General features: G+C 48.2%; 177 protein-coding genes, 5 pseudogenes and 1 CRISPR repeat array (1 of these 183 cut by a window edge). Of the genes and pseudogenes, 79 read left to right on the top strand and 103 right to left on the bottom strand.

Translation table 11 applies throughout. The features are described from left to right. From U2F10_RS18555 to U2F10_RS18540, 4 genes are all read left to right on the top strand, one after another. Positions 1-410, top strand: a 410-nt coding sequence (locus tag U2F10_RS18555; protein WP_499872990.1) for a PEP-CTERM sorting domain-containing protein, incomplete at its 5' end; no start/stop codon positions are given. A gap of 141 nt (positions 411-551) precedes the next feature. Beyond that, positions 552-3176 (top strand): two-partner secretion domain-containing protein, encoded by a 2625-nt coding sequence (locus U2F10_RS18550; RefSeq protein WP_499872989.1) that lies wholly within the window; start codon positions 552-554, stop codon positions 3174-3176. Positions 3177-3275: 99 nt separating this feature from the next. Next, positions 3276-6572: a two-partner secretion domain-containing protein gene (locus U2F10_RS18545; protein ID WP_499872988.1), complete on the top strand. Its 3297-nt coding sequence runs from the start codon at positions 3276-3278 to the stop codon at positions 6570-6572. A 120-nt stretch (positions 6573-6692) separates the two neighbouring features. After that, entirely contained in the window at positions 6693-9329 is a 2637-nt protein-coding gene (locus U2F10_RS18540) for a CHAT domain-containing protein (RefSeq protein ID WP_499872987.1), read from the top strand. 64 nt (positions 9330-9393) lie between these two features. Here the strand turns inward: U2F10_RS18540 and U2F10_RS18535 are convergent, their stop codons facing one another. The 7 genes from U2F10_RS18535 to U2F10_RS18505 form a co-directional block, all read right to left on the bottom strand. Then, positions 9394-10242, bottom strand: a complete 849-nt coding sequence (locus tag U2F10_RS18535) for an XDD3 family exosortase-dependent surface protein (RefSeq protein WP_499872986.1) — start codon at positions 10240-10242, stop codon at positions 9394-9396. Positions 10243-10744: 502 nt separating this feature from the next. Next, positions 10745-12553, bottom strand: coding sequence for a calcium-binding protein (locus tag U2F10_RS18530; protein WP_499872985.1), 1809 nt, complete (start codon positions 12551-12553; stop codon positions 10745-10747). A 792-nt stretch (positions 12554-13345) separates the two neighbouring features. Next, positions 13346-15064, bottom strand: coding sequence for a mechanosensitive ion channel family protein (locus tag U2F10_RS18525; RefSeq protein WP_348917919.1), 1719 nt, complete (start codon positions 15062-15064; stop codon positions 13346-13348). A 77-nt stretch (positions 15065-15141) separates the two neighbouring features. Then, positions 15142-15810: a TVP38/TMEM64 family protein gene (locus tag U2F10_RS18520; RefSeq protein WP_006514881.1), complete on the bottom strand. Its 669-nt coding sequence runs from the start codon at positions 15808-15810 to the stop codon at positions 15142-15144. Between the two features lie 163 nt (positions 15811-15973). Then, the gene (locus tag U2F10_RS18515; RefSeq protein ID WP_163663093.1) at positions 15974-16747 is read right to left on the bottom strand and encodes a TVP38/TMEM64 family protein; all 774 of its coding nucleotides are present in this window, start codon (positions 16745-16747) and stop codon (positions 15974-15976) included. 93 nt (positions 16748-16840) lie between these two features. Further along, entirely contained in the window at positions 16841-17842 is a 1002-nt protein-coding gene (gene arsS / locus U2F10_RS18510; RefSeq protein WP_163663090.1) for an arsenosugar biosynthesis radical SAM (seleno)protein ArsS, read from the bottom strand. Between the two features lie 323 nt (positions 17843-18165). Further along, entirely contained in the window at positions 18166-18684 is a 519-nt protein-coding gene (locus tag U2F10_RS18505) for a hypothetical protein (protein ID WP_163663087.1), read from the bottom strand. 873 nt (positions 18685-19557) lie between these two features. Between U2F10_RS18505 and U2F10_RS18500 the strand changes: the two genes are divergently transcribed. Next, the gene (locus U2F10_RS18500; RefSeq protein ID WP_499872984.1) at positions 19558-21150 is read left to right on the top strand and encodes a helix-turn-helix domain-containing protein; all 1593 of its coding nucleotides are present in this window, start codon (positions 19558-19560) and stop codon (positions 21148-21150) included. Positions 21151-21830: 680 nt separating this feature from the next. Here the strand turns inward: U2F10_RS18500 and U2F10_RS18495 are convergent. Continuing rightward, positions 21831-23702: a calcium-binding protein gene (locus U2F10_RS18495; protein ID WP_499872983.1), complete on the bottom strand. Its 1872-nt coding sequence runs from the start codon at positions 23700-23702 to the stop codon at positions 21831-21833. Positions 23703-24051: 349 nt separating this feature from the next. On the opposite strand from U2F10_RS18495, the gene U2F10_RS18490 reads away from it, so the two are divergent. The 8 genes from U2F10_RS18490 (at position 24052) to U2F10_RS18455 (ending at position 38320) form a co-directional block, all read left to right on the top strand. Further along, a complete protein-coding gene (locus U2F10_RS18490; protein WP_499872982.1) occupies positions 24052-24945 on the top strand; it encodes a hypothetical protein in 894 nt (297 codons plus the stop codon). A 65-nt stretch (positions 24946-25010) separates the two neighbouring features. Continuing rightward, complete coding sequence (locus U2F10_RS18485) at positions 25011-25949, top strand: DUF1822 family protein (RefSeq protein WP_499872981.1); 939 nt, start codon at positions 25011-25013, stop codon at positions 25947-25949. Between the two features lie 298 nt (positions 25950-26247). Then, a complete protein-coding gene (locus U2F10_RS18480; protein WP_499872980.1) occupies positions 26248-28626 on the top strand; it encodes a CHASE2 domain-containing protein in 2379 nt (792 codons plus the stop codon). A 30-nt stretch (positions 28627-28656) separates the two neighbouring features. Further along, positions 28657-29454, top strand: a complete 798-nt coding sequence (locus tag U2F10_RS18475; RefSeq protein ID WP_499872979.1) for a DUF928 domain-containing protein — start codon at positions 28657-28659, stop codon at positions 29452-29454. Between the two features lie 217 nt (positions 29455-29671). Further along, positions 29672-35221, top strand: a complete 5550-nt coding sequence (locus U2F10_RS18470) for a CHAT domain-containing protein (RefSeq protein ID WP_499872978.1) — start codon at positions 29672-29674, stop codon at positions 35219-35221. Between the two features lie 192 nt (positions 35222-35413). Further along, positions 35414-36811 carry a HAMP domain-containing sensor histidine kinase gene (locus U2F10_RS18465; RefSeq protein ID WP_499866851.1) on the top strand — a complete coding sequence of 466 codons (1398 nt, stop codon included), beginning with the start codon at positions 35414-35416 and terminating at the stop codon, positions 36809-36811. Positions 36812-36837: 26 nt separating this feature from the next. Beyond that, positions 36838-37521, top strand: a complete 684-nt coding sequence (locus U2F10_RS18460) for a response regulator transcription factor (protein WP_006514894.1) — start codon at positions 36838-36840, stop codon at positions 37519-37521. A 4-nt stretch (positions 37522-37525) separates the two neighbouring features. Further along, on the top strand, positions 37526-38320 hold the full coding sequence (locus U2F10_RS18455; RefSeq protein ID WP_499062306.1) for an ABC transporter permease: 795 nt from the start codon (positions 37526-37528) through the stop codon (positions 38318-38320). Between the two features lie 150 nt (positions 38321-38470). On the opposite strand, the gene U2F10_RS18450 is transcribed toward U2F10_RS18455, so the two are convergent. Continuing rightward, positions 38471-39985, bottom strand: a complete 1515-nt coding sequence (locus U2F10_RS18450) for a CAP domain-containing protein (protein WP_499872977.1) — start codon at positions 39983-39985, stop codon at positions 38471-38473. A 344-nt stretch (positions 39986-40329) separates the two neighbouring features. Between U2F10_RS18450 and U2F10_RS18445 the strand changes: the two genes are divergently transcribed. The 3 genes from U2F10_RS18445 to U2F10_RS18435 all read left to right on the top strand — a co-directional run bounded on the left by U2F10_RS18445 (position 40330) and on the right by U2F10_RS18435 (position 43033). Beyond that, positions 40330-40479: a hypothetical protein gene (locus tag U2F10_RS18445; protein ID WP_163663051.1), complete on the top strand. Its 150-nt coding sequence runs from the start codon at positions 40330-40332 to the stop codon at positions 40477-40479. Between the two features lie 25 nt (positions 40480-40504). After that, positions 40505-41848, top strand: a complete 1344-nt coding sequence (locus U2F10_RS18440) for a hypothetical protein (protein WP_163663048.1) — start codon at positions 40505-40507, stop codon at positions 41846-41848. A 75-nt stretch (positions 41849-41923) separates the two neighbouring features. Beyond that, positions 41924-43033, top strand: a complete 1110-nt coding sequence (locus U2F10_RS18435) for a DUF1822 family protein (protein WP_499872976.1) — start codon at positions 41924-41926, stop codon at positions 43031-43033. A gap of 133 nt (positions 43034-43166) precedes the next feature. Here U2F10_RS18435 and glmU read toward each other — a convergent pair whose 3' ends face one another. Together glmU and U2F10_RS18425 are read right to left on the bottom strand one after the other, a co-directional pair. Beyond that, positions 43167-44549, bottom strand: a complete 1383-nt coding sequence (glmU, locus tag U2F10_RS18430) for a bifunctional UDP-N-acetylglucosamine diphosphorylase/glucosamine-1-phosphate N-acetyltransferase GlmU (RefSeq protein WP_499872975.1) — start codon at positions 44547-44549, stop codon at positions 43167-43169. Between the two features lie 287 nt (positions 44550-44836). Next, a complete protein-coding gene (locus U2F10_RS18425) occupies positions 44837-45733 on the bottom strand; it encodes a tRNA (5-methylaminomethyl-2-thiouridine)(34)-methyltransferase MnmD (RefSeq protein WP_499872974.1) in 897 nt (298 codons plus the stop codon). A 52-nt stretch (positions 45734-45785) separates the two neighbouring features. Between U2F10_RS18425 and U2F10_RS18420 the strand changes: the two genes are divergently transcribed. From U2F10_RS18420 to U2F10_RS18400, 5 genes and pseudogenes are all read left to right on the top strand, one after another. After that, a complete protein-coding gene (locus U2F10_RS18420) occupies positions 45786-46643 on the top strand; it encodes a sulfurtransferase (protein WP_499873002.1) in 858 nt (285 codons plus the stop codon). 85 nt (positions 46644-46728) lie between these two features. After that, positions 46729-47271, top strand: coding sequence for a 16S rRNA (guanine(966)-N(2))-methyltransferase RsmD (gene rsmD / locus U2F10_RS18415; protein ID WP_499062300.1), 543 nt, complete (start codon positions 46729-46731; stop codon positions 47269-47271). A gap of 238 nt (positions 47272-47509) precedes the next feature. Next, a pseudogene (locus tag U2F10_RS18410) lies at positions 47510-49248 on the top strand (diflavin flavoprotein). 189 nt (positions 49249-49437) lie between these two features. Continuing rightward, positions 49438-49569 (top strand): hypothetical protein, encoded by a 132-nt coding sequence (locus U2F10_RS18405; RefSeq protein ID WP_499872973.1) that lies wholly within the window; start codon positions 49438-49440, stop codon positions 49567-49569. A gap of 704 nt (positions 49570-50273) precedes the next feature. After that, positions 50274-52346: a calcium-binding protein gene (locus U2F10_RS18400; protein ID WP_499872972.1), complete on the top strand. Its 2073-nt coding sequence runs from the start codon at positions 50274-50276 to the stop codon at positions 52344-52346. Positions 52347-52540: 194 nt separating this feature from the next. Here the strand turns inward: U2F10_RS18400 and U2F10_RS18395 are convergent, their stop codons facing one another. The 5 genes from U2F10_RS18395 to U2F10_RS18375 form a co-directional block, all read right to left on the bottom strand. Continuing rightward, entirely contained in the window at positions 52541-53362 is an 822-nt protein-coding gene (locus U2F10_RS18395; protein WP_499872971.1) for an N-acetylmuramoyl-L-alanine amidase, read from the bottom strand. Positions 53363-53388: 26 nt separating this feature from the next. Beyond that, the gene (locus U2F10_RS18390; RefSeq protein WP_499866871.1) at positions 53389-53895 is read right to left on the bottom strand and encodes a hypothetical protein; all 507 of its coding nucleotides are present in this window, start codon (positions 53893-53895) and stop codon (positions 53389-53391) included. A 141-nt stretch (positions 53896-54036) separates the two neighbouring features. Continuing rightward, positions 54037-56373: a DUF7452 domain-containing protein gene (locus U2F10_RS18385; RefSeq protein ID WP_499872970.1), complete on the bottom strand. Its 2337-nt coding sequence runs from the start codon at positions 56371-56373 to the stop codon at positions 54037-54039. Between the two features lie 174 nt (positions 56374-56547). Further along, positions 56548-58089: a hypothetical protein gene (locus U2F10_RS18380; RefSeq protein WP_499866875.1), complete on the bottom strand. Its 1542-nt coding sequence runs from the start codon at positions 58087-58089 to the stop codon at positions 56548-56550. Positions 58090-58640: 551 nt separating this feature from the next. Beyond that, a complete protein-coding gene (locus U2F10_RS18375) occupies positions 58641-59327 on the bottom strand; it encodes a hypothetical protein (protein WP_499872969.1) in 687 nt (228 codons plus the stop codon). A gap of 233 nt (positions 59328-59560) precedes the next feature. Here U2F10_RS18375 and U2F10_RS18370 point away from each other — a divergent pair, with 233 nt between their 5' ends. Next, the gene (locus U2F10_RS18370) at positions 59561-61177 is read left to right on the top strand and encodes an ArnT family glycosyltransferase (protein WP_499872968.1); all 1617 of its coding nucleotides are present in this window, start codon (positions 59561-59563) and stop codon (positions 61175-61177) included. A 552-nt stretch (positions 61178-61729) separates the two neighbouring features. Further along, positions 61730-62461: a CRISPR direct-repeat array (repeat unit 36 nt; unit sequence GTTGCCAATTCCATTACCCCGCAAGGGGACGGAAAC). Between the two features lie 162 nt (positions 62462-62623). Next, positions 62624-62992, top strand: coding sequence for a four helix bundle protein (locus tag U2F10_RS18365; protein ID WP_163670219.1), 369 nt, complete (start codon positions 62624-62626; stop codon positions 62990-62992). 107 nt (positions 62993-63099) lie between these two features. Here U2F10_RS18365 and ppk2 read toward each other — a convergent pair whose 3' ends face one another. Further along, positions 63100-63972, bottom strand: coding sequence for a polyphosphate kinase 2 (gene ppk2 / locus U2F10_RS18360; RefSeq protein WP_499872967.1), 873 nt, complete (start codon positions 63970-63972; stop codon positions 63100-63102). A gap of 789 nt (positions 63973-64761) precedes the next feature. On the opposite strand from ppk2, the gene U2F10_RS18355 reads away from it, so the two are divergent. Then, positions 64762-66276: a glycosyltransferase family 2 protein gene (locus tag U2F10_RS18355; RefSeq protein WP_163670218.1), complete on the top strand. Its 1515-nt coding sequence runs from the start codon at positions 64762-64764 to the stop codon at positions 66274-66276. 62 nt (positions 66277-66338) lie between these two features. After that, a complete protein-coding gene (locus U2F10_RS18350) occupies positions 66339-67742 on the top strand; it encodes an acyltransferase family protein (protein WP_499872966.1) in 1404 nt (467 codons plus the stop codon). A 24-nt stretch (positions 67743-67766) separates the two neighbouring features. Here U2F10_RS18350 and U2F10_RS18345 read toward each other — a convergent pair whose 3' ends face one another. The 4 genes from U2F10_RS18345 to U2F10_RS18330 all read right to left on the bottom strand — a co-directional run bounded on the left by U2F10_RS18345 (position 67767) and on the right by U2F10_RS18330 (position 71084). Next, on the bottom strand, positions 67767-68261 hold the full coding sequence (locus tag U2F10_RS18345; RefSeq protein ID WP_499872965.1) for a DUF302 domain-containing protein: 495 nt from the start codon (positions 68259-68261) through the stop codon (positions 67767-67769). A 69-nt stretch (positions 68262-68330) separates the two neighbouring features. Beyond that, positions 68331-69434, bottom strand: coding sequence for an agmatine deiminase family protein (locus U2F10_RS18340; protein WP_499873001.1), 1104 nt, complete (start codon positions 69432-69434; stop codon positions 68331-68333). 49 nt (positions 69435-69483) lie between these two features. After that, the gene (locus U2F10_RS18335; protein WP_499062289.1) at positions 69484-70164 is read right to left on the bottom strand and encodes a LysR family protein; all 681 of its coding nucleotides are present in this window, start codon (positions 70162-70164) and stop codon (positions 69484-69486) included. A gap of 35 nt (positions 70165-70199) precedes the next feature. Then, the gene (locus U2F10_RS18330) at positions 70200-71084 is read right to left on the bottom strand and encodes an oxygenase MpaB family protein (RefSeq protein ID WP_499872964.1); all 885 of its coding nucleotides are present in this window, start codon (positions 71082-71084) and stop codon (positions 70200-70202) included. Between the two features lie 54 nt (positions 71085-71138). On the opposite strand from U2F10_RS18330, the gene U2F10_RS18325 reads away from it, so the two are divergent. Further along, positions 71139-72692 (top strand): AAA-like domain-containing protein, encoded by a 1554-nt coding sequence (locus U2F10_RS18325; protein ID WP_163670206.1) that lies wholly within the window; start codon positions 71139-71141, stop codon positions 72690-72692. Here U2F10_RS18325 and U2F10_RS18320 read toward each other — a convergent pair. The 5 genes from U2F10_RS18320 to U2F10_RS18300 form a co-directional block, all read right to left on the bottom strand. Continuing rightward, positions 72689-73831, bottom strand: a complete 1143-nt coding sequence (locus U2F10_RS18320; protein ID WP_499872963.1) for an NAD(P)/FAD-dependent oxidoreductase — start codon at positions 73829-73831, stop codon at positions 72689-72691. The two genes, U2F10_RS18325 and U2F10_RS18320, sit on opposite strands and share 4 nt — an antisense overlap. Positions 73832-73844: 13 nt before the next feature. Next, on the bottom strand, positions 73845-74312 hold the full coding sequence (psbQ, locus tag U2F10_RS18315) for a photosystem II protein PsbQ (RefSeq protein ID WP_163670202.1): 468 nt from the start codon (positions 74310-74312) through the stop codon (positions 73845-73847). A 99-nt stretch (positions 74313-74411) separates the two neighbouring features. After that, on the bottom strand, positions 74412-76748 hold the full coding sequence (locus U2F10_RS18310; protein ID WP_163700542.1) for a PAS domain S-box protein: 2337 nt from the start codon (positions 76746-76748) through the stop codon (positions 74412-74414). Positions 76749-76762: 14 nt separating this feature from the next. Continuing rightward, the gene (locus tag U2F10_RS18305) at positions 76763-77212 is read right to left on the bottom strand and encodes a response regulator (protein WP_163670198.1); all 450 of its coding nucleotides are present in this window, start codon (positions 77210-77212) and stop codon (positions 76763-76765) included. 9 nt (positions 77213-77221) lie between these two features. Then, positions 77222-78634: a GAF domain-containing protein gene (locus U2F10_RS18300; protein WP_163670196.1), complete on the bottom strand. Its 1413-nt coding sequence runs from the start codon at positions 78632-78634 to the stop codon at positions 77222-77224. A 377-nt stretch (positions 78635-79011) separates the two neighbouring features. Here U2F10_RS18300 and U2F10_RS18295 point away from each other — a divergent pair, with 377 nt between their 5' ends. Beyond that, entirely contained in the window at positions 79012-79527 is a 516-nt protein-coding gene (locus U2F10_RS18295) for a fasciclin domain-containing protein (RefSeq protein WP_163670188.1), read from the top strand. A 379-nt stretch (positions 79528-79906) separates the two neighbouring features. Here U2F10_RS18295 and U2F10_RS18290 read toward each other — a convergent pair whose 3' ends face one another. Then, the gene (locus U2F10_RS18290; protein WP_163670186.1) at positions 79907-80206 is read right to left on the bottom strand and encodes a hypothetical protein; all 300 of its coding nucleotides are present in this window, start codon (positions 80204-80206) and stop codon (positions 79907-79909) included. A 194-nt stretch (positions 80207-80400) separates the two neighbouring features. On the opposite strand from U2F10_RS18290, the gene U2F10_RS18285 reads away from it, so the two are divergent. Then, positions 80401-81069: a hypothetical protein gene (locus U2F10_RS18285; RefSeq protein ID WP_163670184.1), complete on the top strand. Its 669-nt coding sequence runs from the start codon at positions 80401-80403 to the stop codon at positions 81067-81069. Positions 81070-81485: 416 nt separating this feature from the next. Next, positions 81486-82241: a PEP-CTERM sorting domain-containing protein gene (locus U2F10_RS18280; protein WP_163670182.1), complete on the top strand. Its 756-nt coding sequence runs from the start codon at positions 81486-81488 to the stop codon at positions 82239-82241. Between the two features lie 296 nt (positions 82242-82537). Here the strand turns inward: U2F10_RS18280 and U2F10_RS18275 are convergent, their stop codons facing one another. From U2F10_RS18275 to U2F10_RS18265, 3 genes are all read right to left on the bottom strand, one after another. After that, positions 82538-86374: a CHAT domain-containing protein gene (locus U2F10_RS18275; protein WP_499872962.1), complete on the bottom strand. Its 3837-nt coding sequence runs from the start codon at positions 86372-86374 to the stop codon at positions 82538-82540. A 135-nt stretch (positions 86375-86509) separates the two neighbouring features. Beyond that, positions 86510-87523 (bottom strand): SDR family NAD(P)-dependent oxidoreductase, encoded by a 1014-nt coding sequence (locus tag U2F10_RS18270; RefSeq protein WP_006514935.1) that lies wholly within the window; start codon positions 87521-87523, stop codon positions 86510-86512. 367 nt (positions 87524-87890) lie between these two features. Continuing rightward, entirely contained in the window at positions 87891-89504 is a 1614-nt protein-coding gene (locus U2F10_RS18265; protein ID WP_499872961.1) for a cation:proton antiporter, read from the bottom strand. Positions 89505-89839: 335 nt separating this feature from the next. Between U2F10_RS18265 and U2F10_RS18260 the strand changes: the two genes are divergently transcribed. The 4 genes from U2F10_RS18260 to U2F10_RS18245 all read left to right on the top strand — a co-directional run bounded on the left by U2F10_RS18260 (position 89840) and on the right by U2F10_RS18245 (position 96301). Beyond that, positions 89840-92710, top strand: coding sequence for a DUF4347 domain-containing protein (locus tag U2F10_RS18260; protein WP_499872960.1), 2871 nt, complete (start codon positions 89840-89842; stop codon positions 92708-92710). A 104-nt stretch (positions 92711-92814) separates the two neighbouring features. Further along, complete coding sequence (locus tag U2F10_RS18255; RefSeq protein WP_499872959.1) at positions 92815-94236, top strand: HlyD family secretion protein; 1422 nt, start codon at positions 92815-92817, stop codon at positions 94234-94236. Positions 94237-94273: 37 nt separating this feature from the next. Beyond that, positions 94274-95503 (top strand): ABC transporter permease, encoded by a 1230-nt coding sequence (locus tag U2F10_RS18250; protein ID WP_499873000.1) that lies wholly within the window; start codon positions 94274-94276, stop codon positions 95501-95503. 114 nt (positions 95504-95617) lie between these two features. Next, positions 95618-96301: an ABC transporter ATP-binding protein gene (locus tag U2F10_RS18245; RefSeq protein WP_499872958.1), complete on the top strand. Its 684-nt coding sequence runs from the start codon at positions 95618-95620 to the stop codon at positions 96299-96301. A 341-nt stretch (positions 96302-96642) separates the two neighbouring features. Here U2F10_RS18245 and U2F10_RS18240 read toward each other — a convergent pair whose 3' ends face one another. Further along, on the bottom strand, positions 96643-97545 hold the full coding sequence (locus tag U2F10_RS18240; protein WP_163670173.1) for an ROK family protein: 903 nt from the start codon (positions 97543-97545) through the stop codon (positions 96643-96645). Positions 97546-97880: 335 nt separating this feature from the next. On the opposite strand from U2F10_RS18240, the gene U2F10_RS18235 reads away from it, so the two are divergent. Continuing rightward, positions 97881-98846, top strand: a complete 966-nt coding sequence (locus U2F10_RS18235) for a pentapeptide repeat-containing protein (protein WP_499872957.1) — start codon at positions 97881-97883, stop codon at positions 98844-98846. 297 nt (positions 98847-99143) lie between these two features. Here U2F10_RS18235 and crtC read toward each other — a convergent pair whose 3' ends face one another. From crtC to U2F10_RS18210, 5 genes are all read right to left on the bottom strand, one after another. Further along, complete coding sequence (crtC, locus tag U2F10_RS18230) at positions 99144-100046, bottom strand: cyanoexosortase C (protein WP_163670169.1); 903 nt, start codon at positions 100044-100046, stop codon at positions 99144-99146. Between the two features lie 212 nt (positions 100047-100258). Next, the gene (locus U2F10_RS18225; protein ID WP_163670167.1) at positions 100259-101833 is read right to left on the bottom strand and encodes an FAD-dependent oxidoreductase; all 1575 of its coding nucleotides are present in this window, start codon (positions 101831-101833) and stop codon (positions 100259-100261) included. 765 nt (positions 101834-102598) lie between these two features. Continuing rightward, positions 102599-103597 carry an ABC transporter substrate-binding protein gene (locus U2F10_RS18220; protein WP_163670165.1) on the bottom strand — a complete coding sequence of 333 codons (999 nt, stop codon included), beginning with the start codon at positions 103595-103597 and terminating at the stop codon, positions 102599-102601. Next, the gene (locus U2F10_RS18215) at positions 103594-104355 is read right to left on the bottom strand and encodes an ATP-binding cassette domain-containing protein (RefSeq protein WP_163670164.1); all 762 of its coding nucleotides are present in this window, start codon (positions 104353-104355) and stop codon (positions 103594-103596) included. Before U2F10_RS18215 ends, U2F10_RS18220 begins: the two co-directional genes overlap by 4 nt. Positions 104356-104357: 2 nt before the next feature. After that, on the bottom strand, positions 104358-105155 hold the full coding sequence (locus tag U2F10_RS18210; protein WP_490796254.1) for an ABC transporter permease: 798 nt from the start codon (positions 105153-105155) through the stop codon (positions 104358-104360). Positions 105156-105758: 603 nt separating this feature from the next. Here U2F10_RS18210 and U2F10_RS18205 point away from each other — a divergent pair. Together U2F10_RS18205 and tehB are read left to right on the top strand one after the other, a co-directional pair. Then, positions 105759-105929, top strand: coding sequence for a hypothetical protein (locus tag U2F10_RS18205; RefSeq protein WP_163670154.1), 171 nt, complete (start codon positions 105759-105761; stop codon positions 105927-105929). Between the two features lie 170 nt (positions 105930-106099). Further along, positions 106100-106990 (top strand): SAM-dependent methyltransferase TehB, encoded by an 891-nt coding sequence (tehB, locus tag U2F10_RS18200; protein ID WP_499872956.1) that lies wholly within the window; start codon positions 106100-106102, stop codon positions 106988-106990. A gap of 153 nt (positions 106991-107143) precedes the next feature. Here tehB and U2F10_RS18195 read toward each other — a convergent pair whose 3' ends face one another. The 23 genes and pseudogenes from U2F10_RS18195 to U2F10_RS18085 all read right to left on the bottom strand — a co-directional run bounded on the left by U2F10_RS18195 (position 107144) and on the right by U2F10_RS18085 (position 132059). Then, positions 107144-108976 carry a V-type ATP synthase subunit A gene (locus U2F10_RS18195; protein ID WP_163670150.1) on the bottom strand — a complete coding sequence of 611 codons (1833 nt, stop codon included), beginning with the start codon at positions 108974-108976 and terminating at the stop codon, positions 107144-107146. Positions 108977-108986: 10 nt separating this feature from the next. Further along, positions 108987-109670: a DUF2764 family protein gene (locus U2F10_RS18190; RefSeq protein ID WP_163670148.1), complete on the bottom strand. Its 684-nt coding sequence runs from the start codon at positions 109668-109670 to the stop codon at positions 108987-108989. Positions 109671-109678: 8 nt separating this feature from the next. Then, complete coding sequence (locus U2F10_RS18185) at positions 109679-110374, bottom strand: hypothetical protein (protein WP_163670146.1); 696 nt, start codon at positions 110372-110374, stop codon at positions 109679-109681. A 96-nt stretch (positions 110375-110470) separates the two neighbouring features. Then, positions 110471-110914 carry an ATP synthase subunit C gene (locus U2F10_RS18180; RefSeq protein ID WP_163670144.1) on the bottom strand — a complete coding sequence of 148 codons (444 nt, stop codon included), beginning with the start codon at positions 110912-110914 and terminating at the stop codon, positions 110471-110473. Then, positions 110911-112713, bottom strand: coding sequence for a V-type ATP synthase subunit I (locus tag U2F10_RS18175; protein ID WP_163670142.1), 1803 nt, complete (start codon positions 112711-112713; stop codon positions 110911-110913). The genes U2F10_RS18180 and U2F10_RS18175 overlap by 4 nt, the downstream gene beginning before the upstream one ends. After that, positions 112710-113309, bottom strand: a complete 600-nt coding sequence (locus U2F10_RS18170; RefSeq protein ID WP_163670140.1) for a V-type ATP synthase subunit D — start codon at positions 113307-113309, stop codon at positions 112710-112712. The genes U2F10_RS18175 and U2F10_RS18170 overlap by 4 nt, the downstream gene beginning before the upstream one ends. A gap of 12 nt (positions 113310-113321) precedes the next feature. Continuing rightward, positions 113322-114671, bottom strand: coding sequence for a V-type ATP synthase subunit B (locus U2F10_RS18165; RefSeq protein ID WP_163670138.1), 1350 nt, complete (start codon positions 114669-114671; stop codon positions 113322-113324). 812 nt (positions 114672-115483) lie between these two features. Beyond that, on the bottom strand, positions 115484-115909 hold the full coding sequence (locus tag U2F10_RS18160) for a hypothetical protein (RefSeq protein WP_499872955.1): 426 nt from the start codon (positions 115907-115909) through the stop codon (positions 115484-115486). Positions 115910-116028: 119 nt separating this feature from the next. Further along, positions 116029-116682, bottom strand: a complete 654-nt coding sequence (locus tag U2F10_RS18155; protein ID WP_163670134.1) for a GNAT family N-acetyltransferase — start codon at positions 116680-116682, stop codon at positions 116029-116031. A 140-nt stretch (positions 116683-116822) separates the two neighbouring features. Next, complete coding sequence (locus U2F10_RS18150; RefSeq protein WP_499872954.1) at positions 116823-118553, bottom strand: alpha/beta hydrolase; 1731 nt, start codon at positions 118551-118553, stop codon at positions 116823-116825. 80 nt (positions 118554-118633) lie between these two features. Beyond that, a complete protein-coding gene (locus U2F10_RS18145; RefSeq protein WP_499872953.1) occupies positions 118634-120028 on the bottom strand; it encodes a cation:proton antiporter in 1395 nt (464 codons plus the stop codon). A 139-nt stretch (positions 120029-120167) separates the two neighbouring features. Further along, positions 120168-123362, bottom strand: coding sequence for an efflux RND transporter permease subunit (locus U2F10_RS18140; RefSeq protein ID WP_499872999.1), 3195 nt, complete (start codon positions 123360-123362; stop codon positions 120168-120170). 89 nt (positions 123363-123451) lie between these two features. After that, entirely contained in the window at positions 123452-124942 is a 1491-nt protein-coding gene (locus U2F10_RS18135; protein WP_163670126.1) for an efflux RND transporter periplasmic adaptor subunit, read from the bottom strand. 266 nt (positions 124943-125208) lie between these two features. Then, on the bottom strand, positions 125209-126291 hold the full coding sequence (psbA, locus tag U2F10_RS18130) for a photosystem II q(b) protein (RefSeq protein WP_163703258.1): 1083 nt from the start codon (positions 126289-126291) through the stop codon (positions 125209-125211). 416 nt (positions 126292-126707) lie between these two features. Next, positions 126708-126884, bottom strand: a complete 177-nt coding sequence (locus tag U2F10_RS18125) for a hypothetical protein (RefSeq protein ID WP_163659813.1) — start codon at positions 126882-126884, stop codon at positions 126708-126710. Between the two features lie 166 nt (positions 126885-127050). Beyond that, positions 127051-127779, bottom strand: a complete 729-nt coding sequence (locus tag U2F10_RS18120) for a TerC family protein (RefSeq protein WP_163659811.1) — start codon at positions 127777-127779, stop codon at positions 127051-127053. Between the two features lie 49 nt (positions 127780-127828). Continuing rightward, the gene (locus U2F10_RS18115) at positions 127829-128173 is read right to left on the bottom strand and encodes a rhodanese-like domain-containing protein (protein WP_163659809.1); all 345 of its coding nucleotides are present in this window, start codon (positions 128171-128173) and stop codon (positions 127829-127831) included. A 278-nt stretch (positions 128174-128451) separates the two neighbouring features. Beyond that, positions 128452-128670 (bottom strand): hypothetical protein, encoded by a 219-nt coding sequence (locus U2F10_RS18110; RefSeq protein WP_163703259.1) that lies wholly within the window; start codon positions 128668-128670, stop codon positions 128452-128454. A 742-nt stretch (positions 128671-129412) separates the two neighbouring features. Then, a pseudogene (locus U2F10_RS18105) lies at positions 129413-129541 on the bottom strand (FAD-binding protein); the annotation flags it as partial. Continuing rightward, positions 129541-130167 (bottom strand): TMEM175 family protein, encoded by a 627-nt coding sequence (locus U2F10_RS18100; protein WP_163659803.1) that lies wholly within the window; start codon positions 130165-130167, stop codon positions 129541-129543. The pseudogene U2F10_RS18105 and the gene U2F10_RS18100, both read right to left, overlap by 1 nt. 165 nt (positions 130168-130332) lie before the next feature. Beyond that, entirely contained in the window at positions 130333-131304 is a 972-nt protein-coding gene (locus U2F10_RS18095) for a zinc-dependent alcohol dehydrogenase family protein (RefSeq protein WP_499872952.1), read from the bottom strand. A 50-nt stretch (positions 131305-131354) separates the two neighbouring features. Beyond that, positions 131355-131753: a nuclear transport factor 2 family protein gene (locus tag U2F10_RS18090; protein WP_499872951.1), complete on the bottom strand. Its 399-nt coding sequence runs from the start codon at positions 131751-131753 to the stop codon at positions 131355-131357. A 114-nt stretch (positions 131754-131867) separates the two neighbouring features. Next, positions 131868-132059, bottom strand: a complete 192-nt coding sequence (locus U2F10_RS18085) for a hypothetical protein (RefSeq protein WP_163659047.1) — start codon at positions 132057-132059, stop codon at positions 131868-131870. Between the two features lie 240 nt (positions 132060-132299). Between U2F10_RS18085 and U2F10_RS18080 the strand changes: the two genes are divergently transcribed. Then, on the top strand, positions 132300-133598 hold the full coding sequence (locus U2F10_RS18080; protein ID WP_499872950.1) for a glycosyltransferase: 1299 nt from the start codon (positions 132300-132302) through the stop codon (positions 133596-133598). Between the two features lie 270 nt (positions 133599-133868). Here U2F10_RS18080 and U2F10_RS18075 read toward each other — a convergent pair whose 3' ends face one another. From U2F10_RS18075 to U2F10_RS18065, 3 genes are all read right to left on the bottom strand, one after another. After that, positions 133869-137936, bottom strand: coding sequence for a WD40 domain-containing protein (locus U2F10_RS18075; protein ID WP_499872949.1), 4068 nt, complete (start codon positions 137934-137936; stop codon positions 133869-133871). Positions 137937-138026: 90 nt separating this feature from the next. Continuing rightward, complete coding sequence (locus U2F10_RS18070) at positions 138027-138614, bottom strand: GNAT family N-acetyltransferase (protein WP_499866884.1); 588 nt, start codon at positions 138612-138614, stop codon at positions 138027-138029. Between the two features lie 108 nt (positions 138615-138722). Beyond that, positions 138723-139262 (bottom strand): GAF domain-containing protein, encoded by a 540-nt coding sequence (locus U2F10_RS18065; protein WP_250564673.1) that lies wholly within the window; start codon positions 139260-139262, stop codon positions 138723-138725. Between the two features lie 187 nt (positions 139263-139449). Between U2F10_RS18065 and U2F10_RS18060 the strand changes: the two genes are divergently transcribed. Further along, a complete protein-coding gene (locus tag U2F10_RS18060) occupies positions 139450-140967 on the top strand; it encodes an amidohydrolase family protein (RefSeq protein WP_499872948.1) in 1518 nt (505 codons plus the stop codon). 131 nt (positions 140968-141098) lie between these two features. On the opposite strand, the gene U2F10_RS18055 is transcribed toward U2F10_RS18060, so the two are convergent. Then, positions 141099-142244: an alpha/beta hydrolase gene (locus tag U2F10_RS18055; RefSeq protein ID WP_499872947.1), complete on the bottom strand. Its 1146-nt coding sequence runs from the start codon at positions 142242-142244 to the stop codon at positions 141099-141101. A gap of 343 nt (positions 142245-142587) precedes the next feature. Here U2F10_RS18055 and U2F10_RS18050 point away from each other — a divergent pair, with 343 nt between their 5' ends. Then, on the top strand, positions 142588-144564 hold the full coding sequence (locus U2F10_RS18050; RefSeq protein ID WP_499872946.1) for an ArnT family glycosyltransferase: 1977 nt from the start codon (positions 142588-142590) through the stop codon (positions 144562-144564). Positions 144565-144567: 3 nt separating this feature from the next. Here the strand turns inward: U2F10_RS18050 and U2F10_RS18045 are convergent, their stop codons facing one another. Next, the gene (locus tag U2F10_RS18045) at positions 144568-145416 is read right to left on the bottom strand and encodes a sulfotransferase family protein (protein ID WP_499062257.1); all 849 of its coding nucleotides are present in this window, start codon (positions 145414-145416) and stop codon (positions 144568-144570) included. 59 nt (positions 145417-145475) lie between these two features. After that, complete coding sequence (locus U2F10_RS18040; RefSeq protein ID WP_499872945.1) at positions 145476-147362, bottom strand: GTPase family protein; 1887 nt, start codon at positions 147360-147362, stop codon at positions 145476-145478. A 225-nt stretch (positions 147363-147587) separates the two neighbouring features. Here U2F10_RS18040 and U2F10_RS18035 point away from each other — a divergent pair, with 225 nt between their 5' ends. Next, the gene (locus tag U2F10_RS18035; protein ID WP_499872944.1) at positions 147588-147836 is read left to right on the top strand and encodes a hypothetical protein; all 249 of its coding nucleotides are present in this window, start codon (positions 147588-147590) and stop codon (positions 147834-147836) included. A gap of 175 nt (positions 147837-148011) precedes the next feature. Here the strand turns inward: U2F10_RS18035 and U2F10_RS18030 are convergent, their stop codons facing one another. Both U2F10_RS18030 and U2F10_RS18025 read right to left on the bottom strand, forming a co-directional pair. Then, positions 148012-148713: a hypothetical protein gene (locus U2F10_RS18030; protein ID WP_499872943.1), complete on the bottom strand. Its 702-nt coding sequence runs from the start codon at positions 148711-148713 to the stop codon at positions 148012-148014. Between the two features lie 320 nt (positions 148714-149033). After that, on the bottom strand, positions 149034-149684 hold the full coding sequence (locus tag U2F10_RS18025) for an SH3 domain-containing protein (RefSeq protein WP_499872942.1): 651 nt from the start codon (positions 149682-149684) through the stop codon (positions 149034-149036). Positions 149685-150434: 750 nt separating this feature from the next. Here U2F10_RS18025 and U2F10_RS18020 point away from each other — a divergent pair. The 4 genes from U2F10_RS18020 to U2F10_RS18005 all read left to right on the top strand — a co-directional run bounded on the left by U2F10_RS18020 (position 150435) and on the right by U2F10_RS18005 (position 155750). Further along, positions 150435-151568 carry a M12 family metallopeptidase gene (locus U2F10_RS18020; protein WP_499872941.1) on the top strand — a complete coding sequence of 378 codons (1134 nt, stop codon included), beginning with the start codon at positions 150435-150437 and terminating at the stop codon, positions 151566-151568. A gap of 1437 nt (positions 151569-153005) precedes the next feature. Continuing rightward, entirely contained in the window at positions 153006-153566 is a 561-nt protein-coding gene (locus U2F10_RS18015; protein ID WP_499872940.1) for a hypothetical protein, read from the top strand. A gap of 320 nt (positions 153567-153886) precedes the next feature. Then, positions 153887-154783, top strand: a complete 897-nt coding sequence (locus U2F10_RS18010; protein WP_499872939.1) for a helix-turn-helix transcriptional regulator — start codon at positions 153887-153889, stop codon at positions 154781-154783. 37 nt (positions 154784-154820) lie between these two features. After that, the gene (locus U2F10_RS18005) at positions 154821-155750 is read left to right on the top strand and encodes a helix-turn-helix domain-containing protein (RefSeq protein ID WP_499872938.1); all 930 of its coding nucleotides are present in this window, start codon (positions 154821-154823) and stop codon (positions 155748-155750) included. Positions 155751-156067: 317 nt separating this feature from the next. Here the strand turns inward: U2F10_RS18005 and U2F10_RS18000 are convergent, their stop codons facing one another. Then, positions 156068-157003: an IS5 family transposase gene (locus tag U2F10_RS18000; protein WP_499870216.1), complete on the bottom strand. Its 936-nt coding sequence runs from the start codon at positions 157001-157003 to the stop codon at positions 156068-156070. A gap of 470 nt (positions 157004-157473) precedes the next feature. On the opposite strand from U2F10_RS18000, the gene U2F10_RS17995 reads away from it, so the two are divergent. After that, complete coding sequence (locus U2F10_RS17995) at positions 157474-157776, top strand: hypothetical protein (RefSeq protein WP_499872937.1); 303 nt, start codon at positions 157474-157476, stop codon at positions 157774-157776. Between the two features lie 14 nt (positions 157777-157790). On the opposite strand, the pseudogene U2F10_RS17990 reads toward U2F10_RS17995, so the two are convergent. Together U2F10_RS17990 and U2F10_RS17985 are read right to left on the bottom strand one after the other, a co-directional pair. Further along, a pseudogene (locus U2F10_RS17990) lies at positions 157791-158376 on the bottom strand (IS1 family transposase); the annotation flags it as partial. 328 nt (positions 158377-158704) lie between these two features. Beyond that, positions 158705-159607 (bottom strand): FG-GAP repeat domain-containing protein, encoded by a 903-nt coding sequence (locus tag U2F10_RS17985; protein WP_499872936.1) that lies wholly within the window; start codon positions 159605-159607, stop codon positions 158705-158707. A gap of 186 nt (positions 159608-159793) precedes the next feature. Here U2F10_RS17985 and U2F10_RS17980 point away from each other — a divergent pair, with 186 nt between their 5' ends. Further along, the gene (locus U2F10_RS17980) at positions 159794-160714 is read left to right on the top strand and encodes an isopenicillin N synthase family dioxygenase (protein WP_499872935.1); all 921 of its coding nucleotides are present in this window, start codon (positions 159794-159796) and stop codon (positions 160712-160714) included. 85 nt (positions 160715-160799) lie between these two features. After that, complete coding sequence (locus U2F10_RS17975) at positions 160800-161735, top strand: FTR1 family iron permease (RefSeq protein ID WP_499872934.1); 936 nt, start codon at positions 160800-160802, stop codon at positions 161733-161735. A gap of 215 nt (positions 161736-161950) precedes the next feature. Here the strand turns inward: U2F10_RS17975 and U2F10_RS17970 are convergent, their stop codons facing one another. From U2F10_RS17970 to efp, 3 genes are all read right to left on the bottom strand, one after another. After that, positions 161951-162313: a hypothetical protein gene (locus U2F10_RS17970; protein ID WP_163665415.1), complete on the bottom strand. Its 363-nt coding sequence runs from the start codon at positions 162311-162313 to the stop codon at positions 161951-161953. A 477-nt stretch (positions 162314-162790) separates the two neighbouring features. Then, a complete protein-coding gene (accB, locus tag U2F10_RS17965) occupies positions 162791-163291 on the bottom strand; it encodes an acetyl-CoA carboxylase biotin carboxyl carrier protein (RefSeq protein WP_163696838.1) in 501 nt (166 codons plus the stop codon). A gap of 124 nt (positions 163292-163415) precedes the next feature. After that, entirely contained in the window at positions 163416-163973 is a 558-nt protein-coding gene (efp, locus tag U2F10_RS17960) for an elongation factor P (protein ID WP_163665419.1), read from the bottom strand. Positions 163974-164186: 213 nt separating this feature from the next. Between efp and U2F10_RS17955 the strand changes: the two genes are divergently transcribed. Together U2F10_RS17955 and thiL are read left to right on the top strand one after the other, a co-directional pair. After that, positions 164187-165326 (top strand): peptidylprolyl isomerase, encoded by a 1140-nt coding sequence (locus U2F10_RS17955; RefSeq protein WP_163696840.1) that lies wholly within the window; start codon positions 164187-164189, stop codon positions 165324-165326. Then, positions 165323-166327: a thiamine-phosphate kinase gene (gene thiL, locus U2F10_RS17950; RefSeq protein WP_499872933.1), complete on the top strand. Its 1005-nt coding sequence runs from the start codon at positions 165323-165325 to the stop codon at positions 166325-166327. Before U2F10_RS17955 ends, thiL begins: the two co-directional genes overlap by 4 nt. A 103-nt stretch (positions 166328-166430) precedes the next feature. Here the strand turns inward: thiL and U2F10_RS17945 are convergent, their stop codons facing one another. After that, positions 166431-167360, bottom strand: coding sequence for a cobalamin-binding protein (locus U2F10_RS17945; RefSeq protein ID WP_163665423.1), 930 nt, complete (start codon positions 167358-167360; stop codon positions 166431-166433). A 187-nt stretch (positions 167361-167547) separates the two neighbouring features. Then, positions 167548-168465 (bottom strand): retropepsin-like aspartic protease family protein, encoded by a 918-nt coding sequence (locus U2F10_RS17940; RefSeq protein ID WP_499872932.1) that lies wholly within the window; start codon positions 168463-168465, stop codon positions 167548-167550. 102 nt (positions 168466-168567) lie between these two features. Between U2F10_RS17940 and carA the strand changes: the two genes are divergently transcribed. The 5 genes from carA (at position 168568) to U2F10_RS17915 (ending at position 172303) form a co-directional block, all read left to right on the top strand. Further along, a complete protein-coding gene (gene carA / locus U2F10_RS17935; RefSeq protein WP_499872931.1) occupies positions 168568-169740 on the top strand; it encodes a glutamine-hydrolyzing carbamoyl-phosphate synthase small subunit in 1173 nt (390 codons plus the stop codon). A 201-nt stretch (positions 169741-169941) separates the two neighbouring features. Then, positions 169942-170280, top strand: coding sequence for an STAS domain-containing protein (locus U2F10_RS17930; protein ID WP_006515003.1), 339 nt, complete (start codon positions 169942-169944; stop codon positions 170278-170280). A gap of 81 nt (positions 170281-170361) precedes the next feature. Beyond that, positions 170362-170826: a Mini-ribonuclease 3 gene (locus U2F10_RS17925; RefSeq protein WP_499872930.1), complete on the top strand. Its 465-nt coding sequence runs from the start codon at positions 170362-170364 to the stop codon at positions 170824-170826. Between the two features lie 164 nt (positions 170827-170990). Continuing rightward, positions 170991-171971 carry a 23S rRNA (guanosine(2251)-2'-O)-methyltransferase RlmB gene (gene rlmB / locus U2F10_RS17920; protein WP_163665437.1) on the top strand — a complete coding sequence of 327 codons (981 nt, stop codon included), beginning with the start codon at positions 170991-170993 and terminating at the stop codon, positions 171969-171971. A gap of 65 nt (positions 171972-172036) precedes the next feature. After that, complete coding sequence (locus U2F10_RS17915) at positions 172037-172303, top strand: DUF1816 domain-containing protein (RefSeq protein ID WP_163665439.1); 267 nt, start codon at positions 172037-172039, stop codon at positions 172301-172303. A gap of 170 nt (positions 172304-172473) precedes the next feature. On the opposite strand, the gene U2F10_RS17910 is transcribed toward U2F10_RS17915, so the two are convergent. The 4 genes from U2F10_RS17910 to U2F10_RS17895 form a co-directional block, all read right to left on the bottom strand. Further along, complete coding sequence (locus U2F10_RS17910; protein ID WP_163698679.1) at positions 172474-173286, bottom strand: alpha/beta fold hydrolase; 813 nt, start codon at positions 173284-173286, stop codon at positions 172474-172476. Positions 173287-173299: 13 nt separating this feature from the next. Continuing rightward, entirely contained in the window at positions 173300-173704 is a 405-nt protein-coding gene (gene msrB, locus U2F10_RS17905) for a peptide-methionine (R)-S-oxide reductase MsrB (RefSeq protein ID WP_163665443.1), read from the bottom strand. A gap of 56 nt (positions 173705-173760) precedes the next feature. Beyond that, entirely contained in the window at positions 173761-175947 is a 2187-nt protein-coding gene (locus tag U2F10_RS17900) for a CHASE2 domain-containing protein (protein ID WP_163665445.1), read from the bottom strand. Between the two features lie 142 nt (positions 175948-176089). Then, a complete protein-coding gene (locus tag U2F10_RS17895) occupies positions 176090-178336 on the bottom strand; it encodes a hybrid sensor histidine kinase/response regulator (RefSeq protein ID WP_499872929.1) in 2247 nt (748 codons plus the stop codon). Between the two features lie 960 nt (positions 178337-179296). On the opposite strand from U2F10_RS17895, the gene U2F10_RS17890 reads away from it, so the two are divergent. Further along, positions 179297-179686, top strand: coding sequence for an ArsR/SmtB family transcription factor (locus U2F10_RS17890; protein ID WP_006515011.1), 390 nt, complete (start codon positions 179297-179299; stop codon positions 179684-179686). Between the two features lie 110 nt (positions 179687-179796). On the opposite strand, the gene U2F10_RS17885 is transcribed toward U2F10_RS17890, so the two are convergent. The 4 genes and pseudogenes from U2F10_RS17885 to mnmA all read right to left on the bottom strand — a co-directional run bounded on the left by U2F10_RS17885 (position 179797) and on the right by mnmA (position 184219). Beyond that, positions 179797-180102, bottom strand: a complete 306-nt coding sequence (locus U2F10_RS17885; RefSeq protein WP_499872928.1) for a hypothetical protein — start codon at positions 180100-180102, stop codon at positions 179797-179799. 17 nt (positions 180103-180119) lie between these two features. Continuing rightward, the gene (locus tag U2F10_RS17880) at positions 180120-181922 is read right to left on the bottom strand and encodes a caspase family protein (RefSeq protein ID WP_499872927.1); all 1803 of its coding nucleotides are present in this window, start codon (positions 181920-181922) and stop codon (positions 180120-180122) included. A gap of 27 nt (positions 181923-181949) precedes the next feature. Next, a pseudogene (sat, locus tag U2F10_RS17875) lies at positions 181950-183115 on the bottom strand (sulfate adenylyltransferase). 30 nt (positions 183116-183145) lie between these two features. Then, positions 183146-184219 carry a tRNA 2-thiouridine(34) synthase MnmA gene (mnmA, locus tag U2F10_RS17870; protein ID WP_163665454.1) on the bottom strand — a complete coding sequence of 358 codons (1074 nt, stop codon included), beginning with the start codon at positions 184217-184219 and terminating at the stop codon, positions 183146-183148. A gap of 162 nt (positions 184220-184381) precedes the next feature. Between mnmA and U2F10_RS17865 the strand changes: the two genes are divergently transcribed. Both U2F10_RS17865 and U2F10_RS17860 read left to right on the top strand, forming a co-directional pair. Continuing rightward, positions 184382-185515: an NAD(P)H-hydrate epimerase gene (locus tag U2F10_RS17865; RefSeq protein WP_499872926.1), complete on the top strand. Its 1134-nt coding sequence runs from the start codon at positions 184382-184384 to the stop codon at positions 185513-185515. Beyond that, positions 185473-185979, top strand: a complete 507-nt coding sequence (locus tag U2F10_RS17860; RefSeq protein ID WP_499872925.1) for an ADP-dependent NAD(P)H-hydrate dehydratase — start codon at positions 185473-185475, stop codon at positions 185977-185979. The genes U2F10_RS17865 and U2F10_RS17860 overlap by 43 nt, the downstream gene beginning before the upstream one ends. Before the next feature lie 26 nt (positions 185980-186005). Here U2F10_RS17860 and U2F10_RS17855 read toward each other — a convergent pair whose 3' ends face one another. Further along, the gene (locus tag U2F10_RS17855) at positions 186006-187097 is read right to left on the bottom strand and encodes a calcium/sodium antiporter (protein ID WP_163665458.1); all 1092 of its coding nucleotides are present in this window, start codon (positions 187095-187097) and stop codon (positions 186006-186008) included. Between the two features lie 236 nt (positions 187098-187333). Between U2F10_RS17855 and U2F10_RS17850 the strand changes: the two genes are divergently transcribed. Continuing rightward, on the top strand, positions 187334-187897 hold the full coding sequence (locus tag U2F10_RS17850) for an Npun_F5749 family FMN-dependent PPOX-type flavoprotein (RefSeq protein WP_163665460.1): 564 nt from the start codon (positions 187334-187336) through the stop codon (positions 187895-187897). 42 nt (positions 187898-187939) lie between these two features. Here U2F10_RS17850 and cysE read toward each other — a convergent pair whose 3' ends face one another. Continuing rightward, the gene (gene cysE / locus U2F10_RS17845; protein ID WP_163702399.1) at positions 187940-188704 is read right to left on the bottom strand and encodes a serine O-acetyltransferase; all 765 of its coding nucleotides are present in this window, start codon (positions 188702-188704) and stop codon (positions 187940-187942) included. Positions 188705-189117: 413 nt separating this feature from the next. Between cysE and U2F10_RS17840 the strand changes: the two genes are divergently transcribed. From U2F10_RS17840 to U2F10_RS17825, 4 genes are all read left to right on the top strand, one after another. After that, on the top strand, positions 189118-190026 hold the full coding sequence (locus tag U2F10_RS17840) for an alpha/beta fold hydrolase (protein WP_499872924.1): 909 nt from the start codon (positions 189118-189120) through the stop codon (positions 190024-190026). Between the two features lie 86 nt (positions 190027-190112). Continuing rightward, on the top strand, positions 190113-191150 hold the full coding sequence (locus U2F10_RS17835) for a glycosyltransferase family 2 protein (protein WP_499872923.1): 1038 nt from the start codon (positions 190113-190115) through the stop codon (positions 191148-191150). Between the two features lie 93 nt (positions 191151-191243). After that, positions 191244-191948: a TVP38/TMEM64 family protein gene (locus tag U2F10_RS17830; protein WP_499866974.1), complete on the top strand. Its 705-nt coding sequence runs from the start codon at positions 191244-191246 to the stop codon at positions 191946-191948. A gap of 12 nt (positions 191949-191960) precedes the next feature. Beyond that, positions 191961-193658, top strand: coding sequence for a glycosyltransferase family 39 protein (locus U2F10_RS17825; RefSeq protein WP_499872922.1), 1698 nt, complete (start codon positions 191961-191963; stop codon positions 193656-193658). Between the two features lie 8 nt (positions 193659-193666). Here U2F10_RS17825 and U2F10_RS17820 read toward each other — a convergent pair whose 3' ends face one another. Next, the gene (locus tag U2F10_RS17820; RefSeq protein WP_163665470.1) at positions 193667-194500 is read right to left on the bottom strand and encodes a 3'-5' exonuclease; all 834 of its coding nucleotides are present in this window, start codon (positions 194498-194500) and stop codon (positions 193667-193669) included. 107 nt (positions 194501-194607) lie between these two features. Here U2F10_RS17820 and U2F10_RS17815 point away from each other — a divergent pair, with 107 nt between their 5' ends. The 6 genes from U2F10_RS17815 to U2F10_RS17790 all read left to right on the top strand — a co-directional run bounded on the left by U2F10_RS17815 (position 194608) and on the right by U2F10_RS17790 (position 198133). After that, positions 194608-194859, top strand: coding sequence for an AbrB/MazE/SpoVT family DNA-binding domain-containing protein (locus tag U2F10_RS17815; RefSeq protein WP_163665472.1), 252 nt, complete (start codon positions 194608-194610; stop codon positions 194857-194859). A 99-nt stretch (positions 194860-194958) separates the two neighbouring features. Continuing rightward, on the top strand, positions 194959-195303 hold the full coding sequence (locus U2F10_RS17810; RefSeq protein ID WP_163702392.1) for a type II toxin-antitoxin system PemK/MazF family toxin: 345 nt from the start codon (positions 194959-194961) through the stop codon (positions 195301-195303). 223 nt (positions 195304-195526) lie between these two features. Beyond that, positions 195527-195760, top strand: coding sequence for a DUF433 domain-containing protein (locus U2F10_RS17805; protein ID WP_163703637.1), 234 nt, complete (start codon positions 195527-195529; stop codon positions 195758-195760). A 212-nt stretch (positions 195761-195972) separates the two neighbouring features. Further along, positions 195973-196248 (top strand): hypothetical protein, encoded by a 276-nt coding sequence (locus U2F10_RS17800; RefSeq protein WP_499872921.1) that lies wholly within the window; start codon positions 195973-195975, stop codon positions 196246-196248. A 65-nt stretch (positions 196249-196313) separates the two neighbouring features. Then, complete coding sequence (locus U2F10_RS17795; RefSeq protein WP_499872920.1) at positions 196314-197507, top strand: caspase family protein; 1194 nt, start codon at positions 196314-196316, stop codon at positions 197505-197507. Between the two features lie 416 nt (positions 197508-197923). Further along, positions 197924-198133 carry a hypothetical protein gene (locus tag U2F10_RS17790; protein WP_163665480.1) on the top strand — a complete coding sequence of 70 codons (210 nt, stop codon included), beginning with the start codon at positions 197924-197926 and terminating at the stop codon, positions 198131-198133. A 215-nt stretch (positions 198134-198348) separates the two neighbouring features. On the opposite strand, the gene U2F10_RS17785 is transcribed toward U2F10_RS17790, so the two are convergent. After that, positions 198349-199065, bottom strand: coding sequence for a hypothetical protein (locus tag U2F10_RS17785; RefSeq protein ID WP_163665482.1), 717 nt, complete (start codon positions 199063-199065; stop codon positions 198349-198351). 324 nt (positions 199066-199389) lie between these two features. Between U2F10_RS17785 and U2F10_RS17780 the strand changes: the two genes are divergently transcribed. After that, the gene (locus tag U2F10_RS17780) at positions 199390-199824 is read left to right on the top strand and encodes a hypothetical protein (RefSeq protein ID WP_499866981.1); all 435 of its coding nucleotides are present in this window, start codon (positions 199390-199392) and stop codon (positions 199822-199824) included. Between the two features lie 449 nt (positions 199825-200273). Here the strand turns inward: U2F10_RS17780 and U2F10_RS17775 are convergent, their stop codons facing one another. From U2F10_RS17775 to U2F10_RS17755, 5 genes and pseudogenes are all read right to left on the bottom strand, one after another. Next, positions 200274-201932 (bottom strand): calcium-binding protein, encoded by a 1659-nt coding sequence (locus tag U2F10_RS17775; protein WP_163660909.1) that lies wholly within the window; start codon positions 201930-201932, stop codon positions 200274-200276. Between the two features lie 289 nt (positions 201933-202221). Then, complete coding sequence (locus U2F10_RS17770) at positions 202222-202764, bottom strand: hypothetical protein (RefSeq protein ID WP_499872919.1); 543 nt, start codon at positions 202762-202764, stop codon at positions 202222-202224. Between the two features lie 116 nt (positions 202765-202880). Further along, a complete protein-coding gene (locus U2F10_RS17765) occupies positions 202881-203132 on the bottom strand; it encodes a hypothetical protein (protein WP_163660905.1) in 252 nt (83 codons plus the stop codon). A 42-nt stretch (positions 203133-203174) separates the two neighbouring features. Continuing rightward, positions 203175-203390, bottom strand: a pseudogene (locus U2F10_RS17760) (transposase); the annotation flags it as partial. Positions 203391-203433: 43 nt separating this feature from the next. Then, positions 203434-203853, bottom strand: coding sequence for an aspartyl protease family protein (locus U2F10_RS17755; protein WP_499872998.1), 420 nt, complete (start codon positions 203851-203853; stop codon positions 203434-203436). Positions 203854-204196: 343 nt separating this feature from the next. Between U2F10_RS17755 and U2F10_RS17750 the strand changes: the two genes are divergently transcribed. Further along, complete coding sequence (locus U2F10_RS17750) at positions 204197-205108, top strand: Tll0287-like domain-containing protein (protein WP_499872917.1); 912 nt, start codon at positions 204197-204199, stop codon at positions 205106-205108. Between the two features lie 87 nt (positions 205109-205195). Here U2F10_RS17750 and U2F10_RS17745 read toward each other — a convergent pair whose 3' ends face one another. Beyond that, on the bottom strand, positions 205196-207241 hold the full coding sequence (locus U2F10_RS17745) for a DUF8082 domain-containing protein (protein WP_499872915.1): 2046 nt from the start codon (positions 207239-207241) through the stop codon (positions 205196-205198). Positions 207242-207765: 524 nt separating this feature from the next. On the opposite strand from U2F10_RS17745, the gene dapD reads away from it, so the two are divergent. The 4 genes from dapD to U2F10_RS17725 all read left to right on the top strand — a co-directional run bounded on the left by dapD (position 207766) and on the right by U2F10_RS17725 (position 211839). Then, on the top strand, positions 207766-208623 hold the full coding sequence (gene dapD, locus U2F10_RS17740; RefSeq protein WP_006515040.1) for a 2,3,4,5-tetrahydropyridine-2,6-dicarboxylate N-succinyltransferase: 858 nt from the start codon (positions 207766-207768) through the stop codon (positions 208621-208623). 281 nt (positions 208624-208904) lie between these two features. After that, on the top strand, positions 208905-209801 hold the full coding sequence (gene ilvE, locus U2F10_RS17735) for a branched-chain-amino-acid transaminase (protein WP_499872913.1): 897 nt from the start codon (positions 208905-208907) through the stop codon (positions 209799-209801). A 124-nt stretch (positions 209802-209925) separates the two neighbouring features. Next, a complete protein-coding gene (gene dapE / locus U2F10_RS17730) occupies positions 209926-211122 on the top strand; it encodes a succinyl-diaminopimelate desuccinylase (RefSeq protein ID WP_499872911.1) in 1197 nt (398 codons plus the stop codon). A 120-nt stretch (positions 211123-211242) separates the two neighbouring features. Beyond that, entirely contained in the window at positions 211243-211839 is a 597-nt protein-coding gene (locus U2F10_RS17725; protein ID WP_499872909.1) for a Uma2 family endonuclease, read from the top strand. A gap of 170 nt (positions 211840-212009) precedes the next feature. Here U2F10_RS17725 and U2F10_RS17720 read toward each other — a convergent pair whose 3' ends face one another. After that, entirely contained in the window at positions 212010-213191 is a 1182-nt protein-coding gene (locus U2F10_RS17720; RefSeq protein ID WP_499872907.1) for an aldo/keto reductase, read from the bottom strand. A 248-nt stretch (positions 213192-213439) separates the two neighbouring features. Further along, a complete protein-coding gene (rpiA, locus tag U2F10_RS17715; RefSeq protein ID WP_006515046.1) occupies positions 213440-214147 on the bottom strand; it encodes a ribose-5-phosphate isomerase RpiA in 708 nt (235 codons plus the stop codon). A gap of 418 nt (positions 214148-214565) precedes the next feature. Between rpiA and U2F10_RS17710 the strand changes: the two genes are divergently transcribed. Then, positions 214566-215903, top strand: coding sequence for a CHAT domain-containing protein (locus U2F10_RS17710; RefSeq protein WP_499062230.1), 1338 nt, complete (start codon positions 214566-214568; stop codon positions 215901-215903). Between the two features lie 18 nt (positions 215904-215921). Here U2F10_RS17710 and U2F10_RS17705 read toward each other — a convergent pair whose 3' ends face one another. Then, on the bottom strand, positions 215922-216575 hold the full coding sequence (locus tag U2F10_RS17705) for a DUF4033 domain-containing protein (RefSeq protein WP_499062229.1): 654 nt from the start codon (positions 216573-216575) through the stop codon (positions 215922-215924). Between the two features lie 153 nt (positions 216576-216728). Continuing rightward, the gene (locus U2F10_RS17700; RefSeq protein WP_499062228.1) at positions 216729-216911 is read right to left on the bottom strand and encodes a hypothetical protein; all 183 of its coding nucleotides are present in this window, start codon (positions 216909-216911) and stop codon (positions 216729-216731) included. A gap of 209 nt (positions 216912-217120) precedes the next feature. Between U2F10_RS17700 and U2F10_RS17695 the strand changes: the two genes are divergently transcribed. Further along, positions 217121-217306 (top strand): hypothetical protein, encoded by a 186-nt coding sequence (locus tag U2F10_RS17695; protein ID WP_499872905.1) that lies wholly within the window; start codon positions 217121-217123, stop codon positions 217304-217306. Here U2F10_RS17695 and U2F10_RS17690 read toward each other — a convergent pair. The 3 genes from U2F10_RS17690 to U2F10_RS17680 all read right to left on the bottom strand — a co-directional run bounded on the left by U2F10_RS17690 (position 217263) and on the right by U2F10_RS17680 (position 219915). Then, the gene (locus U2F10_RS17690) at positions 217263-217853 is read right to left on the bottom strand and encodes a hypothetical protein (RefSeq protein WP_499872903.1); all 591 of its coding nucleotides are present in this window, start codon (positions 217851-217853) and stop codon (positions 217263-217265) included. The genes U2F10_RS17695 and U2F10_RS17690 overlap by 44 nt on opposite strands. After that, complete coding sequence (gene aroC / locus U2F10_RS17685; RefSeq protein WP_163660878.1) at positions 217838-218926, bottom strand: chorismate synthase; 1089 nt, start codon at positions 218924-218926, stop codon at positions 217838-217840. The genes U2F10_RS17690 and aroC overlap by 16 nt, the downstream gene beginning before the upstream one ends. A 77-nt stretch (positions 218927-219003) precedes the next feature. Beyond that, positions 219004-219915, bottom strand: a complete 912-nt coding sequence (locus U2F10_RS17680; RefSeq protein ID WP_499872901.1) for a peptidoglycan DD-metalloendopeptidase family protein — start codon at positions 219913-219915, stop codon at positions 219004-219006. A gap of 329 nt (positions 219916-220244) precedes the next feature. On the opposite strand from U2F10_RS17680, the gene U2F10_RS17675 reads away from it, so the two are divergent. After that, positions 220245-221054 carry an MBL fold metallo-hydrolase gene (locus tag U2F10_RS17675; RefSeq protein ID WP_499872899.1) on the top strand — a complete coding sequence of 270 codons (810 nt, stop codon included), beginning with the start codon at positions 220245-220247 and terminating at the stop codon, positions 221052-221054. A 50-nt stretch (positions 221055-221104) separates the two neighbouring features. Further along, a complete protein-coding gene (dut, locus tag U2F10_RS17670; protein WP_499872997.1) occupies positions 221105-221542 on the top strand; it encodes a dUTP diphosphatase in 438 nt (145 codons plus the stop codon). A gap of 30 nt (positions 221543-221572) precedes the next feature. Here dut and U2F10_RS17665 read toward each other — a convergent pair whose 3' ends face one another. The 3 genes from U2F10_RS17665 to U2F10_RS17655 all read right to left on the bottom strand — a co-directional run bounded on the left by U2F10_RS17665 (position 221573) and on the right by U2F10_RS17655 (position 223974). Further along, positions 221573-222082, bottom strand: coding sequence for a hypothetical protein (locus U2F10_RS17665; RefSeq protein ID WP_499062222.1), 510 nt, complete (start codon positions 222080-222082; stop codon positions 221573-221575). Continuing rightward, positions 222075-223190, bottom strand: coding sequence for a ParM/StbA family protein (locus tag U2F10_RS17660; RefSeq protein WP_163660870.1), 1116 nt, complete (start codon positions 223188-223190; stop codon positions 222075-222077). Before U2F10_RS17660 ends, U2F10_RS17665 begins: the two co-directional genes overlap by 8 nt. A 292-nt stretch (positions 223191-223482) precedes the next feature. After that, the gene (locus U2F10_RS17655) at positions 223483-223974 is read right to left on the bottom strand and encodes a hypothetical protein (RefSeq protein ID WP_163660868.1); all 492 of its coding nucleotides are present in this window, start codon (positions 223972-223974) and stop codon (positions 223483-223485) included. Positions 223975-224075: 101 nt separating this feature from the next. Here U2F10_RS17655 and U2F10_RS17650 point away from each other — a divergent pair, with 101 nt between their 5' ends. Next, positions 224076-225218: the 5' portion of a potassium channel family protein gene (locus tag U2F10_RS17650; protein WP_490793545.1), read on the top strand. It continues 978 nt past the right edge of the window; 1143 of the gene's 2121 nt are visible here — the first part of the coding sequence; the start codon lies at positions 224076-224078; its stop codon lies beyond the right edge, outside the window.

Genomic DNA, 225218 nt, shown 5'->3' with positions numbered 1-225218 from the left:
CTTCCAACATTAATGAATTTTTTACTGATATCAGTGTGGAGTTTGAGTTTGAAAATGTTTCTGAGATTTTCTCAGGCTTGTCAAGTGATCCATCTGCTCAGGACCTTCTAGATTTTCTGGTTGCGGGTGATTCTACATTTACTGATAGTGGAAGTACCTTTTTGAATGATAATCTTGACGATGACAATAGCAATGTTGTTTTCCCAGTTGAAGATCTGATTTCTTTGGAAGCCTTAGGGTTTGATTTACCTAATGATGGTAAAGATCCAGTGAATGCTGGAAGTATTGAAATTATTGTGCTTGAAGAAGAAAATGCTCAGGTTCCTGAGCCTGGTGTAACTTTAGGGTTATTCACTCTTGGATCAATTGGAGTTTTCTCATTACGAAAAAAGAAGCAATCACTAGCCTAGATATGCTGACTCGCTCTGTAGCGAGAGCATTTCAGTACATTTAGATTAGATTTTTTATAAAACTAGCTATGGCAAGTAATATGCTTGCTGTAGCTAGTTATTTTTGGTAACGTTTAGGGCAAATTCGCATATGCCTATAGAATGAAATTTCTAACTCTGCCAGTATGGCTTCTGAGTGGCACTGTCTCAGGTCTTCTTATCACAGTCCCATCAAAGGCTCAAATTCTCCCGGATGGTACTTTAGGATCAGCAGTTAACGTCCCCAATTGCAACGTTTGTACTATCACTGGTGGTACAGCTCAAGGGGAAAATTTATTTCATAGTTTTACAGAGTTTTCTGTACCTGTGAATGGGGAGGCAAATTTTCAAGAATCTGCAAGTGCACCGGGCATTGAAAACATTTTTAGTCGGATCACAGGCAGTAGTATCTCCAATATTGATGGGCTTATCAGTACAGAAAATTCAAATCTATTTTTAATTAATCCCAACGGAATAGTTTTTGGTGAGACGTCTGCTTTAAACGTCAACGGTTCTTTTTTGGCAACGACTGCCAATAGCGTTGACTTCGGAAATGATGGAAAATTTAGCGTTAACCCACTTGAAGTTCCCTCCTTATTGACTATCACCGCTCCTTTAGGTCTAGGATTTGGTCTAGAACCAGGAGAAATTATTAATCGTTCTTTAGAAACACCTCCTGGTTTCACATTTCCGGTAGGTCTTGAGGTGCCCATAGGTGAGACTTTGGCTCTCGTAGGGGGGGCTATCAATATGGATGGGGGAACTCTGACAGCATTTGACGGGCGTGTTGAAATCGGGAGTGTTACAGCTAACAGCTTTGTTGATATTACTGGGCTTACTTCCGAGGATCCCAATTTAGGGCTTACATACACCTCGGTGGAGAATTTTCAGGATATTAGTTTTTCTAATTTTGGCTTTGTCGATACCTCCGGTGATAGAGGAGGAAGTGTTCAGGTTCAAGGTAGAAACCTAACGATGACTGATGGTTCTGGAATAATCGCTTTTAACTTTGGTCCTCAAAAAGGTCAAGATCTAAAAATTAGGATATCAGAGTCGATAGTACTTCAAGGCGACTTCACTACTATCCAAACTATTGCTGATAGTGTCGGAGATGCAGGTGATATAAATATTGAAACCCAAGATCTAATCATTCAAAGGGGTGCTACTATCGTTTCATTCGCCAGTTTTATTGACAATGGCAGTGCAGGTAATATCAGTATTGTTGCGCCGGGTTCTTTAGAAGTTACTGGTCAAAGCACAGATGGTATTGAAAATAGCACTATACAAACGGAAGGCGATGTTGGTGACGGTGGTGAAGTTGTAGTAGAAGTTGGCCAGTTGTTGCTTCAAGGTGGAGGTCAGATTTCGACCTCAACATTTGGTAGTGGGCAAGCGGGAAATCTAACTGTCAATGTTTCGGGAGTAACAGAGCTTGTGGGTACAGCTATTTCAGATGGCTCGCCTAGTGGTTTATTTGCTCAGGTAGAAGATGCATTTGGACCAGCAACAGGCAGTGGTGGTCAGTTGACTCTGAATACACGTGAATTAGTCGTTTTGGATGGAGCTCAGATATCGACAGCTGCGCAAAGTGGTGGTGTTGGAGGAAATGCAATCATCACTGTCACAGATTCAATTTTACTGAGTGGTACTGCTCCTAACGCAACTCCCCTAAGTGGTAGTAGCGGCATCTTAACCTCAGCAGAACCTGGTTCCACTGAAGCAGGCGGCGATCTCATTATTAATGCCAGTCAACTAATCATCGAAAACGGAGCTAAAATCTCTGCTGACACTCTGGGTGATGGACCTGCAGGGACTGCAACTCTAAATGTTGATCGCCTAATTATCAGCAATGGTGGATTGCTCCGCTCTGGCTCTATTCAAGGAGACGGCTTTCCTCTGCCAACCGGTGACGGTAGCACCCTTACCGTTAATGCTAGGGAATCTATAGATGTCTCTGGAGCAGGTGTGATTGGCACCGACTTTCCTGTAGACAGTGAAATTGTTGCTGCTGCCGAGGGCACAGGAAATGCCGGTCAACTAAATCTCTCTGCACCACTTCTCATCATTCGCGATGGCGGCAATGTTCGCACCAACTCTGTTCAAACTTCCGGTGGCCAAATCACTATCCAGGCCGATGTTGTTCAGCTGTTAGAGGATGGTGATATTATCACTGCTGTTGATCAGGGACAAGGGACTGGCGGTAACATCACAATCCAGGGTAATACTGTTGTTGCAACAGGTGATAGCGATATTCTTGCCTTTGCCAATGAAGGGACTGGCGGCAACATTACCCTACCCGCCTTTTTCGGTGATGGCATTCAACCTAACCAAGACATCACCAGTTTAGAAGACTTAAACGCTCTTGATGGCAATGATCGCGTCGATGTTAACGCCACTGGTCAGCTTGCCTCAGGTACCATTACCTTTCCTGACGTGAGTTTTATTGAAAACAGCCTCACAGAACTACCCGACGCTCCCATCGATACGGCTGCTCTTGTTTCCAGCAGTTGCATTGCTCCAATTGCTGAACAAGGCAGCGGTCGTCTAATCGTTACCGGCTCTGACAGCACCCCTCAGCAACCTGGCAGTACAGGTATTACCACTATACCTACAGGTGACATCCGCACCCTGTCCAGCGAAGCTGCTGAATCTGAAGCAGCTTGGCACATTGGTGATCCGATAACGGAACCGCAAGGGTTTTATCAATTAACCGATGGTCGAGTCGTATTAAGCCGAAATTGCTTATAAAAGACTATAACGAAGTGTTAATTGCGTAACTATCCGCTAAAACGAGTCACTGGTATGCTATTTGCATAAACTACATACCCCAGATTAGGAAGGCAGTGCATGTTCCCAAACTGGCAAGGCTGGAAAAAGAGTGCTGGCCTCATAAGCGCAACCCTAGTGACGCATATCGTTTGTCAGATTGCACTGCCAAACACTGTAGTGGCTCAGATTATTCCTGATCCTAGTCTTGGATCTGATAGCTCAGAATTTAATGCCACCCGTAACCGCATTCAAGGTGGGGCCGTTCGTAACGATACGTTACTGTTCCATAGCTTTCAAGAATTTAATGTTCCGGAGAACGAACGCATCCAGTTCTCTGTAGACGATGATATTGAATCTATTTTTACCCGAGTTACTGGTAGTAATCGCTCTGAAATTCTTGGCGAAATTCGGATTCGTAATGATGGTGATGCAAACCTATTTCTCATTAATCCCAACGGAGTTTTTATTGGCCCTGACGCAGAGTTAGATATTGAAGGCTCATTTGTGGCCACCACTGCCGATGGTATCGAATTTGGAGACTTTACCTTTAGCGCCGCAGACGGCGGTAATGCACTTCCCGATGGCAATCTGCTTGTTATACGGCCATCAGCGTTACTCTTTAATGCACTACCCGAACCGATCACTGTTCAATCTGACCTGAAACTTAAAAATGAAATGCAGCTTCAACTGGTGGGTGGCGACATTACCCTTGAAAGGCTTGGCAGGGGAGATATAGAACTTCGCACTCGCGGCGGTATTATCGAAGTTCTGGCACTTGATGCCCCTGGGCGTGTCAGTTTTGTTGACGGTAGATTGGACGTTCCTGATAACATTAGCCGAGCTAATATCACCCTGGATGATGCTGAAATTAATGTTGAAGGTAGGGGTGATGGTGATATTAATCTCTACGGAGATAGGATCACTCTGCAGGATAGTACCCTCAAGGCTGGACTCCGGGGCAATCGTGGTACCGTAGATCGCCAAGTAGGAGATATTGTTGTGGATGCTACAGAGAGTATTAGTGCAACTGAATCAACGATACGCAGCAATATCGATAGTGGTACCGAAGGTGTTCGTGGCAATATTAGACTCCACTCTGACGGTGATATTCGACTCTTGTTGACCGAAATTAATACTGAGGTAAAGGGGACAGAGATCACTCTTCCTGACGAATCGGCTGATGTGGGGAGTATTACGCTGACAGCTCTAGGAGACTTAATTGTAGATACGTCAAGAATTGGTAGCTCTATTAATAAAATCGGCAGCAGTACCCGTGAAGGAGAGAATCCATCGGGTAGTGTAACGGTGAATGCAGCTTCGTTACTGATGAGAACAGCTGACGGCACATCTACGTCTGATCAAGCGCGTATCTCTACGAGTACCAATGGAAATGGGGATGGTGGCGTTGTCACCATTAATGTGGGTCGCCTGACCATGATTGGTCCTGGCCGGTCTGGCTCCAGTGGGATTTCTTCTAGCTCTAGCAGTCGAGCGACTGGTGATGCTGGCTCTGTTTTGATTACGGTTACAGGCCCCATGCTGATGACTCAGCGTGGCAAGATTGAAACCGTTATCCAGGGTCGGTCCTTACTTCCTCGCCGTGGTGGCAATGTTGTGATTCGTGCTGAATCCTTACGTGTGCTAGATAACAGTGCTATTTCTGCGCGTAATACAACCGTGGGTGAAGCTGGCAATATTGTTATCACGCTCGATCAGGCGTTAGAGGTAAGTGGCAGCAGCTCCATTAACGCGTTTACTCGTAGGTTTCGAGATCCGGATGCTGCGCCTGACGATATAGGGGGCAGCATCGAGATCAACGCTGATACCGTTTCGTTATCTCAACAGGGCAAGATTGAGGTTTCAACAGAGGGTGAAAATACTGCGGGGCGCATTGATATTACAGCGAATACCGTTAATATCAGCGACCAGTATATTTTAGGAGAAACCCGCACCCCATCCAGCGGCTTGTTTAGCCGCAGTTTGCCCACAGCTACAGGGGCTGGGGGAGATATTATTGTCACGGCTGATCTGCTGCGGGTGCAGGGCAATGCAGTTATTAATACGAGTACCGAAAGTGACTTACGCGGTGGCGATATTGATATCACGGCTAATCGGGTGCAGTTGCTGGATGGTGGGCAGCTAGTGGCCTCTACCTTTGATGATGGTGAGGCTGGAAGTATTGAAGTGACTGGCTTAGAACAGATTCTGATTGAAGGCGAAGATCCTAGTTTTGGTCAACAGGTTGATAATGCAGAACGTCTCTTCGGAGAAGGTGATATTGACAATATAAGGGATGCGATTAATCGTGAAGGGGCTAATGGTTTGGCGCTGAATGATTCTGACAATCCAGCGCCAAGTGGGATTTTTACGGTTACTGAAGGATCGGGTAACGCTGGTAGTGTAATTCTTAGAGAAGCCTCTGATCGTACCCTGAATATCTTAATGCGAGATCGAGCTGCCATCAGTGCTCGGGCGCTAAACCAGGGAGATGCTGGAGACATTACTGTGGATATTTCTGGAGACCTGAGCGTTGCCAATAGCGATATTCGTACCGATGCGGTTGAATCTGCTGGTGGATTTATTGATATTGGTGCTGGCAGATTGTTGATCATGGATGGTGCAACTATTGGTGCCCAAACCTCAGGACCAGGGGATGCTGGGGGTATTATTATTGATATCGTGGGGCCATTAGAAATTTCTGACAGTAATATTCGTACGGATGCTGCTGAAGCCGCTGGAGGCAGCATTAATATTGGTGCTGGCACAGTTTTAATGACGGGGAATGGTGATATTCGCACCAATGTTGCTAGCGGTGCTGGTAATGGTGGCAACATTGTTGTTGTTGCCGAAGTTTTAATTGCTCTGGATGACAGTGATATTCTTGCCTTTGCCCAAGATGGTGCGGGAGGAAATATTACCTTGCCTATCTTCTTTGGCCAGAACTTTGTGCCGTCACCATCTGGCGATAGTCCTAATAACCTGGATCTCAATGGTCGTGTGGATGTTAATGCTAGTGGCCAGCTTTCTTCTGGTGTCATTACTTTTCCCGACGTTAGCTTTATCGAAAATAGCCTGACAGAACTACCTGACACCTTGATTGATACTGAATCTTTGGTGGCCACTAGCTGTATTGCTCAGGTGGCGCAAAGCGGCGGCAGTCTTGTGGTAACGGGTGCTGATGGTATTCCGCTACAGCCTGGCAATAGAGGCATTGCCACTATTCAGACAAATACTGTGCGGACGCTATCGAATAGTTCTATGGCAGCTTCAGTAGAGGCTGAAAGCCAGATGTTGGGTGCTCCCATTGCGGAACCTCAGGCTGTTTATCAATTGTCTGATGGTCGTTTGGTGTTGAGTAAAGATTGCGAGGGGTAGTTTTATGGCGTTGCTTATTCCGCTTTAAACCCACCCGCTTTAAACATATTATGTAGCACTGCGAATTGGATCCAGATACTCTCCCATAAAATCTAGATGCGACTTCTGCCAATCTGTACTATGTTCCCCAACTTACGTAAACCGAAGCTGCGAAAAATCCTTGTAGCACTCTGTATTGTTAGCTTTACGGTGTGTATTTGGTTCAATGGCTTATGGGTGCCACAGCGGGTGGCCCAGGCGATTGATATTCCTGGACTGGTGCAAAGTGGTGTCGATGACTATAGGGCAGGGGAGTATAGCCGAGCGATCGCAACCTGGCAACAAGCCTTAGATGCTGTTGATCCTGATAATCTCACACACCAGAGTATTCTGCTAGAAAACCTGGCCCGTGCCCATCGCCAAATTGGACAATTTTCCCAGGAGATCACCTATTGGGAACAGACCATTGATCGCTACGAACAACTGGGCGATTTACAAGCATTGGGCCGTTCTCTAACCGAGCAAGCCCAAGCCTATAACCAGCTGGGGCAGCATCGCCGGGCGCTAGCGCTGTTATGTGGAGAAACCATTACCGATTGTAACCAGGGAAGTGCTCTCCAGATTTCCCAGGCACTTACCGATGCAGGGGGAGAAGCTGCTGCCCTGGGCAGTCTTGGGGAAACCTATCGCCTAACTGGTAACTATGAACAGGCGATTGTTGCCCTCAACCAAAGCCTCACGGTGATTGATGTGGTGGGCACAGATCGTTTCAATGCCAGGGCTGCGGTGCTTAACAGTTTGGGTAATACCTATGCGGCCCAAGCCCAAGTAAGCCGTCGCCGTGCTGAATCTGCTGATACCCAAGGAGACCTGCGGGCTGTTGGGGAACTGACCGAACGGGCCAATACCCAAACTCAGCAGGCGGTTAAATTTTTGCGGCAGAGCTACAATGCTGCCAAAAACACCAGTGGCGTCGCTGCCCAGGTGCGATCGCTACTTAATCTGATTCCCCTTTACCAATCACTCAACCAGGCAAACGACGTATCTCAGGCTCAACAAACGACCCGCAGTTTGATTGCCAATCTGCCAGACTCCCAAGAAAAAGTGTTTGCCATCTTAACCCTGGCCGGTTATTTGGAGCCTCAGTCAACACGGCAATGCCCTAGTGCGACGGTTGTTGCTCAGCAAACTGAGCTGTTGGAGAATGGGATCGCAATTTCTAGAACCATCCAAAGTGCTCGGGCTGAATCCTTTGCCCTGGGGCAGCTTGGCAACCTATATGAACGTTGTGGAGACGACACAAAAGCTCTAGAATTAACCCGGCAAGCACGTTTGGTGGCAGACCAGGACCGGTCTTCTCAAGATAGTTTATACCTGTGGGCCTGGCAGCAGGGTCGAATTCTTGAAGCCCAGGGTAATTCAGAGGCAGCTAAAGTAGCTTACACGCAAGCCCTGGAGATTCTCGATGCTATCCGCAGCGATATTCTCAATTCTAATCAGGAGTTACAGTTTGATTTTCGCGATCGCGTAGAACCGATTTACCGAGAATTTGCTTCCCTCAAGCTTCAGGAGTTACCCACCTCCGTACTCATCTCCAAAGATGTGGAATCTAAGAGTGTGGATAGTGTTCTAGCCACCTTAGATTCTCTCAAACTGGCAGAACTGCAAAACTATTTTGCCAATGATTGTGTCATTGTCCCCAATGCCACACGGGTGGATACGGTGGGTGAAAAATTGGCCACGGCGGTGATTAGTACTGCAATTTTACCTAACCGCACGGCAATTATTGCCAGCTTTCCCAACGGTCAACAACAGATCGAATGGATCAACATCAAACAAGAGGACCTGGTTGAGGAAATCAATGGACTACGGTTTGCCCTAGAAGATAGCAGGCGATTCACTCGCGCCAATGCCTATAAAGCTCCATCTCAAAAGCTGTATGACCAATTGGTTCGTCCCTTTGAAGCGATGCTAAATCAGCTACAGGTCAATGAGCTTGTGTTCATTAACGATGGTATTTTGCGCAGTATTCCCATGGCCGCTCTCTTTGATGGGCAACAGTTTTTAATTGAGAAATTTGCGATCGCAACCACACCAAGTTTGACGCTAACGGATCCCAATATGTTGAATCGCAATAATCTCAATGCCCTTATTCTGGGATTGAGCGAAGAATCCTATGTCAATGATCAATACTTTCAGCCCCTTAGTGAAGTGGATGATGAAGTGGCCACAGTTAACGCTCAATTTCCTGGCAGTAAAGTGTTGCGCAATAAAGAATTTTCAGAAACTAACCTGCGTAAAGCATTACAAGATAAAAGTTACCGGATTTTGCACATTGCCACCCACGGTAGCTTTGGAGCCGAGCCCAAAGACAACTTTATTGTCACTGGGCAAAAGATTGACGAGAGAAACCATAAGGCTCTAACCATTAGTGAACTGGATGCTCTGATTCGTAGTGTTTCATCCATCGATAGCGAGCCCATTGACCTGCTGACGTTGACGGCCTGTGAAACCGCTATTGGTGATGGTCGGGCCACTTTAGGACTGGCCGGTGTGGCTGTGCGGGCGGGGGTGAGAAGTGCGATCGCGTCCCTATGGGCGGTTAATGATGCGGCTACAGCTGAACTGATTACTCGCTTTTATAAGCATCTCCTGGATCCCAATCTCAGTAAAGCAGAAGCGCTCCGTACCGCTCAACTGGAGATTATTCAAGCGGGTGAATATTCTAAAAGTCCCTATTATTGGGCTCCCTTTATTTTGATTGGTAATTGGCTGTAGGAAAGATAGCTGTGGAGCCAGTTGTTGATAGGGGAGTAGAGCATACCTCGTATCACTTTCTGATTTAAGAGTGTGACTCAGACCTGCGAAGCCTACGACTCGCTAAGAGCCCAACGGCAGCAAAACTAAGAACCGCAGAAGGCTCAGGAACATCTTGAGTAGTATGCTCAGGATTTAGGTTGCCCATTAGGGCAATACCGTCGTTTGCACATTCCATTAGTAATGTTGCAATAAACTCTCCCCCTGGCAATAGAGAACGGTTAAATCGGAAGGTGTGGGTATCGCTACCAACGGCATCAAAATGCCCAAAATTTAGCCCTGCTGCTGCTGCATCCTGGTCTGATAAAAAGTCAATGCTGCCCAATAACGTTCCATCTGCAATGGATGTTAGTACAGCGTCAGTTTCACCCATATAGTCATAGGCCTGTTGTTTAGTGGCCAGGTCACCCATGGTATTTTGGCGTTCCCAACCGTATTGGTAATATTGCTTCAAGTGCTGATATCCTGCATTGCTTTGAGTGACCGATTGAGCGGTTACATTACCAAAAACACCCACTTGATCAACACCGGAATCATTGGTGCCAGCAAAGCGTACGCCGAATAGAGAACCGTTAGCAGTATTAATATCGTCACCAGTGACATTGAAGAGCAGATCTCCCCACCCCACGTTGCCATCAGCTGCACCATGATAACTGTTGCCAGTCAGAGGGCTCCCACCACTCACTGACACATAAACATGGTCTTGAGTCTCTTTGATGGCCAGGCCTCGAATTTCATAGGGATTGCCGCCAGAGCCATCGGTAAATGCATCGATACTATAGTTCCAACCTTGGTGGAATGTACTGGCATGGGCTGCATGGGGAACGGTGAGGCTGAGTAACGCCGAACCAATCAGTAAAGCTAAGCCTTTCATAGGAGTGCAGTTTCAGTATCTAGCGAAGAGTATTGTGATAAAAGTCACACTATAGGTATAACTCCGTCACCTAGGTGTCGCCTTCCGCCATACGGCCTTACTGTTACTTAGGTGTCAGAGTCACGTCTTTCGTAAAATCACTGACTTAATGGTTAAAAAAATAACCAAATTGAAAAGGCTAATTAAAGCCACATAAAGCAATTATTGAATAGACTATTCAAGCGGACATTAACACCCTTAAACACCCCTAGGGAGAAGGCGTAGGTATCTGTAGTGTCAGCATTACTTACGCCACGGCGTGAATTAGCGATTTGAACATCACTGGCGTCAAATACCCCGTTATCATTACCATCAAGGAAGCATCACTCAAATGTGTGCCAAATGTCATACCAGCATATGAGATCCCGCAGAGTCAAAAACCTGGCATGAATATGCCAGGTTTTTGAACTTCGAGCTTTTAAGTCAATAGACTAATCAGATTGAATGTGGGTTTTGACAAAGATTACACATAGACAATGTTGTCTTTTAATTCAGCATATGTAACGTTTTCAACGACCGCTGCCCAGTCATTTGTGCCCCGATATTTAATAATGACATCTCCATTTTGTTGATGGAATGAGTAGCGATCGCTCTTGCCTAATTGAATCGTATCTAACTCATGGCCAACAATATGAAAATGATCATTCACATGGCCAAAGAAGTCTTTAATAGTAGCGTAACCGCTGCCCTTATATTCACTTCCAATGACAAACTTGTCACGATCGGTGTTACTACCTTTACCACCGTAGAGGATATCATAGCCACCCCCACCAACTAGGACGTCACTACCTTTGCCCCCTATGATGGTATCGTTGCCAGCTCCGCCATACATGGAATCGTTACCGTGTCCACCATTAATGTAGTCATTGCCGTACCCACCATACATGGTGTCGTTACCAAAACCGCCATACATGGAGTCGTGACCACTATAACCATACATGGAGTCGTGGCCATTTAGGCCAGACAGTACATTGTTGTAGTTGTTGCCTTTTAATACGTTGCTGTAGCTGTTGCCAGTTCCTCGGTAGGCACTGCCCGTCAGTGTTAAGTTCTCTACATAGTTTCCAAGGGTGTAGCTAACGGACGATTTAACAGTGTCAACACCCTGGCCAAAATATTCAACAACTTTATCAAGGGTACTGTTAACAACATAGGTGTCGTTGCCGTACCCACCGTACATGGAATCGTTACCATATCCACCATCCAGGTAGTCATGGCCTCCATAGGCATAGATAGTGTCATTGCCACTATAGCCGTACAGTGCGTTGTTGTAGTTGTTGCCTCTCAACACGTTGCTGTAGCTGTTTCCAGTTCCTCGGTAGGCACTGCCCGTCAGTGTTAAGTTCTCTACATAGTTTCCAAGGGTGTAGCTAACGGACGATTTAACAGTGTCAATACCCTGGCCAAAATATTCAACAACTTTGTCAAAGCTGCTGTTAACAACATAGGTGTCATTGCCGTACCCGCCGTACATGGAATCGTTGCCGTACCCACCATCCAGGTAGTCATGGCCTCCATAGGCATAGATAGTGTCGTTGCCACTATAGCCGTACAGTGCATTGTTGTAGTTGTTGCCTCTCAACACGTTGCTGTAGCTGTTTCCAGTTCCTCGGTAGGCACTGCCCGTCAATGTTAGGTTCTCTACATAGTTTCCAAGGGTGTAGCTAACGGATGATTTTACAGTGTCAATACCTTGGCCAAAATATTCAACAACTTTATCAAGGGTACTGTTAACAACATAGGTGTCATTGCCATACCCGCCGTACATGGAATCGTTGCCGTGCCCACCATCCAGGTAGTCATGGCCTCCATAGGCATAGATAGTGTCGTTGCCACTATAGCCGTACAGTGCATTGTTGTAGTTGTTGCCTCTCAACACGTTGCCGTAGCTGTTTCCGTTTCCTCGGTAGGCACTGCCCGTCAGTGTTAAGTTCTCTACATAGTTTCCAAGGGTGTAGCTAACAGATGATTTTACAGTGTCAATACCCTGGCCAAAATATTCAACAACTTTATCAAGGGTACTGTTAACAACATAGGTGTCATTGCCATACCCGCCGTACATGGAATCGTTGCCGTACCCGCCATCTAGGTAGTCGTTGCCATACCCACCATTGAGGTAATCGTTTCCAGCATAGCCGTACATAGTGTCATTACCATTGAACCCATAGATGTTGTCATTAAAAATAGTTCCATAAAGACTGGAGCGGAAAATGAAGGGAAAACCATTAAAAGTGCCGTTGTCATTGTAGTTAGTGCCGTAGATATTAGCCATGTTTTCCTCAAAATGAATGAATGGAATTAGATGCTTTACTCACACGACCCAGGGAACCTGAAGAGATTAAAGAGAAAATTCTTTTACTGTATCAAATATCTCTTCTTGTCTTTGGGGTGGCTCTCAACTGAACCATCTAAAGAATAGGGTGAGAAAAACTTTCAATCACCGGGTTTTCCTATAAGCTTCAACGACAAATCATGAGAGGCTCCTTGACGAAAAGTGCAAGAGTCCTTTCCAGTTTTAAAATAAGCGAATTTCTTCCTAGATCTTCAAAGTAAAAACGTCTGGAACGTGTATCGCCCAGACGTCAATTTCGAATATTAAATTGGTTGAATTAACAGTCGTTTACCTACTCTGACCAGTCAACAATCGTTTCCCAATCATCGATCCCCACAGCTGAACAGATTCCAATAAAGCTATCTACACAAATACGATTTTTACGCCAGAATCGTTTCAGTGTAGATTCACTGATAAAGGCTAAGTGGTACCAAACCTTAGAATTTTTGGCCCAGCCTTTTCGTTTACGTGCTTGATCAATTGTACGTAACCCGTCTTGCGAAGCTCTGACTCTGGCTGAACTCCTATGGATGCGGAACTGTTTCACGTCTTGTTAGATGTATTTCAAAACAACAGCCTATGGGTTCTATGACAACTGAACCATCTAAAGACTAGGTGATGAAATAGGGGGCGTCATCGGGGTTTCCTATAAGCCTGAATGACAAAATCTGAGAAGTCACCTTGCAGAAATCTGCAAGGCTGCTCTTCAACTGTTCTATAAGCTGTTTCTGACTAGGTTTTGTTATTATCCCAACGCTGATGCTTGTCGAGTTTATTCAGACTATCTTCGGATAGGGTAACTGGCAGCGGTCCTTTGGGGAGATGGATATCTCGCTGGGGAAATGGAATTTCGATGCCGACTTTGCGGAAAGCGGTTGCGATCGCAAAATTTAAATCACTTTTCACCTGGGGATATAGCTGAGGTTTGCGAATCCATACCAGCAGCTCAAAATTAAAGGAACTTTCGCCAAAGTCATTCAAGAATACTTCAGGGGCAGGGGCTGCCATCACCTGGGAATGTTGCCGTCCCACCTCCAGTAAAATTGCCTTAACGGTCTCTGGGTTGCTGTTGTAGGAAACCCCCACCGGAATATGAATGCGCGATAGGGGATTACGGTGACTCCAGTTGATCACATCCTGCTCTAAAAATCGTGAATTAGGCACAATAATCGACACCTGATCAAGGGTGCGAATATCCGTACTGCGGGGGCCAATGCGATCCACCCGACCCATTTTCCCCTCCAGTTCAATAAAATCGCCCACCTGGATCGGGCGCTCAAAAACCAGCACTAAGCCACTGCTAATGTCTTTGGCAATATTTTGCAGGCCTAAACCAAGTCCCACACCCAGGGCACTGGCAAGCAACGTCAGAGAGCTGAGATCGATGCCCCACAGCTGTAATACTGCAATGATGCCGACAAATAAGATGAAGTAACGGATCAAGATAGCAATGGCCGCCTGCATGCCCAGGCTGAGACCTGAAGCTTGTAAAAGTCGCGATCGCAACACATTTGTTGCAATTTTAGCCACCAGGACTAAAATTCCCAGCCACCCAAACAAAGCCAGAATATCGGCAATGGAGAGGCTCGTTTCTCCTAACGGCAGTGCTTGATCAATAAAAAACTCCGCCAGTCCATCCTGTATACGATGGGTCCAAGCCCTGGTGAATCGAAACTGCCTGACCACGAAGAGTACTGCCGATAGCCAGAGAGCCACCCGCAACACCAACAGTAATAGTTGAAGACTAAAGCGTGCCAGTGAAAACTCAGTGCGACCAATGCCAGTTGTCCCCGGTAGCGGTTGAGCAACACTTATGGGAAAGAGGGGCAATACATAACGACGACAGAGATACCCCAGGAAATAATGCAGTCCTGCGGCTCCTAACAAGACAGCAAGGGATGTGAGCGTAGCCCGCAGCAAATAATCCCCACTGCGTTCCAACCGTGCTTGCTTCAACCCTTCCTCAATATTCTCAGCCCAAATTCGAGCCTGGCGATCCAGGGTATCTTCTTTAACATTTACAGGTGGGTTCATGGCCCGCAGGTCATTGGCCGTCACCGATAACAACCGACGGCCTGTCCTCGCCGATGAACCATTGTAGATAATGGGCGTATATCTAGAAATATCTACCCTAACCGACAGAGGTTCACTGGATTTCATAAGCTCTGCCAGTTCCCAGTTGATGCCCTGGGCTCTTCGGGTTTCTGTCAGTTCTTTAGTTTCTGCCACTTGGAATAGACGTTGACCATCCACCACAATCCACTCGGTGGAAATCTCCTCTTCCTGGACAGTACTTTCCTGGTTTTTAATCCCCTGGGCAAAGGACTCAGGCGAAGCAAAGATAGTAAAGCCTAAGGCCACACTCAGCAGAAGGCCAATCACAAATCTGCTCGTGAGTCGCCAGTACTGCTGACGTTTTCTAACGTGCTGATCAAAAAATTGACTTAACACTGTCCGCTATCCCATCGATCTGGGCCTATCCTACAGTGTTTTAAAGAGACCTGGCTGTCCAGGCACTGGTTCAATGTCTACCGCAGTTCACTCCGGCGATATTTCTGAGCCAAGATCGGCATTAAGGATAGCAATGCCAATAAGCTTAAACAAATAACAACGGGCCACCAGTCACCATTGCGCAGAGCATCAACCCCTGTAACCCCTAACCAGGTATAGGCCATGGTGCCAGGGATAATGCCAATCAAAGTACCCAGGGCATAGGGCGTCACTGCAATATTGGTTAAACCGAAGAGGAAGTTCACCACGTTAAAGGGGGAAATGGGGGCAAACCTGACCGCCAGCACACAGGGTAAGGCCTGATGTTCCATGGTTTTGTCTAACCGTAAAAATATCCCCTTAAACCGAGGGTGTCGACAAAACCGTCGCTCAAACCAACCATGGAACAGATATCGCGCTAGCCAGAAGGCCATCAATGCGCCTGCGGTTGCCCCCAGGATGGACCACAGTGTGCCCCAAAGTAAGCCAAATAGGGCCCCCCCTATAACCACCAGCACTGTTCCAGGAATCCCCACGGCAGCGGCTATGGTATGGGCACCAATAAAAACAGCAACTCTCCAATTACCTGAGTTTTCGATGAGCTCGGTCAGTGCCTGATGGTCCAATAGGATATGTACTAATCGCCAACCCCAAAGGGCCACTGTAGCCACAATCAACAGACCCCAGATATGTTTTTTTCGGACCATGGCGATACGAGTGTCATTGTGAGTATGATACCAAGTTCCCTCGCTCCTCCCAGAATAAGCGGAGGATGCGTCGAGGGAAATTCAGGGTGCAGAGTGATGAATGTTACTGAGCTCCTGAGTGTTTCTGAGTAATCCGTAAGACTCAGCGTCTAAGACTCAGCGTCTAAGACTCGGCTTCAATAGGTTGATTAGTCTCAGGAAGAGATTCTTGTAGAGACTTGCGAGCAACCTTAGTCACAATAAAGACAACAGCAAATGTGGCCACCAAACCCACAAGTAAAAACGCCCATTCTGCAGGACTTCTCTCTTGTCCAGTGGCAGCACTACCGACGACACCACCGAGGTAGACATATAAAATAGTGCCTGGCAAAATGCCCACCGTGCCCAACACATAGTCAGTTAAAGACACATTGGTCAGTCCCAGAGCATAGTTCAACAAGTTAAATGGAAAGGCTGGAGAAAGACGTACCAAAAAGATGATTTTGCGGCCTTCTTTCTCAATAGCGTCATAGATGGCCTTAAAGATGCGATTACCCGATACCTTATTGGATACCCAGTCACGGGCCAGATAGCGCCCAATTAGAAATGCTGCCGTAGCGCCCAGCATTGCACCGATAAACACAAGAATGGTGCCTTTGACAATGCCAAATACGGCCCCTGCGCCCAAAGTCACCACCGATGCAGGTAAGAACGATACGGTGATAACGATATACATAAGGATAAAGACAATGGGGGCCACCGGTCCCAAGCCTTCAACCCAGTTGAGAGCGTTTTGAAGCGTGCCCTGGATACCACCGCTGGCGTCCTGAGCCATAGCTGGAGCCGCTGCCAGCAACACCATCCCGATAAAAGCAAATGACATAAATTTAGTCAGTACTTTAGCCAGTTTCGACTGATTACTTGGCAAAGGGCCAAGCATGTTTTTTGAGCCTGTCATTAGAAATACTCCTGTGTAAGTTTATCTTGAAAAGACGGTGTTCCCTATCCCCTCTGGAAAGTCTAGGCCCAGACTTTCCAGAGAGCTTGGTCTCTAAACTAGAGAACCTCCACAGCTAGACCCACTGCCGGCGGTACAACCAAAACAGTAGGGACGGGTTTGCACCTGTTCGACCACGTCTAATGTGCCACGCTCAAGCAAGGACTTGATGGTGACGGGTTGCCCTTGGGCATCCAGGGCTGGCACCCCCTCCATTTGGTGAAAATCACAGTCATAGACCTGACCTAAGTAATCCACCGATAGCTCACTGCGGCACATTAGATGGGCTACCGTGCCAGCATTATGATGCTGGGCTAAAAACGTCAGATAGGGATCATGGAGCTGACGATGTTTCAGATGAAATTTAGTACGGCCAATCGGTAGATTGGTGATGGTGAATAAGCTATTGAACTGAATATCAAAATGTTCGCTGAGGTAAGCCTTATAATCCTTTTCTAATCCGGTCTGTCCCGGCGTTAGGGAAAAGTTTTCAGAGGTGGGCACGGGCGGATTGTAGACTAAATCAATCACCAGATTTGGATCGTTGCCATATCCCTGTTGATTCAATAGCTGTAGTGCCTGAATCGAGTCATGGTAGACGCCCTGTCCCCGCATTTTGTCCACATTATCTTCTAGATAGCAGGGCAGTGACGCCACTACTCGCAATTGGTTTTTGGCAAAATAATCAGGTAGATCTTCGTAGCCAGGTTCAAAAAAGATTGTCAGGTTTGAACGGACAATCACTTCTTTCCCTTGGGCACGGGCAGCTTCCACGATGGGACGGAACCCATAGTTCATCTCCGGCGCACCACCGGTTAAATCTACGGTCTGGATTTGTGGAAACTGATGAATCATTTCCACTAGCTGATTGCACACGTCAGGGGATAATTCCTCAGTGCGATGGGGGCCAGCCTCCACATGGCAGTGACTACAGCTGAGGTTGCACTTGCGGCCTAAATTGATTTGTAAAACGCTGATGGGCGTTTTGGTCAATGGTTGACCTAAAGCAGCCTCGAAACTGGGCAATGTCTGTGGAGCAGGAATTGACTGGACCATATCTAAATAAACGGGTAGTTGACGGCTTGCAGCCAGGAAGCTTGACTTCCACGACTGTCATTGAACGATACCTTGCTGAATTTTCCCTGAAAACAAAACACTAAATTGCTTAATGCCCTACAATCTCGCTCAGTCAATGACTTTAATAGGGATAGATGGATTGATCATGGGGGCTTATATTCGGATTTATTAATCCAAGTTTTAAGCATGCCAAGGCCAGGCCACTAGCTAATATAGACAGCTATCAAAAAACTGCTAACTGAAGCAAAAATTTTTTGATAGTAGAAAAGACCAAGGCATCACTAGTGAGATGGAAGCTCATATCAGGAAACCAGTGTAAAGCGCTTATCCGTAAACATTGAGAGGGGGCGCAACCAGTACTTATCGCTATTGTCTTGGGTGCTTTTGTAGCAAACATGTGGCTCACTTAATTCAGGAAATGCCCAGTGCTTATTACCAGTATGCTTTGTAGTAGAGTTTTCTGTTGCGGGAAGAATGTCATGATAGCTCCCTGACTCTGTATGAATCGCTGTGAAGTAAGCGGGTGAAGCATGAAACCCTTGCCCAGCTTCAACGATGACAACCACCTCATATTCATGCCACTTGCCCGCTGCTGGATTATGTTTGTAGTGGCGATAGATTTGACCAGGGGACGGGTTCAGCACCTTCTGATTATCAATGAAATCATCTCCTGTTAACGGCTTCTCTGGCAGCCTGTTCTCATGTCCACACCACGGGCACCACAGCATAGCCTGACTACCCCAAGGGAAATCGCCAATAGCCCACCATTTCTGGCAGCGATCGCAACTGAAGTGATAGAGATGTTCTATGGATACTTTCATGGCATACCTCGACAACAGCCCCAATAATCGCAGCTATCGCACTGCCTAGCCATACTACATCATTCAATTTCTATATCATCCTGCGCCAGCATCCGTCTCACTCATCTTCTCTGACTCCGAGAGCAAGAACAACGATTCTGGATCATCTAGCTCTGTTGCAACGCTTCTCTTTTTGCTAGGTTCCATCTTTCACTCAAGTCTCCATCGATTACTGAGTTGTCATTCGCCAGCTAGGGGAGTCATCGCCGTTGTTCTACGTCGGATAGGGTGTCAAGAAAATAAATTTTCATTAACGCTCAGGTATAACGAACTGACTGGGGGTTGGCATATAAGAATATCTATACCTATAAAAAGAACAATATAACCGATTAATTTATGCAGGAAACCCCTGGAATATTTCCAGCCAAAGTCCATATCCTAAATCCCAGAAGACTTCCCTTAAGAGCAGTGTCAGTCAAAGTTAGGCCTTACAGAAGAATGTATTTTGAAGACTCAAATCTGATAGTTCGTTTCAGCGAACCATGGGCGTAGTATCCATGATTTTTATGGGTTATTCTTGTCTAGAAAACAGTGATTTAAGTAACATTTTTTTAGCGGCAAAGGTCCGCCCTAAACATCTTCTCAATAGTTGCTAAAAAAATTGTTAAATCGCATCCAGGTCACATAGAAACCAAGGTATCAGTTAAGCTGTTATATCTAGTGATGTGAGTGAGAAACAATAGAGCCGCGCCTCGTAACAACTTCCTATTTTTTGAGCCCTCTACCCATAAGGTTTTGTTGACAAGGATTGTTGCACTCAAGCCTCAGTAATAAAGATCAAAATCTATAGGACGCCACCAATCTAATGGGTTGATCAGTGGATGCATTTTGTTTATGGTCTACACTGTCAAAGACAATTGTATTGCGTGTAATATTTGCCAGCCGCAGTGCCCCCATGGAGCAATTAAGTCTACAGATGACGGCGAAAGCTATTGGATTGATCCCACCCGCTGCGATGGTTGCCCAGATGTAGACATTCCACGCTGTGTAGAAGCCTGTGACGTTGATGCACTGGCTCCACTGCGCCCCAAAAAAGGGCGCTACAAAAGTAGCTTATTGCCACCAGCAATTCCTGACATCTTTCTCAATGGCAAAACCACACCGTTTGCTTCTTCCATGGTGATTTGGGAGGCCTGCAACATTTTAGCGCAGCGCCAGCATCTGTCGTGGCAAACTGATGCGGATGGCCAACTCTGCTATCGCCGTCCAGTGCACCGCGATCGAGGAGAAATGCGATTTCGACTGACCATAAACCCCGAAAGTCATTCTCCTGTTCCCATGTCTGAGTATGAGGCAACAGCTGCCATCACTCAATTCGATATTCGTGCCACCTGTCTCCATTTAATTTTTGCTGCCTATGCGGTCACGGTTGATTGTCCCTGGGAAACTTCCTTCGTATTGAACAACCAACACATTGAGCAATATTTGGGGCTTGATAAGCGTAAAGATCTGACCAAATTGGATAAGCTTACTCTAATCAAACAGTTGGTGTATCAAGCTTGTCAACTGCTCGTCGCAGTCGACTGGCCTCGCCAGGGCAAAGTCCATGCCTTCTCCCTGGATGAACACCCCATATGGCATCTGCTTGACACCGAATATTATTTTGAAGCAGATGCCCAGGGAGATCGCCATCTGATTGGTCTGAGTTTTACTGTGCGAGCCGGTATTTGGGCTAAACACTTTCTCAATAAGCGAGACTATCGTAACCAAACGGCTTTTTACCAGTACGGCAACTTACCCAAATCTTTGCTTACAGAAGTCCTTAGTAATTGGCAACAGCATGAAGGAGCCGTCCGTTTGCTTCTATGGCTATTGTTTAAGTTGCGGCTGGGGAGTGATCATCGGCTGACCGTTCGCACCCTGCTGCGCATTGCCTATGGCACAGATCGATTAGTGGCAGCAACCACTGTACGGGGTGCCCATAAGCGTCTGCTTAAAACCTTTGAAAGCGATCTGGAAGCCATTTACTATTATGGGCTCACCCCCCTGTTTGATCCAGAGACTTATTCTTTTGATATTCAGCCGTTATGGGCCAAAGCGGTTGACATTCCTGATGATGTTGACGATGCTCTTGAGTTTTGGGTGAATGATGCTAACCAGATCCGGAGCTTAACGGACACGGCTCCCCGAGATAAGTGGCAGCGGCTGATCAATGCACGACTTGCAGGGTTTGAGCTATCAGAAGACTGGCAACAAACAGTACATCGCCGTGCCCCTAAACGTCGTCGCAAGAAGTCTCAATCAGACCCGTTAGGGACGCTTTCCGGTCATGCCATCAAAGCAGCCCGCCAACGCCAAAACTTTTCTCAGCGTGCTCTAGCCGAGCGCCTTGGCAAGAGTCAGAGTTGGGTGCGCGATGTCGAAAAAGGGCGATTTAACATTAGTTCTGTAGACCACGTCCGTTTGCAACAAGCCCTGGGTTTCTAGGGAGATTCTCAGGCTCACAATCGCACTAACATGGGTAAAGTGAGTTCAACACAAGTATGGCTGTGGAGCAGAGCGCAATTTTAAATCACATGAAAAAGCCCCTGATAAACCAAAACGAGAGGGTCAGGGGCGTTATGGAAACTAAGTGGTTTCTAAGATGCGATCGCGCCTGGTAGAAAATGGCTACAGACAATTGCCAAGCGCCAGTCACTTACTGGGGTGTAGCGACTGGCGGCTTAGAGGGGGATGAAACAGATAGTAATTGGTCGGTTTGGGGTTTTTCAGACTCTAAAACCTCTAGGTAGTCGGCCAATTTATTCCAATCTTGTGCCGCTCTAGCATTGCCTATGTCAGCTGCAAACCTAAGTGCATCAATGATTTTCCTTTTTTGGCTTTCATTTATGATGTAGTTCATTCTTTTTGACTCCCTGTATTGAGTGTTTTAGCCCCAACTTCCTAGCTTTAGTCCTAGCTTTAGAAATATGCTCTTTACTGATTCACCTTCTATGGGTTCTTATACGACTGAAGCGTGAGAAAATCTGTAGCCAGCCGCACACAGCACCGAGAAATCGCCTAGAGAGATGCCTAGCTTGACACAAAAAAAGCCGATCGGAGCTACCGATCGGCTGTTACAGTCAACGCTTATGGGTTGAACTCGTCACACACCAGTCAAGGAGAACTTAGACATAGGTGAATTGGTTAGTGTTAGCTAGGTTGAGACTAGCGGCATTGACACCTTGGACAATACCAATTAGGTCTCCACCAAAGCTAATGCCAGCACCGGCTACGCCATTCACTGAGACGTTAGATAGGGAGTAAGAGGCTGCACTACCAACTAGCTGAATTCTGTCAGCAATATCTCCAACAAAGTTGTAGGCATCAAAGTCACGCAGAACGGCATGGTCAGTATTGCCCTGGTCGTTATAGAAGACGCGACCATTTTGACCTAGAACAAAGACGTCAGTGTCATTGGTGCTGCCGCTAAACAGGATATCGCGTTCACCGGTGCCTTCGGCAGCAAGAGTTGTTCCATTCAAGCGGTCGTTGCCGAGACCACCGACTAGGATATCGTTACCACGATCACCCAACAGGTAGTCGTTGCCTGCTTCGCCGCGTAGCACATCATTGCCAAGGCCACCAACCACAGTATCGTTGCCTGCGCCCGCAAAGACGCTGTCGTTGCCTGCCCCTGTGTGGATATAGTTAGCTCCAGCAGTACCGGTGATAATGTCGTTACCAGCGCCAGTGTAGACCCGCTCAAAGTTAGTGGCAGTCTCACCGGCATAGTTCGTCACCCCTGTAATCATGTTGAGGTTATAGGCCCCATTCCAGAAGCGCACATCCAGGGTGTCAATGCCAGCACCGCCATCCATGCGGTCAAGGCCTAGGCCACCGTCAATCCAGTCGTTACCGGCTTGGCCAAAGATGCGGTCATTGCCATTTTCACCTCGGAGCACATCGTTGCCAGGGCCACCGTAGATCGTGTCATTGCCTGCACCTGCAAATACACGGTCGTTGCCTGCGCCAGTGCTGATGACGTTGTTGCCAGCAGTACCGGTGATGGTGTCGTTACCTGCCCCTGTGAAAACATTCTCGAAGTTGGTGGCGGTTTCTCCAGCGTAGTTGGTCACCCCTGTGTTCATGTTAAGCACATAGGCCCCGTTCCAGAAGCGCACATCTAAGCTGTCAATGCCAGCACCGCCATCCATGCGGTCAAGGCCTAGGCCACCGTCAATCCAGTCGTTACCGGCTTGGCCAAAGATGCGGTCATTGCCGTGCCCACCCCGGAGCACATCGTTGCCGGGGCCACCGTAGATCGTGTCATTGCCTGCACCTGCAAATACACGGTCGTTGCCTGCGCCAGTGCTGATGACGTTGTTGCCAGCAGTACCGGTGATGGTGTCGTTACCTGCCCCTGTGAAAACATTCTCGAAGTTGGTGGCGGTTTCTCCAGCGTAGTTGGTCACCCCTGTGTTCATGTTAAGCACATAGGCCCCGTTCCAGAAGCGCACATCTAAGCTGTCAATGCCAGCACCGCCATCCATGCGGTCAAGGCCTAGGCCACCGTCAATCCAGTCGTTACCGGCTTGGCCAAAGATGCGGTCATTGCCATTTTCACCTCGGAGCACATCGTTGCCAGGGCCACCGTAGATCGTGTCATTGCCTGCACCTGCAAATACACGGTCGTTGCCTGCGCCAGTGCTGATGACGTTGTTGCCAGCAGTACCGGTGATGGTGTCGTTACCTGCCCCTGTGAAAACATTCTCGAAGTTGGTGGCGGTTTCTCCAGCGTAGTTGGTCACCCCTGTGTTCATGTTAAGCACATAGGCCCCGTTCCAGAAGCGCACATCTAGGGTGTCAATGCCAGCACCGCCGTCCATACGGTCAAGGCCTAGGCCACCGTCGATCCAGTCATTGCCTAAGCCACCAAAGATAATGTCGTTACCTGCGAGACCACGAATTCTGTCGTTGCCTGCGAGACCGTTGATGATGTCATTTAGATTTGTGCCCACTAAATTGTCATTAAAAGGGGTGCCGTTAATTAAAGCCATGGAAGGGTTCTCCTGAATGGTGAAGACTTACAAGATTTTGGAAAGAAGTTGACAGGTTTGTTTTGGTGCTGTTTTCTTTCCGTTCAGTAGTCACTCGTGGCGTTGCAATGGGTTTTATGCAAAAAAATTAGTTTTTTTGAAATTAGTTTTTTCTTGATCGCCATTTCCTTTGCTATGCAAGGCTTTGATGGATTTCAGAAAATATTTTTCGATGGGTAAGGGTGGCAATCATCGAAAAATATTGCATTTTGCATAAAAAATGATCGAATTTAACGAGTTATGGAGAAACGAGTCGATAATCTTGAGGAGGTTACATGAACCCTCGAATTACATTTCACCAAGATCGTCTATGGAATCGCATTTTAAGCAACTTATCTTGGTTCTCCAGGGGCAAGCACCAGGGGAGGCTGAATGCGCATTCTCTGATTTGGTTGAAACGATGATGCGATCGCGAAAAATAGGACGCCCCCCCCGAGGTCAGCCCCTGACCGGTATCTATAAGGAAATTTGCGATCGCATTCACCAACAGCTCACCCAGGCTTTACAGGATTGCCTCGACCAGAGCCTTCTAGACACTGACCCCAACTGGGGCTATCAATTGCGGGCCCAGGCGACTAAAGATGCCCTAACTGACCCCTTACTCAAAGGTCTGGCCCTAGAAGCCCAAGGCCAGCCCAATCCTAGCCCTCTACGGCAGCATGCCCTCCTCCAGCTAGTGGAGGCTATTCGGGCCAGTGGTAGGCTGGCCCATCCCCACCGGGCCAAGTTTTCGCCTTCTTTCTATGACTTGCTCTATGAAGAAGCCGTCAACCGCACCTTGGTGTATGTGTGTCAAAAAATTGACACCTACGACCCAGAGCGGGGTCAGGCGCAAAAGTTTATGAACTGGGTGAATTTTCGGCTAGACCGCATGGTGATCGAATGCCGACGGCAATTTAGCGATCGCAACACCCATGAATTGCCTAACCTGAACGACCTGGAGCGGCTCTCTCAGCCAGAACCGACATCCACCCTGGCGAAGGATGTCCAGGACTATATCGCGGCCGACCGCGATGACGTATTCAAATCCACACACATTCGTAAGCGACCGGATGCTAGCTTTCAAGCCATTGCCCTAGCTCGGTTCGCTGACCAAAGCTGGGAAGAGATTTCGACCCAGTTTGATATCAAAATCCCCACCCTTAGCAGTTTCTTTCAGCGCTGCTGTGACAAGTTTTCGGATCAATTCCGGGAGCTGCTTTAGACCCAATCTACCAGACTTATTTCAACAACTCGCTTAAACGCTTGCCCACTTGTGAGACACACGCCATGAACACCTCCCCTCCTCCTTCGGACTTTACAGTCCCCCTCTCCTTAGAACCTCATCACCAGGCCGAACAATTCCGCAAAAATCAGTCAAATCCGCAGAAAGGCAAGCAGGTTTATCTCAATACGCTGGCTATTTATGCCACTCGTTTTTACTTGGAATGTCTGGGGTTCGAGCCCGATATAGACGCTAGCGATGGTCTTAACCCGGTGCAGCAAATGTTATTGGGAACAGCGGGGTTAGCAGTGGCCGACCAGGGGCAGCTGGAATGTTGCCCGGTGCTACCGGGTGAAACTGAATTGACCATTGCCCCTGAGGTCAGTTGCGATCGCATTGGCTATGTCGCTGTACAACTCGACAACAATTTACGCTTGGCCACCCTGCTTGGATTTGTTAGCGAAGCCACTGAGCCAGTTCCCCTAGCGCAGCTGCAGCCCATGGAAGATCTCTCGCAGTTGCTCACACCGTCTATGGCTCAACAGAGGATGCAGCGAGCGACCCAACAGGCCAGCGAACAAATTACCCAGCTCAGCCAGTGGTTACAAAACCTGGCCGATGACAGTTGGCAAGCGTTAGACAGCTTTGTTAACCCAGCCAGCCTAGCCTTCAGAAACCAAACAACAGGTTTGGGAGAAGGCGTAATTGGCCGTTGCAAACGCATTAGTCTCAATGACCAAGATGTCACCCTTGCCCTGGGTCTTTTGCCCTTATCCGAATCTTCAACAGAGATTCAGGTGCAGGTTTACTGTACGCAAGAACAAACTTACCTGCCTCCCCAGCTACAACTTAGTGTTCTAGATGCCGACAACCAAGACGTGATGCAGGCCGAAGCCAGAGCCACGGAAGCAATTCAGCTCAAATTTACCGGCAGCCCCGGCGAACAATTTAGCCTTAGAGTCGCATTGCAAAATGCCAGCTTTGCTGAGACCTTCATTATTTAGAAAGTCTTGAGTTTTGTAGAGCTTTGCTCTTCTAAGCTTGCTGAGCATTTTGAATTTTGAATTCGAGCTGTTTACTTAGATCGCACCTACCAAATAGTTATTAGCTCAAAATTAAGTAGGCTAGCTCAATCCTTTATAAGATATGAACCAACCGTTTAACGTCTTGGAAACGGAAGGGGGCCTGGATATCTGATAGCTAATTGGGAGTACCTACCAAACAGCTAAGAACTAAGAACCCAAAACTCCCCCTCTCCTGTGTTCCCTTCGCTAGAATCCTGCCCATCCCTCTCCCAGACCCATGACCGAAAAACTGGTAACTCTAAAACTTGAGGGTGATATCGCCACCACTGGATTTCACGTGCTTCTAGAGATTGGCGAAGAGGGTGCTCGGCCAGATATCGAAGCCATTGGCTCTCTGCCTGCCAATCCCCAGCTGTTGCAACAGCTGCAAAAGTGGCAAGATAGCTATCGTCTCCTAGATACACCCTCGCGCATCCAGCCAGTAGAAATCACCTATGTGGGGTCTCTGCATACGGTTGATGCCTGTCAGCAGGAGGCTAAACATCTGGATCAGCAGTTTAAAACCTGGTTACAATCATCCACGTTTGCCTCGATTGATCAACCGCTGCGAGAAGAGCTGAGCCCAACGGATACGGTGCGGATGGTAATGCGTACAACCAATGGGCATTTGCACCATCTACCCTGGCACTTGTGGGAGTTAGTGGATCGCTATCCGAAGGTGGAGATGGCCCTGGGCACGCCCACGATTAAACGATGCGAAGACCGTGAAACCCCACAGGAGATCGTTAAAATTTTAGCCATTCTCGGTGATAGCAGTGGCATTGATGTAGACGCAGATCGTCAGCTATTGGAGACGATTCCTGGGGCTGAGGTGACTTTTTTGGTGGAACCCCAGCGACAACAGATTACCGATCAGCTGTGGGAACAACCCTGGGACTTACTTTTTTTTGCCGGTCATGGTCGCACTGAGTCGGGGGCAGGCACGATTTATATTAACCCTCAAGAAAGTCTCACATTAGATGAGCTGAAGTATGGGTTACGCCAGGCGATTAAACAGGGACTACAGCTAGCGATTTTTAACGCTTGCGATGGGTTAGGTCTGGCGTCAGCCCTGGCCCCCCTCGGTTTGCCACAAATGATTCTGATGCGTGAACCTGTACCTGATCGGGTTGCTCAAACATTTTTGAAATACTTTTTAGATGCTTTTGTGGCGGGTGAATCCCTTTACCTAGCGGCTCGTCAGGCAAGGGAAAGACTCCAGGGGCTGGAAGATCGGTTTCCCTGTGCTAGCTGGTTACCAATTATCTTTCAGGTCAATCCAACTCTGCCCAAACGCTGGTCGCAGCTGGCCAAGGCAGATGTTGCGCCTGTTCAGCCCCATCGGTTTAGGACTATCCCTAAAGTAGGTGGTTTGCCGATTAAAACTCTGTTGACCATCAGTGCCGTAGTCACCGCTGCCGTTGGCCTACTGCGTTGGACAGGTGGGTTACAACGGGCAGAGCTGCTGGCCTACGATCGGTTCATGCGACAGCAGCCGACCCAAACCATTGATGACTCGCGGTTGCTTGTTGTCGAGGTTACAGAAGCTGATGTCAATACCTATGGGTACCCCATTCCCGATGATGTGTTGGCGCAGGTGATTGATCGGTTGCTGCCGTATCAACCACACGTTATCGGTTTTGATATTGCTCGTAACCGGGTAACCCCGGAATCAGGGCCCTTAGGACAGCATTTTCAGCAACAGGATAATCTGGTGGCTGTTTGTAGTTTTGGCCAGGCCGGTGACGCCAATAAATCTGGCATAGGCCCCCCATCTAGTATGCCGGAAAACCGAGTAGGCTTTGGGAATGTGGTGCCTGATCCGGATGGTATTTTGAGGCGGCAGCTGCTGTTTGCCCAGCCAGATACCACCAGCCTCTGTACGAGTCGGATGTCTTTGGCCATGCTCACAGCGTTACATTATTTAGATGCTTTGGGGATTCAGCCGGAAAATCTGGATCGTGATCGGCTACAGCTGGGTGCGGCTATTTTTACGCCCCTAGAAGATCGTAGCGGTGGCTATCAAGACATTGATAGTCGTGGTTTTCAAACGCTGTTAAAGTACTCACCTAATTCTGATATTGCCCAGCGGATAACCCTGACGGAAGTACTCTCGGATGAGATTTCGTTAGAAAGTTTAGAGACTCGTGCTGTATTACTCGGTATGAGTGCGCCGACGTCCAATCCGACGGAGTATTTTCTGACCCCGATTGGAGCAGGAAAATGGCCCCAAGAAACTCTACCCGGCATCGATATTCATGCCCAGATCTTCAACTATGTGACAGCGGCAGCACTGGATGACTTATCGGTGTTGCAAACGTTGCCCGCATGGAGTGACGGACTGTGGATCACGGTGTGGACGCTTGCAGGCATAGGGCTAACCGTTAAACCGCGAGTCTGGCCAGGTTGGTTACTCAGTCTGGGCGGGGCCGTAATTGTGCTCTATGGCACGAGCTGGGGCCTGTTTGCCATGGGGTTGTGGGTGCCGTTAGTGCCAGCGGCCCTAGGGTTAGTGGGGACAAATGTGGGTGCGATCGCCCTAGCCCATGGGTCCAAAACAGCAAGCCATAACAACGATACTTTAAACAACTCCGGAAAAGCACCCAAACCATCGTAGTTAAAACGTATACAGAGAGAGAATCTACCCATGGCCAAACAACAGTATTCAACTCGTTTAATCAGTTTGTTTGCTGCGCCTGTGGCGGCACTGAGTCTGTTTACTCCAGCCATGGGTCAGTCTGTGCTTCAGCCTGAGCTTACCGCTGTTAATTATAATCCTCCCAACCGTGGTGCACCGTCACACACGCGTAATGCCTTGAGCCGGGCTGGACTCTGTGGGGATCTGACTGCGGTACAACCCACCCAGACTAACTGGGGAGAAACGTTAGCGGCGCGTCCCACCTTTGGCATTTACGTAAATGCCCCCGCCACCCATTTAAAATTTGAACTTAAAGACGAGAGTTCAGGAGAGATTCTTCATCAGGCAACATTTGAACAGATTGCAGGGCCAGGAATTAGTCTCTACACACTGCCAGATACGGCACCAGCTCTGGAAGTCAATCGTCCCTATCGCTGGCAGGTGAGCCTGGAATGTGAGCAGTTTAGTACGGTGCAAGTTCCACAGCGGGGGATGAGAACCTCGGATGGTATGATTGTGCATCGTGCCCCTGGTGACGAGCTACAAACAGCCCTAGCTGCTACATCAGATAACGAAAAGCCATCACTGTTGGCGGCCAATGGTCTCTGGTATGACACGGTTGATGCTCTACTCACCTGGCGTTTGACATTTCCTGAAACAGACACCTGGACGGCGCAGTGGCAGAGTTTATTAACCCATCCTATGGTACAGCTCGATCATCTGATGGAGGCGGCTCCGATCGATTGTTGTTTAGCTGCCGATTGCCCCCATACGGATACAGAACTAGACTTATCCACATCTCTTTAGAGAAAGGCCCGCTGCTTTCTCTCTGTTTATCTACTCATTTATTCCCATTGAGACTTTACCCATCACTCACACCCTAACGACTCTTTCAAGGAAACAAAATTCATCAGATTCCATGCTTAGATATACAGGCATTGCATGCAACGTCTCTCCAATATCTACTTTCGGATTTGATCAATAGCTTCTCCTAAGACTCTCTTCATAACTGGAGATTTCTCCCATGTTGCCAGTTGTTCTACTGCCAGGTAACATTCCGCACCCCCCACTTCTGTTCGAATTGGGACAGTCTGCCCTATCTGATGTCAAACCGATCAATGCAGAAACGTCTTCCACATCACCCGTCTTTAGCAATGGGGTAAGGACAGACACACTGTTGGCTCAGGCAATTACGCCTGGGTCTGCCGATGTGGGTACTGTTGTCAATCCTGGTGCTACCCAGATCGACATTACCGGTGGTCAGGTGTCTGGCGATGGTGCCAACCTATTCCATAGTTTTCAAGAATTTGGCCTCACGGAAGGCCAGATCGCCAACTTTATTGCTAGTCCAGAGATTCAAAATATCCTGGGCAATGTGAGCGGTGGTAATGTCTCCTTGATTGATGGTGTACTACAGATCAGTGGCAGCGATGCGAACCTCTATTTGATCAATCCGGCAGGGATTGTTTTTGGCGCTAATGCAGCGCTAAATCTCAATGGTGATTTTACGGCCACTACGGCGGATCGCATTGGGTTTGGGGATGAGTGGCTGGATGCGCTTTCTACCGGGGATTACCCGCTTCTGGTGGGTGCGCCCAACCAGTTTGGGTTTAGTGCTGAGCAACCGGGCAGCGTTGTGAATTTGGGCACGTTATCGGTTACACCCGGGCAAAATATAACGCTCATGGGGGGGACGGTGGTCAATGGAGGAGAATTGTCGGCAGCCGATGGCACCCTTACTTTGCTGGCTGTGCCGGGAGAAAAGCTGGTCCGCATTAATCAAGCAGATACATTGCTGGGTTTAGAGGTTTCTGCTTTGCCCACGGCAGATACTTCACAATCTTTAAACCCACTGAGTTTGCCAGAATTATTGACCGGTGGTTCTTTGGGAGCAAACAATTTAGCATTAGTGACAGATGTTGACGGTACGGTCAAGATTCAAACGACATCTAGCACAGTACCCTTGCTTTCGGGAAGTACTGTAGTGTCAGGGCAAGTGAGCACTGCCGGTGACCAGGGTGGACACATTGCGCTGCTGGGTGAGCGTGTGTCTCTTCTGGGTGCTGATGTCGATGCCTCCGGTAGTGTTGGAGGAAATGTGCGGGTTGGAGGTGGATTCCAGGGGCAGGGTAATGTACCCAATGCATCTCGTACCCTTGTTGATGGCAGTTCTCAACTCCAGGCTGATGGTATCGGTGATGCTGGCGAAATTATTGTGTGGGCCGATGACCATACTCATTTCTCAGGTGAGGCCAGGGTTACCAGTGCCACAGGTGATGGCGGTTTTGTTGAGATTTCTGGCCGTAATTCGCTGGTATTTGTGGGACAGGTAGACGCCTCAGCACCCAACGGCGCTACAGGAACACTCTTGCTGGACCCCACCAATATCGAAGTGGTGGCGGCTGGAAGTGACACCAATAATCTGGGGGATGTGGATGACGTTAGCGACCCTGACTTGGGGGCAGGTAATACCACCCGGATCGATGTTGCTGCTTTAGACAATGCCAATGCCAATATTGAGCTCCAGGCGAGTAACGACATCACGTTTAGTACTGATGTCAACACTAATGTGGGGTTAAGTGCGATCGCAAATAATGACATCAACATTAACGGCAACATTGTCACTGACAGTGACTTAAATTTTCAGGCTGGAGACAACATCAATATCAATAGCAATGTCACCGCTGACGGTAGCCTTACCCTTGGGGCTGACACTGATGGTGATGGCACCGGCTCAGTGGTTACCAATCCGGGGGCTCAGCTGCAAAATTTTGGTGGAGATGCCAACATTTCTGGCGAAGCGGTCCAAGTAGGCACTATTGACACCAATGGTGGAGACCTGATTGTGACGGCAGATGCCAATGGTGACGGTACCGGTGGTGTCACCGCCATCGCCGGGACTCAATTGATCACCAATGGAGGGACTGCTAATGTCACCGGGGCTGAGGTGCAATTGGCCAATATCGATACTACAGCGGCCTTTGCAGACGGTGGAGATGTGAATGTAACGTCTGAGGGTGATATTACCTTTGAAGCCATTAATGCCAGTAGTACCGGGACGAGTGTTGGGGCTGGTGGGGATGTGACGCTGACGGCCAACGGTACGGTGCAAGGAACAGGCGAAGTCACCCCTGGCACGACAATTCAAACCACGGGGCTAACGGGGAACGGCACCGTACAAATTCAACACGATGGCGGCCCTGACAATGTGCCCTTTACCGTGGGAGATGCCTCTGAAAATGGCACTGCGGGCAATATTATTGCCGATGGTGTTCTCAGTGGAGTCTCTTCCCCGGTTTTACCCAATGGGGGTAACGATACCAATATTGATCCAGCCACAGGGGTAACGGTCACGTCGGTGAATGCTCCACCCACCCTGAGTGCTGATATTCAGCTGCCAGATACGCCTGCTAATCAAGCATTAACATTCACGCTAGCTGACTTAAACCCAGCGGTGACCGACAGCAACAGCGACAATATCACTTTCGAAATAGCGTCGATTGCAGCGGGGACATTGTTGTTGAACGGGGTGGCAGTGCAACCAGGGGATGCGATCGCACTCACCGATACCTTAGAATTTATTCCCCCCACTGATGCCACCGGACAAATTACGGCCTTTACCCTGCGTGCCAGTGATGGCGTCTCTCAGTCAGCCGCAGTGCCAGTTTCTGTCGCTTTAACAGATATTCCTCCAACCATCGACCTTCCCCTTGATCCCACCTTAGGAGTGGCTCAAGCCCCCTCACTACCCGCCTTAGCACCTGAAGAACAAACCTTTGTGCTGGGCATGCCGCTGGCCCAATCGCCTCTTTTGGAAGAGTTGACTATTTTAGGAGCCGTTCTGCCAGAAGCTTCCTTGTTGATTGTCGGAAATTTGTCGATTTTACCTGAGAACAGGGTACCCACGTCCGGCACCATTAATCCTGGCTTTTTGCCCAACCTAGGGTTGCAATTTACGCCGGGGGGCAATGATCCGCTTCCCAGTCTCCCCGGTGACCCAGGCACGACAACCGATATTTTTCCGATTATTCTGCCAAATCCAGAGCTTACCGATGTGCCTGCCGACCCAGGCGGACCTGAGCCCTCTGCTCCGGGTCAACCGGGTACGTCCCCCGACCCCGGGGTGCCTGGGTCGGAAACCCTGGCCAGACGACCAGACAACAATACGCCAGAGGGCACTCATCTCAATACAAATACTGTTGTGGGTCCTCCCCAAGGGTTAGAAAGCTGTCAGGCCCAGGCGCAAGAGATTGCCATGACTTCAGCCCGTACCCAGACGGTTTACGAAGGGCTGATCCACTGCCATGGGCAAAACCTGGCCAAAGCTATTGAGTTAGATAATTCCGCCTGGGTTGTCTATTCCCTCAATAATTTAGCCATTTCCCATTTTGTGGTGGGGGACTATTTAACCGCCCTGGATTTTCATGAACAACAGCTAGAAAAAGCCATCAAGCTGGATGATGCGACCCAACAGGGCATTGCCTTGGGGGGAATTGGCGCAGTCTATGGAGCCCTTGGCGACTATGCCACTGCCATTGACTACTACCAGCGCAGCCTGGATAAGATGCCCATTGAAACAGCACCCCAGTGGAAAGCATTGACCTACCGTAATTTAGGTAACGCTTACTTTGCCGAAAAAGAGTATGACCGTGCTGCTGACTATCAACAGACCAGTCTGGATATTTCTCGCGGCATCAAGGATACCTATGGTGAAATGCAGGCCTATGGCAACCTTGGCCATACCTATGCGATCCAAGGAGATTTTGCCGGTTCGATTGCTGCCTATGAGCAGGGTCTGGCCCTGGCCGATGATTTGAACAATCACCTGGAGACAGCTCAAATGTTGTTGGGGTTGAGTACGACCTATGCCTATCAGCAAGGCTATGATCAATCCTATGACTATGCGCAACAGAGTTTGGCCATTGCCCAAGGGCTGGGGGCACGGTTGGGTGAAGGCATTGCCCTGACCAATATGGGAAATGCGTTGCTATATCTCAACCGGTTGCCAGAGGCAGAAGACGTGCTGCGCAATGCCATCACGATTTGGGAATCTCTGCGGGCCGGTCTGGGCACCCATGATGCCTTTAAGGTGGCAATTTTTGAAACCCAGGTGGCGGCCTATCGCAATTTAGAAGAAGTTTTGGTGACCCAAAACAAACTAGAGCCGGCCCTGGAAATTTCTGAGCGGGGTCGCGCCCGAGCCTTTGTTGAGCTGATTGCCAGGGGTAAGGTAAATCCCAACCAGGCCGGGCCGATCACACCGCCGTCCATTGAGCAGATGAAGCAAATCGCCAGGGCTCAAAACTCCACCCTGGTGGCATACACCATTATTCGGGACCAGGTGGCAGATACGCCCCATGGGGCATCGGTGCAAACCAGGGTGGAACCGGAGGATGTGCAGCTCTATATCTGGGTGGTGCAGCCCACAGGAGACATGCATCTGCGACAGGTGGACTTGGAGGCGTCATTACAGACCCAGGGGACATCCTTGGTGAAGCTGGTGGAGACCAGTCGCGATCGCAGCGGCATTCGTGGTGGTTTTGAACCCAGTCGCTCTTTGGCAATTCGCCCTGGCGATCAGGTGCGCCGTGAAGGCGATCCCCAAGATTGGGCTCCCTATGGGGTTGTTACCATCGATCCTCGTGCCCGCACGGTCACCCTCAATCACCCAGACTTTGCCCTGCCTAACCCGGTTGTGCCCTTAAGCGAAGTTTATAAAGTTAATAGCTCAGCCTTTGCAACTGTTTTGACCCAGCGTCAGCATTGGCAAGATCTATACCAGCTATTAATTGAGCCCATGGCAGATTTGCTGCCCAGCGACCCCAATGCCCGAGTTGTTTTTGTTCCCCAAGAGCAGCTTTTCCTGGTGCCCTTTCCAGCCCTTCAGGCAAAAGATGGCAGCGACCTAATTGAACATCACACCATTCTCACAGCTCCAGCCATCCAGGTTCTAGGGTTAACCAGTGACAGCGATAACGAGGCGGTTGCTAGTCAACCCCTGGTGGTGGGCAATCCTAGCCCCATGCCCCAACGGTTACAGCCCTTGCCCCACGCCGGTATCGAAGCCAATGGCATTGCTGATCTGTTGTCTACATCGGCACTGATCGGTGAGGCAGCGACAGAAACGGCAATTAAACAACAGTTGTCCACCGCATCGCTGATTCACCTGGCCACCCACGGTTTCTTTAATGAATCCAATCCTTTGCAAGGCTCGCTGGCCTTTGCCCCCACGGCTAACCAGGACGGCTTCCTCACCGCCGAAGAAATACTCGGGCAATCGCTACAGGCTGACTTGGTGGTGCTCAGTGCCTGTGATACTGGACGTGGGCAAATTACCGGCGATGGCGTAATTGGTCTATCTCGGTCATTTTTAGCAGCTGGAGCCAATAATGTCATGGTTTCCCTATGGCAGGTGCCCGATGATGCCACTGCCCAGCTGATGATTGAGTTTTACCGACAGCGCCAGGCGTTAGACAACGCCCAAGCCCTGCGCCAGGCAATGCTGGCAACCCGTGAACAGTATAAAGATCCGGCTGCCTGGGCTGCTTTTACCCTGATTGGTGCCATAGAGTAATGAGATATTAATTGTTTTTCTCCTGTCTCCTGGCCCAACTTAGTTTTTCCTGCTTAAGTCGATACCCATTTTTCAGCCATTTCTATTAGCGTCATCTGGGGGATTTATCAGGATTATCTCAGCTTGCCTAGATACAGTCATGACAGTTAAAAAAGTTCTAATCTGTGCTGTCACCCTCTGTGCGTTGTTCTAATGAAATTTGATCCAGGTTGCATTCAATTTCGCCTCACTGCTGGCATGGTATTGGCATCTATCCTTGGCTTTGGTGGTATGACCGCCTGGAGCAATTTTAGAATGCAGCAAATTCTGATTAAGGGGCATAAGGAAAATGCCCTGGAGATTGCCGAGCGCTTTGGCCAGGATGTTGCTTGGATGGACGAAACAATGCCATCCACCATGGCCCTGGAAAAGGTGATCAACTACCGCTCAACTGCGGATACAGCCATTTGGATTCGTTCCCCAGAAGGAGAGCTCGTTGCCCAGTCCGATACCCTCGAAATGGGGTCTTGGAAGAAAGATGGCCTGGCAGAAGACGTGTTAGATCTGCCCCCCCAAAGTCGACTGGAAAGTGTCAATATTCAGGGCCGACAGCTAATTGTTTGCATTAGTCCCCTGGAGGTGAGGGGGAATCTCGTAGGAGATCTGTTTGTAATTGATGACATTACCCAAAACCAGCGCAGTTTTGCGGCGGTTAATCGTGATTTGACCCTGGCTAGCATTTTGGTCATTGGTCTATCTGCCATTGTGATTGCCATTTATGTGCGCCAGTCCATCAAGCCGATTTGTAAGATGAATGAGCTGGCGGCCAATGTGTCCCCTGACAATCTGGCAGATACACATCTGGAATTTGACCGGGCTCCAACCGAAGTGCGGGATCTGGCCCAGGCATTCAACATGATGCTGGGCAGACTGTCAGCAGCCTGGGATCAGCAGCGTCGTTTTGTCAGCGATGTGTCCCATGAGCTGCGCACTCCCTTAACTCTGGTCCATGGCTATTTGCAAAGTACCTTACGTCGTTGCAATACCCTGACTGAACCCCAGCGAGAGGGGCTGGAAATTGCGGCGGCTGAAGCGGACCGGACAATTCGTCTACTGCAGGATTTGCTGGATTTGGCGCGGGCCGATGGTGGCCATATGCGGTTCCACATTGAACGGTTGCCGCTAAAGGACATGGTTTTGAACACCATTGAAATGTGCGGTTATTCTAGCGATCGGGTCAAGGCGGATATTCAAAGCTCAGGTATCGATGCCAGGGCCGATCGCAATCGCTTGAAGCAGGTGTTAATCAATTTGATTAGTAATGCCGTCAAATACTCTGAAACCAGTACGGTGGTTACCGTACGATTAAGGCAGGAAGACGAATGGGCAGTGATTCAGATTTGCGATCGCGGTCGTGGCATTCCCATGGCTGACCTCAGTCAAATTTTTGAGCCCTTTTACCGAGTGGATGAAGACCGTTCACGGGCCACCGGAGGTACCGGTCTTGGATTATCCATCGTTAAAACATTAGTTGAAGGCATGCGAGGAAAAATTAAGGTACAGTCCAAGCCAGGTGAAGGTAGTATATTCACCGTCAGCCTACCTTCGTAGTCAGGTTATCCCTGGAGTCAATCATCATGACAGAACCTTCAGCCAAAATATTAGTCATAGAGGATGAGACCCAACTTGCCAAGTTTGTGCAAATGGAACTCTCTTACGAAGGCTATGATGTGGCCGTAGCTAACGATGGCCTGTCCGGTCTCATGGCCGCCCGCGACAACATGCCAGATTTGATTTTGCTCGACTGGATGATGCCAGGATTGGCTGGCGTAGAGGTTTGTCGCCGTCTGCGCAGCACCGGTGCGCAGATGCCGATCATTTTCCTAACAGCGAAAGACGACGTGGCCGATCGAGTGGCTGGGCTAGATGCCGGAGCGGATGATTACGTCGTTAAACCTTTTAGCATTGAAGAATTGCTGGCCCGCGTCCGGGCCCACCTGCGCCGCAACGATCCCCAAGAAGCAGAATCGTTACAGTTTGAAACCCTCACCCTCAACCGCAAAACTCGCGAAGTGTTTCGGGGTAACCGTGGCATTGAGCTAACGGCAAAAGAATTTGACTTATTAGATTACCTGATTGCCCATCCTCGGCAGGTACTGACCCGCGACCAGATTTTAGAAAAAGTCTGGGGCTATGATTTCATGGGGGATTCCAACATCATTGAGGTCTACATTCGCTACCTGCGGTTGAAGCTAGAGGCAGAGGGCGAAAAGCGTTTGATCCAGACTGTGCGCGGTGTGGGTTACGTTTTGCGGGAGTGATTCGTTGAACCCAACCACCATTGAACTTGACCTGATCCGCATTGCCTGGGCCTTGGGGTTAGCCGCTGTCGCCATTGGATTATCCCTTTGGCAACAGCTGGGCCTGGCTGGTACCCTGGCCTTGGCCACCCTGCGCACCGTGGTGCAGCTGTTTGCGGTTGGGATTTTTCTATCCATTGTGTTTACCCTCCGCAGTCCGGGTCTGATTATCCTGGTACTGCTGGTGATGACAACGGTTGCCGCGTTGACTGCCCGCAACCGCATTGGGAAAGACATTCCTCGGCTGATGCTATGGCTGTGGGGGGCCATTTTAACCAGCACGGCCCTGACGATTACCTATACCATGACGGTCGTGGTGCGTCCTGAGCTCTGGTATGAACCCCGCTATCTTATTCCCCTAACCGGTATGGTGCTGGGTAATGCCCTAACAGCGGCGTCTTTGACGGGGGAGCGTTTAGTCAGTGCCCTCCGTAACCATCGTGGTGAGATTGAAACCCACCTGAGTTTGGGGGCAACCCCAAGTCAAGCGATCGCAACTTATCGCAGGGAGGCCATTAAAGCCGGTCTGATTCCCACAGTTAATTCCATGATGGTTGTTGGTCTGGTCACCCTACCCGGCATGATTACGGGCCAAATTTTAGGGGGAGCTGACCCCCTGAATGCCGCGCTTTACCAGATGTTGATTATGTTTATGTTGGCCTTTGCAACACTCACCACTGCCATCTTGGTTGCCTATGCCATCAAGCGACAGTTTTTTAATCAAGCCATGCAACTCATTGATCCTAAAAAACAGAAGTAGAGTTGGAAAAGTCTGTTGAGATGGCTGATGCCATCCAGGGTAGGGGCATTCCCTTGTGGATGCCCTGCGGTACCGGGCGCGATCAGTCAGGATTTTGTATTAGAGGTCAGGGGTCAGTGAGGTCCTGGATTCTGACATCGGAATGTGCACTTAAACCAAAACAAACATCTCACTCGTCATATCAGTGACAACCACGTTATTTACCTGAGCCAGGGTCTCTCCATCTACAGAGATCACTGTGGCATCACCGCTCTGCCCTAAGGAAAGATCAGCATAGGTTAGTCCATCGGCTAAACCAATCAAGTCAATCCCGACTTCAAAATCTCGAATAATATCTCTGCCTTCTCCAGCAGCCAGGATAAACCTATCCGCACCGCTACCTCCAGAAAAGTTATCTCCAGTGAGAATATCGTTGCCTAAGCCACCCCGTAACAGATCATCGCCATCATCACCCCAGATCAAATCATCACCCGCGCCACCAAAGAGAGTATCATTGCCCCCTTTGCCCCCAATGCGATCGTTACCAAGACGGCCCCAGATAACATCATCGCCACCAACCCGACCACCCGGATCTCTCCGATTATGATCGCCGCGCAATATGTCATCACCATCACTACCTAAAATCTGATCATCACCTAAACCACCCGCAGTGGGTTGAGTATTATCACGAACTTCAATACTGTCATTACCAGGAGTTCCTATACCTAAAGTGTTGTTGTCAGGGTTGTTTATGGGTGGCTGCGGCTCTGGCTTAGGAGTGGGCTCTTGAGGCTGAGGTGTTGGTGTAGGAGAAGGTGTTGGTGTAGGAGAAGGTGCGGGTATAGGCGGTGATGGCAGGTCTGGCTGCGGTAAGTCGGGTTGAGGGGCTGGCGTAGGAACAGGGGGCTCCGGAATAGGCGTAGGTGTGGGAGCAGGGGGTAGCGGAACAGGGGGCTCCGGAATAGGCGTAGGTGTGGGAGCAGGGGGTGTAGGTGTAGGTGTAGGGGGCTCCGGAATAGGCGTAGGTGTAGGTGTAGGGGGTGTAGGTGTAGGGGGTGTAGGTGTGGGAACAGGTGCTGGAGTAGGGTTAGGAGAAGTTGGAGGCGGTGTTGGCACAGGTGCTGGAGTCGGCACTGGCCCAGGTGCTGGAGTAGGAGTAGTTGGCGCAGGTGCTGGAGTCGGCGCTGGCACAGGTGCGGGTGCTGGCGCTGGCGCAGGGGGTGTGGGCCTTGGTGTCGGACGCCTTGGTGGTGTTGGAGGAGCCGGTTCAGTACCTGGAATTCTGGTGCCTAAGACAATTGTCCAATAATCAAAATAATTATGGTTACCAGTATCGTTGGCTAAAAAGACATGGCCTGCCCCTAGCTGCCGTACATTGGGATTTAAAATATTAGCGCGATGGCCTGGACTGCTCATCCAGTCATCAAACACTTCTCTCACTGTGTAGTGCCCCGCACCAATATTTTCAACAACTGTTCGAGATTGGTAACCAGCAACTCTCGCTCTTTGGGTTGGGTTTGAACCATTAGAACCCCTATGGCCAACAACTAAATCATTATGAGCAATATCAGAAGTATGCCGCTGAGCAGCATGATTGAGTTGTTGATCGATGGTGAGTCGAGACAAGCCTGCCCTAACGCGCACACCATTAACGAGCGCGAGAAACTGCTGAACAAATGTAGCCATTTTTATACGTATTTCGGATCGGTGCGTGCCGTACTGTTCTTTTTTATCCCTTGGCCCATGGCCATCCCCATGGTGCTAACACCCAACTTCATACATCTTTTTTGAAGAAGTTGGGGATTAGTCGTAGATCCACCGAGCAAACTATGACTAGGATTGTTACCGTAGAACACAAAAACTGTTCTACTTGATAAAACACGTCAGTGCATTTACCCATGGTGATAAGAGGTCGTCCGTCTCAGATTTTTCTTGAGCTATTGTGCGCTTAGATACACCCAAGACAACCTTGAATAAGTCAAGGCTATGAAGCAATAAGTTCTCACAGAACATTGAGGAGGCCTTGCTCCATGAGTAAACTACTTCATGCCATATCCTTACTGTTGGCCATTATCCTTTACCGTATGTTGGCTCCAACCCCCATACCCGGTGGATCGACTGGCAATTATTCAATAAATTCTCAAATTTATCTGACTACTGCAACGACCGTTCTAGACTGATTTCAGGTAATTGTTTGCATTCACCATGGTTAACACATCGCGTTATTGGCAAATGATGGTTTTAACGGCTGCAGGGCGACTACAGCGACAGAAATTCCCCGATGCCCAACGCTGGTTTCAGCCCCAATTTGGCCAGCGTTTAGAAGCTGAAATCCTGTCCGAACGCGATTGTCAGTTAGCTTTGTGGGAGTTAACCCAAACCGATGCAGAGAATGCAGCCATAGCTCAACTGTGTTTGCGCTGTTGGTTGTCCCACCAGATTGAAGCTGCCTGTACCCAGTTAGTTCGTCAATTTGGTGAGACCTATAACTTTACAGGCGCAGATCTATGGCCCCTGATTTTGGATGACGATGGTCAGGTTCCTGCAACCTACCCTGCTGTGGCGATGCAAATTCTAGCTAAATACGATCCCAGGCAGTCGGCCTTGAGTACCTGGACCAGTCGACTGACTAAAAGTCATCCGAATCTCAACCGTTTCTTTATGGAACAAGGGTTATATCGCATTAGCCCATGGGCAATTCTCAACGATACCCGCATATCGCAGTTGCCCAGAGCGTTGCCCCACCTCAGTCAAAGTGAGTTGACTGCAGCTAGCCAATTACTCAGTGCCTATCATCGGGTGTATCGTAATGACCGATTAAAACAGCGCCAGGGTCGTGCCCGTCGCTGTGTTGACCCCACCGATGAACAGCTCCAAAAGATTGTACCCAATGAGGCTCCTAACCTGGTATTTGCCCAGTTACATGAGCTGGCAGATCAGTTGCGACAATATCGGATTGCAGTGCGTCGACGTACCCCATTGACCCAATCTTTAGATAACACTGAGACAGGTCTTTCCAATCTCTCGGCACCGACTTCTGATGACGCAGAGAAAGCTCAAGATGACTTTTTAAAGCGTTATCGGACTCACTTTATTACGACTCTCGACCAGGCAATTCACCATATTGTGCAAAGCTATAGCACCCACTATAAAAGGAGGAAACCACCCCAGGATAGCGTTTATCGAAAGGCCCTAATACTATTTCACTGTCAGGGATTATCCATGGGAGTGATTGCGAAACAGTTAGAGTTAACTAATCAGGTAAAGGTAACCCGTTTGTTGCAGCTTAAGCAATTTCGAGCCAAGGTTTGTATCTACTGGTTAAATCAACTTAAAGAGCAAGTCCAGGCGGATGCGTTACAGCATGTTTCTGCTGACCGGCTAACCAAAATTGCCCAGCAACTGGATTACATTTTGACTGAAGAAACAGAAACAGTGATGGCAGAAGCTGCCTCAGAGGCACAAATCCCTAAGAATCGTACGGCAAATAGCATATTTTCCCGTCGTCTGTGTGAAACAGTTTTATCTTCTACGCCTCCTGATGAATAGCCCCTCTATAAAAATACTCCCTGTAAGCTGATCTCATTCTAGTTAACCCACACTGTCACAGCGCTTTTTCACGCCATGAATACTTCATCCCTCGATCCTCAACAATTTGATATAATTCCCCTCTCAACAGAAACAGTTATGCTATCTACCACCTCTACACAATGGGCTACAGACATTTGTCAAGATATTTCGGATGATGATAGCCAATGGCAAACTTTTTTGAGAGCATTGGCTATGGCAGGGGTAAAACAATGGCTTGAAGATACTGGTTTACTTCCTGCTGACTTACAAGAGACAACGTTCACCCAATCGTCTAATTTGAATGTCGGAGACTATCGTCTATGGGTGTTACCCATGGGCTCAGTGGTTGATGATGCCGTGAGCATCCCAACAGCCGCTGTAACAGGGGATCAGGCAGCCCATTTATATGTCCTGGCGGAAGTGCAAGAAGAAGTGAACCAGGTGCGTGTAGTGACAGGTTTACGCCATGATCAGCTACAGCAATATGTGCAACAACATACCCCTACAGATACTCAGGCTTATACGGTTCCCCTTGATCGGTTTGTGGTCACTCCAGAACAACTTTTGTTATATCTCAATTGTCTAGAGCCAGAGACAATTATCCAGACTGCTCCGTCTAGTCAGCTGAGTGCGATCGCTGAGACTATAACCACAGGTGTGGTTAATGTGGGGAGATGGCTACAGGGTGAGCTAGATACCATGGCTGAGCAGCTTGCCTGGGAGTTACTGCCACCCTTGACGCCAGCCCATGGCTTGCGACCTGTTAAAGAAGAAATAGAAAATATTGTAGAAGAACTCACATCTCAGGGCATTGAAATCCCTATACGGGCAAGGGGTGCTTGTAAAAAGATTAATTTAGCGGGCTTTCCTTGCCGTCTTTATGCGTGGGTTTGGCCATTGATGGTGGATGATGTGCCTGAGTGGAGCCTGTTTTTAATTTTAGGACCGACACCAGGAGAGACCCTACCGGTTGGCATTGAGCTGATGGTGAGTGATCAGCAGGAGATATTGTCGCGTTCTACACTTACCCAAGAGACGTCAGTTACCTATCTGTACACTCAAGTCATTGGTTACTGGCAAGAGCAGTTCATAGTGGATATCGGGTTACCTAATGGTCCCACCATGACATTGCCGCCGTTTGGCTTTGAGATTAGCCAGGGATAGACGTTGCTGTTTGAGACACCCCATAGACTAAATTGAGAGCTACTGGTTAGACCTGCGTCTTACGTTGCCATTTAACTGTTTAGCCTACAGGAGTATCCATTTTTAATCGGGTTTAATGAATTCGGATTGGGGCTTATTTCTCAGTAGTATCCTTGTTCATAAACTTGGGTTTCCAGTTTTTAAGCACACGCCGCTCACCACGGGTGACGATCAGACAGTTATCATCCACGTCTTTTGTGACCACTGCGCCTGCACCCACCGTCACATTCTTACCCAATGTGACAGGGGCCACTAAAACACTGTTGGAGCCTGTTTTAGTATTGTCTTTAATTACCGTGGGATGTTTTTTATAGCCATCGTAGTTGGCCGTGATAGTGCCTGCACCAATGTTGACTTTGTCACCTAAGGTGGCATTACCCAGATAAGACAAATGGGCAGCATTAGTGTTGTTGCCAATGGTGGTTTTTTTGACTTCAACAAAGTTGCCAACGCGGCAGCCTTCACCAATTATCACTTCACCACGCAGATGGGTGTAGGGACCAATGTGGCCTGCACCTTCAATTTTACTGTCATTGATGACTGAATACTTGATCGTAGTGTTTGCCCCGATGGTGCTGTTGTCAATCAGAGTGCCGGGACCAATGTGGCAACCGGCAGCAATGGTGGTGTTACCACGCAGGTGGGTTTCCGGTTCAATTACCACATCGGGCTCCACCTTGACGGTGGCATCAATGGTGATGCTGTCAGGATTGATCATGGTAATCCCAGAAAGCATCAGTTCATCCTTGATGCGGCATTGCAGAATCGTGGCTGCGTCTGATAACTGCTTACGGTTGTTGATACCAGAAATCTCTTCGATATCGTCTACATCTAAGGCCATTACCGGTGAAAGGTCTTTGACCACATCGGTTAGATAGTATTCATTCTGATCGTTATCTGACCTCAGGTGGGGTAGCACCGTCATTAGCTTTTGCCAGTTAAAGCAGTAAATGCCGGAGTTAATGCGTCTGTTACCACGCTGTTCAGGGGTGCAGTCGCGGTGTTCAATAATCTCAGAGACAATATAATTCTCATCGCAGAAGACTCGGCCATAGCCGGTCGGATCCTCAAACTGGGCCGTGAGAATGGTGGCAGCATTCTTGTTCTCAACATGGGTCCGCACCATTTTGGCAATGGTCTCGGGGCGCAGTAGGGGCACATCCCCATTCAGCACCAGCAGGTTACCTTCAAACCCTTCTAATGCAGGAATTACCTGCTGCACGGCATGGCCGGTGCCTAGCTGTTCAGTTTGCTCAACGAATTCCAATCCAGATACGTGGGCCAATGCAGTCTGTACGTCATCGGCCAGATACCCCACAATGGCAATTTGGCGTTCGGGTTGTACGTGTTCCAAGCTAGCCAGCACATTTTCCACCAGGGTGCGACCCCCTAGAGGATGAAGCACCTTAGGCAGACGCGATCGCATCCGAGTTCCTTTACCTGCTGCCAATACTGCCACTGCCAATGGGTTAGTCATAGGAATTACGAGAGTAAACGTTAGCGTAAGAACATCAAAAAATTACGGGAGGAGTATACCGCGCAGCGGTTGGACTTCCCAAGTATGATGGCTACTTAGGGTAAAGGGTATGTCAGGAAAGCCAAAGGGTAGATAGACGTTTAAGTTCTTGGTTCTTGGTTCTTAGTCCTTGGTTCTTGGTTCTTGGTTCTTGGTTCTTGGTTCTTGGTCTCTGGTTTTATCCAGGTCAACCAAGTCACTCATTCAAAACTCAAAACTCAAAACTCAAAACTCAAAATCAAGCATTTTTAGCCCCTCTGCCTCGTTAACCAACGTCGTCGCCAGGCACTCGTTGGTTCCAGTTTAGATTCCTGCTGTTCCTGCTGACGCTGGGCCATAATTGCTTCAGCCGTTGCTGCCAGCGTTGGGTCACGATAGGGAATGGCCGCCCGTGTTTGCAGATGCTCTTGTTCCTGTGGCGACAGGTCTGGTAAAGGGCGCTGAGTTTTGGTCGCCACGGTGCAGGGCCAATGGCGACCGGTTCCTGGCAATGAGCCCATGGTTAAGCCAGCTAATCCCATGGCTGAACGAACAGCAGCAGCGCAGGAATAGGTGGCCAGGATGCCGCTCTCATCCAGGCATTGAGCCGTAAGTTTAAAGAATTCCACCGTCCAAAGCTGGGGGCAGCGTGGGGGGGAAAACGGGTCAAATAGAATGGCATCAGCCTGCCAACCCTTGGCGGCCAGGGGTTGCAACGTTTGCCGGGCGTCGCCAAGAATCAGCTGGATATCCAGTGTGGGGCTTTTGTAAGATTGCTCGGTGGCCAGGGTCTTCAGGATTTGCTGGGTGTGCGGTGTCCAGTGGTGGATGAGGTTATTTGCGATCGCATCCCGAACCACCGTTACATTGATTTCCAAGGCCCGAATCGTCACCTGACAGTCAGGATTGACCTGCTGAATCGTATCCAGGGCCGCTGCTGTGTTGTATCCCAGCCCATAGCAAACATCCAAAATAGATAGCCGTTCCGCTTTGGCCAGCTCCGGAATATTGGCCGCATCGACATAATTTCGCTGCGCATCGGTATAGGCTCCATGACGGCAGTGAAAATGCTCGCCAAATTCCTCCGAGTAAAACGTGGCTGAGCCATCCCCAGTTAATTCTATCGTCAGACCACTAGATGAATTTTTATAGTCGTCATCAGCCATTAATGAGCTACCAATCCTAACGAAACTATAATTAACATCGTCTTTGCTACGGATCCAAACGTTGTCTTTACCGCCAGAGTCGCCTATTGATCTGACCACTACTTATATTGTTAGTCCCCAGTGGCTGGCAAAACATCTCAATAGCGCCTTGCTTGTTATTGATTGCCGATTTTCTCTGCCAGAACCGGAACTGGGTCAACAGCAATACGACTCTGGTCATATCCCCGGTGCCTACTATCTCGACCTAAACAAACATCTCTCTAGCCCCGTTCAAGACCATGGGGGCCGTCACCCGTTGCCCAACTGGCAAACGTTTGTCGACACTCTAAACCTGTTAGGCATGCAGTCTACGCCTCAGACACCCGTTGTGATTTACGATGCCTCCCGGTTTGCGTTTGCCGCCCGCCTTTGGTGGATGTTGCGCTATTTAGGCCACGGCAATGTAGCTTTGTTGGATGGGGGTATAGATGCCTGGATTAAGGCAGGCTTACCCCTTAGTCGTGAAACGCCACCATCTCAGGTAGGTCGCTTTATGCCCCAGCCCCAGGCTGATTGGGTTGTGGATATTGACTATGTGCGTCAACACAAAGACACCCCTGGCACGGTGGTAATCGACGCTCGATCCGCCGATCGCTTCCGTGGTGAACGTGAACCCATTGATCCGATTGCGGGTTCTGTGCCTGGGGCAGTGAACTACTTTTGGAAAGATCTTAGTACTGACGCCGGATTGCTCAAAGCGCCAGACGCATTGGCGCAATATTGGCGAGGGGTGGACAATGCTGATGAAGTTATCGTCTACTGTGGGTCTGGTGTGACGGCCTGTGTTAATTTATTTTCCCAGGTTGTGGCCGGTAAACCCATGGGTAAGCTTTATCCCGGTGGCTGGAGCGATTGGTGCTCTTATCTGTGAATTGGTATGCCTTGTGACACGGGCATCCACAAAGGAGTGCCCCAGAGAAGGGTCCCTATAGAGATAACCCATTGTTTATTGCCAAATGTCTATTCGTATCTACGGTAATCGTGCCATCAAAACGTTGCCGGGGCAGGCGACTCGCCCCACCCCCGCTAAGGTACGCGAGGCGTTGTTTAATATTTGGCAGGGGCGAGTCAGTGGCTGCCGTTGGTTAGATCTATGTGCAGGTAGTGGTGCCATGGGGGCAGAAGCCCTTTGTCGCGGGGCCAGCGTGGTGGTGGGCATAGAGCAGTCGGGGGCTGCCTGTCGGATTGTGCAAACCAACTGGCAGACTGTTGCTAAACCAGAACAATCCTTTCAAGTGATTCGTGGAGAGGTGACTAAAAAGCTACAGACTTTAACTTTAGACCCCTTTGATCTGGTGTACTTAGATCCACCCTACGCTGCTAAACTCTACGACAAAGTGCTTGCTCTTCTGGTTGAGAAATCTCTATTAGCTCCAGGGGCAATAGTTGCTACAGAATATACCCCAGAACATTGGCAGCCCAAATCTCTCATTGGCCTAGAACTCTCCCGCACTAAACGCTACGGTCTCACCCATCTAGCCTTATTTAAAGTGTCTTAAAGGCTTAAACCCTGATTGGGTCCATGGGAAGAACGGCGCTGTGGGCCCACCCACCCCTGGGAACTGCCCCCACCACCTTAAGCGCTATTAGTATTGCTTATGCTTATCAGTTACGTTAGGAAAAAAGACTGCAAAAATTAATGTTTTGAGACACAATAATACTAAAGCAACCTTCGTGTTGCTAAAGTCGTGCGCATGCGCGTTATGACATATTAGTCAGACCAGTTTAGAGGTACCTATGGTTGTAGCTGCTCCAAACACTGCCAAACCAGCTGAAAAGCGTCTCACTATCGCTACTGGTGAGATTGCTGAAAATACTACGACTATCCGGTCCCTGGACTGGGATCGAGATCGGTTTGATATTGAGTTTGGGTTGCAGAACGGTACGACCTATAACTCTTACTTAGTGCGTGGGGAAAAGACAGCACTGATAGACACCTCCCACGCTAAGTTTCAGCAGCTCTATATGGATGCGCTGACGGGGCTGATTGATCCTAAGGAAATTGACTATATCGTGATTAGTCATACTGAACCGGACCATAGCGGCCTGGTGAAGGATGTGTTGGATCTTGCACCTCAGGCAGTTGTGGTTGGGGCTAAGGTGGCGGTGAAGTTCCTGGAGGATCTGGTTCATCAGCCCTTTGAGTCGCAGCTGGTGAAAAGTGGTGACACTCTGGATTTAGGCAATGGCCACGTTTTGGAATTTGTAAGTGCGCCCAATCTCCACTGGCCCGATACCATTTTTACCTACGATCAAAAGACTGGCATTCTCTACACCTGTGATGCTTTTGGTGCCCACTATTGTAGTGACGATACCTTTGATGAAGATCTGGATGCGCTGACGCCTGACTTTCGCTTTTACTATGAGTGTTTGATGGCTCCCAATGCCCGCTCGGTGCTCTCTGCCATGAAGCGCATGGATAAGTTGGGCACAATTAGCACCATCGCCACCGGTCATGGTCCCCTGTTGCGTCACAATCTAGAAGAACTCACCGAGCGCTACCGCCGCTGGAGTAATGAGAAAAGCAAGGCCGAGAATATGGTGGCGGTTTTCTATGTGTCGGACTATGGGTATTGCGATCGCATCTCCCAAGCCCTGGCTAAAGGCATTACTAAAACCGGCGTCGCTGTCGAAATGATGGATATGCGTCTGGCAGATCCCCATGATGTCACTGAACTAGTCGGTCGCGCTAAAGGTATTTTGATGGGCATGCCCCCATCCTCAGGTCAGGGTGCCGAAGAAGTGCAAACGGCGCTGAGTTCCATTTTGGCAGCTGTCAATAATAAGCAAACCTATGGTCTTTTTGAGTCCTACGGTGGGGATGACGAGCCCATCGATACGCTGCAGAGTCAGCTACAGGACCTGGATCTAAAGGTTGCGTTTGACCCCATTCGGGTGAAAGATACACCATCTGAAGCGCTCTACCAGCTTTGCGACGAGACCGGGACTGACCTGGGTCAAGACCTGGCTCAAGCAAAGAAAATTAAGAAAATTAAGGGGCTTGATGCTGATCTACAAAAGGCGCTGGGTCGCATCAGTAGCGGTCTTTATATCATCACTGCTGCCAAAGGCGCAGTGACTAGCGCGATGTTGGCTTCCTGGATTTCCCAGGCTAGCTTCAAGCCATTGGGCTTTACCATCGCAGTTGCTAAAGACCGAGCCATTGAATCCCTGATGCAGGTGGGTGACACGTTTGTGCTAAATATTTTGGAAGAGGGTAATCATCTGCCACTGATGAAGCACTTCCTGAAGCGTTTCCCCCCGGTGCTGACCGGTTTGCTGGTATTCGTACCCGCCCTGCCAACAACAAGTCTCCGATTCTAGCCGATGCTCTGGCGTACCTGGAGTGTACGGTAACAACTCGGATGGAACTTAGCGATCACTGGCTGGTGTATTGCACCGTTGCGGATGGCAAGGTCTCGAAGGATGAATCAATGACCGCTGTTCACCACCGCAAGATTGGTAACTACTATTAAATAAAAATCTCCTTAAAAACCTTGACAGAGAGTCAAATGGGTAGATGGTCACCAACTGTCTACCCGTTTCTTACAATTACCGAGCCCGTTTCTTTCCATGGTGAATACTTTTGATGAGTATTACGGAATCTTGGAGAATAGCTAAGAACAATATTATACAAAGCCCGAATTCCGTATTCTCAATCCGAAATGGATGATCTCGCCAAGGTGTTGACTGAGTCTGACACCGATCTATTGCGTGCTGTCACCTATCCATGGCTATTGTTCTTAAAAGAGACTGGCAGTGAGCTGTGTGCGCAAAGCTACAGACGCTATCTATAGCTAATCTTTATCTGGTGTGAACCAATCTTGACAATGCCTAAACAAATTGTTTAAATGAGCATCAAGGGTACACTCGGCTATGTTTTGAGTCCTAACAAACAGTAACGTTCATTAGTAAAATAAGTCGGCTATGCACACCAAGGTGCTCTGTTTCTTTTCAAGGAAGCAATGACTCTACCACATCGGCTGATTTCCAAGGACATTAATTAGAGACTCTCCGGAGCCCGCAATATCTTTGTATTCTGAACATTTGAGTAAACTTAAAACTCCCGTGACGAAAAGGTTGTTCAGAAGGGCAATGATTACCGATAGCTGTACCTTTTAGTACCAAAGGTTATATGTCTTGCAGATTGTTCCCGATGCAGCCGCAGACCAGGTATTAAACACAGCTACCAGTCCAGTTAGAACAAGATTATGGATTACTTGTTCAAGATTTCATGTAGACAACAACTCAAAAAGATCGTCTCGCTTATTCGCAGCAAAATCGTGCTGACATAAACCGTTCTTGCAAGAAAGTTTTTTAGATACTTTACGCGACACTCGATAACGCAGAAGGCTACATGTATTCATGCCTTTTGTACCGCCCATAGCTCTTGCTGTCTAAATCTTTCAGCGAGCACCACTGTTATGAACTATGTGCGCAAAGTTATCGGTTCTTTACGCCCGACTAATTCATCCATTTATCTGTCAAACGGGGACTATTTATGACCATCAAAGAACTTACCAAAAAGACTAACAACCTGGATGTCTCTGGTGCTACTTATCTGGGTGGCAACAGAAATGATTCTGCCAATGCAGTCGATGTTTCAAAAAATGGCATCACCGTTTTTGGTGGCGCACTCTCTCAATATAGCTCCAGTGCAAAGAAAATCAACTTATTGGGCGGTGGTGAAGGCAGCGTTGTTCGCTACAACAACAAGACTAACAAAGTCCTTTCAGTGACTCATCTCCCCAGTGAGGTCGACGATCTAGAAGTCAACAGTAAAGGAGAAATAGCCGTTGCTGGTGACTTTGGAGTAGCCGTTCTGAGTGCAGATGGCAACCGCATTATTTGGAGTGACAACAGCGTCTCAGCCAGTCAGGTCTCCATTTCTGACAGCGGTAGAGTTGTTGCCATACAGGGTAGTAGTCAAATCAAACTATATAATAGCCAGGGTAAAGTTCAAGAAGAGTTTTCCACTGGCAAGAACAATCGCCGCTTTAACGATGTGGCCATCACCGATAAAAACGGTGGCACGTTGATCGCCACTGGCTATGAGCAAAAGTCATCGAACTTGCAAGTAGCCTTTACCCAAGCTTGGGACTACAACGGAAAACAGAAATGGAAAAGCTATGACGAAAGCGCCGCCAACATCCGCAAAGCCAATTTGATGGCCGATACGCGTGGTGAAAGCATTGCCATTGGTGATGACGGTGAACTCTACGCCGCTTATTCAATTAACGGAGGCACCGGCTTTTCTATTTTTTCCCGGGACCCACTCAATTTTTCCCAGTCATCGGGGCCTGACACAGTACAAACAGATCGCTACACTCAAGCCACCAATGTCGGTTCAGTCAAAATGACCTATTACGGTCGTTATGATCTAGCTACAGGTGATCTTAAAAAGGGACAATCGTTGCTTACCCGGCTAAGCAGCGGTAGAGGAAACAGTGTTAAACCAACCGACATTACGGCTGATCAACAGGGCAATGTGTACCTTGTGGGTCAGGCTAATGCAAGTTTAGCCAATCGCGATAACCAAACTATTGAGGGTCAAAGAGTACCTGGGTACTCAGGGTCAGAAGGCTTTCTGGCTGTTATGAGTCCTGATTTAAAGACGCGTTATGTTTGGACCCCCTTTGTCGATGGAGACGCCAATGCGATTGGTGTCGGTGGTGGTGTAGCCGCACTAGCCCTGACGGCTGAACCAGGGGCTGACCTGGTGACGGCAAACGCGGTCCAGAGAAATGCTGGCGGTGGAGACGATGCTTACCTGCTGCTAATTGGAGGTGAGAATGGGAATAGTCCAACGCCTGCACCTCCAGCCCCCCCAGTGCCCACTCCCACACCGCCAGCGCCCCCAGCACCCACACCGCCAGCACCCACACCACCTTCAGGACCGAATCGAATCACAAGTAACAACGCTGTGATTCAGGGTACTCGCCGCATTGACACCATTACTGGCGGGTCAAAAAAACAGCGTATCTCTGGCAAGAATGGTAACGATACTATTCGTGGTAAAGGCGGTAACGACACCATTTACGGCGATCAAGGCGCTGATAAGGTGTTTGGTGAAAGAGGTAACGATAAAGTCTTTGGTGGTTCAGGCAATGATTATGTTCATGGTGGCTCGGGCAATGACCGTGTTAACGGTGGCTCGGGCAATGACAGACTGCTAGGTGGCTGGGGCAATGATAGGCTCGTTGGTGGAGATGGTAATGATTTTCTGCAGGGAGCATGGCGTAGAACGGCTGCCGAAAAAGACGTGATGACTGGAGGTAGAGGGCGTGACACCTTTGTCTTGGGTAATCAATCTGGCACCCTTTACGATGACGGTAAAATACGCTCCATGGGGATATCAAACTACGCTCTGATCACGGACTTGAATACGAGTCAGGGTGATATGATCCAGCTTAGTAATGACCATGACTACCGTTTGGGTTCGTCTCCCAAAGGTGCTGATCGTGGCCGTGGATTGTTCATTGATAATGCGGCTGGTCAAAAAGATGAACTCATTGCCGTGATTCGCGGCTCGGGTAATCTCAACCTCAACAGCAGTACCTTTAAGTACGTCTAGACTAGTTAGTGGAAGCATGTCTAGGGGGAGAAACACCTCCGCCTATTGAACAGATTGTATTAGTCCTTGACAGGGAGCTAAACGGGGGGATAACTCTAAGGGCTATCCACCCGTTTTTCTTTAACTTTCTTTCTTTTCGAGAGTACGGGCTGGCAAATCGTCTTGCCTTGATTCTCAATCCGGTTTACAAGCCGTCAGCTCTGACGTTGCAAATAACGACCATGAACCCACCCTTCTATATCCATATTGTCATTGATGGTTTCTAGCACAGTGACTAGTTTCCAATTATTGCTAGTGTCTAGAATGTCAACGGGTGTGTGGGCAGGTAGCGGGCTCTCTGGCAACTTCTCATACTGAGTGCCTGGACCCGTGCGAATATTTAATCGACCTGTTGTTTCATAGAACTCTTCTAAATCCTCACGGCCCATTACCCTGGCACGAAAACTATCCATGGGGAAAGCGGGGCCTGGATCATTCTTGCGTTGGGGGGCAATATCATCATGGCCGATGACATCTTGCAAACCATATTCGTCGACCAACAGGCTGGCAACGTCCATCGCCGCCTCTAGTTGTTCTTCGGTATAAACATGCCAACCACTGGAGGATGACTCATGTTTGTGGGTTGCTTCGAGTACATCAACGTCGTCATACACCTGATTAAACCAACTTTTCCATTCGCCCCCTTGATGCTTTAGCCTACCGGCGTTCACCAGCTCAATCCCAATCGAGTATTTGTTGAGACCTGTTCTCCCCTCCCAAGAACTGCGACCGGCATGCCAGGCTTTCACATTAAACGGCACCAGCTGGGTAATACTGCCATCTCGACCAATGACCAGGTGGGCAGACGCTTTGGCCTGAGCTTGAGTGAGCCATCGTACAGCCGATTTTGCAGTTCTACCCGCTGTGAAATGCATTACTAAATACTCATGGCGCAATGTGCCACCAGAGTTGGGACTCTCCTCAAAGGGATAGGGAGTACCATCATCATGGTAGAGAAGGTGATTAATAATCTGCATTGTTAGTCTCCTAGTAGGTGTGTTGACTATTGTTGGAAGTTAATTGCCCTAAACTGTGACAGATTGTTCAGAAACACTCGTTTTTTAGAGCTAAGGGAACGTCGTAGACTGGGACCATGGGTGGCCCATCTCGATACATCAAGGGGATTACTGCCCCTTAATCCCCTAATTTTTAGGTCATTGAATTCAATAAGTGCCCCCAGAAAAGCCTGGAGGTCAACCAATAGGGATGAATAGCCCGGCATCATAACTCGCTGAAATAAAATGACATATTTAGCCATGGCTATTACCAGGTCCTGTATTGGGGGATTCAGTTCGGCGTAATCAAGCCCATAGGACGTTGTCTCTAAGATGAGTTGAATGGCCGTATCGACATCCATTTGAGAGAAGTCTTCATCCAGGCCCCTGATGGGATGCTCAGTCATGATCTTGAGCAGTTCATCCATAGCAATATGCAAAACTTGCTCTTCATGACTGAGGGGTTTGACAGGTTTATCAGGTGGTTCAGGCGTTCCACCACATTTGTTTACCATGATGGGTGTTCTCGAAACGAAAGAATATAAATGGGGGCATTGCTGATCCTCAAGATGACTTGAGCTGTCGGATACCGTCAAATAGCAATAGTTCTAACCGGTTCATCCCCTAAATCAGCGATCGCAAAATAGGTGACAACGCTATATCCAATCCAAATCGGGATCTGGATTAGGCGCTTTGGGCAAGTTCTTGCAGACGAACCCAGCTAACCAGAATGCTGGGAATAGGTCTTCAATTTCCTTGTCAGGATCTTTCTCCACAGGCTTGCTCGGTGCGGGACGGGGTTTGGGTGCGGGACGGGGTACCGGTCTGGGCCGAGGTTTTGGCACCGCAGCGCGGGCAGGCTTGACCACCAACACATTAAATGTGACGTTGTTGGGAAGAGGTTTGCGGTTTTGGTTGTAAACTGTCCATTTATTATTGGAGTACCAAACGCCTATGGGATTTGGGTTATAGGTGTTGATCCATCGCTGGGTAACAAAGACAATGCCCTGGGGAACACCATTGCTAAACCCGTTATTAATGTAACTGACATGCTTCATGCTGCCCTGTTTAGTGGCATCAGTTACTTTATGTTGGAAAGCGACACCTTCTAAGCCACCAAATCGAATAGGAGCCCCTGGTTTTAAGACCAAAATATTAAACTTGGTGCCAATTGGCATGGGCTTCAGGTCTTCGTTATAAATTTTCCATTTGCCACCGCTAAACCACACACCTACCTGGCTAACATTGTATTTCCCGTAATGCTGGGTAACGAGCACGATAGCATTACTTTGGTTGTTGGTTAGCCCATGATTAAGGGTGGTGATATGGCCACTTGTGTTGTTTTTCGTGGTTGTATGAACAAACACATTTCTGTTTAAGGCTGGATTAACCGCTAGAACATTGACCTGGTTATTCTTAGGCATGGGCTTTCGATTCTGGTTATACACAGTCCATTGGCTGCCATTGAACCAGACGCCGGTTTCATGGGTGTTATATACACCATACTTTTGGGTGGTAAACAACAAGAAATTGCGGTTGCCATTGGTAACACCATTGTTAATGTTGGTGATATGGCTTGAAATATTGGTTGGAACCGCCTTGTGGCTAATCAGATACATCCCAGCAGATTGGGTTAAGACCCGAGCTCTGCCTAAGGCGATTTTTGTACTCCCTGTGAAATTGGTAAAAGCAACCGGTTGCACAGTGCTAGATGCCGTCAGTTGAGTTTTGAGAGCATTAAGGTTTTTACCTTTGAGTATCTGGACGCCTGACTGATTGTCTATTTGCCGGTGTAGTATTTGTCTATCCTTTTTGACGGCCTGATAGTTTAGAGCTTTGGGGGTGGACAGAATGTTCACAGAACCTGATTTTAACTGAGGTGATGCATTGAGCATGACGTTACCAACAAAAATAGGCAGATTCTTCCCAATGGTTTTTTTGAATGTGTTTCTGTTTTTGGCTGAATCTTCCTTCAGTTCTACGTCTAGATTCCGCAAAAAGATCATTTTGACCGGCAGCACCGATAGGGACCCGGTGGGACTGGACTCACCATCACTGAGAGGGGCAATGAATTTTGGCAGATCCCAGAATCGTTGATGGAAAAGATCAATGCTAAACCAATCTCTGACAACGGAGAGAATACCAATGTCGACACTAATTTTTTCGATTTCTAATTCGTCCTGTTCATCACTGAAAAAGTCTTGGTAGTCTTTGAATACAGTGTTTTTAGCATAGTTGTAATATTCGTCGACTTCCCTGGCATCCATGGCGATACTGGCCCAACCACTCCCCCCTTCCTTAAAGAAGTTACTGGGCACAAAACTGGTTGGATAATAGTAACCGGACGTTCCTTTACCAATTTTCTCCCGTTCGGCTCCCGAGAGCTTTGACTTGTAATGCTCTAAGATATTGGATGGATATCTAGCTTCCAGCTGAAACTTGATATTTTGATGATTTTCATACACTAGCTTGTTACCGATGTCCTGCCATTTACGCGAGGCAGCTTCTTCTCGTTGTCTAGCAATGGCGATCAAATCGTTGAGGGAGGCAACAGCATCGGTATCATCATCACGTTCCGCAGCTGTTTTTTGAGAAATCAAGCTAGCAAGTTCAGCCGCCGCCGCCAGTGCTTCATCCTGACAGGTGTAATAGTTTTCTCGATTTTCAGGATCCTCAACATAGGCGAGTGCTTCCTGGAGTTTGGCCTCTTCTTCGGCGGTTAGAAAATTACCGCTGGCAGCAAAGGCCTTACCCAAACTGTCTTTATAAACATCCCAAATAAATTTAGTAGTATCAGGCTCATAAAACCGTTTGCTAGGAACGATAAAATTGGTGATTTCTGCAAATTCCTGGGGATGTTGAGGTTGTTCAAAATCGTATAGCGTATAGGCTTCTGCCAGTTTGTTGATGGCAACAAATGTATCTTTTTCGGCTAAACTGTCCTGATGCAGTTTAGCGAGTTTGCCCATTAAGGCTAAGCTAATTCTGTTCATTTTGAGTTTATATGAACGTTTTTAGTTTGTATGAACGTTCTAAGGCGAATTTTGAAAATGGAGCGCATGGCCCACGGACTAGAACAGTATGTCTAGTCCGTGGGCAACCCTAAGCCCCGTAATGAGTTGTTCTTAAAAAGAATTACTCGGTATCAATAAAGGGAAAAAGCAATCCTAAATCCACTTTTTGATACTGGGGTTTGGATTGGGAGATTTGGGCATCTGGTGACACTTAAACCCAATCAGCTGCATGCCAGGAATCCGAATGCCCTGCTCCTCTCGGTGAGAGTTCACATTTCTTTCAAAATTATCCTGCTTGTAGCTACCACCCACGGAGAAAGGACCCCAGCCACCGCCAGCGCTGACATCAAAGTGCTTCTTCAAAGAATCGTAGCTGTACTCAGACTCACCAAACTCTAGAAATAAGTCTCTGACAAAAATCGCCGTGGTGGTGAACGCTGGAATCATACCTTCAGGTTGAGCAGCTCCATCAGACACCATCTGATTATTAAAATCAGGCACGGCCTCGTCAAATCTCCAGTAGGTGCTCGTTAGAAAGTTGACGTTAAACCAGGGTCGAATAATGGGAACCTGAGCGATCTTAAAGCGCAGTTTAAACCGCGAAGTATTGATCTTGTGCTCAATTTCAGTTCTGTCGTAGTTAGCTTCAGCCTTAGCCCGCCATAGGCCAAAGCCAGCTTTGACTTTAGTACCGAACCCTTTCTTGGAGTAGTCATAACTACTGGCGTAGTCAGAACTGTCAAACTTGAACTGGGTCCATCCGTCTTCGTATCGGGCAAAACCACCGGGAACAAAGGTAACAGGATGAAACGGCAGCCCCGTTAGCATGCTGTTGAGCTGTCCCTCTTCAAACAACTCCTGGTATTGTTGCTTGAGTAACGCAATGCTTCTACCTTCGACTTGTTTGATAAAGGCACTAATACGATCAAACTGTTCGCGATAACCTAAGGTTGACCATTTGCGCTCAGCCGCTTGCACCCGTCTACGAAGAATGGGGCCATTGATGGCCCAGGCCGAAACCGCTTTGGGGTCATTCCCAGCCTCAGCCTCAATACGCAGGGTATTGTAGGCTAGCTTAGCCGCCTCCCATTCACCCAAGTACTGGTCATACTTAAGAACAAGTGGACTGGGTTCTTCGATGACTCTTTCTTCATCGGTCAGAAAATCGACTTCGATTCTCTTAGAAACCATCAGGCTCCGCAGTTTCTCTAGCTTGGCCTTGGTACGCTCATCGGGTTCAACATCTGCAACCTGACTAAACCTCAGAACTTGTTCGTAAGCTTGAGAGAGGGTATTTTCAACATTCCAAACATTGAAAGAATTGGTGCCAGTGCCCGATGTATCTGGAATGAGATCGCATAACCGTGCCAGATTTTCGGCATGGATGTACTTACGGCGGCTTTCATCAGCCAACATTCTGTTGAGCTCTTCTACACTGGTGTCTTCATCGACTTCTTCAGTTTCACCATTATTGTTGGGTTTATCGGCGTTAAAATCATCCCTGACATTTTTATATACGCCGCCCAGACCCTCGGTTAGAAAATCAAATTCGTCTGGCGGAAAGGGAATGCCAGGGGTAACCCAGGCCAGATAATTGTCTTCGGAGGGAGGCGCAGCACCATCGCCACTGCACAGTGCATCATAGAGTTTTCCTAGAACGGAATTCATTAACTCACTGGGGAGTACGTTAGCCATAGTTCCTTACCTAGTGTGTAGTATTGTTGTTTGTTATCTCGCTGCGTAGCGAGTAGATAGATGACAACAACTCACTAATCAATTTTTCTTGCTTTGTATACATAAGTTAATATTTAAATGTTTTCTCCTCTGGAAGGATAAAGCCATGGCAGGAGACAGGTTCACAGGTGTATTATTTTTTGTGGCACTACCTAGAAAAGAGAGTTAGCAGTAGCTTTAGATAGAAATATTGGATAAATTGTCTCTAATACGAAATCCCGACTGATAGCACCCGGTATCGAAGGGCATCCACAAGGGAGTGCCCCTACAGGATGGTCTATTTTTAATCGGGTTTAATACATTCGGATTTGGATAACAAGATGAATGGATCGGTTTCGAGAAATTTTACAACTATCCTTGCCAGGATGTTGTCAAAATAACTATTCAACAGATATTCAACAAAAAAGCAGAAAGCCGCTGTTTTTTGAAAAAACAGCGGCTTTAAAGTAAGAAACTCCACCCTAACGGTTGTTGGCTGGTAGTCCTATCTTGGGGGAGATACCTCTCGCTTGTTAGCTAGTCTGCCTCAGCTTTCGCTGATGATGATTAAAGGAGCGTTGTTCATTAGTCAGTACAGCATAGTCAATGGGAGGACGCATATCCCATTGAAGCTGAGTCAGTAATAGTAGACTGCCGCCAATGATGGCACCGGTCACCCCGTATTGCCAGGTACCTAGCTGGGTCACGGTAAACGCGGCAACCCCATGCACCACCGTCAGCCCTAAAAACGTACGCGAGCGAATGCCCCAACCCGTCAGGCCATGGCCAATGGCACACAGCCCTAACCACAAGGGGCAGAGGTTTATCAATATTGGCCCTACATAGCCAAACACGCCCCAATTGGTGATTACAGTGCCGACTAACATTAATGTAGCCCAGCTGTATACTAGCCACATGAGTCGTTCTACCCGTGCCCAAAAGCGCACGATGGACACCATACCCACAACAGCAATTACCGTAAGGCCGGACCAAGCAATTGCCAGTTGCTGCCAGCTAGCGTGGGACACCTGAACTGAGGCAAACATGAATACTGCCAGGGCCCCCCACAACGCAAACACTTGATCAACGCGAGTGTAAATACTTGAAAATGCATAGCCAAGGACACTGTGACGAAAGTGCCAGGCCCCGCGTAAATCTTGCAAATCTAAATCATGCTGCTTTGAGCGCAGCAGGGGCTCATTTGAAAAGCCAATAGTCATAGCAGTTACTCATAGAAACCAAAGATGGATCCAAAGCGCGAGAATCAGTCGCGGCTTTAGCAATACGACGACTGGCTACGCATTTATGTACTTTTAATTCTAATTGTATCGTTTTGTCAACTATGTGTGCTAACCCATATATTTGGTATAACAGGCCGGATGACGGTTTCGGGAGCATAAACCGCGTGGTGTAATGTTTTGAACACGCCCTAGCTGCACGTATGTCTGTCCCCATGCGACCTGACCGTTTTTTATATCTACTGCTGGCAGTGGTGTTGATTGTGTTGCTGTTCAACCTGCATCTGTGGGTCATCACCACAGGCCCCGAGGGCAGTATTGCTGAGATTAGTCGGGATATGCTGGCCCGGCAAAATTTTATGCATCCTCGGTTGCTGGGGGTAAACGATTTTAGCCATCTGCCATTGCCCCTCTGGTTGACCAGCCTGGGAATGCGGCTGTGGGGCATCAATACATTTGGGGCTCGCTTCTTTATCCAGATCAGCATTTTGGTCCAGGTAATTTTTACTTACCGCATTGCGATGCGATTATTTGGGTCGTCCCAGGTCGGTCTGTTTGCTGGACTGATCTATCTGTCATGTCCCCTGGTGTTGGCCTGTAGCCGTTACCTATCCGCCGATATATTGTTGGCCACCTTCGAGCTGGCAGCTATCTACTATATTCTGCTCTACCATCTGGAAAAACTACCAGTTGCCCTCTATGGACTCGCGATCGCATTCGCCGGTGGCCTATTATGCGGCGGGTTACATAGTCTGCTATTGCCCATCACCGTGGGCACCTATGTATTGACATTTGGGCCTCACAACTATGGGATTCACTGGCGTCATGGCCTGGCCGCATTGATCATGGCAGTTGGGCTCACCTGCTTTTGGTTTGTGCATGCCAGCCATCACCTCCCCGATATTTGGGCCTTTATCCGCCAGACATTTTGGCAAGACACCTTTTTCGGGCCACCCAGGCATCCCCGCTGGCAATATGCAATCACATTTCTGTTGGGCAGTTTGCCTTGGTGGTTTTTGGTGTTGCCCAACCTTGCCAGCCCGGTCTGGCAAAACCCCAATGTGTTGCCAGTCTGCATCACCTGGCTAGCCCTGCCGTTGGGGTTCTACACATTGACCGGTAGTGCATCCCTGGCGGCATTGTTGCCCCTGGTATCTGGGTTCTCGATTCTTGTCAGCTATTGGGTGCAGTTTCTAACGAAACAACAAGTGTGGCGTTACAGCCGCTGGTTTGCCCAAATTTATGGCTGTCTGGGTATGCTGGCCTTCATGGTACCCCTGGGCTATCAAATTCTTGGACAGCCATTGCAAAGCACCTGGCCCATGGTGATAACGGCGTTGAGCACGTTAGGCTTAGTGCTTTTGCTATACCGATTTATCCGGGCGGGGGTCAGAATTCGGCTGGTGGCTATGGTGCTGGTGCCATCATTTATGTTGTTGTTATATGGCGGTTACTACACCCAGGCCAATGGACCGTGGAAAGAGAGTGCTAATGTTGTCTCTCAGATTATTCAGCAACGGCGGTTAGAGAGTTTACCGGTCTTGGTTTATAACGAAGCGCTCCCCTCCCTGGCCTTTGCCCTGAATAAAGACACCATTACCATTAACGATGGCATTGTCAATGAGGCCTATTTTCAAACCACCCAGGGTTGGGAACCCCGCTGGATTCGGCTAGGGAACCCCGAGGATAATCTTTATTTACGTCGGCTGATGACTGATCCATCGGTACTGGTAATTCCAGGGGATTTGCCCGACCGTTGGAACTGGGTAAAAATTAATTATCCTGAAATGGAATGGGCCGGTCGTTGGCAGGTGTTATATCGTTCTCAGTAGGGGCTTCCCCTTGTGGGTGTCCGGATCGCAAATGATTGGGTCATAAATGGCCTGGCCTAAAATGCCTTAGGCACGATCATTCCTGCGCATTAATTGGCCTCAGGCCTATGGGGCATCCACAAGGGAGTGCCCCTACTTGGTTTATTGCGCCCCTTTGTAAGGCTGCCGTGTACACACAAGTATTGGAAACTAGCGTTGGCGGTTGCCTCACCCCCTCTAACGCCCCCTTGCCTTGAGTGGAGATCCCCTCTGATACCAGGGGTTTTTGTGCGGTACAGGGTGGGTAGCAAAAATCATTAAAAATTGATTGCATGCCTGGACATTCCTGGTTGGGCTAGTTATGGTAGGCATGAATTCCTAATTTTCCGAGGGATTCAGCCGAACCTTGAAAACCTGATTCTTCCGTTATATCCCTCGAATAGTGACTGTGAAAGACTTTCAGACGTTTTTCCAGGGCTTTATTGGGAGCTATTCTCGATTAAGTCGGTCATTTTTGGAACCCTTAGATTTGGGTGTCTAGAAGCCCCTGGTTACAATGGTTTCAAAAGGGAGGTTGCCAATTCCATTACCCCGCAAGGGGACGGAAACTTATCTAGGTCAAGAACAGTAGAACGCCAGTTAGCATTTCCAGGTTGCCAATTCCATTACCCCGCAAGGGGACGGAAACTCGCTGAAAAGGGTCGAGCCGTTTTGCTGGGCTCTGTATTGGTTGCCAATTCCATTACCCCGCAAGGGGACGGAAACATGCCATGGATCTGCGACTTTGACGATCGCATCAGTGCTGTTGCCAATTCCATTACCCCGCAAGGGGACGGAAACCGATGCATCGACAGCAACACATGCTCGTATTCTATCTGGTTGCCAATTCCATTACCCCGCAAGGGGACGGAAACGCCATTTTCGACTACCAACAACCGCAACAACGTCAAGTTGCCAATTCCATTACCCCGCAAGGGGACGGAAACAGTTCTTTGTTTTTTACAACTTCTTCAATTTGAAATCTACTAAACAGTTGCCAATTCCATTACCCCGCAAGGGGACGGAAACTGAAGTCCTTAAGGATAATTCTCTCGCCGTAAACTGACTCAATGGTTGCCAATTCCATTACCCCGCAAGGGGACGGAAACTCGTGCAAGTGCTCGCGATCGTATCTGCCGTTGGCGGTGGGTTGCCAATTCCATTACCCCGCAAGGGGACGGAAACTTCTAAATTCTTCAGTGGCGTGTTGACTGAACGAAGCAGGTACGTGTTGCCAATTCCATTACCCCGCAAGGGGACGGAAACGGCTGGAAGACGGAAGAGCGAAGATAGAAGAACGAAGAATCGAGGTTAAGAATCCCCAGATTTAATAACCCTTACGCATCATATCTTCCGTCCTCCCTCTTCCGCCCTCCGCCTTCCCCTTCCCCCTGGGCACACTAAACATAGTTTTTCTTAACCCAAACTATGCCTACGCCCACCGAAACACCCATCAAAACCCTACGCGATCGCACAAAAACCTTTGCCCTCAGAATTGTGCGACTATACACATCATTACCAAAAAGTACCGAAGCACAGGTACTAGGAAAACAAATGCTTCGCAGCGGAACATCCCTCGGTGCCCATTACCGAGAAGCGAATCGTGCCAGGTCTAATGCAGAATACATCAGCAAAATCGAAGTCGGATTACAAGAATTAGAAGAAACTGTTTACTGGATAGAACTTCTTATAGAAGCCAAAATTGTAGACAGTCAAAATCTACAAAACCTACTCAACGAAGCCGATCAACTAATAGCAATCCTTGTCTCCTGCGTTAAAAAAGCACGAAATAAGTAAAAAACACATCCCCCACTCCCTCTTCCCTCTTCCCTCCTCCCTCTTCCACCTTTCTCTTCCCTCTTTTCCCTCTTCCGCCCTCCGTCCTCCGCCCTCCCTCTTCCCTCCTAATATTTGTTAGGCACCATGCGTTGCGTTTCCTTAGGCGGGCGTTGATAATGAATCGCCCCCTGTCGCTTAGGTAACATAATTGGCTCGTAAGGTAGCTCCTCGTAGGGAATCAGAGTTAGTAAATGACTAATACAATTAAGCCGTGCACGCTTTTTATCATCGGCGTCGACCACATACCAGGGGGAACTAGTGGTATCGGTCATCGCAAACATGTCATCTTTCGCTTTAGAATACTCAACCCAGCAGGCACGGGCCTCTAAATCCATGGGGCTCAGCTTCCAACGCTTAGCTGGATCTTTGATCCGGTCCTGGAACCGCTTTTCCTGTTCTTTATCACTGACAGAAAACCAATATTTGACCAGAATGATGCCCGAGCGTTGGAGCATATGCTCAAATTCAGGGCAGGTGCGCATAAATTCGGTATATTCATTGTGGGTGCAAAAGCCCATGACGCGCTCTACACCGGCGCGATTATACCAGCTACGATCAAAGAGAACAATCTCGCCAGCTGCCGGTAACTGGTTCACATAACGCTGAAAATACCATTGGGTTTTCTCTCGATCAGTGGGCTTACCCAACGCTACAATACGGCAACCACGAGGATTTAAGCATTCAGAAATACGTTTAATCACCCCACCCTTACCGGCAGCATCTCGCCCCTCAAAGATCACAACAACCTTCAGGCCTGCATACTTTACCCATTCTTGCATCTTCACCAACTCAAGCTGCAAACGCTCTAGTTCAGACTGGTATACAGATTTTTTCAGGCTTTTCTTCGTCTTCGAGTGCTTTTTCTTCTGGGTAGATTTATTGTGGGTATCATCCTGTTTTTTAACAGTCTTCTTAGTTGCCTTTACTGATTTAGCCATCGGAATTGTAGCGATCTGGCCTAAAGGTTTGTTATCAGCGCTCTTTTCGGTAGCTTTTCGCTTTGAGGTGATCTTTTTTAAAGCTTTCTTTTTAGTCACTTTGGGTTTTTCATTTGAAGAATTAACATCTGCTTTCTTCATTGTGCTATGGGTGTTTGACTTAACCATAGAGTCTCCCAAAATATCTCGATAGTGGTCAGCATACGTGCTTATTTATCGAAGCATGGGCGAGCTTAGGTTAGTCTAAATATTTGCAGATACAAAAAATTAAAATGTAACGCTTGAATCAAGCCTACCCAGACTTGGGGAGGTGGGCTTCGATACCGAGCATATCAGTCAGAATTTCGGATAAGAGGTTAAACAGCTGATTTGCATTTTATAAAAGATTATGAATAGGCCTTACGTTATCAACGCCTCAACCATTGCGGCAACTCTCTCACCCGTTCTAAATAATCTGTTTCCATAGCTCGCTCAGGCCTTTACACCAGACATTATGCCCTGCATTTTTCCGAGCTTAAAATCCATAACCCTAGCGTCTGCTTTAATGACGTCCGCTCATACGAAAATTAACACAGGCTTAACATTGAGTTAAAATTGTTCGTCAAGTTACGGAATGTTTCGACGAATGTTGATTCGATGGTTTACCAGCAACGTATGGCAATAGTTGTTTGACTTGAATTTTAAGCGGTTACTAGACCGCTGGTCATGTCCTTGCATGGCCGTTAGGCAGCGTGTTTGTGCTTCAACATCTGATCCGACGCCTGCAAAGGGCCTGACGAGGGTTGCTATATGCAAACAAAGAATAAAAAATGCGATCGCACAAATGCTGGCTTATCAGTATTCAATCTGAGTGATCGCTGGCAGACTGCCAGCAAGCTGATTTTCATAAATGTACTTTTAATTGGTCTACCGACCATCATTTGCTACTACAGCCTGCAGCTAGGCGGCATTTCCTTAACGTGGCTGCATTTTTCACTGGTGGCGCTCTATCTATCCAGCGCAGTGATGCTCATTGCTGAATCCACTGCCGCTGTTTCGCGACGATTTGCTAGCCAGTCAAGGTTTTCACCGTCTCAACCTAATAGCTTTAAGCGTCGCCTAAAAAAGAGCCTCGGCGTTCAGGGAGCAGAACTGCCAGAGGGTCAGCCCTTGCCACGCTGTTCGTTTATTGTGGCGGCCTATTTACCCAATGAACAAACCATCATTTTAGAAACCATTGATCACCTGCTAAATCGGATACATCAGCCTGAGGCAGGTCTAGAAGTGATTTTGGCCTATAACACCCCGGTGGTGCTACCCATTGAGCAAACCCTGGTGCGATTGGCCAGAAAGTATCCTAATTTTCGGCCTTATCGAGTTGAAGGCAGCCATTCAAAAGCCGAAAATATTAACGCTGCCCTCAATATCGTGACCGGGGAGATCACCTGTATCCTTGATGCAGACCATCATCCAGCCCCAGACTGTTTTGAGCGGGCCGGTCGATGGATCGCCAATGGGTACGATGTTGTGCAAGGCCGCAACATGATCCGTAATCGCAGTGAAAATCTCCTCACTCGCCTGGTGGCGGTGGAATTTGAGTCGATTTACGGCGTCAGCCATTCTGCCAAGTCGTTAATGGTAGATACGGCTTTATTTGGTGGCTCCAATGGCTATTGGCGCACCTCAGTGCTACAGCAGGTCCGTTTTAACCCAACGATGCTGACCGAAGATATTGATGCGTCGATACGCACCCTTTTGCATGGGTATCGCATCGTCCATGACCGCAGCATTACGGTTACAGAATTGGCCCCCAACCACATCAGCGCCTTTTGGTCACAGCGTAAACGATGGTCCCAGGGATGGCTAGAAGTTAGTTTGCGCTATCAAAAACGGTTTTGGAAGTCACCCCAGTTAACCTTTGGGCAAAAGCTAATTTGGACCCATTTGCTCTACTATCGAGAACTGTTTCCCATTTTATCGGTACAGATTTTGCCAATTGTTTTCAGTAGTTGGCTGCTAACAGGAACCATTAATTTCACAGACAATGCATTTTTGTTGTCGGCAACAGTTATTACGTTTTTGAGTAGTGTTTACAAACTGTTGGTTACTGCAAAAATTGGGTATCACCATTATCCCAGGTACTACTTTTTGCAATATGCCTTACTGACACCGGTTTACTCATTGTTGAAAAACATGATTGCGGTTGTTGCACTCTACGATCATCTCCATGGAAAAACCGAGTGGGTCGTTACTCCGAGAGAGGCGACACCTGCTGTGGCTAATTTGGAAAAAGTCTATGGATTACCTGAAACAGCCAGGCTATAACCTTGTCTTTTGAGAAAATTTCAACACCCTTTTAGAAAACAGATTTTACTTTCCCATCTTCTATGAAACGTCGTTTTAATCGGTCAGCGGCGGTACAGCGCTTAGCGTGGCTAGACGGATTGCGCATCTTTGCCGCCGTCATGATCCTGCTTTACCATGCCCAGCTGTTGTTTACTCAATATCGCTATACGCCACAGCCTACGGGCCTAATCCATAATCTGCAACAGCTGATTGCTGAGACAAACTCTCTGGCAACGCCCTCGGGATGGATACAGTTGCTAGGAATTCCAACATTATTTGGGTTTCAGTTTGTGGATGTGTTTATTTTGTTGAGTGGGTTTAGCCTAATGCTAGCCGCCCGGCATCGTTCTTTTGATTGGTTAGGTTTTTGGCAAAAGCGTTTATCGCGACTGCTATGGCCTTTTTGGACAGTTGCCCTGCTGTCTTGTCCGGTTTTATGGATGATTGGCGCTGCGACTGAAAGCTATATCCCACCAGTGTGGAATTATTTTGCAGCGTTTACTTTTCCGCTATTAATCGATCATCGCGCTAGTCTCTTGTTGCCCATCAGCGGTCCATGGTGGTTTATTCCATTAATTCTAAGTTTTACCCTGTGTTTTCCGGTGCTACATCGACTGGTGTATCGCTGGGGTAGCCGCAATCTGTTGCTGGTGAGCCTGGTCATTACTCTGGTTTATCGAGCACTGGCTATATACACCTTTGGAGGACAGCCCACATATACGATTCTAGCGACTCCCAATGGACCGTTGCCGTTTTATGTGTTGCTGGCTAAACTGAGCACCTTTGTGATTGGCATGGTGGTGGCTCAAGCCTATAAGCACGGTCGTGGTGTGCTTTTTTGGCCCCAGTTTAAGGCGTTGCGAGTGGGTCTTGGTCTTTATGCCATTGGCTTTGTTTGTCAGTTTTATCAATTGGGGTGGATAGTCTGTGACCTATTGGTACCTCTAGGATTAACCCTGGTTTGTGTGGTGATTTGCCGATGGCTTACGGCAGTTCGCTTTAGTCGTTATCTGGCGCTGAGGCTAGGTCAATATAGCTATAGCTTTTTCTTGGTTCATAATTTTGTGGTGGATCGTACGCTGGGTCTGGTTGTGAAGGGGGATGAGGTCAGGTATGCGATCGCACTTCCCCTAATGATTCTCGGCACCTTAATCCTCGCTGCCATTACCGATGCCGTTACGCCTCTGCTACAAAGAGCCCTAGCCCGTCTGTGGCAAGATATTGACTATCTACTAGCCCGTAAACCTGCGGTAACGGCTCCTCGCTGGGTGCCTTCAGTGGGGGATACCGTTGGCTATCTTGACCAACAATGGACTGTTCAGGCCATTGAAGTATTGCTGGACGATGGTAACTATTACCTGTGCAAAATTGCGAATGCCCAACAAACCCGCTGGGTTAGCCAAGAGCAACTCCAGCTGATGGCTCCGACTGTATTGGCTGGATAAGTCAGGGGGAAAACCGAATTGATTTTAAGGTGCGATCGCACCATTCGTTAGATTATTCAGCGCCCCTGAAACTGTCTTAATCGCCTCTATACCGCAGCCATCCAAACGATGACGCCCCCCCAAATACTGCGGGTCGTTATAGGCTAGCTGCGTCTGACCCTGGTCATCCTCCCAAATCAGTACCTTTTGCGGTAAATCAATGGCAATGGTTGGCTGACACTGCATCAGAGGCGTTCCTAGTTTGGGGTTACCAAAAATAACGACTCGGGTAGGTCGTAACTCCAACCCTACCCCAGAGGCATTTTGGGCATGGTCAACGGTGGCAAATAAATTCAATCCGTTAGTTTCCAAAATCTTTTTAAATCGAGTTTCTGTTTCCCCAACGCTGTAAGGGCTAGACTTAACAACTAAACCTGTGGGTCCAGTTGCCTGGGCGACGGCCTGCTGACGAGAAAAATAGGCAGCTCCTGCAATCAGGATTAACCCTAAGAAACCGATACCGGCTGTAATATTGCGCATGGTGATGGGCTCAGAACCAGAACTGTGTTTTCAGCCTATAACTATAGGGCGTAGATGTTTTAAAAACAGCTATGTCGTAAGATTTTTTACAGGCTCTTGCTGAGTGGCACAGTGGATACTGCCACCTCCAGCCGCAATAGCATCAATATTCAGGGCAATGATTTCGCGATCTGGGAAGGCTTGTTGTAGTGATTGTTGCGCCCTTTGATCAGCGCGGCCATCCCCAAATTCCTGCATGATCACCGCACCATTGCAGACATAAAAACCGACATAACCAGCGGCAAAATCTGGCGTCTCATAACTGTCTCGGATTGTGCCAGGTGCTTCGAGGACAATGGTTTCAAGCGGTCGACCCTGGGCATCCGTTGCGTTTTCTAAGATTGCTAGATGCCGTTGAGTCACCCCATGGTCAAAAAAGCTTGGATCGGGTTCATAACCAGCCAGCACAACCCCCGGTCTGGCAAACCGAGCATAGAAGTCGGTGTGACCATCGGTGATATCTTTTCCCTTAATCCCAGGTAGCCAGATAATCTTCTCTAGACCGAGAAGCGGCATTAGCTGGTCTTCAAACTCAGACTTGCTCACCCCTGGATTACGATTGTCATTGAGCACACAACTTTCAGTAATAATGGCAGTACCATCGCCATCTACTTCAATACACCCTCCCTCCAAAACGAGATTAGTATTGACCACTTCAGCCCCAGATTGCTGGGTAACAAATGCAGCAACTGCAGCATCTTGCTGAAAAACTTGCTTCTGACCCCAACCATTAAAGTTAAGGTCAATGCCAGCTTTTTGACCCTGCTTAGAAAACACAAACAGAGGACCCGTATCTCGTATCCATAGGTCATCTAAGGGCGACACAATCAATTCAACAGATGCACCTAATAGATCTTTGGCGAGATCATACTCTTCAGGTCTGACCAGCATAGATACTGGCTCATACTGGGCAATTGTTTGGGCAAGGGTAACTAAGTTACGTCTCACTTCTGGCAGTAGTTGTCGCCCCCAAATGCGCGCACTTGCCCCAAATGCCATCCAGGTTCGCGTATGGGGTGCAGCTTCATCGGGCATATACCATTGCTGGGTGCTTACTTGAGAATTCGCGCAACCCATCAGCATTCCTCCAGCAAATAGCGAAGTATTTTGAACAAACTGTCGTCTTGTGATCATGGTCATCCCCGATATGCAATTTGTGCCCCAAGAGAGAAATTCTTTAAAATTATTGGGTGATTTTTAACATCTTATTGCCGTTGCGTTGAAACTCATAGGCAACAGTCTGAATATCACACTGATATCCCCTTGTAGTCAGAGCATTTATGACAAACTCCAGGTGCGGTGAGGGGTGTAGATCTAAGGCAACTAAGGGGAAAATGCGTACTTCCTGACAGATGCGCAACAGTTCACAAATAGAGTTGAGATGAAATATCTGATCAAATTGTTCAGAATAGAGAAATAGGAAATGAGAACATAACCCCAACTGGTAGCTAGCGTCTGTATAGCTTAACTGGGGTAATTCTCCTAGATCATAACGGCCTTCAGTTTTGCCTGAGGCAAAATCTTGACAAAATAGTCGAATCGCAGCCTCACGGTTTTTTCTCAGATCACTGGGCGAATGATGGTAGCTCCAAACCCAGTCATCCAGGGTGTTTTCGACCTGTTGAATAATGTTATCTACAACTGCATCAAAGCGCTGTTTAATCTCTGTAGCACTAAAACAATAAAGCGGATCGACGGATTTGATCTGATAGCCTCGCCGAGTGCCTTCTGCATTAAAGCTGGCGGGTCCATCGGCAACAGAAAGGATAGGGTTTTGTAGTTCCGTCTCAGTTAGGTTGAACATTTTGGTGTATTCATCCAACGATCGACCAAAGGGGACTACGCTATCTAACTGAACGGCCATAGGTGATTCCGAAGGGGGTTGATGTGGGATGTTGTTTAGCGGTCGTTATGATTGAGCTCTGGATGATTGAGCTCTGGCAGCAATGATTCAGGACCGATGTTTGATACATCATAGCCTTGGGGATAGCTACGAATGGATTGATCGGCAAAGAAGTCTGGTAAAGAACGGGGCGGCAGTTTACGTAGCAGTCGACTGCGAGCTTTTAAACTGATTTTTAGCAACCGGGTGAGGTGCTGGGGCGCAGGTTGCCAGCCTAAGGCATTGAGCAGTGGGGCATCTAACAATGCAGGTACAGCTGTGTTGGCGAGGGATCGCACCCCCACCGGAAACCAACTCAATAGCATTGCCCGCGTCGCATCCGCCACCCGTTGATTGGCCACAGCATAGGTAAATTTCTCCCGCTCATAGGCCAGGTTATAGGCTTCAAATGCCCCATAGGAGTCTGGCATATCGGTAATGCCCATGCGTTCGCCAACGCCATACCAAAAGTGATACATGGCCTGTTTCTCTAGCTCGCTGAGGGCGCGCCAACCAAAGCGATCGCACCAGCGCACAGGCTCATAGATAAATGTGGACAGCACATACAGATAATCGTTATTGCCGATGGGAAACCGACTGTGGATGGCATTCATCCGTTCTAAAAATGCCTGTCCCTTTGGATGTCGGTAGCCCCACTTAAGCAGCTGTGAGACGATGATCCCGGTGTCGTCATAGCGCTTTTGGGTATGGTGCTGAAACTCCCCCGTATGGTCCAGCAGTTTGGCAATACTGGGCACACAAAATGTCCGCAGCAGGGCAATTTCTAACGCTCGGGTCATATCCCAGGGAAACTCATAGCCCGCCAGAAGATGACAAATTGCGATCGCATCCTGCTCCGGATCCATCGTTTCAATTTTCCGGGCAATATCATATCGCCTCATGCTCTTGTCCCCATCTACCCTGTTAGAATAACCCAGCTCCAACTAATCCTTGCCATGGCACGTTGGTTTAACACGGCAGGTCCCTGCAAACCTGATATTCACTATATGCTCTCACCAGTAGAGCGGCTGCCCCAGCTTCGGCGCATTATCGATCAGCAGGGATACTTTGTGATCCACGCTCCACGGCAAACCGGTAAAACCACTGCTATGTTAGCGCTGGCCCAAGAACTAACAGCTAGCGGAAACTACACGGCCATTATGGTTTCTGTGGAAGTAGGTTCTGCCTTACTGAATGATGTAGATGCAGCAGAGCTTAGCATTTTAGATGCGTGGCGGGGAGCTGCTCGGTTTCGCTTACCCAGTGACCTACAGCCACCGCCATGGCCAGATAATGTTCCCACAGGGCGACGTATTGGTGCCGCTCTTAGTGAATGGGCCGCGCATTCATCGCTTCCTTTAGTGGTATTTATTGATGAAATTGATTCGCTACAGAATGAGTTGTTGATTTCAGTATTACGCCAATTACGAGATGGCTACCCCAATCGCCCTCAAGGGTTTCCCCATGCCTTAGCACTGACCGGTCTGCGAGATGTACGAGATTATAAAGTAGCTGCGGGTGGCAGTTCTCGACTGAATACATCTAGCCCCTTTAACATTAAGGTCAAATCGCTGACACTGAATAACTTCACGGCGGCTGAGGTAGCCCAGCTATATGGCCAGCACACGGCTGATACGGGTCAACTGTTTACAGAAGCTGCTGTGGCCCGAGCGTTTGAGCTCACCCAGGGACAACCCTGGTTAGTAAACGCTTTAGCAAAAGAAGCGGTAGAAGAACTGGTGCCAGATTCTCAACAGCCAATTGATGTAGCAACTATCAATCGAGCTAAGGAAATTTTGATTCGGCGGCAGGATACTCATCTGGATAGCCTGACAGAACGACTCCAGGAAGACCGAGTGCGCTCTATTGTGGAACCTATGCTAGCAGGTCAAGAGTTGGGTGTTGTGCCAGCAGATGATCGTCAATTTTTAGTTGATCTGGGTCTGGTTGTACATCATCCTGCTGGTGGGCTAACCATTGCTAATCCAATTTATCGAGAAGTCTTACCCAGGGCCTTGGCCAGCGGACCCCAAGCAGGTTTACCGATTGTTCAACCCAGCTGGTTAACTGACGATAATCAGCTAGATTCTAAAAAGTTGTTGGATGCTTTTCTTCGCTTTTGGCAACAACATGGTGAGCCATTGCTCAAAAGTGCCCCGTACCATGAGATTGCGCCTCATTTGGTGATGATGGCCTTTTTACACAGAGTTGTCAATGGTGGCGGTACCCTGGAAAGAGAATATGCCATTGGTAGCGGTCGCATGGATTTATGTTTACGGTATGGCAATGTTACCCTAGCAATTGAACTAAAAGTTTGGCGAGATCATTGTTCAGATCCCCTATCAAAAGGGTTGGAACAATTAGATAGCTATCTTGCAGGGCTGGGACTCACCCAGGGCTGGCTCGTGATTTTTGACCGTCGCAGTGAGCTGCCCCCCATTGCTGAACGCACGACAACAGAGTCGACCATGAGTCCCCAAGGCAGGCATATCAATGTTATTCGTGGTTAAGCATCTGGGTCTTCAGAGTCGACTTTTGGTGTTAAGCCCAGTAGTTCCGCCACAGTAATTGCTGTGCCTGGTGCCAACAATATGCCATTGCGATAATGCCCTGTAGCCAAAATCACATTCTCATAGCCCGCCAGTGGTTTAATCACTGGGGCACCCTGCCCCTGGGGGCGAGGGCGTAATCCGCTCCAGTGACGCAGGGTTCTAGCCTGGGCAACGGCTGGGCAATAGCTAATGGCGCTTTGGCGCATCTGCTCTAATCGCTCTAAATTAGGCACCATCTCAAGGTCATCGCCCAGGGGAAATTCAACGGCCTTACCGCCGGGGGGAAATTCCACAGTGGCCCCTAGCCAGTAACGTTTCTCTCCTAAGGGTACCAAGTGCACATCATGTCCATTAAGCACTGGTTGAAACGAGGTGTTATCTAAGGGCTGATCCAGCTCAATTTCCATGGCTTGACCCAGCACTGGGATCATCGGCAATGGTTCTGCCCCCAGCTGGCTTAAGTCTGCTGAGTTCAGACCAGCTGAGAGGATCACCCAATCCACATCTAAGATCTCTTCAGGCAGCTGTAGCTGAGAACAATAACCAGCGTTTTTATTTAAGCCTAAAACTGGACTCTGCCAGTGTGGGGTAACGCCGCGCTGTTGTGCCGCTTCAACCAACGCTAATGTTAGTTCTTTTGGATGTACCTGACCATCTTGGGGAGAATAAATTGCCGCTGCCACAGCTTTTGTATTGACCTGGGGACAGCGGTCCTTTAGTTGTTGTGGTGACCAAATTTCCAATGGATATCCCTGGCTGGCACGTTTAGCTTGCAGCGATTGCCAACGTGGGATTTGTTCTCGATCAAAACAGAAGCTGATTAAACCCTGTATGTGGGGAATAGATCGTCCTAACGATGCTTCTAATTCAGGCAGTAATGTTTTGTAGCGTTCAATACTGTCCCGACGTAGTCGCCAGTTACGACCTTTAACCTTGTGGCTAATAATACCCATTAAAACGCCCAAGGCCGCTTGGGTAACACCTTGGGCGGGGTTGCCTTGATCAATGACATGAATATCAAGTTGGCTATGACTACTCAGCTCATACGCTAGGGTAGCGCCGACAATTCCACAACCAACAATAGCAATTCGTGTCATTTAGCAGTTTTGTTTAGACTGATTCTTCGGTGGGCACCAGGTTAAGAAACGTACTTAAGTCCTTAGCAAACCTAATGTAAGCCTGATTGGTGCGATTACTATCAAATGCAGTAACTGCAGCACTCATGGCTTCAAGATCCTCTGTAATCTCGTTGGATAGGGCCAGAGCTTCAGATTTATCGTTAGGTAACAATAGAAATGCCAAGCGATTCATACGTTCTCTTAGTTCACCCAAAGGACCGTGGATGAAGTTGTCGATATTAGCCCAGTTTTCATCACGGATGTAACCCGCTAGCTCAGGCAGACGATCTTTGGAAGTCTGAATACGGCCAGCGTAAATAGAAATTTGAGCGATCTGGTCCGCAGAATAGGTTGGGGGGGCAGTTGCCTGACCACCAGAACTGCAGCTCACGAGTAGGGTTGCGATCGCAACCAAGAATACTCCCACCATCGACCGTGCTAGTGATCGAAACCGTTCCATACCAGCAATACCTCCTAATGAAGTTAATCTGTGGCTGAATTGAATCAGCAATGACACAGTATCAAACCCAGCTAATTATAGTACGTCAATCATTGCAAATTACGTTTCCACAGTCTTAGACACGGGTTCCGTGTCAGTCTGAAGTACATTAGGTATGATTTTTAACAAGTCAGCAGAATTATAAGGTTTTGGGAGAAAGGCTTTAACGTTTTCCCCAAGGGATAATGCAATTTGCTCATTACTCGGTAAACCGCTGACCGCAATCACCTTAACGTCAGGATTAATTCTCTGCATCACTTGGATGGCCGTTGCCCCCCCTAAAGAGGGCATCGTCATATCCATCAAAACAACCTTGATATCGGTTTGATGTTGAGTATATTTGGCGATTGCATCAATCCCATCCGTTGCCACTATCACCTTATAGTTATGGCTTTCTAAAATGCTTTGGGCGATGTCACGAATAGGGGCTTCATCCTCTACAACCAGAACCCCGTCTCCTTGGCCCAACGGGAAAGAAAGGACTTCTGCTTCCACTCTCTCTTCTGCCTCAATCGCAGGCAAGTACACCTTAAATTGAGTACCCCGACCAACTTCGGTATCAACGGTGATAAATCCACCGTGACTTTGAATAATGCCGTGAACCGTGGATAACCCCAATCCAGTTCCCCCCTGAGCTTGCTTAGTGCTAAAGAAAGGATCGAAAATGTAAGCCAATTTATCCGGGGGAATGCCAGTGCCGGTATCGGTCACTATGACAACAATATAGGGACCTGCTTCCACGTCTAGATGGCTGGAGACAACGGCCCGATCAAGCTGTATATTCATGGCCGACACCGTCAATTTTCCGCCATTGGGCATCGCATCACGAGCATTGACAAAGAGATTCATAAATACTTGATGGAGCTGGGTTTCATCACCTTTTACAGAGTCAATATTTTTAGGTACATCAACAGCAATCTCGATAGATTTCGGAAATGTTTTATGGACAAAGCTCCTGATTTCTTTAATTAAATATCTGATGGATAATAACGACCGGTCACCCTCTACACCTTTTGCAAACAAGAGCATCTGGTTAATAATCTCAGAGCCGCGTTTGGCACTGCTTTTCAATATCTCAAACTCATGGTGAATGTGTTCGTCCACATCGGGTAATTGCATCGGCAAGAGATCGGCCACGCCATAGATCGGCGTCAAAATATTATTTAGATCGTGGGCAATCCCGCTGGCCAATGTGCCAATGCTCTCTAGTCGTTGAGCTCGCAAAAATCGAGATTCTAATTGCTTGGCCTGGGTGATATCAGTATTAACGGTCAGGATGGCATTGGGCTGTCCTTGCTCATCGGTTACTAACGTCCATCGACTCATCACCGTGATGGATTGGCCCGCCTGTGTCACTTGTTTTCGTTCGCCTTTCCAGCTGCCTTCGCGGATCAAAGATTGGTCAATCTCATCGTCATCTGGTGCGTCCGCATACAACAACTGATTTGCATCTTGGCCGAGTGCTTCCTCAGCAGACCAGCCATAGAGGGTTTCGGCCCCTTTATTCCAAAATGATATTTGTCCATTCATGGCCCGGACAAGAATGGCATCTGTGGTCACATCTAAAAGTGCAGCTTGTTCTCGCACCCGGTGCTGGGCGAATTTGCGATCGCTAATATCCGTAATCGTGCCAACATACCCCCGGATGCCTTCCCCCTGCTTGCGCTCTGGCAATGCCTGACCAAAGACCCAGATGCTCGTTCCGTCGGGATGTTGGAAACGAAACTCTAAACGAAAAGGAATGCCGTCTTTCAATGCCGCTTGCCAGGTGGCTAACACATGATCACGATCGTCTGGATGCAAAGCGTTGACATGATTCTCCATTTGGCGGGACTGCTCCAATGTCATCCCGGTCATGTCACACCATTGTCGATTCACATAAACATAATTTCCCTGGGCATCCGTACGGAAGATGCCAACGGGAGAGGTTTCCGCTAAGGATTGATATTGGTGCTGGCTTTGGCGCAGTGCGGCTTCGCTTTCTCGCAAAGCATGCTCTGCCTGCTGTCGTTTCCGTCGTTCCTCGGCTTCCCTTAACTCCCGCTCAACAGCCGGCACCAACCGGGCAAGATTCCCTTTGAGAATGTAGTCATGGGCCCCCGCTTTCATTGCCGCAACCGCTGTCTCTTCACCAATGGTGCCGGAGACAATAATAAACGGCAGATCTTGCTGTTGGGCCTGCAGCAGCTTTAACGCCTCTAGTGCACTAAACCGAGGTAATGTGTAATCAGCAATGACGATGTGCCAATCCTGGTGATCGAGGGCCAATTGCATCTCCTCTGGCGTTTCTACCCGAACGTAATCTAGCGTGTAGCCGCCGCGACGTAGCGTCCGCAACGTTAAGAGCAAGTCGTCTTCTACATCCTCAACAACTAAAACTTGCAAATGGGTAGTCACAGGCGATTACCTTCCTAAACAGGCGGGGATTGATTCATCAATAACCAGTACATTCCAAGCTGCCGAATGGCTTCGGAAAACTGGAGAAAATCCACTGGCTTGCGAATGTAACTATTACATCCCAGGTTATAGCTATCGAGTAAGTCTTGCTCTTCATTGGATGTGGTTAAGACAACCACGGGTAAAAGTTTGGTGAGTGCTTCCCCCCGTAAGCGACGTAAAACTTCCAGGCCATTCAGGCGGGGCAGCTTAAGATCCAGCAAAATCACGGCTGGTTTAAGGCTAACATCGCGATCTGCATACGGACCTGTACCAAACAGGTAATCCAGTGCTTCGACACCATCATGGGCAACGACAACCTGATTGCCAATATGATTGCGATTGAGGGCACGGATGGTTAAAATCTCATCATCGGGATTATCCTCTACCAAGAGAATGACTTTGTGATCAACCTGTCCACTCATACCCCAACCTCACTCTTCCGTTAACGTGAAATAGAATGTGGCCCCTTGATCCAGTGCGCCTTCAGCCCACACTTGTCCCCCATGTCGATGGATGATTCGCTGCACCGTAGCGAGGCCGATGCCATTGCCAGAAAACTCATGCATCCCATGTAATCGCTGAAACGGTCGAAATAATTTGTCGATAAAGGAGATATCAAAGCCCACGCCATTATCTCGTATAAAGTAGGCTGGGATACCGTTTTCCTGAGTAATTACACCAAACTCAATCTTAGCGTGGGATTGCTTAGAGGTATATTTCCAGGCATTATTCAATAAATTATCCAATGCCACTTGCAGCAGCGGCCGATCACCATAGGCCAGCATGCCTGGTTGAATCTCCCACTCTACTTGCCGTTCTGGGGACGCTTGCTGTAAATCGATACAAATGCGATGGGCTAATCGGCTCAGATCAACCGATCTTTTGTGCATATCGTTACGGGTCACGCGCGATAGGGTGATCAAATCATCGATCAATGCCCCCATGCGTTGCGTGGCCGAGCGGATTCGGCGTAAATAGTCCTGGCCGTTTTCGTCTAAGTTTTCCAGGCAGTCTTCTAGCAGTGCCTGGCTAAAGCCATCAATACTACGTAAGGGGGCGCGCAAGTCATGGGAAACGGAATAGCTAAAGGCTTCCAGTTCTTGATTGACAGCCTTTAGTTCAATAATGGCTTGCTGCAATCCTCGGTTCAGCGCTTGCGCCCGTTCCTCGGCTTGCTGGCGTTCGACCACTTCTGCCTGGAGACCCGTCAAGAGTTCTGCATGCTGGAGTGCAACTGCTAAGTGGCTCGCAATTTGCTGAACAAACTCGATTTCCGTTTCCTGCCACTGGCGCGGGGCCTGGCACTGATGAATGCAGAGTAATCCCCACAGGTGACGACCTTGCACGAGGGGCACCACCAAATTTGCCCGCACCTGAAACTGGGACAGGATCTGGATGTGACAATCGCTCAACCCGGCATCATGAATATCTGTGACGTTCTGGATCTGACCTTGCTGGTAATGAATAGCAAACTGATCCCCAAAGCAGTGATCATGAATTTTTTGTGCGATCGCAGAGTCAAATTCGGGGTCTACATCTTCAGAAACAAATTCCCCGTCATTCCAGTTAGTATCAGGGTAGAAACGAAACATCCCCACTCGGTCTGCGGACAGCAGTTGCCGAACTTCAGCTGCCGTCAATTTAAAGATGGTTTCTAGATCCAGAGGTTCCCGAAGCCGAGTGATCAAGCGGAATAGAGTTTGCTGCTGATCAATTTGGCAATGCGCTTGATGAACCTGCTGCTCCAACGCTTGAAATTCTTTACCTAGGAGTGCTTGGACTTGCTCCCATTCAGCTTCATCGTGACAAGTACTGCGTAATCTTGCCAATAGATTTGAGTTCATAACGCTCAGCTCGCTAATGCTTGAAGTCACTAAATGCTTAACTGAACGGCTACTTTAGCAGATCCAGGAACTGGGTTAAGTATTCAGTATCGTTATAGATAACAAACAAAATATCTTCTCTAAGCTAGGGGCGCATTTTTCAGAATCACCCGTATCGCTGAGGATTGCGAATAGACGTTGTTAGACAGACACGCTCAGCAATTTCTAATAGTTTTAAACCTACATTCAAGAAAGATTTATTCTGACCTCAAAAATACTATCTGCTTCTATGGAAAGCTTGTGTCGTGCCTGAGGCGTTGTCTTCGACAATTTGAGACACTGAATAACTCACGGCAGCTGAGCTAATGCAATGTTATCCATAGGGAATTCATTAGACCATGACACGTCTTTCTAAACTGACTTCACACTGTCTCAAAGTTGCTGGTATCGGGTTCACTAGTTTGCTGATTGCATTACCCGTAACCGCTCAAAGTACCAGTAGTCAAAGCATTACCCAGATTGCTGGCTCAAACGATTCCTTTGATGTTCTAGTTTCTCTCATGGACCATGCAGGTATTTTAGAGGCATTTAATGGTTCTAATGGGAAAGAATTCACTGTTTTTGCCCCCACCGATGATGCCTTTGGTCGTTTATCTGAGGGAACCATTGAAAGTCTCTATAAACCTGAAAACAGAGAGACTTTACTCGACGTTCTTGCCTACCATGTGATCGGTGGTAGTATTACCTCTGATCAGCTTGCTTCAGGCGCAGTGGATAGTAAAAATGGCTTACCTTTACAAGTAAATGTGGGACAACAAGTAACAATCAATGATGCCACTGTTAGAGCAGCGGATATCACTGCAAACAATGGTGTTATCCATGCCATTGATACGGTATTGATTCCACAGCGATAGGGTTATCCCTAATCCTCGATTAAAAATAAAGAGTCTCATAAGGGCTGCACAAAGTGCAGCCCTTATGAGCTGATTAATCCAACTTCTCCCATTGCCTGGGACCGGTACTTATTCAACCCCATATGAGTTGCTTAAGTTAAGCCGTCATATTTTACTTAGCTGCATCCCTTAATCCTTTAACTAAGCTACGGTTAAGCTATTGAATTGAATATCTTTTCAAAATCCCCATGAATAAAGGCATTCCTTACCAGGGACTGCCAATGGCGCTATGCCCTCCCCATGCCACCACACGAAGCCCAGGAAATTTAGGGCAGTTGTCCCCTGGACTAACGGTGAATTTGTATGTGAGGATGGGGAAATGATTCCAACAAAAAGATCTCTAACCGCTATCCACGAAGCTAGCCACTGCTGCCTGTATACGGCTTTCGGCGTCGTGATCAATGGAGTCAGAATCAATCCTGACGGAACCGGGCGAGTCCATCGCTACAACTTCGAGCCGCCACAGGAACCGCTTCCATTGATGATCAATGCTCAAAATGGAGCTATATCGATTGCAGGCGTTGTCGGTGAAGCCATTCACGAACATGGAGAAGTCGAGCTCAATGCCATACTGACGAAGTTGACGTTTGGAGGTGGCCAAAGCGACTACGACAGGATACAACAATGCGGCGTTGATCATCTGATTGAGGCGTTGATGACATTTTCTTCTTCTGCTCTTATGGAGCATTGGGGCAAGGTCTTGAGGTTAGCGGCTAGATTGGACCAGGTGCAATATCTAGACTCAGATGAGATATCCAGTGAACTGCCATACGTGTGTGATGTCAGTCGCTATTCAGCCCAGTTACAGAAGGAGATCGACAGTTGCAGTACCAGATGGCCGTGGAATCCTTCTATAAAGAGGGGGCTTATGCGTGTGTCGTCTGCATTGCTGAGGTGAGGGTTGTGGTGTGGCTGATGGTTTTCAAAATGTGGCGATGTTACGCCATTAAAGCTCTCGCAATTTTGGGATTGAGCACATTTCTAGTCACTGGTATGCAGTCCTCCGCCGTATCTGGCGAACGCTCAATCTTTGGTGAAAGCCCCCCTGATATTGAGCGTTACTTTGGTCAATATTGGACTCGCTTGACCCTTGGGCATACCGAAGGCGAGCTCAACGTAACGTATACTTACAGCCCTGGAAAAATAAGATCTTTTTTCAACAATGCAGAAGACTTAAGATTGTCAGTGGGGTTTATCAATGATCAAGCAGTGAGTGTTCGCATCCACCAAGATGGTGCAGGGTTCAATATTCCATTAGAGCGATTCGAGCCTTCAGATCATTCAATGAATATCTTTGATGATGTATTTGAATCTATTTTTGGTTATCGCCCTCCTGTTACATCTCCTGTTTACCGACAAATACTTCAACCAGGATCATTGCAAGGCACACTCCATACGGTTACTTATTGCATAAGCGAGGAAATCGCAATGTCCTATGAATGGATTAGCACAGAAGATTACATCTGGTTTATCCGTTTTTTCCAGGAACCTGCTTGTGTTTGAATAGGACGTTGCCGAATCTGGAGATGCTTTAAGTCGAAAGTTTTACGGATCCCCTGCTCAGTGGGTTGAAGTGGAAGGACCATGATGCATATCAGAAAAGCTTAGAGCAGTTGGTCAGGGATTTGAAGGCGTCTTTGGCAGCTAAGGGATGATGTGTATGCTTCCGAAAATGGCCAGCAAACCGCCAATGTCAATTTTTGGTGAAGATTAAACCACACAACCCTCTAGAGAAATCGTGAATCTCCTGATGTCTACAGTTAGAAGATCACACTACGATGGGTATAAATATCGGCAATCAAAATATCCCCACGTAAGGTAGGGATGACTATAGATACGCTCCCACATCTATCTCATCCCTTGAGTTAATGGCGTCTTTATTTATGTTTCAGTCGTTAGGCACTTGGAGATTTTATAATATGCGTAACAGCTTTAGGCTGCTTCTGGGCTGCCCAATCATTGCAATACTAGTCGGAACAGGTAATGCTCAGGCAGGAACAATCATACTAGATGACTTTTCAGTCACACAAGATGTTGGACTTCTAGATATTTCTGGGTTTATACCCTCTAGCAGTCAGACTGGTCCTAGTAGCAGTATTTTAGGTGAATTTCGGGATCTAGAAGCATTAGGAAATGCAGACAATTTTCTGGAAACCCGCTTAAGAGTAGATAATGGTGCACTCAGTTTTAGTAATAATGTAGGCACTCTTGGAGCTGGGTTAATTGTTTGGGATGGTAATGACGATCCGACTACAGTTGATTCAACAGGCTTAGGTGGGATTGACATTACCCAAAGTGGGGGTATGGGCCTAGACGGGATTTTTCTAGATATTCTCTCCGCTGATCTTGCTGGCTTAGAGCTTGCGTTTACAGTCTATGACACCAATAACAATACCTCAAGCCTTGCCCAGCTGTTTGACACACCTGTTTCCAGCTCCTCTCCCTTAACCGCAGGATTCCTCTTTTCTGACTTTGTTGGCAATGCTGATTTCACCAATGTGGGTGCCATTGAGCTAGCGATTGCCGGTCCTGAAGAAATCGATGCTACCATTGATTTGATTGAGATTGGCCCATCTGAATCAGCTGATGTACCAGAGCCCACGGTCTCTCTCTTTGCCTTAGTAGGAATCTCTATGCTTGGCGGCAACTCCCTTAAGCGCAAGACTCAGCAATAACCGTCAATCATTGCCCAGTCGAATCTTTTGCAAGAATGACGCGATCGGGACCCTATTGTATTGGGTGTCTCGTAGGTGAGTGAATATTGGTAAAGCCACCTCTGGTGCTCAATGCTTCAGGGGTGGCTTTGCTTTGTGACAGATGGGAATGCAGAATATTGATAATGAAACAAATACAGTAGCCCTCGACCAGTTCAGCGAGGCGCGCGATCGGGGGGTGGGGATCCCATTATTGAAGCCACATTTAAGCCATGGATTTTTCGAAGCTTGAAAAGCATTGTTAATCAAGGCATTTCTTACCAGGGACTGCCAATGGTGGTGAAAGAGGCCCAAAAATAGGGGTGAGAAAAGAGGCGACTGTCGATGCTGGCGATGTCATCTGGCAACGACAGGGTCCCGCCTGACCAACTTAGCTCACCGTTTTCTACGGTAATGTCGCCTTTGAGCATGGCTAACTGTGCCTGGCGTAGGGCTTCGGCCTTGATAGGCTCGGTTTGTAGGCTGGTATAAAACTGGGTCATTAGCCCTGCGGTGCCGACATCGTCCACTTTCCAAAGACTGGCGATGGCTGTTTTCACACCAGCTTGTACGGCTAGACCAGCAAAACCTAGTTCAGCTTCTTCATTGCCCAGGGCGGTGCGGCAGGCGCTCAGGACCATCAACTCTACAGCCGGGTTGTTTAGGCCCAGAGAGCGTACCTGATCCAGGGTGAGCCGCTGATCCCAAAATTGGATGTAGGAATTGTCGAGACTGCCTGCTTTGAACTCACCATGGGTGGCTAAGTGCACGATACCGTAAGGTTTGCGGGCTCGATTGGCTACCAATGAATCGGGGGTAAAGGTTTCATTAATAACAAAATCACCGGGCCACAGTTGTTCGGCAATGGTGCTGAGTTCAATGGGGACTGCCGGCAGTTCAGGCTGATCGGCAAATTTGGCAGCTCCCATGGCTAAGACTTCGGCTTTGCGTACATCTACATAGCGCAGATCGGTGAGGCTAACGCTGGGCATCAGACCCACGCTATAGCGTTCGATCAGAAACTGTTCCCCATCGTGGAGGGCGGATACGGGCAGCGATCGCAACCCCGGCGGCATCACAAAGGCTAGATTGGTAATCCCCCGGCGGGTTAATGCCTCTTCCAGGGGCTCAATTATCCACCTATGGAGCTGCTGAGCTGAGCTGAGATAGGTGCGTGTCCGTACCCGACCAGGGTTGACAACATGATTGCGGAAGCGGTCAGCGGTTTTCTGGACTTCTTCCTGTGGGACTGGCAGCGTTCTTAAAATGGGTGGGCCATCGGGGGTGATGACCACCAGCTCTAGCACATCAGTAGACCGGATTTCTTGATCTGCCTTTGGCAATACGTCAGCATAATTACCCGTCGAGTCCGCTGGGACAAAGGAAATATAGATAATGGCTGGAGGTTTGCCCGTTTTCTCAGCAATGAGGGATAGCTCCATCTGCACCTGGGGCAGATCGGGCACAGTCAATTCGTCTGTTTCTAAGTTGAGATACTCTCGAAATTCGTCGGTATAGTTGTTCTCATTGCGCAAAATTGCTTGCTGTACCCCAGACAGCAGCTGGGGATCCACGGCAATTAAGGTCCCTGGATCATCTTCCTTAAATACATCGGGGCCAGGACGGTCAGTTTTGCAGTCCACGGTACAAGCATCGACTTCCGGGAAATTATCCCGGTCAGGTTCCACAGTTTCTGGGTCTGGGTCTGGATCGGGGTCCGGGTCCGGATCGGGGTCCGGGTCCGGCGGCAGTTCGACTGGAGCCTCTCCCGTTAAAATGGCAATGGCTCCTGCTCGTACATCTTCTAAAAATGACTGAGTTGGCTGTAGCTCACTATCTCTGACAACGATGGCTCCAGCTGTACCATTCACCTCAGCATTACCAATGACGAAGGGGGTAACCCCGTTGCCACCATGGGTAATTGTAACTTGGCCTGCACGACTCCGAACGCTACTCTCAATCGTTTCTCCTCCGCCTTCTCCACCTTCGTCAAAAAAGATACCTGATGCCCTAAACAATTCAGGTGTTGTAACGGTGACATTGTTGTTGGCGATCAAAGCATCAACTTGAATATCGTTGTCACTCAGTAGGGTCAGCCGATCGTTGACGTCGAGAAGCGTTGAGATGGAGATACCAACAGCGTTGTCTGTACTATTCCCCGTAATCTCTAAAGATCCATTGAGAACATTCAGATCACCATCTATTAACACGCCGACATCACTGGCACTCTCACCTGTGATGAAGACACCGTCACCGGTTCGAATAGATGAGTTGTCTCTTAATTGCACGCCATTGTCAGTACCAGAGATGCCTTCAAGGGTCACTGACCCACCTGAGAAGACTACTTCAGAAAACAGATCAACGGTTGAAATGCTAGTGTTGCTATCTAAAGTAATAGCCGATGAATCTGCTCCAGCCAGGTTTGTGCTGTTGGCCTCGATAACAAGGTCGCCCCCCGCCGTATTGATTTCGGTAAAGAGCCCGGCAGCCGCATTTGGACTACTGACCACAACTTGACCATTACCGGTATTGTCAGTGTCCGCTAGCAAATTAACATCAATGGGAGCACTAAAGGATAAGGGCGCAATACTGGCATTAATAAAGATGCTGCCAGCCGCTTCTAGGGTGAGGGCGTTGGTCTGGCCACCTTCATTGGAAAAATTGTCAAAGAATAAATCACTGAGCAGCGTAATATTACCTGCTTCGTTTCCTTCAGTGCCGGTTGTTACGGTGACGTCGCCATTTCTCAGAGCATTAACTAGCAGGTTGACGTTTAATCGGGCTGGGGAAGATAACGGACTAAAGGCCTCACCTTCACTAAATTCGGTGGTGGGAAAATCTCCAATCTCCACATTGAAGGGGTCAATCAGCCAAAGTCCCGCTTGCCCTGCAAGTGCTGATACATCGGGGGTATAGTTACCCAGGGTCAACCCTTGGCGACTGCTAGTTTCAATCAGGCCGCCATTCCCCCCATTAGGCCCCCCCAACGCTAAAAACTGCCCCAGGGCATTGGTTGTCTGATCGCTCCAGATAATAATTTCACCACCATCGCCATTGACGGTGGCGCTGGCATCCAAGACGGAGTCGGCACTAACGTAGGTGATCTGGGCATTGGGCAATGGTCCCCGTCCTTTATAGCTGCCGCCAATGCGAATAACCCCACCACCATCGGGTCCGCTGACATTGAGAAGACTGTTGACGATGCCGATGGTGTCGCCTAGTACGGTAATATCGTCGGCATTAACAGTGCCGTTAACAATCGTTGTCCCCAGTGTATTGCCTGATGTATTAGAAATGGCCAGATCAGGAGAACTCACCAGGCGAACGTTGCCATCGGTGTCTAGTTCTAAACTATTGGCGACATCACCAGCGCCCGTTAATAGCTCGGGCAGGGTGAGGGGTGAGAATAAGCCATCGTCGCTGGGGGCAATGTCATAGCTAAGGATGGACCCATCTGGATTGAGGCGAATCAGCTGTTCTCCAGGGACAGATGCGATCGCAACCTCTACAGCCGACACAGTGCCCGTGGAGATGACGGTGCCACCTGCCAAGGTGAGCGTGCCGTTTTCCCCCAGGTTGAGATCCGCTGCGTTAATCACAGAGCCAGGGGTACTAAACCGAAAGACTAGCCCCGTCGGACCGCCCACTAAGCTGGCATAGTCAGGGGTACCCAAGACATCAAAGGTAGCGTCAGCAAAAGCTAAACCATCAGCGGTTGAGATGCTTAAATCACTGGGGAGCGCCAGCGTAGCATTTTCGCCAAAAATAACCCCCGCAGGATTTAGCAAAAAGAGATTGGCCGTACTACCAGTAATTGCTAGCTGACCGTTGATAACAGATGCATTACCCCCGTTAATTCCCCCAATGATATTCACGACATTGGGTTGGGTAATAAAGTTGGCGGCTTCTGCAGCGGTTAACCCAAATTGCTCAAAGCTATGAAATAGGTTCTCTCCATCGTTAGAGGCAGTTCCTCCGGTGATTTGGTACTCACCGTCTACATTGGTAACAGCTGTACCAGCTCCATTAGGCACAATGGACTGGGCCCAAACATGGCTCTCCCCCATCAACAGACTACCGATGATGAGGGCTGCACAAGTTTTGGTATGTGCCATAGTTCACGCCTCCAGCTAGGCCATCTCACACCATGACAATCTTCGGCGCACTCCGGGATTTTACCGGAATGTCCCTGGTCAACTATATGAGGGCCTTGTGAACTTACGTGGTATCAATGTGAGGAACAAGGCTTTTTATACGTCACGCAGGTACCCATTTTGTTGATACCACTGAACCGTGTCGTTGATGGTTTCTTTAAATGGGCGATAGGACGTCTTTAGACCTTTAGCAGCTTTGCTAGCATCAAACCACTGTCTCGACAGCATTATTCTGATCATATCCCCTGGAATAAAGGGCTTTTGGCCTTTAAGGCGTCCCAGGAGGTTTTCTATAAATGCCCAGATACGGACGGCAAACCGAGGTAGTTTTTTCTGCGGTACAGGCTGCCCACTGATTTCAGATAGGTTGCTCATAATTTCATTGACCGAGTAATATCCCCCGGTCACCAAATAGCGTTCATTGGGTTGTCCTGAGTAGACAGCCGACAGCATGGACATGGCTACATCACGGGCATCCACAATGGGAAAGCCACCACTGGGAATCAGTGAAGCCTTTCCTTTCAAGTAATTAAGGATAAAGCGCCCCATTTCTGTCGGTGCGGCATCGTAAGGTCCCATCATGCCAGCGGGCAAAATCAGCACAACCGGCAAATCATGGGTCTTCAAAAAGTTAGAAATGGCTTCTTCAGCCAGTAGCTTACTCTTAAAATAAGGGTTCTTATGGTTAAACTCCTGGAATGGTGTTGATTCATTACTGGGAGCGCCACCACGAATAATGCCGACACAGCCGCAGGCACTGCTGACATATATCACCTTGGAGACGCCTGCTTTATCAGCCGCCTCAAGCAGTTTGATGGTTGCATCTACATTAATGGCTTTGAGCTGCTTCCAATGATCGCCATAATCGAAGGATTCTCGAAAATATGAGGCTGTATGGAAGACGACATCACATCCCTGTAGGTAATGGGAAAATTCATCAACTGCCTGCATATCTCCTTGGATCACCTTCAGACTAGGGTGCTCATCCAGGACCTTACTGGCCTTAGTTAGCTCGCGTGTTAACGCAATAACCTCAAACCCCTGGCTCAATAATAATTTTGTCAGGTTGCTCCCAAGCAGACCGGTACTGCCAGTTACAAACGCTTTCATAAAAACTCCTATATCTGGATAAACTGGCTGGATATTGAATAATGCCCTTCTGGAGCAGGGATTACCGAAGTGACTAGATGTTTCAAGTCTAGGCGGTATCTGTTTAAAGCACGGGTATGGCGCAAATCCCTAGCCAATAATTTTCACGATTCTATTCACCAGAACCATATACAAAGTTCACGACTCATGATCCGTTTCACTATAAATTTATTGCTTTACTCAATTTAATTATTGGGGGGCAGTATACATAATTACAGATGGCACCGTAGGTAAATGGTTCCTAGAAATGTATAGCATCCATTCCCTGGAACGAATCTACGCCATTTGTCGTTTGAACTCCTGCCAAAATTCAGTAATGCCTATCATTCTATTCGGTCAAAACATCTTGGAGTAATGGTGCTAATTCATCCTTAAGTTGCCCAGCCCGAATTAACTCTGCATAGGTATCTGATTCAATGGCCAATAGCTCCTCCTTTACTTGTTCCGCTGCAAATGTCTGTAATTCAGGATACTTTGTTTGCATCTTTTTCATTTCTTCTTGCAGTTTTTTTACTTGCCCTTCCACTAGGGCTAATTGATAACGGCCAAATTCGTTATCAACTTCTTGTCGTTCCATCAGTTCTTTGATGCGGCTAATGACTCGGTTTAGGGCTACTCGTCGGGCCACCCCTTGCATATACTCTTGCCGTAGGGGCTGATCTCCTAACAGGTTAAGGGCTTCTAACAGAGGCTTTGTTGTTAACCCCTGCACCAACAGCGTGAATAGCATGACCCCAAAAACAATCGAGATAATCTCTTCTCGCTCGACGAGTATGGTTGGGACACTCAGGGCCAATGCTACTGATACGGAGCCCCGTAACCCGCCCCACCAGAGGACTGTTTGATCCTGCCAACTAATGTCTGTGTTGTCGGGGGTAACCATATTGCTAAAAAAGCTCAGACCAAACACGCTGATTAAACGAGCTAAGAGCATGCATGCGATCGCAATCAAAATCGAGTCTAAGTAATTGCCCAGACTGCTGAACTGGACCTGATCACCGATCAGTAAAAAGACGATTGAGTTGACGAAAAATGCCAAAAACTCCCAAAATTCTGAAACGACCAATCGGGTGCGGGGGTTCATGCCGATACGTGAGCCAAAATTGCCTAAAATCAATGCGGTGGTCACTACTGCAATGACGCCAGACCCCCCCAATTCCTCAGCAATGATGTAGGTACCATAGGCCGATACCAGGGTTAACGACTGCTCCACCAAAGGCAGGTCAAAACGTTGAGTTAAAAACGAAATGCCAAACCCAATTAAGGCTCCGGTACTCACGGCAATACCGGTGAATACCAAAAACTGAGCAATCGTAACGGATAGATCAAATTGCTCTATACCCAGGGCAATACCCAACACAAGATTGAAGGCAACAACAGCCACACCATCATTAAAGAGACTTTCTCCCTCCATCAGTGTGGTGAGTCGTTTATTAACCCCTAACTCTCTAAATAAAGCAACCACCGAAACCGGATCTGTTGCCGATAAGCTTGCTCCTACCAGTAACGCCGTTGCCAACGAGGCCCCTGCGAAGTTGATCAATCCCCAAAGTAGTGCGCCGATGCAGATGACCACACCAATAACGGCATAGAGCACAATGGGTACCCAGTCGCGCTTGAGGTTTTCCCATTTAATATTCCAGGCCGCTTCAAACAGGAGTGGCGGCAGGAAAATAAATAAAATTAGCTCAGGGGACAGGTTAACCAGGCGCACATTAAGGACCGCCAACCCTAAACCGACCAGCAACAGCAGTAGGGTGTAGGGAATATTCCGCAGCCAACTGACTACCCGCGACAGTGTAGCCACCCCTAAAGATACTGAGAGCACCAGTAAAAACTGGCGTAGATTCTCTTCGATGGCTTCATTTTCAGTTACCAGGTCTACAGCGGTAGCAGCAGTGGCCAAAACACTGTGCACAGGCAAAGCGCTATCTAAGAACATGGTGAACGAGTCCCGTTGATCAGGCTACATCATATAGCAAATAGCCTGATACATCAGGAAAATCAGCCGATTGGCATATTGAACGAATTTTTACCTGTATTCAGCACAAGATCCAGGCCTTTGGTCTCGCTCAGAACGAAATTTTGTGGGGCTCGTAAAGGCCCATGAATCTTTAATGTTGGTTTGCTTAGCACATGATTCAGGATGCTGACGACTGTTGTGATCACTGGACATCTTGATAAGGAAAACATCGTTCTTTTAGGTGCCCCAGTGAACCCAGCCTAAACCTATATTTCTCCTTAAATTTATCGCCTTCAGTTTGTAAAAAAGCCCCTATGACCTCCTCTCTGCCTAACGCCAAGTCTGATAACCGTCAGCCCATGGGGCAGCAGGTCCCCATGGATGAGACATCGATTGTCATTTTTGACAGTCGTGTGGATGACCTGTCACTGTTGCTAACTGGTCTGCGACCCGGTGTTAGCGCCCACGTACTTGACCCAGACCGTGATGGCATTGAGCAGATCAGTGAGCTGATATGTCAGCGGCCAACGGCAGCGCTCACCCTGGTGGCCCACGGTGCTCCCGGCGAGCTACAGCTGGGTGCAGACAAACTGGAGCTAAGCAATCTGGGCCAGTATGCTCGATATCTCCAAGGCTGGTTTAGAAATGCGGATGCTTCACGGCTAACCCTATTAGCGTGTCAGGTGGCTGCAGGCGACGCTGGTATGGAGTTTGTCAGCAAACTGGCTGCATTAACGGGCGCTGTTGTCACTGCCTCAGCCCAGACAGTGGGCAATGGGCAATGGCCGCCTGTTGCTGCACAAACCTTCCAGCAACAGGTGTTTGACACCTATGCAGCTACCCTGGTGCTCACATTTCAGCAAGATATTAAAGATGGTGACATTGGCGATGGCGATCCAAACCTGAATAGACTCTTTGGTACATCTGGAGTAACCGTCAGCCCCGATGGTACCCAGGTGTTTGTCACCAGTGCAGTTGATGCTTCACTGACCGTATTTAATCTGGACGCGTTTGGCAATCTGAACTTTAGCCAGGTTATCCGAGATAGCTTTGAGGTGGAGGAACTGTTTGGCGCTTTTGGGGTAACGGTAAGTCCCGATGGCAGTCAAGTCTTTGTTGCCAGCACTGGAGACCATTCCTTAATGGTGTTTAGCCGTGATGGTGATGGCAATCTCACGGAGCAGCAACTGTTGAAGGATGGTCGTGACAATATCAATACCTTGGAAGGGGCCATCGATGTAGCGGTTAGCCCGGATGGTAGCCAAGTCTTTGTGGTCAGCTTAGTGAACTCTGCCATTACCGTATTTGACCGCGACGAGACTGGTAATCTGACGTTTCGCCAAGCCATTGCCGACGGTATTGGGGGAGCGGCTGAACTGTTTGGAGCGTCAGGTGTGGCCATTAGTCCAGACGGCAGTCAGGTTTTTGTTACCAGTCGAGATGATGCTGCCATTACTGTTTTTAATCGAGATGCGTCTGGTAATTTGACCTTTCGCCAAGCGATTAAGGATGGTCAAAACGGTGCCGAACAGCTATTTGGGGCCTCAGGTGTAGTCGTCAGCCCTGATGGTAATCAGGTGTATGTTACCAGTGCTGTGGACGCCGCCATCACTGTCTTTGATCGCAATGCCGACGGCACCCTGAGCTTTGCGCAAGTGGTCACTGATGGTGACAATGGTGCTGAATTATTTGGTGGCACCCAGGGAACTGGTATTCCTGGTGTTAGCGGGTTTACGGGTGTTACCATCAGCCCCGATGGACGGCAGGTATTTGTCACTAGTTATGGTGACAATGCCATAACAATTTTTGACCGTGACGCCAATGGTCGCTTAACGGTCAATCAAGTGATTCAGGATCAAGATGGTGTGAATGGTGCTGATGAATTAGCAGGCGCTATTGGCGTTGCTGTTAGTCCTGACAATCAGCAAGTCTTTGTGGTGAGTGCGGCTGATTCTGCCTTGACAGCGTTTGATCGAGACCTGGCTCCAATTTTGTTGAGCATTGTACGCCAAACGCCAGCTACGCCAGCAACTGATGCAGATAGTCTGGTGTTTCGTGTCACCTTTAGTGAGAGCATTCAAAATATTACGGCTGCTGACTTTAATGTTACGGGTGGCTCTACAGCGACAGTCACAGGTATTACGGCTATTAGCGCCACAGCCTATGACATTACTGTTTCTGGTGGGAATCTTGCCAACTTTAACGGTACTGTTGGGCTAGATCTCTCGGCTAGTCAAGATATTACCGACCCCATTGGCAATGCATTGCCTACCACTGAGCCTGAGACCGATGAGACGTACACTCTAACTAATGATACAACAACACCCAATAATCCTCCGCTGTTGACGCCGGTATCAGGTTTAGAAATTACTGGACTGGGCAGTGACAATACTATACGCCTGCATGTGGACAAGGTGAATATCTCTGAGGTGGGTGAGATTCGGATCTTTGATGTAGAGGGTACCAACCGTACCCAAATAAGCAGCTTTTTTCTGCTGGAAGGTGGCCAATTGCCTGAAGCCTACATGCCTGCCTTTAGTATTGATGCGAACCGAGTGAACGAGGGACAGTTGTTAGAGTTTCAGTTAGTGGTCAATGGTACAACCCATCTGGCAACAGCAACAACAATCACCGCTACGGAAGTTTCTCTCGATTTTGGTGAAGGCACCCAATTCACGGTGGAAACATTCACCCAAACCGCAACAACAAATCTGTTAGTCAATGATGCCGCTGCCATTGATCTCACTGGCCAAACAGGGTTAGTCAACGTTGACTTTTCGATCTATCGTGAAGCAGCGATGGATAATATGGTGGGTTTTTATGCTACTGACTTAATTGATGGCGGTATTCGCGACACGTTAACCAGCAATATTCTGCGACCGGGAGAGGCTGGATATAAAGAAGCGGCTTTAGCTAATCGTTTGGACGTGGAACTTACCAGTGAGAATGGCCAGGCAAGTATGTTCTCTGTAGAGATTACCGCTGGTGGGTTCTTAGGAATCTTCTTAGTGGCGGGTGGCGGTGATCCAACCACAAACAACGTTTACTTTAGCCATGCTGGGGCGAATGACAGCAGTAATGACCATGCCAGACTACTAGGAGATAACACCTTTGGCTTTGAAGACTTGAGCGGTCTGGGTGATCGGGACTTTAACGATATGGTGGTGGAGTTTACGGTCATTTAGTTGGATAGATCACGTGACCATCGACATGGTTCAATGGTGACCTTCGATAGATTGCAAATAGACTTAGGCCTAATAACGTAGGGGTATAAATTAGAGCTACTCCCATGAGTTTGCAGTTGCCCCAATCCTCTGAGTGTATTTCTCTCCCTCAGGTAGAAACCACTTTCAAGCATCCAGCGAAACATCGCCTCGCCCAAAGTGCCGCAGGCCTCCTCATATTCAGCTTGCTCACAGGGGGTAGTTATCTGCTCTATCGACAGTTTGTGCTGGTACCAAAGCAGCAGGAACAGACGCAAACGCAGACAGTGACCGTTGAAACCGCGACGCTCCCAATTACAGTGGTGGCCAACGGAACTGTTGAGCCTGAGCAACTGACCAATGTCAGCCCTAAAACCTCAGAACGTCTGGAACAAGTGACTGTTGCTGAGGGTGACGCGGTAGAAATAGGCCAAGTTTTAGCCTATATGGATGATTCTGATCTCCAGGGGCAACTGATGCAGGCCCAGGGACAGCTCGCCTCGGCCCAAGCGAATTTGGCTATGCTCGTCGCTGGTAACCGTCCCCAAGAGATTGCCCAGGCCGAGGCTACCCTGACCAGTGCCGAAGCCAACTTAAATCAGGCGGAAGAAGAGCTACGCCGCTATGAGTCCCTTTACACCCAGGGAGCAATCTCTGCGCAAGAAACAACGAGCTACCGAACGGCTCGCGATACGGCTCAGGCCGAGGTAAGAAGTGCACAGCAGGCGCTGAATCTCAGTCAGATAGGCAGTCGTCAAGAAGAGATCGCGCAGGCGGAAGCAGCCGTGATACAAGCAGAAGGTGCTTTGACCACGATCAAGACTCAGATTGAAGATACGGTGATTCGGGCCCCTTTTAGCGGGATTGTCACTGCCCGTTATGCTGACCCAGGAGATTTTGTTTCTCCATCAACTGCCGCCAGTGAAACATCGTCATCATCGTCGTCATCGATTCTCTCTTTAGCCTTTAATTATCAGGTTGTTGCTAACGTAGCAGAGACTGATATTGCTCAGATTCAATCGGGGCAATTGGCCAGTATCAGAGCCGATGCCTACCCAGATCGACGGTTTGAAGGGACCGTAGTCCAAGTCGCAGAGCAGGCAACGGTCAGTTCTAATGTGACCAGTTTTGAGGTGCGGGTCAATCTTTCTGAAGCCGCTCAGAGAGAGCTACGGCCTGGGATGAATGTAGATATTGAATTTCAAGCCGGTGAATTGACTGATGTAATGGTGGTGCCAACCGTTGCCGTTGTGAGAGAAGAGCAGGGAGAAGGTGTGCTGGTGCTGACAGCAGAGGGGGTGCCTCGATTTCAGCCGATTGAAACTGGATTAACAGTCGATGAGCAAACGGAGGTGATTGCAGGACTTTCGGGGAATGAAAAAATTGTGTTGAGTGCGGCTCAGGGATTACCTGAAAATCGACAAAATCGGGGCGGTCCACCTTTGATACCGGGGGGAGGCTCTGGTGATGGCCCTAGCGTTACGCCGAGAGGAGGTCCTGGTGGTTAAGATTCAAGCACGTTTAACCTACCTGCCATCAATTTCTATGGCGGAAATCTTGGCAATAGCGATCGCAGCTCTCTGGAGCAACAAATTGCGCACGGCCTTAACCATGTTAGGTGTCATCATCGGCATCACCGCCGTAATTGCGGTCACCTCCGTAGGGCAAGGGGTGCAGTCTGCTACAGAAGCAAATTTACAGGGGCTGGGCGCAGATCTTTTGCAGGTGCGGGCCGGGGCTGCAAATACCGGCAACGTCAGCCAGGGTAGTGGCAGTGCCACCACGCTCACCTGGAGCGATGCCCAGGCGATTGAGTCCCAGGTGTTATCTGCTGGAACGGTGACGGCCTATCTGCAGCAAACGACTCAAGTGGTTTATGCCCAAAATAATATGTCTACAACCGTCTTGGGCACGGATACAAATTATGCAGAGGTGAATAACATTACACTGCAGTCGGGACGTTTTTTCACCCTAGATGAACTGACAGCCGCTCAGCCAGTGGCGATATTGGGGCCAACGGTGGAGGATGAATTATTTGATAGCGGTACTGCTATTGGCAAAAACATTCGCATTCAAGGACAGCGGTATAGCGTGATTGGGATTGCCAATGAGAAGGGGGCCCAGGGTCGAGAGAATCCTGACGAACAGATCTATGTGCCACTTACCAATATGTCCGCTCGGTTGGTTGGCAACAACGCCCTGAGCGGGATTGCCGTTCAGGGTATTTCGATCAAAGTGACTGAGCAAGACCAGTTAGAAGCGGCTGATTTCCAGATTACAAACTTGTTGCGAGTGCGTCATAACATTTATCCCGCCAGGGGGGATGAAGATGATTTTCGGATTGTGAGTGCTGCTGATTTGGTGGAGACACTGACCAGCACGGTGGGTTTGTTTACGATTATGGTGGTTGCGATCGCAGCCATTTCCCTGGTCGTAGGCGGCATTGGTATTGCCAACATTATGCTGGTATCGGTGGTAGAGCGCACCCGAGAGATCGGCATTCGTAAAGCAGTCGGGGCAACAAATCAGGCGATTTTGAGTCAGTTTTTGACAGAGGCAATCTCAATTTCGGCTGTGGGTGGAGGCTTAGGCGTGGGGCTGGGGGTAGCGATTGCCCGGATCGCCGCCACACTATTTGACTTTCCCTTTGTAATTTCTCTCTGGGCGATTGTTTTAGGGGTGGGTCTTTCTTTTATGATCGGGATCGTAGCCGGTGTGATTCCCGCCCGCAGTGCTGCGAAATTAGACCCGATTATTGCCTTAAGAAGTGATTAGGGATAAGGATTTTATCAGGTCCAAAAAGTAATGCTGGAGAGACGTTCCATGGAACATCTGTACGTCCAATAGTAGAGCTTAAAATTTTGTTCTCTTAGTAAAAGAGTGACCACTATGGCCGCCATGATTTGGATGGAAGACATCCGCAAAACCTATCAGTTGGGTGAAGTGAATGTCCCCGTACTCAAGGGGATTGATCTGACCATTGAAGAAGGTGATTATGTCTCGATTATGGGAGCCTCAGGTTCCGGGAAATCTACCCTGATGAATATTATCGGCTGTCTGGATCGTCCGTCTGCTGGCCACTATGTTCTAGAAGGACAAAACTTGACCACGCTAAGCAACGAAGGTCTGGCCTATATTCGCAATCAGCGCATTGGCTTTGTATTCCAGCAGTTTAATCTGCTGTCTCGCTCAACCGCATTAGAAAATGTCATGCTGCCGATGGTTTATGCAGGGGTGAGTCGTCGCCAGCGGCGAAAACAAGCAGAATCAGCATTGACTCGAGTGGGATTGGGCGATCGCATGGGTAATCGACCCAGCCAACTCTCTGGGGGACAACAGCAGCGGGTTGCGATCGCACGAGCCCTCGTCAATCGACCAGCATTGGTCCTGGCTGACGAACCCACGGGTGCACTCGATACCCAAACGTCTTACGAAGTAATGACGCTCCTTAGCGAACTCAACAGCCAAGGAATTACCGTCATCATTGTGACCCATGAACCCGATATCGCCGCACAAACCCATCGTATTATTCATGTGCAAGATGGTCTGCTCCCAAGAGAACAAGAAAACTAGCTTCTTTGGGATTTTACAAAATTGTAACCACTTTGTTGTTTGGGACAGGGCCTCCTAAAAGGACCTACCGTGTATACATAAATCGGAGAGCTGGCTCTAGATTTCGAGCCCTCATCCCCCAACCCCTTACTCCCTGAGGGAGAAGGGGGGTCTAGTCTCAAAGTCCTTCGCCCCCAGGGAGAAGGATTTAGGATGAGGGCCAATTCAAGGCTATGTCTACCTTTTGGGACATTATCTTCTAGATGTGTATACACAGTAGCCTAGAAGGACACCCCTCACATCCAATCATTAGTGCTCATAAGAAAGATTCGCCTGCTGGTGTACAAAGTATCATCGACACGCTAGCTGGATACTTTGGCCGCCTGCTGGGCAAGGACAAATGCACCCACGATACCCGCTTTGCCACCAAGCTTTGGCGGAACGATGTAGGCATCAATGTCATTCATAATCCTTGGCACTTTGAGATAGGCACTCATCTGTTGACGCACTTGCAAACGGATCAGCGGAAACAGCTGCGTTTGCTCCATCACCCCCCCACCCAGGATGATCCGTTCCGGTGAGAACATAAGCATAAAGTTAACCAAGCCCACCGCCAAATAGTGGGCTTCTAGTGCCCAGGCTGGGTGGTCAATTGGAAGCGATGCCGCCTTCTGTTGCCAACGTTTTTCAATGGCAAATCCAGAGGCCAATCCTTCTAAACAATCTTGATGAAACGGGCAAGCTCCCGGAAACGGATCGGCAGATAGATCGTGGGGAATCCGAATATGACCCATTTCAGGATGCAGCAGCCCGTGCACCAGTTGACCATTGACGACTGCGCCACCGCCAATGCCTGTCCCTACGGTTAAATACAAAAAAGTCTCAAATCCTTGACCATGACCCCAGTGGTACTCACCTAACGCTGCGGCATTAACATCTGTGTCAAACCCAATCGGGGTTGCCAACTCACGCGTTAGTACTCCGGCCAACTCGATCTGTTGCCAGCCTGGCTTGGGGGTATCGAGAAACCAGCCAAATGTAGGTGAATCAGTATGGATATCAACCGGACCAAACGCGCCAATTCCAATTGCTGTTAACGGTCCAAGTTGCGATATTTGTTGACGAAAAAAATCGATCACTTGAGCAATAGTCTCTGCTGGAGTTGTCGTTGGAATCCGCATCTCTGCTCGCAGATCGTCAGGACTCGTTCCCACTGCACAGACAAACTTGGTACCGCCCGCCTCGATTGCTCCAAAAAGTGACATTGCCGTTTCCTTTTGAAAATACGCTCACTATATAACTAGCTGTTCAGCGTTGAGTGACTAGTACCCGATGGCAGAAATATCGAGTCCCTGGGACTTTACTGGCAGCTTCCAAGGGTACGACCTGATTTCAATGTGACACTTGATGAATAGATATCGCTCTACGCCTATAGTTTCGGCTATCTCAATTCAAACCATATCCATATCAGATATAAGTTCTGTGAATATGGGTGTTACTACGCAAATTTGCTAGCTAAAATCCGGGGATACGGAATCCGCTTAGCGGGCTGACCTACGCGTTAGCCTCTACATAGCTGTAGCTACCGCCAGCAAATCAAATGGAAAACCCTGAAACTCTCAAGCTAAATCCTGTCAATGCAGTTCATTCGCAGCCACAGGCCAACTATGGAACCAAAAAGGTTATTGTTATCGAAGGAACTGAGAATATCAGCCTGATAAGCGCTTCATTAACTCAAAACCTGATCGTTGGTGGTCATCTGGATAGAGATCCAATGAATACATCGTTTGCGACCGATAGTGAGCATATGGGTGTTTTACTGTCTGGAGCCCAGGTAAGTGCATCCACATTTATTGGCCACTATCCTGGCCTAAACGCTGATGCCCTGGATGATAACCACCCAACGGTCATCAATAACAGCCGTTTTGTTCTAGTAGAAGGACGAGGATATAAATTTCAGACTGTTATCCCCATTAAGCAACCGATAACGGAATATCAACCAACCGCTGTTGGCAAAGGGGCAAATTTAAGTCGAGCCAACTTTAAGCAAGCCGACTTAACAGGGACTGACTTTACCGGTTGCAATTTAGAAGGTGCTAACTTTACAGCAGCGAATTTAAAGGACTGTAAATTTACTGGAGCGAATTTAGCCAAGTCCAGTTTCAACGGTGCTAACTTGTCAAACGCTATCCTCACAGGAGCCAATTTGTCTGGCGTTGACTTCAGTTCAACAGTGACGTCTGAGGCAACGGACTTTAGCCATACCTACTTAGTGGGGGCACGATTCTACTGCTTAGGCGGTGAAAAGTTTGCCTATTTAGGTTGTTTTCACGGTGCGATCTTTGCTGATGGAGAGCGGAGAATAGAAGTAGCGAATGCTGACTTTAGCAGGCTTTCTAATCTAGTTAATGGGCAGTTTGCTTGTTTCTATAAATCTGATGTCGTCTTACCGGCAAATGTGGAATCCATTTCTACCAACAGATTTGTTGAGGCAAGAGAAGCTGCACCTAGCATTAACGAAGCAGCTGCTTCAACGCCTGCGGCTTCCTGGGGCGATGGATATTGATTTTTCTCAATCGTCAGTCACCACTGATTTAGGGGATAAATCGATCTGGCAGGATTACACTGCATCTGTATTTTTCAGATTAAATTTACCGAAGATCAACAATGTCTCGCAATCTGTTGTTCTGAGGTTGGGCATGGGAGATATCGCTTGGCAATAACCTTGCTATGCTTGATGATGAAGCTACTGAACAGTACAGCGAATATGTGTCGTAGTCTTGCCTAAGAAGTTAAGGTAAAACTCTCCTCGTAGGTTTTCTTCAGGAGATGGATTAGGCGTAGCGTTTCGGTTAGTAAAGACTTAGACAGTTTTAGGAGTGATGTTAGTGACGATCAAATAATAGGCTGCAAGGACGCAACCAGAAAAGAGTTGACTGCCCAAGGGACCTTGCCAGAAGTTGAGCCACCGGTCTCCCCAATGAACCAGGGCGATAGTCATGAGCATAACCCTAGGGATATTGAATAGCAGGGCAGTCACGATGCCAACCCCCATGAAGCTGAGAATTTGTAAGCGGCTTTGTTTCCTAAGCAGACCGATAACTAGGCTAGCGGCGATGACGGTCAGGGCCATGTCAAAGCCGTTGCAATCCCAATACACATCCACTGAGCCTTGGGGAACGTTGACAAACGATTCTGAGGCGGTCGCAGGCCAATTAAACAATCGCAAAGCCCAAGCTCCTGCATGAGCCATGACTCGCTCTAAATATTCGTAAGGGGTGAAGGCTTCCCAGAGGCTACGAGCCGCTGCTGCCGGTCGGGGGTAAACCGTGACCAGAAAGGATAATACGATAATTGGCTGCTGCCGATAGAACTGCCAGCCCCAGTTAGAAAGGGCAATTCCAATGAGGATGGAGGCCCAAAGGATAGCTTGGGACCATAGGGCAAATCGACAAATTGGAAACAAAAGAACACCACCCAGAATTAAAAAATGCCCGAGACGACGTTCTGTATGAGTGGCTTTAAGCTGAGTAATCTGTTTCCTTTGTCTCCATAGATGGTAAAGTCCAAAACACACAAAGAAAGCAGCAAGGGTGAAGCCATAGGTGCTTTGCAGACCTTTATCCAGGAAACCCAAGAACCATGCAGGGAGATACCAGAGTCCAATCAAGAGACCGATAATTGTCAGGATACTGTGAAGGTTCTTTGGGCTGTTTTTTAATTTTGAAAAAATAGAAGTTTGGTTTAATTTTTGGGGCTGAAACATTTCAAATCAATCTCATAAATGAACCACCCTAGTTAATTGTCATCTAAGTATTTTCATCTAAGTATATATGGGTGGATTTGATGCAGGTTGGTATCAGGATTTATTCAAGCTTTATCGTGGGGTAGCCAAAGGTTTAAGCAAAGTATATGACCAAAAATATAAGTCTCAAGATGCTCAAGAGGCTCAGATAATTACAACTCAGTGGGACTCTATCATCTGGATTGTAAGCTCTTCAACCGATCTGCCAATCGTATAGCCAATGCCAAGATCGTCAGAGTCGGATTCGATGATCCAGATGTGGGAAATACCGAACTGCTCACGACATACAGCCCTTCAACTCCGTGCACCTGACAGTTTCGATCAACCACCCCCATCGTCGGATTATCAGCCATCCGCGTTGTTCCCATATGGTGATATGTGTCCCAAATATTCTCAGTCCATTGCTCCTCTGCCTTACTTACCCAATCAAAAACCTTGACTTCTCCTAAACCCAAACGGAGAAACTCACCAGCCACAGTTTTTGTAAACTCATAAATGCTCTCTCGACAATTATCTGTCAACTGCCAATCTAATTGTGCCTTAGGGATGCCTAAGGCATCTTTCTCAGCACTGAGCGTAATACGACTGGTTGGGTCAGGTGATTGTTCGCTATGGCACCGCAATAAAATACGACTCCGGGTATAAACTGGATTGTGTCGTAAAACACCGTATTGATATGCATTGAAAGCAAGGTACGGCAAATCTCGTAGCAGTGATTTTAGCTGACTCCTTCGAGCAGTCTCCAGGCTGGGTTCCTTACCTAATAGACCCAGCAGAACACGCAAGCCATCATCCTGTGAAGGTTGAAAAAATAAATCACCTATTACATTTAAAACTTGTTTTTCTCTTTGAACAGCTTCTGCTAAGGGGATTTTAGGATAGTAATAAGCATCTCGTCGACGATGCCAACTATATAATCTCTGTAACTGACGCGGCTTTTTAGTGACAATCTCTGCTGAATAACAGTCCACATGGTCCTGAAAAAATCGTCCAACTAGATCATGTTGGTTGCCCAACCCTGTCGGACAAACCTGATTAGAAACTAAGAGTAACCGTGCACTCTCAATCCCTCCACAACAAACAATGGTTGTTGCCGCCCGGACAGTTCCAGTCTTACCTGTCAATGTCCGAATCTGTACTTCTTCTATTTTTGTACCGATGGGATTAGTCACCAGTTGCACCGCATTGGCATGCTGTAACACCCGAAGGCCAGGTGACTGTTGTAACTTTTGGCGATAAGTCTCAAAAAAATTACTCTTGTACGTATATTTAGAAACCAGGGTCCCAATTTTGTCAGGTTCAAACTTAGGAGGGTTGAGTCCTAATCGTTGCCAGGCATCTTGACCATATTCGTAGTTACCAAGGTGCATGACCGCTTCTGCTTGCCGGTAAAATGGATCAAGCTCTTGACGACTGAGGGGCCAACCGCTAAAGGGCACCCAGTCTCTTCTCTCAAAATCAATTGGTTCTAGCGGTAAACTTTGCCCACTCCAACGTACGGTTGAACCGCCTAGAATACGGTGGCGTCCCTGATGAATACCCAGGTGGGTTAGGCCAATAATTTCACTGTCATATAGGGCCTGAGTGTCTGATTCAGAAAAGCGTCCACCGCTTTCTAAAAGGACAATATCTAATGAAGTTTTAGCCAACTCTAAGGCCAGTGCAATACCAGCTGCTCCTGCCCCTACAATGCAAATGTCACAATCAATGTTGCTTCCCGATGGAAAGTCTTGAAAATCAAATATCATCCTAAAGCACGCTCTGTAAACTATCAAAATGACTTTGTAGACGCTTTATCCTTCAGAAAAGCTATGTAAGAGGCTGCTTTAAAAGTCCTTGAAGCCTTGTTTAATTATCTCATCCGCTTAAAATCAAACGAGTTTATGGTCACTTTAGATGCATTTATTACTATAAGGTAGGCTTTGATATCCAGATTTCTCCTTGTTTCAAAGTAGTCTCTAATTTAATTAACATATCCTCCCAGCAGAGCCAGGAGAGTTATCCAGCTTAATAGTTCAATCAGTCTTAAAGTTAAAACATCTCAAAACTCACAGAATATAAGCCCTAAGATACAAAGAGATCGAGATAGTTGTCTCTCATCTCCATTGCCGCTTTGAGCGGTTCCAATGTATAAAGCCCCCAGGTTTTCGGGAGGATACACGTACTCAGCAGACGACAATAATGCCCTAAAAAACAATAAGGCAAGGATTACGCTATCACTTTAAAGCTTTTGACAGCTAAATATATAGTATCCCGGAGGCTTTATAGAACCTTTATAAAAAAAAATAAAGTTTGAAAAGATGTTTATTAAGTAGTAATAGGTATAAAAAATAGTCTCTCTATCCGACTTTTGCTCAAAATCAATGCATGATCCGTATCAATAAGCTGTCATCCTTTTTATTGATACATGTCAAGTAAATGTTAATGGCAAAATTAAAATGATTTTTATGTGAAACACTATGAAGTGAGGTACATTTTACAATCAACATCTGTCTGAATCTTTATCATTGAAGTTAGCTCTCTGCATAAAACTCTACATCCGGAAGCTGACCTTTGAGCAACTTAGGATTGACCTGCATGAGTGCCTGATAAAATACCTCTAGCTCGGGGCGGGCTTCCATCGCAGGTACATATTCAAACTGATTGGTTTTGAGGGATTGTGCGATTACAGAAGCGGGGGTGTCCATGTATTTAGCTCCCAGCTCTGCAGCATCAGTGGGATTTTGTTGAATCCAATCAAGGGAATCACGCAATTCTGTTTGTATCAATGTCACCACATCAGGATTGTTATCCACAAAGTTGCTGAGGGCAGATATTCCTGCTTGAGGAAAACGGGCCGATTGTCCTGTTACCTGACTCCAGGTTTCTTTAAAGTCTAAATTGTAGAAGAGTTCTAAATCTTGCTGTTGGGCCTTGGCAACAACATTACTGGCATGGGGCTCAGAGAATACTCCCACATCGGCTGCACCTGTCAATAACAGCTGAGCAGTACTCTGAAAGTCCTGGGTGGACTGAATGGTGAGGTCCTGGTCCGGCTCTAATCCTGATTGGATAGAGAGAAAGCGGAAGATCATTTCTGGCATTCCCCCCTTAAATGGAATCAGCACTGATTTACCGCGCAGGTCTTCCCACTGGCTAAGTCCTCCATCAGCCGATAGCACATAAATGTTACCCCATACCATTACGTTCAGTAGTTTAATCGGTATGTCTTGTTGATAGAGGCCTGCTGCGAGCAAGGTGGGATTGGCAGTGATCTGTCCCTGCCCCGAAGCTAGTAATGCCTTCATTTGGTCATGGTTGCGTATAGCAAAAAAATCAATGTCTGCGATCGCATCCCGCAAGCGACTATGCTCAACTAAGTAGGCCAGGGGAATTGTTAACAAAATTGGCGATCCACCGATGCCTAGGGATGACAGTCCGCCGTTGGTGGTGGGTCGTCCACAGCCAGCGGCAATTGACAGGCCGAGGCTAGCTGTCATTAACTGGAAAAACTGACGGCGGTTGTAAGTCATGGGATAACATTCCTGATGGTTGAGAGATTGACGGTTTTGAGATTAAAACTAGCGGCAATTTCAGGCAGAGTTTGTAGCGCTGAAAGGGTTTGGTAGATGTAAGCCGGATCCCGCTGATGGGGTGGGCGCTCATTGTGCCAGTTATAGACAATGTGGGCCGGACATCGGGAAAGCACCAGGAGACGATCGCCCATTGTCACCGCTTCCGCCAGGTCGTGGGTCACTAAAATAGCCATTGCCCGATGTCGTTGTACCCAAGTCACCACCAGTTGTTGTAGCTGCTGACGTGTGCCAATATCGAGGGAACTAAATGGCTCATCTAGCAGGAGCAGTTGGGGGTTGATGGCAAATGCCCTGGCCAAATTTACCCGCTGTTTCATGCCGCCACTGAGCTGAGGTGGGTACAGGAACATAGCCTCCGACAACCCGACAGTTTTTGCCAACTGTTGGGCCTGTTGCAGCTGCTGTTGTCGACTGATGCCTTTAGCTTTTAACCCCAGGGCAATATTCTCGATGACTGTATACCAGGGAAAAAGCCGGGGTTCTTGAAAGACATAGGCGGTCGCCATGGATATGCTGCCAACGGTCCCTGTTGTTGGCAACAGCAAGCCTGCTAACACATTAAGGAGTGTGGTTTTACCACAGCCAGAAGGCCCCATAATCCCCACAATTTCCCCAGGCCCAGCGCTCAGATGAATGGCCTCCAAGATTAGCCGGGATCTATAAGAGCGATAGATGTTATCCAGCAGTTGCATCATTGTCACCATCCCAGGGGTTTAGCCGGTTGTTGCCAGGGTAGAAGCTGTTGTTGCAGTCGTCGCAGCAGTGTGTCGGAGGCCAGAACCAAGCCAATGGTAATCACGATCCAGGCCATCACTTCCGCTGTATCTAGATTGGCGCGGGCGGTATTGAGTTCAGCGCCAATGCCGGTGGGCGTGGCCAACACCTCAGACATGATCGACACGCGCCAGGCGAGGCCTAATCCGGTCACGAGTAACGGTAATAGCCGCGACACCAAATGGGGCCAATAGAGTGACTGAAATCGCGATGTACCGGACAGCTGATACACCTGGGCGACGTCTACTAGGTTGGGGTCAAGGGTCATCACTGCATTGACTACTCCAGCAAACACCATGGGTCCCACCGTAATTGCCACGGTAAAAATTGAGTTGGCGTGGCCCAGACCAAACCACACCATTGTCAACATTAACCAGGCGATGGGGGGTGTACCTAGCAGGGCAATGGCGACAGGGGTGAGTGCTGGACGAACCCAGGACTGACGACCCGCGGCCAGTCCCAACAGACCGCCAATGCCCAAGGCCAGGATAAATCCGACCAGGACATGCAGACTAGTGGCTGCGATCGCAGCCCACAGTCGTCTTTCTAAGAGAAGCGATCGCAAAACAACGGCCACCTCAATCGGGGCAGGCAAGATCACGCGACTGTACTGCTGCGAGCCCCATTGCCAGCCCCCCAACACCAGTATCAGTGTCCCCAGGCCCAATAGTATCGACCGCAGCCGAGTCAACGCATTGACATCAGGTTGATTAGATAACATGGGCTGACTAAAACTGAAACACGATACGAAGATTGCCAAGCTCAACAGTGAACGACTCAATGAGAATTTCTATTGGTAAAAAATGCAATCGTCTGTAAATTGCAGCAGCCGGAATGCCCCTACCCACGAATTCTGCTCAGTGTAAGCGCTTAAAACAAGTCATTTCTCACAAGTGGAGATTTAATTTAGATTTATGTAGTAATTATTTGTTGTCTGACAGGTTGTCTTTTGACAACTCTCTTTTAAGCAGTTACCGAGTAACACAGTTTAGCTACAGCCTGCATGATCAGACTTTTATACAAGACAACAGTGCTACCTAAATTTAGGTAGTTATAACTAAATTTAAAGATTTGCATCCATAGCTACATTGGGTGACTTGGAACAACGCCTGTGCCTCTATCTACCGATGATCCCCCCAGTTCATACCCCTAATTTATAGGCCCCAATCAGCCGCAGAACGACTTGCATATCTAGGTCTATCGACCTATCATCGGAACATAAGCTATATCAGGTACAGAGGCAACTGTCTAAAGGCACAAAAAGATTTTTCTTTTAATGTTGTTCTTAGTCAGGCTAAATACGTGTATCTAAGGAGACTAGAATATGTCACGCCAAGTCGGTGATCGTTATGCCTGTGATAAGTGTGGAGCCCAGTTGGTTTATGAAAAGCCATGCCCCTGTCCTTCGGACAGTATGCCCCACTCAGAAATCTGTTGTGGAGAGCAGATGAAGATGGTGCAAGCAGGGACTCCAGAGAATATGAAAAAAGGCTAGGGTGTTGCCCCCTTGGGAAATTTCCACCGAATTAACACTATGAAAATAAGTAGGTTTTGACGTAAATGGTTCGGCTGAAGCTGGGTTTGAAACATCACCGTCGAAGCCTTAGTTAAATGGTGAGTATAGAGAGCAGTGAAGGACTGCAGATATAACCGAAGACATAACCTATGACAACAGCAACTATAGACCCACTGGTTAAATACAAAACCCTACCTATCTGGGCAGAAACAACGTTACCAGAATCGTTTCAAACTCAGCACAATACAAAGCCAGGCACCTGGGGAAAAATCACAGTATTAGCAGGCCAATTGCAGTATGAGGCCCTAAATGAGGCTGGAGAGATCCTGTCTAGCGACATCATCACCCCACAGCACACAGACTTCTTTGTATCACCAGGAGCCTGGCATCGGGTCAAGCCTCTAGGACCCCTACAGTGTTTTGTTGAGTTTTACTGTCGCTCCGAAGACTACTTTCAAAAGAAATATCATTTTGCAGCGCCTCACCGAGATATCCAGGCGCTCATTCAAGGACCTTTGGCAGACTGTCAGGCGATGAACATCTTAGATTTAGGTTGCGGGAAAGGTCGCAATTCTACCTATTTATACGCTAAGGGGCATCAGGTGACAGCATTGGATAAAAATACCAGTGCTATTCAGCATCTTCGGGAGATTATTCAAACGGAAAAGGTTGGGGATAGATTTCAAGCCCGGGTGCACAACATTGAATCAGCGGCTCTTGATGACTACTACGATTTGATTATTTCCACGGTTGTTTTTCAGTTTTTGAGATACAAAACTCTATCCCATGTGATTGAGAACATGCAGGCTCAAACGAAGCTCCAGGGCTATAACTTTATTATTGCCCCAGTTTCATCGTCGGAGTTTCCCTGTCCCCTCAAATTTCCGACTACCTTGGTGCCCCAGGAACTGCATGACTATTACAAGCACTGGCATATTTGTGAGTATCAAGAACAAGTGGGCAAATTTCATCGCAAAGATAGCAACGGCAACCCTATTGAATCCATCTTTGCTACTCTGCTGGCTCAGAAACGTACTTAGCCCCCTAAAGGATGTCGTCGTCTCGCCGGGTTAGTGAGAAAGAAGGCGTCCTTAGCCTGTCCTCATTCGAGGACAGGCTAACCCAGTTGAACTGGATGGTCAGGGTAGCCTGCAATACGGGGCCAGACCACCTCAGTAGATCACTCTAGTAGATCACTCTAATTGTGATAGCTCACTGAGGGTAACGGCATCCGCTAGACCATAAATTTGCTTCAAGTAGTCCGTATACTCAGAAGATTTTCTTCGAGAATAGTTGAGGTTCTTATACAGACCGATCAGGTGAGTAAAATAATCTCGGGCTGACGATTTATTGTCAAACTTATAACATCTAGTCACCAGGTCATTGACCAGGTTAAAGCTCTCTTTCTGACGGGCTAGGGGTGTGCTGGAATCAACGGCATCAAAGGCATCCTGTTGTAGATAGACCATGTCCACAAATAGGGATTTTTGATACGTCACATAGTCATCCAGGGTCACCCCATCCTCACCCGTGACTTGCATCATCTGATAAATACTATCCCCTTGTTTCAAGAGACTGTTCATGGCCTGGACCTGGTCAACCCAGTCAGAGGCAATCTCCTTTTTTAACCATGGTGTGAGTTGGGTCAGGTAGCGCGACCACGAAATTAACGGATCGATAGCTGGATAAAAACGCTTGTATGCCCGATCATAGCTCAGACCTAAGAAGGTTTTAACGGTGCTCATGGTGGATTGGGTGACCGGTTCTTCAAAGTTTCCTCCGGCCGGAGAAACAGTGCCTACCATGGTGAGACTGCCCACACTGCCATCATTGGTGCGAATCACTCCAGAGCGCTCGTATACTCCTTTAATTGAAGAGTCTAAATAAGCTGGAAACGCTTCCTCCCCAGGAATTTCCTCCATCCGCCCTGAGGTTTCTCGCATGGCCTGAGCCCAGCGAGAGGTGGAATCCGCCAGGAGGAGAACGTCATAGCCCATTTGACGATAGTACTCACCTAAGGTGATACCGGTATAGATGGACGCCTCGCGGGAGGCCACTGGCATGGAAGACGTATTGCAAATAATGATGGTACGCTCCATCAGTGAGGCCCCTGTCTTTGGATCTTTCAGTTCCGGAAATTCAGTAATGGTTTCTACCACTTCACCCGCTCGCTCACCACAAGCAACAACCAGAACAATATCAACGGCGGCATATCGAGACAGGGTGTGCTGCAATACGGTTTTGCCAGCCCCAAAAGGCCCTGGGATACAGGCAGTGCCCCCACGGGCAATCGGGAAAAAGGTATCAATAATCCGCTGGGTTGTCATCAGCGGCTCATCAGGGTAAAGCCGTTCTGAGAATCGCTGTGTCAGCAGCCGTTGTGGCACCGATCGCCGTACAGGCCATTGCTGAGTCATATCCAGGGTATGCTCTCGACCACTGGCCTCCCGGATGCGAGCGATCGGCGTGTTCACGGTGAAACTCCCCTGTTGGATCCAGATCAGCTCCACCTCACCCGGTTGATCGAAAGGGACCATAATTTTATGGCGAAATCGACCTTCCTGAACCGTACCGAGAGTATCTCCAGCCTTGAGTTGAGCACCCAAATGTACTGTCGGCACAAATGACCATTTCTTCCGTTCATCCAGGGCCTTGACATCGACACCCCGAGGTAGAAACGTACCGTAGGATACTGCCAACAGATCTAGCGGATTTTGTAGACCGTCATACACTTGACCGAGTAACCCCGGCCCCAAGCTGACAGAGAGTAACTGGCCCGTTTGCTCCACAGGATCGCCAATTCCCACTCCCCGCGTACTTTCAAAGACCTGGGCATCGGCTTCATATCCCCGTACCCGCAGCACTTCAGCCTTGAGTCTCTCAGTCCGACCGTCATTCTGCCGCTGGGGAGAAATGTAGACCACTTCATTCTTGGTCAAGGGACGCCCGTCCGTCGGGGCCATTTTAATGGTGACAATATCTTCTTGAACAGCAACAACCCTAGCTGGCTTGTACATTTCAGACATCGGACTCTCCTCATACAAACAGCTGATCAAATTCGCCCACCCCAGCGTCCACCAGGTTCTTGAACCGCTCTACGGCCAACGGGCCATCGTATCGAACCCATCGATCAATCAAGTCCCAACGCATTACATAAATTACCACTGCTTCAAAATCGAAATAGTGCTCTGCTCCTAACTGACCTAATCGCTGCCAAACGTAGCTAAATAACACACGTTCTAACGCCACTGATTCATCGGCATGCAACAACTGTTGGGCTTCTAACAGCCAGGGGAAATTCCCCTGTAGTCGAAAGGCGGGTTCTGTCCAATGACGTTCAATGTGTTTAACCCAGCGCCCATACCCCCAGGGTTCTCCCACCGGTGCGGTTTTCTCGCCTCGCTGACGACGGCGTAGGGCGGCGACAATCGTGTGTAGCTCTAAGCGAAACGCGACGACTTCTCGCAGGAGCGGATTTTTGACCTGCTGAAAGAATTGCTCTGCTGCTGCTACAATTTCCGCATCTGTTCGCGATATGGGCACATGGTGCCAACGAATTAAGGACTGTATTTGCTGCAGGCGTACAGCATCTTCCTCACTCAGCATCTTCAGACGAGCTTCCAGTTTAAATCGCGACAACGGCGTCTGCTGGGCTTCAAAAAGTTCGCCAAGATAGGGCAGGCTTGCCATCAGGGTGACGTACTGGTTGGCCTTAAACATTGTTATACCTATTTGACAATGCCTTCTAGAAGTGCGCGGAAACGGGGTTGAAGATACTGAAGAAGTACATCGGCAATGGCGCGATCGCTAACATCTAGCACAACTTCCTGATCCACCAGTCGGATCCTCAGACCCCCATGATTATCGTTAGCCACACCAAAGGTGATGCCTTCTTGCAGTGCTTCTTGACTAATCAGACGGATAAAATGGGTTAATATCCCCTGTTCCAATTCCTCAGGGTTACGACTGAGTTCCTCAAACCCTGCCACATTACGAGGCAACAAGATCTCCACTGATTGCGCATCGTCAATCTCGTCTTGAGCTCGGCCTGCTATTTCTAGAATAAGTCGCTGTAAGAGTTCTGGTTTCTGAGCTTCGACACCGACTAAGCGACGCACCTCCCCGGCAAATCGCTGGCTCAACTCCATTTTGAGAGAGAGCATGGCATCACGGGCGGCAACTTCTAGCGCTTGATGACCCGCTTTTTCTAAACTGTCTGCCTCTTGTCTGGCCTTAGTCAGAACCTCACTCGCTTTTTCATGGGCTTGCTCAATAATTAACTCGGCTCGTAATTGGGCATCTTTTACAATCTGTTCCCCTTGAGCCCGACCACTGGCAACGCCTTCATCTCGCAGTCGTGCAACTAGGGCATCAACCCCATGGGCGGCGGGTATATCTGATCGGTGAGATTTATTGTTTCGCACGGTTATATTTTCCCCCTTTTTTACCTATGGCAGGCTACCTGCCTATGGCAGACCATCTGTCTATGGCAGACTACCTGCCCATGGCAGACCATCTGCCTATGGCAGACCACCTGCCGCCACCAGAGCGAAGACAAAGGCAAACACGGCAAAACCTTCAATAATGGCGGCAGGTGCCAGGGAAAGCCCAAAGATTTCAGGTTTGGCTTTTGCTCCTGCGATCGCAGAGGCACAGGCTTGACCTTGATAGATCGCCGATAGCAGAAACGCCAGACCGGATCCCACACCAATACTAAATAACCCGGCAGCATTATCCACGGTCACAAGACGGTTTAGGGAAAACAGAACCACAATGCCATAAATCGACATGGAAGAGGGCAAAGCTGATAAACCAACAAAGCGACCATATCCACCTTTAACCTCAAGCATTGCCCCAATGGCCGCTTGTCCAGCGATCTTACAGCCAAGGGCGCTGCCAATTGCCCCCAATGACACAGGAGCGTATATGCCTATCCACCCCAGGAGAATGATAAATTCATTCACGGATTACTCTCCTTTTTTGCAAATGCCTGAAAGGGATATCCTTCATCAGTGATACCCCAATTAAAAAACTCAATAAAATTCAACCGCAAACCATGGACAAACCCGCTAATGATCCCCAAGGCTAAATTAATGCCATGGCCCAGTAACAGAATCAAAATGCTGAGCAACAACCCTAATCCTGGCACTGACTGATACACCTGGTGGGCTAGCTGGTTGAAGGTTAAGGCCAATGAGGCACTGGCTAATCCTAGCGCGAATAATCGTAGATAGCTCATAATATCCCCAAACAGTTTGGAGATCTGGGATAACGAACCCAGGCCAGCCACCAACCGTAAGGGCAGATTTTTTTGGCGACTGCCGAGAAATCCGCCTAAGAAAATCACTAAGAAACCGCCCAGTAGTAAGCCAATGCCTAGATGGTGCCCGACGGCTTCTCCCAGCCCTAGTGACAAGGTTAATCCGCCAGCAATAACAACAATCCAACCCAGTGGTTTCGCCTTTCCGGCAAATCCACCGGCACCAAGGGCGGCGATGATGTTCGCGAACGTAATATGCAAACAGCCAATTGCGATCGCAAGCTGCATCATGGCATCGTAATTGTTGATGTTTAGCACCTGAAAACGGGTGAGCCATGATCCAATGCGCGGAATCTGCTCAGGCCCGGCACCGAAGTAGCTACCGACCAAAACACCATAGATGATGGCCGCTATCAATCCCATTACCGATAGGATCCGGAAATGTCGGCCGCCTGCACTGCTCCCCATGGACGGCCAGTAACAAGCCACAATGACTGCCAGCACCAGGGCATAGCCAGCATCCGAGAGAATCATCGCAAAAAAGACGGCAAACGAGAAGAAAACCGCAATCGACGGGTCCCAGGTACGGTAGCCGGGGGTTTGGTAAAAGCTGACCAAATCTTGCCCACTACTCAGCTCCGGCGGATTATCCATCAGGGTGGGTGGGGCATCGTCAGGACGGGCCGGTTCAACCAGGAGTGCCAGTTCCTGTTGTTCAGCAAACGCTTCCAATTGCTCTAACTCTCGGGCAGGCATCCAACCCTGGACCATAAAGATGCCAACTTCCTTACGGGTTTGGGTACTCGCATACTGAATCGCTGCCCGATCGTCAGCCCGCGCCAGATTCTTAGAGAATAAATGTATCCAGCGACTTAGGGCCTCATGTTCAGCATCCAAGTCTTCTAACTGGATCTCAACCCGTTGTAACTCATGCTTTAAATCCGTTAGCGGCACTGCCCCGGTGTACGTGCGAGCAACGGGCAGGGCGTTAGCGGGAGGCTCCTGTTTAGAAATGACTACAACATAGGTAAATCGATGATCCGCAGAGACCTGTTGCCAGGGCCACTCCAAATCCTGGAGAGATTTCATCTTCGCGTAGGGCACCCGATAAAACCAGAGTCGGTAACCACCCAGCTGGCCGAGATCGGGTAAGGTAAAATCACCCCAGGGCTCTAAATCTCGGATGCGATTCACTAAAAAATATCGCCTGTCCTCGGCCTCCCGACGGTTTTGTTTATTGGCCAAAGCCGCTGCTAACACGTGATCAAAGTCAAAATCCACATGCTTCAACACCTGATGTCGCCTACGCCGTACATCCATCAGATATAGCAGCGCTTCATGGGCATCTTCATCCCGCACAAATAGCTCTGCCTCTGATTCTTGAGCAGGGGGCTGGAGTGGGATCAAGTGGAGGCATCCCAAACGCTGTAGGCCCTCAAGTACCTTCTCTTGATCGTAACTTACCCCGCAAAGGGTGACTTTGTTTAAGGGAACAATACTCATGCAGCCACTCCCTTCTTCCGCTTGGCAATCTTTGAGTTCACCACAGCGGCCCGTGCGGCATCCGACAAATAAATCTGGATTTTTTTAATATTTGCCTGGGCTCTTGGGATCAGCACCTTATCAAACAGGTTGACTCGCTGGGTAATCTTGCGAGCAGCCTGATTTAGCAACACTTGCCGTTGCTCAGCCACCTGTAATTGCAGGCGTAATTCCACCGCTGTTGTGAGGGCGTCCACCACACGCTCGACCCAGTGAGGTCTGCCCAAGAAAGCATACTGGCGCACTTCTATATCAACCTTCTCCAACTTAGGCAGACGGGTTCCCACAACATTTTCTTCCACTATCTGCACCCCAACGACCTTAACAATATCGGTCAGATCTACCTCCTGAGTTGATAGCATCAACAGCTCGCTGGCAATCAGAGGATCTAACTCTCCCAGCTGCTGGCGAACATCCATGAGCCTGCGTCTAGCTCTGGCCTGCTCAGCCAGTAACTGACGGCGTTTCAGGTCGAGAGATGGCAAGACGTCTTTATAGGTTTTGAGTTGTCGTTGAAGTTTGGTAAGAGACGCCTTATTTAATGCCAACCTTGCCATGGTCGCCTCCTATTACTGCATCTCTTTTGGAAAGTACTTGTCAATCAGCGCCTGTTTCATCAACAATTCTTGAGGTTCAAAGCACTCGGCTAACGTTTTCCACCCCAGGTCAAGCGCCTGCTCAAGGGAAATAGAGACATTAATGTCCATGAAGCGCTGTTTGAATAGCTCACCAAATTTCAAGAGCTTATGATCAAAATCAGACAGTTCAAATGCCATCGCCTGCTTCTGTTCAGCATCTTTGGCATTGGAGTAAAAGCGAACCATCGTATTCATAATCTGACTATGGTCTTCGCGAGTCGCCTTACCAATAACATGCTGCTTAAGTCGTGACAACGAACCAAAAGGATCAATCACCCCATCATGGAGATAGAATTGCCCCTCGGTGATGTACCCCGTATTGTCTGGCACTGGATGGGTGACATCATCCCCAGGCATTGTGGTCACGCTAAGAATAGTCACTGATCCCCCCTGGGCATAATCACAGGCTTTCTCATAGCGACGAGCCAGCTGGGAGTATAGATCACCCATATAGCCCCGATTTGACGGTACCTGATCCATGGCAATACCGATCTCTTTAAGGGCATCGGCATAGGCGGTCATGTCTGTCAGCAATACCAACACCCGCTTCCCTTGTTCCACAGCAAAACGTTCCGCTACCGCCAGGGCCATGTCGGGAATCAGGGTACGTTCCACAATGGGATCAGATGCCAGGTTAACAAACATCACAGTGCGAGAGAAAACACCGGCATCTTCAAAGGTGGTGCGAAAAAAGTGGTAATCATCAAAAATGAGACCGAGTCCGCCAAAGACCACAATGTCTGCATCAGCCTGAATGCCAATGCGAGCTAGGAAAGGGTTAAACGGCTCGCCAGCGACAGAGAAAATGGGTATCTTCTGACTCTCGACCAGGCAATTAAACACATCAATCATCGGCACATCGGTGCGGATCATCTTAGATGCCAACACCCGCCGCATGGGATTAACGGACGGTCCACCAATGGGGACTTTAGAATCCTGTGATAGATCGGGTCTGCCATCAATGGACTCCCCGGTACCGCGAAATACCCGCCCTAGAATGTTGTCAGAATAGGTAACCTCCATGGGATGCCCTAAAAAGCGAACAGACGAATTTGTCGCCACACCTTTCGTGCCACCAAACACTTGAAGAGCAACCGTATCATGCTTAATGTTAATAACCTGAGCCAGAGATAGGCTATCCTCATCATCGCCTTCCACCACAGCTAAGTCGCCATAGCGCGGCCCAGTATCTTTCAGGTAAGCACTCTCAGGCACTTGCACCCGCATGATGTCGCCAACGATCTCAACTACTTTAGAATAACGAACGAGAGTTTGTGGCATAAGAAACACTCTGGGCTAAAAGATGGACACCCTAAGGACTAAATATCTTAACAAAAATGGTATTTTTTATTACTTGAAGCGAAACAGAAAACTTAAAAAACTTAGTAATATTCAAGTCTAGCTGGAGCAAAATCTTGAACAGAGCATCTAAGGAGATCTTGAAACCATAATTTTCAGTTCATTAAGCCATACACCAGCCAAATAACAAGTAAGTACATCAGCTCTGGTCTACTTACTGAAAACAAAACAAATCGTTAGCAAAGATTCAAACTTGTCTGAGATTAATGAACAACGACCAACAAGATATCATTTTACTCACTCTGAACCATAGCAACACACCAAGTGTAAACACGGATCAGCAAAACGACTGCACTCAATCAAGCAAATAAACTAATCTCAATGAACCCATGCAATAACATTGCCTTATCTCCAACAGAATTTAAGGTTTTCTAAATAGATTCAATCACTTTTCTCTCATCTTTCTCATCAAAGCAGAATATTTTCTTTCATTACCCTCACCTTTCGAAAGAAGAGATATACAATAACAAGGCTGTATGTCTGTGGCTGGCGTCACAATCATCAATAACGGAGGTGATTTCAGAGATTTCAGGAATAAAGATGCATCTTTTAAATATCAGGGTATCTTAACTTCTCTATGCCGTATTTATAGATATCAGCGGTGTCAGAAAAATCAAGATAATCAGGTGCTGTTATACAGCTATACAGCCTTAATCAGTCACCAATCCCAGGTCTTCTAACACATTTGGGACTAGAGGTAGGATAGGCTCTTTTAAGGTCGCAACAACCAATCCCTAGGCACGTCGAAACCACAATAAACACCAAGCAGGTATCACAGGCAGCATCAGGTATAACAAATACTGTAAAAATGACACACTATCGCCAGGTCTAACTAAAGTGATTTCTTTCAATAAGGGTAACGCGAATGACAGCATAATCAGGCTAAATAGTCCGACTAAGAGTCTGCCTCGCTGAAATTTTATCCATCGAAACCGGGTTACAAGACTGATGAGCAAGGTTTCTACCGCTAGAGCTATCTGGATATAAACCATGCCCATGACTAATCCCAATACCCAGTTCTCAATTGGCCTTACCTGATCTGGATTGAGTGTTCCGTACCACCAATCCTGCCACCAGGCTGCCACACCAATCACGATCAGCAACCCCAACAAACTAATTAGCCCAAGAATGATAGTTCGTAGTAGCTTGGCAAAAGACATGGCACAGCAGGGAATTGAAGGATTGAGTTGTAGATGCTGCCAAGGCGGACCCATTGCCAACTATACACAGTTAGAAATGAGGCTCCGCCCACTTCTAGTATCGTCTTAACTTTTGTACGCTATGGGTTGCGCTTGAGTGTCCAGAAGGGTGGCGCATCGGGGGCTGTTTTCTGGATCTGTACAATTTCAAATCCATGTTTCTGATAAAAGCGTACGGCTTGTTCCGTAAACGTCACCAAATAGCAGGCTACCCCTTCATGGCTTGCCTGTTGCAAAATCGGCTGTAGTAACCGACGGCCCACGCCTCGTCCCTGACAGGTGGGATGCACTACCATCAAGCCCAAATACCAATGGGGGCAATCGCCCATATCTTGTTGATGGGCCTGCTCAACAGCCGATAACAACGTTAGACATCTTCCCAAGCGATTCCAGCGAAATTTTGTGGGTAAGGCATACAGCTGGAGCTCCCAGATCATTTTCAATAACTCAAGCGGATTACTAGAGAGTTCTCCCGGTGGTAGCCCGGCGGCAATTCCTTCTAAATCCTGGGTTGTATAAACATGATTGTACTGAGTAGAATACACAACCAGTTTGCGCATCAACCACGTCAAAGACTGCAGCCGAAATTCTCGATCGTCAGAGATTATATACGTAAAGACTGGATCGTCTGCAAATGCCTTAGCGGCCACCATACCAGCATCTAAAACTTGTGATTGCTGTAGTTGGATAACATCAGATGATGGCTGCGGTTGTACAACACCAGACGTTTTCATGATTCAGGTTCCTTAGTTACGGTTCGAAATGAACGTTAGAATTTGTCGTTTTTCACTGGTTTAACTGTAATCAAACCAGTGTCCCTAAAGCGTCCCTAAAGCGTCGAACCCCTGCCAGTCATGGATTTAATGCGCTAACGTTAATTTTCAGCACACCGACGCCCAGACAAACAGGGGGGTAACGACCTGAGCAGATGCAGCCTGGTGGGGTCTACGCTCACGGTCTCCACATAGGCGGCAGTGAGGTAGGGATTATAGGTTTCATCCCCCATTAAAGAGACCTGACCATGGGCAATCAACAGCGTCACCATCAGATTAAACAGCCATTGTTCACTGGCGTTAAAGCGTTCTACAATGCCACTTCTGGGATACGCCAGGTCCAGGATCGCCCGCGTCAGGGCAGAGGTGTGGGATAGATTTTCAGCCAGGTAAAAATATTTTTCAGAGGTGGTAAGCCCCTGGAAAGCAGCTAGCTGCTCTTGCACAATGGGAGTGGCAATATCATAGGCTCCACCCACAATGACTACCGGAATCTGAATATTTCTCATGCCCTTGTCTCCAAACAGATTGCTTAAGGGAGACAGGGCAAACACCGAGCCAATGCGCTCATCGGCCAGGCTACCATCGAGCAACTGTTGCAACACCTGGGGAGCAGATTGCAGCTCTAGCAATCGACATTGAATTAGCAGGGCAATATTGACATTGTCAGGCACAAAATCGGCGTCTAGATCACACTGTTGCTCCAGGAGGTCCACATCAACGGTTGCCCCAGCGGCTGCTAATACGGTGTACCCTCCAAACGAATACCCGACCAGACCTACACGTTCGAGCTGTAGCCGTCCCTGAAAATCAGTTTTGTTTTTCTCTTCTAGAGTGTCAAGGAGAAACCGAATATCCAAAGGGCGATTGATAAACTCCATGACATCAAAAGATTCACGGTTTAGTCCCAGGGCCAAATCATCCTGATAGACTGCGTTGCTGCCAATGTGCTCGGGCACAGCGACCACAAAGCCATTGGCGGCTAAGCTGCGAGCAGCGGCTACCGCATCTGGATTGGTGCGGGTCTCTCCGTAGCCATGGGACAACACCATCACTGGGATGGGTCCGAGAACGGCACTGAGGTCAGTGGGGAGATAGAGATCGGTAGGATAAGTGCGGTTGCGATCGCGATCCTCCAACATCAGCGATTGTTTCACCACATCAAACCGAGGCACATCTGCCAGCATGGGTAGCGCCTGATAGTCCAACATCGGCTCAGTGGCAGCAACAGCAACAGACTGTTGAATGGTCGCCTGCACTAAGCTGTCAGTAGTTTCAATATTGGTCTCAATAGCCTCAGATAGCGCCAAAATTTGTGGCAAATCCAGCCTGATACCATTCGTCGGGTAGAACCGGAGGATATTAATCAGCGATAGACCCGCCGGATCAGCCGCCGCCAACACCATCGCCGCTCGAATCGCCCGCTGACCATTGTGACGTCCCTCAGTTTTAATCAGCTGCCCAGCGTTCGCTAAAACAAGTTCTCCGATGGGAGAATACAGCCACTGAGACAGCACAAACGGATCGGCTATTTGTTCAGGAATACCGTCATTTAAAGCCACTAAGGGAGTACTCAAAGTCCGCTGAAACGCCTGACGATTTTCCGGTGAAACCCTATCCAAATAAGGGGCTAGTTCATCGTCTATGGTGCCTTCTGTGGCAAATGCTTCTAGGGATGAGATCGAAATCTGTCGCCCTAAAACACCGTAGTCAAAGTAAAGTTCATCCGCTGAGCGAACGGGTAAGGGGCTCATTATCCCAGAAAGGATACCTAAAGCCGTAGCTTGCACTAACCGTCGAATCACCTTGAGATAACCTGTTGTAAAACCCATGATAGTTGTCTCAGTTTATTGGATAGTAGGGGCTTGCACCTGTCTTGGGATCACAGATGTCACCAAGCCGAATTTCAGATTTATTTCGCAACAGGCTGTTGCTCCTGATTAGTTACAGTCTGGTTACTAGCAAATACCCATCGCAGCATGGGGGGAGCCACAAAGGTGGTGGCAATCACCATCAACACAATGGCAACATTCAAGGAACCGGTTAATGTCCCTGTGGCGGCCCCCAGACCTGCAAATACTAAACCCACTTCTCCCCGTGGCACCATGCCAGTACCAATGGCTAGCCGATTCACATTCTCTTTAGAAAAGACAAAATATCCAGCGGCTAGTTTGCCCAAAATGGCAATCACAATTAGGAATGCTGCTATCACTAAACCAGTTCGACTCTCAGGATTCGCCAAGTTCAGGACACTCAAGTCAGTTTTGGCCCCAATGGACACAAAGAATACCGTTGCAAATAGAGCAACTAAAGGCTCACAGGCCTTCTCTAAAGCTGCCGTTGCTTTTGTATTGCCAAGAATTATACCGGCTGCAAAACAGCCAAGGATTTCTTCCAAGCCAATCACATTCGCAATCGTGCCCATCAACGATAGAAAGATAATGGAACCGATTAGCACACTATACGGGTTACTGAATTTGTCCAGAAAGTTGATATAACGGGGACCAAAAAATTTATTCAGGACAATGGCTGATATTACAAAAAGTGTAGCGCTGATAATGGTGCCAATGACGCTAGAAATCTCAACCGTTCCATGCTCGGCAATACCAATGGCCACGGCTAAAATGGCAATGCCAAGAATATCGTCTAAAACGGCAGCACCGAGAATAATTTGCCCTTCCTTGGTGTTCAATACTCCCATATCTTGCATGATCCGAGAGGTGATGCCGATACTTGTGGCCGTTAGTGCTGCCGCTGCAAAAATTGATGCGATCGCAGATAGATGAAAGATCGAAGTCAGACCCACAAACCCGGCTACAAACGGGAGAATCACCCCTGCCACAGCGACTGATGCCGCCTGGGGACCCACCTTGATTAACTCTTCGAGATCAGCTTCCAGACCAATCTTAAAGAGCAAAACCCCCACACCAAGCTCGGCATATTGATTCAGTAAAATCCTTATCGGACCCGCAAAGACTTCTTGAATTGTCGTCGTGTCACTACCAGAAATTAGCTGAACAGCAGCCACGGTCCAATCAGCAACTTCCCCCCCATTACCCAAAACAATACAATGAATACCTGAAACACCCAGAATAAAACCAGCAATCAGTTCACCTAGAACTGCAGGCAAACTCAAGCGAATAGCAAGTTCGCCAAAAAGCTGAGCAAACAGAAAAACGACAACGGTCACCAATGCAACTGCTGCGGCTAACGCTTTAGCATAGAACTCGCTTTCAACTCCGACAGCTGAAGCCAGCAGCGGAGTAAGCACAGAACTCGTGACAACAGAAAATGAAGAAAGAATCATAGTTCAAAAAAGAATCTTGGGGAATTTGAGAACCTGGACAACATTCACATCATTACCAATATTTCTAAACACTGAGTTCACCGGCACGATCTTCTCAAGGAGAGGAAATTCTAAGGCACAATGTCACCCATAGAATGTCTTACGCACCAGACTCTGTCGGGGTCCTGGGAGTCAACTGCAAGTAAAGCCCCGGCACAACCAACAGAGCAATCAACGTCGCCGACATTAATCCAAAAATGATCGCCATACACAACGGGAACCATTTCGCATCACTCAGCGCCAGCGGAATCAAACCAATCACAGTTGTGATCGACGTTGTCACAATGGGGCGTAATCGATCGCTAGCCCCCAGAGCAGCCGCATGGCGTACATCCCAGCCCTCTCTGCGGCGCTCATTCATGGTGTCCACCATGACAATTGCATTATTTACCACAATGCCTGTGAGAGAAATAATACCAATGGCCGTTGGGAACGAAAACGGTAGATTCAGCACAACATAGCCAAAGATTGTCCCAATCAAGGCAAAGGGAATGGTGAGGATAATAATCACTGGCTGGGTGTAGGAACCAAACTGGAGCACCAGCACCGCAAACACCAGAAAGATGGCCACCACTAACATCTGCCCTGCCGAACCAAAGGTTTCACTACTGGTATCGGCGTCACCACCAAACTTATAGGTGTAGCCCCGAGGCCAGCGGTCAGGATTCTTGGGATCGGTGGAATCGTACTGCATGGCCTCCAGATAGGGTACAAGTTCAGCCAAGATCTGACTGTCATAGTAGCCCTGGCCAGGAATCACTTTAGCCAACACCGTGACGCTGCGCTGGGTATCGCGATGGGTGATGGAAAGGGGAACAGCCCCCTGGACCGGTTCCAATAAAGCATTGGCGGGCAACGCCTCACCTTCAGGGGTGATAAACCGCATGGTGGCAAATTCATCTAGCCGAGCCGGTCCACCCACTTCGCCATTTTGAGAGGGCCATCGAGTACTCAAACGAATTTCCAGATCTTCTTCGCCACTGCCCACAGAAAAGTCACCCACCTCATTGTCAATCATCAGATAGCGCCCCTGGATCCCCAAATCTTCTTGACTAATGCCATAGAAATCTAAGGCCTCTCGTTTAGGCACAAACTTGTAATCTTCCCGTAAGTTACCAAGGTCATCCCGCACATCCATCGTGCCGGGAATCTCTCGCAAGGCCTGCTGCACCTGACCAGAAATCTCCCGCAGGGTTTGCAGATCTTTACCATAGAGTTCTACTTGGATAGGGTCTTCACCGCCCCCGGTACGCTCATATTGAACCGCTAAGATGGCTCCTGGATAATCCCGTAGGATGGTGTTGTTGATCTCTCGCCTGAGATCGCGAGCATACTCAAAGGAGTCACGGTCTCGCTGAGGCCGCTCGACGAACATTGTCGATAAACCAACAAAGTAGTCGGCATTGGTGGGTTTGATTTCACTAGACGCGACTAAATTACTGCGCTGACCCACCAGTTTCACCACACTTTCAAAGACTTTTTCTCCGTTAGGGTCACTATAGTTACGAACAAATTCACCCATGCGATCAGCCACCTCTTGGGAGCGGGTCAGCGTGGTAGCTGGGGGTAATTCCACATTAATGCTGAGCTTGCGGGCCTCCGCATCTGGAAATAGGGCAGATGGTAGCCCCGTGAACAACACCATAGCTAGCACAAACAAAGCAATTGTGCTAGCTGTCCATAGACGGGCCACCCGCCGATTGGGCACCGTGACCTTTAAGCTCCATTGGGTAAACTTTTTAGAGACTTCTTCAGTCAGGCGGTCCACAAAGGTTTTAGCATCGCCCTTACCCTGCACATTATCTAGCAAGAATTTAGAGAGGGGCACAACAACTAGTAAAGCAATTACATAGCTCAGCACCAAACAGGTAATGGCACTAATGGGAATCAGGCGCACAAACTTACCCATGGTACCTGCGATCGCCATCAACGGAGCCATGGCTAAAATGGTCGTCAGCTGGCCTGAAAACGCAGGAGCCGCATAGGTCTTCACGGTTTTAATCGCCGCTTGGGAAAAGGTTAGCCCCTCAATATATAGACCATTGTGCATGCCCTCCAGCATCAGGATAAACACATCCACCAGCAGCCCCAACGCCAGGATCATGCCAATCATCACCATGGTGTTGAGGGTATACCCCATCATCCACAGAAAGAAAATCGCCCCTGCAAACGTCAGGGGAATGGCTAATCCAGCAATCAGCGCCTCGCGCCAGGTGAGGGCCACAAAGAGAATGGCAAAGACACAGAGTGACGCCTGAAAAACGTTGCTACCGAGGTCGTTAAGTTCAGTTTGAATTTTGTCCGCATCGCTATTGAGAACGCGATAGTCCATGCCATGGGGCCATAGCTCAGGGTCTTCACGGGCAGATTCCATGGCCGCTAGGGCACCATTAACCACTTGGGTCGTATCACTACCGGCCACTTTTACCACATCCAGCACGATAGTGGGTGAAAATTCAGCCCCTTGCCAGCTCACATCGGCTCGATTGGTCTCTCGCTCTAGACCCTGATAAACGTCAGCCATCTCAGCTAAGCGCACCACACGATTATCATTCAGCCGAGCAACCGGCAGACTGCTCAAATCCTCCAACGTGCGAAAGCGACCATATAGCCTGACTTGAGCCCCAATTTTGTCATCCCGCACTAAGTCCCAGGAGGTGTCAATATTGCTCCCTTCAATGGCACTGCCCACCTGGGTGGCAGAAATCCCTAAAGTTGTTAAACGACTGGGTAGCATCTGCACATGGATAACATCTTCACGTCGCCCTGACAGATCGACCTCGCGCACATTTTTAACCGACTCCAGCCGTTCTTGTAAGTCTTCAGCAACCTGGCTGAGAATGGTAATATCCAGATTCTCTCCGGTTAAGGCTAGAGAGAGAACGGGTGCATCTTGCTGTGAAAGCTGTTCAAATTCTGGCTTTTCTCGCCCAGTAGCCTCTAACGGCAGTTCAGGCTCAGAATCATCCAGCTTACCGCGTAGTTGCTGAATCGACTCAGCCACAGGGGATTCGGCCTTAAAGGCAACATTAATAATCGAGAAGGAATTAAAGGTGGCACTGGTGAAATCATCCAACCCCTGGAGACTTTTAATCTCTTCTTCAATTTTATCGGTAACCTGATTTTCGATAGTTTCTGCATCGGTACCCGGCCAAACTGTGGTGATCAGCGCACGGGCAATCTTAATATCAGGGTCTCCCTCCTTTACCATGGAGAAATACCCCATCAAACCGCCCATCATCAACATAAAGCAGAGCAGAATGGCAAAAATCTGGCGGGTAAAAAAGAACGTCATCCAGGCAGGGACTGATGGCTGCTCACCTCTATGATCGGATGCAACACTGGTCACGCTATCTGATGGGATGTTCGACAACTCTTGAGGATTCACTGTATGTCCTCCTGATTAATAATTTCAACCGGGGTGCCATTCACCAAACGGTTTTGGCCGTCAGTCACCACCAGTTCGCCAGGCTCCACACCAGACAACACTTCTGTCCCAGCTAGACCCTCCACACCTACGGTGACCCGTCGTCTCTGCACAGTGCCGTCCTCGCTAACAACAAATGCAAAAAAGTCTTGTCCCCGAGCAAGCACAGACCCTAAGGGCAGAACGGTTGCATCTGAATTGGCCTCTGTTTCAATCCAAACGTAGGCCCGAGCACCCACTTTGAGATTACGCACCTGTTGGAAATCTCGAATAACAATCTTAGTACCGCGACTGCCTGGCGTCTGGGATGGGCTAATGGCAAAGACGCGCCCTTCACTACCCCGCTGTTTAGCAATTGTCAACAAGTCTTGCTGACTGACTCCGCTGGCTTGAGCAGCACTCACATCTTCTTCTAAAACTACATAGGCCCGCTGACCAGAGCGCACAGCATTGGCATCATCAGCCTGAAGTTCTAGTTCCACTTCGTAAGTAGATGGATCGACAACAACAATGGGAGCCGTTTCAATTAACTCTTGAGCACCACTCACATTGAGGTATTGAGAGTTCCAATACTCTCCTTCTTGAATATTGATATAGGCAATCACACCATCAATGGGAGAAACTAGCTGAGTATCTTCGAGATCCACTGCAGTTTGATTACGGCGAGCCTGGGCGGATTGAATAGAGGACTCGGCCACACGCACATTATCTTCAGCAGATGCAATCGTTTGCTGAGCAATTTTGAAGGCAGCCTGGGCCTGATCCACACGATTTCGATACACATCCCGTGAGCTGGCCGATACTGCCCCTTGTGCAAATAACGATTGATAACGCTGGTATTCAGTTTGGGCCAACGCTAAGTCAGATTCAGCCTTAGCCAGCTCGGCTTGAGCTTGCAAGACCGAAGCTTGTGACTGATCGCGCTGGTTAATGGCTACCTGAATATCAGCCTCCGATGTCACCATACTGGACGTCTGTCGGCGGTCATCTATCGTGGCTAACAGCTGACCACGGGAAACAAAGTCCCCTTCCTTAAGGGCAATGCCATTATTTTTTGCCACATAGGTAATGTCGCCGTTGGCATAGAAGTTCAAGACCCTGAGCTGAACCGGCAGAGAAATACCTTCATCAAAGACCCAAGCCTGGGCAAGACCTTGTTGGGCACGGGTGACTCGCACCGGCAACCGAGCTGGGCTGGTTTCAACCGTTTCAATGGACGATGGTTGTTGCCACCCTTGATACACTTTCCAACCTGTAAAGCCAGCTAACACCAACATGGCCAAAGTAATCACTGGCCACAGGGGCTTTTTTAGTGTCCATGCAGAAGGTTTAGCAGGTGGAACGTTTTCATCCTGCGGCTGTTCTACGTCAGGCGGCTGAACTTCTTGAACGCGTTCCAGACTCTGAGAAGACGATGGAGATTGAGACTTAGGGTTTTCATCATTCATGGAACTGGTGTGATGTCAACGATAAGCTACAGATGATGGGGCGTCATCTGTTTGGCTAGTTCCACAATAGTTAGATGGGCGTCTCCAAAGCGTCTCAGGCCGTCTATAGAACGTCTAATCCTTGTTATTCAGGCATTTCAGAATAAGATAATATGCGTCTAGACTTTCATATAAAGCAAGCCCCCCGCACTGCCATCAAAAGACGGCGTACGGGGGGCTTTTGCGAGCTAGCTAAAGCTCATGGCGATGTCATTATCAAATGCCGATTACGAAGCAATTAAAGGTGCGCTAAGTGCAATAGGAACTTCTTCACCAGAGGCCAAGTCAAGCGGGAAGTTGTGAGCGTTACGCTCGTGCATCACTTCTATACCCAAGTTGGCGCGGGTCAAGACGTCTGCCCAAGAACTAATCACGTGCCCCTGAGAGTCAAGGATGGACTGGTTGAAGTTGAAACCGTTGAGGTTGAACGCCATCGTAGAGATACCCAGAGCGGTAAACCAAATACCGATCACAGGCCATGCACCCAAGAAGAAGTGCAAGGAACGACTGTTGTTGAAGGAAGCATACTGGAAGATCAAACGACCGAAGTAACCGTGGGCGGCAACGATATTGTAAGTCTCTTCCTCTTGACCAAACTTGTATCCATAGTTCTGGGACTCAGTCTCAGTGGTCTCACGAACCAAGGAAGACGTTACCAGAGAACCGTGCATTGCGGAGAACAAAGACCCCCCGAAGACACCCGCCACACCCAACATATGGAAGGGGTGCATCAAGATGTTGTGCTCTGCCTGGAACACCAACATGAAGTTGAACGTACCGGAGATACCCAAAGGCATTGCGTCAGAGAATGAACCTTGGCCAATTGCATAGATTAAAAAGATTGCAGTTGCGGCGGCGACAGGCGCAGAGTAAGCAACACAGATCCAAGGACGCATCCCTAGTCGGTAGGAGAGTTCCCACTCGCGACCCATGTAAGAATATACACCGATAAGAAAGTGGAAGATAATCAGTTGGTAAGGGCCGCCATTGTAAAGCCATTCATCAAGAGAGGCAGCTTCCCAAATAGGGTAAAAGTGGAGGCCAATCGCGTTGGAAGACGGAACAACACTCGCAGAGATCATGTTGTTGCCATACAACAATGAACCAGCAACCGGCTCGCGGATGCCGTCCATATCTACAGGGGGAGCCGCAATGAAGGCAAGGATGAAACAAGCAGTAGCAGTGAGCAGCGTCGGAATCATCAACACGCCGAACCAACCTACGTAGAGGCGATTTTCGGTGCTAGTAACCCACTGACAAAACCGTTCCCAAAGCGACACACTCTGGCGCTTTTGCAAAGTAGTAGTCATTATTAATCTTGGGTAATTAAGTAAAAAGACAGCCAAAACAACAAAATCCCAGGAAACTAAAAACTTCTAAAAGAAAGCTTTGCATTCCTTTGCAAGAAGTTGTTGTTTTTCGGCTGACATAATTACTATAACCTATGCAACAGAATTCAACAATCCTCTTCGAAGTATTTTTGAATAAATTCTGTCGAAAGAGGAAAGTTCGCAAACACTCCCACCCTCTTACAACAATCAATAAACACAAGTTGTCGACCATAAAAGACAAAACCACTAGCTTCGTGACAGAGCTAGCGACAGGTGACGCCAGAATTCGACCCAAAACACCTGAAATTTTAGAACAAAACAACAAAGAGACTAAATCCAGGATGGATTTAGTCCAGAAATGTCCCCAATGAGCGATCGCATTGGCTAAAATTTGTTCAACAATAAGTCCAGCAAAGCACTCGTACGCCCAGCCAAATACTTTTCAGCACTGCCAACACCTCGGTAATTGCAATGCTTACAAATTCACTAAAAGAGAACAGCGTCATGACGCCCACTGCCAGATCAAGCAACAAACCCAATGAGACTTTCATGGGCAAAAACACGGTTGTCATCGCGGTGACCAGTCCCAGTGTTACGGTTGTTTGTCCAACGACAGTAGTATGGCCGTCAAAAAAATATGAGCTGAGGATGAAAGAAATCGAATACTCTCAGCGCCAGCTAACCATCGACGACTAGTTGCAAAAAGCCTACGGCCCAAACCATCTCCAGCACGGCAGTTTATTCAACCAATTCATAGCTCATTTTATCCACGCTCGATGATTGCGATTCCACAGGAATCTCTGAGGTACGTCGCGAGAATCCCCAGATAAACAATACCGCAATTAAACTGATCATCGCCCACTCAGGCGGCACCCATTCAGGATTGACCACCCGCAGCAGCAGACGCATTCCCACTAAGGCAACCGCCCAATAGCCTGCATCTTCCAGATAAACAAACTCCTGCAGCCACTGAATGAACAACCCAGCGAGAAAACGCAGCAAAACAACCCCAATCGTGCCGCCTAGCATAATCAACCAGAGTTCTTGAGAGATGGCGAGCGCAGTCGTCACACTATCTAAGGAAAAGGCCAGATCGGTTAACACCATCAGTGGAATAATTTGCCAATGGGAGCTCGCTTGCACCAACTGGCTGCTGTCTGGTGGTTTCGTTGTAAAATAGCGCCCAGCTAACCACAGCAGGTAAAGGGCCCCGGCCAGTTCAAATTGCCAGAACTGTAGCACCCAGGCAGTACCCACAACCAACAACATTCGGAAGACATAGGCCAGCCCCAATCCAATATTCAAGGCGCGTCGTTCAAGCTCTGGTTGCTGGAGTGTTTGGGCCAGTCCGGCTAGAGCGATCGCATTGTCGGCAGTGAGCACCGCTTCCATAGCAACTAGAACAATTAACTGAAGCAGCGTTTCGATGCCGATGTTAAAGGGAGAATTGAAAACTTGGTCGAGCATAAGTTCGAGTTATCTCGCGATAGAGCGTAGGCAATAAACGATGGAGAAATTAGATGGGGGCCTTAGTTCGCCATAGGGTATGGCCTGCACTTTGCCATGCCGCAAGTCCACCTTTCAAAACGCAAATGTTGAGGTAGCCACGGTTAATCAACTGCCGGGCTGCCATACTACTTCGCTGGCCGTTGAGGCAGGTGATTAGAATCGGCTGGTCTTTGGGAATGTCTCTAATTGAGATATCTAAATTTAATCTTTTCGCATCTGGAATCATGTGGGTTGCGAATTTTGGGTTTTGCACATCAATGACAAGCTGCTTTTCTAGCTCACGCTTTGCTTCACCGGGTGCCAGCTGCAGAATAGGCTTAATTCGTTTCTTTTTACGAAATCGAGCAGTCATGAAATTTTCCTCTTGTGGTCGCTTAATGACAGATACGGCAATCAAAAAACAGATAAGACAGTGGTTCGTCAAGCCTAAAAATTGGCATGCACGAGCTTTTGAAGCTTTACACTTCAAAAGTTTCAGACGCTATTGTTTTTAAGTTTGACGCTGCGCTAGGGCGGAAAAATCAGCTCAACAACAGCGCAACCAGAAATAAGTACCTGAAAATCGTATGGTGAGGTCATGACCAGAAAAGAGTGCTGAGGCATGATGGCGTTCAAATATCTTGTTGCAATTTAATTTTCGGAATAGTTACTGCGATCGCGAAGAGAAAACTGCCAAGACCAGACAGAAAGTAAGATGATCACCTGTATAAACCAGGGAGCTAAAACAATGCTCAAAAGAAGGCTGAGCAATGCCAAGATAGCTGCAAAAACTCCAATCATTTCTTCTTTGGCAGTGTTGGCGATATAGGTAGCTATACCAAAGACGGACATCGAGATAATCAATGACATGACGGACTAATAGAGAGTTGTTGAAGGGTATTAAAACGCCTGCCTGATCGATTCAGATGCGGATTCCATAATCACGATCATCGAAAGGCTGAATTCGGCATAGGGCTGCCTAGCACCAAGGAATTTGAAACCTGAACAAATACCGTCCACTTCAGCTTGAAGTGGACGTGCCCATGGCTATAGATACTAACTAGAGACAAGAACCTCTAGCTAAGGCTAGGAGAAAACTTCACATCCCTGCAAATAAGGGACATGGCTATAGATACTCACTAGAGATTAAAACCTCTAGTTAAGGTCAGGAGAAAACTTCACATCCCTGCGCAAATAAGGGACAGCAAAGGCTACTTTAGCGTAGTGACAGCAGCTTTTTTTGCTTGATCGTTCTTTCCCAGTGTCGAGAGACAATGCGTACTGGGTTTGAAGAGACTATTGAAGTAGCATTATCATGTCGATGAATATCGGCAGCCATGATTTTGATAACCCCATCATTGTGATTCCAGATGAGCGATTGTGGTAAGAACGCTCCTTTTAAGCACCGTTGTTTTCGTAAAACGGCAACAACGACCACGAATTTTTACTATATCGTTTATCCCAGCAACCTGCAAGAAGATGTCTACCCCCGCAGCTGACTGTCGTCGCGCTGTTGCCCGTATGCCAGACCATCAATGATTCCTATTGAGACCATCTACTTGCCAGATTTGTCAGCGTCCCCTTCGACTCCGCTCAGGGGACGCTGACCGGGAAAGGTAGTGGACCAGGGGATAGATGGGCCTGTCGGCGCTCGGCCATGCACCTTGAGATTTTGAGTGCCTAAGGCGGCTGCGATCGCTAATCCGGCAGGCCCTGAACCAATCACTAATACATCCTGCATCATGTATTTTCTCCGTCTGACTGTAGTTTATGCTCTGGCTCCTGTAACAATGACTGACTCAGGAAAATCAATGGAAAACCAACCACCAATGTCACGGTCCAACCGAGAGGATGTAGCCATGCTCCCCCAATCGCTAACAGTAAAATTGTGGGTTCAGCATAGCTGCCCTGTCGAATTTCTCGAATTATTTTATCGGACAAGTTGGGAGCGACTAGCCGTCGGTTGTACGTAGCGTAGATCCAGGTAACCGTGCTAAAGATACCTACACCTCCAGCTGCAAGACTGTAAAAAACTTGAACAGCAAAAACATCGTCATAAAACGTCAGCAGGTCATTGGCATAGGGCAAGAAAACAACAAACAGCAAGGATAACAGAACCAGCGACATATGAATCGGATCTGTTTTCTGATAATACTTAAACTGATGGAGATGGGACGTCCAGTAAAATGCGATCACCAAGAACGTTAGGACATAGGCCCCAAATGATGGCAGCTGGGCCTGTAAAAATGCGGTAATTTCTTGCGATGTCATGCCGCTGACAGGGGGCGGATCAAATGTAAGTGCCATCAAGGTCATGGCTACAGCAAAAATGAGATCGCTCAAGCGAGTCAAACGTTGAAGTTCCATCAATAGAGGCTGTTTAGGAAGCGTAGAATGGTGTTGATTGGGAGTTAAAAGGGGATACGGCAGGATCGATTATGGTGTTCTGGATCGATGTGAGTTTCTGGTGGTCGGGGATGAATTTAAGGCCAGATAAAATCAGGTGTTCTAACCTTGGACAAGGGTATTAATTTACAGGCCATTGGGAGCCAACAGAACTTTACCCTTGCGTTCTCCGGCCATGGTGTAGGTGATGGCCTCTGTAATCTCATCTAGCAAGAAATGTTTTTCAACTGGTGCATGTAGTATGCCTGCAGCTACAGCCATGGTCAATTCACCATAAACTCTGGTTTGTTCTTTTTTACTGGTTTTCAGTAACCAGGGCAATAACCAGAATCCTCGCACGCGCACATCACGGAAAAGAATTGGGGCAACCTCGACCGAGGCTGGTTGATTGGACATACCACCGTAGAGAACGATGGTTCCAGCTTCCTTAAGTGTTTCTGCCAGTCGACCAAACGTGTCGCCCGCCACAGCGTCCAGGGCTAACGTCATCTCGGTACCCGTTGCTTTACGCACCTGTTTGGCCAGATCTACTCCATCGACTAAAACGATATCTGCGCCCGCTTGCTTCAGGGCTGCCACCGCACTCTCGCGGCGCACAACACATACGAGATTAACCCCTCGCGCCTTGGCTAACTGCAAAATATAGCTACCCACCGCTGAATTGGCAGCAGATAGTATCACCCAGTCCCCTGGTTTGAGTTCCACAAACTCGGTCAGCAACAAATATGCGGTGGCTGGGTTCACCCGGAGCATAGACAGCTGATCTAGATCGGCCTCTGGTAAAGGCACAAGCTGATCAATGGCACCGACCATCTCTGTAGTCCAGGTACCCACCGAAGGCAACAGTACCAGCTGCCCTTCATCAACGCCGTTGCCATTGACTTCAACCACTCTGCCTAGACCTTCAAGACCGGCGACTGCTGGGAGGTTGGGCTTCACCCCATACTGCCCTGCGATTTGAGCGACATCGGATGGATTTATAGGAGCTCTGAGTACCTTAATCCGTGCCTGCCCTGCGGTCAGCATAGAGGCATCACTTTTTTTTACTTCCAGCACGTCTGCAGGATTGCCAAAGTTGCGATATAGAACCTGCTTCATGGTGATTTATCCAAATAAAATTAGATGGTATTTTGCTTTTGAGGAGACTATTATGATGATTGCGATCGCAGCGAATGCAGGCTAGGAATATCCCAAGCCTCCTTGAGGCGTTGATCAACTATTCTCCAAACCACAACAGCATCGGTCTCAAAAGAGCTACCGTCGAGGGTCATACTCGGGCAGGCATGGGCCACGACAAACTCGTCACCCACAGCATAGGCTTGGTGAATCCGCACACTAAAGGTGTTGTTAGTCAGCTCACCTAATTTTCTAAAAAATCCTTGCAAGCCTTCAAAACGTTGATAGTCACCGTGAAGCTGTGGCAGCTGAGCATTGATGTAGTGCCAGACAAAATCATCGGCAAACAACTCTTTTATTTCGTCTAATCTATCCGGCACCAGGGCCGGTATTTTTCCAACTAGAGAGAGGTTAGCCTGTGCTTTACCCATGGTTATTTTGTCCTATTACCATGGTTTTACCTTAATTAAGTCGGCGTCTCTAGACCGTCTCCAGAGCGTCTAACCCTTGTGCTGTAATCGTTTTAGCAGCAAGCAGCTGCTAGGTTATTGATTCAAAGTCGTGGTGTCATGCTCCACTAACTCAGTCGCATCGGATTGCAAATATGACACAGCTGACATAATTAACCCCGGTGCCAGGGATGGATGGGGGTATAAATCGGCCACGATAAAGGTTAAGAGAAATGCGATCGCAAGCCGTTCAAAAGCAAGATGATAGGGGCGTAATACTTGCAACATTTTTCGAGGCCTCCCTAATGTGTGGTTGTGGAGTTAAACTGTGGCGGTTGAAAACGTTCTATGTGTTTCAACTACCCCAAAGGTAACCAAACAGGCGTCTCTAACTCGTCTCTAATGCGTCTCCGTCCCCACAACCAAGCCCATAGGGATCGCCGTGACACACATATCTAAGCCCATGGCCTACTATTGGAAATAGAACAGTGCAGGCACATTAGAATCTCCTAGGGGAGTCAATACATCATGAAAGTCTTAATCGTTACCCTGGGCTCTCGCGGTGATGTGCAACCCTACGTTGCGCTGGGCCAAGGATTAAAGACCGCTGGCCATGAGGTCACTGTTTGCACCAGTACTCTGTTTCAAGCCTTTATCACTGAACAGGGTCTGCATTACGGCCATATGAATAATCAGCTGATGCAGCTGATGGACTCAGATGCAGGTCGAGATGCGATGGAAAATACCAACAATCTGTGGGGGACTATTCGCACCAACATCAAACTGTTTTCCCAGGTGAAGTCAATGTACCGCCAGACCCTTCAGGATATCTGGCAAACCACACAATCGGTTGCACCTGATCTGTTGATTTTGGCATCTAAAGCCGCATTTATGGCTGAAGCCATTGCCGACAAACAGGAGATTCCTTTGGTTATCGCCCTACCGTTTCCCCAGTTTGTGCCTACGGCTCAATCTCCTGCCATGGGTTTTCCAGATTGGCCCCTGGGCCGCTGGTATAACCGATTCACCTATTGGATTGTGCACACAGCCATTGGTTTGTATGGAGGGATTCCCAATGAATTTCGTCGCAAGGTGTTGCAGCTACCGCCCAAACCTAAAGGTATGGACCTGTTGCACCGGGCGGATGGCAGTCCGATTCCCGTGCTCCATGGCTATAGCCAATATGTTGTTCCCCGACCAACCGACTGGCCAGATTCTGTCCATGTTAATGGCTATTGGTTCTTGGATCAACACGATAGCTGGCAGCCACCAGATGACTTAAAAGCATTTCTGGAGGCGGGGGCACCACCCATCTATATTGGATTTGGCAGTATCTCGGGCAGTCAGCCCCAGCGACTGGCTAAAGTTGTTATTGACGCATTACAGACCACCCATCAACGGGGTATTCTGGCCACGGGCTGGGGTGGCCTGCAAACGGGCGACTTACCTAAAACAGTTTTTCAGCTAGATCAAGCCCCCCACGACTGGTTGTTTCCAAAAGTGTCAGCTGTCATCCACCATGGTGGTGCGGGTACAACTGCCGCAGGGTTACGAGCCGGACGTCCCACGCTGATTTGTCCTTTCTTTGGCGATCAGCCATTTTGGGGCAAACAGATTTACACCCTAGGGGTGGGGCCAAAGCCCATTCCACAAAAACAGCTGACCACCAGCCAGCTGGCTGAGGCCATGCATGACCTGGTTTCTAACCAAACCATGCGACACAATGCTGAGACATTGGGTGAGAAAATTCGGACTGAGGATGGTGTGGGAAATGCGATCGCAATCCTAGAAACCCTATTCTCTTCTCAGCCCTTAGGCCGTTATTAGATTAAGGCGTTGCCGATCCTCGACCAGGCTCTAATCTGAAAAATACTGCTGTCAGGTAATCCTGCCAGATCGATTCATCCTCTAAATCCTACGGTGTACACACATCTCGACAGGGAGCTCTTAATCCTGCATTACCCCCCTTAATCCCCCCTTACCAAGGGGGGAAATCTGGTCCTCCCCCTTACCAAGGGGGAGTTAGAGGGGGTGAAGCAACCGCAGACGCTAGTTTTCAGGACTTATGTACACAGTAGCCTCTAAAGCAGCAACGGCTTACTTCTCAACTGCTCCCAGCGCCTTCAAAGACTCTTTTTGAGCAGCGGTTAACCCTTGCACATCGGTAATATTCATATTCTCGTAAGGTCTGGGTACCATCAGAGTCTTCAAACATTCACCCGTAGCAACAGTCCAAAGTCGAATCGTTTGATCCGAACTGCCACTGGCCAGTATTTGACCATCGGCGGTAAAGGATAGTGAATTGACACGTCCATAATGTAAATCTAGAATCCGTAACAATTTGCCTGTGTTAGCATCCCAAAGCTTAACCGTCTGATCGTCGCCACCCGTGGCTATGGTGCTGCCATCTGGGCTAAAATCAGCCGCCCAAACAGTTGACTGGTGCCCTTGCAGAGTTTTTAGCAGCTTACCCGTCTTAGGATTCCACAGTTGTACTGTGCCATCATCACCGCCGATCACTAACAGTTGACCATCACAATGGAACCCTAACGTCCAGGTGGCAGTTTTTTGACTTTGCAAAACAGTGAGCAATTCTCCCGTTGCCGTATCCCACAGTTTAATGGCCCCATCCATACCCGTGCTGGCAAAGTATTGACCATCTGGGCTAAAGCGAGCTGCAAACACCCAACCGTCATGGGCATCAACGGTTTTAATCAACTGTCCAGAGGGCACATCCCATAGGCGCACTGTTTGGTCGAATCCACTACTCAACAGCAGTTGACCATCGGCGCTAAACTCTACGAAATATACGGCAAAATCATGCCCATGTAGCATCCTCAAAAGCCGACCTGTGGCCACATCCCATAGACTGATAGTGTTCTCAACACCACTACCGGCTATCGTCTTGCCATCGGGACTAACCGCCACCCCTAAGACAGCGTCACTCTGCCCTTCAAATGTTTTGATCAGCTCACCCGTATCCATATGCCAAAGTCTCACCTTGTGATCGCTACTGGCACTCACTAAGAGAGGTTTATTAGGATGAAAACGAACGGAATTAACCCAACTGGAGAAACCCTGCAATGCCTTGAAAAGCCGTTTTTGGGGTATTTCCCATAGTCTAATGGTGTGATCATTGCTGCCAACGGCCAACTGTTGACCATCGGGGCGAAAGGCCAGGGCCCATACGAGGCTAGTATAAACGGTTGCAATGCGCAGCAGCTGACCGGTTTTTGGGTTCCACAACTTGGTGGTAGCGTCAGCACTACCGCTAGCAAGATAATGACCACAGGGGCTAAACGCCACGGATGAAACCCAATATTTGTGTGCTTGGAATATCAGTTCAATGTGTCGGGTTTGCCAATTCCAGATGCGAATACCACCATCATTTTCACCAATAGCCAAATACTGCCCATCTGGACTAAAACTGACACATTTAGGCTCAGTTTCACAATGCCAGACAGTGATCACGTCTCCCGTTTGGGTGTCCCAAATACGCAGGGTTTTATCAACGCTAACACTGGCAATTTGTTGGCCGTCTGGGCTAAAGACAGCTGCATTAATCTGTTGAGTATGTCCGGTTAATCGATGTCGAGGTTTGTAGGTGTTTAAATCCCACAGGATCAAATGAGTGTCAAGGCTACCGCTCACTAGCAAATTATCGGTGGGGCTAGTATTTATGGTCCAGACAATCCCTGTATGCTCTTTTAGCACCTGAATCAATTGGCCTGTAGCGACATCCCAAATATTTATTTCTCCAGCCTTGCCTTCAGTCGCTAAGTGTTTACCATTATGGATAAAATCCACAGCAATCACCCAGCTGGTTGACGCTTCTTTTATGATCAAGATCGGTCTCTGGTCAATTGTTCGCCAGACAACAACTCGCCCATCCCCTTCACCGGTGGCCAGAAGTGAGCCATCAGGACTATAGGCAACACTGGCAACAGGATCTAAGGGTTGATTAAATGCCGCTTCTTTAAATACAGTATGGGAAAAGTCAACCTGTTGCAGAGGCACATGCTGTAGATAGGCGTGATAAATTGTTAGTCTCGATAAATCCAACTCTGTAAAGTCTATATCCAGGGACCACGCAAGATTAATCAGATTGCCAGCGCTATAGCCAGTGGCTTGCTTCTGAAGTGATTGCAATATTTTGAGATGGTCCAAAATAGTCTGTTCTGGATGCGATAACCATTGCTTCAACTGCTCAGCAACAACCTGTAAGATCAGCCTTTCTTGACTCTCTCGTACAAAATCTTTGACAGTCGTTTTAATTAAGGCATAGGTAACTGTTGCCAGAGATTTTAGGGGCTGGCTGCTAAAACACTCAGGATCAGTTAATTCCTCACCGATCTGTTCAATCAACCGATCGATGACATACTCCATAATCACCGGCTGCTGGGTATAAGTATTACCCCGTCGTTCAATTAGAGAACGCCAACAGAGTGATTCGATGGCCTCAATTAATTTTGTCTTATGGCAGGACGGATAAATATCCGCCTTGAGTTCAGTAATTGTGGTCCAATCACGATTAATCGCCAGCCAGGTCATGACCGTTTGTTCCAGGGGAGAGAGACGGTCAAACTGAACATCTAACAATTTTCGTGCACCATTAAAGAGCAAGGTGTCTTCTTCTAGAAATAGGGAGATATCGCCATCAAACACATCGCGGATAGAACTGCTGATGATCTGCAACGATAGGGGACTATGACCGTAGCGATCGCAAAGCCGTTTTTTATCATCTTGGCTACCCACCAGTTGCTTCGCTTCAATCAGAGCTAGCGCTGCCTCCGGCGAACCTTCTAACTGCAACACCTGCACCGCAGGATTTGCCTCTGACATCGTGGCCACCTCAGCCGGTTTTTCTCGGCTGGTTAGCAACAGACAGCTTTGATGGTTAGTCTGACCGGCAACTGACAATAGTTCACTATAGTTCCCATAGCCCTCACGATATTGACCAGCCCGTTCTCCCCCCTTAAACAGGGTTTCCACATTGTCCAAAATCAGTAAACATCGCGCTTGCCGTAGCCAATGCACCCATCGAGTCAGGGAACAGGTCGCTTCTTGCTGGTTAGATATAAACGGCACTAAATCTTCTAGCAACGTATTGAGCGGCGGTGCATTACGCAGCGAACGCCAGATGATGAAGTCAAATTTTGTCTGCAGCTCATGAATCACCTTGGCCGCCAGGGAGGTTTTGCCAATGCCGCCCATCCCCACCACAGTCACCAGGCGACACTGGTCTTGGTCAATCCATTGATATAGCTGGCCTGACTCCTCTGAGCGGCCATAGAAAAAACTAATATCTGGAGCTTCTCCCCAGTCGATTTGTGGTTTTGTTTTGGGAGCACCGATGGCAACCGCCTCAGTAGTCAATTGCCCCGACCATGGCTCAGCCTGTCTAGGGGTGGGTGTTGGTGTTTCATCTAAAAGCAGCTGTTCATAAAACTGGCGTGTTTCTAGACTGGGGTCAATGCCCATTTCATCCCGCAGCAGCGTCATGCACTGGTGGTACACCTGTAGGGCATTGGCTCGTTCTCCCTGCTGGGCATGGCACTGCATCAAGGTTAGATAGCCCGACTCATTCAGGGGTTCTAGCTGGAGTAAGCGTTGGGTAGTTGCGATCGCATCCCGATACTCTCCCAATTCAGCTAACACCGAACTCAAGTCAGCCAACCCATTGATCAAAAGCTGATGCAAACGATGGCGCTCCGGTTCAATCCAATCGTCATAGCAGGTGGGGAGTAGTTCACCTTGATACAGTTCAATAGCTTGCTTGAGACTCTCGGCCTTGGCTGGAGTCGTCACCGCCTCAGCCGCCTGGGCAATTTTGGTTTCAAATGCCGCCACATCCGACCAGAATGAATATTGAGGTCGCCATTGAATCGTTTGGGGTGTGACCGCCAATAGCTGATCCGCATCTGGCAAAATCTGTCTCAGCCGATGCAGTTCTCGCCTCAGACTCGTTTTTGCTTTGCTATCGGTGGTATCTGGCCAAAATACACTGGCCAGCTGCGCCCTCGGCTGGGGTGTTTGCGCATTTAGCACCAAATAAGCGATCAACGACTGATATCTGTCTGTCTGTAATCCTTCGACCGGTTGGTGCTCAAACGTTAATCGAAAATGACCTAGCAGATGGATACATAGTCGTTTGGAAGATTGCATTACTCTATGCTCGACCGTTCACAAACATCAAGAGGGAAAAGCACAACACTATCAGATAATTTGTTGGGCATTGCTGATCCGAACTGAGTTCTACAGGTTAGCCCTCATCAATAGACACCCTCCCTGGTGTGGAATCAGAGGATGGGGTTGGAGTTCGATGGGCCTGACGCTCTCAAATCCATGGCGCTGATATAACCGCTGGGCTCCGATATTATCTGCCAATACGATCAGGCTTAAACTGTTATAGCCTTCTGTCTGGGCTTTGGATTTTGTGAGCTCAATCAGCCGGGAGCCGATCCCTTTGTGCTGATAGTCTTTTAAAACACAGAGGGCATCAAGAAAGAAACTGCCGTCCACTCGGGCCGAGAAAAAATCTTGAAAGTGCTCCAGCCGGTCTGTTGGGAAAAAGTCACGCATTTCCGGGGTAATTTGATGATAGGTGGCCGGAAATGAGAGGGCCATGCCAATGACGTGGTGATTCAATTCGGCCACAATGGCACTGCGATAAGAGTGAGGATACACATCCTGTTCCAGGCTAGATGCGACAAACTGCAATGCGGAAACCCCTGGCACCAAATCGTGGAAAAGAAACTCGACGGCTCCATCCGAGGCGATATACTCTAGTTCAGCCAGAATCTTGCTATCTGCCTTTTGGCCTTCTCGGTATAGAACTTCCATGGGGGCCACCGCTCAGAGGGTGCTTTAAAGGTAGCATTCAGGGCTCGATCAGTAGTCATCCGTGATCTGCTGTAGGGGACCAGCCGTCGCTCCTGGCCACAGCCCCCCTCAATAATCCTTAATAGAAGGAGCCGAGGCCAGGGTTAAAGCGCCTGCCTGCATACGTTTAACATCCATCTCTGACCAGGTCTTGGGACCTTGACAGTGATGGGCTACGAGCAAACCCCATAGCCCCTGGTTAGTCAAAATGGGCACTACCAAATTGGCTCGCACATGCAAGTGTCGCAAAAAGTCACGGTGACAAGGCTCAATGGAGGCTGTTTCAATATCCTCAATGGCTCTGATGCGACCAGCCAAATAAAGCTCAGCATACTCATCGTTAAAACATTGGTCTGGCCCGGTCGAACCGTAAATAGAGAATTCCCCGGCACTTAGGGCTTCAAAGGTGACCTGGCCTTCCCATTGATTGTAAAAATAATAGATAACGACTCGATTAACCTGTAGAAAGGTGCGCAGGTCCTCAGTCGTCTTTTGCACTAGCTGATCACGCTGTATGGTCTGTCCCAGACGCTGCAGGATAGACCCGATTGCGCCGACTTCGGTATCGACCCGTTGAGCATGAATATTTGGATCAAACTGGGTCGTCATGGTAAAAAAGCAGCATTTCTCAGCATTAATTCCCTTGTATCACTTGCTATAGCAAAAATTTAATTAATTCACAGAATTTTAAGCAACGGAAAGATTTTCAGCACCCTAGTCTGAACTAATTGACAAACATCAAAAAAGCTTCAAAATAAATTGTTGCTTTACATGGTTTTCTAAGTGGACGGCAACGATGACAGATATTCGGTTAATTCGAGGTCGCTGGGTTTTTACGGGTGAGACTACGCTAACTGATGGCGCGATCGCAATCCAGGACGATACTATTGTGGCGATCGATTCCTGGGCGACGTTACAGGCGACCTATCCCCAGGCAGCGGTGATTGGCTCTGATAAGTTTGCTGTGATGCCGGGGTTAATCAATGCCCACCACCACAGTAATGGGGTGCCCAATTCTCTCCAGGGTGTGGACGATGATTTTCTAGAACTGTGGCTGTTTGCCAATATTGGCTTGCGATCGCAAGATCCTAAACTTAAAACTTTACTGAGTATTGCCCAGCTATTGCAGAGCGGGGTAACCAGCGTTGTCGATGTGGCCAGCCTTGGTGGCACCGCCCAGGACTGTCGGGACAATCTTGAGGGACGACTGGCCGCCTATGGGCAAGCTGGCATGCGCGTCGCCCTAACGCCGGGCATTCGCTATGAAAATATGTTTGTCCATGGTGAAGATGACGCCTTTTTAACCAGTCTGCCAGAAGACTTAAGACAGCGGCTGCAAACCCTGGTGCCCATGGCACAGCCCTTATCCAGAACAGCACACATAGAGCTGATTACCGACTTTGTTCAACAGTATCAGACTCACCCCCACATTGATATCTGGTTTGGTCCACCAGGCCCCCAATGGGTGGGCGATGAGTTACTGGTGCAAATGGTGGATGCCGCTGAGCGCTTAGATACCCATGTTCAAACCCATGCCCTGGAGTCATTCTATGAAAAACTGATGGGGCCGCGTCTCTATGGTCAATCTGTGATTGCTCACTTAAACCAACTGGGGGTACTGAGCCCTCGATTCTCCATTGCCCACGGCGTCTGGCTAACCCCAGCTGACATTGAAATTTTGGCGACAACTGGAGCTGCGGTCAGCCACAACCCCAGCTCTAATCTGCGACTGCGGGCGGGCATGGCTCCGCTGACAGCCATGCTCTCTGGTGGGGCCACCGTCGGGTTAGGCATGGATGGCACTACCCTTGGCGATGATGAGGACATGTTTGCTGAAATGCGATTAGCGGCGCGGCTGCAGCGGTCTCCTCAAATTAATAGCCCGGCCCCTGGCTATGGCGATATCTTTCAGCTGGCAACAACCGGCAGTGCTAAGCTCATGGGCAAAGAGCAACAGCTTGGCAAACTTGCCCCTGGCTATCGGGCCGATGTGGTGTTGGTAAATTGCGATCGCATCACCTGGCCCTGGGTTTCTCCTGAGGCCAATCCCCTCCATGTCATGCTGATGCGGGCCAAAGCCACCGATGTGGACACTGTGTTAGTCAATGGCAAAGTTGTCTTAAAATCAGGCACACCCACCGGTTTTGACCTACAAGCAGTTGGACAAACCATTGCCGAACACCTTGAAGCCGCCCCCAACCGAGACAACTATCGTGCACTAGCAGCAGAGCTCATTCCCTATTTAAGTAACTGGTATGCCCAATGGGAAGTACCGCCCTTATCTCCCTATGCCGCCTTCAACTCTCGCACTTAGTAAGCATTAGGTTATCCCAGGGCACCCACAAGGGAATGGCCCTTGGCGACATCACAGCCCTAGAAATTTAAATTAACTTAAATTAACCTCGAAGAAATCTTTGAAACCTGGCAGCTATTGGGTATACCGTCTTAAATAGCCTTCAAAAAATTACTAACACTGGCATCCCACAGCGGACGATCCACACCGATCAACTGATGATGCCCAGCATCCGCTGACACCACTAATTGTTTTGTCGCTGGAATAGTTTGCACCAATGCTTCAATATCGCTAACCGGAGTCCATTTAGCCTGCGCCCCATGGATAACCAGGGTGGGGCATTTAACTGCTTTGGCATAGTTGATGGGGTTATGGCTAAAGCCATTGATACCGTGCTGGATACTAGCCCAGAAAATAAGTAAGGTTGCCGTCGGGTCTGTGGGAATTTTGTGGTGGCGCAAACGACTTTTAACAGCGTCAATCAGACGGATGAAGGGTAGTTCTAGGACGATGGCATCGGGGATGATGTTATGGGTTGAGATCGCCCTTAAAATCGCCGCCGTACCCATGGAAACACCATAGAGAATAATGGGCGAATCCCCATGCCCTTGAACAACATTTCGATGCTTTACATCGTTAAAAACAGTGACAACATCCTGAGCTTCTGCAATGCCCAGGGTCACAGTATTGCCACTGGAACCGCCCACCCCTTGAAAATCCACTAAAACCGTATTAAACCCCAGGGAAGCAAAGCTCTGGGCAGGCGGAATCAGTTGACTGCTTTTAGTGCCCAAATTACCTGGGAATAGAATCACCGTTCCTCTAGGCACCGCAGTTTGAGCAGGAATTTCCCAAGTTTCTAGCCACCTGGATTGACCAATGGGAAGAGTGCGCGTGCCATAGAATACCCCCCGATCTGAGGGAGTCTGGGAATGACTGGGCTTCGGTACACCGAGGCCAATCTGTCCCGGTGAACGCACATGGGTCATGTGGTGGGCCAGCAGATAGGGTGGAAAGTTAAGGCTAAAAAGCAAAATTGCTAACCCCCAGCACAGCTGCCGCCGTCGTTGATGGTTGATCGGTCTAGAAACCGGCACCGGCCTTCTACTCAGAACCTGAGCAGCTACAATGCAGCCAGTGCCACCAAATAGACAAAACGCCCCTACCTGAACCAGGGGAAAAACCCAGGCGTTAACAGCACCTAGTAAATGTAATACAACCAAGGCCACTGTTAGACCGACTGGCGCAAGTAACGTTAAAAAACCAACATTAAGCAACCGTTTGCAAGGGACAGTCATAGTGGGGGTACTACATTAGTATCTGCTTACGAAGGTTTCCTTCATCAATGACAGTCAATATTTCGGTTGAAGTGCAAAAGCATCCAACTCCCCACCTGAGTAGAGAGTCTATCTTTCTATGAAATCTTCAACGGTTGGCCAAGTGCGACAATATTTCTTGCAACACAATTCCGTAACAAAAAATAGCGTTCTAATGTTTTAATCCTCTGTCAAGTAACCTACAGTAAGCTCATTGGCAAGGAAGCTCACGCGCTGCTACTTATGGGTAGGATAGTGGAATGGAATAGTCCCTAAAGCTTCCTCAGCGCATTAGTTAAGCTCTAACCCACCTGATCTACTCAAAATGCTAGCTATTCTTCCCATAGCAAGTCTTATCTTGTTAATACTGATCAACTCAAAGATTTTTCAGCTCAAACGAGAAGCACTGCTAGGTGCGCTGATGTGCTGGGGAATTATTGTCACCGTTTTAACCGAAGTTCTGAGCCTGGTTCGAGGATTTAACGTTATCTTTTTAACGCTGTCCTGGCTGATAGTAACAGCAGGCATAACCTTTTTCCTATGGAAAGCATATGGGCCAAGGCTGCTCAAAACCGCACCTAAACAATGGTTGAGTCCCTATCCTTTTATCGATTTGCCGGTAACACTCAAGCTATCGACCATCGGGATGACCCTGGCATTGCTAGCAATCGGTGCTACGGCTGTTTTAGCGGCCCCAAACCATTCTGACTCCATGGAGTACCATCTCAGTCGCATTATGCACTGGATGCAGAATGGCAGTGTAGCCCACTATCCTAGCCACAATATTTTTCAGCTTTATCAAAATCCTTGGTCTGAGTTTGCGATCGCACATCTCCAAATCCTCAGCCACAGCGACCGTCTCAGTAACACTGTGCAATGGATCAGCATGATCGGCTCCATGCTGGGGGTCTCCCTAATCGCTAAGGAGTTGGGGGCAAAACGCAACGGTCAAATTTTGGCTGCAATTTTTGCTGGCACCATGCCCATGGCAATACTACAGGGCTCAAGCACCAACAATGATCATGTAGTAACCCTGTGGATAGTCTGTTTTGTCTACTTTGCCCTGGCGACCATGCGGCAAGGATTAAAACCGCTGCTGCTGGTGTGTTTAGGCACCAGCCTGGGCCTGGCAATTCTCACCAAGGGTACAGCCTATATCTATGCTTTTCCCTTTTGCATCTGGCTATTGCTGTGGGGCATCAAAAATCTAGGTTTACGCATGGTAAAACCCATGGTCGGCTTGCTCGCCATTGCCATTGCCATCAATGCCGGGCATTATCTACGTAACTTTGGTCTATTTGGCACTCCATTGGGGTCCCCTGGAGACGAAACCGGAGCCGCTTTTGGGTTAACATATCTGATTTCTAACGTAGTACGCAACCTGGCTCTCCATGCCGACATTGTTAGAAATCTGCATTTAGACAGCGTTGTTACACCAACCACAGGGCTTACCGAAAAAGCAATTACCATCTTTCACAACATTATCGGCGTAGATGTTAGCGAGCCCTTGATTACAAGTGCAAAGGAAACGCGCTTCTACGTGCCTAGCATCTCGTTTAATGAAGACAAAGCAGGAAATCCCTTACACTTGCTGATTATTCTGGCCTCCTCTGGGCTATTGCTAATCAATGGCCGCCTACAACAGCGACGGCAGTTATTTTTATATTGGCTCACCACAACAGCGACCTTTCTACTGTTTTGTCAGTTGCTGACCTGGTCCACGTCACGCTGTCGCCTACATTTACCCATTTTTGTTCTCTTTGCAGCCCTAGTAGGCACCGTCATTGGCAATGCACTCAATCGCAGGGTTGCTAATATTTTAGGCATATTCCTGGTACTGCTTTCATTTCAGTGGGTGTTGAGCAACGACATTCGACCACTAACGGGTGAAAACAATATTTTTGCTGCATCACGCCCGAGCCAGTATTTTAAAAGTCAGCCAGTGTTAGAAGAAATTTACACTAACGCTGCTAACGAGATTAACAACCAAAGCTGTGCAAACGTTGGCATGGTTTTTGAAAATATCTCCTTTGAATATCCCTACTGGCTATTGCTAGACGCCCCCCGGCGCAGCCTCAGGCTACAACATATTGGTTTAGATAATGAGTCTGCACCTTTAGAGACATCCCGTCGCTATGGTCAGTTTGAACCCTGTTTAGTGATGAAAACAGTTTCACGAAACCAGGATGCGCCCTTGGAAACTGAACTTCAGATCGAGGAACAACAGTATCGAGAGATCTGGCAACAAAGCAACCAAAGAGGCAAGTCTATCAAATCGGTACAGTTATTTGCTATGAATTAGCCCTTATATTGACTGACACAACTCAATTAACGCTGCCTGGCAGTCATGGTGTATCTGCTTGGCACGCTCTACTAGTTCTGTGGGGAAAGATTGGGTGAGTTGGCGTTGCGATCGCACAATTTTTCCCGCCTTAATTTTTCCCTTTGGATCGCCCACCCCTTTCATGCCAGTGGTTTTCAGCACCTTATATTCTTCCGTAAACGGTGCCTGTGTATGCAAAAACTGCTGTAGTGTTGCCAACACATTTGGAGTGTTATCCAGCAGTTGCTCATAGGTAACCACCAGCATCCGCTCTGGGTTGTTGATCAGCCGCGCATAGTCCACCAGCATAGCCATACGCTCAGCATAGTACTCAATCGTATCCTGCTGATTCCAATGGGGCTTGAGGTCGGCAATACTGGCTAAGCTGCGCTCTGGCTCTCGCAACAAAAAAATGGCATATACCTGTTCAGACTGCAACCAGTCATGGTTCAAAAACTTTTTGTTGTGCAAGACTTTGTCCATCACATACTGATGGTTCATGCGTAGGTTCTGCACATCTCCCAACTTACGAAAGTCTTGGGCTTGCCAATAGACCTTCTTGAGCAACCCCTTAAAGTCATTGGCATCAGCATAATTAGTGTGGGTTTCACCGTAGCCAATCACCTCAGGATTCGTTGTCAACAAATGGGTCAATAGCGAAGACCCAGACCGCATATGGCTGAGTAATAGCAAAAACCGATAGGGTTTGGCCCGAAACGCTACGCCATAGGGCTGATTTGCCGACTCAATGCGATAGTTAAAATAATTCTGCACCAAGTCATTCTTATACTCACGAATTCGCTGTCGCCACTGGCTTACTGCTGCTGCCATAGGTGTTACTAAATAAACTTAAAAATAGCAATAAATACCCTGATTCTACGTTACCCCGCTTATTTCCTGACGGCTTCATAGTCTTGCAAGTATCGCTCAAACGCTTTATCTAACCGATTTGTCTCCCCCAACCAGTAGGCCGTCAGCCCATGGCCAAACGCCCAGGCATTCTGTTCTGGTGGCGTATCATTGTCTAACAGCATTGGCCACAGGGTAAGCAAATCAAAGGTACTACCTTCTTTAGCCAGCAGGTTAAACAGCTCATAGGCCAGCTGCAGCTTACCAATCACCACTGGGGCCTGCTCAACTGGAATCTTTTCCATCAGAGCCGTAGCCAGCAGATCTGAGCCCGTCATCATGCGTGAGAGGTAACGCAGAATCGGACTTTTCAGCAGTTCGGTTACCCCCTGGGTGGTAGTCATCTGAAACGTGTACTGGTCAATCAGCTTGGCCGCCGCTTTGGCTAAAGCCGTCTGATTAGTCAGAAACCGCGCCAGGCGATACTGCTTAGCATTCCCCAACGTCTCCACTAGCTTGAGGGCCAGAGCGTCATCATTCCAGGCGGCTCTGTTATTGTCATAGGTCACCAACGGCAGCACAGTTTCAGCCGACTGCCCCAGGGTGTCCACCCGATAGGCAACGGCATCACGAATAGACGCTTCCTTAGGTCGCTGCCCCATTTGCCAATCGTAGGGGGGCTGCCATTCTCGTATAGGCCGCAGTCGATCAACCTGGGTTACCACCACCACCGTTGGCGGGTGCTGCTCCGCTGCTTTAAGGTCATGCAAAAAAGTTTTGTCGCTCTGTAACGCCGGATCCAAAGCCGGGGTCGCCAGCACCAGCAAGTCCGCATCCGCCGCTTGATCGAGAACTAAATCGCGAAAATCGCCACGCTCAATTTGTTCATACCCAGGGGAATCAATCAGAGTCAAGACTTCTCCCGTATCTAGCTGCCAGCTATATTGGCGAATTTTATCGGTACTGGGCAGTACATCCACTTCTGCCAGCTCGGTTTTGAATAGGGTATTGATCAGGCTGCTTTTTCCTGCCCCCGTACGACCTACTAACATCAAAGAAACCGGTTTCTTTTCAATGGTTTCAGTCGGGCTAGCCGTTTCTAAAATTGACCGCAGTGTGGCCGTTTTTGCCTCAGTACCCAAAGTCTTGGACGGCTCTGCTGCAAAAATTGCCGGTAGCGTATCGCCACTGTACAAGTTAGCCGTTTGCTGAGCCAGATTGCGCAATGCCGTTTCCCGTAGCAGCTGGCTCAGGTTTACCAATAGCTGCTGATTTGCCTCGTTAGAACTTTTTTGGCTGGCCACTTTAGCCGCTGCTGCCGCTGGGTTAATTAACCACTGCGCCCAGTTCCACGCCCGCCACAGTTTTCCCATGGAGGGTTCCAATTTGCGATATATTTCGTAAGCTTCATAGGCCTGGCCAACGGTCACCTGATTCAACACAGGAGCCAGCTGGGTCATGGCCCGGTCCATATCATCCACCGTCCCCCGAATTAAGCCATAGGCCTGGGGCACATAGATATTGAGTAGCGGGTACTTTACTTCCGGATGATAGTGGTGGGCCACCGTTGCCACGACGGTCTGACATCGCTTCCAGAAAGCAGGCCAATCGTCCCATACAGGCGGATCTTCGCGGGCTCCGGTCAAAATTGGCTGTAGTGCAGATTCCAGCACCTGATTAGCTGCGTTATCAACCGTCACAGATTTCAGCTCTGACCGGACAGCCGTAACAATGCGATCAATCTCACGGGGCTTGGTCCAGTGCACCAGCAACCAACGCCAGCCCACAAACACGAATAGAATGACAGCCCAAATCCAGGTGATGCCCCAGGTACGTAGCTGAAATCCAGCTGCAATCAACATAAAGGCGACAACCATCACCAGCGGCAGCGCCAGCACAATCCACTGCCATCGTTTGAGCTGTACCATCGTCTTTTACCACATCATTTTTTCTAGTTTAAGCAGAGGATCAATGTCGGAAAAGGGGAAACATCCGAACTAATAATTCCTTCTTATACCCCAAGAGAGATAAGGACATTACTGTCTATTTCCTGGATTACGGCACTGTTCAATGTTTTACATACTCTTACTCAATGAGATGGGACCAACAAAAGAACAATGGTCTTTAATACTTGAGAGAGGAAGCAAGACCTAATGAGTTTGAATCGCAAACATTTTTTGGTGTTCCTTGGTGCTGGTGCCTCTACGATGGTGGACTGGCATGCTACCCATGCAAATTCTGACCTTGACCTAGCGGTTTGGGGACTCTCAGACGATGCTCTATACTCTGCGGTAGGTAGGTTACTGACTTTGGACAATCGATTAAAAATTGATTTAGTAATGGCTGAGGATGTCTCTCCTAATGTTATGGCTGAGATTGAGCGTTTACATCAAGAGTTATGAATACATATGCGATCTCGCTAGCCGCTTGACTCCGAGCTGAACTAAGTGACTTGGCGCAGATTGTCGAACGTGCTCAGACACTTTAGACAAAAGCTGTGGATCCTTAGACGAGGGGTTATGGAGGGGAAGGTGGGTAGAGAATTGATTACTCTAAAATTTTGTCAATAAAAGACTTCTAATCTACTATCCTCACAACTTCTGTATTACCGTCACTTACAATAACTTCCTGCGCAAACCAATACTCGTCCTCTGCTAAGCAGATTACTTCATATGTAGCATTTTTATCTGGCTGCCCTCCGGAATCATATCTAACAGATGACTCTGCCTGAAGAATTCGCCATTTTTCTTTGCACTCATTGATAATTTTTTTCTTAAGTTCAGGGTCAGAAATTTGTTCAAAAGAAATTTGTGTTTCAATCTCATCTAGAGTCCATTTTTTGCACGCTCCGACAGTTGCAGCATTGTCACAAGAGAAATCATATTCCTTGATATCTTTTGGAGAAAGCGAATTTCCAGATTGAATTTTTAACTCTAAATTTAGTGTTCCATCTTCTCTCTCACTAGATATGGATACTATTCGCTTAGATATATCACTCATTCCTTCTAATTCTTTTATAGTTGCGCTAACCTGTTCGGGTATTGGACTTCCCCAGGAATAAAGCTCTTCTTTCGGTGAAGTGTTCAACAGAATGTTAGGAATTGAAATTGCTGCAATGCCCTCAAGTGCACTTTCTAACTCCCCTAATCTGTTGAGTAGGTTAGGTAGCTTGCTTAGATACGCCCCAACCCCTCCACCGCTGAGTGCGGAAAGAATAAGAAGCGTAACGTAGAACCAAATGCCTTGACGGTCTAGCCAAGTTTTTACAAGATCCTTCAAATTACCTGCTCCTATTTTAAGATGGATGCCTTATGCTGTATTGCATACTACGCCACAAAAAATTAGGAGCATTCACCACACCCCTCTAAAAAGCCAGTTGGTCTTGTAGATGCCTTTATACTTCAGCTTTGATTAAAGTGTGGGATTTATGACGAGATTTAGATAGTACCCCTGTGGGTACTTTTCGGTCTTATGTAGTGTCGTATACCCATATCCTTAAAGAGAAGGGCCTCATACTCTGAATGAGTAACAGGAAAGTGGAAAATATGGAAGCATATAAAGAAGCTCGGCAACAATTAGCTAGCAGGTTAATGCTGCATCTACAGCTGCTCAACAAAGCAGTTAGCTATCCAACCTTCTTGATCAGCAACTAAAAAATTCAGCGCACCATACTCTATAGATCGATCAAGAAGTGCTTCGTTTAAAGCTCTGTGCCATATAATCTCATCTCCATAAGTTGTTTCGCCGGTTAAGAATACGCGCTCTCCGACTGGAACAACACCCTTGATTACTGATGCATCCAGTGATGGGCTAGCCCGGAAATTAGCCCCTCCGGAGTGAAAGCCGTTGCAGGATGAAGGAATACGAATCCAATACCCATCGATATAAATTGTTGGAATAGAATCAGAAGAAATCTTGCCTGAATCATCCGTTCTATCAGGAATCACTGTAGGACTTGTAGGAACAGGCAACTCAGAAGGGAAAGAGTCTTCTTCAGGTAGTTGATCTTCAGGGGGCCTAGTTGGAAGGTTAGTCGGAATTGTATTTACCCTAGGAGGGTCCATCTCAAATATAGGGCTAAAATCTATTAATCTTTTAAATAGAGTGAATGAGACAGCTACAGAAATGGGGATAGAAATTGCTACTATCCCGATATATTGAATAACTGTTATATTAGCTACGGGAGGAGAAGATTTAGTTTTTTGGTTTGAGACTAGATAGGTTTCTAAATGCTTGTTCTCGGGAAACATGGCCAAGTACCAAAGAGAAATCTTTCTAAAGATACTATAGATTATACTACTAAGAAATCCTAGACTTTGATAGCAAGTTTCTTCTGCGTGAGTTTTAGTAGACATTTGGTGAGAGTTATTAACACAGAAGCTTGCCGTTACTCATGGTTTTGGCTTTGCAGTGCATAGTGATGGTTCAACAACGGAGTGGTAGTGAGGTGGACTTTGAGGATTGAAAGATTGAAAAGAAAAAGTACCCTTGGGGATACTACCTTCAGCAAGAGTTCTACGCTATGAGGGATAGGATTTAAGGGCTGAAAAGGCAAAATTGCAGTATAAGTTCTGTGAATAAGGGTGTTATCACGCAGAAGTAATGGATAGGATTTAGAAACGTGAGCTTTATTTAGCAGATCTGGCATTGGATTACATGTTAAATCGCAGCAAATATAGTATATTTGCACTATGCGCGGAAATATTGACCGCTACGCTCTAGACTCTTCATTCCAACCGATAGAGTAGGAGAGAACTTTGGGTCTAATAATTTTTAGCTATCGGGAAACTACAGAGCCGATGAGTTGGAAACGATTGAACTTCGTAATTATATGGTGTCAGGATGTTGCAGTGAACCGCTTTCACTCGTTTTGTTAACGGAAGAAGGAGTTTCCTAACGTAACGGGCATCGCGAGTCCATTGCATCTTTGGAGAGCTAGCGATGTCGCGAAGGGTTTTTTAGTTTAGTTTCTGGTCCCATCACCGATTGGAGAACACACCATGGCTAAGAATGATAATGATCTTGAAAAGCGCCTTGCTAACGTAGAAAGACAACTAGCAACATTGATATTGCAAAAGGGCTACAAAGGTCGTGGCAAAGAGCGGGAGACCTACTGCTCCCTTCCCAAGGTACCGCCACGTGAATTTGACGCAAATGTGTCAGCCGAACGAGCTGAGCTCATATTGTTGACCGGTAACAAATGGGTCAACGGCACCAAGTTGCACTACTATTTCTTTGAAGATGACTTTTGGGGTGCCGATAGTGACCAAAAAGACCTTGTTCGAAAGGGTTTCGAAATCTGGAAAGACGTTGGCATCGGATTGAGCTTCGAGGAAGTCTCGTCGCCCGACGATGCAGAAGTCCGAATCGGATTCCAGCGCGGTGACGGATACTGGTCGTATTTAGGCACCTACGTGCTGCGAATTGGACAAGCGGAACGCACGATGAACTTTGGGCAGGATTTGACTCGTGATCCGCGGCGAGAAAATGTGGCCGTTCATGAGATCGGCCACACCCTGGGGTTTCCTCATGGACATCAGAACCCATTTGCTGGCATTGTCTGGGATCGCGAAGCTGTCATCAAGGAATTCAGCGGCCCACCAAACAACTGGCCGCTTGAAACAATCGAAAGGAACATTTTGGATAAACTTCCGCGTAGTCAAGTCGAAGGTTCCGAGTGGGATCCCAATTCGATCATGCACTATGCCTTTGAAGCGGGGTTGATACTCCAACCCGAAGAATACCAGGACGGACTGACACCTGAGCCGGGTCTATCAGACACCGACCGGGAACAAGTGCGGCGATTTTACCCACCCAACACGCCAATCTTCACGGAGTTGAAGCCATTTGAACTGCAAAGATTATCAATCGCTCCCGGGCAGCAAAGGGATTTTTCCATAGCACCGACGGCAACACGCACGTACACCATCCAGACATTTGGCTCTTCGGACGTCGTGATGGTCCTATTCGAGGAAGAAAACGGGGATTATCGTTACGTGGCGGGTGATGACGATAGCGGCTGGGATCGAAATGCACAGTTATCAGTGCGTCTATACTCAGGCCGTCGCTACGTCCTACGGATTCGTATGTACTACGAATGGGCTAGCGGCGAGAGCTCTGTCATGTTGTGGTAATACGAGAAACAGCGAGTACTGATTCTGTAGTGGTTTACCACGCATAGTCAAATAACAAATTGCTCCATCGGAAAGGCGGTTCGTACGGAAACTGGAATGAGATCGCCTCTCCGGTTGAGTGCGGTGCTTGTTGTGACTCTTAATGCCTCACCGATGTGTTTTAGGAACCGCACTATACTTATGGATTCTTTGGAGTAAGCAATCTCGATCTAAAAATCAGGTAAGGGGATTCTCACTCTCTCCCTTATCCTCCTCCTCCTGATCCTTATCCACACCCTTCCCTTATGCCTATCATCCACACACCCCTACCACCCAGCATACAACCTCGCACCAGACACTCCAACATCAAGTCGTGCAACAGCGCAAACTTCTACCTTCAATCTGGAGTGTGCAGAGAAGAGTACCCTTGGGGTACCACGCTTTGAGATGGGCGTGTGGTATTAAAGATAGATTTGGGGGACTCTCGCTCTCTTACAACTGTTCCTCACTGAAATAATATCTTCTCCGAGGCTTTGTGGTCGTGCTTGGGCCGGGAGACTCAGAAAAAGCTGAGAATTAGGAGGTTTGGTAGTAAGAATAGATTTAGCTATCGTCAAGAAGAAGAAAGAAAATTGAAGAATCCCAATAGCAACAACAGTTAGAGATACTATATGGAACACATCAGTCACTTTACCTGAACTCAGCTCACCAGAGATAGGGTAAACCAAAAGGCCTGTAGCTACAGCTAACCAGAACACGCCATTCCAGCGATTTTCGGGTTTTCCCCTGAAAAATCCTGACTGCTCTACGTTTGAGCAATCATATGGCAACTAGTAACATGTTTGCCAAGCTTACGTTTCCATGTAACCTTAGCAAGTTTTTTCAAATATACTACAAAAGTTTAACATCTTACAGTACCCATAAAGGCCAAGGGTCTGGATTGAAAAGAAAAAGTATACCTAAGGATACTGTTATTAGCGAGGATTCTGCGCTATTAGAGACGGAATTTAAGGGTTATAAAAGCAAAATTTTGTCATAAGTTCTGTGAATAGAAGGGTACCACGCAGAAGTAATAGATAAGATCTAGGAGTGTGGGTCTTATGTAGTACTTCTAGTGTTGTACTACGCCATCGAGTTATCCATACTATTCATGAGCGAGATCGAAGTGTACAGCGACGCACCGTATGCCTTGGCTTCCCACACACGCACACATCGCTCGGTGCAATCCGATGCGGCGGTATAAGAAAAATTCACAATGCCCATTGCCGTCTCGCTAGAAAAGACTGCTGATACCAAATCAAACTTTCGATTTACGCGCACCTAATCACCGACTTTGGAGGAGGATTGAAAATGGTAGGCTGTACGTGCTTTTCTTGTGGGTCTTGTTCCGGCAGCGTTCCTTGTGGATGCATTTGCGCTGGTGGTACTTGTTATCGCATGCATGCACCATTCGCACCCATGAAATATGAGCTAAAGAACATGTTTGCATGGTTGGCGTTGGAACGAATTGGAAACGGCACCGAAACACCAATCCGTTCCGTCGGCGGCATTCTTCAAGACAAACTCAATTGTACTCTTCGTTTCGCGAACCCGCTGGAAGCGGTTTCCCAGCTTTGTGAGACCGTCGGTGAAAGGAACTCAGTAGCAATGATTCAAGGCGGTAGATCTATTGTCGTCGGAACAAAAGAGTTACTCACAAGCTCGGAGTTACATTCCGGATTTTTCAGCTATCCAAAAAGTTCTGGATGTGGATGTAGTTCATGTGGTGAAGGACAGCCATCGCCGGATATGACATATTCTATAAGTGCCGAAAAAGCTCCGGCAGGAGACCTGCTGTTGCTCATTGCCGAAGTCCTCGGATGTACTCTAGTTGTACCGACAGGTATTGATTGGCTGAGGACTATTTCGACCAAATCTGAGAATATTGGAGCGATGCAGCTCCTAGCTGAAGTCCTCGATACAACAACAGCCAACGGACATACCAGGGAGGATGGAGCGATCATTTACAATGCACCTTGATTTGAAAAGGAAAAAGTACCCTTGAGGGTACTACTCATAGCGAAAAGTTTATAGTATAGAGGTGGTGAGGAGTGGGGGATTGGATTCGGGACGGAATGAACCTGAACGGGATGAAAAAGGAGAATCTGAGGGCAGCTAGGTTGGCCCTCAGATTGCTCAAACGTATAACAATCAAGCCTTTTAAGAAAAGGAAATCGCTAAAATCACTTACTCTGGTTAGACTCAAAACTTTTGCAAACCTATTGCTTACGGGGCTTTTAGGGCTTATATACTAGCTAGTAGCCGCTTCGTTAGTTTAGGTGATGTAGAGGGCTCTAGCAATGAAATCTCATAGTCATGACTCGATAAGTGTTTCAACTATTGAAGATTTTTTCCCAGTAGGCTTTCCTGAACCAAACATTCAGAAGAATCTATGGGAGATTGGTGTAGAGATCCTCAACCTTCCACAAGGAGAAGTTCCCCAAGAAGTTACATTAAACAATCACACAATTGGTACTAATATTGGCCCGAGTCACAAGATTGAGCAAACGATTGATGGGCGCTACTCACAAGCTTCTCTATTGAATGGATGCGTCGGTATTTTTCCATATCAGCTACCACTGTGGAGCCGTTGGGATAGAGCTATAAAACATTTATACATTCACCTAGAACCCACGTTATTATCTCGACATTCACAAGAGCTATTTGATGACGATAACGTTGAACTAATCCCATCACTGACTGCTAATACAGATTTACTGATTCAGGAACTGAGCATAGCAATCAAGAACGAAATAGCCCATAGCCGACATAAAAATGGAACGCGAGTTTATGTGCAATCTATGGCAGATGCATTAGCTATACATCTGCTACAGAACTATTCAACACGGACAAAACCTATCAAACCTTACTCAGGTGGGCTATCACCGCAAAACTTAAAGCTGGTGAAGGACTATATAAATGACAACTTGTCTCATGAACTCTGTTTGGATGGGCTTGCGAAAGTGACGAGGCTTAGCCGCTACCACTTCTCGCGCGCATTCAAACAATCAATGGGAATTACTCCTCATCAATATATTATCCAGCAACGAGTGGAGCGCGCAAAGCAACTATTGTTGCAGAATCAAATGACGATTGCTGATATTGCACTCGCCTGCGGTTTTACTCATCAAAGTCATCTAAACCGTCACTTCAAAGGGTTAACTGGTGTGACGCCTAAGAAGTTTCTCAAGTCATAACAGGTTTGTGCAAAATAGTTCCAGGGGATCTCTAAAAATGAAATCTGATGAGAGAGACATCGCTATCATTTCACATAATAAAGATATAGCTATCACTCCGAAAGTTGAAGAATCTTCCCCAGAGGACCTCAATAAGTCAACAATACTATCAAACTACCAAGTAAATGGCGAGGGTATTGGTGTAGAAATTCTAAACCTGCCACAAGGAGAAGTTCATCAGGAAATTATTCTAGATAATTACACAATCGGAATTAATCTTGGACAGAGCCATCGTATTGAACAGATTACCGATGGAAAGTATGAGGAAGCGCAAATATTTACCGGAGGTATTGGTATTTTCCCATTTCAGTTACCCATGTGGAGTTGCTGGGATAAGGACCTGCATCACTTGTACCTTCATTTAGATCCAACGTTGTTATCTGGTCATTCACAAGCACTACTTGACGACGATAAGATTGAACTCATGTATTCAGTTGCTTCCATCGAAGATTTACTCATTCAACAGATTGGCCTGGCAATTAAAAATGAACTGATGTACAACAGAACTGGTAGCCGAGTTTATGTGCAATCTATGGCAGATGCATTGGCTGTTCATCTGCTACAGAACTATTCAACACGGACAAAACCTATCAAACCTTACTCAGGCGGTTTATCTCCTCATAAGTTAAAACTGGTTAAAGAACTCATACGCGATAATCTAGAGCGAGAACTTAGCTTAGACGAATTGGCCAAGGTGGCGAGACTCAGTCGCTATCATTTTGCGCGTGCATTCAAACAATCAATGGGAATTACCCCTCATCAGTATATTATTCAGCAAAGAGTGGAGTGTGCAAAACAACTACTGTTGGAAGGCGAAATGATGATTGCTAGTATTGCAATTTCTTGTGGCTTTACACATCAAAGCCATCTAAACCGTCATTTCAAAGGGTTAACTGGCGTGACGCCTAAGAAGTTTGGGAGTTCATAGATAGCAATTTTGTGCAAAAACAGCACTCGTGTGCAAGATCTAGAGTGTTTTTATGGGATAGAAAGAGTGTGTTGAGGAAGAAAGTTATCATTCTCTGACAGCTTCCATCTGCCAGATCTGACGCTGAATATATAGTCGAATCGTAGAGTTAGTTCATTTATACTGTACGTCAAAATATTGGTCGATACGACCCAACTCTTCGTTCCAACTGATATAGCAGCAACAAGATGAGTACAATGCTTCCACCAATTTGATGAACATATGGCTTTGGTGCGTGAATATTTTGGTAGACAGATCGGTCCTCTAGGATATCGATCTTAGGCTTCAATAGGATAGCTATCGGGCATTCCTAAGTGGGTGAACTGATTGAGAATAGAACATTCCAACAGTAATTCTGTCGTTTGATTTTCAATCCCTCGTGCAGACACCTCACCTGTGAACATAGTTTTGAGTCGATACATCATGGTTTCACTCAAAGACCGTCGATGATAGTTTATCTCTTCTTTCCAGGTAGACCGTCCCTGTTTGCGAATCGCTCGTAAGTTTTCATCTCGTGGATGCGGGGCCTGTTTGCGATTGCCATGAAACCAAATTTTGGCATCTTTGCGAGGGGGAATCGCTGCCGTTGCATCACGCTCATCAATGGCGTCATAGCAGTAGGTGCGGTCATACGCCCCATCGGCACTCACTTGGTCAATCTCATCGGGAATTTGGTCGAGGATGTCCGGGAGTATCTCGCCATCAGTGATGGCGTTCGAAGTCACTACGGCAGCCAGAATCTCTCCGGTTTGCTCATCGACACCCAAATGGAGTTTGAGCCAAGTGCGACGTTTGCTCACCCCATGCTGCCGGGTTTTCCATTCCCCGTCTCCGTACACTTTAATGCCCGTACTATCAACCACCACATGACGACTGCCAGAGGTCGGCTGAATCGGTAAATCAATCGGTAATGTCTGTTGACGACGTGACAATGTTGTATGCACCGGTAAGTCTACCGATACATCCATCAGTTCAAAGATAGACCCTGCAAAGCCAATGGTTTGACGTAAGGCCAGTCCATAGAGCACTTTGAAGGTCAAGAGTGTTTGGATGGCTAAATCGCTATAGTCTTTCGATGCCCCTGGTTTACCAGTCTTTTGAGTGTTTTTCCACTCGGCAATCACCTCATCACTGAGCCATAACGTCAGACTTCCTCGCTTTACCAGAGCAGCGTTATACTCAGACCAGTTGCGGAGTTTGTAGGTGCGTTTCATCGGTACCGTGTTTGTGTGGTAACTACACTTTACCGGCACCTACGGCTCCGCAACTTCTTTATTCACGCACCAAAGCCTGAACATATTTCAAGACTTTAGCAAGAGTAAGTTGAAATTACACTACACTGAAATATTTAGATCCACAAAAATGCTAATAACAAGGCTCTGGTCAGCATCGGAGGTTGCCATCATGAGAGTTGTGTTCAGACAAGACTAAAGATCAAGAGAGCCGCACTTAAACACCTGTTTGCTAGGAGATCTTACAACAATGCCAGGAATATTTGAATCAGCCCTTTTTAAGTGGGTTCTCAAGCCTGTAATTAGCACTGTTTTGGGAGTTGCGTACCCTACGGTTAAAGAAGCAGAGCCTGGGATAGCTTACTTCATGTTCTTTATATCGATCATGTTTGCTATTTGGCTCATGATCGATATCACTATCCTGATTTTTAGATTAACTTGAGGCTCAACACATGAAAAAGCTAAAGTCTCCTGGTGAAAAAAAGTTTTTCCGTGCTGGATACACTGTAGCTATAGGCCTTTTAGCTTACCTTATCTCTAGTGAGCTGAGTTTAGGTAAAGTGACTGATATGTTCCATATAGTATCTCTGATTGTTGTCGCTACTGGACTTCTTCAATTCTCTTTCTTCTTCTTGACGCTAGCTAAATCTGCTCCCACCAACAAATCTCCTAATTCTCGATCTTTTTTAGATCCCCCGATCCAAGCGCAATCACAAAGTCTTGGAGAAGATATCAATTCCAGTGGGGAACAGTAGGTAATAAGGTAGTCCTAAACGGGTAAGGATGCATTGTAATGGTGAATGAAGTACCAGATAGCCCCAATGTGATTCTCTAACTTTTTGGAGAACGACAAGATTTTTCTAACTAGTCGGGACACTCGTTGTCTCAAGGTACAGTTGAATCGCTCAAGTTGAATCGCTCAATATGACTGGTTTGCCCGGTTTCTTTACCTACGGCTCGATGTCGCTTGCTTTGCAAAATGGTCCCATACGCCTCCCAAACGTCGGTATAGCAGACAGCACACTGACAATAGACAGACGGTATCGATTGCCAGAGCGCTTTGGCCCCTTCGCGGCTGCGGTCTCCCACATGCATGCCCACGATCTCACGGGTCTCTCGGTTAATCGCCAACCAAATCCACTGTTTGTTGCCTTGATTGCCCACCAATGACCACGCCTCATCACACTCTAGGGTTAGCCGCCCCTTTTTACCTTGCTCACCTTTGTCTAGCGGGGGACTCGCTGATATTTGGCATTCACGTATTGCTGTAACCAAGGTTCTGAGACATCCACCACTCGAGCAATCCCAGCTAATGGAAATTTTTCGAGTAACAGTTTATCAATCAGGGCTTTCGTCGCAGGGAGAATTCATTTAAGAAAGGAAAGAATTGTTGGAATGTCATGAGCTAAGAATCGCCTAGCTTTGGTCAAAGAATAATAGCCACATAATCAGGGGTCATTGCTCAACTGGGTTGAAAGAGAGATAAACTGAGATTACGCAAAGACGTTTCCACAGGATCACCCACCTTTAGATCATGACTCTATGAGTATGGCGCAATCCTTTACATAAGATATGAAATCCGAATTCAGTACCCCCGCGCCCTTGGTGGACGAGCTCGTAGGGGTAATGCCTTGTGCTTACCCCGGAATATCAAATGCTTGCAATGAAAAACCGTTAGCCAGATTAGCGATCGCTAATCGGCAATCCATCCTCACCCAAATAACCGATTTCAATTAAAAATGCCCGTAATGCTGTCGGGAAATCCGGATGTGTACCCACCTGTTCCCCCTCCTCATAGATTTGTAACCCCCAGGTAGCCTCACGATCATAGTTGTCGAGCATAAACTGCCAGGCAGCATCAAAATCTTCATTTAGCACAGCATGTTGAGCCACATAGCTAGCCAACAAACTGTTAGAAACATAATCATCCTCTTCTCGAACTCTCACAAAGACGCTTTGAAAAGTCTCTATTTGTTCTCGAATTTGCTCTGGAAATTGTCGTGTAGTATCTACCAGTTCCCCATCTCGATAGGTGAAAAACATCACCGGTGGGAATGACTCAGCGTAACTGCCAAACCTGTAGAGAAACGCCTGATGAGGCACAGCCATTTCCACATAGCCATCACCGTTAACATCTGCAATATCAGGACCTATCCCATCTAGATAACCAGTCTCTACACTGGCAAATGCTTCACCTGTCCAGCGGTGAATTGTTGTATTCGTACAGCAATGGGCACCCCCAGAATAGTTACGCACAATAATTTCTTCGGTGCCGTCGCTATCTAAATCTTGCAACTGAAACTCAGCAAATGTCCAAGCTAAGGTATCCACAGCCTCTTGCTCTTCACCCTCATAAAGCAGCTGATAGCTCAAATTATTCTCATCCTGCTCATCCATTTCACTGTGGTGGGTGTAGCTAACTCGCACTCCAATATCGCGCCCTGTCAGCTGTAGATTTTCAAAAGATGACGTATCGTAATTCAAACGTAGTGTGGACTGAGCTTTGACTGATGAGGTTAGGCCGAATAAACTAACCCCTAACACGCCAATGCTCAATAGACCTAATAGGTTGAGTCGCTGTTTCATAGCTAAATGTTCTATGTTTCTGGCGCAATATCTATCGCCAGGCTATATTTCCCCACATTAGACTTCATTACCTAAGAGCCTTTTTCCTAGAATTTATTCTGACCTTTATAGTTAAGCGTCCTAGCCGGGTGGGCAGTGCTCACCCTCTATGCTTTTACTCTGTGCCCTTCTGCCTTCTCCGTTTTTATGACCACCGCCATCCTGCCTGCCTTAGACCGACAAACGTTCCTCCATGGTTCACCTGGCCAACAGCAGGAATTCGTCCTCGCCTTGGGCCAAGCGTTAGAAACTGTGGGCTTTTTTGCTCTAGAAAACCATGGCATTGAGGGCAGTTTAATTAAATCTGCCTATGGTGCGGCAGCTAATTTCTTTACACTGCCAGAAGCGACTAAACAAAACTACGAACGACCAGACATTAATCAACAGCGTGGTTTTACTCGCTTTGGTCAAGAACATGCAAAAGATAGCGATGCCCCTGATCTCAAAGAGTTCTGGCATGTGGGGCGCGAAGCAGAACTGGCAAACCCCTGGCCCCAAGAAGTACCGACATTTCAGCCGTTAATGTCAGCGCTATATCGAGAGCTAGAAGCCTGCGCAGCTGACTTATTAAAAGCCTGTGCCCTTTATCTAGACTTGCCCGCAAACTTCTTTGATGAAGAGGCTAGGCAAGGAAAAAGCATTTTACGAATACTGCACTACCCACCATTGTCAGAGCCTATCCCTCCCAAAAGTCTGAGGGCGGCTCCCCATGAGGACATTAATCTGATCACCCTGCTATGTGAATCCACCGAACCTGGCTTGGAACTCTTGCAAGCAGACGGCAGCTGGCTTGCCATTGAGTTCTTGCCAGGTCAAATTATTGTGGATACTGGAGATATGCTGCAGGCCTTGAGTAATGGCGTGTTCAAAAGCACAACGCATCGAGTGGTCAATATGGATGGTCGAGATCGTCGTTTTTCTCTGCCATTCTTTATGCATCCACGACCAGACTTTGATCTCACACCGCTCCCCAATTGCATCAAACGCACAGGCGGCACACCTAAGTTTCCCACCCAAACAGCCGGGCAATATCTACAGCAACGCCTTCAGGAAATAGGATTAGCCTGACAGTACAATCAGGCATGGGCAGATTACAGCAACACGGCATAATAGATACCATCCAAGCTTTATGCTCAACATTTTCCACTACCCCATGGACATTGCCTCCGCTATACCAGTCGCTATCGTCACCCTGCGTGAAGGCGTAGAAGCCGCACTAGTGGTCGGGATTGTATTAGCCTGCCTGAATAAGGCTGGCAAAATGGACCTAAATCAATGGGTTTTTGGAGGCGTGGCCGCTGGGATAATAGGCAGCATTTTAATAGGCTCATTTTTAGGCTTAGGACTGCAGCAGGTGCAGTATGTTATGCCCAATGCTGAAGCTCTATTGAAACCGATCCTGGGCATTCTGTTTGGCAGTATCGCCATTATTATGCTGAGCTGGATGCTGCTGTGGATGACCCGCCAGGCCAGAACCCTTAAAACAGAGATTAATCAAACTGTCACCAATGCCCTTGGCAATGAATCTGCAGGTCTCAGTATTTTTAGTTTGGTTTGTATCGCGGTATTAAGAGAAGGATTTGAAACAGTTTTATTTTTGTTTACCCAATCCCAAACATTAACTGACAACTTATTAGGAGTTGTTATGGGGCTGTTGGGAGCAACATTCATTGGCTTTGGATTATTTAAATGGGGCATTCGCATTAACTTGAAGCTGTTTTTTCAAGTTATGGGTGTATTGCTGTTGTTCATTATCTCAGGCCTGGTAGTTTCAGTTTTCCGCAACATCGATATTACCTTTGCCACTATTAGTCAATTCAACAGCTTATCGGTTGACCTCTGTCTTGGGTTTCAACAGTCTTGTGTATTGGGGCCTCAAATCTGGAACACTAGCCAAATCTTGCCAGATAAAGAATTTCCAGGCGTTGTTTTGAAAGTGCTGCTGGGTTATCGAGATCGCATCTACCTATTACAGTTACTCGCCTATGTATTGTTCTGGCTAGTCATAGGTAGCCGCTATTTCCGCACTCTCAATCAGCCAACTAATTCAAAAAACTCTCACACTACATCAGTTTCTCCATCAGCTTGAGAAGAAACCTAGCACAAAACATTTTCCAAATAACCATTAAGCATAAACAAGGTTTGAGCTTCAGGTCTTTAGAGGTAGTTGAAAAAAACCAAAGCTCAAACCAATTCACTTCACAATTGCTGATTTAGGGGATGAACCGAGCTAGAGCCATTACTGCTAAAGGTCATCCCGATGATCAGCAATACCTTTACTTCTCTCCTTAGAAGGTCCTAAAGCTATTGTTCAGAGTCACTTTGGTCTAATAATCGCTCAAATCGATCCTTCGACCAGCGATCTGTCGCGTAGGAAATAGCACTAATCTCAGCTAAACGAATCAGCCACACCGTCCGTTGATAAGGATCATCTGGTAATTCATCATCCTCATAACCTTCTGCGACATCCACATCTACGACTTCCACGTAGTCACTATCTAAATAAATAGGAATGCCGACTAATCGTGTGCCTGGCATTCGAAACCAGACTTCACTACCACTGTGGAGAGCTTCTTCTAAGCGTTTGTAGAGCCGTGTTTGTTTCGGAGCTTTGCAGGCGCGGGACTCTGATTCACGTTGAATGAGCTGTCGAGGGGTATCTTGCATGCTTCTCTCCTTTTGATCAATACACAATGCCGTACACGTACCACCTGTTTGTTTAACGACGGTTGTTAAACCCATTTAACTAAGCGGCTTTAGAGCTGGACATCTGGCATATCTCTACCGAGGGCACACCTCCTTCTTGAACGAAAAACTAATTGAATAGAGCTAGTTTAGTGGCTTGCCTAAGGCATAAACTAAGTACCTGCAATAGACCGGCATCTGTGTAAAGAATGCCCAAGTCTACTAAAGGCAGAACCTTTCTAGGTAGTCTACATCATAGCAATCCAGACAAGTAGGCAGAAAATCAAGAGATTTCCCCATACACCTTAGACAAATTATTAAGTTACTGTGTGCAAAAATATTTCTATAAACTGTTCGGTTGTTAAGAAGCACACCACCGGTAAAGCCAACCCAGAGGTCAGCAACGCCCATGATTATTAAAAACCCTATCCAGGTGCTGTGCGTCCCACCCCCCGCCGATTAACTCTGCTTTACTCGCATCAGGGGCTGACCAAACTCAACCGGTTCAGCGTTCTGAACTAAGATTTCTACAATCTCACCAGATACTTCAGCTTCCAGTTCGTTCATCAGCTTCATCGCTTCAATGATGCAAACTGTTTGACCGGGTTTGATGCGATCGCCTGTGTCGACAAACGGAGACTCATCAGGAGCTGGAGAACGATAAAAGGTGCCCACCATGGGAGACGTAATCTCATACAAATCGGATGGACTAGACACAGGTGGTGCAGCGGGCTCTGTAGCAGCAGCACCTGTAGCAGGTGGCGATGCCATCATTGGTGCAACGGACGGTATAGCAGCAGCAGATACAGTAGCATCCGAAGACAGTACCACCGATTGACTGGGAGCAGTCGCTTTACGCAGGGTGAGCTCAAACTGAGGATTTTTAAGCGTCAGCTCAGCAATATCCGTTTGATCGAGAGCGGCAACTAGCTGACGAAGCTCACTAAAATCCAAATCCACTATGTACACTCCAAATAAACGATTAGAGACGCCTAACCCACAGAACCTAACTAAGGCAATCTAGCATTGAAATAGACACAAAAATTGCAAAACCTAACCATAGGGCACTGAGCACCCCCCAAACCTATTCTCGACCGAGATAGGAATCATTACGAGTGTCAATCTTGATGCGTTCACCAATTGAGATAAACAGAGGTACCATCACCTGGGCACCGGTTTCAACTTTTGCAGGCTTGGTACCGCCAGTCGCTGTATCCCCTTTCACACCAGGATCCGTTTCTGTCACTTCTAAAACGACCGAGTTCGGCAAATCCACCTCCAAAACCTGGCCATTCCAGCGCAGAACGGTAACCTCCATTTCTTCCTTGAGATACTTCACCTGAGTCCCAATCTGCTCTGCCGAGAGCTGGGCTTCATCATAGGTTTCCATATCCATAAACACGTACTGCTCACCATCGCGATAGGTGTGCTGCATCACGCTTTTTTCCAAAATAGCCTGAGGAACGGTCTCCCCAGCGCGAAAGGTACGCTCAACAACGCTACCCGATTGCACATTTTTCAGCTTAGTGCGTACAAATGCTGCCCCTTTCCCAGGTTTTACGTGGAGAAACTCCACCACTCGCCACACGGAGCCATCAAGTTCAATGCTAGTGCCGGTACGAAAATCGTTACTAGAAATCATGGTGCTGGCAGACAGTAGGTTAGTTGATAGTCAGGGGTTGATAGTCGGCCCTTATTGTACAGCCCAGTGGTCATTTCCCCGTACGGTTGAATAGTATGGCCAATGCAGTCGGGGGTACAAGACGTTTAGCTCCCTAACAGGAACTATCTGAGACGAGCCACACTATGGCAAGATCGTAAAGGTTTGTCACGCCGTTGTCGTTAATTTACAACTATGGCTCGTTTTCAATACAGCTTTCAGGCCGCTCTTGCGGGTCTTTTAGGCGTCGGTTTTAGTTTTTTCCTCAGCATGGGTTGGTTTTTAGTGCCGTCTGCCCAGGCTGGTCCCATCCCTTCAGTAGCCTTACCAGTTGCTTATCTACCCCCTGGTGATGCCATTACTGACCCTAATGCTCTATTACGCTATGCCCTACCCATTGATAGTCCTGAGATTCGAAAGGTTCAGGATAAGTTAGAAGGTTTGAACTATGCATTACGTACAAAACAGTGGGGCCGAGCAAAGCGGGATATTTACCAATCGTCAAAGCTAATTCATCGTAAGCGTGCGGCCATTGTCGAAGCAATTCCTGAAGAGCGGCGCTCCATGGCTGACCCGTTGCTGGAAAAGATGGATAGTCAACTGGAAGTAATGGAGAAGGCGGTCAAAACCAAGGACTTAGAAACCCTGTGGGCAAGTCGACGAGTCACCCTCAATACCATCGGTGACCTGGAATACTTAATGGTGAAGGGCTTTCCCTACGAAGTACCGACCGAGTATGACAACCTTCCTCAATTGAAAGGTCGCGCCACCATCGAATTTAAGACCAATGAAGGCCCCGTAATCGTAGTTGTTGACGGTTACAGTGCACCCATTACTGCGGGCAACTTCGTGGACTTGGTGAAGCGGGGTTTTTATGACGGCATGACCTTTGACCGAGCTGAAGAAAACTATGTGTTACAAACGGGTGACCCAGACGGTCCTGAAGCTGGGTTTATTGATCCAAAAACCCAGAAATATCGTGCTATTCCGCTAGAAATTTTGGTGGAAGGTGATGAAAAACCCACCTATGGAGCCACACTGGAAGAACTAGGACGTTTTCTAGAGAAGCCTGTACTACCGTTTAACTCGTTTGGTGCCCTGGCCATGGCCCGTCCTGAGTCTGAGCCAGATGGAGGATCGTCCCAATTCTTTTTCTTCTTATTTGAGCCAGAGTTAACACCCGCCGGGCTCAATCTGCTGGATGGTCGCTATGCGGTATTTGGCTACACCATTGAAGGACAGGATGCCCTGGATCACATGGGCCGCCAGGGCGGCAAAATCATCTCCGCTAAGGTGGTGAATGGTTTAGATAATTTGGTTGAACCAAAGGTTTGAGCACCGCTGGCATCACCCTTGCTCAACTAGGTGAGCACGAAATCCTCAAACGGCTGCGTCAGTATTGCGCAGCCGTCGTTGGTGATGACGGTGCTGTGCAGTCGTTACCGGCTGGTGAACAGCTAGTGGTTACCTCAGATGTCTTAATTGAGGGGGTACATTTTTGCGATCGCACCCTATCCCCCAATGCCCTCGGCTGGCGGGCTGTCGCCGTTAACCTGTCGGACCTGGCAGCCATGGGTGCCAGGTCCATGGGCATCACTATCGGCCTCACCCTACCGCCAGCTACATCTTGGGGCTGGGTCGAAGCGCTATATGAGGGGATGCATAACTGTTTAGAAAAATACGGCGGTGCCATTATCGGTGGCGACCTCTGCCGAGGCAACCAGCGCAGTTTAGCCATTACCGCCTTAGGTATCGTCCCCCAGCATCAAGCTATTTATCGCAGTCGCGCCCAAGTCAACCAAACCCTTGTGACTACCGGTATTCATGGGGCCTCCCGTGCAGGCTTAGCCCTACTGTTAGATGAACTAGATGAACTCAAGGGATCAGGCTCGGCAGCCCAGTCATGGATTAAAGCCCACCAACGACCTGTGCCCAGGTTTGACGCGATCGCAGCCCTACACTTACAGCTACAAGATTTCGGCAATATCGCTGCCATGGACACCAGCGACGGTCTGGCAGACGCTGTCATTCAAATCTGCCATCAGAGTCAGGTGGGGGCAAAAGTTTTGCGATCGCAGCTACCGATTCCCCCTGGTTTAACCGAAGCAGTCGGGCAATCGACCGCCGAAAACTGGACCCTTTACGGCGGCGAAGATTTTGAGCTGGTGCTGAGCCTACCACCAGATATTGCCAAGGCTTTTGTCAACAAACTACCTGGCAGTCAGATTATTGGTCAGACCACTACGGCCAATGAAATTCGACTCATTGACGATGTGAACCATGGGCCTAATATTCGATTGGATCAAGGGCAGGGATATCAGCACTTTAGTACTTAGTTCCTAGTTATTGGTTATTAGTTGATTGCCGCAATTAGGCTAATACTTAACAAACAGCAACTAACGAATAACCAAGGACCAATAACAAATACCTCTTGCGACCCTAATAAATTTTCCACGCCTTCATCGCATACCCAAAGGAACACTCATCCGGGTGCAGAATCTCCGCCAAAATCTCCAGAGAATCCACTAAACGGGGTCCCGGTCGATTGAAGTATTGATTGCCATCCACCAAAAAGATACGGCCATCTTTAACCGCTTTTAGATTTTGCCAGGAAGACATTTGGGTAAGTTGATCCACCGATTGACGGCCCTGTTGCAGATCGTAACCGCAGGGCATCACCACTAATATATCTGGCTCAGCCGCATTGAGATCGTCCCAAGGCAGCCAGGGAGAATGACGCCCCACTTTCCCAAATAAAGGATGACCACCCGCCATGGACACTAATTCTGGCACCCAGTTGCCTGCCCCCATCAACGGATCGGTCCACTCTAGACAGGCAACGGTGGGTTGGGGTAACTTGGCTGGCACCTTTGCCAAGCACTCCTGGAGTCGCCCCTGGAGTTGCGCAATGGTGAGATCTGCGATCGCATCTCCATTGTTTGCATCTAATGATGTTGCCACCCGCCGGAGATCGTCCCACAGGTCGGCTAAGATTTGAGGCTTTAAAGAAATAATTTCAGGCTGGGGATCAATGATCTGGGCAACCGCCTTTTTCACATCGGACAGACTGGCAGCACAAACCTCACATTGGTCTTGGGTCAAAATGTGTGTGGGACGCAGCTCCTGTAGCCTCTCCACATTGACGTTATAGACACTCAGCCCTCGATGCAGCAGTTCGCTGACCCGGTCATGAATTTCTTGGCTTTTGCCAGTGGGATCAAAACTCGGGGACGTACACACTGGCAATTTCTGCACCTCCGGCGGAAAGTCACAGGCATGGGAACGACCCACCAGTGACTCTCCAAATCCTAGGTGGATAACAATTTCTGTAGCGCTGGGAATTAGCGAAACGATGCGAAGCTCAGACATGGCAGCGCGTTGGTAAAACAATTAGCTTTTGAAAAGCTACAAGGAGAATCAATGTATCGGGTGGGGTGATGGAATATGAAGGCATCTAATCATTGTCCTTATATTCCTACACTCAGGTTATATCAGCTCTAACATTCATGACATGGGAATCTACCCTCAGGGGGCAGACCCCTTTGCCTTTGCAGAATTAACGGGGCCGAAACTCTACAGAGTTCACCTGCAAAATGACATCAAAATTTTTGTAGACATCATTTCCTAACAACCCAATAGGCACAGCATCACCAATACTCACGGGCAGGTTGCGATGGGTAATGTTGCCAACACTAATGGACTCTACATAGCCCACATCAACAACGGCACGACTATTGCTGGCCGTTGCCACCGATGCCTGACCAACCACATTAATACCCAAATCATTGGCCATGGATCGGGTAATGTGCGTATGGCTGGCTCCGGTATCCAAAATCATAGGATATCGTCTGCCATTGAAGTTCACCGCAATGACGGGGGTACCCCCACGACGCTGGATAATCGGCACACGTGCTACCCCGGTGGCAGTGGCGGCTGCAGGAGCAGTCGCCACTGCCACCGTAGAATCCTTAGCAATGGGTGTGGGCCTGTTTAAACTTATTTCGGCTGGGGGTTGCTTGAGATCGGCCAAACGCTGCTTTGCCTGAGCTAAATTACGCTCATAGTCTTTCAGTTTAGTTTGGGCAACTGCATAGTTTTGCTCGCCTGCCGGTACGTCCTGAAGTTTTTGAACTGCCTGCTCCCAACGGCCAACGATTAAATCCCAATCATCTGGAGATGTGGCCTGCTGACCTAATTTAAAAGCACTAGATGCCAGGTTAATGGCATCTTGATAGGCTGTGGATAGTTCCGCTGCGCTCGCTGGAACAGTTGCAGCATTAGCGGCATCAGGTTCAATACCAGCCTTATTATTAGTTTCATCGGACTCCACCGAAGCACTCATTTGAACCGGGACGGAGGCTGTTTCCCTCTCTGTTCTCTCTAAAGTGTCGGTTGATACTGGACTAATCTGACAGGCCGCTAGGGTCCCTAGACAGAGAATTTGAAGAATTCTGATGCATTTTTTCTCAAGCATTGTTCAAAAGTTCCCCATGGCCTCTAGGATGGTACGGGTCCCCATCATGTTCCAACGTGTTCTGGGTGGGAAGGCACCGCGTTTATTTCCCTGTTGTAACCCATGTCTATTTTTTCCACTAGCTCACAACCAGCCCTATTAGTATTAGCTGACGGGTCAGTTTTTCGTGGCTGGTCCTTTGGAGCCACCGGTACAGTAGTGGGCGAAATTGTCTTCAATACAGGCATGACAGGGTATCAAGAAGTATTGACCGACCCTAGCTATCGCGGACAAATTGTCACCTTCACTTACCCGGAATTGGGCAATACCGGAATTAATAATGAGGACGATGAATCAGCGACTCCTCAGGTGAATGGTGCGATCGCAAAAAATATTTGTGAGTGTCCTAGCAACTGGCGCTCCACCACATCTCTACCTGACCACCTAAAACAGCACAACATTCCAGGCATTTATGGCATCGATACCCGTGCCCTCACCCGCAAACTACGAACGGCAGGTGCCATGAATGGAGCAATCTCCAGTGAAATTCTTGACCCTGAACGGTTACTACAGCAACTTGAACTCATCCCCAGTATGGAAGGGTTAAATCTGGTAAAGGAGGTGAGCACCACCGAAGTTTATGAATGGACAGAGCCCACAGATACCCATTGGGAATTTACATCTACCACATCTACCGCCCATGATGGAACGGCTACACCCCTGACGGTGGTCGCCATTGATTTTGGCATCAAACGTAATATCCTGCGCCGCTTAGCCAGCCATGGCTGTCGCGTCATCGTAGTCCCTATTGATACAGCGCCAGAAGAGATTCTTAAGCATAAACCCGACGGTATTTTCCTGTCTAACGGACCAGGCGATCCGGCAGCTGTAGAATCTGCTCCAGCTCTAGTCAAAGCACTGTTAGATAGCGAGTTGCCCACCTTTGGCATCTGTATGGGACACCAGATCCTAGGGCTATCCCTTGGCGCAAAAACCTTCAAACTCAAATTTGGACATCGAGGTTTAAATCAACCCTGTGGTCTCACCCAAAAGGTAGAAATTACAAGTCAGAATCATGGTTTTGCCATCAATGCTGATACAATTCCAGCCACAGAGGTTGAAGTAACCCACTTGAATCTCAATGATCAGACTGTCGCTGGTCTACAGCACAAAACCTTGCCCATCTTTTCAGTGCAGTATCATCCAGAGGCCAGTCCCGGACCCCATGACGCAGATTATTTATTTGAAAAATTCGTTACCCTTATGCTTGATCATCGCAGCAATGGTGTAGGGTAATCTATATTTTCCATTAAGTGACAGAAAAGCCCCAGATGAGTCCGAAATTAGCCCTCGGTTAACCCTGGATAAGTGCATTTACGTTTCACTTAATTTCCTTGCAGTCGGAAAGATCCTGACCTAAAATTAAACGTCTGATTTTGCCGTATCTATTGCCTTTAGGAGGTTATTATCGCTGAGTCGCTGACCCTAACCGTAAGTTTGAGAGGCACCCGTGATGTTAGGGGGAAATGTCAAATATTTCGCCTCACTGGTCTATTAGATGCATTTTCAGAACCCACATTTCGTAAGGTTCTGAATCGGTACATTGAAGAAGGCCCCACCCATATTATCCTCGACCTATCGGCGATTGATTTTGTCGACAGTTCGGGCCTAGGTGCCCTAGTGCAGCTGGTGAAAAAAGCAAAGGGTGAAAGCGGTAGTGTTCAAGTGGTAACGAATGCTCGCGTTACTCAGACGGTAAAGCTTGTCCGTCTGGAACAGTTTCTTTCGTTACAGCCCAACGTTGACACTGCCCTTGAGAATCTCAAGGATTCTTGATCGCAACCGTGGGCTCGATTTGGAACGCCATAGACCCATGGCGTGCTTACTCATTAGAGTGTTTAAGCGCGGGAGGTTTTGATGGACAGTCATGATGGCGCTAACGACATCAAGGTCCCGCTACCTACTTCAAGTCAACTGACAGAGATATTCTCACCGGGTGCTCTCCAGTTCCAGCAGGTGCAGTCTGTCCCACCGATAGCCTTGGCCTATATCGGTGATGCTGTGTTCGAGCTCTATGTTCGTATGCAGTTTTTATGGCCACCCCAGCGGATACAGATGTTTCATCAGCAGGTGGTAAGCCAGGTAAAGGCTGAACAGCAGGCTGCATATCTTGAACAGTTAACGCCTCACTTACGCGATGTGGAAGCTGACATTGTTCGACGGGGACGCAATGCTACGTCTAAAGCCCCAAGACGTTTGTCAGCAAAAATATATCGACAGTCAACTGCATTCGAAGCCCTGGTTGGCTATCTCTACATCACTGACCAACCTCGGCTACGTGAGTTACTCAAGAACTTAAGCGTTACCTCTACTCTTCAGTAGTCTCTCAACGTGAAAAGCTACGAAACTCACGCTCCTAAGGCAATTGCCTTAGGAGCATCTATCCCTTGCCAGTTCCTCTATAGCCCCACGCCCCACGCCCTATTCCCCACTCCCCCAAACAACAACTAAGCGGTATGATGTGACTCCGCTTCTACTCCTAACCCATGGTTAAACCGTCGTCCGATCGGCCACGTCCGGCCAAAGGCAAATCTCGTCCTCAGCGGAAGGGACATGCTAAACCATCCTTTAAGCAGACATCCAGCAAGCCATTTAAAAAGCGACGACCCGGTCCTAAGGATGCATCAGGGCGACCACCCAAGCCTCGTTCCACCCCCCCAGCAGAGACCTTGCAAGAGGAACGCCCAGATTTAGTATACGGACGTCATTCAGTAGAAGCTGCGATCGCAAATGAGCGTCCCATCAATCGGCTGTGGGTCAATGCCAGACTCGTATTTGATGCTCGCTTTCGCCCGCTAATCCTAGATGCCAAAGCCAACGGTGCCGTCGTCGATGAGGTCAATACCCAACGACTTAACCAGCTCACCCAGGGGGCAAATCATCAGGGCATTGTGGCGCAAATTGCTTCCCACAGCTACATTGAGCTGGATGACCTGGTGGCCAAAGCCAAAGCCGCCTGCCGTCAACCAGTCATTGTTGCGGCTGATAGCATTACCGATCCCCATAATTTAGGAGCCATTATTCGCACAGCTGAAGCATTAGGTGCCCAGGGTGTGGTCATTCCCCAACGACGCGCCGTGGGGATCACGCCAACGGTCGCAAAGGTTGCCGCCGGGGCCTTGGAAACATTACCCGTTGCCAGAGTTATTAACCTGGGACGTGCTTTAGAACAACTTAAAGATGCAGGGTTTTGGGTGTATGGAACAGCTGCTGAAGCAGGGCAAGCAGTCCATACAACCCAGTTTGATCGCCCGATAGTGCTAGCCATCGGTGCAGAGGGTCCGGGTCTCAGCCTATCGATTCAAAATCTTTGCGATGTTTTAGTCTCTGTCCCTCTAGCTGGCAAAACTCCCAGTTTGAATGCTTCAGTCGCAACAGGTATGGTGCTGTATGAGATTTATCGACAGCGATGGTTAGAAAAATTACCGACTATTAATCTTGGCGGGGATCAAAATCACACTGTATAAATGTTATAAGCGCAATTTTAGGCTGCTCGTAAGCTGGATTTTTAATAACAACAGGTACTCATTTTATGAAAAGCTTTTTGAGTAATCTTTTTAGCTCATTTTCAAAGCCTTGGTGGGTTGAGATTTCCACATCCCAACCTCGCTGTCTTTATTATTTTGGTCCATTTGATACAGAACGTGAGGCAACCCAATATCAAGGGGGTTACATTGAAGATCTAGAGCAAGAAGGGGCACAACAAATTGACGTTGCCATTAAGTGCTGTGCCGAACCCGCACACTTGACGGTGGAATATACGGAGCCTAGCAATGTAACTCCCGTTTATAACAACTAGCGGGTTAGGCTAAAAAAACTACAAGAAATTTGCTCAGTAGGTTTTGACAAAAGGTGTTTGGAGCAGTAACCAAACACCTTTTGTTGTTAGTCAAAATATTCTGACATATGAGGGAACGAGCCTTTTTGTTCAAAATAACAGCGCCATCCGCGATTCAGGTATAGCGTTCGTCAAGCCTGCCAAAATTCATGGGTTTGCAGCCATTGACCAATGTCGTTACACAGCTGCGGTCCTATTTCCCAAGGCATTAAATGGGCAACATTATCGTACAAACGACATTCGCAATTCGGCAAGATAACGGCTGTTTCCTGGCTAGACTCTGGCGTGATGTGCACATCATTAGCCGCGGCTAGCATCAGGCAAGGTTGAGAAATGCGGTGTAATTCTCCCAAACGGTTATACCCTTGCCTCAGCGCGGTGTTTAAAGCTCGATTTGCCAAGGTCGATGTCTGGATAAAGGCGGGTGTGCCTTCCCTAGCGAGATATCGATAGGCCTGAGCACTATGCTGGGAGATCAAATAGCGAAACAGTGAGCGTTGACCAAAGGTGGAGATATTCCATGACCAGCCTGGAATTAACCAGTTAATTACCCCCGCAATCCCTGTCAGTAGGTTATCTTGCCAGCTAATGGATGGATGACGACCCGCTGGTCTGGCGGCAGTACTCACTAAAACTAAACCGGCAATTTGTGCAGGATGTTTCAGGGCTAACTCCATGGCCAAGATACCGCCAAGGGACCATCCCAACAACAAACAGGGCTGATCCAGACGGTCTAGCAGCACCGATAAATCATCCAGGTGCTGCTCCATGGTAAAGGGTTGGGTGGCACGGCTGCGACCATAACCACGCAAATCTGGTGCAATAATCTGAAAATGAGGCGATAGATAGTCCGCAAACACTGACATACAGCGCCCCGTGCCGGGATGGCCATGGAGGCACACGATGGGCATGCCCCGACCACAATAGTCAACCGCTAACTCCATAAACAAAGGGAAACTAGGCGTTTTCCTTCGGCACAAAATCAAGGGCGGCTGAGTTCATACAGTAGCGCTCTCCAGTGGGCTGAGGTCCATCGGAGAAAACGTGACCCAGGTGGGCGTCACACACAGCACATAGCACTTCGGTGCGCACCATAAAGAGACTAAAGTCACGCTTTGTGGCAACATTTTCGGCCTTACTGGCAGCCCAAAAACTAGGCCAACCTGTACCAGAATCGTACTTGGTTTCAGACGAGAAGAGTTCGGCCCCGCAGCAGACGCAGTTGTAGATACCGGCTGCTTTGTTGTCGTGATACTTACCGGTAAACGCTCGCTCTGTACCGTGCTTGCGAGCCACTTGATATTGCTCGGGGGTGAGCTGTGCTTGCCATTCTGCGTCTGTTTTTTGAATTTTCTCCACCATGTTTTTACTCAGAAAGTCGGTTACAGCTACTCATTGATCCTAACGCAGATTCCGGTCTATCTTAAGCGGGGATATCGCTGGCGATAACGACGATAGGCTAAGAGGCTGCCACTGGCGACAGTAAAAGCTGCTAAGGGCGCAACAACTGGCACCCAGGCATTGGTTAAAAAGAACAGAACCGTTGTTCCTGCGATCGCAACTACCCCAATGCCATAGGCGAGCAGTAAATAACGTCGCTTACGCAATTGCCAGGTAAGCCAACTGCCGCCGCTGGCCCAAACAATAATCCAGGCAATTTCTGCACCGTCCGGCCAGGCCCAGGGCAGTGGGTAATCATCTAAAACAGCACTTAAAAACTGACTGACCATGTGAAGATGCACCTCCACCCCTGACATTAAATAATTCTCATCGCTGATATCACTACGCAGGGTATAGGGGGTAAAAAATTTGTCAGTGCTGGTGTAGGCTGTCGTGCCAATCAAAACCACCTTGTTAGTAATCAACTCAGGATCAACCGCATCTGTCAGAATGTCAGTCAATGAAACTCGCTGGGCCAACTGCGTCGGTGAACGATAGGTAATCGGTATTTGATATCCGGCTGCATCCACCGATTGATAGCCACCGAAAGTGGAATTCATTAGCTTGAACCCCGTGTCACCCAGCTTTAAAAACTCATCTTCCCTGTCCCCGGGTGCGGGCTGCAAACCATGCTGCTTTTCTAGATAATGCATGGCCACCAGGAGGCCAAATGATATATGGACCTCGGCGTCTTCGTCAGTGCTGAGGCTGGCATACAAAAGATTACGTCGAATTTTACCGTCCGGATCCAAAGGAAAGTCATTGAAACTCACCTGTTCAGGTCTCAGCTCCGGAGGGGGTGGAATCCTCTCGCCTTGAAAGTCCCCTAACTTGGTAATACCAATAATGTTGTCAGCGGTCAGACTACGAGCCAACGCCGCTCGTCCCTCACCGATGGGGAAATTACGGTGCAGGTCCAAACCAATGGTGGCTGGCTGATGGCTTTGAATAATCTCAAGGGCATCGGCAATTGACTGATCGGACGGACTATCACGCTGCTGATTGTTGAGATCCTGTTCGTTAATCCCAACAAGCAGAATGCGGGGATCGGGGCCTAAATCCCGCTGATAGGCCACCAAACCGTCATATACCTGTAGTTCTAAAGGTACAAAAGCTTGAAGCTGACGAAAACCGAGAATTAGGACACTGGTTACAGCCGTTGCGATCGCAACGGCCCGAATACTCTCCTTGCGGGATGGCTGCCAGACCGTTGCCTGGGGCAAAAACGTCTCTGCCACTGTCAGCTGATCGGCCTTTTCAGCCAATTCATCTAAATGGCCCAGATCGTAGAGTACTTCCGCAACAGATTGATAGCGCTGATAGAAATAATGACGCACCATCTTTTTCAATAAATACTTGAGCCCCGGGCTGATATTGGCATACTCTTCCCAACGCAGCTCCAGAGAAGACATATCATCCGGTAAGTCTGTAGGGGCTCGCCCAGTTAATGCATGGATGGCCGTCATTCCCAAGGCAAAAATGTCACTACTCAAACGCGGCTTACCGGCCAGTTGCTCACTGGGGGTATACCCTTGTGTGCCTACACCGACCGTTAGACTCGTCAATTCACTATTGACCAACTGGGTACGGATTTCTTTGACGGCTCCAAAGTCAATCAGGCACAGCTTATTATCACTCTTACGTCGAATTAGATTATCAGGCTTCAAATCACGATGAATAACGCGATTATCATGGACGAACTTAAGAATCCCTAAGGTTTCCTGTAGTAAGGTAATGATTTGGTCTTCGCTTAGCCGTCCCGCACGACGAATTTCATCTCCCAAAGACTCACCATCAATCAACTCCTGAACCAGATAAAACTCCTGCTGCTCTTCAAAAGAATCTAGTAGTTTAGGAATACAGCTGTGGGTACCTAAACGCCTGAGCGTAGACACTTCCGTATCAAACAGCCGCCGCGCAACCTTGAGGAAAGTGGCATCATTGCTCGCTGGCTTTAACTGTTTAACCACACACTCAGGTGTTTGGGGCTGAAATAAATCCCTAGCCACATAGGTCTGCCCGAAGCCACCTGCCCCCAGCACTCTGACTAATTGATAGCGTTCCTTAAGAACCTGGCCTAGCATCAGCTTTAGCAGCCCCTGAACAGCTTGCTGGAGTAAATCTTCCGCAGCATTCGGATAGTTGCGCGTCCCATTATCCAGCAATTTTGGAGAGTATACCCAGGCTGAATTATGGAGCCAACAGTATAGACAGTTTACCTGGCATATTCCCCGAAAGCCTAATAACCATACCAGTTCAACTGGCTGTACCTAGGGCAAATAACGATGCCTGGGACAGCCATGCAACCTAACCAGGTAAAGCCTGAATCTTACTGAGCAGCGTTGGTGGATGGATAGGCTTCACCAAGTAATCATCAAAGCCATCCATAGAAAGTTCACCCTCGGCTGCCATATCCTCAGCCTGCATCAACGAAATCACTTTAATTCCGGATGTAGCCACGTAGTGCTTGAGATCATCCACAATATATTGACTATTCCCACTGACTAAATGGTGGTTGAGAATAATGGCTACAGGCTGCAAAATCTCTACCTGGTGGACAATTCGCGACCCTTCGATCACCCAAATTACCTGATAGTTGGCAGCGGTCAATAAATCACAAATTAAACTGGCACTACTTTCATCATCTTCCAGCAGAATAATCCGACCAGTAATCGGTTCAACACTTTGATAGGAGTGAGATGGAACGTCTGGATGCTGTAGCGGAATCCGCACGGTGAACATGGACCCCTTACCCGGTGTGGAAACCACCTGAATTGAGCCATTATGCAGTTCAACAAGTTGTTTAGTGAGCGCTAACCCCAGACCAGCACCAGGATACTGACGCTGACGGGCCGCTTCTAACTGCTTAAATGTTTCAAACAAAACCGCCTGCTGCGCCTCAGGAATACCAATCCCAGTATCTTCCACCTGAAACATGACATTCTGTGGATCACGCCAAACCCGTAAACTAACTCGCCCATTGGCATCGGTAAATTTAACAGCATTACTGAGTAAATTGGCTAAAATTTGACGTATTCGACGTGGATCAGCGCAAAAATTGTCCTCACTTTCCGACAGCCTTAAATTTATTCGTAAATCTACCTCTTTAGACTGAGCCTGTTGCCGAAAACTCTCTAGACTGCTGCGGGCTAAATTAGATAGGGAAAAATTGTTGATCTCAAGGACAGTACGTCCCGCCTCAATTTTAGCGACTTCCAGAATGTCATTGATAATGTCTAATAGCTGTTCTCCACTACTGTGGATGGTGTTGAGATAATCACGTTGACGAGGACTCAACTCTCCAAAAGACCAGCGCAATAAGGTGGCCGACATACCAATAATATAGGTCAATGGCGTCCGGAGCTCATGGCTCATGGTGGCCAAAAATTCACTCTTAGTTTTGATAGCAGCTTCAGCAGCCATCAATGTATCATTAAGGTTCTGGGTTCGGTCCTCAACCTGCGCCTCAAGCATCAGTTTTTGATACTGGAGTTGTTGTTGCAAATCGTTTTGACGAATCGCTATGGCGATATGTTCTGCAACCTTAACCAGAAACTGCCCTTCCCATGGTTGCCAATGGCGCAGCTTTTGAGATGACCTCTCTGACTCACTGGTACACTGATGGGCGATCAATAACCCCCACAATCTATCGCCCAGCCAGATAGGCACTACCAACTGAGATGCGACATTAACGTGTTTGAGTTGCTTGAGCAAACATGGGTGATTTTGATAGTGTTTTTCTATGTTTTCAATCGCGATATACCCTGCTGCCTGAGACATTTGGGCATATCGCTCAGCACAGGACGCATCCGACACACAATGGGCGTCGGAACGATAGAGAACAGACTCCGTAGATGGATGCCCACGTGCCTCGTAGGTAATGCAAGACGAGACATTACCCTCCTTATTCTGCAACAACGACTGTTCAGGTTTGGGAGGGGGATTAGCAACTTGATAAACAAATAACCGGTCAAGACACAACCATTCGCAGACTTCATTTAGAGTTAATTGAATCAAGGATGCCAGTGGTTCTGACTGCTGTAAACGGGTAACAATACGCTGCAGAATAGTAGCCGATGATAGGGACGGATCTGGAGAACGTTGCGCTAGATCACTCACATCCAGCACAAGCTGATTCATTAAGTTAATAAGGTACTGACTCTCAAAGGTATAGGTTTCAGACAATGGCTCTGCGACAGACCGATTTAACCGCTGCTGCAGTTGCCCTATGGTATCTTGACTGGAACCACTCAATCCCTGGACTAGCCAAGGCAGAGATAAAAAACGATCAATCGCCACCGGATCGGTACAAAGGCAAACTAGATAATGATTTACTTCACCAGGTTGAGCTATGAGCAAACCATTAATTTGCCCTACCGAAAACAGCGAAAACTTGGCGATATCAGCTTCCACAGGCAATTGACCATTGCCTAAATCCTGCTCAGAGAGATAATATTCATCGTCTGTCAACAGCCCAGAGAGACTCCTTCGCACCTGTTCAAAAACATGATGCGGTATGCTTTGATACTCTAAGGCTGAGGAGAAACCAGACATAGTTATTGACTATTTGTAAGGGCGATAACCTGGAAACGACTGAAATAGCCACAAAGCAAAGCACACACATCAGGATCTCCTACAATGGTGTTTCCCATAAGCAAATCTGTTCTGACTATTATCATTGTCATAATGCTGTAATACGCTCAGTTATTAACTACTCTCTAAAAAGAGTAAACACCTCCTAACATGGATCAGAAAACATATTTAACCAAGCTGATACTGTTGTGAAAAACAGTGAACATAGTTTTCTAAAAACCATGTTTCTTTAAGCAGGGCTTGCCCCAGAACCTTTAGCTTCTGACAAGCCTAGAAAACATATCACCAGCATTTTAAGGTCCCTCAACTCCTTAACGATAAAACCAGTATTGATCCCTAAAGCTTAAATATCACTAACGTTAGCTGGAAACCAAAAGCATAGTGACGGATTAAAAACCATGGCTACAGACGCAAATAAATGGTCAACAGCCTAATCAAATGAATTATAAAGATTGTCTGGGACAACTATTTTCAATGTTTATTTAATCATTGATTTTTCAATATGCTTACCGAGAGAAAAGCGGTAGATCCAACGACTTCAAGTAACCTCATCCTAACGCTGTCGTTTTGAGTTCTGAGGGAAACCCTATACTTCTTTCATAATTCCAAAACGCTGATACAACCGTGGCAAATGGTTGCCTAGAATTAGAAAACTCTCCCGCATAAGGGAATTAAATAGATCTATAAAATCTTTTTTACGCGACGAGAAAAATATAAAGTCGACTGAAGGGCTACCCCCTCTCCCTAGATCTAAGCAGCTCCTGCCCCCGTTTCATACGCCCAACAGTAGCCGTAGCTAATTTTATTTTTTTAGTGAAAAACTAAATCACTCTATTGCCATTGATGAATATATTGTTACAATACCCATCAAGTTTTGATATGCAGATATGTCTGTTTCCCTAGGGTCTTGGAGGTCCCGCAATGGAACCTATCTCCGCTGAAGTTATTCAGCAGGTGGCCGATTACTTCAGCGTTTTGAGCGAGCCCATGCGGCTCAAAATTTTGAATCTGCTGGGAAGTGGTGAGAAATGCGTGCAGGACCTGGTTGATGTTACCGAAACCAGTCAGGCTAATGTGTCTAAACACCTGAAAGTAATGATGCAGGCAGGCATCCTCACTAGGCGAACCGAAGGCACATCGTCTTTTTATCGGGTATCTGACGATCTGAGTTTTCAGCTGTGCAGCTTGGTTTGCGATCGCATCGCCAGTCGTATCGAAGAACAAGCCAAACATTTTCGTGCCTTTAGCTTCTCCAACCAAGAAGTTAGCAATAACGAGGCGGCTTCAACTGAAGCGGAAGTCACCAGCTAAAGTAATGGTAATGATTAGGCGTTAAACTCACAATTCAAAACTGTTGCCCAACCCGCCATCGACTAAATAATGCTGTAGTGACACCCAACCGTTGCCCAACCCGCCATCGACTAAATAATGCTGTAGTGACACCCAACTGTTGCCCAACGCGCTGCGCTTAAGGTATAGCTATCATCATCGACGTCTTCACCACCACTGATATCATCCAGTAAAGCCTGTACCAGCGGCAGGGCATTATCGCCAAGGGTCACCCGCTGATTACTGGCCGTATTGGCCATGGACAGCAATACTTTCCAACAGTTAGTCAAGGGATTGGTACTACAGACCAGATAGGTTTCAACCCTACCTTCTGAATCATCAACGACCCAGGCATTCTGAGTGGGCAGGCTGGTCGATGTTCCAGGCAATAAGGTCAAAGCAGTCTGTAATGACTCTATGGCATAGGGTTGACCATCACTGGGGGGAAAAACGCCTGCATCCGATCCTTAGCGTCAAAAGCCAACAACATAGCATATACAGGAGTTGAACCAAAATTCAGGGCTTGGTAACGTAGCTGAGCCCCCTTAGAAAACTCCACCGGGCGATTTTGACGGCTGACAGCATCAGCTAAACGACTTTTCGAAGCCCTACCCGAGGCTTGACGAGTCTCATGCTGGAGTAAGAGTTTTTCAGTCTCCCCTGCTAATAACAGATTCAGCCGAACCGCCAAATGGGACGATGTTTGATTGTCACTCAACCGCAGCAGCTTCATAGCTAGCATGGTTTTGAGCTTAGGCGAAAGACGAGCCACCGCCATTTTGACTGCTTCGTCTTGCTTGGCTAAGGTACCCACCACCAGGGTACGGGTGGGGGTGAACAACCCATACCCCTGCCTCACGACTGGCATAGTGGGTAAATCGCCTCTATCTGCGATTTCTGAGCGAACCTGGCCCAACATACAGTCCGCCGGATGGATGTCATCTGTAGAATCGACAAAGGACAGTGCAGCTAGGGCACTGGTGGCATCAACACGCTCAATTCTCTCCAGGCTGGAATCTAGAGCAACAACCAGGGGCAGATCTTTAGGTAAAACCCGCATTGTTTCGTATAGGGGCTGACCCACTGGCCAGGGTTCCCCATCGGGTAATTTGATGCGACTAGACAAACCAGTCTGCGATCGCACCATCACCACCTGCTCATCACTATCTAACTGCCTAGCAAATCCCAACCGTTCGCTGCACTGAACCACATCTGCCGGTAAGCCACCTAACCACAACGTGGCCGAACGCCCTTCAACAGACATAATCACCGCATCCAAACACGGTAGATCTGCATCACCATAAACAGCATGCTCATCGGCGGTTTGCGTAGTCCAATAAGGTGTCTGATTAGGCACCAGAGGCAAAATGGACTCTTGAGCCCCCCGCATAACAGCCGAAAGCTTAGCCGGTAGTTGGGTGGCCCACAGATAACGGGTAAGACCGTAGGTAAATAAGCCCGCTCCAAAATCAGACCACTGACGTTCAATCACCGGCTGGCCATCACGGGCAGCCATGAGCAAATCACCAGGGAAAAATGAGGGCTCTGCCGCAATTTGCAGCTTTTCCACCTCCGACGTACCATCCATAGATAACGGAGGACAGTACACATCCTCAACCGTCGGTATTATTCGGCGAGAACGCACACGATAGCCACTGGACAACATCTCATCAAGCTGACTATACCCAGCATCTACCACCGTAAATACTTGCTTAGTTTTGAGCTTAGCCAAAATTTGCTTCACCCAGGATACTGGCACATCCCTGGACAGAGGTTGAGCAGCTGTAGGTAAATAGCCATCCACAGGCACCCAAGTTTTAATGCGTTTTTCGCCCAGGGCTAGCTGACTACCACAACCACTGAAGTGAACAACCACAAAATCACTAGTATTCGACGTTTGAGTCAGCTGATAGAGGGCATCTAGAATACCGATCTGGGTTGCTTGGGCATCCACCAACGTAACAATGTTGTTCGGATCAAATCCAAAACGATAAAGCAACAGCTGTCTTTGCAGTTCAACATCTGTCAGACAGCCCTTGAAAGGGTCCACATCTTTTCCTAGAACCCCATTGGGATATTGGTTAATACCAATGAGCAAGGCTAGTTTGCGACGGGAAGGATCTGCCAGTGCCTGCTGCCAGCCTAGAAGCTGGGACTGACTGAGCCCAAAGGCTCCCAAGATGACACCTGTCGCTGACAAAAACTCCCGTCGCTTCACGACCCGATTACTCCATTAGCTTTAGCTTTAGGCATGCATGGCACGAGCCAACTCAGCAGCCACTTCTGGGCGAGAAAATTCCGGGGGGGAAGCTCGCCACGACGCAACATTTCGCGCACCTTTGTACCCGATAGATGGATACGTTCTTCCTTACTACTGGGACTAGTCTTACTAGTTGCCATAGTACCTGTACGGGTGCAGTAGAAGGCATGTTCAAACTTCATAGGTGTAATTCCCATTTCACCCGGTTCAAACTGATCAAAGATGTGCTGAGCATCGTAAGTGCCGTAGTAATCACCCACTCCAGCATGATCACGCCCCACAATAAAGTGAGTACAACCATAATTCTTACGAATTAAAGCGTGGAAAATTGCCTCGCGAGGACCAGCGTAACGCATAGCCGATGGATTAATTGCCAAAATTACCCGATCTTGCGGAAAATAGCGGTCCATCATGATTTCATAGCACCGCATCCTGACATCTGCTGGAATGTCATCCTTTTTAGTCGCACCGACCAGGGGATGCAAAAACAGACCATCCACAGTTTCTAGAGCACATTTTTGAATGTACTCATGGGCCCGGTGAATAGGGTTACGGGTCTGAAAACCAACCACGGTCTTCCAGCCACGCTCACGAAACATAGCGCGAGAAGCCGCTGGATCAATCTGGTACTTAGGGAATAAAGGATGAGGATCACGCTCTAGTAGCCAGACAGGACCAGCTAAATTAACAGCTCCCTGTTCATAGATAACTTTGACGCCAGGATGCTTATCCTCATCAGTACGATAAACATTAATCGCCTCTTTTTTCTTATCGTAGGTATACTTTTCAGTCAGCTCAAGTACACCAACATAGCGACCCGTCTTATCGTTAAGACGAATCAACATGCCCTCATTGAGGGGAGTAGCGACTTCTTCTGAAACAGAGAGGGTCACAGGTACTGACCAGGGCAGCCCATTAGCCAAACGCATATCAGTTACTACAGGTTCGTAGTCGGCTTTGCCCATGAACCCAGTTAAAGGGCTAAAGCCACCAATGGCGATCATGACTAAGTCCGACAGAGCCCGATCATCTAAAGTAACCTGGGGCAAAAAATCAGCTTTACTTAAAAATTCTGCTTTCTGCTCATCAGATACTAAACGATCGATCAGCGTGCCGCCGTGGGGGGCGATACCATCTTTAGTTAATGTCAAAACGTCCTCTTTTCTTCTATAGAAACTGCGTTAATGTTCATCTTCTGGAACGAACGGTCGAATAAGACCGCCGCCTAGCACCCGATCATCATCGTCGTACCATACCGCAGCCTGTCCCGGAGACACGCTAAACTGAGGCTCTTTGAAGACTAGCTTCACAGAACCATCTGCTAAGGGAAACACGGTGGCAGCTACCGCAGGTGAACGATAACGAATCTGGACTGTCACTGCCATGGGAGAGTCAGGGGCTTGAACCGAAACCCAGTTAACCCGATCGACAGTGCAGTAAGGCTGATGAACACTATCTCGTTCTCCCACAACCACCTGGTTGCGAGCAACGTCCAAAGAAATTACGTAAAGAGGAGCTGGAGCAGCGATGCCCAAACCTTTACGCTGACCGATAGTGTAATGATGAATACCTGTATGCTGACCCAGTACGTTGCCGTTAGTGTCAACAATATCCCCCGTCTTAGGCGCTAGATACTTATCCAAGAAAGCCTGCATAGAGCCATGCTGTTCAATTAAGCATAAGTCTTGACTCTCAGGCTTTTCCGCTGTGTGAAGACCTAATTTTGTCGCCATTTCCCGCGTTTGAACTTTAGTTTGTTCACCGAGGGGAAACTGGGTAGCACTGAGCTGTGCTTGGGTTAAATCATAAAGAAAATAGGACTGATCTTTCTTGCGATCAACCGCACGGCGCAGCTCGTAGCGCCCTGTATCGCTATTATAAGCAATCCGAGCATAGTGGCCCGTGGCAATGGTATCTGCCCCCAGTTCTTGGCGAGCATAATCCAACATAGGGCCAAACTTAACGCTGCGGTTGCACTGGGAGCAGGGTAAGGGCGTTACCCCTCGGCTGTAACCTTCAACCACATAGTTGATGATTTTTTCTTCGAACAGCTCACGGGTATCGACAACATGATAAGGGATATCCAGCTCTTCACAGAGCTGAGCGGCATCTACCATCCCTTCAGAACAGCATTGCCCTTTACCCTTCATCAACCATAGAGTCAGGCCAATTACATCTTGCCCTTGCTGGTGCAATGTGGCTGCAGCGACCGAACTATCTACGCCCCCAGACAGACCTACAACAACTTTACCCATAGATACCCATAGATGATCGCACTCATCAAAATTGCCAATTCTTAGGCTAACACTCCATTCACAAATACGTGATTACTGGCCATCACTTTTAGCGTTTGAACTCAGGCGGGGGCTATGACCAAGACAATAAAAACTGAGACATTCACTTCAAGACATACAGTCATGAAACCTTCATATCCCGATGAAATGAAAAAACAAGGCAGCAGCCCCCATCGCCATTCATTCTGCGTTACATCCAAACAGATGCAGGCCATTGAGGCTCAGCTCTTTGATGCAGGCTTTCCCGTGGCAGCCCTGATGGAAAAAGTAGCGGGACGCATTGCCGACTATTGGGCACAGCACTGGGACCGCTCTTATGAAGTCGGGGTTTTGGTAGGCCCCGGTCACAACGGTGGCGATGCCTTGGTGGTGGCCCGTGAGCTACACCTGCAAGACTATGGGGTAAAAATTTATGGTCCTTTTGAGCGATGCAAATCGCTGACCATGGACCATGGTCGTTACTGTCGTAGCTTAGGGATTCCCTGGTACCAAACATGGAGTGAACTGGAGGCTAACCTGGGCCAGCGCTGTCGCCTGCTTGATGGTCTGTTTGGATTTGGCCTCAGTCGCCCCATTAGCGAGGAGGTCGCCACAGCGATCACCAGGATTAATCACAGTAATATGCCCGTTGTGAGCATTGATCTCCCGTCTGGCATCCACACCGACAGTGGAGAAGCATTAGGAATAGCTGTTAAAGCGGACATTACCCTCTGCCTGGGACTCTGGAAACGTGCCTGCTTACAGGAAATAGCTCAACCTTATTTGGGACATACGGAGTTGATTGACTTCGACATTCCTTTGGCAAACATTGAAGCTGTGCTGGGGGTTACACCAAAGGTACAGCGTTTAACACCTGGGCGGGCACTGCGGACCTTACCCCTGCAACGGTCTCCTGTGGCCCATAAGTATACTGTGGGGCAACTGTTGGCCATCGCTGGCTCCAGACAATATGCAGGGGCTGCACTGTTGACGGGTCACGGAGCCATGGCCAGTGGTGTGGGCATGGTGACCCTGGTTGTGCCAGAGACTATCCGTCCCTCAATGGTGGCCCAGTTGCCAGGAGCCTTGGTAATTGGAGCGGAGGAAACAGCAACAGGTGAAATAGCCACGCTGCCGCCGTTAGACCTGGACCGCTATGACACCATCGCCTGCGGACCTGGATTGGCTCAGGTTGACTGGCTATCTGACATTTTGGCCAGTTCTCCCCCCTGCTCTTGGATGCCGATGGGCTCAATAGCACCACGACTGAGCAACTAACAAAACGCCTGGGACCAACTGTGATCACCCCACACCCCGGCGAATTTAGACGACTCTTCCCAGAACTTATTAGCGGTCATGATGGTGCGCTTCAGGCGGCCCAGCAGACTGGAACGATGGTCGTTCTTAAGGGCGCTAAGGTGGCCATTGCCAGCGGCGATCGGTTATGGCTTAACCCCCACAGCACCCCAGCCCTGGCACGGGGAGGCAGTGGGGACGTTTTAACAGGCTTAATGGGGGGGCTAATGGCTCAGAAAATAGCTGATGTCAACCGTGGGCAACGCCAGAAAAGTACCCCGGCAAACTCGACCGATGCTGTTTTAGAGGCTGCTATAGGCGCAGTCTGGTGGCATGCGCAAGCGGGTCTTTATGCTGAGCAACAACGCACGGTTCTAGGGGTGGATCCACTACAGCTAGCCCAGTCTTTAGATCCCGCTCTGGCAAATTATTTAGCTAACAAATAATTGTTGACCATCTGGTGATAACACTCCTACAGGCCCTTTGATTTGGAAGAGTTCATGCGCGATCGCAACGTAATTGCCATTAAACCAAGAATTGTCAGCGGCACAATTACATATTTGAGGGCAGAGCCAAACATCACAGTGCTGCCATGCTCGGTTGATTTCATCACCAGATATAAGGTGTAGGCCAAATAATAAGCCAACAGCAATACCCCTTCCCAACGACTCACCAAATTGTCGTTAAAACAAATTGGGAAACACATGATCGCGACTCCGATCATGACTGGAATATCAAAGGCTAAAACCGATGGCTCAATGGCAATACCGTTGGGGGATAAGGCACTTGTAACGCCCAACACCACCAAAATATTAAAAATATTACTGCCCACAACATTACCCACGGCAATATCTCGCTCTCCACGCAAACTCGCCACAATCGATGTAGCCAGCTCAGGCAACGACGTCCCAAAGGCCACAATCGTTAAACCAATGATGATGGGATTCACCTCCAGGGCCTCGGCAATGGTCACAGCCCCCCTTACCAAGAGCTGTGAACCCACCACCAAACAAGCCATCCCTCCCAAAAAAGCCAGGAATTCTATACCAACCTTAGACCAGGCAAATTCTCGAGGACCGTACTCTTGGGCATACTCATCCTGAACCTCAGGGTTCTGCTCACGACGACTTTGAAAAAGTAGAAAAAACGTATAGCTGAGACCACCTAACACCAAGACAACACCGTCAGATGTGTCAATAAATCCATCCAGGCTAAACAAAAAAACCAGACCGGATACCCCGATCATAATCGGTACATCCAGGCGGATTAGCTGCTGGGCAACGACTAGAGGGGCAACCAGGGCAGAGGCTCCTAAAATCAGCAACACATTGCAGATATTACTGCCAACCACATTCCCTACAGCCAGCTGCGTCTGATCATTAAATGAAGCGTGCAAGCTCACAGCAAGCTCTGGCGCACTGGTGCCAAAGGCAACAACTGTCAAACCAATCACCAGAGGAGAGATGCGCACCATAGCCGCCAGGTTGGAAGCTCCCCTAACTAAAAAATCTGCTCCAACCACCAGGAAAACTATCCCCAGTATGAGAAATACAGTGGCAGTCATGGCCCTACAGGCTATCTCCTTTCATACGTCTTTCTGTTAATTTATTCTTTCTAACCGGCCCCCTGGCCATCGATTTGAGTGTACCGGCTTTATTCGATACTATGCCGAGAGTTTGTTCTAATCAATGTACCTACAGGTATGAATAATTACCTAACAATCATTATTGTGCCGCCTACTAAGCAATGGCACAAACGAATAATCGCTGTAAATCTTGCCAACGAATCCACACATCTACTATGACGCTAGCCCCATGGCGACCCGCCTTAGCTCGAGCTCTTCATCGCAATCGTGCGCGAGCAGATTGTCGGTATTTACAGCTAGCAACCATTAATACAGAGGGTAAACCCTCTAATCGTACCGTAGTTTTTCGGGGATTTGTTGAAGAAGCCCTACAAATGGTCACCGATGGGCGTAGTGAGAAAGTCCAGCAAATACAAATGAATCCCTGGGCCGAAGCATGCTGGTATTTCACCGTGACTCGCGAACAATTTCGTTTGGCAGGTCAACTCACACTGATTGGCCCAGACAACGATCCAGGAGATTTACGCCAAACGGCCTGGCAGACAATGTCCGATCAGGCCCGCCAACAGTTTTATTGGCCCCAGCCAGGGCAAAACAGATCAAACGCAAACGCATTTGAACCAACGACTGTATCCATGGAACACCCAACCGATAGTTTCTCTGTACTGTTGTTAACCCCTGAACATGTTGACCATTTAGCCCTACGCGGCCATCCCCAAGATCGACATATCTACGAACGAGGGGCAGGAGAATGGACAGTCCAAGCAGTTAATCCTTAAGTAATGGCAGCGTGAGCCTTGGACAATGAAAGGTCTGACCCACTAGCCCTTAGGGCAGCCGTCTAAAAACTCTTCGATGGCGCGATCCTTTAGCCGACAACAGTCACCCTCATCTTGGTCGTTCGGCTGAGCAGCACTCGCTACTATAGTCACCGGCAAAGCTGGAGCTTTGGGCGGCTGCTGTAGTTGAGCGATCTGACGCTCTAGGGTTTCAATCCGATCGACTAAGGTGCGAATAACAGCAGCCTCAGAGTCAGGTAGCTGACCATGTTCCAAGGGGCCGGGACGGTTAGAAGAGCGGTGTACAACACGCCCAGGCACACCCACCACCGTGCAACCAGAAGGAACATTCCTGAGCACTACAGAACCAGCACCCACCCGAACATTATTACCAATTTGAATATTGCCAAGCACCTTAGCACCTGCCCCCACGACGACCTGGGTACCTAGGGTGGGGTGACGCTTGCCGGTTTCTTTACCGGTTCCTCCCAGGGTGACTCCTTGATAAATCAGAGAGTAATCTCCCACGATAGCTGTTTCACCAATGACCACACCCATACCATGGTCAATAAAGACGCCGCAGCCAATGGTGGCTCCTGGATGAATCTCAATACCCGTGATCAGACGCGCTACATGGGATACAAACCTCGGTAGAAACGGTAGTCCCAACTTCCACAGATTATGGGATAGGCGATAAAGCAATAAAGCATGCAGGCCCGGATAGCAAAACAGAACTTCCAGTGCATTACGGGCAGCTGGGTCCCGCTCAAAAACCACTTTAAAATCGGCAATAAAAGTTTGTAACACGTAGACGTCCTCAAAGGTGTTAATGCGTTGCTAAATCGCTGTATGTGTTGAAGATGTAGGACACCTGTCCATCTAGAATCAGAGTTTCCTAGCAGCGAACATGTTATGTATCAGCTGGGATGTGGCTTAAGTGGCACAATCGACAAATGTCATAACAGAACCATCCAGTAAGATTGGCAACAACGTAATAGAGTCTTTGCTAAAAATGTGACGTATATATTAACTTGCGCTCCGCAACTAGCATACCTCAGGGATAGATATTGAATCTGAGTGTTGGCTTAATTACAATTCCAGCGCATTTGCTGGCCCCCAAGCCTTATTGGGATTGGGGATCAGTGGCTGAGGCGGACTCTGCTGTGTTTGGAACCAGAAATATCGTTTGACTGAAAATCGTTACAAGATGGGGTTGAGCCATGGTGGATACTCAATCTTTGCCGTTTATTCTTTTTGTCCAACACGGTTGGCACGATACCCATCGTCGTATTCATCGATTGGGGCTCTCCTTAGCCGATCCAAACACAGAGGTAATCGCACCTAATCTAGGGTTAATTAAAACCTGGTGGCGCATTGACCCACTGATTGATCAAGTAGAACAAGTTGCGATCGCAACCCATCAGCACCACCCCAACCGTCCCTGGCGCATTGTTGGTCACTCCATGGGCGGATTAATTTGGCTAGAGTTGCTCGAGCGCCATCCCGAATGGTGGTCTCACGTCAGTTCAGTCAGCCTGGTGAGTTCACCGGTTGGAGGTGCTGACCTGGGGCGCATTTTTGACCCATTCCGATGGGGTATTGGCATCGCTAGAGATTTAGGCACTGACCGCCGTCAAATGGCTGAAAATCTGGCCCGTCACATCCCAATGCAAACCATTGCCAGCGATTACGATGGTGGCAGCGATGGCACAGTTCCCCTGCAGTGTTCTCAGTTTCGCCATGCCCACTACACCCAGCTTAAAGGAATTCGCCACGACAATACCAAAGACCATCCCGACGTCACCACAGCCATCCAAAATTTTTGGAGCATACTGCCCAAGGCTCCAACTGTGCCAGAGGATCCGTTAGAAGACACCATTATCGCCCAGATGCAAGCAATCCCTGGCATCACTGACGCCCACCACCGCAATTTTAATCGGTCTACTATCTGGGCTACCTTAACCCATGGGTTCTCCCTGCGCATCTGGCGTCATCCCCTGGGCATTCACCATGTTTTTCTAGCCGATGCTCAACAGCGTTGTCGCTTTGCTGGGTTTGTCGGCTGGGCTGACACCCAAGGCTTATATCAAAGATTAGCGATGATTAAACAGCGGCACTGTAAACAGTAGCTAGTGCCTGCTTGCTGCCATGGCACATTGATAGCAGAAGCCATGCCGAGGATTATACTAGCTTCTATGCCATTGCAGCAATGCCCATGCCCCACACTCAGAGTGCGTCTGGCGTAGTTTCCATAAATTCCGTCACAGTGTCGGAGCGATCTTCCAAGCTACCGCCTGAGCTACCAAGCCCCGAGCTATGCCCCGAGCTATCAATTATTGTCCCGCTTTACTGCGAAGAGTCTAACGTCGACCATTTGTTTGCACGGCTAGAGCATGTCGTCCATGGCTTAGGGACAAATTACGAAATTGTCTGTGTTGATGATGGCAGCAAGGATAATACCCTGCTGCGATTGATTGATCACCATCACCGTAACCCTGCCATTAAAGTTGTGGCCCTAGCCCGTAACTTTGGCAAAGAACTCGCCCTCACTGCGGGCATTGACTACAGCAAAGGCAAGGCCGTAGTCCCCATCGATGCCGATTTGCAAGATCCTCCCGAGTACATTCAGGACCTGATGGAAAAGTGGCGAGAAGGATATGACGTTGTCTATGCAAAACGCCGCCATCGCCAGGGAGAAACCTGGCTGAAGAAATTCTCAGCCAATGGGTTTTATCGAGTCATCGGCAAAATGAGCCAGGTGCCCATCCCTCAAGACACCGGGGATTTTCGGCTCATGGACCGTAAGGTTGTAGATGCCCTCAAACAGCTATCCGAGCGTACTCGATTTATGAAAGGGTTATTTGCCTGGGTGGGCTACAAGCAAACGTATATTACTTACGACCGTGACCCGCGCCACAGCGGCAACAGTAAGTGGAACTATTGGAAACTCTGGAACTTTGCCATTGATGGCATTGTGTCCTTTAGCTCCACACCTCTGAGGATATGGGGCTACCTGGGGGTGATGATTTCTGTTATCTCCTTTGTCTATGCATCGTTTTTAGTCATCCGCACCCTGGTGCTAGGCATTGATGTACCGGGCTATGCATCGCTCATGGTGGCAATTTTGTTTCTGGGGGGCATTCAGTTAGTTAGCCTCGGCATTATTGGCGAGTATCTAGGTCGCGTATATGAGGAAGTTAAACAGCGCCCCCTATATTTAGTACGGGAGTTCTATGGAGAGCAAATAAAATAAACCCTGAATATTTCCCGTGGCCAATTGTAGCGACGTTCCATGGAACGTCGCTACAATTGGCCACGGGGTTAGAAAACCATAGATGGGCGATCAATGGCTAACTTCAAACGCCTGGTTTTAATCATGGCCCTAGTCTGCATTGCCGCAACTGGGGTTGCCATATTCTCCCTAGGAGGTATAGATCCTGTGTGGCTACAAACCAGCCTCGACCGGGCAGGCCTGTGGGGACCTATTTTTTACATCGTGATCTACACGGTGGCAACGGTATTGATATTGCCGTCTACTGTGCTCAACCTGGCGGGGGGAGCGTTGTTTGGTCCCTGGTTAGGCTCGCTATGGACAACCATTGGAGCGTTGATAGCCGCCATGGTCGCCTTCGGCTTTACCCGCACCGTGGGGCGAGAGCTGGTGGAAAAACGACTGGCTGGTTACTGGCAAACCCTTGATGCCGAAATTCGCCATGGTGGCATGGTTTACATATTCTCCATTAGACTGCTGCCAGTCATTCCCTATGGTTTGGTAAATTTTGCTGCAGGTCTTACATCCATTAGCTGGAAAGACTATGTGGTCGGAACAACCTTGGGCACACTACCAGGGGTATTACCCTTTGTGCTGTTGGGCAGCTCTGGCCTCACACTTTCCCAAACTGGGGATTTGGTGCCTCTAGTGATAGCGTTGACCTTAATTGGCATGCTGGTGGGTGGAGCCACCTGGTATCGAAGGCGACGGGCAGTGCCCAAGGCAGTGCCAACCGTCCCAGCTAACAGCTCAACCAACAATCAGAATCGGACCCCTTGAAGGAGACTTCCTGTGTCACAGAGTCCTATGTCTTCAGAAACTAATTCTCTTCGTAGACTGACGGGTTTAAGCCAACAGATACGGATTGAATGGATATTGATTACGGCAATTGCGATCGCATGTCTGATTCGAGTTATGTACGTGGGTGCGCGAGAATTCTGGTACGACGAAGTCTTATCATTGCTGCTATCCACCTCCCAGCGCACCGGCTATAGCAACCCGCCCGATATCCCCATTGCACTGGCCGATTATGGCAATCTGCTACAGCTGCCACCTTTCAGTGGTGCCAGTGATTTCATCAAAGCCATTAAACCCCTATTACAAGGGTTAGTCGGGCGCGAACCCCATCCCCCGCTTTTCTTTTTATCTCAGTACCTGTGGCTACCCCTGACAGGCACACAGGAAATCGGTGTACGCAGCCTCAATCTGTTGTTGAGCCTGGGCGCAATTTTAGGAGCCTATGGCATGGGCAAAGCCCTCTTTAACCATCGAGGAGGTCTGATACTAGCAGCACTGTTGGGTTTAAACCCATTTTTTTGGTTTCATTCTTTAAATGTGCGCATGTATTGCCCAACAGTGTTGTGGGTTACCCTGGGCGGTTGGGCAGCGCTACAGCTCTGCAATCAGCGTTTATCTCGCCCGGCACGATGCGGATGGTATCTATTACTAACACTGTCGGTAACAGCGGGAGTTCTGACCTATTATCTCTCAGCCCTATGGTTTATGGCCCTGGGCTGCGTGATTCTCATCCAAGACCGTAAACGCTGGTGGCAGTATGGACTGTGCGGCCTCGGTGCCCTTTGTTTAGCAATCCCCTGGGCCTATTGGGGTCTACCACAACAGCTCAGAAATGTAGACCTCAATCGATTTTCCACTAAAAGTACTTTAGTAGAAACCATCACCCAGCATATTCAAGGTTTACTAGAAGTTCTAGGCATTCAACTAATAGTGGGAGACTGGGCAACCAGTTTACCCATAGCTGTTGTTTTAGCCATGGGCATCATCGCAATCTTTTTGTTAGCCGGGATTATCTGGTACCTATGGCGTTTATTGAGGCAAGAGTCTCCCGCATTACTGATCACAATTCTTATATTAGGGTGCTTACCCCTATTGCTGATGCTAGGGTCCGACATCTTATCAGGCAAGTCCACCTTAGCCTGGGGGTTTGGGCGTAGTGCTATTTTCATTTTGCCAGGTCTGTTGTTGATGGTTACTGCTTGGGTCATAAATCTGCCCACCAGCTGGAAAAAGCCAGTTTTGCTAACCATCTTAGTTATGTATCTTGGCCTCAATGTCGGCGATATGGCTGGCCGTAACCGTCAGGTATTTCAGCAGATTGCTGCAACAGCTACAGCCTCAGACTCTACCCTAATAGCTATGAATTCTAAAGCCTGGGGCCATGTGTTACGGCTGGTGTATTATCTGCCCAAGGGCACCTCTGTAAAACTGTTAGCGACCCACCCAGCGATGCTACCTGAGTCATTAGAGACGGTTCTCGCTGATGGTAATGAGACCTATGAAAGAGTTGTATGGCTAGAAGCGGCGAGACCTGTATGGCAAGCACCAAAAGACCCAGCAGAGACCACAAAGATTCGGCAAGATGTTGAACAACTCTTGAGCATTGACTATCAGCCCGTAGGCAACCAAGAACTTGTGGGCACCATGGAATTAGACAGATTTAGTTTAAATGTTTACGAGAGAATGCCTTAGCTTGATTTTCAAGATTCTTCTAACATCGACAATTGTTCACCCTGTTGAGCATAGAACACATCTTCCACATCACCGCGACGAAACAGGGGCTGCTGCTGACGTTTAGATAAACGATGTTCTAGTCCTGCCTTAATTAGCAAATCCAACGCATCTTTTTTGCGTTTCCCCAAAATCGCCGCCGCATCTTGGAGACGAATCCATTGCTGGCGAAATAGCCCTAAGATCTTCTCTTCAGGTTCTTGCTGAATCAGGGTCAACAATATCTCGGCCAGGAGCCAGCAGGCTTTAGTATCAGCTTTCGCCCGGTGAGACGTACCCACATCAAAATTAAAATGTTTGACTAAATTGGGCAGACTGCGGGAGGGTAAATCTGCCAGCAATAGCCGGGACAGTAAGACGGTGCAAAAGCGATGGCTGGGGGGACGATAATAGTGAACGTCTAAACGCTTATATTCAGATTGGAGAAATCCGTAGTCAAAGTCCAGATTATGGGCAGTGAGCACATCCTGGCGCAGTAGGTGTTCGTAGTCGGCCCATACTTCCTCAGGGTAGGGGGCCTTGCTGACCATGGCGGTGGTAATGCCGGTAATTTTGGTAATGAAAGGCGGCACCTTACCGGTGGGGTTAATTAGGGACGTTTCTTGCTGGAGGATGCCGTCGGTCAGATTGGCTTTGATGACGGAAACTTCGATGACGTTGGACTTGTAGGCGACAGAGCCAGTGGTTTCGACATCGACAACAGTCAGGGTGGATTGGCTTACCCGCCGGTAAAAGGCCAGCAGTTGTTTGGAAAGAAGGGAGGATTGACCCTGGTATTTTTTTCCCGACGGTTGAGCGGCCATGGTTGGGAGCGGCGACAGCGTTAGTTATTGTAGCGCTATGGCTATGGTCTAATTTTGATTAGTCGAACTACTATTATACAAAGTATAATTATAAAGTGTTTTACGCTATGGAAATTCAGCTTAAAAAATGGGGCAATAGTTTGGGGTTTCGAATTCCTCATCAGCTGGTCACCCGCCTTGGTCTGGATGAAAACTCTACCTTGGAGGTTCTTGAGGTGGATAATACGTTGGTGATCAAGAAAAAGAGTAGCCCGCCTAGTTTAGATATTTTGCTTGCCAGTATTCCTGATGATTTTGCTTATCCTGACGATGTGGTTGATTTTATAGGTGGTGAGCCTACGGGACAAGAATTGATTTGATCAGAGTCTTGGCAAATGGTCAATGGTATCGCGGGGCATCCACAAGGGAGTGCCCCTACAGGAATTGGGGGGTATGAATTTTAATGTGGTGTAGCAATTATGGATATTCAGCGGGGTAATATTCTTTGCGTTAATCTAAATCCGACTACGGGGCGTGAGCAAACGGGTAATGCTCGTCCTTGTTTGGTGCTTAGCCGTACTCAGTTTAATCAGGCGAGAAAAGGAATTGTGATTGTTTCTCCGATTACGAGCACGATTAGGCCCGAGATTAAGACGATGATTACTATCCCTGAAGGTTACAAAATTCAGGGATCTATTATTGCTGAGCAGGTTCGGACGTTAGATCTGAGTAAGCGTTGGTGGAAGCCTACGGGGGAGAGATTGCCGGAAGAGTTTGTTGATTATGTAGTTGCGACTCTCAATATTATTATCGGCAATGATTAGGGTGAAGGTTTGCAGTTTTATGTTTCCTGCCAGCGTACCTTTCGACTTCGCTCAAGGTACGGCCATATATTAATCAGACAACAAATGACTACCTTTTGTCGTTACTATTGTGGTGCAAAATTGATGCTTCGTCCTGACTTTAGTTACTATTAATTGGTTGGAGCAACGGCAATGGCTAAACTTGGATAAGGTTGAGTACGGATCTCGTGTTGAGGTGGTTGTGATGGTGGATCGGACAGCCTTAGTGAAACGAATTACTCAAACGCCTGGTAAATGTGGAGGACGTCCTTGTATTCGGGATATGCGAATTCGGGTGGTGGATATTTTAGAAACGTTGGCAGAAGGGGACACTGCTAGCGAAATCTTAGAAGATTTTCCTGATTTAGAGGCAGCTGATATACAAGCTTGCCTGCTATATGCTGCAATGCGGATTGATTTCCCGAGGTTGGTTGCATGACCTTCTGTGGATAGCCTATTAAGGCAATGCTACAAATCTGAATAGCGGCTTTTGATTTGGCTAGAATACTGCGGTGGCAACCAAGATACCCCGCTATGGCTGATACGATTTTGCTGACGATTGACTGGCGTGAGGCAAATAGTGATATGCCCGAAGAGCAGCAGGAAACGCTAACCCAAACGGTGTTTTAGGAACTGCGGGCGTTAGATGAAGTGGAAGATGTGCAGCGGGTGGCGGACCCGGAGGTGCCCGACGGGAGCATGGGTGCTAACTGGCTGTGGAGTGTTTTGACGGCAGAAATAACTGTTGAGGGGATTAAGCAGGTGTGTCAGGATGCTTATGAACGGCTGCCTGGCAAACCGATTGAGTTTACCCTGGAAGTCGATGGGAAGAAAGCCAGCATTGGGGCGAAGAATGTCCGCCCGGATAACTTTGATGAGACGCTTGAAAAACTGGTTGCAGCGGCGCAGAAATTACAGGATAGTTAATCAAAACAGTGGGGAATTGGCTGGTTTAGGGCTGAAAGAACTGGAAGGTGCTGACTGCTGGGTGAATGGCTAGAAAAATTGCATTGCTGATTGGTGTTGGGGAGTATGGCAATGGGCTAAAGCCATTGCGATGTCCGGCCAATGGTGTGAATGCAATGCAAGAATTGCTGGAAAATCCTGAGATTGGTGGTTTTGACCAGGTGGTGCCGCTGATTAATCCGGATGTGGGAACGATGCAGGCTCGCATTGGTGAGGTGTTTGGTCAGCTGTCTAAAAATGACCTGGTGTTGTTTTATTTTACGGGCCATGGCATTAAGGATATGTCTGGCAACTTTTATCTATCAACAACACAAACTCAGCTATTTAAGAGTGGCAGCCTAAACCCTGGTACAGCTGTTGCAGCAGACTTTGTTAAACAGGTGATTCGTGGCTCGTATGCTCAGCGTAAGGTGGTGATTTTAGATTGTTGCTTTGCCTCCGCCTTTGCCGAGGGCATTACGGGGATGGACGATAATAGCATTGATGTGGAGACCCAGCTGGGGGGTAAAGGCTGGTGTGTAATGACGGCATCGAAATCTACTCGCTATGCTCTGGAGCAAGAGGGTGAAGATTTGTCGGTGTATACCCGTTATTTGGTAGACGGGATTAGAACCGGCGGTGCAGCCTCCGATGAACAGGAGCGGATTTATATCAAGGATTTACATAGCTATGTGCAAACCCAGGTAAAAGCAGCTGCACCAGCCATGGAGCCTGCAATTTTTAATGGTTTGGACGGGACAAAAATTGCTATCGCCAAAATACAGGTGGATAGTTTACAGCGCTATCGGAAACAGGTACAGCGCAAGGTGAGAAACGGTCGAATTCGCCCTGCAGCCCTTGCGAATTTAAAACAGCAACAAATTCGACTGAGGGTTTCTGATGAGGATGCGGCTGCAATTTTAGAAGAGGTGTTAAAGCCTTATCGGGAAAAGGCTAAGCATTTGGAAACTTATAAACAGGCGCTGATCGCAGAAAAAGAGTTTGCCTATCCGTTGGATGATGAGGCGATTGAGGAACTGGAGGAGCTAAAGCGTCAGCTGAACTTACGGGATGAAGATGTGCTGGCAACTGAGAAAGAGATTTTAGGTGATGGGTTAAAACAGCAACTGACTCAGCCACCAGACGTTTCACCTGCTCCTGCACCAAAAGTTAAACCTGTAAAAACCACTAAAGCTCAGAAATACCAAAGCAGACGCACTCGCCAACGATCAGGGGCTTAGCAAGGGCGACTTATATAGAGATTGTTTTTTGGATGGCCTGGCGGTGCAATTTGAGAAGTACACCAAGCCTGAAGTTTATAAAAAGGTGCGAGATCGCAACCAGTCCACTGACGACAGCGAAAAAGGCTAACCCCCACCCCACCCACAAAAAACCTGGGAGCCAGTCAACCCCCAGGCGAAATGCGTAACATGCAGCCAGAGCGCGGTGACACCCCTGGCTACGTAGCCTAGGCTACCCAAAGTAACCCGCTATACGTCCTATAGTATGACAGTCATTTACCATCTACAGTGTCAACGCCCGGTTCACGCTGGGCGTTTTTTGTGTCCAAAGTCCTATGTGGGTTGGGTCCTCAGCCTCAGGAAACTGCGGGCAGCTTTGCCTAGGATATGGCCATGGCAGTAGATCGTGGTTTCATATGCTTGAGCAGCAGCCTAATTCAATCGAACAGACTTTGGTGCAGTCCCTCAGCTCGGAACAGCTGCAATTGGTTGCCAACTGGCTAGAAGTCGAAAAGCTGATCAGGATCAAAGAAGGCTACAGGCATTCAGACTTAACCTGGTCGCTGAACTGGATGGTCCATAAGCTGCGTACATTAGCGCAGTCGCAACAGGCGATCGATCTCTGAGTGTTTGGCTGCTCTCTCCAACAACAACCCCCAAGCACAGTGTGTGTTACAGCAGCCAGAGCAGGGAAGTCACTCCGGCTGCAACTAGCCTACCCAACCGACTAGTCTATGTCCTATAGTACGATCAGTTTACTCACTTAGCTAGATCTAACGCCCGGTCCTGTGCTGGGTGTTTTTTCTGTGCGTGGGTCAGTCAACTAGATCAGCCAGTTGACTCACGACACAACGGCAACATTTGAAACATTGAAACCCGAAAATTTTACGTCCGCGTCCAGCTCTGCTTGAAGTTCTAGAACTAGGTCTGGTGCTGAACCAACCTGTTTATTTAGCTGGATTGGAACTGTCTGATTAACTAGTCGACCCACTTCTTCAAGATAAGCATCCGCTTCGTCAACTTGGTCGGTATAAATACAGGCACTCCTTAAACCGACGATCCCCTTGTCTTTTGTGTTTGGCACCATAAAAGGTGCGTACTTCTTTTCTGCTCCTTTGTCATATTGGATGATACCAAGCTCGATCCGCGTTCCAGGAATTTTGGGTAAAAGCATGAATCGCCAGGGGAGCTTTTTCTCAAGTAAACCAAACATCCACTTAAAACATGTTCTTTCAGGCTCGTTGACAAGGATATTTGCACCTTTCAAGTTTTTGTACAGCTGATGGATGTCTTCATTGACTTTAAAGAAGACGCAGTAGACACCTCGTTCACCTTGGGCATGACGTGCAGCCCACTGAGGTTGCCAGAGATTATTGGAGCTAAGAATATTGACAATTTCGAAGTATTGTTGCCCCACCCAAATGTTCGAGACTTGAAAGCCTTTTGCCGCCTTGCCCCAAGTAGGTTCAAACGGTATATCCAGCCTATCTAACTCAGCTTTCAAGGTATTAATTTCCTCAAGGCTTTCGACATGAACGACTATATGGTCAAGTATCATTCAGACTCTTTCCTAAGGGACTTAATGTGGGGTTTAATACAGGTTGGCGTTTGCTCCATAAAGTATGTATTAGCACACAACGCTCTTATCCGTTAGGGCGTTATTTTTTCATAGAAAAATCCCTCGGTCATTACCAGCCGAGGGACACAAAGGACATGAATAAGTGCATTTAGATAGAGTCCGGTGAACACCCTAATATGTAACATTGACTACCGAATGCTTTTAAAAGTTGCAAAGGAATGCTCAATAGATAGTATTGAGGGGGTTAGCTGAAAGTATCGAATACTCAAGACTGGCCTGCTCGTTGAACACACTCCGGTACCCTTGGATACAGTTTCACAAGGCATTACGATAAGAACCCTGGCAGTTATCGCTTTGTTGTCAGTGCTCACTGTTGCACCCCACACCTCCGTTCGTGCCTGCTACATGGATATGGGAGGCGAGCGGATCGATCTCAGCCATATATGTGTGGATGGATCTGCACCGACTGATGATGATGAGCCCAAGACCCCTGCCAGAGATGAGTTAGCAACCTTCCAAGTGCTTCAGATCAATACCGATGGTTCAGCGACAGGACGGGTAAGTTTCAGCCGGTCTACGCCAGAAGGGACCACTGTTTGGGCCTATGTTGTCTTCATGGATGGAGCCTGGCTCTACGTTGGTCGGGCTACCCGCACCCGAGACCAACGTAGGGTGGAAATTCAGTTTGCTTTGCCCCCTGGGACTTTGCTTAGCGAAGTTGAGGGCGAGGCGAGATAGGGCGCTGAACAATGCAGATATTACACTAATGTCACACGCAACCGTAACATCACTGATTCGTTGCCAGGGCTATGCACCAGGGGTTCGATTCCCTAACTGTTATGGACTTATTGACTGTAGTTTGCTCTAGGCATCTTTTGTACGTGAAGGATTTGCCTAGAGAGTAGGGCAGGGGCAACTGTCCTGCTCTCACCTCATCTGTACTAAGGCTGATGTTGATGGGTGGGAACTACAATGTACGTTAGTACGTCATGGCAGTTAAGAGTAAAACGTATAGTTGACCTGCCCCCTCTGGTGACCAATCGGCCAGAGGGGTTTTATTATTCAGAACCTGCTTCTAGTCCCCTGCTACTCTGCGGGGTTGGGTGCGTTACTGATGCCAGTAATGCGTTGCCGAGGTGTTACTGCAAGGTTTTCAATGTTCATAGCTCCCCTGCTCTCTGCAAAAATCAGACAATCTCTACTGTGTTGACATCAAAGTTCGAGACACCTTCTAAAGTTGCCACATGAAAGCCTGCGGCACCAGAGCCCCACGAAACAACAAGCAAAAGATTGCTATTTGCACTATCAAAATACAGATGAGGACGATCACCCGAAGAACTGCCAAGGTCAAACTGAATCACATCACCTGCATTGGCATTAAAGTCCTTAATGACGTTTCCTGTCGTCTGACCTAAGCCTTCCACAATGTCTGCTTCGGTAAAGACAAACGTATCAGCGCCATTGCCGCCATAATAGGTATCTCGGCCTAGACCACCCTTAAGCACATCGTTACCACCCCTGCCGCGTAATATGTCATCACCGTCTAAGGCATTCAATATCTCGTCACTTGAAGTTCCGGTTAGGATATCGTTACCTGAAGTGCCCGTTAGGGTAACGGAGTCTAGGTGATCAACAGTCAAGATTAAATCATTATTCTGCTGCACTAGCTCAAAGTTTTGACTCGTTGTATCAAAGCTATCTACCACGGCAGCTGCCTCATTCATCAAGGCGGTATCGATGGTAAGACTACTGTTCGTGGTCACATCAATCAGGGTAAATTCACCCTCTGTCAATGTCGATAGATCTCCAAAACTGATTGTGCCGCCCTTAAGCGCGACATCTTTAGTCACTGAGAGCAGAGGTGTATTACCAGGATCTAAAAACTCAAGTTCTCCAGTATTGTTAAGGGTAAATTTACCCTCAATCATCATTTCTTCTGGTTGAAAGAGACCGGATTGAATCGATAAATTGTTAACGACAAATTTACCCGCCCCTTTTAACGTTCCGTCGCCATTTGAAAAGGAGCCATCGAACCTACCATTGGCGTTATCAAAAGTACCACTCCCATTGGAAAAATTACCATTGAAAGTGCCGTTAGTATTATTAAACGTGCCGCCTTGATTGTCGAATATGCCATAAGCCTCAACAAAGCCATTAGAATTGTCGAATATGCCAGAATTATAAAATCCTGTTGGTTTAACTGGCACGGGGCGACCTGTTCTGCCATCCATTACGGTCCATCCTCCCGTGTGGCTCAGACCACCTTGTAGCAGTTCTCCTCCTGAGTTTATAAAGGTTCCAGAGTTTTCGAAGGTACTTATATACAGTGACAGCAAACCATTGGAGTTATTAAACTCGCTATCAGACTCATTAATAAACCTGGAGTAGGACAGATACAGTCCCGGCGTGTCGAAGAATCCACTACTGGCTGATGATGAGCCATCGTGGCCGATACTGCTGTTAATGAACGTAGCACCAAAACTATTCTTAAAAAGTGAATAATCCGATAGATATGTAGTTCCACCAGAATTATCAAACGTGCCTCCCCAGTTTGTGAAAAAGAGTGGTAAAGCATAATTTACCGAAGAAGAACCAAAGTTGTAAAAAAAGCCTCCATTCGCGTTGGAAAAAGTACCACCCAGCATCCCAATTGTCGTTTCTCTAGCGTCAAAGTCTCCGCCTTCATTGTTAAAGGTTCCGTCTATGCTGTATATGTCACCCCAACCAAGAAAGGTTCCGCCTCTATTGTCAAAGGTTCCGTTATTATTTCTGAGAGTTCTATCGTTAAGATCGAAAGTCTTATTTTGGTTGTTGTAATAGCTATCTGAGTTATTGAATTCAGCCATTGTTCTTGCCTCTCCTAGTCTTGTGCATTGTGTTAAAGGAGAGTTTTTCTCGCCTCTGGTATTACCATCGCAAAAATGCACGGCAGGGAAAAGACCGAAATGTTCAGGTTTATTCAGGTAAATGTTCAGATTTATTCAGGTCTGATAGGACTGAGTGATCCACTACTCAACGTTCTGTGATCTAGCGCATACTGAAACTAACGTTCTGTCCTAATTCCCATACTTGACACCTATTAATTTCCCACATCTCTCAACTTTCTCCGAACCCTAGCTCTGGTGCCCCGGCAATTCAAAAGCTCGTAATCCTGGGAATAGATATTACAACCAGCACTACAACCTTAGAGAGTCCGTCGTTCAACACCTTGAGCACACGGGTACAACCCAATGCATTCTCTTGCACCACAAAGCCAATCCCCGATTCTTTGAGTCTGAATAACAACTCAGGATCATTGAGTTCAGTGGCCACTCTCTTCTTCTGGATAGCTTCAATGTTTCGGTCTATCCGCCATCGGTTATTAAGTCGTCGTTTAATGGTAGATTGCGATCGCCCAACGGTTTTAGCAATACCTGCGACTGAAGCACCTGGAATCTGAAATCCATCGTTTACCACTGCCATGCCCTTTGCCCCTGGGAAACTGTCAGAGGATGCTGCGTCGTGTGGATCAAAAACTGATTTCTTCGCCTGGCCCTTCTTGGCTTTCTTGGCTGCCCAGTATGCCTGTCGTTGTCTGTACTCGGCTTCTAAGGCTGTCGCTAATGCTTTGCTACCCATGCGGGTGTTCGGATAGGGGAACGTCTGCGATCGCCCCCAACCCATCCACACCCAATGCACAGGCCACCTTGGCAATACCCGATAGATAAAGTTCTACTCCAGCCTCAGAACACTCCGCGTACAGCTGGCCAAAGGTGGCGTTTTAGGTGAAGGTGATCATCGTTAGTAGGCCCTCCCTATGCAGCTACACGAAGGACAGGACGCTTAGGGAAGCGAATGTAGAGCTTCCCACCATCTGGACGATGCGGCTCTACCGTGACGCCGACTTGCAGCTCATCGGCAAACGTCACAGATACCCAGAGTTTATCAGTCCAACCCTTGCCGCCAATGGTGATCAACTGCACCTGTTCAGCGCTGAGCGTATTCGATGCACCGAAGTCCTCCAGCAGCCCCGTGGCTCCGCCACCATCATGAGGCAGAGCCTCCACGCTCGCTGGTCCAGGCAGAGCCTGGGAGCGAGGTGGTGGGAGCTAGACGGGAGTGATTGATAACAATCCAGGTTCTCCCAAATAATTCCGATAGCTCGAATAACGCCAGTGGGCCGGATTATCCACATATCCACGTTTCACCGGGTTGTTATGAATATAATCCAGCTTCTGTCGCAACATTTCATCCGAACAAATCATCTTTGGATGAAACCCCTCCTGCCACATTTGATAACGCTGCCCCGTCTTATGAGACAACTTGATAGAGTGCCCAGTCAGAGGCTTGGCCACCAGGTAAGCTGCCTTAAAGCACTGTCATGTAAGTCTCTTTGCCTGTGACTGGTAAATGTCGTAATCGCTGATTTTGTAAATCTGGCTCTAAGCCTAAATCTTCTAGCGGTATCAGTCCCAATAAAGGCGTTTGCCCAGCAGGTAGCTCTACACAGTCATAACGACCTTCCCGTCCTTCAACAGTCAGCTTGAGACCTTCATAAACATTCACCGTCTGTGGTCCCGTCGCAGTTTGAGCGCCAATAGTGCCTGTTAACTTCAGACCTAGTTTTTGAATAACCTCAGTAGGTAAACAAAGGCGAGTAGCACCAGTATCCACAAGAGCGTTATCCACCGTTATCGAACGAACCTGAGCAGCTGGAATAAAGCCTCGTTCTGCTAAAACCTGATCAACCCAATTGATCAGATTTAAAGTAACGGCGACTTTACCCATAATGTTGTTGGACGTTGGTTGCCTATCCATCATTCCCACAAGTCAAACAGGTTGCGCCATAGCCGTACTCTCCCCAATTATAATGCCAACCCATAAACCCAACCCAGTTCTCCCCACAAGAGCCTCGTATAGTCCTGTGCTGGGTAAAAAAGAAAAATCACCCCAGCATTTCACGGCATCCAACCTGGAAATCAGGATCTAGAACTGAAGATCTGAAAGCGTTTGTATTGAAATATTGCCAATTGATTTGACTCACAGCCTTTATCTGGGCGAAATGGATACGTTAGATACAGGCAACCTCACTAAACCTCTTCTGCTTGGAGTTATGTTGACGCTTTCGAAAATGAAACTTGGCCAAAAGTTTACGCTGATGCTAATGGTCGTCTTTATAGGCGGCATTCTAATGAGTGGCATTGCCCTAGAACGCTTACTTAACCACACTGCCCAAGCAGAGCTCACCAACAAAGCACTGATGCTGATGGAAACCATGAACTCTGTGCGTCAGTACACTGTTGATGAGGTGAGCCCGGAACTGGCAGAACGTAGCGAAACTCAATTTTTGCCAGAAACTGTGCCCAGTTACTCAGCCCATAGAGTATTCGAAACGCTGCAAGCAAGCCCAGACTATAAAGATTTTTTCTATAAAGAAGCTGTCTTAAATCCCACTAATATTAAAGACAAAGCGGATGAGTTTGAAGCATCACTGGTCAGCTCATTTGATCGGCCTGACAGTCGCGAAGAATTACACGGTTTTAGAAAGACACCGGGCGGCAAACTGTTCTACATCGCTCGACCAATTCAAATTAAGCAGGAGGCTTGCTTATCATGCCATAGCACTCCAGATCAGGCCCCTAAGAGTATGATTGAGAAATATGGCAGCGACAATGGGTTTGGCTGGCAGCTGGACGAAATTATCGGTACTCAGATTATCTCGGTACCTGCAAAAACTGTATTTAGAACGGCTAATAAGTCATTGTTTATTACCCTGGCAGTTTTTACTGGGGTATTTGCGATCGCAATCCTCCTCGTCAATCTTTGGCTCAAGCGCTACGTCGTCCGCCCCATCAACCGCATGGCCGCCACTGCAGAAGCCGTCAGTACCGGTGATACCAAAGCCGAATTTATCAAATGGTCTGACGATGAAGTTGGCAACCTCACCGACTCCTTTAACCGTATGCGCCTCAGCCTACAAATGGCCATGCAGCGATTAGAGCGCCATCGCCGTAGTCGCAAAGGCAGCCAGGGGGCTGGTTAAGGGCGTCCGATATCGCAGGTCAACCAATTGACGATGGGTCCACATCCCAGAGGGCGCATGGCCATGCGCCCCTACGGGGGAATCTTCTCACGTTGACTTCACGCTAATCTCGCTGCGTAACTCCAATCGAAACTCCTGAGCTTTCTCGCCATCAGGAATTTCTCTGGCGAGTCGATCAACAAAAGCAGGCGGATTCAAGTTGGGATAATCCACTAACGTATCTTCCACAATCATGCTGGCCATCGGCCCAATACATTGAGCCAACACCTGACGGCAACGATCGATAAAGGCAAGATCTAAGGTTTGCTGACGTTGTTGAATTACCGTACTAATCTCCGGCATGGTATCACTTGATGCCAGAGCCTCGTCTGGGATACAAATGTGACTTAAAAAGACCGTAGCCTGGTCAGCATCAGATATTTGCCCGACAAGAATATCAACAATCTCCTGGGGCGTAGCGTTCGGGTGATCTTCCAGCGTTTCTTCGATCACCATATCGGCAATGGGACCAATGCAGCGGCTCAGTTCATCACGACACTGGGCAATAAAGGATGGATCGGGCGAAATACGCTCAGGTTGCTCAGGCATCTCTGCTGGCAAAGTAGAAGCTGGCTTCGGATTAAGCGTTTTACTAAAGCCGACAGGCAATAAAGGAGCCAACTGCTCAAATACCGCTTGGGCCGACTGAAATCTATCCTGGGGCTGCTGTCGGGTCATTGTCGCTAAAACGTCCCCCAGCAGCGGGCTAATTTCTGCATGGGGTCGCCAGTCCATATCCAGCGTATGGACATCCATTAGATCGCGAGGATGTTTCCCGGTCAGTAGCACCAGTGCCGTCACTCCCAACGCATACAAATCACTGGAGGGAGTACATTTTCCAAACATCTGCTCCGGTGGAGAATAGCCAAATTTACCCACAGCGGTGACAGCTTTTTGTAGATTCTCGTTCTGGGTAGGGCTCTCTGACAATGAGTCAGACATGGTGTTGTTGACTAGGCCAAAGTCAATCAATACGGGCAGGTTGCGATCGCGGGAATACATCACATTCTCAGGTGAAATATCGCGGTGCATAATATTGAGACTGTGCAGATAGTCCAATACCCGCAGCATATGGGCCAGCCAGAAGACAACTTCACCTTCAGTAAACAGCTTGGACTGTTTCTTACGCCGTTGCAATAGCTTTAGATAGGTAACCCCATCAATATATTCCTGGACGATAAACAGTCGCTTAGCCTGGGTAAAACAGGCCATAAACTTAGGAATTTGCGGATGATCGATGCTATGGAGGGTTTTGGCCTCCCGCTGAAATAACTCAATCGCTTTTTGCAAAAATTTTCCCTGTTTTTGCACCGGTCGCAATTCTTTGAGCACACACAGTTCGCCAAACCGCTGGGTATCTTCCACCAGGTAAGAGAAACCAAAACCCCCTTGACCCAGCATGCGCTTGATCGCGTAGCGCCCCCCAATTTTAGTGCCTTCTGTCAGGACGGGCGTTTTTTTTGCCGTCTGTTTAGACGCCGTCTGTTTAGATTCTTGATGGGTCCAATGTTTTGTCTGATCAGGATCGGGAGCAGACTTGGCTACCGCCGCCGTGTCGATACCTGCCACATTAATGTGGTAAACCGTAATCGGCTCTTTAATATTTTTTAGTTTGAGCGGCCCAGCAAACTCTGCATCCAGCGACAGGCGTACTTTAACCAGATCGTACATCAGTTTAGATAAGCAGATACCACCGGGTTTAGCCTGAGTTTGTAGGCGAGCAGCAATATTCACGCTGTTGCCCATCACGTCTGAATTATTAAAGAAGACGTCTCCCATGTGAATACCAATGCGATGGGAGAGACTATCGGTCTGCTTCTCTTGAGCGTAAAAAGCTTTTTGGATTGCGATCGCACAGCTCACCGCCTGCACTGCGCTAACAAAATACATCAACAAGCCATCGCCAGTAGATTTGAGAACCTGGCCCTCAAATTCTGTGCATTGCTCTGCCATCAACGCTAAGTCACGTTGAATCAGCTGTAATGTATTTTCCTCATCAACTGACATGCGGGCACTAAAGCCAACCGCATCAGTAACAACAATAGCGGCTAGTGCACGCTGTCCTCGGCTAGGGGTAGGAAGATCGCTGGACATGGACGTAAGGGCGTTATAAAAACGTCACATTCTTGAACAACTGAAATCAATGGTTTGTGCATTGTCTAAGGATTCTACACAGATGACATTAAACAAAAATGAATTACTTAATGCCATGGAACATCACAACTCCATAACCTTCACCAAAAGGTCGAGTTTTTTCTGATGCCCCCCTCTGTAACACCTTAGAAACCGTACATCCATACAAAAAATCAACGAATAAAACTGATTCCATATCTACGCTTTCATTTTTTGACAACCTGGTCAGTAAAAGCCGCCAATTCAATCACAAAGCTTAATCCCACAGAGCTGCTTAGTAGGCACAACTTTATAGTTACGGACATTCATCCACTATCGCTATTAGTAATTGGTGCCTGATTCCTGACGTCCGATCTAAATCAGAGTTAGCCGCCTACATTGATGCCCATTTAACTTAGACAAGGTTTAGCGATAGCATCTAAAGATTGACGTTTTTTAATTGACCCACTTTAGTGCAAACAGCAACCCCAAAGGGCATACCACATATGGACACACAGAACCTGATCCGAATTATCGACACCGCCTGGGAAAACCGTAGTTCGATTAATTCCAGCACATCAGGCGAAACCCGTGATGCCATCGAATATGTAGTTAACGGCCTCGATAGCGGTCAGTATCGCGTCTGTGAAAAGTCAGGCGATGACTGGGTCGTCAACCAATGGCTGAAAAAGGCTGTACTCATGTCCTTCCGCCTCAATGACTCCACCGTTATTTCCAGCGGTCTAAAATACGCTGACATGGGAGACGCCCCCTGGTTTGATAAGGTGCCTTCTAAGTTTTCCGGATGGAGCCAGGAAAAGTATGCCGAAGCTGGGTTTCGAGCCGTACCCAACTGCGTTGTGCGACGGGGGTCCTATGTGGCCAGTAATGTGGTGCTAATGCCCAGCTTTACTAATATCGGTGCCTATGTGGACAGTGGCACCATGATCGATAGCTATGTCACCGTCGGCTCCTGCGCCCAAATCGGTAAAAATTGCCATATTTCAGCAGGTGTGGTCATTGGTGGTGTACTAGAACCCCTGCAAGCGAACCCGGTCATTATTGAAGACAATGTGTTTGTCGGTGGCCAGAGCGAGGTTTCCGAAGGCGTTATTGTTAGAGAAGGGGCGGTGCTGGCCATTGGTGTGTACTTGAGTCAGTCCACTAAAATTGTTAACCGGGCCACAGGCGAAGTGACCTACGGTGAAATTCCTCCTTACTCTGTTGTTGTCCCTGGGGCATTGCCTGGCAAGCCTCTGGCAGATGGTACGCCTGGACCTAGCCTATATTGCAATGTGATTGTTAAGACTGTGGATGATAAGACCCGATCTAAGACATCCATCAATGACCTGTTGCGGGATTAGTTCCCTCATCCCCCAGCCCCTTACTCCCTGAGGGAGAAGGGGGGCCTGGCCTCAAAGTCCTTCGCCCCCAGGGAGAAGGATTTAGGATGAGGGCCAATTCAAGGCTATGTCTACCTTTTGGGAAATTATTTTCTAGATGTGTATACACAGTAGCCCCAGGGAGAGGGATTTAGGGTGAGGGCAAAATCCAAGGACACAAAGTCCTTTTAGTCACCACGTTCCATCCACAGCGTTCCACAAATCTCCTCGCTTCTCCAACTCCATCATCCATAGGAATTCCCATGTCTCTGTTGCCTTTCGACCAAAAGGAAGGATATCTGTGGCTTAACGGCAAAACTGTTGTCTGGAAAAATGCCACTATCCATCCCCTCACCCACGGCCTCCACTACGCCAGTAGCGTTTTCGAAGGTGTCCGTATCTACAATGGCAAAGCCTTTCTGCTCAGCGAACACATCGAACGGCTGCATCAGTCCGCCAAAATTCTAGGCTTTAAAATTCCCTATTCTACGGATGACATCATTACTGCCACCCACGACTTGCTGGCTAAAGAAAAGATTGATGTCGGCTACATTCGTCACTTTGCCTGGCGCGGCAGTGAGCAGCTACGGATCTATACACCGACCCCATCAACCCGTCTTGGCATTGCCGCCTGGGCATTTCCCACTACTCTGTTTAACATCGAAACCAAAAAACCCTTAAAACTAACTAGCCGTATCACCTGGCGGAAGCCTGATCCAACAACTGCACCGACAGTCAGCAAAGCGGCCTGTCTCTATCCCATCTGCTTTATGAGCAAACATGAGGCAATCCAGCAAGGGTTTGATGATGCCCTGATGCTGGACTACCGTGGGCTGATCGCTGAATCCACCGCATCCAATGTATTTCTGATTATGGATGGGGCTGTACACACACCCATACCGGACTGTTTCCTGGATGGGATTACTCGCCAAACCATCATCAAACTGGCCAAGCAGTTGGGCATTGAAGTGATAGAACGGCATATTAAACCCGAAGAACTTGCCCAGACCCAGGAGGTCTTTTTGACCGGGACAACCTGTGAGATTGAGTCCATTAGCCAGATTGATGAGCAGCAGTTTGAGGCGTTTGGTCCGATCACGATGCGTTTGATTGCGGCCTATCGGGACTTTGTTACAAAGCAAACAGCGGCAAATAGTTAGTCGATCAGGACTTTGTTACAAAGCAAACAGCGGCAAACAGTTAGTCGATCAGGACTTTGTTACAAAGCAAACAGCGGCAAACAGTTAGTCGGTTTTGTACAATGCTGAAAACAAACGAATTTCCATGATCGCTAGCACTACCGTCACGACTCCCGTTTTCGATCCCGTCAAAGTCACCCAAGAACTGATTCGCTGTCCCAGCGTCACGCCCGATCGCGAGGGTGGTCTCGATGTTGTCCAACGTCATCTAGAACAGCTTGGGTTCACCTGCCACCGTATGACATTCCACAATGAGCCGGGCAGTTACGCAGTCGATAACCTTTACGCCCGCTATGGCACTGAAGGGCCTAACCTGGCTTTTGCTGGCCATACCGATGTTGTACCTGAGGGCAATCGGGAACGCTGGGGAGATATTGATCCCTATGCAGGAGAGATTCGAGACGGTATTTTGTGGGGACGGGGCACGGTCGATATGAAGGCGGGGATTGGCTGCTTTATTGCGGCTGTTTCATCCTGGTTAACGAAGAACAAAGAGACTTTCCAAGGGTCTTTTAGTTTTATTATTACCGGCGACGAAGAACACGAGGCGATCAATGGCACCAAGCCAGTGATGAAATGGTTGGCAGCGCAGGGTGAGAAAATTGATGCCTGTGTGGTGGGGGAACCGACTAACCCGTTGGAGATGGGAGACTGTGTTCACATTGGTCGTCGGGGCAGTATTAACACCTTTATTACGGTGAAGGGTAAACAAGGGCATGTGGCCTATCAGCGCAATGTGCTGAACCCGGTACCTGCTGCGGTGGCAATGGTGGCAGCTTTGCAAAAGCTAACATTGGATGAGGGCAATGAGTGGTTTGAGCCATCCAACTTGGAGATGACCCAGTTTGAGACGGCACAATGTGCAGAGAATGTGATTCCGGCTGAGGTGAAACTACGGTTCAATATTCGCTTTAATGATGAACAAACTGGAGACGGGCTACAGCAGCTCATTCGTGAAACGGTTGATCCCATCGCTCGCGAGCATGGAAACGAGTACGACATTCGCTTCCGGGTGAGTGGTGAAGCGTTTCGTACTGATCCGAACGATGATTTTGTTGCCTTGGTGCAAGATGCAGTTGAAGAGATTGCCAACCGTCGTCCAAGACTGAGTACAGAGGGTGGGATCACCGATGCTCGTTATCTCGTACCTCACTGTGTGACGGTGGAATATGGCCCTCTGGACAATACGATGCATCAGATTGGTGAGCATATTCCCATCGCCCATATTTATGAGCTACACCAAGTTTATGGGCGAATTATCGACAAGTTCTTTGAGGGTTGAGAAATACCCAAATCAACATATGTGTCAACACCTTTCAGGTTCTGGCTTTCCACCAGTGGCATAGCCACTAGTAGCTGTCCTATGATAGGAAGCAAATCACTTTTGATTGAGGCAACGCCAATGACATTAACAACGGCTCCCCCAATCCCTGAAGAAAATCGCCTACTTTTCAAAGGCTTGACTTGGCGTGAATTCAAAGTGGTTGAGCAACTCCTTGAGCAGCCAGGGTATCGAATTTCGTTTCTAGATGGCACCTTAGAGATACAGCAAATGCCTGGAGAACTCCATGAAACCATCAAAAAGCGAATCGCAGCCCTACTGGAACTATACTTGCTGATGGCTGGGTTTGACTTTAAGCCAACTGGCTCTATGACATTAGAAAACGAAGCCAGAAATGTTAAACGAGAAGCTGATGAGTCGTATAAACTGACGCCTAGTAGCCAACGTCCAGACTTAGCTATCGAAATAGTTTTCTCTAGCGGTGGCATTGACAAACTAGACGCTTACAAACGCCTTAAAATTTCTGAGGTTTGGTTTTGGGAAGATGGAGTTCTCAAGCTTTATCATTTACGAGATAATAACGATGAAGCCTACTATGAAAAAATCAGCGTTAGTAAAGCTGTTCCAGAGATGGATTTAGATTTATTTTGTCGCTGTATTCTCATCGACAACCATGTTGAGGCACTCAAAACTTTTCAGGCAGGTTTATCAGCGTAGTGCAGAAGATAACTATAATCGTTTGCCTTTAAATCTCATCTTGACACCATTAGCTGGAGCTAGGGTGACACCCCGACGTTTGGGTGTTTCAGGTGTTTGATCAACCCACTCCAGCTGATAATGTGCAACCATGGTTGCCAACACCAATTTCATTTATGGTTACGCAAGCTCTAGGATTCTGATAGACGCTTGACCTTTGCTCCAGCCAGACGTGTGTGGATTTCCATCAATCGCTGAGGGATAACATCCTGGTGAGGGCTGTGCTGAAGACAGCGACGCAGGTCTAAAGAGTTCACATTATCGGCACGGGAACCAGGAAACCAGTGGCTGGCACCGCCCAGTAGGTTATAGCGGGCAGCGGCGTATTCGGTCATATCGAAGGCATCCACTAGATTACCAAGCCAGAGAATGATGGGGATATTTAGATTGCCGGGGGTGTCGGCTGGTTTGGGTAGCCCCACATCCCAGGTTTTGTACCAGGTTTCGCCCAGGGCTGCGATCGCACTCTCCTCCAGCTTTTTTAGAATCGGTGGTAGTACCTCATCCGCCTGATCTATCAATGGCAGTACCTTCACGTGCTCATCAAAATCGCTAGGCTTAGCAGCCCCCAGGCTTAAAGTATGCACCTGGGAATGGCTCAGACAAAACAGGTCGTTAAACACCATTGGGCTCAGCGGTGCGCACAGGTCCACCAGCTTGGGTGGTGGTGCATACAGATGGCCGCCTTTATCCGATGGACTGATGATAAACACACCCACATCGTGCTTTTGGGCCGCTTCAATGGCAGGCCAATTATTTTGAAAAATGTAGTACCAGTGCAGGTTCATATAGTCGAACTGCCCGGTATTCACCGTGTCGACAATGACATCGGTGGGGCCATGGGTGGAAAAACCGACGTAGCGCACTCGACCCTGGCGTTGAAGTTCACGCACAACCTCCATGCAGCCGCCCGGACGTAGTGTGCAGTCCAACAGTTCGTGGGTATTAATGCCGTGGATACCCAGCAGGTCTACATAGTCTAGCTGCAGATTTTTAATGGACTTGTTAAAGGTGGCGAGGAATTCTTTAGGATCCTGACGGGGTGTAACCTTGGTTTGAACAATGATGCGATCGCGATCAAACGCTGGCAATACTTTACCTAACTGGATTTCTGATGTGCCATAGCCACGGGCAGTTTCAATATGATTGATACCTAGCTCAATCGCACAGTGGATTGTCGCATCGAGGTTTTGTTGATTTTTTTCTGGAATCATCCATTGCGGGACATCTTTCCAGGAGTGCTGATACCGCATGCCGCCGCAGGAGAACACCGGCATTTGCAGTTCTGTGCGTCCAAATCGACGATATTGCATTCGTTTGCTGTGACATTGTTCATTGATTAGTATGCAAGATTTAAGTCGATTCTGCCGTTGATGTAACGGATAACCTCGTAGGGGCTGGCCTTGTGCCAGTCCTGCATCGCAATCGCCTCATCACAATTGTGCTATGAGCATCGAGCCAATTTGTGAAGCATAGATTATACAGGGCACCCACAAGGGGATGCCCCTACACCTCAATTATTCAATTCGTAAATTGTTGGGGTTTACCAATGCAAACCAACCTACATTGTCCGAACCGACGCTTTCCCATCAATCACTTCACCGATTAACACCTCATCGGCTAAGCCAACAAACAAACCATTCTCCAAAACACCAGGAATGTTGTTAACGGTCTTCTCCAGCTCAGCAGGGTTATCAATGCCGGTAAACTTCACATCCAGCACCATGTTCCCCTGGTCAGTAATCACAGGACCATCCTTATTCACACCCATACGTAACTCAGGCGTACCACCCAATGCCGTCAACGCACGAGTGACAGGCGCAACTGCCATGGGTAGAACTTCTACTGGCAAAGCAAAGGTGGAACCTAATTTATCAACCAGCTTAGAGCTATCAACCACAACCACAAAGCGCTCGGCCAAGCCATCCACAACCTTCTCGCGAGTGTGGGCGGCACCACCACCCTTGATCAGGTTCTGCTGAGGATCAACTTCATCTGCACCATCAATGGCAATGTCAATGCGAGGCGCTTCATCCAGCGTAGTTAGCGGAATACCATGCTTTTTAGCCAGTACTGACGCCTGAAACGAAGTGGGAATACCCACAACGTCAGTAAGTTCACCAGCCGCCAAACGCTCGCCAATAAACTGAATGGCAAATGCAGTGGTGGAACCCGTGCCCAGACCCACAATTGAGCCAGATTTTACCTGGGCAGCAGCGGCGCGACCCACTTCTTGCTTCATTAACTTAACTGGGTCCATATCTCCCATGGTGTGATAACTCCTCTACTTGTCTTTAAAGACGATGTTGCTGAGGCTAACCTAAATCAATCTGAAAAAGACTGATGGCTATTACCATGGATAACTCATGGCTCAATCAGCAACCGCTCATCTTCGGGATCTAGCATGACGGAAATCGGGTCGGCTGCATAGACAATGGATGCGCAAATAGGGACATCCATGGGTCATCTACCTTGTCACCAAAAGGTCGGTAAATATCTGGAATTACCCCCACTACCATTTACCACCTGTGACTGTTAAAAACGCGCAAAACTACTGACGCGCCTAAGCTTAATACCTTATCGCTCTACCCTACAGACATTTACTGACCCTAGACTTTAGTCAACATTGATGCGGAGTCAGACCAACTTCTATGTAGTTGCACCTACACACTTTAGGATGTAGCAATATGAAATTTTTATCTCGCGCCCTATCGAGACGCCATAAACCGCTGCGATGGCTTTTGGCTCCCCTGATTTGCCTACTGATAATAGCGCCTACACCAGCCTTCACCCAGGAACTAACCCTAAGCCAGAAAGTTCTGAATATGGAACTGATGCTGGAGTCAGAATATGAAACGTATTTTGGTGAAGATCTAGCTGAGGTGACTCAATCACCAGAAGAAATTGCGATCGCATTAGCTCGGGTTGGAGAAGAAACCGGAACATCCCCCGCTGTTTTATGGGCCATGCCACGAGAAGATCACCTGCACCTGGTGCTGATTATGCCTAATGGTGAGCCCATTGTGCGTGATTTGTATGACGTCCCTAAAGACCTGCTGGCAAAAACCACGGAGCAATTTCATCGGCATATCAGTCGCCCCTCCGGCAATGCTTATATGCCAGCAGCTCGTAAGCTATACGACTGGATAATTGGCCCCTATGAGGATGAGTTTCTCACCCCGGCTGGCATCAATACTCTGTTGGTGTGTTCTGGAGATGGGCTCAGGGGGCTGGCCTTACCCGCACTCTATGATGGTGAACAATTTTTGGTGGAGAAATACAATACCGCTAGTATTCCTGCCTTCAACCTGATCGATACCGACTATGACGCCATTGAACCCGGCAACTTGTTAGCGGTGGGAGCCTCTGAATTTCAGGATTTGTCTCCACTACCTGCGGTACCGGTTGAACTGTCAAATATTGCCTGGCAGCTACGGACGGCTGAGGGTAGCGATCGCAACTGGCAAGACCGTTCCCTCCTCAACCAAAGCTTTACCCTGGAGAATTTTAATACCTTACTCAGTCGTCAATCCTACGACATTGTTCATTTGGCCACCCATGCCGAATTTAAGCCCGGCAAACCAGAGAACTCTTACATCCAACTATGGGACCAGCGACTCACCCTGGAGGATGTGAACAACTTAGACTGGCAGCTGCCCAACTTAGAGCTTTTGGTGTTGAGTGCCTGTGAAACAGCCGTAGGCGATAGCAATGCTGAGCTGGGTTTTGCGGGACTAGCCCTAAGGTCCGGAGTTAAGTCAGCCGTAGCTAGCCTTTGGGATGTTAGTGATTTAGGCACATTGGCCTTGATGAGTGAGTTTTATCACCAGATCCCCCAAACAGCCACTAAGGCTGAAGCACTGCGCCAGGCTCAGCTGGCACTACTCAAGGATCAAACTGACGCTGTTGATCTCAGCCAACTACAAAAATCATATGGAGAGAAAGCCCTGGCTAATGAAAGCTTAGGCTCATTATCTCATCCATTTTACTGGGCCGGATTCACCATGATTAGCAGTCCCTGGTAATGCCAGAGCCCCCCTGTCTCAAGTTCTTACCTTGGGGCAGGCAGGGCTTTCACTGGCTACAGCACAATCTTGCAAACAAGGCTGCTGATAGGCGTCTTCTGTCTCCAGCGGCGGCGGCGTTTGGCCAAATACCATGTCGCAGCTGAGATCCTCAAAATTAGGTGTCATGGTCAGAGGAATACCAAACTTTTCAGTAAAAAACTGCTGTGTGGGTAGTTTGCACATGTTGACACACATGCCCACACAGCCACTTTGTTCTAAATAACGACACTTTTCGATGTGAACCGCACTTTTTTGCTGCCGTTTTTCACCAGAGGCGGTTGTGACCTCAGCCAGCTGCACCGTGCAAGGACCCACTAGCCATTCAAATAGCTGGGTGGCAAACCAGGCATTGAGTTCACACACCAACTGGGTAGGCGAGAAAAACGTACGAATCCCCCACAGGACCGGTGCTGGCACCAATGACTGCAAAACGACAGCAACCAGCTGCTGTTGCTGTTGCGAACTGCGACCTTGCATAATCTTTTGCGAGAGTTCTACAAAGCCGTCATAGCCAGACCGACTGCTACATTCACCAACGGCTTTAGACATTTTGCTAGCAAACAGACGAATAAAAAGCTGGTCAAAAAAAGAATCGTGGTAGGTCGTTTTTTCCACTGCTAGATTTTGCATGAGTTGGGCCGTGCGTCTTGTCTAGTAATAGCAAACAACCACCCCTGCTGTCTTAGGCAGAGATGGTTGTTGTAGTGCTTGGGATATGAGTCCGTGCCTCGGCATTCGCCAGTCACGACTCTACCCATCCTCAATTTTTAGCTGGAAGCAGTACTAGTTCTTATTGCGCACTCCACGATTGTGGCGAATGAGGTCATGGAACGTAGCATCTTCAGAGAGCTCTGAAGGGCTCGATACCTGATGATTTGGATCAAAAGTTGTTCTAGCTTGGGCAGCAGACGTCACAGCAGTCGCTGCAATCAAAACGGTCAAAACATATAAAAAAGAGCGTTTCATGAGTCAAGATCCTTATAAGTAAGATGCCTATTACCGATGGGTAGGTAGATCGGAAAATCCCCTCCATCAGCAACGACATCAGATGATTTATTTACTTGACTAAAATCATGATCTATGAATCTGAATTATTCCTGATACGGATCTGAATAAGTCTTAAGCATCACCATAGCTGGCTAAGTATCCTGGACTCCCATCTCTGAATATCGCCCATGAGCAAGCAATTTGAGCTAGATCACGTTTTTATTTTGACCAACAAAATAGGAGCCCCCGAGGCCGACAAACTGATGGAATTTGGCTTGGTAGAAGGCCCACCCAATATCCATCCAGGGCAAGTAGAAAACCAAGGACAAACTATGGACTTTCGCCCCCATCTGCCATTGCGGCTGTGTTGGTAACCATCAGATACTTGACTGTCAGGTAAATGACCACCATGCCTAGCCAAAGGGCAGAGGTCAGCTGACGCAGGTAATTGGCTTGCCATAGGGTAATCAGGCCGAGAGCAATACCATTGGCTATTAAGACGGGCCAACGGGCCTGCATCGGAAATGGCCGAATCGGTTCAAGGCTTTGGGGATATAGCTGAATATTGGCAGCTGTATTAAAAAAGAACTGACTCATGAGAAAAATTACCATGCCCAGCACCAGATGTTGCCAGGCCAGATAAAACCCAATGAGTTCCATGGCAACCGTAATTAGGGTGACGCCATAGAAGATGACTACACGACGCTCGGCCAGGGAAACCTGATAGACATTGTGAAGATCAACCCAAGCCATGCGCCCTTGGTCGATACATATGAGGATGAGGGCAACAGCAATGGTAGGGCTACCCGTAGTCAGATTGGCTGTTGGCAACAAGAGGTAGTACCAGCCAATACCGCCAGCGGCAATCCAAAACAAAACAACTATGGCCCGCGTAGGCCAGGGTCCTAAAGCAGCTTGCATTGACCCTGGTGACGCATCAGATGATCGCACAGCACCAGAGCCATCATGGCCTCCACCATGGGTACCGCCCGAGGCAATACACAGGGGTCGTGGCGACCGCGACCGGACAGTGTGGTCTCATTGCCCTGCTGGTCTACGGTTTTTTGCTCTTTGAGAATAGTGGCTGTAGGCTTAAAGGCTACGCGAATAATGATGTTTTCGCCGTTGGAAATTCCCCCTTGGGTACCACCAGAGCGATTGGTGCGGGTGCGAATATTGCCGTCAGCGTCAGTGTAGAACTCGTCATTGTGCTGACTGCCGGTGAGAAAGGTACCGGCAAACCCGGAGCCCAGTTCAAACCCTTTGCTGGCAGGCAAGGACATCATACCCTTGGCGAGGTCGGCTTCAAGTTTGTCAAAAACGGGGGACCCAAGACCTTTTGGCACTTTGCGGGCCACACACTCCACTGCGCCACCAATGGAATCGCCGTCTTTGCGCACCCGATCAATGCGGGCAATCATTTCATCGGCAAAGTCAGGATTCGGACAGCGGACAATATTGCTTTCCACCTGTTCCAGGGTGACGCTATCGGGGTCGATGGGGGCCTCTATGTCCTGAATCCGTTTGACGTAGCCAACAATTTCGATGCCAGCCACCTGACGGAGAATTTTTTTTGCGATCGCACCCGCCGCTACCCGACCAATGGTTTCCCGCGCAGAAGAACGACCACCTCCCTGATAATTACGAATGCCGTACTTAGCATCGTAGGTAGCATCCGCATGGGAAGGACGATATTTCGTTGCCATTTCCCCATAGTCCTGGGGACGCTGATCTTTGTTACGCACCAAGATTGTAATGGGTGTGCCTAAGGTCTGGCCCTGAAATACCCCAGAAACAATCTCGCAGGTATCCGTTTCCTTACGGGGTGTGGTGATTTTGCTCTGGCCTGGCCGTCGTCGATCCAGATCCACCTGAATTTCTTCAGCAGAAATTTTTAACTGAGGTGGACAACCATCAATAACAACACCCACACCACCGCCATGGGACTCGCCAAACGTAGTAATGCGGAATAGGTGACCGAAGGTATTGCCCATAGGTTTCAAGAAAGGTGTTTGAAAGCCTTTCAATCCTACCGTAGGACGCCCCTCTGAGGACGGTCCATTGCCATTGACTAACGCAACCGCCAGTACTCAACCAACGTCATATCATGATCCATCTTCATCACATTACGCGGGTTGATGGCCGTGCCTTTGAAATAGACACCGTAGTGTAGATGAGGCCCAGAAGAACGACCAGTATTACCTAGATACCCCAGCACATCACCGCGCTTGACCCTAGCCCCAGACGCCACAGCGACCTTTGACATGTGGGCATACAGAGTCTCGTAGCCGTAGCCATGCTTGACGGTGACGGTATTACCGTAGCCACCATAGTACTCAGCCCGGCCTACCACACCTTCCGCAGTAGCCACAATAGGGGTGCCATAGGGGCCAACAAAATCTGTGCCCTCATGGGTTTCATAGGAAGAACCCCCAAAGGGATTACGACGCAACCCAAACTCAGACGAAATATCAATCGGGCCGCCAATGGGAACTCCATCTGGGTAGGCGGCTATCTTCGCTTCTTCTTCAGCAAGCGTTTCTTCCAACGCAGGCTTAATGCTGTCATCCAAAAGATCACTCAGCTTAGGCAGCTTTTGGCTAGCTTTCTCATAGAGCTCAACACCATCAACGGTCACAGCTTCCCCACCTCGGGGAATACCGTCATCTGACACACTATTCTGGTTACTCAACTCAGGCAACCCAGCTCGCTCTTTTAGATTTTCAATTTCAGAATCTAACGTATTCAGATCAGTTAGAACCTGATGAGCCTGATCCGTAAGCTGCCGGTTTTGATCCGCCAGCTGAACATTACTCTGGAAAAGAGAAAAAATAACAGCCCCCAGCCAACCTAAGGGCACCCCAAGCAGGACAAATGCAGCGATCATTCCGGCAAGTGGGGTAAACGTAATCGTAACGGGAGTCTGCCCAGTACGAGTAACTAAAACTGTGTAACTTTTCAGCAATTGCCGACGCATAGGCATTGAACTTAAGCGCTTAAACCGAAAAATATTAGCTATTTAGCCAATATTTTGGAACGCTGTACCAATCTGTACGATAAACAGCCTGATTATACGGGGATCACATCAAGAAAACGAAAAACAATTTGAAGAAACGTATAAAGTAGGGAAAGAACATAAGTAAAACTTAATAGTTCACTCTACCTTCATAACTTAATCTGTCCGGACTAACGTTCATTTTTTTCAAACAGGGGCAGATTAACCACTTGGTAGAGTTTGTAGCTACAGTTTTCCGCAGTTCGGCATCACTATAACAGCCAGCAGTTTTTTTCAGCGCAGTTTTAAGAGGAGCTATGTCAACAAAAAGGTCAGACACCATCACCTGGTTAGATGTGAACAGTTGGCAGTTCAACCTGGCAGGGCGTTCCCTGCTAGTAGATCCATGGTTAATAGGAGACCTGGTTTTTAACAACGCAGGCTGGTTGATTCGTGGCATTAGACCCCGACCAATCCCCATTCCCCAACAAGTAGACCTATTACTGCTTTCCCAGGGCCTAGCTGATCATGCCCATCCAGAAACGTTGGCAGCACTCGATAAATCAATTCCAGTAGTTGCTTCAGCCGCTGCCGCCAAAGTAGCCAAAGAGAAAGGGTTTACCGATGTCATCAACCTGCCCCCTGGGCAAAGCCATCGTCTCGGTGATGATTTACTCATTGAGGCCTTACCAGGAGCCCCCATTGGTCCTCTCACCCAAGAAAATGCCTATATCATCACTGTCTTAGATACAGGGCTGCGCCTATACTATGAGCCCCACGGCTATCCTGACGTTGCCCTGGCTACGCGTCCTCCGGTCGATGTGGCTATTACCCCCCTGGTGAGTTTGACATTACCCGTACTCGGTCCTGTTATTCGGGGCGGAGAGGGTGCCCTAGAACTAGCCCAAAAGGCAAAACCCCAGTGGCTATTGCCCACAGCCGATGGTGGCGATGTGGGCTATGAAGGACTACTGGCTAAATTTTTAACGGCATCTGGAGGGGCAGATGTGGTGCGATCGCAACTTGCCAATGCCAATCTTTCCACAGAGGTTAAAACCCCACGGCCCATGGAAGCTCTAACCCTAGATCTAAAACCTCAGACACCAGTAGCGGCGGAAACCGTTTAGTCGCTCCTCTCTGCCTTCCACTCGCTCAAGCCTTCATGACCAGTCCCATCATCACTATCAAGTTTAAAAAACTCACCCCTGAAGCCGTAATTCCCGGCTATGCCCATCCCGGTGATGCTGGTGCAGATTTAGTGGCCATCGGCGCTCACACGCTGCAACCACTCCAGCGGTTAGCCATTCCCACTGGTCTAGCCGCAGAAATCCCCCAGGGGTATGAAATGCAGGTGAGACCCAAAAGCAGCCTGGCCCTTAAACATGGCATTACGGTACTCAACACACCGGGTACCGTCGATGCCGGGTATCGCGGAGAAATCAAGGTAATTCTGATTAACCTGGGACAGTTTGCGTTTGAGATTAACCCAGGTCAGCGCATTGCCCAGATCATTATTGCCCCAGTGCTTCAAGCTGAGTTTGTAGAGACAGCGCAGTTAAACGACTCCCAACGCGGTGAAGGTGGGTTTGGGTCAACCGGGACAACCTATGGATAAATAGTTTTGAATAAAGAACTAATAACTCAATTAAAAGTCATCCAATACATCCGGATCAATATCCTCATCCTCCAAAATGTCAGTCAACGATGACGGATTGGCATCACCAGGCTTAGGGTTGGGCGGTGTTATTTTTTCGATGATACTGTTGGGTGCCAGGGACCCGTTGCCATTGGATGAACTGCCATTGCTAGCCACAGGTGGAGGACTGCCCCCCAAAGCCTCACTCAATTTTGGTCCGTAGGCTTCTCCCGCCAGAAAATGTCGACGAATTTGAAAAATTCTGAACTCTAGCTCGTCAATGGCATTACGAGCCAGCACTTGCGCCTCTTCTTTAGAAACCTCATCCTCATAGGCCCAGGGTAAATAATAGGCCTTAAGAGCTCGAATTACGGACTCTCGCATATTCACCATTTTGTTGTCGCGCAAATGATTAACAATACGACCTTCAACGGTGTCGGGGTCGGAGCTAATACTAAAAGAAACACGCTTTCTGGAAGGAGGGTTTTCGTTCTTCGGTGTACTTTTCTTTTTAGCCACGACTCCTCCCTACAGCGAGTTTTTGGAATTTTAGCGCGAGCCACTTCGCGCCGCCATAGCAGTCACAGAATCGTAGCTGATCAATATCTGTCTCCAGGTCTAAATTGGCCGCAACTTCTTCTTGCAAATCTTCCAACCAATTCACCGTACAGAATGTGGAGCGTTCTTCAAAGTACTCTTCTAACTCATCCCGCAGCTGGGCCGCTGTTCCACCACTGACTAGCACCTCATAGTTGGGGACACTGACAGCGGCCAACCACTCATTCAGACGATATCGCACCAGCTCCCAATAATAAGAATTTGCCTTTTCTCGACGCTCAGCCAGGGGATATCCCTTTCTAGGGCGATTGGGAAAAACCACTCGGGCTGAATTGTTGATCAACGCATCATAGAGAAATGGATCGTCCGAGTTGCAGGGCAGATCTTGGGCAACAGCCTTCAAAAGCTGTTGATAGCCAAGACGTTCGGTGCTGCTAGGTTCTCCCTGGGGTGGACGCCCCCCGTTAAACAACAAAAAGCTCAGGTCTCGATGGCCAAACATCAGCACCACAAAGGTTTTCTTAGAGCGTTCTTTTTGTTGCGATCGCTGCACTTTACGCCACTGCACTAATCCCGCCGCCTCAGGTAACACCTTAACGTTGCCAAACTCCAGAAAGATGTCTTGGCCACGATAGGTGAACATCTTATGACCTAAAATTTCACTGGTCAGGGCCTTATAATCAGTCAAATATTCGTTAAAGGGAAGAGCAATTCCCACATCCAGGGTGATCCGTTCTAACTCATGCTGGTGGGCAAACTCACCAATTATCCCGAGGGCACGAATATGGGCTAAGGCACTTTTAGGCAAGCTACTTGTCGCTTTATTGGGACGCCCCTGGGCATCAATACCAAGGGCATAGGCTGGCGTTTCTGGATCAAGCTGCAGATAGCTAATCGACTCTAGACCTGAACCTATCTGCTCCCCCTGGGCCTCAATAATGGTCAACTCAGACGGAGGCATATCTGCCACCAGGGGAGGACACTGATAGGAGTAAAACCGTTCACCATCATTAAGAACGGCCTTGGTGCCAGAACTACCTAAATCGATAAAACACTGATATTGAGCCATGGGGATACGGGCAAAGATATGCCGAGTAGTACGTTAGTACGCTTATTCTAGTGGATTCATTTTAATCGAACGGGCGCTGACAATATATCGCAATCGATACGTTTTGTTGGTAGCGTGCCCAGGCACACAACCATATCAGCAGCGTCAGGCAAACCTGAGTGACGTAGCTAACAGGATTTTAGATTAAGCACTATAAGCACTATATGTAGCGCTCAACTTGAATTTCGAGTACTAGAAGGCAATATGATACCTGCCATAGGCATTTTTGTGAAGTGATTTTCTGCTCTGAAATTTAGTCGGCTTGGGGCATAGGCAACTTATAGAGTAAGTTAGCTAAAATTCCTTGAATACTCTCATGGGAATAGACAGCTTCTGAATGAGCCTTTAAACCTGGTTGCTGAAAAGAAGGGCGCTCTCCATTTATCTGTCCCCACTCCACCGCCACTTGGCGAGAAAACTCATATAGTATCTGGGGCTGCTCAACAATATCAGTCACAATTACTTGCAGTGCCACCAGCGGAGTATCTAAGTATTTACCCACTCTCACATCGGTTTTAACCCAACGCTGCAAACAAGGCTGCAATGCCCCGTCTGGATCGTTTAAGCATTGTTCAATACATTCATTAATGGCCGCTAGCGCTCGTAAAGGGCGCGGTACCATCGCCTGGCTGCCCTTGAGAAACGAGCCTCCCTCGCGACCAATGGCTTCACCTAGACTAAATTTACGCTCTGCTCGAATTTCGCGTTGTAAGCCTGGAGGTAAGGGGTTTTCAGAAACAGTCATCAGACCAGCACTAGGATATCTAAAATCACCGTATCAGAATCACGCTAGTATCCTCACGGTGGTTCATAATAACGGAACCTTATACGCATCTTGCTTAGTTCATGGTCGGTGATAACGGCGAGCTCAGCCCCAGAACCTACATCCCCGATTTGTCGCCTTCGGCGGAGGTCCACAAAGATCACTTTATTGTGTGTGGCTTGGGCAGCTTAGGTCAGCAGATTATTCTGAATTTGACCAAGTTTAGTTTTGATTCCTTTGAGGTCCAAATCGCCGGCATTGATCGGGCTCCGGTGACAGAGTGGGAAGTGGAGAACCTACCGGATATGCTCAGCCAGGCACCGATTGTGGGAGACTGTCGCCGCGACCATGTGCTACAGGAAGCTGGCATTGAGCAATGCCGTGCCATCTTAATTGTCACAAGCGATGAAAGCACCAACGTACAAACAGCGATCGCAGTACGACGATTAAATCCCCAAGTCCACATTATTGTGCGTTCGTCCCGCCATGGCCTCAATCAGTTACTCAATCGTCAGCTGGGTCGGTTCGTTGCCTTGGATGCGACGGAACTGCCAGCCATGACCTTTGCCCTGGCTGGGTTAGAGGACAATACCCTCAGTGTCTTTAATATTGATACGTTTCAGTTTCGGGTGGTGGAGCGGCAGATTACTGCCAGGGACCCGCAATATTGCAATATGCCAGTGCATCGGCTCCATCGCCAGCAAGTGCGACTGCTAAATTTAAAGCCCTTTAGCAATCCCCATCAGCCCATTGGTTGGGCAACCACAGCATCATCCATGTTTCATCGTTGGCAGCCCCATGTACGGGTACAGGCTGGCGACCAGGTTGCGTATGTGGAGGTGAAAACCCTCACCCACAGCCAGATTGAGCATATGCCTACACGGTCAGGGCCATGGTCAAAGTTACGCCAGGGCATTGGGGATGTGATCGATGGTGAATGGCGGAGGCGACTGTGGGGGTTTTGGCACAGTGCCAATCAGCAATCGTTGCGTCGAGTGGTTGCGATCGCACTCACCACCGCCCTAGTTCTCTGGACTACGGGCACTCTGCTGCTATATTTCAACATTCCCACCATCAGCTTTACCAAAGCCATTGTCTTAGGAGCCATTCTTATTCTCGGTGGCTATGGCGATGTCTTCGGCGGCTTTGAAGACAGCGGTGCCCAAGGGTGGGTGCTACTGACCTGTCTGCTCATTGCCACAGTCAGTTTATTGATGGTGATCGGT

Source organism: Leptothoe sp. EHU-05/26/07-4 (genome assembly GCF_043421015.1).
GTDB classification, from domain to species: domain Bacteria; phylum Cyanobacteriota; class Cyanobacteriia; order Phormidesmidales; family Phormidesmidaceae; genus Leptothoe; species Leptothoe turfae.
This window is presented reverse-complemented; position numbering and strand designations above follow the sequence as displayed.

Excerpts from the sequence above, each read along its gene's own strand:
- U2F10_RS17690 (WP_499872903.1), bottom strand. The coding sequence starts at position 217,853 with ATGCAAGCTGCTTTAGGACCCTGGCCTACGCGGGCCATAGTTGTTTTG.
- U2F10_RS18255 (WP_499872959.1), top strand. The coding sequence starts at position 92,815 with ATGAGTTTGCAGTTGCCCCAATCCTCTGAGTGTATTTCTCTCCCTCAG.
- U2F10_RS18445 (WP_163663051.1), top strand. The coding sequence starts at position 40,330 with ATGAGTAAACTACTTCATGCCATATCCTTACTGTTGGCCATTATCCTT.
- U2F10_RS17705 (WP_499062229.1), bottom strand. The coding sequence starts at position 216,575 with ATGCAAAATCTAGCAGTGGAAAAAACGACCTACCACGATTCTTTTTTT.
- U2F10_RS18020 (WP_499872941.1), top strand. The coding sequence starts at position 150,435 with ATGGCTAAGAATGATAATGATCTTGAAAAGCGCCTTGCTAACGTAGAA.
- U2F10_RS17720 (WP_499872907.1), bottom strand. The coding sequence starts at position 213,191 with ATGCAATATCGTCGATTTGGACGCACAGAACTGCAAATGCCGGTGTTC.
- U2F10_RS18520 (WP_006514881.1), bottom strand. The coding sequence starts at position 15,810 with ATGGTCCGAAAAAAACATATCTGGGGTCTGTTGATTGTGGCTACAGTG.
- U2F10_RS18090 (WP_499872951.1), bottom strand. The coding sequence starts at position 131,753 with ATGGGTAAAGCACAGGCTAACCTCTCTCTAGTTGGAAAAATACCGGCC.
- U2F10_RS18010 (WP_499872939.1), top strand. The coding sequence starts at position 153,887 with ATGAAATCTCATAGTCATGACTCGATAAGTGTTTCAACTATTGAAGAT.
- tehB (WP_499872956.1), top strand. The coding sequence starts at position 106,100 with ATGACAACAGCAACTATAGACCCACTGGTTAAATACAAAACCCTACCT.
- U2F10_RS18365 (WP_163670219.1), top strand. The coding sequence starts at position 62,624 with ATGCCTACGCCCACCGAAACACCCATCAAAACCCTACGCGATCGCACA.
- U2F10_RS18015 (WP_499872940.1), top strand. The coding sequence starts at position 153,006 with ATGAAATATGAGCTAAAGAACATGTTTGCATGGTTGGCGTTGGAACGA.
- U2F10_RS18150 (WP_499872954.1), bottom strand. The coding sequence starts at position 118,553 with ATGGGTTTTACAACAGGTTATCTCAAGGTGATTCGACGGTTAGTGCAA.
- U2F10_RS18005 (WP_499872938.1), top strand. The coding sequence starts at position 154,821 with ATGAAATCTGATGAGAGAGACATCGCTATCATTTCACATAATAAAGAT.
- U2F10_RS18270 (WP_006514935.1), bottom strand. The coding sequence starts at position 87,523 with ATGAAAGCGTTTGTAACTGGCAGTACCGGTCTGCTTGGGAGCAACCTG.
- ppk2 (WP_499872967.1), bottom strand. The coding sequence starts at position 63,972 with ATGGCTAAATCAGTAAAGGCAACTAAGAAGACTGTTAAAAAACAGGAT.
- U2F10_RS18305 (WP_163670198.1), bottom strand. The coding sequence starts at position 77,212 with ATGAGTGGACAGGTTGATCACAAAGTCATTCTCTTGGTAGAGGATAAT.
- U2F10_RS17810 (WP_163702392.1), top strand. The coding sequence starts at position 194,959 with ATGGATATTCAGCGGGGTAATATTCTTTGCGTTAATCTAAATCCGACT.
- U2F10_RS18140 (WP_499872999.1), bottom strand. The coding sequence starts at position 123,362 with ATGACGTTCTTTTTTACCCGCCAGATTTTTGCCATTCTGCTCTGCTTT.
- U2F10_RS17865 (WP_499872926.1), top strand. The coding sequence starts at position 184,382 with ATGAAACCTTCATATCCCGATGAAATGAAAAAACAAGGCAGCAGCCCC.
- U2F10_RS17895 (WP_499872929.1), bottom strand. The coding sequence starts at position 178,336 with ATGTCTGGTTTCTCCTCAGCCTTAGAGTATCAAAGCATACCGCATCAT.
- U2F10_RS18175 (WP_163670142.1), bottom strand. The coding sequence starts at position 112,713 with ATGAGTATTGTTCCCTTAAACAAAGTCACCCTTTGCGGGGTAAGTTAC.
- U2F10_RS17840 (WP_499872924.1), top strand. The coding sequence starts at position 189,118 with ATGGTGGATACTCAATCTTTGCCGTTTATTCTTTTTGTCCAACACGGT.
- U2F10_RS17995 (WP_499872937.1), top strand. The coding sequence starts at position 157,474 with ATGAAAAAGCTAAAGTCTCCTGGTGAAAAAAAGTTTTTCCGTGCTGGA.
- U2F10_RS17755 (WP_499872998.1), bottom strand. The coding sequence starts at position 203,853 with ATGGGTAAAGTCGCCGTTACTTTAAATCTGATCAATTGGGTTGATCAG.
- U2F10_RS17855 (WP_163665458.1), bottom strand. The coding sequence starts at position 187,097 with ATGACTGCCACTGTATTTCTCATACTGGGGATAGTTTTCCTGGTGGTT.
- rpiA (WP_006515046.1), bottom strand. The coding sequence starts at position 214,147 with ATGGGAGATATGGACCCAGTTAAGTTAATGAAGCAAGAAGTGGGTCGC.
- dapE (WP_499872911.1), top strand. The coding sequence starts at position 209,926 with ATGATCGCTAGCACTACCGTCACGACTCCCGTTTTCGATCCCGTCAAA.
- U2F10_RS17725 (WP_499872909.1), top strand. The coding sequence starts at position 211,243 with ATGACATTAACAACGGCTCCCCCAATCCCTGAAGAAAATCGCCTACTT.
- U2F10_RS18155 (WP_163670134.1), bottom strand. The coding sequence starts at position 116,682 with ATGAAAACGTCTGGTGTTGTACAACCGCAGCCATCATCTGATGTTATC.
- U2F10_RS17700 (WP_499062228.1), bottom strand. The coding sequence starts at position 216,911 with ATGAAACGCTCTTTTTTATATGTTTTGACCGTTTTGATTGCAGCGACT.
- arsS (WP_163663090.1), bottom strand. The coding sequence starts at position 17,842 with ATGGTCCAGTCAATTCCTGCTCCACAGACATTGCCCAGTTTCGAGGCT.
- U2F10_RS18330 (WP_499872964.1), bottom strand. The coding sequence starts at position 71,084 with ATGAGGCGATATGATATTGCCCGGAAAATTGAAACGATGGATCCGGAG.
- U2F10_RS18300 (WP_163670196.1), bottom strand. The coding sequence starts at position 78,634 with ATGAACTCAAATCTATTGGCAAGATTACGCAGTACTTGTCACGATGAA.
- U2F10_RS18505 (WP_163663087.1), bottom strand. The coding sequence starts at position 18,684 with ATGAAAGTATCCATAGAACATCTCTATCACTTCAGTTGCGATCGCTGC.
- U2F10_RS18220 (WP_163670165.1), bottom strand. The coding sequence starts at position 103,597 with ATGACTTACAACCGCCGTCAGTTTTTCCAGTTAATGACAGCTAGCCTC.
- U2F10_RS18080 (WP_499872950.1), top strand. The coding sequence starts at position 132,300 with ATGAAAGTCTTAATCGTTACCCTGGGCTCTCGCGGTGATGTGCAACCC.
- U2F10_RS18025 (WP_499872942.1), bottom strand. The coding sequence starts at position 149,684 with ATGTTTCCCGAGAACAAGCATTTAGAAACCTATCTAGTCTCAAACCAA.
- U2F10_RS17945 (WP_163665423.1), bottom strand. The coding sequence starts at position 167,360 with ATGTCTGAGCTTCGCATCGTTTCGCTAATTCCCAGCGCTACAGAAATT.
- U2F10_RS18235 (WP_499872957.1), top strand. The coding sequence starts at position 97,881 with ATGGAAAACCCTGAAACTCTCAAGCTAAATCCTGTCAATGCAGTTCAT.
- U2F10_RS17750 (WP_499872917.1), top strand. The coding sequence starts at position 204,197 with ATGAAACTTGGCCAAAAGTTTACGCTGATGCTAATGGTCGTCTTTATA.
- U2F10_RS18400 (WP_499872972.1), top strand. The coding sequence starts at position 50,274 with ATGACCATCAAAGAACTTACCAAAAAGACTAACAACCTGGATGTCTCT.
- U2F10_RS18060 (WP_499872948.1), top strand. The coding sequence starts at position 139,450 with ATGACAGATATTCGGTTAATTCGAGGTCGCTGGGTTTTTACGGGTGAG.
- aroC (WP_163660878.1), bottom strand. The coding sequence starts at position 218,926 with ATGGGCAATACCTTCGGTCACCTATTCCGCATTACTACGTTTGGCGAG.
- U2F10_RS17890 (WP_006515011.1), top strand. The coding sequence starts at position 179,297 with ATGGAACCTATCTCCGCTGAAGTTATTCAGCAGGTGGCCGATTACTTC.
- U2F10_RS18515 (WP_163663093.1), bottom strand. The coding sequence starts at position 16,747 with ATGACAGGCTCAAAAAACATGCTTGGCCCTTTGCCAAGTAATCAGTCG.
- U2F10_RS18260 (WP_499872960.1), top strand. The coding sequence starts at position 89,840 with ATGACCTCCTCTCTGCCTAACGCCAAGTCTGATAACCGTCAGCCCATG.
- U2F10_RS18345 (WP_499872965.1), bottom strand. The coding sequence starts at position 68,261 with ATGCGCAATATTACAGCCGGTATCGGTTTCTTAGGGTTAATCCTGATT.
- dapD (WP_006515040.1), top strand. The coding sequence starts at position 207,766 with ATGGACACACAGAACCTGATCCGAATTATCGACACCGCCTGGGAAAAC.
- U2F10_RS18110 (WP_163703259.1), bottom strand. The coding sequence starts at position 128,670 with ATGTCATTGATTATCTCGATGTCCGTCTTTGGTATAGCTACCTATATC.
- U2F10_RS17830 (WP_499866974.1), top strand. The coding sequence starts at position 191,244 with ATGGCTAACTTCAAACGCCTGGTTTTAATCATGGCCCTAGTCTGCATT.
- U2F10_RS17795 (WP_499872920.1), top strand. The coding sequence starts at position 196,314 with ATGGCTAGAAAAATTGCATTGCTGATTGGTGTTGGGGAGTATGGCAAT.
- U2F10_RS18050 (WP_499872946.1), top strand. The coding sequence starts at position 142,588 with ATGCTAGCTATTCTTCCCATAGCAAGTCTTATCTTGTTAATACTGATC.
- U2F10_RS17680 (WP_499872901.1), bottom strand. The coding sequence starts at position 219,915 with ATGCCTATGCGTCGGCAATTGCTGAAAAGTTACACAGTTTTAGTTACT.
- U2F10_RS18055 (WP_499872947.1), bottom strand. The coding sequence starts at position 142,244 with ATGACTGTCCCTTGCAAACGGTTGCTTAATGTTGGTTTTTTAACGTTA.
- U2F10_RS18215 (WP_163670164.1), bottom strand. The coding sequence starts at position 104,355 with ATGATGCAACTGCTGGATAACATCTATCGCTCTTATAGATCCCGGCTA.
- U2F10_RS17980 (WP_499872935.1), top strand. The coding sequence starts at position 159,794 with ATGACCACCGCCATCCTGCCTGCCTTAGACCGACAAACGTTCCTCCAT.
- U2F10_RS18000 (WP_499870216.1), bottom strand. The coding sequence starts at position 157,003 with ATGAAACGCACCTACAAACTCCGCAACTGGTCTGAGTATAACGCTGCT.
- U2F10_RS18265 (WP_499872961.1), bottom strand. The coding sequence starts at position 89,504 with ATGTTCTTAGATAGCGCTTTGCCTGTGCACAGTGTTTTGGCCACTGCT.
- U2F10_RS17775 (WP_163660909.1), bottom strand. The coding sequence starts at position 201,932 with ATGGCTGAATTCAATAACTCAGATAGCTATTACAACAACCAAAATAAG.
- U2F10_RS18495 (WP_499872983.1), bottom strand. The coding sequence starts at position 23,702 with ATGGCTTTAATTAACGGCACCCCTTTTAATGACAATTTAGTGGGCACA.
- U2F10_RS17850 (WP_163665460.1), top strand. The coding sequence starts at position 187,334 with ATGACGCTAGCCCCATGGCGACCCGCCTTAGCTCGAGCTCTTCATCGC.
- U2F10_RS18380 (WP_499866875.1), bottom strand. The coding sequence starts at position 58,089 with ATGGCTAACGTACTCCCCAGTGAGTTAATGAATTCCGTTCTAGGAAAA.
- U2F10_RS18165 (WP_163670138.1), bottom strand. The coding sequence starts at position 114,671 with ATGCCACAAACTCTCGTTCGTTATTCTAAAGTAGTTGAGATCGTTGGC.
- U2F10_RS18125 (WP_163659813.1), bottom strand. The coding sequence starts at position 126,884 with ATGACAACCGTGTTTTTGCCCATGAAAGTCTCATTGGGTTTGTTGCTT.
- U2F10_RS18040 (WP_499872945.1), bottom strand. The coding sequence starts at position 147,362 with ATGGTACAGCTCAAACGATGGCAGTGGATTGTGCTGGCGCTGCCGCTG.
- U2F10_RS18460 (WP_006514894.1), top strand. The coding sequence starts at position 36,838 with ATGACAGAACCTTCAGCCAAAATATTAGTCATAGAGGATGAGACCCAA.
- U2F10_RS18170 (WP_163670140.1), bottom strand. The coding sequence starts at position 113,309 with ATGGCAAGGTTGGCATTAAATAAGGCGTCTCTTACCAAACTTCAACGA.
- crtC (WP_163670169.1), bottom strand. The coding sequence starts at position 100,046 with ATGTTTCAGCCCCAAAAATTAAACCAAACTTCTATTTTTTCAAAATTA.
- U2F10_RS18405 (WP_499872973.1), top strand. The coding sequence starts at position 49,438 with ATGGATGATCTCGCCAAGGTGTTGACTGAGTCTGACACCGATCTATTG.
- U2F10_RS18135 (WP_163670126.1), bottom strand. The coding sequence starts at position 124,942 with ATGAATGATGAAAACCCTAAGTCTCAATCTCCATCGTCTTCTCAGAGT.
- U2F10_RS18085 (WP_163659047.1), bottom strand. The coding sequence starts at position 132,059 with ATGTTGCAAGTATTACGCCCCTATCATCTTGCTTTTGAACGGCTTGCG.
- U2F10_RS18100 (WP_163659803.1), bottom strand. The coding sequence starts at position 130,167 with ATGGAACTTCAACGTTTGACTCGCTTGAGCGATCTCATTTTTGCTGTA.
- U2F10_RS18385 (WP_499872970.1), bottom strand. The coding sequence starts at position 56,373 with ATGAACAGAATTAGCTTAGCCTTAATGGGCAAACTCGCTAAACTGCAT.
- U2F10_RS17790 (WP_163665480.1), top strand. The coding sequence starts at position 197,924 with ATGCTTGAGCAGCAGCCTAATTCAATCGAACAGACTTTGGTGCAGTCC.
- U2F10_RS18490 (WP_499872982.1), top strand. The coding sequence starts at position 24,052 with ATGGAATCGCATTTTAAGCAACTTATCTTGGTTCTCCAGGGGCAAGCA.
- U2F10_RS18115 (WP_163659809.1), bottom strand. The coding sequence starts at position 128,173 with ATGACTGCTCGATTTCGTAAAAAGAAACGAATTAAGCCTATTCTGCAG.
- U2F10_RS18145 (WP_499872953.1), bottom strand. The coding sequence starts at position 120,028 with ATGATTCTTTCTTCATTTTCTGTTGTCACGAGTTCTGTGCTTACTCCG.
- U2F10_RS18280 (WP_163670182.1), top strand. The coding sequence starts at position 81,486 with ATGCGTAACAGCTTTAGGCTGCTTCTGGGCTGCCCAATCATTGCAATA.
- U2F10_RS18195 (WP_163670150.1), bottom strand. The coding sequence starts at position 108,976 with ATGTCTGAAATGTACAAGCCAGCTAGGGTTGTTGCTGTTCAAGAAGAT.
- U2F10_RS17655 (WP_163660868.1), bottom strand. The coding sequence starts at position 223,974 with ATGACTGTTTCTGAAAACCCCTTACCTCCAGGCTTACAACGCGAAATT.
- U2F10_RS17910 (WP_163698679.1), bottom strand. The coding sequence starts at position 173,286 with ATGGAGTTAGCGGTTGACTATTGTGGTCGGGGCATGCCCATCGTGTGC.
- U2F10_RS17835 (WP_499872923.1), top strand. The coding sequence starts at position 190,113 with ATGCCCCACACTCAGAGTGCGTCTGGCGTAGTTTCCATAAATTCCGTC.
- msrB (WP_163665443.1), bottom strand. The coding sequence starts at position 173,704 with ATGGTGGAGAAAATTCAAAAAACAGACGCAGAATGGCAAGCACAGCTC.
- U2F10_RS18395 (WP_499872971.1), bottom strand. The coding sequence starts at position 53,362 with ATGCAGATTATTAATCACCTTCTCTACCATGATGATGGTACTCCCTAT.
- U2F10_RS18035 (WP_499872944.1), top strand. The coding sequence starts at position 147,588 with ATGAGTTTGAATCGCAAACATTTTTTGGTGTTCCTTGGTGCTGGTGCC.
- U2F10_RS18065 (WP_250564673.1), bottom strand. The coding sequence starts at position 139,262 with ATGACGACCCAGTTTGATCCAAATATTCATGCTCAACGGGTCGATACC.
- U2F10_RS18295 (WP_163670188.1), top strand. The coding sequence starts at position 79,012 with ATGACACGTCTTTCTAAACTGACTTCACACTGTCTCAAAGTTGCTGGT.
- U2F10_RS18545 (WP_499872988.1), top strand. The coding sequence starts at position 3,276 with ATGTTCCCAAACTGGCAAGGCTGGAAAAAGAGTGCTGGCCTCATAAGC.
- rlmB (WP_163665437.1), top strand. The coding sequence starts at position 170,991 with ATGGTTAAACCGTCGTCCGATCGGCCACGTCCGGCCAAAGGCAAATCT.
- U2F10_RS17940 (WP_499872932.1), bottom strand. The coding sequence starts at position 168,465 with ATGCTTGAGAAAAAATGCATCAGAATTCTTCAAATTCTCTGTCTAGGG.
- U2F10_RS18500 (WP_499872984.1), top strand. The coding sequence starts at position 19,558 with ATGGTCTACACTGTCAAAGACAATTGTATTGCGTGTAATATTTGCCAG.
- U2F10_RS18095 (WP_499872952.1), bottom strand. The coding sequence starts at position 131,304 with ATGAAGCAGGTTCTATATCGCAACTTTGGCAATCCTGCAGACGTGCTG.
- U2F10_RS18070 (WP_499866884.1), bottom strand. The coding sequence starts at position 138,614 with ATGGAAGTTCTATACCGAGAAGGCCAAAAGGCAGATAGCAAGATTCTG.
- U2F10_RS18350 (WP_499872966.1), top strand. The coding sequence starts at position 66,339 with ATGAAACGTCGTTTTAATCGGTCAGCGGCGGTACAGCGCTTAGCGTGG.
- U2F10_RS18355 (WP_163670218.1), top strand. The coding sequence starts at position 64,762 with ATGCAAACAAAGAATAAAAAATGCGATCGCACAAATGCTGGCTTATCA.
- mnmA (WP_163665454.1), bottom strand. The coding sequence starts at position 184,219 with ATGGGTAAAGTTGTTGTAGGTCTGTCTGGGGGCGTAGATAGTTCGGTC.
- U2F10_RS18190 (WP_163670148.1), bottom strand. The coding sequence starts at position 109,670 with ATGTTTAAGGCCAACCAGTACGTCACCCTGATGGCAAGCCTGCCCTAT.
- U2F10_RS18250 (WP_499873000.1), top strand. The coding sequence starts at position 94,274 with ATGGCGGAAATCTTGGCAATAGCGATCGCAGCTCTCTGGAGCAACAAA.
- ilvE (WP_499872913.1), top strand. The coding sequence starts at position 208,905 with ATGTCTCTGTTGCCTTTCGACCAAAAGGAAGGATATCTGTGGCTTAAC.
- U2F10_RS18210 (WP_490796254.1), bottom strand. The coding sequence starts at position 105,155 with ATGTTATCTAATCAACCTGATGTCAATGCGTTGACTCGGCTGCGGTCG.
- U2F10_RS18275 (WP_499872962.1), bottom strand. The coding sequence starts at position 86,374 with ATGGCACATACCAAAACTTGTGCAGCCCTCATCATCGGTAGTCTGTTG.
- U2F10_RS18450 (WP_499872977.1), bottom strand. The coding sequence starts at position 39,985 with ATGGCTACATTTGTTCAGCAGTTTCTCGCGCTCGTTAATGGTGTGCGC.
- U2F10_RS17820 (WP_163665470.1), bottom strand. The coding sequence starts at position 194,500 with ATGGCCGCTCAACCGTCGGGAAAAAAATACCAGGGTCAATCCTCCCTT.
- U2F10_RS17660 (WP_163660870.1), bottom strand. The coding sequence starts at position 223,190 with ATGGCTCAATATCAGTGTTTTATCGATTTAGGTAGTTCTGGCACCAAG.
- U2F10_RS18530 (WP_499872985.1), bottom strand. The coding sequence starts at position 12,553 with ATGGCTAATATCTACGGCACTAACTACAATGACAACGGCACTTTTAAT.
- U2F10_RS18205 (WP_163670154.1), top strand. The coding sequence starts at position 105,759 with ATGTCACGCCAAGTCGGTGATCGTTATGCCTGTGATAAGTGTGGAGCC.
- U2F10_RS18160 (WP_499872955.1), bottom strand. The coding sequence starts at position 115,909 with ATGTCTTTTGCCAAGCTACTACGAACTATCATTCTTGGGCTAATTAGT.
- U2F10_RS18480 (WP_499872980.1), top strand. The coding sequence starts at position 26,248 with ATGACCGAAAAACTGGTAACTCTAAAACTTGAGGGTGATATCGCCACC.
- U2F10_RS17970 (WP_163665415.1), bottom strand. The coding sequence starts at position 162,313 with ATGCAAGATACCCCTCGACAGCTCATTCAACGTGAATCAGAGTCCCGC.
- psbA (WP_163703258.1), bottom strand. The coding sequence starts at position 126,291 with ATGACTACTACTTTGCAAAAGCGCCAGAGTGTGTCGCTTTGGGAACGG.
- U2F10_RS18370 (WP_499872968.1), top strand. The coding sequence starts at position 59,561 with ATGCGACCTGACCGTTTTTTATATCTACTGCTGGCAGTGGTGTTGATT.
- U2F10_RS17745 (WP_499872915.1), bottom strand. The coding sequence starts at position 207,241 with ATGTCCAGCGATCTTCCTACCCCTAGCCGAGGACAGCGTGCACTAGCC.
- U2F10_RS18120 (WP_163659811.1), bottom strand. The coding sequence starts at position 127,779 with ATGCTCGACCAAGTTTTCAATTCTCCCTTTAACATCGGCATCGAAACG.
- U2F10_RS17975 (WP_499872934.1), top strand. The coding sequence starts at position 160,800 with ATGGACATTGCCTCCGCTATACCAGTCGCTATCGTCACCCTGCGTGAA.
- U2F10_RS18465 (WP_499866851.1), top strand. The coding sequence starts at position 35,414 with ATGAAATTTGATCCAGGTTGCATTCAATTTCGCCTCACTGCTGGCATG.
- U2F10_RS18440 (WP_163663048.1), top strand. The coding sequence starts at position 40,505 with ATGGTTAACACATCGCGTTATTGGCAAATGATGGTTTTAACGGCTGCA.
- U2F10_RS18335 (WP_499062289.1), bottom strand. The coding sequence starts at position 70,164 with ATGGCCGTTCAGTTAGATAGCGTAGTCCCCTTTGGTCGATCGTTGGAT.
- U2F10_RS18240 (WP_163670173.1), bottom strand. The coding sequence starts at position 97,545 with ATGTCACTTTTTGGAGCAATCGAGGCGGGCGGTACCAAGTTTGTCTGT.
- U2F10_RS18325 (WP_163670206.1), top strand. The coding sequence starts at position 71,139 with ATGGCACGTTGGTTTAACACGGCAGGTCCCTGCAAACCTGATATTCAC.
- U2F10_RS18245 (WP_499872958.1), top strand. The coding sequence starts at position 95,618 with ATGGCCGCCATGATTTGGATGGAAGACATCCGCAAAACCTATCAGTTG.
- U2F10_RS18540 (WP_499872987.1), top strand. The coding sequence starts at position 6,693 with ATGTTCCCCAACTTACGTAAACCGAAGCTGCGAAAAATCCTTGTAGCA.
- psbQ (WP_163670202.1), bottom strand. The coding sequence starts at position 74,312 with ATGGAACGGTTTCGATCACTAGCACGGTCGATGGTGGGAGTATTCTTG.
- U2F10_RS18320 (WP_499872963.1), bottom strand. The coding sequence starts at position 73,831 with ATGACACGAATTGCTATTGTTGGTTGTGGAATTGTCGGCGCTACCCTA.
- U2F10_RS17710 (WP_499062230.1), top strand. The coding sequence starts at position 214,566 with ATGAAATTTTTATCTCGCGCCCTATCGAGACGCCATAAACCGCTGCGA.
- U2F10_RS18390 (WP_499866871.1), bottom strand. The coding sequence starts at position 53,895 with ATGGTAAACAAATGTGGTGGAACGCCTGAACCACCTGATAAACCTGTC.
- U2F10_RS18075 (WP_499872949.1), bottom strand. The coding sequence starts at position 137,936 with ATGCAATCTTCCAAACGACTATGTATCCATCTGCTAGGTCATTTTCGA.
- U2F10_RS18475 (WP_499872979.1), top strand. The coding sequence starts at position 28,657 with ATGGCCAAACAACAGTATTCAACTCGTTTAATCAGTTTGTTTGCTGCG.
- U2F10_RS18485 (WP_499872981.1), top strand. The coding sequence starts at position 25,011 with ATGAACACCTCCCCTCCTCCTTCGGACTTTACAGTCCCCCTCTCCTTA.
- U2F10_RS18375 (WP_499872969.1), bottom strand. The coding sequence starts at position 59,327 with ATGACTATTGGCTTTTCAAATGAGCCCCTGCTGCGCTCAAAGCAGCAT.
- U2F10_RS18045 (WP_499062257.1), bottom strand. The coding sequence starts at position 145,416 with ATGGCAGCAGCAGTAAGCCAGTGGCGACAGCGAATTCGTGAGTATAAG.
- U2F10_RS18470 (WP_499872978.1), top strand. The coding sequence starts at position 29,672 with ATGTTGCCAGTTGTTCTACTGCCAGGTAACATTCCGCACCCCCCACTT.
- U2F10_RS18340 (WP_499873001.1), bottom strand. The coding sequence starts at position 69,434 with ATGATCACAAGACGACAGTTTGTTCAAAATACTTCGCTATTTGCTGGA.
- U2F10_RS18535 (WP_499872986.1), bottom strand. The coding sequence starts at position 10,242 with ATGAAAGGCTTAGCTTTACTGATTGGTTCGGCGTTACTCAGCCTCACC.
- U2F10_RS18435 (WP_499872976.1), top strand. The coding sequence starts at position 41,924 with ATGAATACTTCATCCCTCGATCCTCAACAATTTGATATAATTCCCCTC.
- glmU (WP_499872975.1), bottom strand. The coding sequence starts at position 44,549 with ATGACTAACCCATTGGCAGTGGCAGTATTGGCAGCAGGTAAAGGAACT.
- U2F10_RS18425 (WP_499872974.1), bottom strand. The coding sequence starts at position 45,733 with ATGGCTGATGACGACTATAAAAATTCATCTAGTGGTCTGACGATAGAA.
- U2F10_RS17925 (WP_499872930.1), top strand. The coding sequence starts at position 170,362 with ATGGACAGTCATGATGGCGCTAACGACATCAAGGTCCCGCTACCTACT.
- U2F10_RS18290 (WP_163670186.1), bottom strand. The coding sequence starts at position 80,206 with ATGATCAACGCCGCATTGTTGTATCCTGTCGTAGTCGCTTTGGCCACC.
- U2F10_RS17675 (WP_499872899.1), top strand. The coding sequence starts at position 220,245 with ATGTCAACAAAAAGGTCAGACACCATCACCTGGTTAGATGTGAACAGT.
- U2F10_RS17805 (WP_163703637.1), top strand. The coding sequence starts at position 195,527 with ATGGTGGATCGGACAGCCTTAGTGAAACGAATTACTCAAACGCCTGGT.
- U2F10_RS18285 (WP_163670184.1), top strand. The coding sequence starts at position 80,401 with ATGGCCGTGGAATCCTTCTATAAAGAGGGGGCTTATGCGTGTGTCGTC.
- U2F10_RS18225 (WP_163670167.1), bottom strand. The coding sequence starts at position 101,833 with ATGATATTTGATTTTCAAGACTTTCCATCGGGAAGCAACATTGATTGT.
- efp (WP_163665419.1), bottom strand. The coding sequence starts at position 163,973 with ATGATTTCTAGTAACGATTTTCGTACCGGCACTAGCATTGAACTTGAT.
- U2F10_RS17915 (WP_163665439.1), top strand. The coding sequence starts at position 172,037 with ATGAAAAGCTTTTTGAGTAATCTTTTTAGCTCATTTTCAAAGCCTTGG.
- carA (WP_499872931.1), top strand. The coding sequence starts at position 168,568 with ATGTCTATTTTTTCCACTAGCTCACAACCAGCCCTATTAGTATTAGCT.
- rsmD (WP_499062300.1), top strand. The coding sequence starts at position 46,729 with ATGTCTATTCGTATCTACGGTAATCGTGCCATCAAAACGTTGCCGGGG.
- U2F10_RS18550 (WP_499872989.1), top strand. The coding sequence starts at position 552 with ATGAAATTTCTAACTCTGCCAGTATGGCTTCTGAGTGGCACTGTCTCA.
- U2F10_RS17785 (WP_163665482.1), bottom strand. The coding sequence starts at position 199,065 with ATGATACTTGACCATATAGTCGTTCATGTCGAAAGCCTTGAGGAAATT.
- U2F10_RS17955 (WP_163696840.1), top strand. The coding sequence starts at position 164,187 with ATGGCTCGTTTTCAATACAGCTTTCAGGCCGCTCTTGCGGGTCTTTTA.
- U2F10_RS17815 (WP_163665472.1), top strand. The coding sequence starts at position 194,608 with ATGGAAATTCAGCTTAAAAAATGGGGCAATAGTTTGGGGTTTCGAATT.
- U2F10_RS17985 (WP_499872936.1), bottom strand. The coding sequence starts at position 159,607 with ATGAAACAGCGACTCAACCTATTAGGTCTATTGAGCATTGGCGTGTTA.
- U2F10_RS17695 (WP_499872905.1), top strand. The coding sequence starts at position 217,121 with ATGAGCAAGCAATTTGAGCTAGATCACGTTTTTATTTTGACCAACAAA.